Source organism: Bacillus sp. FSL P2-0099 (assembly GCF_038007445.1).
GTDB lineage: Bacteria > Bacillota > Bacilli > Bacillales > Bacillaceae_G > Bacillus_A > Bacillus_A mycoides.
Genome location: NZ_JBBOXE010000001.1, coordinates 1,232,200 through 1,462,885, shown reverse-complemented (window position 1 = coordinate 1,462,885; position 230,686 = coordinate 1,232,200). Strand labels below are relative to the sequence as shown.

Sequence of the window (230,686 nt, the reverse complement as noted above, 5' to 3'; positions counted from 1 at the left end):
CTAAATCTAATAACTCATTTACAAGTTTACCTAAACGAACAGATTCATCATAAATAATTTGAACAAACTCATTAATTTCTTCTTTCGTTTGCACAATATCATCTAAAATTGCTTCACTATATCCTTGAAGCATTACCATCGGTGTACGAAGTTCATGTGATACATTCGCAATAAAGTCTTGACGCATTTTCTCAAGACGACGCTCCTCCGTCATATCTCGCAATACTGCTACAGCTCCACGAATTTTTGTTTGATTGTAAAGCGGTGTCATAAGAACTACGTAGTTACCTTTTTGCAAATTAATTTCAACAACTTGTTGTTGCTCACTTTCTACAACGAGATGGAATAGTTCAACAAGTTCAGAAGGCAGTTTTTTAATTAACTCTACTTCTTTTTCTTCTTGCCAAACTTGTAAGAAGTGTTCTGCCGGTGGGTTGATAACAACGACTTCACCTTCTTGATTTAACGTAACAACACCATCTGCCATACTACTCAAAATGCTAGCTAACTGCTCTTTTTCTTGCTGCAGGGCATTCATATTAAACTTCAACTGTTTTCCCATTTGATTTAAAGCAGTTGCAAGCTCACCAATTTCGTCCTGCGACACCATAGGGGCTTTCGTATCAAATTTCCCGCGTGCTACCTCAAATGCAACCTCACGCATTTTACGAAGTGGTGCCGTAATTCGAGTAGATAAGAAAAATGCAAAGAAAGTCGTTAAAATAATCGCAATCCCGGCTGATAAGAAAATAAAATCAGTCGTTCTCTCCATACCTTGTATTGGAACTTGCAATGATTCATATACAAACACTGCACTTTGATTTTTTGACTGTACTGGTTTCCCGACGATCATAATATCATTTTCAGTATTTTTATTCTTCCTACTATTAGAAGCTTTTCTAATATTATTCTTAATATCCTTTTTATCTGTAAAAACAGCTGCTAATTCTTTATCATTTTTCAAATCATCTATTGTAAGAGTAACTAATCCTTCTTGTTTCGGCGAAGAAGAAATTTCCTTACCGTCTTCTACAATGATAATCCTTGAAAGTGGATCAGAAAATTTGTAAGCAATATCCTCAATCGTTTTTACATCGGCACCTTCTTCAATTAATTCCGTGACACTTGTTGCAACTTTCTGAAGCCTAGCTTCACTCATATCAACATAATACGTTCTAAAAAACTGTGAAAGTAAAATAGCAACAAATCCAAGAACAAACGAAACGAGAAGTAATATGGTCATCCATAACTTCCCTACTACACTTCTCCAAAGCATCAGTCGTTCACAACCTCAAACTTGTAACCTACGCCCCAAACGGTAACAATCATTTTCGCTGCATCTGGTGATTGTTTACTTAACTTTTCACGTAAACGCTTTACATGCGTATCAACTGTACGTAAATCTCCGAAGAACTCATATTGCCATACTTCTTTTAACAATTGCTCACGGTCAAAAACTTTATCCGGGGATTTCGCTAAGAATAATAGTAATTCATATTCTTTCGGTGTTAAGTTTACTTCATTACCATCCGCTGTAACGCGGTGCGCATCATTATCAATTGTTAAATGAGGGAAAACAGTAACATCTTTCGTCGTTGTATCTTGTGTAAAGAATGTCGTTGGTACAGCGCGGCGTAATACTGCTTTCACACGAAGTACTACTTCACGCGGGCTAAACGGCTTTACAATATAATCATCAGTTCCAACTTCAAACCCTTGTACCCTATTTACTTCTTCACCTTTTGCTGTCAGCATAATAATTGGCGTCGCTTTCTTCTCACGAATCCCTTTACACACTTCGATACCATCTTTACCAGGCATCATAATATCCAGTAGAATTAAATCATAATCATTTTGTAACGCCATTTCTAAAGCTGTATCACCATTATCCGCTTCTTCAATTGTGTATTGCTCTCTTTCTAAATACATCTTTAATAAACGACGAATACGATCCTCATCGTCTACAATTAAAATTCTTGATTCATTTTCCATTTCTACCCGCTGCGTACTTTTACCACAACGGTTTACACCTACCCTTCTACAATATAATGTTGCACCTATCCTCGTTTAATTAAGCATTTTTTAACGTTCCACTTCCCATATTATGCTTCACAAGAATAATAAAGTTTGTTCATTTTTTTTCCAAAACTATGTATTTTTTTTGAACAGTATATTTGGTCCTCGACATCATTTTACAGAATCAACCGCTACTTTGTCATGTTTTTCTCAAAAAAGAAGAAAATTTGACAAAAATAAAATAGGAAAGTGACATACACTCTCCTATTTTATTTCTCTATGCATATGAATGTAAACCCGCGATAATTAAGTTTACTACAATAAAGTTAAACATAATGATTGCAAAACCAATCACTGCAAGCCAGGCGGATTTTTCTCCATGCCATCCTTTAGATAAACGTAAATGTAATACCGCAGCATAAAAGAGCCAAGTAATAAGCGCCCAAACTTCTTTTGGATCCCAACCCCAAAAGCGCGTCCAAGCGATTTGAGCCCAGATCATTGCAAAGATTAATGCTCCTAATGTAAACACCGGGAATCCTATCGCAATAGAACGATATCCGATTTCATCTAATAAATCACTATTCGTATTCTTTACTAACGGCTGAAGTGCCGCTGACACTCGTTTACGTAAAACAAGTCTTAATACAATATAAAGTAGCGTTCCGACTAACACTGACCAAATAACAGTATTTAATTTTTTCGCATTTACAATCGCTGGAACTTCAACTGTTGGCTCTAATTTATTTTCTGTCATTAACTTCCCTTCATGCGGTCCAACTAAAGCAGGGAGATTATACTTCATTTCAACTTGTTGTTCATTTTTATCAATCCATTGAAACTTCGCTTCGTATTTCATACTAGAAAATACCGTTGTTATTCCAATAAACCCAACTGTACAAACAAGTGTGAAAACTACTGTCTCTAACCAAAATGTACGCTTACTTCTTGTTGATTGATCTACATTTTTCAGTAAATACATTACGCCTGTAATAAAACTAATTGCTAATATTGCTTGTCCCGCTGCCGCTGTCGTTACATGAATATGTAGCCAATTACTCTTTAAAGATGGGATAAGCGGCGAAATTTCTCTCGGGAACATACTTGCATAAGCGATTAATAAAAGAGCTACCGGTAAAGCAAATAAACCAATAATACTTACACGATACACAAAGTACATAATGATAAAAGCTCCCACAAGCATCATGCCAAAAAATGTACCAAATTCAAAAAAGTTACTAACCGGTGCATGTCCTGATGCGATCCATCTTGTAACAAAATATACTATTTGTGCAATAAATCCTAAAATTGTTATAGTTATACCTATATTTGCCCACTTGTTACCTTTTTCTTTAATTGCTCCTCCAAAAAATAAAGTTGCAATTAAATATAAGATAAACGCCGCGAACAGAAAATTACTACTTATTTGTACCATATCGTTTCCCCACCTTAACTAATTTTTTTCATTCATTTTATCGTGTGGTTGTGGAATCGCTGTTCCTTCTAGTACTCTTTCAATATCTTTCTTTAAGCCGAACCAATTTTTATTCGTATGGCCTGCAACCCACCATTCATCATTAACACGTTGTATCCAAATACGGCGATGGTTCCAATACATACCTTGAATCACACCAACCATAAATATAAATCCTCCAATACCGAGAATCCAAAGCGTCAAATCTTTTCTTACTGTAAGAGCTGTTGCATTTTGCATTTCCACACCTGCAAATGACATTTTATATTTGTTATTCCCATCTGGTTCTATATTTTGCTGAATACCGACGAAACTCACTTCACCATCTGGTGTTTCAGGCGTAAACATTTTAAACACAAATGCAGGGTTGTTTGGTAATTTCGTTTTCGTATTTGGTCTTCCATTCTCGTCAAAATAAAAATCTGGAAAATAGCTTAATAGTTCTAAAGAATAACCATTTCCTAAATCAAATTTTTCTGTAGGATTCGTTAAATCTACTTTAATCGGTCCCCACTTTTGATTATTTTCTTTGTTTTGCAAATGGAATGACATGCTTTTAAATTCACTTTCTTTGTAATCCACTTGATAAACAGCAAATTGATCAAATTTCAGTGGCTCATTCACTCGAATTTCAGCTTCTTTTACCTTTTCTAATTTTGGTTTTTGACCCGCTATATTTTCTCCTACCGCTTTATATAATACAGCATTTGTTTGGAAGTTTTTCGCAATCATTTTATCACCAACACGATCAATTGCTTCATCAAAAACTTCTTTATCCTTACTCTTATCATAAACTTCCTTGATAAACTTTTCGTTTTTCAAATAGTATTGACCATCTGTTCCTGGTATTTCTTTCGTTTCACCGTCACGTAACCAAAGTGCTTCATCTACATACATACTCGGTAAAAAACGTAGCATTGCACCGAATAGAAAGATAATAAGACCAATATGGTTTACATATGGACCCCAACGTGAAAAACGTCCCTTTTCCGCTAAAACGTTCCCGTCTTCCACTTTTACATTATAATTACGTTTCTTTAAATTAATTTGAACTCGTTCTAAGTCACCTTCATGCGGCGTACCAGTCCCGTGCACTCTCTGTCTTTTCAAAAAACTTGGGTGTCTTTTCACCCCTTGTTTTTTTAAAGCTTTATAAAGAGGAATGACACGGTCTAAACTACATATAACAAGTGAAATACCAATGGAAGCAATTAAAATCATGTACCACCATGATCCATATAAATTATTAAATCCTAATTGATAGTATAATTGTCCTAAAAATCCATACTCGGTCTTATAATATTCAGCTGGTTCGATTCCTGGAGTTATGTACATTTCTTGGGGAAAGATAGTTCCTATTGCCGATGAAGCTAAAGTTATTACGATTAACCATACACCTACTTTTACAGAAGAGAAAAAACTCCAAATTTTATCGACTATCGTTTTTGTATGTGTGAGAGATCTCCGAGCACTCCCCTCATATCTCATATCCAATAATTTTATATTTTCATTACTTTCAAATGGTTTCCCACATGCTTCACAAAAAATGGTTCCTATCGGATTAACATGTCCACATTCACACTTAATTTCTTTCAAAGCTCTCACCGCCCTTTTATCTATATGTACTATTGTATATTCCAGCCTAGAGTTACCGCAATACTCAGAATTTTTAAAGCGAAGGTGCTATACGTAAGCACCTCTTATGTAAAGGCTTTCTTAATTATGGAGTGATTTTCTTTAAGTACTCTTCCAATTGTTCCTTCGTTTGCTCACCTATAATTTGCTCTACTACTTTGCCTTCTTTATCAATTAAAAAGGTTGTTGGTAATGGTCCCACTCCATATGTACCTATGATCTTTTGCCCTTTATCAATTGCAACTGGGAATTTCAAATCATATTGTTTCACAAAGTTCTTCACTGCGATATCCGTTTCATCTGCATCTAAGGCAATAATTTCAACGCCTTTTTCTTTATATTTCGGATATAACTCATTCATATAAGGCATTTCTTTTTCACAAGGTTTACACCAAGTTCCCCAAAAATTTAAAAATACACCTTTTCCCTTTAAGTCTTTTAATTCAATATTCTTTCCTTCTAAATCAGTTACAACAAAGTTAGGTGCTTCTTTTCCAATTTGCATTTTCTCTTTATCAGTAAAAAATCCTTGATATAGCGTAAACCCTACCGCACCGCTTAAAATGAGCAAAATGATAACACGAAATAATAAGCGATTTTTTTTCATGTTGTCTCCCCTCTCTTCGACGAGTGATAAATATATGTATTTTTTAATAAATCACCAGCGGAGCATTCCACTGGTGAAAGTTTCACAATATAGATTAGCGAGGCTTTGTAGAAGCCAATGCACGTAATTGTTTCACCTCATGTGGTGTCAATTCTCTTGCATCGCCAGGACGCAAACTACCCACTTCTAAAAAGGCATACCGTTCACGTTTTAATTTCATTACTTTACAATCTAACGCTTCAAACATGCGGCGTACTTGACGGTTACGTCCTTCATGAATCGTTAATTGTACAATTGCCATCTCTTTACGCTTGTCCCAAGAAATAATTTTCGCTTGTGCTGGTGCTGTTTTCCCATCTTCTAATGCAACACCTCGTTCTAACATGCGAATTTTCTCACCTGTTAATGGCCCTTTAATTTTCGCAACATACGTTTTTTCAACTTTATATCTCGGATGCATTAATACATTTGCAAATTCACCATCATTTGTCATCAATAATACGCCAGACGTATCATAATCTAAGCGTCCGATCGGGAATAAACGTTGTCTAATTTCAGGGAAAAAGTCTGTTACAACATTTCTTCCTTTATCATCTGATACACTTGAAATTACACCAGTTGGTTTATATAGTAAAAAATAAACAGGTTCTTCTTTTTCAAGAGGGATGTTATTTACTTCCACTTTATCTTGAGGAGTTACTTTTGTTCCTAACTCCTTCACTATTTTCCCATTAACTTTCACTTTACCTTGCTGAATTAATTCCTCAGCCTTTCTTCTCGATGCAATACCTGCTTGCGCAATCACTTTTTGTAATCGTTCCATTTCTTTTTTTCACCTCAAATTTATCTTACCTTACATTAGAAAGACTTGGCAACCGCCTAAGCTTTATGCCATTTACTTCGCCTATCTTTAACAACATAGCCATGATGATAAACGTCTAAAGGCATATCACGTTTTCACCCTTTATTATTGTTTACACTTTTTCATGTTGTCCACGATAAAAGTTCATCATTTTGTCAAAAACACCGCATAAAAAAACCACTATTAAACTACACGTTAATAGTGGTCGTATACGTATTATAAGCTAAATAGCGCAAAAAATGAATAGCATTACCGAAACAATAGGGAAACAAACACAATTGAACAAATAATTCCGATTAAATCTGCAAAAAGTCCTACCTTTAATGCATCTCCCATTTTTCTAATACCGACAGCCCCAAAGTATACTGTTAATATATAAAAAGTCGTATCTGTGCTACCTTGCATCGTTGAAGCTAACCTACCAATAAACGAGTCTGGCCCATATGTAGCGATTAAGTCGGTCGTAATACTTAAACCAGCAGATCCCGAAATCGGACGTATAAGTGCAAGTGGAACGATTTCAGCTGGTACATGAATAAAGTCTAACATCGGCTTCATTACCGATATCATCGCATCTAAAGCACCTGATGCCCGGAAAATAGAAATAGATACAAGCATTCCAACCATAAACGGCAAAATGGAAACCGCAATTTGAATCCCTTCTTTTCCGCCCTCAACGAACGATTCGTACGTTGGAACTTTCTTTATCGTGCCATACAAAAGGATAAAACCAATTACACAAGGAATTACCCATAATGAAATTGTATTTACAATACTCATTTTTTCCGCCCCTTTCTACTCCTTCTCCGGTAAAAATAGCGGTCAATCCAAATCGCGCCAATCATCGATAACACTTGTGCTATAAATGTTACGCCAACGATTTCAGTAGGGTTTGCTGATTCATAAGTCATTCGAATCGAAATGACAGTAGTCGGAATTAATGTAATCGCTGAAGTATTTAATGCTAGAAACGTCACCATAGAACGACTTGCTGAATCCTTTCCACCATTTAACTCTTTCAGTTGTTCCATTGCTTTAATACCTAAAGGTGTTGCTGCATTACCTAACCCAAAAAAGTTCGCCATCATATTTGATAAAATGAATCCCATTGACGGGTGATCCTTCGGTATTTCTGGAAATAATCTTTTTACTATCGGCATAAAAAGTGATACTAACTTCTTTAACAATCCAGCTTCCTCAGCAATTTTCATTAAACCGAGCCAAAATACTAAAACACTAATAAGTCCAATACAAATCGTTACAGCATCTTTTGACCCTTCAAACACTGCTTTGGTCACTTCTTCCATCGTTCCATTTATCATGGCATACACAATCCCTATAACTGCCATCGCTGCCCATACGAGATTAACCATCTATCCCAACACCTATCATGTAAGAGAAGATTTCTTTTACGTTATTCCAATACATTCCTGTTGTAGCTACTAACTTTCGTTTACTGTAAAACAAATTTCGTTCTCCAACTTTCTCGTTCCCTACATAAATTTCTGTCTTCCCAATCTTTACTCCATCCGTAAGTTTTGCACTTTTATCGAGCTCAACTTTCAATAAAACGCTCTTTCTTTCCTCTTCAGTTAAAGGTACAGAAAAACTATTTTTCGTATAAACATGATTGGCATATTTCTTTTCATTTATTTCAGCGAGTGCGCCTTGTCCTAAAACTTTCGCTTGCTTATAGCGTTCAAAGCCTTTATCAAACAAATTCATATGATCATCCCAGTCACTAGAAGCACTCAAAGTTACGACAATTAAATCTAGTCCATCTTTTGAAGCTGTTGTGACAAGCGTCCGTCCTGCTTTCTTCGTAAAACCTGTCTTTCCCCCTGTTGCAAATTCATAATAAGATGTCACAAGCTTATGTTTATTTTTCCAAGGATAATCCCAAGAATCTGATTTATACGTTTTTGTTCCAAAAATTTTCTTAAAGGTCTCGTTCCCCATTGCATATTTCGTTAATAATGCCATGTCATAAGCCGACGAATAATGCGATCCATCCCCATCCAAGCCATGCGGGTTTGAGAAATGCGTATCTTTCATTCCGATTTCTTTCGCCTTTTCATTCATTAAATATACAAATCCTTCTATACTCCCTCCCACATTTTCAGCAATTACTTGTGCTGCATCATTACCAGATCTAAGCATTAATCCGTAAACTAAATCTTCTAACTTAACTTTTTGTCCAGGTTTTAAATAAATTGCCGATCCTTCTACTCGTACCGCTTCATTACTAACCGATACTAATTCTTTCATTTTTCCTGATTCAGCAGCTAACAATGCTGTCATAATTTTTGTTATACTAGCAATTTTTTGTGGCTCATGTTCTAATTTCCCATATAGCACACGACCGGATTGTTGTTCCATTAAGACTGCGTTACGAGCACTGACACCACCGTTCATTTTTGCATATGCAGGAATTGGCATAACGCTTGCGTACATTATAATTAGCGTAATTATTATACAAATTCGTCTCATATTTCCCCCCACGTCCTTTTGGCACTTTTTGTACAAGTGTATGCTTGGCCTTTTAAAATATGAACGAAATCTTCCTTCCACCTCCACTAAAAAAGACGCATGAGATATGCGTCTAATACGGTGTCCATTCAATTTGTTTCGCAGTTTCAAATCTTTTTTCTACATCAGGCCAATTTACAACATTCCACCAGTTTTTAATATATTCATCTTTTCGATTTTGGTATTGTAAATAATACGCATGTTCCCATACATCTAGTACAAGGAGCGGTATCGTATCCCATTGTGTAAACAATTGATGAAGTGTACTCTGCAAAATTTCTAACCTTCCGGACCGAGGCACCCATACAAGGATTGCCCATCCAGACCCCTCAACTTTCGAGGCCGCCTCTGTAAAATGTTTTTGGAAACGTAAGTAACTCCCAAAATCCTTCTCAATTTCTTGTGATAATGCCCCTCGTGGACCCCCGCCCCCATCTTTTTTCATATTATTCCAAAATATCGTGTGTAAGTAATGACCTGATCCATGAAAAGCCGCTTCTCTTTCCCAATGCTTAATTAAATCAAATTGATTTGTTTTTCTCGCTTCTTCCATCATCTTCTCTGCTTTATTTAATCCTTCCACGTAACTACGATGGTGTTTATCATGGTGTAACATCATAATTTCTCGTGAAATGTACGGTTCTAGCGCATTATATGGATAAGGTAATGGCGGAAGGGTATGCCCCCCAATCGGAACAGCTCGTTCGCTATCCCCTCTTTCACATAGTTCATATTCCTCTCCTTCTTGCATAAATACTTCCTGTAAATGGTGTTGAATATGTTCTACATCCTCACTTATTTCATACATAAACTCGGCATCTGTGTCGTATTCATGCTCTTTCATACGCTCTAATAACGTTTGAATTTTATAAGCAAGCATATGGACATCATACACTTCCATTGCACGGCTATCTAATACTTGAAGAACACTTTCACACCAGCTTTCTACTTCATGAAAGTAATCTGTAAATACACCTTGCTGACTCATGTCACACCTCCTTATTGCTATCCACTTAAATATATTCAATGAAAATCCCTTATATAACTGTACAAAAGGAAAAGAAGCTAAGTATCCTTAGCTTCTTTTCCTTAATTAATATTTGTGCAACATTTTTGTTTGGTAATCTGTCTCATAATATTCTAGTTCTTCACGCATCAATTGAAATTTCCCTTCTAAATCCTTCATCATTCGTTCTATAGACCCAGGGGGGGTTTGCTGAAAAACAATAGAATTTTTCCCTGTATAAGCAGAACGACTATTTTCATACCAATGATCATTCTTTGGCGAAAAAAACTCTGCAATTACTTGATGGTAAATCTTATATAAAACTGTTTCAGCTGCGGTCTTTCGAAATGGTTGGCTATTCAACAAAACAAAACATGCATCAAGTCCTTCTTCACAAAAAACAAGAAGTCTTCTTATTGATGCTAATATACCTTTATAATATTGCTCGTTTCCTGTTGGTGTCTCCTCCAATAAAGAAGGTAACGTATGATAATTTACATAATTAGTTATCAAGGAAATTACATCTTCTAAAAATATAGAAACTTGTTCTGTTTGATTTTCAACCATCAAATTAGACATGGCTTCTCTCTCCTTTGCCGTTTTACGCTATTTCTACTCTTTTATTTTTATGTAATTCAGCTAATATTTCTTGTACTTTCACCACTGTTCCCTCATCAAAGTATCGTTGAAAGTCTGTTACTTCATTGAGATACAAGCGCTTCTGCGCGCGTAGCTCTTTATCTTTCACTAAACAAGCGATCGCTACAATATCTCGTAAATATACGTCTTGTTCTTCTACTTTATAAACTGGATTTCCTTCAAAAGGGGTAATTTCTTGTAAAATTTCTTCAAAATATCTAACATATAAGACAGAAAAGGTTTTTTCTTGATTATTTAATATATATGTCACTTCAGATCTATTAAAAAAATCTTCTGATGTATTCGGTTTTGCTTTTTCTAACTCATATCCTGCATAACCTATTATAATCATCTACTTCCCCTCTCTTCCTTCTTTCACCTTATCTTAACTCAATTTTCTAATAAACGAAATATTCTTTTAAATATAACCTATATAAAAAATAGCTTCCCTATACAGGAATTTACCTTTTTATTTTTCTTGAAGTTTGTCATAATAATATTATTGTCTCAGTTTTCTTACACAAGGAGAGTTGTATTTATGTCGTTTTCATGGAAACGTTTCTTACAAATCGGGAAAATAATCTTCCCATTTGTTGTCTTAACAATTGTTTTCTTTCAAGCTAAAAAAGAATTAGCAGGCATTTCTTTTTTAGAAGCAATTGAAACAATTAAAAACATTCCAACTGGTGGGGTATTTTTAGCGATTACACTCGGTGCATTTGCCGTTTCAACAATGTTCTTTTATGACTTTGTTATGCTTCGTTACTTAAAAGCAGATATACCTGTACAAAAGATCTTCCGCATCTCATGGATTGCCAACACTTTAAATGGATTTATCGGTTTTGGTGGTCTTGTTGGTGCCGGTGTACGTACAATGCTATATCGTCCGCATATAAAAGATAATGGAAAACTTATTAAAAGTATTGCTTGGATGACAACCGCTTTTATTAACGGATTAGCCATTCTGTCATTCCTCGGCCTTATTGGAATATTAGACACTAGTTTTATTCTGCACGAAAAACCGTGGTTATGGCCTGTTCTTATCTTCTTTGCTCTTTTCGTTCCTATATATATTGGGTTTTCTAAAATTAAAAATAGAAAAACAAAACAGCTAGACGGACAAGAGGAAGAAGAAGAAGAGAAAAATCCAACTGTTTTATATTCATTAGTTTCATTAGTCGAGTGGGTATCTGCCGGTATCGTTATGTACGTCATTTTAATATTGTTTGGAATTGATATCGAATTTCAAAAGTTTTTAGGTGTTTACGTAATTGCTGCTTTAGCTGGTGTCGTAAGTCTTGTTCCTGGTGGCCTTGGTTCATTTGACCTTGTTTTCTTAACTGGACTAGGACAATACGGCGTTGATACAGGCGTATTACTACCTGCTATGTTATTATACCGACTTGTCTATTACATCTTACCATTCTGCCTAGGTCTCATTTTTGCAGCCTTTGAAATGACAGGAGCTGCCATAAAAAAAATTGAAGATAAACCATTTATTGCACCTGCGTTAGAAACAACTGGTGTAATTTGGACTTTACAACGTGATTTTTTAGGGAAATTAGGTTCATGGGCATCCGCCGCTTTAACAGTATTCGCTGGCTTAATGGTTATTCTATCAACAATTTTACCGACTAGTATAAATCGAGCTCACGCCTTACATATTTTAGCTCCAAAGCACCTTATTCAATTTTCTTTTAGCTTATCATTAACATTCGGTATTCTCCTCCTGATTCTTTCGCGAGGCATATATTATGGAACAAAGCGTTCTTACTATATGACGATTGTTTCTTTAATTGGAGCAGCAATCTTTAATACCCTAAAAGGAATTGATATTGAAGAAACCTTTATTTTATTAATCGTACTTGCTGTGCTGTATATGCTTCGTAAAAGATTTGCACGCGAAAAAATGGAAGTCTCTCTTTCTGATATCGTAAAAGTATTTATCTTCTTATTACTTACGTTATATTTATATAAAAACTTAGGTATTTTATTTGCGGGTGCAAAAGAAGCGTTCCAACCTGATTTTGTCGTTCGAAATATTACACAAGTTAAACGAAGTGCATTAGCAGCAGCCTTTTTCGTTCCTACTTTTTTACTTATCGGCTCACTAATTGCCAATCGTTACCGTAGTCAATTTCCCGGGCAACCAGCTAATGATAAAAGGTTAGAAAACTTCTTAGATGAACATGGCGGGAATGTACTTAGTCATTTAGGTTTTTTAGGAGATAAACAGTTCTTCTTCAGTAGTGACGGAAAAGCACTTCTTCTCTTTTCAATTACTGGAAAACGTCTTGTTGTACTAGGTGATCCAATTGGTGATCCATCCTCCTACCGCACTGTATTGCAAGAATTTTTGACTGAAGCTGATCGATTTGGCTATATTTGCGTATTCTATCAAATTGAAAGCAAATGGATGAGCTTATACCACGATTTTGGCTACAACTTCTTTAAACTTGGTGAAGAAGCTGTCGTTGATTTAAATACGTTTACAATAACAGGAAAGAAACGTGCTGGTATGCGAGCCACTTTCAACCGTTTTGAACGAGAAGGTTATACATTCTCTATTCATGAGCCACCATTCTCAGACGAATTATACGAGGAATTAAAGAAAGTGTCTGATGCTTGGCTCGGCGGAAAAAAAGAGAAAGGATTTTCACTTGGGTACTTCGATCGTGAGTATATTAGTCGTGCCCCTATCGCTACATTATCTGATGCAGAAGGAAAAATCATTGCATTCACAACCTTTATGCCAGTATATCAAAGTGGCATATTATCTGTTGATTTAATGCGTTATTATCCAGATGCCCCTAGCGGAATTATGGATGCAATTTTTATCCACTTATTCCACTGGGCAAAAGAAAATGAATACCATTCCTTTAATATTGGTATGGCACCACTCTCAAATGTCGGTTTATCAACGCAATCGTTTTGGTCTGAACGAGTTGCTGCTGCAATATTTAATAACGTTCGTTACACATATAGCTTCAGCGGTTTACGACATTTCAAAGAAAAATATAAACCTGCATGGAGTGGAAAATATTTAGCATTTCGAAAGAATCATTCTTTACCAATTACAATGCTCTCTGTAACAAAATTAATAGGAAAACGAAAAAACAGCTAAGTACTTAGCTGTTTTTTCGTTTTTGCACTTGTATACTAAACTCCTTTTCATACTTCTTACCATTTATATAGAAATCCCCCCATATTTTATATGTTCCTTCTTCTGGAAATGTAATACGATATTGTAATTGCTCATCCGTATCAACAGGAATGGCATATAAAAAATGTCCCCTCGTTTCATCAACGATATATAGCGCGTTGACTTCGCCTCTCCCTGAATTTAATTTCAGCTTTTCTCCCTTTTTCGCTTGAAACTGAAATGTTAATGTCGTTGCCTCATTCGGATGTAATGCACCAAATAAAAGAGACACTTGATGCTCTCCTATATTTTTTGTAAGTACAGTATCGACAGGTAGTTTCTTTTTATTCTTGTCCTTGTTTTTCTCCTTTTTTTCTTCACCAAAATCTTGCTTAGAAAATGATTCCACGGACTTGTTTTCATCTTCATACAAAAATATCGTGTACTCTTCACCTTTTGCTACATCTGAAGATAGCTTATACGATCCATTTCCAGCAAATATAGGCTTCGTTTGTTGTATGTTTTTCAAATTCCCATCCACTATCACTGCTCGAATTTGATCGTTCACACCACGAACTTCATTATTCATTTTATTTAGCAATTGAAACGAAATATCGACTTTTTCATTTCCTTCTTTATTCTTCACATCCCATTTCACTTCTTGAACATCTCCGGTCGTTTCTACAGTTTCTTGATATTTTTTTATGTAAAATCCTCCTGCCACAATAAGTACTAGTGCAATAAGCCCAATGACAAGATTTTTCAAAATATCACCTACCATTTTTATTTTCTTTATCCATGCAAAACCTCTTAAATATATATTCTAGATTATGATTTATGAAATCCTCCTCTTTTGCACATATTACAAATAAAAAAGATTTTAATTGAAAGGAGTCGTAGTGTATAATGCAAATGATATTGATTTCTATCAATACATTAATAAGGAGGATTTTTCATGAGTGTACATATTGAAGCAAAACAAGGCGAAATTGCTGAATCTATTCTATTACCTGGTGATCCATTACGTGCAAAATATATTGCTGAAACATTTTTAGAGGATGTTACTTGTTATAATAACGTGCGTGGCATGTTAGGTTTCACTGGAACTTACAAAGGAAAGCGTGTATCTGTTCAAGGTACAGGTATGGGTGTTCCTTCTATTTCTATTTATGTAAACGAATTAATTCAAAGCTACGGAGTGAAAAATTTAATTCGTGTTGGGACATGTGGTGCAATTCAAAAAGATGTTAAGGTACGTGACGTTATTATTGCGATGACGGCTTGTACAGATTCTAATATGAATCGCTTAACATTCCCGGGTTTTGATTTTGCTCCTGCTGCAAACTTTGATCTTTTAAAGAAAGCCTACGATGCTGGAACAGAAAAAGGATTACACGTTCGTGTTGGTAACGTATTAACAGCAGATGTATTTTATCGTGAGAGCATGGACATGGTTAAAAAACTTGCAGATTACGGTGTATTAGCAGTAGAGATGGAGACGACTGCTCTTTACACATTAGCAGCTAAATATGGTGTAAATGCATTATCTGTATTAACAGTAAGCGACCATATCTTCACTGGTGAAGAAACTACATCTGAAGAGCGTCAAACTACATTTAACGAAATGATTGAAATCGCTTTAGATGCAGCAATTCAGCAATAGTACACTAAAGAACTCGTCATACGTCTGGCGAGTTCTTTTTTATGCTAAAATACTTCTATAGTCACTACACCTTCTCTTTATGTGACTTTCTATAAAAAACTACTTTAGAGAGAGACAGATTTATCCCCTCTACTTTTTTGTAACCTTTGTTATAATTAAGAAATCATTTGTATTACAGTATTTTTCATACGAGGTGAAACAGTGAAGAACAGAAGCATCGTCTTTAAACTATTTTTATTAACATCAACTTTATTTACAATCATATTTCTCCTTTTTTTCCTTGGACAATCTCTATTTTTAGAGAAGTTTTATATTAATAAAAAAGTAAAAACCGTTCAAACGGCTTTTGAAAAATTCGTAGATAATTATGAAAAAAGCGACAAAAGTTTTGAGGAAATCAGAAAGCTAAAACAAGAATTTCACGATAAAACGAATGCTGAAATGCAATTTTTAGATTCTAACGGCATTATTAAAAGTGAAAACAATTACTACATTGAGGTAATTAACCCTAATAACAATAAAACCTATTCCATCCCACTTAATAATCTTTTAACACCCGAAGAATATAATAAATTCGAAAATTTAGGCTTAAAAAAAGAGGGCATGATTCACGTAGAGGGATTTTTACAAGATAATATAATAACGCCACTAGAACTGACGACTAATTATAATCGATGGCGAAATGAAAATGTCAATTCGGATTTTCAAACAATTAGTGGTAACCCCTCTAAAAATAGACTCACAAATCGATATAAAACTACGTCTCAGATCAGTTTTACCGGTGTGATATCTAAATTACATATCCCTTCCAAATCTGAGGTTCGCCTTGCAAATGATTTTGAAACATTACAAGCTGTTGAATATTTTGCAAGCACTATTAGACAAGGTACTTCTAATTCAAATCAATTAAACACGTATATTTTAGATAGTGGGGAAAATATAAAAAACAGTGTCTTTGTAAAGCCTATTATGGAAAACGGAAAAACTAAGGAGTACGCTTTTGTGATAGCATCTTTACAACCTGTGAATGAAGCAATGCTCGTTTTAAAAGATTATTATGTCTATGCCTTAATTATCGTGTTTCTCGTTATTATTTTGTTATCCTTCTACTACTCAAAAATCATTGTTAAACCATTAATTAAGATAAATCGTGTTACAAAAAAAATGGCCAACTTTGATTTTAGCGAGAAGTTACCTGTTACAGCAGACGATGAAATTGGCGGGTTATCAAGTGGTATTAATACACTCTCTGTAAATTTAAAAGATCGAATCGACCGATTAAATGTTGCTAATACAAAATTACAACAAGATATTGAACGCGAACGTCAATTGGAAAAAACGAGAAAAGAATTCATTTCTGGTGTATCTCATGAATTAAAAACACCACTTAGTGTTATTCGTAGCTTCGCTGAAGGTATTCAAGATGGCGTAAGTAAAGATACGACATATTATACAAATGTTATTTTGGAAGAGACAGATAATATGAACAGGCTCATTGTTGAAATGTTAGAATTAGCAAAACTAGAATCAGGTACGTACAAACTAGAAATGTCGACATTCTCGATCGGTGAATTAATTCAACAAGTCTATACAAAATTATTATTTAGCATGGAGGAAAAACATTTACAAGTGGACATCCATGCTGACTCTTCTCTATTTGTTAAAGCAAATCGTAGCCGTATTGAGCAAGTCGTTGTAAACTTACTTAGCAATGCAATTCGATATACTCCAGATGGTGAAAAAATACACGTCTCTATTATAGAAACGGAAGATACAGTGAAAATCAAAATTGAAAACACAGGTAATCCTATTCCAGAAGAAAGCCTTGAAAAAATTTGGGATCGCTTCTACCGTTTAGACGCTTCTCGTAGCCGTCATACTGGAGGTACTGGCCTTGGGTTATCCATTGTGAAAAACATTTTAGATCTCCATCACGCTGAATACGGCGTGTATAATACCACTAATAGCGTTGTATTTTATTTTAATTTACAAAAAGTAAAAGAAGTCAAATAATTTGTCTTAATTTCACTAGGAGTTCACATGAAATTCACACTCTCCCTTTATAGTAAGAAACAAGTTAATCCTTTCCTTTACACATATAAAAGAGGAGAGTGCGTGAAATGAAACAAGCAGGACAACCTATTCAAAATGAAAAACAATTAGAAACTATCAAAAATATACTTTTACAATCTTCGAAACGTGATGGCTTATTATTCGTATTAGCTGTAAATTCTGGCTTAAAAGTAAGTGAAATCTTACAATTAAAAGTTAGTGATGTAATCGATGAAGACGAAAATGTTCGCCATTCCATTTTATTTTACAATGAAAAAGTAAAGAAACATAAATGGTTTGCTGTAAATGAAGACTTACAGCACGCAATCGAAGACTACATGAAAGAACGTAAAACTTGGAAACGTAATGAACCATTATTAAAGTCTCAAAAAGGAACAAAGTCTATTACGAGACAACATGCATGGTACATTTTAAACAAAGCTGCAAAAGAAGTTGGATTAGAAGGGATTAGCTCACATACACTTCGAAAAACTTGGGGCTATTGTGCATACAAATCAGGTGTTGATATTGCATTTTTACAACACTTCTTTGATCACAGTACTCCATCCAAAACTTTAAAGTATATCGGTATTGCTTAATAACTCTTATACATAAAAAGGTTACCATTTGTAAATTTGGTAACCTTTTTTATGTTTCATATTCTCTTTTCTTGTCTTGTCTCTCCTATACTGTAGTGGTACTCTAATAGTAAGGGGGAGAAATTATGAACACATTAACAATTGAATTACCGAAAGAAACGGCTGAAAAACTTGATTTATTAAAGAAATCTTATGAAAAGAAAACAGGTGCTACAATTTCTGAAAGCACTCTCGTTCAAACACTTATCTCAAAGGAATTTATCCAAGCGATAACTCCTTTTGATTTACAACAAATCATCAATGGAAAAGAACAGCAGTAATTGCTGTTCTTTTTTTATTACTATTTAAAATATAAAGTGAAACTTTAATCAGTGGGGGTTTTGTTCATCCCCCACTGATTATTAGCCTTCACCAATCGGGCGTTTACGGGCAGCAGGGCTCCCACCTAACTTCTTTGCTCCAACCGAATTTTGAGGTAGGAGTTTTACTGCCGCAAATAGCGGGATAAAAAGTTTTTTACTTATTTTCCGAAAAACCATTGACAATGATAATGATAACCATTATCATTTATTATGAAGCCAACAATTGATGAATCAACCAAACGCTCAGTAACATTGTTACCCCTCTTTTTCATATAGAAAGGCACTGTACATTCCCCCTGTTTGTACAGTGCCTTTCTTGTTTATCATCATTCAAACAAATTTAATTGCTCAGGCTTCGGCTCACCATATGTAATGTTCATCATTTTCATAAGCTGTTTCGCATTATCCGCTGCATCTCCGCCCGAATTATTATTAAACAATACAAATATATCCTTCGTCTTCTTTTTCAATCGCTCTAATCGTTCTACCCATTCCGCCAATTCTTTACTATTATAACGATACAAACAGCGAACCGCTCTCCAATTTTCTCCTTTATCCAGCCAACCATGAACATTTCGGCCATGGAAACGTATTAACGCCATGTCCGAGTTTGTTGCCTCTAATATAAGCGGTACTGATCCTATTCCAGCCTGAGGCTCATCGCAAATTGTATGAATCCAGTTTTCTTTTTCTAAAAACTGTAACGTCTTATCTCTCATTTCTGGATAAAACCATGTTTGATTTCGAAATTCTATTGCACATGGTAAATCTTCCATTTTTTCTTTCGTGTATCGAAGTAAATCTACATTTTTCACTTTACAATCAAACCATGGTGGATATTGAAATAAAATCATTTTTAATTTATTTGCTTCTATTAAAGGAAGAATGGATTGTTTATACACATCAAACATCTCATCGAACGTAGAAAAAGGGATTTCCCCTTTCATATGTCCTGTCATTCCTTGATAGGCTTTTACTATAAAAGAAAAATCTTTCGGCTTTTCCATCGCCCATTTTGTATAATTCCGCGCAGGTTGTATCGCATAAAATGAACTATCTACTTCCACAATGGGAAAATGTTCACTATAAGTTCGCAATTTATTTCTATTTTCATAGGGATTTATATATAAAGAATCATGATCTCCCCACCCTGTCACTCCAATGAAAAGCAAATATATCCCTCCCTTTTTAACTTCACCTTCTATCCATTCTACTCACTTCCCGGACATTTCAGCTAATCAATTTCATTAAGTAGCCCCTTCTTTAAGAGTATCCGTATAAAAATATGATATACTAAATGGAAGAATTTTTAAATTGAGGGGTTATTTATTTATGCTTCCAAACGATGATATTGTATCTCATGAAAAACGAATAGAAGAACTAGAAAATAAAGTGCGGTTATATGAAGAGCTTGTGAATCAATTACCACATCATTTCACATACAAGAATCCACATATTGGTTTACAAATAAAGAAAACGAGAACGACTCATTCCATTCAAAACATACAAAAAGAGAATAAAAAGGCTGATTTTCAACTTACTTGCGATTCATTATTTTTATTTGAACAACTTGAAACATACTTTGTTCATATTTTTGATGCTTTTTCACATCATGTCACCTTTGTTGATAGTAAAGGAAATATAACTTTATGTAATCAAGCTGCAGCAGATGATTTTGGTGTAGTACGAAATGATATAATTGGAAAGCCAATTCAACAATTACTAAACTTGCCAGAAGAACAAATTAAAGCGATTGAAACATTAAGAACAGGAACAGAAATATATAATGAAGAAGTGTTAGACAAAAACTATGGTATTTTAAACAATCGAATTATTCGGGATTATAACGGAGAGATTTTTAGAGTTATTAGTGTCTTCCATTATTTAAACACAGAACGTGATGCAGAAAAATTTTCATTAGCAGGACGAATCGCAGCTGGGATTGCTCATGAAGTACGAAATCCCCTTACAACGGTACGTGGATACTTGCAATTTCTACAAGATAACGTTTCTCCATCCAATAAAGAATTGTTTAAAAGTCTACTCATTCCTGAACTAGATCGTGCAAATAGTATTATCACAAAATTTTTAGCCATTTCAAAAACACGTGAATTTACTAGAGAACCTTTTCCCATCAATACGTTTTTACGCGAATATATTCAACAACTACTTGCTAGTGAAGTTTTTTTACACAACATTTCTATTGACTATGAATTTTCTACGGAATTAGATGGTGTACTTGTCAATATCGATCGTCATGAACTTGTGCAAGTTTTTTTAAATTTATTTCAAAATGCTATCGATGCTCGAGGCGAAAGACCTCTTTCCATTCAAATCTCTAGTTATCGCCTAGATAACTTTGTTCGGATTACTTTCACAGATAACGGAACTGGGGTTCCTCCAGCTATTCAAGAATATATCTTTGATCCATTCTTCTCAACAAAAGATTCAGGAACAGGACTGGGCTTGTCAGTAACGAAGAAAATTATTCAAAATCATAACGGTACATTAAAAATGTCTAGTAATCAAAACGGTACAACTTTCACTATTTCTATTCCAATTTTACCTAAAGCGAACTATGAACGAATTAATCATTAGGTCCGGCTGGTGCTACTGGCGCTCAAGGGTGCTCAAGGTACTCAAGGTCCTGCTGGTACTACTGGCGCTACTGGACCGTCGGGCACACCACTCCCTGTAACTATAGCAGCAATAGGAAATTCTAATCCACAAACTATATCACCTGGAACGAATATCCAATTTAATCAAGTTTTCGAACTAAATAATCTCATTTTTAATGACACTTCAGATACTTTAACTATTTTAGAAACAGGAGTATACGATATTAGTTTCTCAGCATCTACAACCTTCCCGGGTTCTTCACCATTTGGATTCGGTATTTCATTCAACGGTCAACCACCTACTCGTAATTTTTCAACTAACGTTATCGGTAGTGCGGTTTCTTTCTCCACAATTGTTACTTTAACAGTTGGTACAACAATCTCTGTACAACCTACAGTAAATACTATTTCCATCCCTAACACTGGTGACACAACAGCTACACTATCAGTCTTCCGAATTTACTAATTTTAGTTTTCATTTTATTTTTGAACGACCAAGAATGTTTGATTTATAGTAATTTGTATTATTTTGATTGTATGTTAAATCTTTCTTTTAATAAAAAGGAGCACTTATTTTGGAGGATAAGTGCTCCTTCTTTACGTTTCTTTACTTCAAATTTACTCTAGCTTAATCCTCTTTTTGTATGATGAATAGTGAAGACAAAGACATGAAAGAGGGATGACAATGCGAATTATATCACTGACACGTTTTTGGTTTGTTCTTATGGTATGCATAATTTTATGTATAGGGTTTCTTTTAACTCTAAACTATTCAAATGTTTCAAAAGCAGAAAGAAAAACAATTCCATACGAACTTCTGTATACAAAACAAAACAACATCCCGTATTCCTCTTCCACACAAAATGAAAAAAAAGTTATAAAAGGAATGCTTATTACAGAAGCTTCTAGTTATGAAAACCTACTTCAAATCGCTGAAACGATTAAAGATCAATATAAAAATAAAGACGTTGATGAAATAACACTCTCTATCCATAATGAGAATACTGGAAATTTCGAAGAAGAATTGCCATATGAACCTATTAGTAAAGGAATAATAACCGTCACGTATGATTCTCAATCCTTCGGTAGGACCAATGTTACGCTAAATAAATAAACTGAAGCTTTAATCCGTGGCGCTTTTCCCATCCCCACGGATTATTAAGTTAAACCCATCAAATTTTTATAGGCAGCTCGATTCTCACCTAACTTCTTTTCTGTTGCCACATTTTGAACCGAGATAAAACCGCTCATTTCTCATAAAAAAGAGGCGAACTCGTTATTCGCCTCTTTTTTTACCAAAATGGAATCCACTCTTTCACTTTATCTATCCATTCATTTTGCTGTTCTTTTCTTTGTTGTTCCTCTTCTTTTCGTTTTTTCTCTTCTTCTTTCCTTCGTTTTTCTTCCTCAATCGTTTTTAATTGTTTTGTATAATCCGCCTCAGGTATTAGCGATAACTGAAATGCCTTTTGAGTTGGATTTCCATTCGCTTTCTTCATAATATCCCGGAACATTGTCGTTGTAATTTGGCTGCCTCCTGGCACATAATGCTCACTATCCGTTTTATCATACCCTACCCAAATCGCACCTACTAAATCCGGTGTGTATCCAACAAACCACGAATCCTTCGCACCAGTGCTTGGTCCATTTACAAGCTGGGTAGTCCCTGTCTTGCCTGCGGTATCGATATTATTAACTTTCGCTTTTTCACCTGTTCCCCTTTCAATAACACCTTTTAATAAGTATGTCATCTTTTGGGCAACTTTCTCGTTCGTCACACGAGTTTCTTTCTTATACCATTTTCCAATTGTTTTCCCTTCAGCATTTTGGATTTCTCTAATGGCATGAGCTTCTACTTGGACACCATCATTTGCAAGTGCGCTATACGCTTGAGCCATTACAAATGGTGAAGTCCCTACATGCATACCTCCTAAAGCAATCGGATACGTATGGTCTTCAGGCTCTAATGGAATACCAAACCGCTCTAAAGATTTCAATCCTTTATCTAATCCAATTTTCTCTAATAGCCAAACTGCTGAAACATTATATGACTTTGCCACCGCTTCATACATCGTCACATTACCATGGAACGTATGATCACTATTTTGTGGTGCATATTCTTTAATATTAAACGGTTCATCTTTTAAGACATCGTATACTTCATATCCTTGTTCTAACGCTGGTACATACACTGCAAGAGGCTTTAACGTTGAACCTGGCTGTCTTTTTAATTGTGTTGCATGATTAAACTGTAAAAATTGATAAGGACCTCTGCCTCCAACTAAAGCCGGAACACCGCCAGTTTTTGGATTCATAAGGACCACTCCAGTTTGCATAAGCTGATCTGAGCCACTATCTTTAAAATAACTATCATTATTCACAACATCTTCAACCGCTTGTTGTTTTTTCGAGTCAAGTTCCGTATAAATACGATAGCCACCTGCTAAAATTTCATTTTGTGTTAATTCATACTTGTCCATCGCTTCTCTAACAATATAATCTACGTATTGAGAATATTTCCCCTTATATTTATCGTCAACACCACGTCGTAATACAAGACCTGATTCTTTCTCCTGATTATATTGTTCTTCAGAAATATATCCTTGCTCCTTCATTAAACCTAATACGACATTACGTCTTTCAATTGATTTATTAAAGTTTTTATACGGCGAATACGCAGATGGCGCTTTAATTAATCCTGCAATCGTTGCAGCTTCTGAAATCGTTAAGTCTTTTACTTCTTTATCAAAATAAGATTTAGCTGCTCTTTTTATCCCCCAAGCACCTTCACCAAAATAAATTTGATTCATATACATTTCAACAATTTCATCTTTCGTATAAGTACGTTCTATTTTTTTCGTTAGAAAGTATTCCTTTATTTTACGCGAGAATGTACGGTCTTGCGTTAAAAATACATTTTTCGCAAGTTGTTGTGTAATTGTACTACCACCTGCCACAACTTCACCGGCTGTAATGTTCTTAAATACAGCACTTATAATTCCACTATAGTAAATACCATGATGACTAAAAAATTCCTTATCTTCTACTGCAACAATTGCTTGAACCATAATATCAGGAATATCTTTCCTTTTGACCCCTTCTGTTTTAGAAGAAGCTAATTTAGTCGCAACTTCATTATTTGCATCATAAATTAAAGTCGGTTGTGGAACAGCTTGTTTTAATTCAGATATATCTTGAATGGAAATTATTATATTTACAACAATAAATAGAGTAGCAAGTAAACTTCCCAATACAATTAATGAATTGCGTAGTTTCTTCCTCTTATTGAACCACTCAAGCGTTTTTTTAAAGTGAGTGTTCTTCAATTTCATTGGTTCACTTCCTTCATTTGTTTACACTCTTTTTTTTAAAAGGAAGAATATACCTCCTTTTAAATTTATTATAATAACGTAGTCGTTCCTATAGTGTAAAGCTTTTCTTTCACATTCATACTTTTTGCAAGAAAAGGACATTCTACAAGTAAGATATTCATTGTTGAGTATTAATATTATTAATACAACAATGAGAGTTTTGTTAAGTTTTTGTAAACTTTTCGATAAAATGTTTTAAAAAACGACAGTTTTTTGTTAGAATTGATTAGCCAATATATTTTACATATATTACTTTTGTGGGGGTAACAATAATGGTCTTTAAATCAAAAAAAGATAAATTTTCTGAAATGCTTATGAACGTTTCCGAAAATTTAAAAGAAGGCGCGCAGTTTTTCGTGGAGTATAAAATTAAAAATGCTAGCGATTTAAAAGAGTTTTCTATGCGCATGAAAGAGTATGAGTCAAAAGGTGACTCATTCATTCACGAAATCATTATGGAGCTAAACAAAGCGTTTATTACTCCTATTGAACGTGAAGACATCCTACAACTTGCAATGAGTATGGATGATGTATTAGACGGATTAGATCACAGTGCTGGTCTATTCGAAATGTATTCTATTACAGAAGCTGATGAATACATGATTAAATTCGTTGAAGCAATTAATCAATGTGCGATTGAGATTGCAAATTCTGTTGAACTACTTTCTAAAAAGAAATTAGTCGATATTCGTACAAATGCGATCAAGATTAAGGATTACGAGTCACAATGTGATGATATTCGCCGTCATGCGATTAAGCACTTATTCTCTCGTGAGAAAGATCCGATTAAGATTATTCAATTTAAAGAGATTTACGAAGAGCTTGAAGAAGTAGCTGATAGCTGTCAAAGCGTTGCAAACGTATTAGAAACAATCATTATGAAGAACGCGTAAGGAGTTTGATCATGGATACACTCTTGATACTGACCGTTTTAGTAGTCATTTGCGCTTTAGCTTTTGACTTTATCAATGGATTTCACGATACAGCAAACGCTATTGCAACGGCTGTTTCAACGAAAGCTCTAAAGCCTAGACATGCAATTGTTATGGCAGCTATTATGAACTTTTTAGGTGCGATGACATTTACAGGTGTAGCAAAAACGATTACAAAAGATATTGTTGACCCGTTTGCTTTGCAAAATGGTTCTCTTGTAATTTTAGCTGCTTTGCTTGCGGCAATAGTCTGGAATTTGATCACTTGGTACTATGGCATTCCAAGTAGTTCTTCGCATGCAATCATTGGCGCAATCGCTGGTGCAGCAATTGCTGCTGCTGGTATTAGCTCATTAAACTATAAAGGGTTTATAAAAATTCTTGAAGCTTTAATCATTTCACCGATCATCGCTTTTGTTATTGGTTACATCGTATATAGTATTTTTAAAGTGGTATTTAAAAACTTTAACTTAACGAAAACGAACAAGAACTTCCGTATATTCCAGATTTTCACCGCTGCATTGCAAGCTTATACGCACGGTACGAATGATGCACAAAAAGCAATGGGAATCATTACGATGGCTCTTATGGCCAATAACTATCATACTTCTGGCGATATCCCTTTCTGGGTACAATTATCTTGTGCAATCGCAATGGGTCTTGGTACTTCTGTCGGTGGTTGGAAAATTATTAAAACTGTCGGTGGACAAATTATGAAAATTCGTCCTGTAAATGGTGTAGCTGCCGATTTATCATCATCACTTGTTATTTTCGGCGCAACATTTATTCACTTACCGGTTAGTACGACGCACGTTATCTCTTCTTCTATTTTAGGAGTTGGTGCTTCACATCGCGTGAAAGGTGTAAAATGGGGAACTGCAAAACGCATGTTAATTACATGGGTTATTACACTTCCTATTTCAGCTTCTTTAGCTGCATTATTTTACTACTTATTACACTTAATCTTTTAATCAAAAGTCGTCTTCCTTATTTTTCTAGGAAGACGACTTTTTTGTGAACAAGCCTATTTCTTATTAAAAAGCGTGTATAATGATTGATGGATAAGTTATATAGAGGAGTTGGCAATTTTGGAATACATCATGTTACTTTTCATCGGATTAATCGCCGGGACAGTCGGGAGCCTAGTCGGACTTGGGGGCGGAATTATTATCGTTCCGTTATTAATTGGATTACACAGTTTATCACCACAACTCGCAGTAGGAACTTCTATGGTAACAGTCGTTTTTACAGGGCTGGCTTCTACCCTTACTTATATGAAACATAAACGGGTAGATTATAAAAGTGGACTTATTTTATTTATCGGGAGTGGCCCTGGTGGTATTATCGGATCATGGGCAAACAAATTTTTAAACCAAGATACATTTTCTTTATACTTTGGGATTTTTCTTATATTCGTCTCCATTCTTCTTATACTACGAGACAAATTGAAACCTTTTTCCCTATCAAATATGACTGTAATTAAGCGATCTTTTACAGATAACGAAGGAAATACTGTAGACTATCAATTCCCACCATTTCTCGCTATCTTTATTGCCTTTATAGTTGGATTTATATCCGGATTATTTGGAATCGGTGGTGGTGCCTTACTTGTGCCAGCGATGATGCTCCTTTTTGCGTTCCCAGCACACATTGCTGTAGCAACTTCAATGTTTATCGTATTTCTCTCAGCAATTGTAAGTTCTTTAACTCACATCTCTCTAGGAAATGTCAGCTGGGCTTATGCATTAATTCTTATTCCTGGTGCATGGATTGGCGGAAAAATCGGGGCTTATATTAACACAAAATTAAGCGGTAATGCAATAATTAATTTATTACGTATCACATTAATTATTCTTGGAACTAGATTAATCATTACTTCATTTTTATAACGCGTTTTTTCTTATACACATGAATATAAAAAGGCTCCTAGGAGAACAAATAAAACTAAACAAACACTTAATAGCATAAAATTTGAAATATGTAATTTCTTCAAGTTGACCACTCCTATAGCTATGACTGTTATCTTTATGATAGCGAAAAAACAGTCATCTTACAGTTACAAAGCGCTAACAATGCAAAATCATTTATTACAAATTTTATCCTTATATTTCATTTCTTTGTATAATCTATCGATTCAATAAAAAAAGATGTCATATTGACATCTTTTTAGTGAAGAAGTGACCATCCCATAAAGTCTTCATGTACTTGGCACGCCCTCTTATCGTTTCGATCATATAATTCAGCATAACTATCTGTTTCTTCATCATAAGCCATCGTATAAATAATTTGGCCGTCTATTTCAACGGATAAAACGACTCCACCTTTCATCTCTTCTACATGAATGATAGCATTCGCCGGAATTCTCATATCCGTCATCTTCATCGCATCTAACAATATACTAAACCCCCTACAGCGTATTCATTGCTAGTACTATTACACACTAAATAGTATACTACTGTAATAGCATACATTTCGTCAATGAAATTGCTGTTTAAAAAGCATATTGTCTTTATACATATACGCTAAAATATAAGAAATAGAAATGTTTTAATGGGGGGCTAACATTGATTCTACATAAGGGAGATGTATTATTCCGTCAAGGTGAGGACGGTCCATTATATTTTATAAAAACAGGTTTATTAAAAGTGATTCGGTTAGAAGAAGACGGAACACCATTTTTATTTAATATTATCGTTCCTGGTGAAACGATACCTCACCATTCTTTAATTTCACCGAAGGAATATCACGGTACAGCTATCGCTTTAATGAAAACAGAAGTCGAGCCTATAATTAGCAATGAATGGTACGACAAACTTCAGGCAAATCCTGCATCATATGAAAATATCGCTATACAATTACAATCGAAGTTAAGAATGATGCAACAGCGTATCGATCAATTGACAACTGTCTCTCCTAAAGAGCGCCTTCATCGTTTACAAGAGTGGTTCACCTTTTATTTAGGTGACATCCCTATTTATGAAATATTAACACAAACTGAAATTGGTCAGCTCATAGGTGTACGCCGCGAAACAGTAAATCGCTTACTTAGAGAACAAGCAAAAAACGAGGTAAAATAATACCTCGTTTTTCGCTTGGCAACGTTAACCTATTGTAAGCTTGCTGCGGGACCGAAAAATTCATAATGAATGTTCTCTTGTTTAACACCCAAATCAATTAATGCTGCATTTATATGTTTCATAAATGGTACTGGACCGCAGAAATAAAATTCTGCTTCAGTTGTTGGAATAATAGTTTGTAACCATTCACGTTCAATGAATCCTTCTTGATCAAAATTCTTCATTTCCACATCTTGCTCTGTCGGTGAAGAATAGCAAGTATATGCTTTAACTTGTTCATACTCTTTTTCTACTGTCTCAACATGCTCTTTCATCGCATGTGTATTACTATTTATCGCTGCATGAACAAAGCATACATTACGCTTGGATTCTTGTTCAATTAACGTATTTAACATACTCATCATCGGTGTAATACCTACTCCACCACTAATTAGTACAACAGGTAATGTTGACTCCATATTTAATACGAAATCTCCCGCTGGTGCACTTACTGGTAAGACATCCCCTTCCCCTACATGATCATGTAAGTAATTAGATACTTTACCATCTGGTGTATCTACACCTTTTTCTTTCTTTACACTAATACGATAATATTCTTTTCCTGGAGCATCAGACAAGCTATATTGACGATTATGTGTATATGTCTCACCTTTAATATTTATTTGAATCGTTACATATTGTCCTGGGATGAATGAAGAAACTTTCCCGCCATCTTCAGGTTTTAAATAAAATGATGTAATAACGTCGCTTTCCTTCACTTTTTTAACAATCACAAAGTTGCGGAAATCTTTCCACCCACCTTCTTTATGTGCAGCTTCTTCATACATACCCGCTTCAATGCTAATGAATGCATCAGCAATGACGCCATACGCTTCTCCCCATGCATTTAAAACTTCATCAGGCGCGCCTGCGACCTCTTTAATCGCTCGTAGTAAGCATGTACCTACTATTGGATAATGCTCTGCTTTAATACCTAAACTTCTATGCTTATGACCGATTTGTTTTACAACTGGAATAATAGCTTCTAAATTATCAATGTACATTGCAGCTGCATAAACAGCATTTGCTAATGCTTGTTGTTGTCTTCCTTTTTTCTGGTTCGTATGGTTGAAAATATTCAATAACTCCGGATGTTCCGAAAATAAAATTTGATAAAATCTCGTTGTAATCTCAACGCCTTTTTCTTGTAATAACGGTACTGTTGACTTTACGATTTCAATTGTTTTTGCACTTAACATTGTATCCCACTCCTCTATTTCCTTAACTGTTTTTAGTTTAACTGAATTGTATAATACATATTGTGATTTTAATCACTATTAACATGGTGTTTTTGTGAAAAATATATGAACAATGCACATATTAAATAAATTTTAAATAGTGATGTGCTCCCATCCGCTACTAATTATTAGCCCCCATTAATTGTGCTCAAAAAAAAAGCTAACTAGAATTCTAGCTAGCCTACTACTTTGTTTGTATTGCTTGTTCAATTACTCTTATATTTTGCCCATCTCCAAACTCTGTATACCCCCATATATTCGTTTCACCTTTATGTTTATTCACAAGTATATCCAAGTCATGATATACGCGATGAGCATAGATTACATACTCCATATTCTGAAGCTCCACACCTTTTTTTACAATTTCATAACTTCTATTCACATCGCGTTTTATTTTTTCATTTTTTATTTCTTTATGTATATTTTTTAAAGAGGCTTCTTGCTCTTGAAACCATCGTTTAAAATGTTTCCAATCCCCATCTGTATATCTCTCTGCCTTGCCATAATTCAAGAAATTATTATAACTTTCATGTGTCGTACGAACAAAATCGAGTGTCTTCTTCTTCTCTTGCACCTCTTCTATTTGTGCTACTGTATTTACTCCAGCAGACTTATTCGCATAATATAATAGTACTTTCATAAGACTATAGCTCGCTATTGCCATCACAGTAATAGTTACCAATACACTTAACAATTTCTTCATATACAGAACCCCTTTTCTACTATGAATATTACAATGTACTGTTACACTTGTAACATTCTCTCGTAGAAATGTAATTCCTGTTTAAATCCTCCTTTTCATTTCGACACTATTTTTCTACAAACTTCTCCTTGGTAAATGCTCTTGTAAAACAACATAACCTTCATAAGCTGTATAACCGAGTATAGCCATTAATCCGATATAACAAGCAAATACTGTCCATTTCGTTTTCGTATCGACTTTATAATAATTTTCTTGTTGTTCCTTTTCTGTTTCCCATTCATTTAATTTTCTTTCTGACATTTCAAATGCTTCTCTTATATGAATTGTATGCATTTCTTTTTCATCTTCATATGGGACATAATCAAGTGGCTCAAATTTTGGTAAAAGGTACTCTAGCACTTCAATCTTTTGAAGTTCTCCTGTTTTTAATTCTTTTTCACGTTCTCTTTGTCTTAATACGTTCATTTCATGGTGAATCATATAAATCGTTCGATGCACCGCACCAGTTTCTTTTAATTCCTCTTCAAGCCTAGCAGCATATTCTTTCATTCCATCGATTTTATATCCTAATTCCTTAATCGGCTCATCTCTCTTTATTACTCTATATAGTTCCATACAGCCGATAATAAAAATAAATCCTCCTAAAATACTTTTGAAGTAAATAGAATAGCCGAGTAGTAAAACTAGCCCTGCTCCCCAAATTTTCGTGCTTACAACTGAAATTATTCGTCCGCCATCTAATGGAGAAACTGGAATTAAGTTAAAGAAATTAATCATACTTCCAAGTAAAATAATAAGCGCCCAAAACGGCTCTTTCGTGATTATATACAGTGGGATCGCGGGTAAAAATGAAAGCAACCCGAAAAGAGGTCCCATATATGCAATGTAAGCTTCATCTTTTGCATTTTTCGGCATCTCTTTCATCCCAATAAGAGCTCCCATAAATGGTATGAAGATTGCTGGCGATGTTGGTATCCCTTTCTTTCTCGCTGCCCATAAATGCCCCATCTCATGTACAAACAATAAATATACGAGTGCTACCCCAAACTTCCAACCATATATGACTGCGTATGCACCAAGCGATAAAAACATACTAAATACTGTTGAAAATTTTGCTAACTTAAAAATTGCAAATACCCATTTTAACTTAGATAGTAAAAATAACCCTATTGCAACGATAACTCCCCATAATCCTTTTTTATTATTTTTCATATTCCTCTCCTTTATCTCGCTTTATTGAGCCATATACACTCATCAAAACTTATTCTTTTTCTCTATTATGACATATTTTTTTCTATTGTTAGAAATAATGTTTATTCCATCCATTTTTAGCCAAAAATAAAAATAAAAGGAGGTAAATACAAATGAAATTACAATCTCTTATGATAGGCGCTCTATCGTTTTTAGCTTCAACTCTTATTTTTTATACCGTCAGCTACGTATTATTATTAGATTGGTTGCCAAATCACTTATTTATAGCCCTTATTATTCTTTCTGCTCTTATGATTTCCTTTCTAATTACACGAAAATCAATGAATGAGCCATCTGCAAAAGCAAAATAATAGAGGGGATCTTTCCCCTCTATTATCATTTCCTAGGAAAGGCCATATAGACTTTATGATTCTTACTGCCCGCTATTTACGGGCAGTAAGAATCCCACCTCAAAATTCGGCTGGAGCAAAGAATTTAGGTAGGATTCGTGCTAATAATCAGCGGGGGATGCCCCCACTGATTAAAATTTCACTTTATCTTTGTAAATTCATTTTTTCACCATACTCTTTAACAATTTGAATAATGTTTTGAAATGCTCCTACTTTTTCTTTCTTACTATTTAATATTTGTAAATCGTGATTATCATAATAGGTTTCTAGTGATTTTAATTGTGATTCTGAAGCATCTTTTATCGGAACAGTAACATTCAACTCATACTGTTTATACCCTTCCTTTACTTTTTCAGCTGAAATTATTTCACTCTCTTTTGCGCCAATTAATTTTTGGACCTTTTCCGGGAAAATTAATTGCAAATAATATTCTTGTTCCTTTGCTAACTTATTATATAGTGATTGTGAAATCGTATAACGTACTGTATAATTCATTTTTTGATCACCAGCTTTAATATGAAACGCAGTAATCTGCATGTCTTTTTTTGTTACTTCCGTTAAAGTACCTACCTGCATCTCATCTTCTTTTTGTTCTGGAATCTTTGGAAAGATAGCCAAAAGCTTTTCCGTATCTTTTTCGTTAAGCATATACATATCTTTCTTATATTGAATCCATCCTCGGCGATCTTCTCCTCTTAACCATGCATAATATGTTTCTTTTTTTCCATCACTACTAATTTGTATTTCATATTCCGGTTCACCAAAACTACCCGTTACTTCTTGTTTTTCCGCTTTGTTTATAATATCCACCACCAACTCCGCATCCATTTTCTTTAATTTTTTTTCTTCTTTACCTTTTTGCATAACAGTTACTTGTAATGGTTCTCTCATTTCATTCACTGTCTCCTCTACTTGTTCCGGTTCTTTCTTTTGCTCGGATTGACCACACGACGCGAGTAAAATAACACATAAAAACATTAAATATTTCCCTTTCAAATCGATTCTCCTTTTCCAATAAGAAATTCTTATAATCCTCATGCATAAAACAAAAACGTTACATTATATAGAATGAGCTATACTATAAACTGAAGGGAGGATTTTACAATGTCCATTAATTTTCATGATGCAAATAATAAGTATACGTATGCAAATCGTAACGCACATATTTCATGGCAGGAAACAATAAACAATATTGTAGATGTGCAAAATAAACAAGTAATTGATATAGGTTGTGGTGGCGGCATTTACACGAAAGAACTTGCTCTTATGGGAGCCAAAAGTGTTGTTGGGCTTGATTTTTCAAAAGAAATATTACAAGCTGCAAAAGAAAATTGTAATGCCTTCCCAAACATTTCATTCATTCACGGTGATGCACATAATATCTCATTCCCTAATGAAACATTCGACCTTGTCATTTCTCGTGCAGTCATTCATCATTTGCATGATATTCCCACATTTATACGAGAGGCTTCTCGTATATTAAAAAAAGACGGTCTACTTATTTTACAAGACCGGACCATTGAAGATTGTATAATCCCAGGAAGTCCTGAACACCTTCGTGGATATTTTTTCTCGGTCTTTCCAAAACTCATTGAAACAGAAGCGCAAAGAAGACCAAAAACCACTACTATACAGCAATTATTACAAACATATCCTCTTCAAGCGCTCCCCATTCAAACACAATGGGAAGTACGAAAAGTACATGATTCTGTAGAGGCTTTGCTACAAGATTTATCTCCTCGAACAGGCCGATCCATTCTATATGAACTAACAGATAATGAACTTTCTCAGCTTCTATATCATATCCAAACGGCATTACAAAACGTCTCTCCTATCATCGAAAGAGATCGTTGGACAATTTGGAGCGCGAAAAAATTGTAAGGAAGGAAGCCTCACAAAATAATGTGAGGCTTCCTTCTTTCATAATCTAATTTTGCAACACTCTTGATATCCTCCACTCCTGGCCTGTGCACTTCCACACTTCGGACATACTAAATATCTAGACTGATTTGTCAACAAACTACCTTTTTGAAAGAGTAAAACTTCTGCTTGTTTAAACGAACGCGAATAATATAACCACATAAAACCAATTATAGCAATAATGCCAAATAATACTCCCATCGCAAGCATTTCAGTCACCTCTTTTGGTTTGTTCTTTCCAGCAAGTGGATTGTTGTATTATTCTCTGCAAATTCAAACAATTCCTTCCTTACTCCTATAAATATCGATTTTCTCCATAAACTTTACAATTCTCTATAATGTTTTACAGCATTTTTACAAATAGTATTAACCCTTATATTCTCAGCTATATTTCTACAGGAAAGTGTATTTCCCAAAAAATATGTTGACTTTCTAAAAAAAACATGTAAAAATGTTGTCAGAATACTTGAATAAAAATTCATTGACGAGAACGAGTATGTTATAGAGCTGTTCCCCAGAGAGTTGGTATTTTGCTGAAAGCCAACGCTCAGTTCGTAACCGAAAATCATCTCCGAGAAGTAGAACCGAATGCTAAAGTAAGTTCTTACCGGTCGTCCCCCGTTACAAGGAACACGTATCATGTTGTACGTTGTAAAGCCGTATACATATAGATATATTTCTACATGTATAAATTAGGGTGGTATCGCGGGTAAATATAACTCGTCCCTTTCTTAAGGGACGAGTTTTTTGTGTTCTTACAATGAATTTACAAAAAAGGAGAAAAAAAACAATGAACACTGTATCAAAAAAACATGTTTTTTTCACAGGTCTTATGCTGTTTTCTTTATTTTTTGGAGCAGGAAATTTAATTTTCCCTCCAATGCTTGGACAAAATGCTGGTGAAAACTTTTGGCCAGCAATGATTGGTTTTTTACTAACAGGAGTCGGCTTACCACTACTTACTGTTATCGCTATTTCTCTATCAGGAAATGGAATGCAACAACTTGCAAGTCATGTTCACCCATTATTCGGAATATTCTTTACGGTAGTTGTATACATTGCAATCGGTCCATCTATGGGCATCCCACGTGTTGCTAATGTCGCTTATGAAATGGGAATTAGTTCTTTCTTACCAGAAACTATTCGCTCTAGCAGCCTAACGCTATTTTTATACACAGTCATCTTCTTTGCTATCGTATTTTGGCTTAGTTTAAATCCTTCTAAACTCGTCGATCGTATCGGAAGCGTATTAACACCTATTTTATTACTCTCTATTTTCTTATTATTCTTTAAGAGTGTATTTTCACCACTTGGGCAATCAGGACCAGCAATGCAAGAGTATCAAACTTCTCCAGTTTTCAAAGGTTTTATGGAAGGATACTTAACGATGGATACCATTTCAGCGCTTGCATTTGGAATTATCGTTGTAAATGCAATTCGCTCAAAAGGTGTGAATGACCGCAAATTAATTGCCATCGCAACAGCAAAAGCAGGACTTATTGCCGCTACTGGTCTCGTACTTGTATATGGTGCACTTGGCTGGCTCGGTACAACTAGTGTCTCTCTCGGATACGCAACAAACGGCGGACAGCTACTTACCGTTATCGTACAACAATTACTCGGTCCATATGGTCTAATTCTATTATCTCTTATCGTTACACTCGCTTGCTTAACAACCTGTATTGGACTTGTATCTGCATGCAGTCAATACTTCTCAACATTATTAACGAAATTTTCATACACAACGTTAGCAAGTGTCATTTGCACATTAGGATTATTAGTTGCCAACTTAGGTTTAACAAAAATTATCGCAATCTCTGTTCCTATTTTACTTGTTGTATATCCAATTGCGATTGTACTCGTATTACTATCATTACTTCATAAATATTTCGGTGGATATCGTTCTGTTTATGTAGGTGCGTTAATTGGATCTGCAATTGTGAGCGTATTTGATGGATTAAAACAAGGGAATATTCCTGTTTCATCTATCACATCTTATTTCGAGTTTATTCCATTATATAATGAAGGAATTGGCTGGTTAGTACCAGCATTAGTTGGGGCTATTATCGGTTTTGCTATCGCAAAATTAAGTGGCGCCAAAGCAGTACCATTAACGGATCATTCACCTGAATCGAAAGTATCATAAAAAAACTCCCATTTCGGGAGTTTTTTACATTTGATAAGAAGTATGATTAAAGCTACTTACTTTATAAGCCTTCGTATAGTAATCAATATTCGTATCCACTGTTTCTACTTTTACAACATCATAGCAATCTTCTTGCTTCACTAGAAATAAATAATATTCTTCTGTCGCCTCAATAATTGCAATACGATCTGTTTCAATATCATATTGTTCACAAAGTGCTTGCAACGCATTCACATAGTTACCTAATTTTTTCGTTTCATCCATTCCAAATATCGTTTGAACTAACATACACTCTCTCCCCTTTGTATGTACTGTTAACACCTTAATGATAACGCTTACATAAATAATCGTCAATAAAAAGCTTTGACCATATATAGTCAAAGCTTCCTTCTTATTTCGTCAATTGGTGTCTAAACGCATAAATAACCGCCTGTGTCCGGTCACTTACATTTAGCTTATTTAATATATTACTCACATGTGTCTTTACTGTTTTAAGGGCAATAAACAACTCATCTGCAATCTCTTGATTACTTTTCCCCTCTGCAATTAATAACAAAATTTCAGACTCTCTTTCTGTTAACTCCTCATGCAAAGGTTGTTCTTTCTTCTGACGCATACGAGACATCATTTTGCCAGTAACTTTCGGCTCTAATACCGTTTCCCCATCATAAGTAGCCCTTACAGCATCTGCAATATCACTCGCTCTTGATGTTTTTAATAAATAACTTGTCGCCCCCGCCTCAATAACAGGATATAACTTTTCATCATCTAAAAAGCTCGTGACAACTACAATTTTCGCTTCTGGCCATTCTTGAATAATAGCACGTGTCGCTTCAACCCCATCCATCTCATCCATAACAAGGTCCATTAAAATAATATCCGGTCTTAATTGCAACGCTAACTCTGAACCTTTTCTTCCATTTTCAGCTTCTCCAACTACTTCAATATCTGGCTGTGTTGATAAATATGCTGATACACCCATTCGAACCATTTCATGATCATCAACTAGTAATACTTTTATCATGATTCTCCCCCTCTCTCAATCATAATAGGTACTTTCACTTCTATTTGCGTACCTTTATTCGGAAAACTAAGAACTTTTAATGTACCACCAATTTCATGAACTCGCTCTTGCATTGACCTTAAACCGTATGAACCAGCCTTATTAACACCAACTTTAAACCCAACACCGTCATCAATAATTTTCAAAATCGCATATTGATCAATTTTCCGAAGGCGTACTTCGGTTTTCTTTGCCTTCGCATGCCGTAAAGTATTAGACAGCGCCTCTTGTACAATACGGAATAAATGATCCTCTACACCTTTTTTTAATTGAATCGGTTCAATTAACCATTCAATTTTCATATGTTGCTTTCTAGACAGTTCTGTTAATAATTCTTCTATACCCTCTGTTAGTTTCTTACCTTCTAACTGCACTGGGCGTAAATGAAGGAGCAACGCTCTCATTTCTGATTGTGCATTTACAACCATATTCTCAACAAGCTGCAACTGTTTTTTCGTCGTGTCTGGAATTTCAGCTGCTTGCTCATTAATGGCTGACATCATCATCGACATTGCAAAAAGCTGCTGACTTACAGAATCGTGCAGCTCTCTCGCTAATCGATGCCTTTCTTGAGAAATCGCTTCTTGTCTCATCTCTTCATTCCAATGGGCTCGTTCATTCGTTACTTTTTGAAATAGCCCAGCTTGCTCCTCTAAGCGACGAGCAAGACCAATTACTTTTCGTTCCACTTCATGAAATTCATCGTCCGCAGTAAATGAAACATCACTCGGAAAATTCCCTCGCTCTACTTCAAATAGAAAAGTATTTAATCCTTGTATACGCTGTTCTATATAATAACCGATTGCATATCCTACAATTCCTCCGATAAGAAGACTCGTACTCATAATAAACAAGCCAATTGGAACAGAAGCAATGGATTCTTTCCAGAGTAAATCATAAACTTGTTGCTCGCTTTTCCATACATATACAATTGTACAAATAAGTGCGATACTCACAGAGGACAACATAGAATAACGAATATACATCCACGAAATATTCCTTTGTTTTTTCATTATACTTTCCTCACTTCCGTATCGCCTACGACAAGCGAAGAAATAATTTTAATACGACGAGGGGCTTCTTTATACTGTTCTGTTCTAAACGTAACATTACGGTTAAATCCAGTTTCTTCGTGTCCTGGCAGGAGCACTCGCCCAACAATAACAGAATGATTTAAAGACAATTCAATATCATATGGTACATATAAGCGAATATTACCAATGACGCCCCGAATCACAATAACTGTTTCTCCCTCTGGAATCATAGCAGTTGTTAAATCAATCTCGACGTCACAAGCACCATATTGGACGTTAATATCCTCTATTTCATAAATATGATCCATCATTCGTACATTACCTACAAACATATTTTTTATATACGGTTCTGTACGATATATTTGTTTTTCTTCATTTATATATCCTTTTTCTTTAATTTCAACTTTCATTGCTTTTTGCCGATGTCCTTGTTGAATAAGTTGATAACCAATTAAAGCTAAACAAGCAAACACAACAAGTACGAATGCCGCTGATGAAAATAAGAAGAATAAGAAGACAATACCACCGACAAATAAAAATACATTCCCTCTTACATAACGGTTCTTCTTTCGATAATGTCTTCCAAACATAATCATAATAAATGCAAATATTAGACCACCTGGTTCAAAATGTCCAAGTATCATATCAAGAAAAAGACCGAATCCAAATATGATGAGGAGCATCCCCATAAATTGTGTTTTTGAAAATTGCTTCTTCATTTCAGCTCCCCCCTCCTTGTCACATATACATAGAAGAAAAGGCATTGCTTTCCAACACCTTTTCTCCTATCACTATATCATAAGCCTGTTTTATTATATACTACAATTATTTTGTTACTTCTTTCGTTAACGATACTTCATTTTTCTCTTTCATTTCACTCTCTAGTTTTGCAATTTTCATATCAAATGTATCACGCTCATGCTCTTCATTTATACGAAGCTCTATGTCACGAATGTGATCTTCAATTTCTTCGAATCGTAAGAACGGATTATTTTCATCCATTTTATGCATAGCAGTATTCATACGGCGGTTTGCATGCGCCATATTTTCACGTGCCATTAATTCCATACGCTTTGCGTTCATTTCTTTTAATTTATTTTTCATTTCTGAAAGACGACGCTCTAACTCATCAATTTGCTCTACAACACCAGCATACATTTCTTCTAAGCGAGTTACTTGCCCTTCATAATACGCTACTTCTTCTAATGCACGTTCATGCAATTGCAATTCGCCTGCTTCTTGTGCGATGATAGCTTGCTTTGATCTTTTATTAACGAAATAACGTGCTTGCTCAAGCTCACGAGCGAAGTTAGATTTTAATGTTTTATGACGCTGAATTAACTTCTCAATTTTTGTTATTTCACGCTCACTATCGCGTAAATATTGGTTTAACATAGCAATTGGATTTTTTCTTTCTTTCTCATCTAACACATTATGAAAATCAGCTAAAATTGCATCGCGTACACGTCCGAATAAAGATTGTTTCATTATAATCTTCCTCTCTTCTACTTTATAATTTGATTTATTTTATATTAGTTTTTCATTAACTTGTTCCACTCATCTTCAAAGTTGCTATATGGTTTAGCACTTTCTGGAGCAGAATCAACAACTACATTTTTTCCTTTTTTCCACTCACGGTATCCGTAGTATAAAACTACTAATGCTGCGATACCGATTAATGCTGGGGAATGAGAAAGTGCAATGGACAAACCGATTAAACCAACAATACCCCAAGCTAACTTTCCAAAGAATGATTTAGCTCGCACAAATGATTTATAGCTCCAGTACACAACTCCTGCTCCAATGGCGAATCCTACAATACCAGCAAGACTACCAAGAGCAATTAAAGCCAAAATACCGGCTGCGATAAACGCTAGAAATTGTTTCATCTTGTGCTTGCCTCCCTTCGATTTGATACTCTTATCTTAACTATTTTTTCATTTTTTCATAACGAGCTTAAGAACTGTTTTCGACTCAGACTTAAGACTGAGTTGCATTCAGCCTTTTGCAAAACGAACATGGATGCGATGCGTATAGATACAGAAAAATTCTTATTCAATAACGGATGAAAATCTCAACTTGCGCGTCCAAAAAATTAGCAATACATACAAACGTTTATTAAATTACATTAAATATATTATTAAGAAAATTACGTTAAAATAAATCAAAAGGCTACATTTAAATTAAAGGGGATATATCATGAATTTACACATTACGAAAGAAATCAATACCGCCGCTAAAAACTATATAAACAATCAGCTTTATGAATATAATTTAAAGCACTTTCCATCTGATTTAAGAGACAGATACTTAGAGATTCATTTATTTCTTAAAGATGAAAATGGTAAAATATGCGGGGGAATATTAGGTGAAGTCTGTTGGAATTGGTTAGAGATTCACTCTTTTATCATCGATGAAGATATACGTGCATCAGGGTATGGAACTAAACTGTTATTAGAAGTAGAAAAAATCGCTTTAGAAAGAAATTGTGATTTTATAAAAGTTAACACTTTAAGCTTTCAAGCATTAGATTTCTATAAAAAATATGGTTATAAAGAGTATGGTATCCTCGATAACGTAGGAAGAGATTATAAACACTACTATTTGAAAAAGGATTTATAAATAATAAAAAACGCTCAGAGAATGTTCTCCGAGCGTTTTCAACTGCTAATAATAAATGTCTCTTTATGTTATGCAGTTTTATGATACTCTTTTTTTTCCGCCACTTTAGAAAATCTCGGGAAACCAATTAATATAGAAATGATTCCACATACTCCAACTAAAATTGGATAAAATGCATATGGTAACAATTCGACCGGAGATAACGCAGCAAATCCTGCCGCTGTTAACATTTGAGCACCATATGGGATTAACCCCTGTACACAGCAAGAGAAAAGATCCAGTACACTCGCTGATTTACGGGGATCAATTTCATACTGATCCGCAATTTTTTTCGCAAGCGGACCTGTAAAAATGATAGAGATTGTATTGTTTGCTGTACACACATTCGTCATACTCACTAAGCCAGCAATACCAAACTCCGCTCCTTTTTTCGAACGAATATTACGTGTTAAAAGATTCATTAAATATTGAATGCCACCATTATACTGGATAAGTTCAACCATACCACCGATTAAAATGGCAAGTAACACTAACTCCATCATACCGCCCATTCCAGTCGTTACACTTTTAAAGAAACTCTCTAACGTATAACTTCCATCTATAAGACCGATAACACCAGATAGTACAGTTCCACCAGTTAATACAATAAGTACATTCCAGCCAAGTAGCGCTGTAACAAGTACACCTGCATATGGTAAAATCTTCACCCAATCAAATGTATGAGCTTTAATTTCTGTATCATTACCTAAAGTAATCATTACTAATAGTACAATTGTAATGATTGCAGCTGGCAATACAATTAAAAAATTCGTTTTAAACTTATCTTTCATTTCTGTTCCTTGCGAACGAACAGCAGCAATTGTCGTATCAGAAATAAATGATAAATTATCACCAAACATCGCTCCACCCACAACAGTAGCCATCGTAAGCGCAATTGAGATATCAGTTTGCCCACTAATACCTACAGCAATCGGTGCTAATGCAGCAATTGTTCCCATTGAAGTTCCCATCGCTAATGAAATAAATGCCCCTATAACAAAAATTCCAGCAACGATAAATCCTTGGGGTAAAATAGATAACGCTAAGTTAACAGTGGAATCAACTCCGCCCATTCCTTTTGCTGTTTCAGAAAACGCCCCTGCAAGCACAAAAATCAGAACCATGATCATAATATCAGGGTTTCCTGCACCTTTAGCAAATCGTTCTACTTTCACATTAAAGCTTTCCTTACGATTCATCACTAAAGCAATTCCTACAGCAATTGAAATTGCTACAAGTATCGGCAATTTATAGAAATCACCTGTAATAATTCCAGAACCAATAAATAGCGCCAAAAATACTCCAAGTGGTAATAAAGCTAAACCATTTCCTCTCGTTTCTTTCAAAGTATCATCTCTCCCTAGTTTTCAACCTTTTCTAATTAACAACAAAAGACCTCTTCCGATGAGAAGAGGTCTTATACATCTATAAGAAACGCTCTTCTCATCTTTCAAGCACACGCTTGCTGGATTTGGCACAGCACTCTGAAATCGAGTCCGCTGCCGAGGCATCGTAGGGCCAGTCCCTCCGCCTCTCTTTATAAGAAGGTTTCATATTTATTTTTTAATAATAATTTCTTTCCTAACTTTACTCGCTTACAAAACAAAAGTCAATTATTTTTTGTATAGATTTTTTTGGTAATTATGCAAAAATATGAATAAACCAATCATTTTAACTTTTCGATTTCTTTATCCAATATTGAGATCCAATAAAATTTTCTATTTTTTATCTTCGCGATAATCCATTTTGTTGTATTCCATGCTAACTCATATTCTTCTTTTGTAACATCACCAATTTTATAGGCATCCTCTAACTCGTCTTCATCCAGTACATAGATTTCACCGTTCGGTAACAATACTACATCTAAATATAAATCATCAAAATAAGGTAAACCACGCTCGTCTATTTTATATTCTTTCGTCACGTCGATATAATATTGCAGTAATTGTTTTTGATTGTCTAACATAGCTGTAATTGCAAAGTTTTCCCCGTTTATAAAATATTGCATCCATGTATACCCATCACCTGCAATGCAAAGCTGTTTACCATTGTATTCTTTATAACTAGGTTCTCTCACTTTTTTTATGTCCAGTATTCCTAACATTCCATCCTCTACTTGCTTAACCATATAATCCTTCTCTATTAGTCGCTTCCACGAAGAACCGTCACCATATTTACGTTTCATTACGTCCGCTCCTCTTCTATATATAGAAAAGCCCCCACATATTATGTGAGAGCTTGTTCATATTATAATTAAGCCGCTTGACCCTTTTCAGATATCTCTTTTAAATAGGCTTGTCCTTTTTCAGCGTCATATTGACCTTCCCACTTAGACATAACTACAGCCGCTAAAGAGTTACCTACAACGTTAACTGCTGTACGAGCCATATCAAGAATACGGTCAATACCTGCAATAAACGCTAAACCTTCAGCTGGAATACCTACTGTACCAAGTGTTGCTAATAATACAACGAATGATACGCCCGGTACACCCGCGATACCTTTTGATGTAACCATTAATACAAGTAATAACGTAATTTGTTGTGTAATGGATAATTCAATACCGTACATTTGCGCTAAGAAAATTGCCGCAATTGCTTGATATAAAGTTGATCCATCTAAGTTAAATGAATAACCTGTTGGAATAACGAAAGATGTAATTGCTTTCGGACAACCGAATTTCTCCATTTTCTCCATAATTTTCGGTAAAACCGTTTCTGAACTTGCTGTAGAATACGCTAAGATCAGCTCGTCTTTTAAAATCTTAAAGAATTGGAAAATGTTTATTCCAAATATTTTCGCTGTAAGTCCTAATACAACTACAACGAAGAAGATCATTGCTCCGTATACTACAATGAGTAATTTCCCTAATGGAATTAATGAAGCTAATCCGAATGTAGAAACTGTAACACCAATTAATGCGAATACACCAAATGGTGCAAACTTCATAACTTGGTTCGTTACATAAAACATTGCATCTGCTACACCTTGGAAAAATTGTAGAACTGGTTTACCACGCTCACCAATTGCTGCTACACCTAAACCAAATAATACTGAGAAGAAGATAATAGCAAGCATATCACCTTCAGCTAATGATTTCATAATGTTCGTCGGAACAATATTTACAAACGTATCCGCGAACGAATGACTTTGTACTTGCTCTGTCGTATGTGTATATTTAGAAATATCTGTTTTTGTTAACTTATCCATATCAACGCCTTTTCCAGGTTGGAAAATGTTTGCTATTAATAAACCAACAACAATTGCAAGTGTTGTAATAATTTCAAAGTAAATAATTGTTTTTCCGCCTAGTCGACCTAACTTTTTAATATCGCCAACACCAGCAACCCCAACAACAATACTCGCTACAACAATCGGTACAACAATCATCTTAATTAATCGGATGAAAATATCACCAATTGGTTGTAAGTACTTCACGACTTCCTGATTGCCAAAGAAAATCGCCCCAACTGTAATACCAAGCGCAAGTCCTATTAAAATTTGCCATGCAAGTCCTATTCTTTTCATACTTGTGGTACCCCCCTCTTCGATGTGTCACTCTATCTCTCATTCTATCTCTATAAAACTTGAAATTAAGAGTATTACATATTATTCGACAATTCACTACATTTTGTCCCTGTTGAAAATCATAAATCAAAATTTAAAATCTGACAACAAAATAAGTTTGCACGAATGCAAATAATTTTCTTGACAAAAACAAACTCCATGTCAGAAAACCTCACATGAAATCGATTCCTTACTAGTGATTGATAGGTTTTTAAAATACTGTTTCATTATGGAAAACTCCATCATTTCCCATATTTTTTTTAAAAATATAGAAATTGATATCTTTTTCTATACATTCAAGAATTTTAACTTTATGACAAACACTACGAAAAGATACTAAATTCCGACAAAACTTAGCAAAATTATAAAATTTTCTTTACATTATGATTACAACGATAGACACTCTTCTTCTTATGATATATAACATTCATAGGGAAAGGAGCAAGACAACCATGAAAAAGAAATTTGCAGCATTTAGTGTTTTAGCAGCTGGAACGATTTTCGTTTCCCCGTTACTTTCACCCGTATACGCTGAAACGAATGAGAATAAATTATCTAATATTCAATCCGAATTAGAAGGCAAACAAAATGACTTACAAAATAAATCAGCTGAGAAAGAACAAATAGAAAAAGAAATCCAGGAATTACAAAAGAAAATCGACGAATTAACTACTTCTATTAATAAAAACGAAGCTGAATTAAACGATACAAAAAAAGAAATTAGCAACACACAGCAAGTTATTACTGAAAAAAAGAAACATATAGAGCAATTACAAACGAATATAGATACACGACAGGAAGTTATTAAACAACGACTACAATCTATGCAAGAAAAGCCTCGTACGAGTATCATTACAGAAGTAATAACAAGTTCTGCAAATATTGCCGATCTTGTTGATAATATGTATTCTGTAAGTTTAATTTTAAATAACGATACAGATATTGTGAAAAAGCAAACAAGTGATCAGAATGCTGTGACGACAGAAAAAGAAGCTGTTGAGAAAAAAGAGCAACAATTGAAAGAATCCGAGCAAAAATTAGAACAAAAACAGCAAGAATTACAAAGTAACCAACAACAGCAACAAACTTTTATTAACGATCTACATACGAAAGTAGCAAAAGTAGATTCAGAGATTGAAGGGTTAGAAGAATCAAAAGGCATTTTAGAAAACCAGCGTCAAGCTGTTCAAAAAGCAATTGAAGAAGAAAAACGTGCAGAAGAAGCGCGTAAAGCTGAAGAGGCACGTAAGGCTGAGGAAGCAAAAAAACAAGCCGCCGCTTCTGCTAAAGAAAGCACACAATCCGCACCAACACCGCAAGATACGAACAAAGGTGGATTTATTAAACCTGCCGCTGGATCGAAAACTTCAGGATTTGGTACACGTTCTTTAGATAACCATAAAGGAATCGATATCGCATCTTCAGGAACAGTGCCAATTATTGCCGCTGCAGATGGCGTCGTTATCCGTTCAGAATTATCCTCTAGTTACGGAAATGTTGTATACTTATCTCACCGTATAAACGGAAAAACATATACAACTGTATATGCACATATGAGTAGCCGTTCTGTATCTAATGGACAAACTGTAAAACAAGGCACTCAACTTGGCTTTATGGGGAACACTGGCCAATCATACGGACAACATTTACACTTCGAACTTCACCTTGGGGAATGGAATGTTGGTAAGACAAACGCAGTTGATCCGTCTCCTTATATCGGATTATAAAAAACTCGGTGCATACCGAGTTTTTTTTACTACTTCACACTTTTTAGGCGTTTTACATAAACTACAACTAAATGCCTATATTTTGCGGGGTGATAAATATGAATACACAATTACAAGAAGAAATAGAAGAAGCTAGAGAAACATATATTGGCCGGCTATTTACATTCGGCGGCTCAGCGTTATTTTTAATTGGATCATTTATCGCAGTTGTCACAGCTTATAAAGCATATAATCGCTTATTAAATACTTCTACAACACAATAAAAAGACGGAGAATCCACATCTCCGTCTTTTTATTATGCAAACATTTTAAATACGCCTATCGCATTTAAAAATACGATAATTACAGTTACCGGAATAACATAACGAAGTAAGAAGAACCAAATGTTAAATAATGTTTTCCCTTTCGTTTCCGTAACTTCTAATTCTTTCATTAATAACTCTTTACTCATTTTATTTGGTACGAATAGCGAAATGGCTAGCACCCCGAGTGGCAGTAATACATTACTTACCGAAAAATCGACGAAATCAAAGAATGTCTTACCAAATATTTTTACATCACTCATAATTCCAAACGATAACGCTGATGGAATACCAACTGCAAAAATAAGAATACCAATTAATAAAGAAGCTGACGGACGCTTCTTCTCATTATCTTTCGCAACAGATGCTACTACAATTTCAAGCATTGAAATCGCAGATGTTAAAGTCGCAAAGAAGAATAACACTAAAAACATAATGAAGAAAAATTGTCCAAATGGAATTTTCGCAAAGACAGCAGGAAGAACGATAAACAGTAGCCCTGGTCCTTCTGTCGGTTTAACTCCTAATGCGAAAATCGCTGGGAAAATCGCTAATCCTGCAAGTACTGTAATAAATACAGTTAAACTTACAATAGATGTTGCTGATTTAGCTAAGTGCTCTTCTTTCTTTAAATACGAACTATACGTTACCATTACCGAGGCACCTACCGTTAGCGAGAAGAAAGATTGTCCCATCGCATATAAAATCGTATCTGCTGTAAGCTTTGAAAAATCTGGTTTTAAGAAGAACTCTACCCCAGCCATAGCACCATCAAGTGTTAACGCACGAATAATGATAGCAATAAATAAAACGAATAATAACGGCATCATGTACTTACTTGCTTTTTCTATGCCTTTTTCCACACCTTTACTAACAACAAAAATGGTACAAAGCATAAAGATGAATTGCGCCCCAATCGCACTTACTGGATTTGAAATTGTTTCAGCAAACAATTGTCCATAATCGACTACTCCGTTCCAGAAACTACCTGTGACACTATAGTATAAATAAAGTAAAATCCATCCACCTACAACACTATAAAAAGATAGCACGCTAAAACAAGTAACAACCCCCATACGACCAATCCAAGGATATAACTTGCTATTCGGTACTAATACTTTATAAGCTGTAACGGCCTCTTTTTGAGTACTACGGCCAATAACAAATTCAGCTAAAAGAAGAGGCATACCAATAAATAAAGTTAATAGTAAGAATACAAGGAAGAATGCGCCTCCCCCACCATTACCTGCAACATATGGAAACTTCCATATTGCACCAAGACCTACTGCGGCTCCGGCTGCTGCGAGTACAAAGCCAATTTTCGACGTCCATTGCTGTGTTTCTTTCATCATAAATTCTCCTTTTCTGAATATTATAACTTTTAACAATTATACACTTTCATTTCATACTCGCACACCTCCTTTAGAAAATAAAAAAGTCCCCTACACGCAAATATGCATGTAGAGGACGATATATGTAATAGAATACCGTGGTACCACCTCAATTGGATCAATAAATCCCACTTGTTCAGGTACAGGAAAATTCCGATACCCTATCCTTTTAACGGCGGAACCCGGGTTGCCTACTGCAATGTTCAGCATACCTCTCGCAAGCCCATTCTGTATATTTTATCGTACCGGGCTCACACCTTACCCCAGCTCTCTGAACGCATCAAATATACGTACTCTTCTTGCTCATCGATTTCATCTTTTGAAGTTACTTGTGATTATAAATTATATTTTTATATTTGTAAAGCACAATTCACTCACTATCCTATATAAATTCCCCTCTCTAATTCTTGTAAAAAAAGCTCTCTTTTTTGTTCACTTTGAACATATATCGACTTTAATACTTCTTGTAACAATATATTTTTTTGCCTTTTCTCTACTTGTAATTCTTTCACTTTTAGTCTAACTTCATATAAAAAATCAAGATACGATTCATACTTCTCATCATATTTATTTGCGATATCATCACGAATTTTTTTTGCAAGTTTCGGACTTGCCCCTCCAGTAGAAACAGCTACATTAAGTAATCCACGATGAATTGCCGCCGGAAAATGAACATTTCCACTTTCCGGATTCGTAATAACATTTACCAATTGATTCACTGCGGCATCTTCAGCAATTTGTTCATTTAGTACCGAATCACTAGTCGCTGCAACTACTAAAAAAGCATCTTTAATATCACTTTTCTCATACTCTCTTTGATACCAACGAATTTGCTTTTCTTCTACAAGTTTCACTAAATTTGCATCTAATTCTGTACTTACTACAACAATATCCGCACCTTGTTTTAGTAAAGGAATAATTTTAAACCCCGCTACTTTCCCTCCACCAATGACAACAACACGTTTCTTATCAACTCGCACTGTAAGTGGATACATATTGATCTCCCTTCAATATTTCCTCTGTTTTCTGAATTAACATCTCTCGAAACGCTACATTCTTTCCTAAATAGGGACTTATTTTTATCTCTTCCGACTCATATTGACGCACTTCTTTCTCAACATGTTTCATGAGTAAGCCTGTAAATAATAAGTAAGGTAACACAACAATGTTCCGTTCTTTTTGTTCTACAATTTCTTTCAACCTCTCATCAAACTTCGGCTCCGCGGCTGCTAAATAACAAACTTCCACCTCTTTAATGTTCTCTTCTTTTTGAAATAAAGAAGAAATCCACTTTATGTCTTGTAAAGTTTCCGGATCACTACTCCCTCTTGCAACGAGCAAAAGTGTTACTTCTTCTTTATAGTCTTTAATACCACTTCCGTTATATACCGCTTTTACAAGCACTTCTGATACACCAAATGGATTACCATACACTATTTTGATATCCGGATATTCCTCGTTTAACTTTCGTAATTCAAACGGAATATCTTTCTTTACATGTCCTGCCGCTAATAAAAAAACAGGAATAGCGACAATCTCTGTAGCACCACGCTTCACACATGTACGAAATCCTTCTTCAATAGAAGGATTCGCTAGCTCTAAAAAACAAATTTCTTGAATATTTGCCTCTACACGGTTCATACATGACGTAATAAATGCAACCGCTTCTTCTTTTGCTGCTTTCAAACGACTTCCATGACATATATATATAACAGCCTTCATTTTACAATACTCCGCTTACTTGATATGCATTTTCCGTTTGTTTCTCAAACCAATGTATCTTTTCTCTAAAACGGACAACTTCTCCAATAACAATCATACTTGGATTTTGAATTCGTTCTTTTTTGGCAACATCTACAATTGTTCCTAACGTCGCTGTAACAGTACGCTGCATAGATGTCGTTCCCCACTCAATGATAGCGGCAGGTGTACTTTGATCTTTTCCATGTTTTATTAGTTGTTCACATATGTAAGGTAAATTACTAACCCCCATATAGACCGCTAATGTATCTACACCTTTCGCTAAACTTTCCCACTTCACTTCCTCTTCAGCCCCTTCTTTCCGGTGCCCTGTCACAACAGCAAAACTTGCACTTGCATCGCGATGCGTTACTGGAATTCCAGCATAAGCAGGAGCAGCTATACCAGCTGAAATACCAGGAATAATTTCAAATGGGATACTTTGCTTCGCTAACGCTTCAGCTTCTTCTCCACCTCTTCCAAATACAAATGGATCTCCGCCCTTAAGTCTCGTTACAACTTTTCCTTTTTTCGCATATTTAATAAGAAATGTGTTAATTGTCTCTTGCTTCATCGTGTGATAATTTGGGAGTTTCCCACAATAAATTAAATCCGCTTCAGGCTTTGCATGAGAAAGCAATTCTTTATTCACGAGACGGTCGTACAATATAACATCAGCCTTCTCGATGCATCTCAACCCTTTAACAGTAATTAAATCCGGATCACCAGGACCCGCCCCGACGATATAAACCTTCCCCATAATCTCTCCTCATTTCTACTATAAAATGAAACTTCCACTCTTAATCATGAATGGAAGTTACTATTATTTCGTATTACATGTTCTCTACTCATGAATAACAAATGCCGCCCCTTTTCGAATCTTCTTTTTTTCAAACAAAGAAATCTCTTTCACTTCTGGTAACGGTAAAAAATGTTTTTCAAGCTCAATTTCCGCAAGCTTAAATGCCTGTTCTTCACTCTGAGCAACGACAACAATTGGAACAATACTATTTACTAATACAGCTTCAAATCGATATAAGTCCATATTGCCCCTCCTAAGATGCTATTACTTCTTCTAATACACGATTTAGTACAATTTGTAATTCTTCCACTCCAACACGTCCTACGAAATCATAAAACGTTTCGGCTAGTAATTTATTCTTTTGGAAATAACTTAAAAAGGACACGAGAACATCCGGCAAATCTTCTCCATCTATTTTCCCTTTTAACTTTTCGTTATATGCTCCTCCGTCTAATAGTGTTCCGCCCACATATATTTCAAACGCCTCAACGATTCCCTTTTCCTTCGTTTTCAGTTTTATCCCTTGCAAACCAATATCAGCAATTTGACGTTGACCACATGAGTTCGGGCATCCTACCATATGAATTCGAACTGGAACATCGAGTGCAATTTGTGTATCTAAGTACTCTGCGATTTTGCGTAATCTTTCTTTCGTTTCTACTAACGCAAGATTGCAATACTCAATGCCAGTACATGAAACCGCATGACCGATAAACGATTTCGGATTTGCTGAAATTGCTTCAAACAACGGTTCACTTAATAATCCTGCAACTTTTTCCGGCGGAACATTCGGAATAATGAAGTTTTGAGAGTTACAAGTTCGAATTTGCCCGTTTCCATATTTCTTCGCAATTCTTGCAATCTCAAACATTTCCTCTGCGTGTAAACGCCCTACTGGTACATTAAAGCCGACATACTTTAATCCTGCTTGTTTTTGATCTTGAACGCCATAAAAGTATCCTGCATTCCAGCCTTTGAGAGCACTTCCCCCTTTACTTTGCAATGGTCCTGTATACTCTATTAGTTTCTCTTTAAATTTCTCCGCACCCCAGTCAGCAACAAGAAATTTCAAACGTGCTAAATGACGCTTTTCACGATATCCAAAATCACGGAATATAGTAGCAATTGCAATCGACACTGCCTTCACTTCTTCTGGTAAAACGAATACATCTAATTCTTCCGCTAAGTACGGACGAGCTGATAATCCTCCGCCTATTTTTATATGAAACCCAACCTTTTCCTCACCATTTATTTCTTTCGTAGCAGGTGTAAACGCCACACAGTTAATCTCTGCATTTGCTGAATTATAAATGTTAGAACTAATAGACATTTTGAATTTACGTGGTAGATTAGAAAACTCTTCATTATGTTGGAAGTAATCGTATATTTCTTTAACAATCGATGTTGTATCAAATAGTTCATTCGCATCAATTCCAGCAAGTGGATTTCCTGTGATATTACGCGTAATATCACCGCATGCCCCCGCTGAAGATAAACCAACTCTAGCTAACCTCTTAAAAATATCCGGAATTTGCCCAATTTCTAACCAATGAAACTGAATCGCCTGTCTTGTCGTAATATCTAACACATCACGCCCATAATCTTCAGCAATGGAAGCCAGCACCTCTGCCTGCGCATTTGTAATAATTCCAGAAGGAATGTTGACACGCATCATAAAATAGCCCGCTTCTTTTGGTCTTTGCAAATACAATCCCGCCCATTTAAAAGCGTCCCACTCTTCTTTCGGAATAGATTCAAATCCATTCTCCGCATAGTAAGGAATATCATTAAAGATTTCTAATCCATCTTTTTCTAATTTCTTTTTCTCGGACGGATTCAATTTTTCATTATTTGCCCATACTTTTTCATAAGTCATTTTTAATCCCCCTATATAAAACTACGCTCTTGTAAGTATTTCACGATTTGTTCTGCACATTCTTCAATAGAATACTTGTGCGTTTCTACAATTAATTCTGCTTGTTTTGGTTCCTCATACGGTGAATCAACACCAGTAAACTCTTTAATATCACCTTGTCTCGCTTTTTTGTATAACCCTTTTGGATCACGTTTTTCACACTCTTCAATTGGACATTTTACAAACACTTCTATAAACTCATCTGCCGCTAATAAATCCCTAACTTGTTTTCGATCTAATTGAAATGGTGAAATGAACGCTGTAAGGACAACAGTACCTTGATCTACAAATAGCTTCGCCACTTCGCCAATACGTCTTATATTTTCCATACGATCACTTTCAGAAAAACCTAAGTCTTTATTTAAACCGTGCCGAATGTTATCCCCATCTAGCACATAATTTCCTATATTCTTTTCAAATAGTTTACGAGCAACCGCATTCGCTACTGTAGATTTACCTGAAGCTGATAAACCAGTAAACCAAACTACAAAACTGTGATGCCCATTCTTCACTCTTCTCTCATCTTTTGAAACAGAAGCTGTATGCCAAGTAATATTCGTATCCATCTCATTCTCTCCCTATTCTGTTACTACTTCTTTTTTCAAACCTTTAATTAGCACTTCCACTACTTCTTTACGACTAAATGTACTTGGCGGAATCTCACCATTCCTTAACATTTCTCGTACTTTCGTACCCGATAAAATGACACGGTCTTCTTTTCCATGCGGACATGTTTTCGTTGAAGCCATTGCTTCACATTTCGTGCAGTAAAAACTATGTTCAAAAAATAACGGCGTAATCCCTAACTCTTCTACTGTAAAATTCGTAAAGATTTCCTGCGCTTCATATGTTCCGTAATAGTCCCCTACCCCAGCATGATCACGCCCTACAATAAAGTGGGTACAACCAAAGTTCTTTCTTACTAGTGCATGAAATATCGCTTCCCTTGGTCCTGCGTAACGCATTGCTGCAGGAAATACACCTAAAAAGACACGATCTTTCGGATAATAGTTTTGAAGTAATACTTCATAGCTTTCCATCCTTACATCAGCAGGAATATCATCTGACTTCGTTTCCCCAACGAGCGGATTTAAAAAGAGACCATCTACAATTTCAAGGGCAGATTTTTGAATATACTCATGGGCACGATGTACTGGGTTTCTCGTTTGAAATCCAACTACTGTTTTCCAACCGCGTTTTTTAAATTCTTCTCTCGTTTCAATTGGATCTAAATGATAAGAAGGAAACGGATTATTTCCAAAGCGTTTTGTAAGAATAATAGCTCCTCCAACGTAAACGTTTGGTCGTTCATATAATTTTTTCACCCCTGGATGTGCTTCATCCATCGTTTTATATACAAGTAACGCTTCTTTTTCTTTATCTGGTACAAAAATATCTTCTATTTGAATAACACCATATACATTTCCGGCGTTGACAAGTTTTACTTCCTCTCCAGCCTGCAGTTTCTCGGCTACTTCTTCTGTTACCGGTAGTGTAATCGGTATACTCCATACGCTACCATTTGCTAAACGAAGCGTTTCTACTACTGAATCATAATCTCTCTTCCCTAAAAATCCTGTAAGAGGGCTATATCCTCCTGTCGCCAAAAGTTCTAAATCACTAAGTGCAATTTTGTCTATCTCGATTTCCTTTACAATGTTCGATATTTCATATGTTTCATCAATGCGGTTTACTAATTCATTTGTTGTACTCATCTTCTTATATCCCTTCTTAGCTTTATTTCAAAATCTATCTCATTGAAAGTGAAGGCCACATTCCGTCTTCATTTTCCCAGCCCATCTTCCATCTCTTGAGTTGCCACCATCACCTACAGGTAATGTACATTTCTCACACCCAATACTCGGATAGCCAACATCATGCAATGGGTTATACGGCAAACTATGTTTATATACATATCGCCAAACTTCTTTCCAAGTCCAATGAATGAGTGGACAAACTTTAATAGATTGAAAACGACGATCTTGATTTATAAACTGTGTATGCTTACGCGTTTCTGATTGTTCCCTTCTTAAGCCTGATATCCACGCTTTTTCCGCTGCTAATGATTTTTCTAACGGTAAAATTTTTCTAATACTACAGCAAAGATTCGGATTACTTTCCCATAACTTCTCTCCATGAAGCTTCGCTTGTTCATCGAGTGTAAGTTCTGGCTGTTTTTCTATAATATTTAATGAAGGAAATCTCTCGCGTACCTTCTTAATTAATTCGTATGTTTCTTGAAAATGAACATTTGTATCCAAAAATACAACTTTAGCAGATGGATTTACTTGGTTTATAAGATGCAATAAAACCATTCCCTCCACCCCAAAGCTACATGCATATACAATTTCATCTTTATATTCGTTATAAGCCCAACTTAATACTGATAGCGCGCCTTTCGTTTCATCTTCTTCAGAAAATGAAACACTATTTTCTTTCCACGTTTCGTACGTCAACATGTTTTTTCCCCCTGTAAAAGCAAAAAGACGGCTTTAACCTATTAAAAATAGATTAAAACCGCCTCTAGTTTTTCTAGTCAGCGCTTTTTACTTTAAACGAACCTTTTCACTTTTTTCTAATTGAATCACTTTTCCATCTTGCACAACAATTGTAATGGAACCATATTTCATATCAGCAAGCATCGCTTGAATTTTCTCAGATACTTCATCAAAATGCTCCCGTACGCTCACGCAAACAGCCCCCCTTTTTATTCATAAAAAAAATCTTTCCCATTTCGAAAAGACTGTTCGGTAATATATTTTACCTTATCTTTCAAAATGGATTCCATTTTGCTGGATTTAGCACCTTGCTTTCTATAAGCAGGTTGCCGAGCTTCGTAGGGCCAGTTCCCTCAGCTTCTCTTGATAAGCTTTGTATTTGTATTTTATCACAATTCTGATTTTTTTCAATCCTAGTTTTCCGATATATTTAATTATTTTTATTTTTTTAAAAGGAGCTGCCTTTACTAGACAACTCCTTCTTTCTCATTCACACCAGCTCTTTAATACGTATGCGATCGTTCCCAATGATATTTTCATATGTTTCACGTTCTACGACAGTTTGTGACGTCCCGCCTTTTGCAAAGACGACAGCTGGTCTACGAATACGATTATAATTATTCGCCATCGAGTACCCATATGCCCCCGTGCAAGAAATTGCTAGTAAATCAGAAGAAGCAACTTGCGGTAAGTTAATATCCCAAATCAGCATATCTCCACTTTCACAGCATTTCCCAGCAATCGAAACGAGTTCCTCATTCTCATCATTCCCTCGATTCGCCAACATCGCCTCATAACGGGCTCCGTATAGCGCTGGTCTTAAATTATCTGTCATTCCACCATCGACTGAAACATATTTCCGAATGCCAGGAATCTCTTTCACCGCTCCGACTGTATAAAGTGTTGTTCCAGCATCACCTACAATACTACGACCTGGTTCAATCCATATTTCTGGAAGCGGATATTCACATAATGTAAATTGTTCTCTTATCGTACTTGTTACAGCGTGCACATACGTTTCAAGTGTTAACGGTGTATCTGAATCCGTATAACGTATACCGAAACCTCCGCCCACATTTAATACTTTCATCACATAATGTGTTCGCTCTCTCACTTCTTCTAAAAATTGGCGGAGTACTTCAATTGCTCGAACAAATCCAGCCGTTTCAAATATTTGTGATCCGATGTGCGAGTGAATTCCTAGCACATTATAATTTGATTTTTGCAAGGCAAGCTCAATTGCTTGCATCGCTTGACCATTTGAAACACCAAATCCAAATTTCGAATCCTCTTGACCTGTTGTTATATATTCGTGTGTATGTGCCTCTACTCCAGGCGTTACACGGATTAATATGTTCACAAATTTCCCATGTTGCATTGCTAAATCATGTAAAATTTCTAATTCTAAGAAATTATCTACTACAAAACAACCGATATTCGCCTGAAGAGCCATAATCATTTCTTCTTCTGTTTTATTATTTCCGTGAAAATGAATACGCGATGCCGGAAAACCAGCTTGGAGCGCAGTATATAATTCTCCTCCAGAAACAACATCTAAAGACATATTCTCTTCACGAGCTACTCGGCACATCTCCATGCACAAGAACGCCTTGCTTGCATATGCTACTTGATAAGAGAAACCACTTTCTTTAAAAGCACGATGAAACGCGCGGCACTTTCCTCGAATAGACTCTTCATCGTATACATAAAGTGGTGTTCCGTATTGTTTTGCTAGCTGCGTCGTATCGCACCCACCAATTTCTAAGTGTCCTTGCCCATTGATTCGGCTTGTGCCGTGTAAATACATTTGAATTCCTCCCTTATTTCCTCTAAAACTCATAACCCCAATCTTCTATTCATTGCAGCACGCTTTTAGATAGACAAAAAACGCGCGGAACAATGTTCACACGCGTTTCTTATTAGGAAAAATATATATTGAAAAAATAAACGAGTTGTTATCTCCTCAAAATAAGAAACCGCATCAACATCTCCAAATAGCTCTTCATAAAATAAATCTTATGACAGTACTACATTTATTCAATGCAGTCCCAATATATGAATAAGATGGTTATTCTTATATTTCGGCAATAGTCCCTTTCAACCCATGATCACAGATTCCATTAAATCTCCCATAGCTTACTCTTTCCTATCGCGGCCTCTACCTTTGAGAGTAGATGAGGTAAGTCTATTTAATTTTCAAACATCTAATTGTTGCTATTAACAATACCAAAGGACCATTTTATTTGTCAAACAATTTTTTATATTGTTTTTTTACAGTTTAATTTCGTATCATTTGGTAAGCGCTTTACTGAAACCTTTGTCACTTCCCATTCGCCCTCTTCGTTATTAAATGTAATCGTTACCTTCTCAAATGGTGGAACAATTTTCCCACCAACCTGTTCATACTTCGTTACTTCAATACTCGCTTGAAATAAATATGTACCACTATACACTTTTTTTAAACTAATAATTTTAGGACATTGATAAGGCTTCAAGCTCCCATATTGTTTTTCAATTACCTTATTTATTTTTGGAAATAAAACAGAATAAAGGGCATCTTCCATAAGGGGTGCATCATATTGTGCTACCGATACACTCGGTGAAGCAAAAAGTATAACACTACTGCATACTATAAAATATAATAATTTTCGCATTATAACCTCCGTTTTATTACTCGATTCTTTTTGCGCACGATAATTATCATACATAGAAACTCCGTTTTATTGTCTCCCACTGCCCTTTTTCTACTCAATTATTATAAAAAAGCCCACAACTCTCTTTTATTTTCGTATAATGATACTCATAGTATAATAAACATAATAACAAAGGACTGTTCGTATATATAAAATGAGGCGCTAATCAAACCGGCTCACTCACAAGAACCGTCATGCTTTTAGGAGAGGAGTATATTATGCTACAAAATCTGTTTCCAAAACTGCGATTTGCACTAGTTGCAGTCGTTTTATTATGGATAAAAACATATATTGTGTACAAGCTAGCATTTGATATTAGAATTGATAACTTCTTTGAAGAGTTTATGCTTTTTATTAACCCACTAGCTTCGTTACTTTTATTTTTTGGTTTCGCTTTACTTGCATCTAAGTACCGAAACCGAATTATTATTGTAATTAGTTTTATACTGTCATTTATTTTATTTGGAAATGCAATGTTTTACGGGTTCTATAACGATTTTGTTACTTTCCCTGTTTTATTCCAAACAAATAATATGGCTGACTTAGGGACGAGTATAAAAGAACTCTTTACGTATAAAACATTACTTTTATTTGCAGACGCAATTATTTTAATGTTTATTTTGCGTAAATTCCCATCATTTGGTGATAAAACACCCCTTTCTCGCTCTGAGAAGCGAACTTTCTTTAGCGGTGTAACAGTATTATTAGCACTACAAATTGTTGTTTCAGTTATATATAAACCACAAATGTTCTCACGCTCATTTGATCGTCAAACTGTCGTGAAAAATTTAGGGTTATACACATATCATCTATTTGATATTACACTTCAATCTAAGTCTTCAGCTGAGCGTGTATTTGCAAGTGGAGACGGGTTCTCTGAAATTAAAAACTATACAGACTCAAAAGATAAACAAGTTGATAAAAACTTATTTGGAGCTGCAAAGGGTAAAAATGTAATTTTAATTTCAATGGAATCTACACAAAGTTTTGTTATTAATAAAAAAATAAATGGAAAAGAGATTACTCCATTTTTAAATGAGTTTATTAAAGATAGTTTTTATTTCGATAACTTCTATCATCAAACGGGACAAGGTAAAACTTCTGATGCTGAATTTATCGTTGAAAATTCCCTTTATCCGTTAGACCGTGGTTCTGTATTCTTTACTCATGCAACAAATGAATACACTGCCACACCAGAACAATTAAAGAAATACGGATATTCTTCTGCTGTCTTCCATTCAAACGATAAAACGTTTTGGAATCGTGACGTAATGTATCCTGCGCTTGGATATGATCGTTACTTTAATTTAAATGATTACGTAGGAACGGAACAAATGTCTGTCGGTTGGGGATTAAAAGATAAAGAGTTCTTTGAGCAATCTATTCCAAAGTTAAAATCTTTACCACAACCGTTCTATACAAAATTTATTACGTTAACAAACCATTTTCCATTTCTTCTAAATCCAGAAGATCAATATGTTGATGAATTTAATTCCGAAAGTGGTGTTTTAAATCGCTACTTCCCAACCGTTCGTTACACGGATGAAGCTCTTCAATTATTTATTAAACAATTGAAAGACGAAGGACTGTATGATAATTCCGTTATTGTCATTTATGGTGATCATTACGGCATTTCTGAAAACCATAATGCAGCTATGGCTCAGTTCCTTGGGAAAGACGCTATTACACCGTTTGATTCTATGCAATTACAACGCGTCCCTCTCATTATTCATGTGCCTGGCCAAGAAGGAAAGGTCATCTCTAAAGTATCTGGTCAAATTGATATTAAACCAACGTTACTTCATTTTCTTGGTATTAAAACAAATCAATCCGTAGAATTTGGAACAGACTTATTTACGAAAGAAAAAGACCCTCTTATGGTAATGCGGGACGGCAGTTTTGTTTCGGAAGATTATGTTTATACAAAAAATATGTGCTATAAAAGAAGCACAGGTGAAGAAGCTGATTTAACACTATGTCAGCCTTATATTGAAAAAGCAAAAACAGAATTAAAATTATCCGACAAACTCATTTATGGAGATTTATTACGATTTGATCCTAACAATCGATATAAAACCGGAACGATGACAACGAAATTTGAATAGTGTAGGAAGCAACTTTACAAAAGTTGCTTCCTTTTTTTACTTATTTTTCAAATTTCTCTTCTATACAATCTTTCACAAATTGGGAATTTTTTTCGTATGAGAAAGAAATTTATGGTATGATAAAATAAGTAAACTTTCATACACTAATTAAGAATTTATAACAGAAAGCAAGGGATCAGATTTTGTATAGAGCAGCTATTCCAAACTTATTTACGCTCGGGAATTTATATAGCGGATTTTTGTCAATCGGCTATGCATCTTTAGGATATTATAAATCAGCTGCTATTTTAGTACTGATCGGGATGATGTTAGATAGTCTTGATGGTCGTGTCGCTCGTTTATTACGCGTTGATTCACAAATGGGAAAAGAGCTTGATTCACTCGCGGATGTTGTAACATTTGGCGCAGCACCTGCTGTTTTAATGTATTACACATCTTTTTCCAACTATGGAATCATTGGACTATACATAGCGGGATTATTCCCTCTGTTCGGAGCATATCGCTTAGCACGATTTAATGTAACACCATCTTCTACTTCTATGAAATATTTCACTGGAGTTCCGATTACTGCAGCAGGAGGGCTTGTTGCTTTCTTAACATTATTTTCACATACCATTCCAAAAATCGTTCTCATTACCGTATTTGTAACGTTCGCATTTTTAATGGTGAGCCGTGTTCGTATCCCAAGTTTAAAAGATGTACCAATTCCACGATATAGCATAATTATTACACTATTTTTAGTTGGAATTATTATCACAATGTACCAAACAAGTTTTGGCAACATTTCTGTTTTCTTATTCATTGCCATTCCACTATACATTTTGTATATGTTATCTCAATTTATTAGACAAAGACCTTCTAAAAAAGCGAATAAAGAAAAATAAAAAAACCTTCCGTATTTCGGAAGGTTTCTTTTTTATTTTGTAACTAATACTTTTTGATTTACAGGTGTTACAGGTTCTTCACCATTTAATACAGCTAAAATATTTCTTACTGCCATTTCAGCCATTGCATCACGTGTTTCGAATGTTGCATTTCCTACGTGAGGAGCAAGTACTACATTCTTTAATCCTTTTAGCTCTTCTGTAATTTTCGGTTCAAATTCAAATACGTCAAGAGCTGCACCTTCAATTTCATTCGTTTTTAGTGCATGAGCAAGTGCAAATTCATGCATAATTGGTCCACGTGAAGCATTTATAATATATGCTGTTTTCTTCATCATTTTAAACTGTTCTTCATCAATCATATGATGTAATTTCGGATTATAAGCACAGTTAATTGTAATAAAGTCCGCTGTTTGTAATAATTCTTCCAACGTTACGTATGTCGCTTCCAGTTCACTTTCAGCTTCAGGCTTTCGATTTGGTCCTGTATATAAAACATTCATTCCAAATGCTCTCGCACGCTTTGCAACTGCCTTCCCGATTTCTCCAAGGCCAATAATTCCGATTGTCTTACCGTGTACTTCGCGGCCCAAGAAGAATAACGGTGCCCATCCGTTAAATCCAGTTGTACGACATAACGTATCACCTTCAGGAATTCTACGTGCCGCTGCTAAAAGCAGTGCAAACGTTAATTCTGCTGTTGCCTCTGTAGATACTTTCGGCGTATTTGTAACAGCAATACCCTTTTCTCCAGCATATGTGTAATCAATATTATCGTAACCAGCACCATAATTTGCGATAATTTTCAAGTTTGGTGCTGCGTCAATAACCTCTTTCGATACCTTCGTAGAAAGTAAGCTTAAAAGTGCATCTTTATCTTTTACACGTTCTGCTAACTCTTCTACACTAATTAATTCTTCTTTATTATACATTTCTACATCATGATTTTCCAATAATTCTAATCCGATTTCTGGAATTTTCCCTGCTACTAATATTTTCGCCACTCTACTAACACCTCTTCTATACAAAATATGATATCTCTTATATTTCATTGTAAGAAATCTACATATAAAAACCAAGGAATTTGATTATAGTTTTGAAAATCGACACTTTTCCATAAAAAAAGAGGAGATGCAACTCTCCCCTCTTTTTACGCTTTTTCTTGCGATTCTTTCCCAAGCTTCGCATCGATTGTTCCTTCTGCAACTGTATCGCTAATTTGTTCCTCAATAACTGAGTTAGCAGTATTATTTGTTTCAGAAGTATAGGCTTGATCTACCGCTTGTACGTTTTGTTTATTTTGTTGTTTCGCCATTTTTTATCCTCCTTTTCATTCTTTCTTATTTTGAACAAAAAGAGTGATTTTCATCAAAAAATCGTGTTTCATTTTGAAATTATTCCTTCTTCTTCAAGCAATCTCATCGTTCTTACTCGTTTCGTAAATGTAGCTATGTGAGAAATATCATGATTGCGTAATGTCTTTATATTCTCTTCCACATACTTTCCTAAATCGTTCGGATAATGGGCATCTGAGGATAGAGTAATCGGAATTCCATGCTTAGCTAATACTTGTAAATAAAGCGGACTTGGGCACATTTCGCGCACAGGATATCGATAGTACAATCCCGCATTTATTTCTGTTGCTGTATTTGTTTCCACTAACGCACGAGCAATTTCCTTATAATAAGAAAGCTGTTCATTCTCATCTAACCGGTAATTAAATACTTTTATGTTATCGAGGTGAGCTATAATATCAAAAAGATCGGAACGAACAGCACTTTCAACTGTAGCGAAAAACGTGTGATATAAAGTATGTAACTCATGCGTACCAAAATACTCTTTCGTATCTGGATTATCAAATCCCCATCCATCTATAAAATGGACCGAACCGATTACATAATCAAAGTCTCCTAATGCTAGTAAACCTTTTAACTCTTGTTCACCCCCGATAAAATAATCCGCTTCAATTCCAAGTTTGAGCGTTATCCCTCGTTTACTCCATCGCTCTTTTGCCTCTTCAATCGCCTTTGTAAAATCATAAATAGACGTTACTCTTACTTGATCTAACCATTCTTTTTGCAGGCGACCAAGCTTAGAATCACTAATATCTACATACTTTTCATAATATCCTTTCGCTTCATGAAAACGATATAAATGATCGACAATGCCAACTTCTTTTATACCTTTTCGCTCAGCTTCTTCTAAATATAAATCAATCCATTTCGCTGTAAATGGACCTTCCTTCACACGTCTTTGCAGGCGTTCTTGTGTTTTCATAAGCCATTCCATAGAATGTTTTTCTTCTTTAAGCGGTTCAAAATATTGTAGCGCATCATTTATTTTAGCTAGCCACCCTATTGAATATGGCCCTTCTTCTAAATGAATGTGATAGTCCACTTTCATCCATATTCCCCCTTATAATGTATCTATTTCTCTTCTGTCCCCTACTCGCGAAAGCTTTCCATTTCTTTCTTTCACTTCTTGCATGACATCTTCTAATGAAATATTTTTTTCGGCTAATAGAACAAAACAGTGATAGAACACATCAACCATTTCTTTTACTATTTCTTCTTTATCATTATTTTTAGACGCAATAATTACTTCGGTGCACTCCTCACCAATTTTCTTTAAAATTTTATCTTCACCTTTTGAAAATAAATAATTCGTATATGATTCAGAGAGTGGATTTTTCTTTCGTTCTTCAATTGTTTCAAATAATAACTTAAGGATATCTTCCATATGTATCCCCCTATATAATTTTGTAGTGAAAACACGTTTTTTCTCCCGTATGGCAAGCAGGCCCTACTTGCTTTACAACAACAACGATTGCATCTTGATCACAGTCTAAATAAAGTGATTGCACATATTGGACATTTCCCGATGTACCTCCTTTATTCCATAACGATTGTCTCGAACGGGAATAAAACCATGTTCTTTTCGTTTCCAGCGTCTTGTCATACGCTTCTTCATTCATATAAGCTAACATTAAAACTTCTTTCGTATCTTCCTCGATAACAACAGCTGGTATCAATCCTTTTGCAAAATTAGGTTTCATAACCGTACCTCAACGTTTGCTTCTCTTAATTTTCTCTTTACATCTTGTACAGTCGCTTCACCATAATGAAAGATTGATGCCGCTAATGCTGCATCAACTGTTGTCTTTTGAAATACTTCTATAATGTGATCCACATGACCACATCCACCTGATGCGATTACTGGAACAGAAACGCTGTTTGAAATTGCTCCTGTTAAACGAAGATCATATCCATTTTTTGTTCCATCTGCCTCCATACTCGTCAGTAAAATTTCTCCTGCCCCGAGCTTAACAACGCGCTTTGCCCATTCGATTGCATCCATCCCTGTATCGACTCTTCCGCCGTTCACGTATACATTCCATTTATCTTCCTCTACTTTTCTAGCATCAATTGCTACGACAATACATTGTGAGCCAAAATGTTCCGCACCTTCCTGGATTAACTTCGGATTTCTCACTGCCGCTGAGTTTATTGAAACTTTATCTGCTCCAGCTCTTAGTAAATTGTACATATCTTTAACACTTGAAATCCCCCCGCCAACTGTGAGAGGTATGAATACTTTTGAAGCAGTTTTTTCTACAACATCTATAATCGTTTTTCGCCCTTCATGCGTCGCAGTAATGTCTAAAAATACGATTTCATCTGCTCCCGCATCATTATATAATGCGGCTATTTCAACAGGATCACCGACGTCTTGTAACCCTATAAAATTCACACCCTTTACTACCCGCCCTTCTTTCACATCTAGACATGGAATAATTCGTTTTGCTAACATAGTTTTGTTACCTGTAACACTTTTTCTAAATCAATCGTTTTCTCGTAAAGTGCCTTCCCAATAATGACGCCATATATGTTCATATCATTTAATCTTTTCACATCTTGAATAGATGCGACACCTCCAGATGCAATCACACGAATACCCACGCTTTTTTGCAGTAACTCTAATTGCTCAAAATTTGGTCCTGCAAGTGTCCCATCTTTTGAAATGTCCGTAAACACAATCGTTTGAACACCTACACTTTCCATTTGCTTCGCTAAATCGATGTACGAAATTTCAGACACATCTAACCAGCCCCTCGTTGCTACGAAACCATTTTTCGCATCAATTCCAACTATGATTTGCTCCTTATATAGACGAACCGCTTCTTCTAAAAATGATTTATCGTAAAGGGCAGCCGTTCCTAATATCACTTTTTCTACACCTACTGACAACAACTTCTCCACTGCCGCGAGTGACCGAACTCCTCCTCCAATTTGCACCGGAATACGTACCGCCTTGCATATTTTTTCAATGACAGGTAAATTTACTGACTCCCCAACAATTGCTCCATCTAAATCAACAACGTGTAGTATTTTCGCTCCAAGTTTTTCAAATATGATTGCTTGTGCGACTGGATCTTCATTCATCACCGTTTCTTGACTAAACTCTCCTTGATAAAGCCTGACGCATCGTCCTTCTTTTATATCGATAGCTGGGAAGATTTCCATGCTTCTACCACCCCTTTGAAATTTTTTAACATTCGCATCCCAATTTCCCCACTTTTTTCAGGATGAAACTGTGCGCCAAATATATTTCCTTTTGCTACAAAACCAGGTACTTTCACTCCATATTCACTTGCCCCATACACAATTTCATTCGGACAATCTGCATAATAAGAGTGGACATAATATACGAAAGAACCGTCCTCTACTCCATTCCAAAGCGATATTTCTCCTTCTTTTTTTAATTCATTCCACCCCATATGTGGAATTTTATAAGGAACTTTTAACTTTCGAATAACACCTGGCAATAAATTTAATCCGTTACAATTTTGTAATTCCTCACTTCTTTCAAATAAAAGCTGCATTCCTAAGCAAATACCCAGAAGCGGTTTTCCTAAACTCCCAACTTCTTTTAGCACACATACTAAATCTTTTTCTTCTAAAACGCCCATCGCTTTCGGAAATGTGCCTACTCCTGGTAAAATAACTCCATCACTTCTCAATATTTCTTTTTTATCATCCGTTATGATGTACTCTGTTCCAATATATTTTAATGCTTGTTCCACACTACGAATATTTCCCATTCCATAATCTATAATTGCAATCAATTACAACATCCCTTTCGTTGAATTTACACCATTAATATTGGCATTTTTATCGACTGCCTCTCTAAGCGCTCGACCGAACGCTTTAAATAAAGCTTCAATTTTGTGATGTGTATTGCTTCCGTATAAAATGCGAGCATGTAACGTAATATTTGCAGCATGAGCAACTGCTCTAAAAAATTCTTCCGTTAATTCTGTGTCAAAATCCCCTAGCTTCGGATTTGTTAATTCACCTTGAAATACAATATATGAGCGCCCGCTTATATCAATCGCGACAAATCCTAAAGATTCATCCATCGGTACATACGCTGAGCCGTAACGGTTAATCCCCTCTTTATTTTGCAATGATTCTTTCAAGCAAGTTCCGAGTACAATTCCAACATCTTCAACCGTATGATGAGCATCAACGAATACATCACCTTCAGCTTCAATTTGCAAACCAAATCTTCCGTGTCTAGCAAATAAAGTTAGCATATGATCAAAAAATCCAACTCCTGTTTGCACAGAAACATTCGTACTTTCATCAAGTTGCAAACTTAATTTAATTTTTGTTTCCGTCGTCTCACGTACTTGACTAGACTCGCGCATTATTCTTCCTCCTTAAACCTAATTTGGATTGCTCTTGCGTGTGCATGTAAACCTTCTTTATTTGCAAGTTCTACAATATGATGCTGTACACTTCTTAACGCTTCTTCCGTATACGAAACGAAGCTTGATTTTTTTACGAAATCATCGACGGATAACGGAGAAAAAAATCTTGCCGTTCCACTTGTCGGTAATACGTGATTCGGCCCCGCCAAATAATCTCCAAGCGGTTCAGGTGCATATGGACCAAGAAAAATTGATCCAGCATGCTTTACATAAGATAGGGCATTCATTGGCTCTTTTATGTGTAACTCTAAATGTTCTGGAGCGATTTCATTTGATAAATGAAACGCCTCTTCTAAAGAAGGGACAATAAAAATTGCTCCATTTCTTTTTATGGATTCACGAGCGATTTCACTTCTAGGCAACGTCTCTAGCTGCCTTTCTATTTCTCTTTCTACTTCTTTAGCAAGCTTTATATTTGTTGTAATACAAATAGCTGTTGCCCTCTCGTCATGTTCTGCCTGTGATAATAAATCAGCAGCAATATATTCGGCATTTCCTGTTTCATCTGCGATAACTACAATTTCTGATGGTCCAGCAATCATATCGATATTGACTATCCCATATACTTCTCGCTTCGCTAGCGCGACATATAAATTCCCTGGTCCAACTATTTTATCTACTTTAGGAATCGATTCCGTTCCATATGCTAGAGCAGCAATTACTTGAGCACCACCGGCCATATATATTTCATCTACACCTGCAAGACTTGCAGCAGCTAAAATATGCGGATCAATTCCTCCTTGCTTCGGCGGTGTTACCATTACAATTTTTTTCACTCCTGCGAGTTTTGCTGGCAATACATTCATTAATACTGATGAAGGATACGAAGCAGTCCCGCCCGGCACATATACACCTACATTTTCTAACGGACGAATAAGCTGCCCTCTAATTACCCCTTCACTCACGCAATCAAACATAGATTGTCTTTTTTGCTTTTCATGATACGAGATAATATTTTTCTTCGCCACTTTTAACGCTTCTAAAAAAGCTTGTTCTACAAACTTACTTGCTTGTTTTATTTCTTCCTCACTTACACGAAAATCTTTTGTCTCTACACCATCAAACTTTTTTGTATAGAACGATAAAGCCTCATCTTTACTCTTCCTTACGTTTTGAACAATTTCACTTACACTTCTTTGAACAGTTTCTTCTATTATATTAGCGCTTTCTCGTAGCGATTTTATTTTCGATAAAGCCTCTTGGAAATCTTCAAAAACTATCTCCATTTAAAGTCCCCCTATTTCCCTGACAAAATTTCTTGTTCCATCATATCTATAATACAGAATATTTCGTCTTTTTTAGTTTTCAATGCAGCCTTATTCACAATCATTCGAGCTGATATAGAGCACATTTCCTCAAATACAATTAACCCGTTTTCTTGTAATGTTTTTCCTGTTTCAACAATATCAACAATGGCATCTGCCAAACCTAGAAGTGGAGCAATCTCTACAGATCCTTCTATTTTAATAATTTCTACATCCTCCCCTTTATCATGAAAATATGTAGAAGTAATGTGCGGATATTTCGTAGCAATTCGTTTTTTTCGATAACTCTTCGGATTATACGTAGGAATAGAAGCGACACAAAATTTACACACGCCCACTCCTAAATCGACCATCTCATATATATCTTTCTCAAATTCCATTAATATATCTTTTCCAACGACTCCAATATCAGCTACGCCATGTTCTACATAAGTAGCAACATCTACCGCTTTCACTAAAATAAATGAAATGTTTGTGTTTTTACTTTTAAACACAAGTTTTCTTCCTTTATCTTTGAGCTCTGAACAATCAATTCCAATTTTTTCAAACAGTGGAATAACATGCTTTTCTAATCTTCCTTTCGTTAACGCAATTTGAATGTTACGCATGAAGCCTCCCCTTCTTTCTGGATGATCCATTTCTCTCTCCATACATATTCCACTAGTGACTCACTCTTCGCCTCAACGACTGTCATTATTTTATTCTTGTTTGCAAATTGAAAAGTATCGTTTAAATTAGAGAATAAAGATAACTGGGCATTCTTCCCGTCCTTTTGAAGTAAATTTCGTAACCTTTCCGCTTCTGCTAATCTATTTAACTCATAATGAATCATAATATCTATTCTCTTTCGTTTATATGGTTCTTGCTGCTCTTGAAGTGCCTTAACTATTTGATTTACTTGCACCGCGAGCCCAACCGCTGGCATCATCTCTCCAAAATTTCCAATTAACTCATCATATCTTCCGCCACTAACAATCTCTTCTCCAATTTCATATATATACCCTTTGAAAATAACACCCGTATAATAATCCAAATGTTGAACCATACCTAAATCAATTGATATGTAAGAGCCATATCCTAACTGTTCAATTGTTTCATATATTTCTTTCACTCTCGCAATGGCCATTTTCATTTCATTACTTGAGGCGAGTTTTTCTGCTTCCTCAACAACATCTAAACTCCCGAATAACCTTGGTAGTTTCTCAAGTAACCTTACTGTTTCATCACACCGATTTAATTTCTTTTCTTCTATAAAGTGTGAGAGTGCGGCATAATTTTTACTTTCAATATACGTTCTAAGTAACTTCTCTTCTTCATCATTAATGGGGAGCTTTTTTACGATACATTTATATAACTGCACTTGCCCAATCTCAATTGTGAAAGATTGCACCTTTAATTTTTGAAGTGCTTGAATTACGCTTATCACACATTCAATTTCAGCCCTTACATTTTCAATCCCAATAATTTCAATACCACTTTGCACTATTTCATTATATTTCCCAGTAAGGGACTCATTCGCCCGAAATACATTCCCGCTATAAGTTACTTTAAGAGGAATATCTCCTCTCTGTGTTCCAATTACTCTTGCTAAAGGAATTGTCATATCTGGGCGTAAAACGATAATCCGTCCTTTTTCATCGAAAAATTTATACATCTTTTCTTCATCTATCGGCCTGTTTTGAAATGCAAAAACATCATAAAATTCAATTGTAGGTGTCCTTATTTCTTCATAACCTCTCTCTAAAAAGGTCCGTCTTAATTTTTGTTCCACTTCTTCAATTAACGTACATTCTTCGAATAAGTAATCTCTCGTTCCATTCGGATTTGCCCGTTTCCACTTTGTCATCTGAATTCACACACCCTTCCCTCTTTAATTTATGCCATTCCATCCACCCAAACCGAAAATAAAAAGAGCCTTGTAGACAAAATACCTACAAGGCTCTTTAGTCGAGTGTAGGTACAACGGGAATAACCCTTGTGCCTACACGTTTTCACGTTAGGTTCAAGGGTTTCATGTATGATGATGTAGTTTTGTAAGCATTTTAATAGATTGCACGATATTCATAATACTTACTCCCTTTCTCCTCTGATTTTTTACATATTATATAACAGTTAATTCTGAATGTAAATACATTTCGAATATTCTACTTTTAGTTAATGTGAAGCTACTTTTCTTTCATACTCTTCAATTTCTTGTTCATATTGCATTGTAATGCTGATTTCATCTAGACCATTTAATAATTTTTCTTTCCACATTTTCTCGATTGTAAAATGAAACCTGTGCGTATTCGTAATAATTACTTCATTCTCTAAATCAACTTCCATTTGATCTCTTGCATTCGTTTGGGCAAGTTGTTCACGCATCTCTTTATCCATTACAATCGGTAACATACCATTCTTCATACAATTCATATAAAAAATATCTGCAAATCCTCCGGCGATAATAACGCGGAAACCATAATCCGCAAGCGCCCACGGAGCATGTTCTCTTGAAGAACCACATCCAAAATTATCACCTGTAATTAATATACTTGCTCCTTTTCGTTCTTGTGCATTAAGGGAGAAATTAGGATTTTCATGGCGCTCATTATCGTAACGCCACTCATCAAATAAATATTTTCCAAATCCCGTCCTTTCAATTCTCTTCAAATATTGCTTCGGAATAATTTGATCTGTATCAATGTTATCATTCATAAGTACTGCGGCAGTACCTTTATGAATATGAAATGGTTCCATCGTAACTCTCCTTTCTAATATCAACAAAATGACCATATAACGCAGCTGCTGCAGCCATAGCTGGACTTACTAAATGTGTTCGTGCTCCTTTCCCTTGCCTTCCTTCAAAATTACGATTTGAAGTAGAAGCACAATGTTCCCCTTCAGGTACTTGATCTGGATTCATCCCAAGACACATTGAACATCCAGGCTCTCTCCATTCAAATCCCGCTTCTTCAAATATGCGATGTAAGCCTTTTTGCATCGCCCGCTCTCTCACACTTTTTGATCCTGGTACAACGAGTGCTCGCACACCTTCTTTTACCTTTTTCCCTTTTACAACAGATGCAGCAATTTCTAAGTCAGATAAACGTGAATTTGTACAAGAACCAATGAAGACATGTTTAACAGGAATTTCAAACGTACTTTGCCCAGGTCTCAATCCCATATATGAAAATGCTCTTTCATCATTTTCGTTATGCTTCTCTGGTAATTTTTCATCAATAGGAACACCCATACTAGGATTTGTTCCCCAAGTGACATACGGTGCTAAATCCGTAACATCTACCGAAATATGTAAATCATAAATTGCATCTGAATCTGTATAAAGCTCCGACCATTTTCCCGTAAACGTTTCATAGTCTTTCGGTGCATATTCACGCCCTTTTACATAAGAAAATGTTTTCTCATCTGGTGCAATGATGCCAGCTTTCGCTCCCCCTTCAATCGCCATATTGCAAAGTGTCATTCTCTCTTCCATACCCATATCACGAATCGTCTCTCCGTAGAATTCCATTACATGCCCCGTTCCAACCGCTACACCGTACTTTGAGAGAAGATGCAAAATAATATCCTTTGCATAAACGCCTTTCGGTAACTTTCCTTTTAATTCAATCCCCATCGCTTTCGGTTTTCGTTGCCACAGCGTTTGAGTTGCTAATACATGTTCTACTTCACTCGTACCAATACCAAACGCTAAAGCACCGAAAGCACCGTGGGTTGCTGTATGGCTATCACCGCATACAATCGTTTTCCCCGGTTGTGTGAGCCCAAGTTCTGGTCCTATAACGTGAACGATTCCTTGCTCTTCATCACCAATATCGGCTAATCGCACCTTAAATTGTTTACAATTGTCACGAAGTGTATCCAATTGCTGCTTCGCAATGCGATCGGTAATATTCCAAACATCTTTCGTTGGAATATTATGATCCATCGTTGCAAACGTTAATTCCGGTCTCCGAACAGTTCGATTTGCAAGCCGCAAGCCTTCAAAGGCTTGCGGTGACGTTACTTCATGAACGAGATGAAGATCGATATATAATAAATCCAATCCATTTTCATTCGTTACAACTACATGTCTTTCCCAAAGCTTATCTAGTAACCTTTTCCCCATTATCTTCCTCTCCCTACTAGTGCCTGCTCTTCCATTTCTTGAATAACTGCCCTCGTAAATGAAGTTGTCGTCTCATTCCCCCCAATATCAGCTGTACATTTCCCAGATTGAAGAACTGCAGAAATTGCCTCTTCAATCGCATACCCTTCTCTCGTTAATCCAAATGATTGCCCAAGCATCATCGCTACTGAACGCATCATCGCAATTGGATTCGCTTTATTTTTACCTGCAATATCTGGCGCTGATCCGTGAATAGGCTCATATAAAGACGGCCCGTTTTCCGCATGGCTCGCTGATGGAAGCATTCCTAATGACCCTGCTAATACAGAAGCCTCGTCGCTCAAAATATCACCAAATAAATTTTCTGTTACGATAACGTCAAATCTCCTTGGGTTTCGAATTAACTCCATAGCAACTGCATCTACTAAAATGTGCTCTAATTCAACATTAGGATAACGAAGAGCTACTTCTTCCGTAACAGCTCTCCACAATTTACTAGATTCTAAAACATTCGCTTTATCAATAGAGGTTACTTTTTTCTCTCTCTTACTCGCTAATTGAAAAGCATACGACACGATACGTTCAATTTCATGACGATGGTACGTAAGTGTATCAGTTGCCGATTCTTCCGTTCTTTCTTTCGGATAAGAGAAATAAATACCGCCTGTTAGTTCACGAACGACAACGAAGTCAATTTCATCTGCGTTTTTTAATGGCGATAAATGTGCAGTTGCGCTTTCTACTGTTACAGGACGAACGTTCGCAAATACACCAAGTCCTTTTCTTAAAGCTAATAATCCTTTCTCTGGCCTTTCTTTCGCATCATCCCACCGCGGTCCACCAACCGCTCCAAGTAAAACCGCATCACTCGCTAAACAAGCGGCAAGTGTTCGCTGTGGTAATGGTTGCCCATTTAAATCGATAGCCGCTCCGCCAAAGTACTCATCTTGTAAATGAAAGTGATGTCCATATAGCCTCTCTACCATATGCAATACTTCCTTCGCGCTTTCCATAATTTCCGGACCAACACCATCACCCGCTAAACAAACGATACGTTTTTCCAATTAAAACACCCCTTTTTATCTGAATTTTCAGAAATATATTTTGATAAGTAAGGGACGATCCCCTCACTTATCAAACAGTTACTTGACAAGAGTAATAAAAGATTTTAATTTTCCGGCCGCATGAACATACGCTCTCGCCGATGCTTCTAATACGTCTTGCGCAACACCAAAACCTGATACTTGATGAGTTCCTTCTTTTAATTCAACATGAACATGTGCAAGTGCATCTTGACCTTGCGTTATAGATTGTATGCGATAATCCGCTAAGTCACATTCTAATCCTAAAATTCTTTGAATTGCATTATAGATCGCTTCAATACTTCCAGAACCAGTTGCTGCATCTTCGTACATATTTCCTTCCTCATCTTTTAGTACAACCGTTGCACACTGTGTACTATTTGATACGAAATGTACTTGCAATTGAGTAATGCTATATTGCTGGGCCGCAAATGCTGCTTCACCAAGCATAAGCGCACGTAAATCTTCTTCTGTAATTTCTTTTTTACGGTCAGCCAAGTTTTTAAATGCTTCAAACACCACATCTCGTTCTTCTTTTGTAAACTCATAACCAAGTTCTTTCATTTTTTCAGTAAACGCATGGCGCCCGGAATGCTTTCCTAATACAAATAAATTTTGTGACTCTCCAATCAGTGATGGTTCAATAATTTCATACGTCGTTACTTCTTTTAATACACCGTCTTGATGAATACCTGATTCGTGAGCAAAAGCATTTGCTCCAACAATCGCCTTATTTTTCGGTACAACCATACCCGTTAACCGACTTACTAACGTACTCGTCGCTTTAATTTCTTTTAATGTCATAGAGGATTCTGCTTCATAGAAATCTTTTCTAATATGGAGAGCAACCGCGACTTCTTCTAGCGCCGCATTCCCCGCTCTTTCTCCAATTCCATTAATCGTTCCTTCTACTTGTAACGCTCCGCCTTCAACCGCAGCTAACGAATTCGCTACTGCCATCCCAAGATCATCGTGACAATGACAAGAGAAAATTGCTTTTTCATACGACGGAACGGATTCTTGTAAGTATTTAAAAAGAGAATAATATTCTTCTGGATTCGTATATCCAACTGTATCAGGAATATTGATTACATTCGCTCCTGCGCGAATCGCGACTTCTACTGCTTCCGCTAAAAATGCTCTCGATGTTCTTGTTGCATCTTCTGCTGAAAATTGAACTGTTGGAAATAGTGATTTCCCAAGCGTAACCGAGCGATGTATGCTATCTAATACATCTTCTTTTGACATACAAAGCTTATATTTCATATGAATGTCACTCGTAGCTAAAAATACGTGTAAACGAGGAGAGACAGCGCCTTTCACAGCTTCATAGGCTCTTCGAATATCACTTTCTTTCGCTCTAGCTAAACTCATAACCGTAGCATTTTGAATGGTATTTGCGATACGTTTTACCGATTGAAAATCACCTTCAGAAGCTGCTGCGAATCCAGCTTCCATTACATTAATACCAAGTCTCTCTAGTTGCCTCGCAATCTGTAATTTCTCTTGTTCATTTAAATTAACTCCTGGTGATTGTTCGCCATCACGAAGCGTCGTATCCATGAACAAAATTTGCTTCATATTATTTAATCCCTACCTTTACTCGGGGCTGTACGAAAGGCATCATTTCACGTAATTTACGTCCAACTACTTCGATTTCATGTTCATTTTCTTTTTCATTTGTCGCCTGGAAATTTGGTCTTCCTGCTTTATGCTCTGCAATCCAGCCTCTTGCAAATGTACCATCTTGAATTTCTGCTAGTACTGCACCCATCGCTTTCTTCGTATCTTCAGTAACAACGCGTGGCCCTGATACGAAGTCCCCCCACTGCGCTGTATCTGAAACTGAATATCTCATATTTTCAAGTCCGCCTTCATACATAAGGTCAACAATTAGTTTCAGTTCATGTAAACATTCAAAATATGCAAGTTCAGGTTGATAACCAGCTTCAACTAACGTTTCAAACCCAGCTTTTACTAGTGCAGTTACTCCGCCGCAAAGTACAGCTTGCTCTCCAAATAAATCTGTTTCTGTTTCTTCTTTAAACGTTGTTTCTAATACACCTGCTCTCGTCGCCCCAATTCCATCTGCATATGAAAGTGCCTTTTCAGTCGCAACTCCTGTTGCATCTTGATATACTGCAAATAATGCAGGAACAGCTCCCCCTTCCGCAAACGTACGACGTACTAGATGTCCTGGACCTTTCGGTGCTACTAGAAATACATCTACATTAGCTGGCGGTTTTACTTGATCAAAGTGAACATTAAATCCATGCGCGAAAACGAGAGAATTACCGCCTTGTAAGTTTGGTGCAATTTCAGCTTCATATACTTCCGGCTGTAATTCATCAGGTAGTAGAATCATTACTACATCTGCTTTTTCTGCTGCTTCCGCTACTGTATATACAGAAAAACCGTCTTCTTTCGCCTTATCCCATGACTTCCCTTTCCTCAGTCCTACTACCACATCAAATCCGTTATCACGTAAGTTTTGCGCATGCGCATGGCCTTGCGATCCATATCCGATGATTGCTACTTTCTTTTCCTTTAATACATTTACCGTTACGTCTTTTTCATAATAAACTTTCGCCATTTTCATTTCCCCCTATTTTTTAAATAATTATTGAATTAACATAACTTGTTTATCTTGTTTTTTCATACTACGTGTAAATGCTGTTACACCTGTTCTAGCAATTTCTTTCAAACCATATGGACGAAGTAATTCAATTAACGCTTCTACTTTCTCCTGGGTACCTGTTACTTGCACCACTATGGAATCCTTCCCAACGTCTATTACAGCGGCTCGGAACGGTTCAATTAAACTATATAATTCTGCTCTTGCTACAGACGTTGCTACTTTAATAAGTGCAAGTTCTCTAGCGATCATCGCTTCTTCTGTAATATCTGATACTTTCAGTACATCGATTTGCTTATGAAGTTGTTTAATTAACTGCTCAACTTGCTGTTCATTTTCAACGTGTACAACAATCGTCATTCTCGAAATATCCGATGATTCCGTATGACCTACTGAAATACTTTCAATATTAAAATGTCTACGTGTCATAACACCTGTAATTCGATTTAACACACCGCTTTGATTTCGAACTGTCGCTGTTACAATTCTCTTCACCTTTTCTCCACTCCCTCCATTTGATGAACGCCTTTTCCTGGGGCAACCATCGGCATTACCTTTTCGGATTGAAGTACGCGGCAATCAATTACAACAGGCTCTCTTAACTCAATTGCATACTGTAATTGTTGCTTTGCAAGAAGTGGGTCTTCAATACGAACACCTTTTATGCCATAAGCATTGGCAAGCGCAACAAAATCTGGTTGGCATGAAAGTAAGGAGTGCGAATATCGCCCATTATAAAATTCCTCTTGCCATTGTCTTACCATTCCTAAAGCTTCATTATTTAAAATAAACACTTTAACTGGTAAAGAATGCTCTTTTAATACACTTAGTTCTTGCAAGGTCATTTGAAATCCCGCATCACCGACAATCGCAATAACTAATTCTTCTGGCCTTGCAATTTGTGCACCAATTGCTGCTGGAAATCCGAAGCCCATTGTTCCTAAGCCTCCAGAAGTTACCCATTTATCTGGATTTTTCAGCGGATAATATTGAGCTGCCCACATTTGATGTTGCCCAACATCTGTCGTTACAATTGCTTCCCCTTTCGTAATTTCGTATAGCATATCAATTCCATATTGAGGCTTAATACATTCCGAATGCTCTTTGTAAGAAAGAGGGTATTTTTCTTTTCTACTATTCAATAATGAGAGCCAATCATTGTGATTTACTTCCCCTTCCTTAAAGTTGAGTAGAGCTTCTAATGCTTGCTTCGCACTCGCAACAATTGGAATTTCAGTCGGCACATTTTTTCCGATTTCCGCTGGATCAATATCTATATGTGCGACAATCGCTTCTTTAGCAAAATAAGCTAAATTTCCAGTAAGACGATCGTCAAATCTTGCTCCTATATTTATAAGTAGATCACATTCATATAACGCCATATTAGCCGTGTAAGAACCGTGCATTCCTCCCATCCCAAGAAATAATTTATCATCTGGCGGAAAACCACCAAGACCAAGTAATGTATGAACAACAGGAATTTCATATTTACGAGCAAAGCTTGTTAATTCTTTCGATGCCTTTGCATGCAATACACCTGCTCCAGCTAAAATTAACGGTTTTTTTGAAGTCGCAATCGCTTGTAATAATTTGTTTATTTGTAGTAGATTCGGTTCGTAATTAGGCTGGTATCCTGGTAAATCCATTTGAACATCACTACATCGCTCACCTTTCTCTACTACCATATCTTTCGGAAGGTCAATTACGACTGGGCCTGGTCTTCCTGTTCTAGCGATATGAAATGCTTCTTTAATAATTCGGGGTAAATCCGATGCTTTTCGTACTTGATAATTATGTTTTGTCACCGGCATCGTAAGCCCCATAATATCAGCTTCTTGGAAAGCATCACTCCCGATTAACGTTGTTGCTACTTGCCCTGTAAATACAACAAGTGGCAATGAATCAATCATCGCGTCAGCTAGACCAGTAATAACATTTGTAGCACCCGGTCCACTTGTTGCAATTACCACTCCTGGATTTCCTGTAATTCTTGCATATCCTTCAGCAGCATGAATTGCACCTTGCTCATGCCTCGTTAAAATATGCGGAATTTCACAATCATAAAGCGCATCATATAGAGGTAAAACCGCACCACCTGGATAACCAAAAATCACCTCTACTCCTTCCTTTTCTAGCGCTTCTAACAATAGCTGTGCACCAGTTGCCAGTTTCTCTTCCGTTTTTGAAGACATTTTTCTTATAAGCCCCCTTTTTTAAACATTTATAAAATAAAAAAATCCTACGTCCACACTCCAGCTATGTGCTGAAGGGACGAAAGATTTCGCGGTACCACCCTTCTTTGCAAGATTACTCTTGCCTCAGTGACTCGGGATATGAGTCTAGCTAATAACGGAGCTACCGTCTAAGCCTAAACAAACGTTTCAGCTTAGCACTCAAGGGTGATGTTCGTCGACGTGAACCATCGGTTTCCAGCAACCACCGACTCTCTGTGAGGCTTCACAGTCAACTACTCCTCCCTATCAACGCTTTATCATGTCATAAGAGCTATTATCCAACTTTATTTTCTTCGTAAATTTTCTCTCCATCTTCTACAACTAATTTACGGAATTCTTCTAATAAACGATTCGTATGTGGCCCTGTTCTACCTAAACCAATCGTTCTTCCATCTACTGTCGTAACAGCAATTACTTCAGCAGCTGTTCCTGTTAAAAACACTTCATCAGCTACATATACATCATGCCTTGTAAATAATTCTTCTCTTACGTCATATCCAAGTTTTTCGCCGATTTCTAAAATCGCGTTTCGTGTAATACCTTCTAACGCTCCAGCAGAACTTGGTGGTGTAATTAATTTATTTCCCTTCACAATAAATACATTATCTCCAGAGCCTTCAGCTACATATCCTTGGTCATTTAACATAAGTGCTTCTTGTACTCCAGCTAATTTCGCCTCAATGCGAACTAAAATATTATTTAAGTAATTTAAAGATTTTACTTGAGGCGATAGAACATCCGGGCGATTGCGACGCGTTGCAACTGTTATAATCGGAATCCCTTTTTCATAATATTCTTGTGGAAATAAAGATAATTGCTCTGCAATTACTACTACATTTGGTTTCGTACAAGAATCAGGATCTAATCCCAAGTTCCCAGGTCCTCTTGATACAACGAGGCGGATATATCCATTAGATAGTTTGTTTTGTCGAATCGTTTCAACAACGATTTTCGTTGCTTCTTCTAACGTATATGGAATTTCTAACATGATGGATTTCGCTGATTCATATAACCGGACAAGGTGCTCTCTCAAACGGAAAACATTACCGCTATATACCCTAATTCCTTCGAACACTCCATCGCCATATAAATAGCCATGATCATATACTGAAACCTTTGCTTCGTCTTTTGGAACAAATTCTCCATTTAAGAAAATCCACTGCTCGTTCACTTGAAAGCGCCCCCTATGTTCTATGAGTTTTTTATTGTTTCCTAGTCTACTCTCCTTTTCAAATAAATCAAGTTAATTTTTAGAAAATTTTTAATTTTTAATCGTACGTACATCTTTGTTCATACTGATTTAATAACATTGTTAACGTTTACAAAAAGTCAAAAAAATTTTTTCGTCAAATTCTACTAAAAAAATATTTGTTTAAAAGAAGGGTTTTCGCCAATTGATACGAATCTATTGTATTCAATAAACGGACGTCCGATTTTATAAATCCGGGAATATACAACGACTTTTGGTGAAAAAGGGGGAAAATAACAAAAATAACGCTGTCTAAAAATAACATTCATATTTTTCATTTAGTAATCATAATCCTATTTTTAAAAAACAATTTGTCAAATTGAAGGAGGAAATAACAATGGCGTGTGTACAAATTAAAGGAACGAGACAAGAGGTAGTAGAAATGCTACAACTATTTGATCTAATGGATACGAAAGGATTTTGTAAATTCGATAATTACGTTGAAGTAGAACCAAATAGTAGGAAACATAACAACTACACAGCTTCAATCGATATTCAGTCTAATAACAGTTCATCACAAGATACATTAAATGATCAATTCGTTAGTCAAATGCTTACTGGTGTATATAACGACTAAACAAATATTCTCTTCCTACCATCTTTTCATAAATATATGCTATGGACTTGAGCATACTAGCAACTAGATGGTAGGAGGTGAAAATTATGGCTAGAATTGGTGTTGAGAACTCTTTAACAGATGTTCAACAAGCTCTTCAGCAACAAGGACATGAAGTCGTTTCACTTAACTCTGAAAATGATGCACATGGGTGTGATTGTTGCGTTGTAACCGGGCAAGATTCTAATATGATGGGCATTGCAGATACATCGATAAAAGGATCTGTAATTAAAGCACATGGTTTAACAACAGATGAAATTTGTCAGCAAGTTGAAAACCGCACTTAATCATTTTTATCACATTATTTGTGAGCTAACATGTAAAGGGAATGGAATGGTCCCACTGATTATAGTTTCAATTTATTTATAGAAAAAGGGCTCCTTTTCAAAAGGAGCCCTCTTTTTTATATTCACCTAACGGGAAAGTAACATATACTGGATGAAAGCCCTACCTCTCTCTCATCATTACGGTTCCACTGACCGCTCCTTGATTCACTAGTATACATATAAAGCTTACATATACAATTTATAGGGTTTGTTCACAAAAGTTGTTGGTAAGACTACCCGATCTTTCGCAAACTTTTCGTATTATATTCATAAGATTTATTTACTTTACACTAGCTTTAACCGAGACACGAATTAAAATTTTAACACCAATACAATAACTTGTCAATATTTTTTACAAATTAAAAACAGACATTAACGGTTTGTCTGTTTTAGAATGGAGCTTTTTCTTTTATTACATATACAACAAAACCGCTTACTAACATACATAAGCCAACTACTAAGTTTTTGATATTAATCATAAATTCCTCTCCCTTATTCCACACATCATATATATTTACAGTTCAATTATTCCGATCGTCCTAAAGCGCACTTTTTCTAATATATCATAATTCCTAAAAAATGCAAGTTCACTTTTGGCGACCATTCACAAATTTATCCACAGTGCTTGGCACAGTATTTAACGCTTTTTCAATTAAATGTGTACTACTATTGAGATGCAACACTTGCACACCGTTAGAACCAACTACTAAAAAAGCAACTGGGCTAATAGAAACCCCAGCCCCGCTTCCGCCTCCGAATGGATGACTTTGCTTGTTCTCTTTATGCTGCCCTTGTCCGCCGTTATGTTTTTCGGAAATAAAATCACCTTTAAAGTCACTTCCACCAGCTCCAAAACCAAAAGCCACTTGAGATACTGTTAATACTACATTTCCGTCAGCTGTTGAAACCGGACTTCCAACAATCGTATTTACATCTACCATCTCTTTTAAATTTGTCATTGCTGTTTTCATTAAATTTTCAATTGGATGTTCCATTATGTACTACACCCTTTCCTCATTATTCTTTTTTATACTTTCCAAAATAGAGGAAGTCATACTAAGTTTTCCTATTTTGAAAAAACATTTTCCACTTTCCAATTGGATATTACTCCCTGTACATGCTCGGATAAAAAGGAAAAAGAGATACATACTACTATTGAACCTTGTTATGAAAGGAGTCCTTACTTTGACTGAGAAATTTGATGAATATAAAAAAAGAGATCGAATAGATAGTGATTATAAAGAAGAATACGCAGCTGAAGTTGCACCACAGCGTATCGATTATGATGATAAAGATAACGATGATGTAAGATCGTCTGCAGCTGGATCGACTGCTGGTTTCATTGCTCTTGCCTTAGCAATATTATCATTATTCACATTCCCAACACTATTTGGTCTTGTGTCTGTTCTACTTGGTATTTACGCTTATAATCGCGGGGCTACTGTAACTGGCGGTACCGCTGCCATTGTCGGTGGTATCGCTGCACTCATTGCGATTTTATTCCGAGTGGCGCTTATTGGTTTATTGTTCTCTCTTTTTTAAAAAGAAAAAGGTATCTCGCTTTATGCGGGATACCTTATCCTGTAAATACATCTTCTGATGGATATTTAATTTTTTGTTTTGCTGGTCGTGCCAAAGAGAACACAAGTGTTAACGGTCCGATTAATCCACAAAACATAACAAACATAATAATACATTTTCCAAACGCCGATAGCTTCGCAGTAATCCCCATTGTTAACCCTACTGTACCAAACGCTGAAATTGTCTCAAATAATAACTGAATAAAACTGAAGTCTTCTGTAAGCATTAATACAAATACCGCTGTAAAAATAAGTATTTGACTAGCAACGACAATTGCTAACGCTCTCGTTACTGTCGACATTTTAATCGTACGCTGAAATAAAACAAAATCCTCTTTCTTTCTAAAGAAAGAAAGAACTGATGTAATTAAAATAACGAATGTCGTTAACTTAATTCCACCGCCTGTCGATACACTTCCCGCACCAATAAACATTAATACCATTGTAAATAGTATCGATGACTCTTCCATCCCCCCATAATCTACCGTGTTAAAACCAGCTGTACGAGGTGTAATTCCTTGGAAGAACGAAGCCCATAATTTTTCATTTAAAGATAAGTGCCCCAAAGTCTTCACATTATTATATTCCAATACAAAAATCACAAGCATCGCAATAACATTAAGTGCTATCGTTCCAACAATCATGATTTTGGAGTGCAGTGATAATTTTCGGAAACTACGGCTATACCATATATCAATTAATACCGTAAATCCTAACCCTCCTATTACAATTAAAGAACAAATCCCAATATTAATAATAGGATCTCCTACATATCTTGTTAAATTATCTGGCCAAAGCGCAAAGCCGGCATTATTATATGACGCAATAACGTGAAAAATACTATAGTATAAACCTTTTCCAAAACCAAACTCTGGAATAAAGCGAATCGATAAAAAGATAACTCCAATTAGCTCAATACAAATAGAAAAAATAAAAACACGTTTTACTAATTTCACAAGACCACCAATATTTGTTTGATTAAATGCTTCTCCAATTAATAATCGGTGGCGTAAACCAATTTTTTTCCCTAATACCCAAACAATTAAAATGGCTATCGTCATAAGACCGAGACCACCCGTTTGAATTAAAAACATAATAACAATTTCACCAAACATCGTAAACGTACTCGCAGTATCTACAACACCTAAACCGGTTACAGTCGCTGCCGACGTAGCTGTAAAGAAAGCATCTACCCAACTAATATGTACTTTCGTTGCAAACGGTAACTTTAATAACAATCCTCCGACCACAATTAAACAAAAAAAGCCTAATGCTAAAATTTGTGGTGGATTCAATCGTATAAAACGATTATACAACCCTTGTTTTTTTGCTACTTCCATATCACTAACTCCCTTTATCAAGTGAAGCTTTTATCCCCTCATAAATAAAGACTCTTTAAGAACCTACAAGTAGCGGGATAAACCTTATATTCTCATAACATAGTTGAGCATAATCCTTTTTTTCATAGATTTCAACTTTTATTTATATTCAGACTCCTATCGTTTTACAAAAGAATATTTTCTATTATATCTCCACTTATACTATAACTCTTACAACAACTATTTTATCCCTTTTCAAATTCCCATATCTTTCACTCCAAGTTCACACGAGGGTCACATCTACCTTTTATAGTATATGTATCGGAGCTGTTCCTCCCTAATTTATAAGACATTCCCCAGTGTCTTGAACAGCTTTCCATCCCTAATTAAATTGTCCCCTTCCTTGACCATCCTATATGTGATGGTCTTATTTTTTTTATTCTTTCTATCTTTTATTTGAAACTCCCTCTCTCTTTCACTCCATGTTCACACGAGGATCACATCCACCTTTTATAGTATATGTATCGAAGCTGTTCCTCCCTAATTTATAAGACATTCCCCAGTGTCTTTGAATAGCTTCCATCCCTAATTAAATTGACATAAATTGTCCCCTTCCCTTGACCATCCTATATGTGATGGTCTTATTTTTTTATTCTTTCTATCTTTTATTTGAAACTCCCTCTCTCTTTCACTCCATGTTCACACGAGGATCACATCTACCTTTTATAGTATACGTATCGGAGCTGTTCCTCCCTAATTTATAAGACATTCCCCAGTGTCTTGAACAGCTTTCCATCCCTAATTAAATTGACATAAATTGTCCCCTTCCTTTGACCATCCTATATGTGATGGTCTTATTTTTTTATTCTCTCTTTCTTCTTACTTAAAACTCCCTCTCTCTCTTTCACTCTATGTTCACATCTATCTTTTATAGCATATATATCGAAGCTGTTCCTCCCTAATTTATAAGACATTCCCCAGTGTCTTTGAATAGCTTCCATCCCTAATTAAATTGATATAAATTGTCCCCTTCCCTAGGCCATCATGTGATGGTCTATTTTTTTCCAAATACATAAATCTATTCTTTCCACATATTTCAGCAAAACTGGACTATATACATTGAAACAGACAATTTCATACTGAATATTCAGAGAATATTGTCAAAATAGGTATTTTTTCGGTATAATTAATTTAGAAAGCAATTTTACAAAAACAAATGCAATCTTAATTGCATTATTTCTCGGTCTAGTTGTCGGACTCACTTTAAATTTAGCTGCTCCATCTATTTTTGAGCCATTGAATCAATATGCGTTCAATCCACTTGGTCAATTGTTTATTCGACTTATTAAAATGCTAGTTGTTCCTGTTGTATTCATTTCTATCGTACTTTGGGCTGCTGGTCTTGGAGATCCGAAACAACTTGGAAGAATTGGTTTAAAATCAATTTCATTCTTTCTCGTAACAACAGCTGTCGCTATCTCTATTGCAGTTACATTTGCACTTATCATAAAACGAGGAGCTGGCGGTAACTTTAAAACAGACGGGCTTAAGTATGAAGGTGCAAAAACTGAAACATCTTTCGTTGATACATTGCTGAATATTGTGCCAGATAATCCAGCAAAAGCGATGGCTGATGGGAACATGCTACAAATTATTGCCTTTGCCGCATTGATCGGACTCGGTTTAGCTGTTTTAGGAAAACCAGTTCAAGGTGTCCATTCATTACTTGAACAGGGCAACGAATTAATGATGTATCTTGTTAATCTCGTCATGAAATTAGCTCCAATTGGAACATTCGAGTTGCTCGCTTCGTCCGTTGGTAAAATGGGTCTTGCAGGCGTCGTTGCGATGTTCAAGTATATGATTGTCGTTATGTTGGTACTCATTATTCACGGTGTCTTCGTATACGGCGGCTTATTAAAGGTACTAGCCAAAGAAAGTATTATTCGTTTCTTTAAACATTTCGGTCCGGTAATGGCAATTGGGTTTAGTACATCTAGCTCTAATGCGTCCCTTCCATTTGCCATGAAAACCGCCCAAGAAAAACTTGGAGTTCCAAAAGCGATAAGCTCTTTTGTACAACCACTAGGTGCAACGATTAATATGGATGGTACTGCTATTATGCAAGGGGTAGCAACTGTATTTATCGCTCAAGTATACGGCGTTGAACTTACATTACCACAATTAGCTATGGTCGTATTAACTGCTGTACTAGCTAGTATCGGTACTGCAGGTGTACCAGGTGTTGGACTAGTAATGCTTACGATGGTTTTAAATCAAGTAAATCTACCAGTAGAAGGCATTGCTTTAATTATCGGTATTGACCGCATTCTAGATATGTCTAGAACTGCTGTAAATATTTCCGGTGATGCAATTTGTGCAATGATTGTTGCAAAATCAGAAGAAAAATATAATACGGATCAATCTGCAGCATCTTAAATCAAAAAAGGAGTGAATCATTTCACTCCTTTTTTGATTTACTTCCTTTTTTCGAACGATATTCTTTTCCTTTATTATCATTTCCCGTTTCAAATTCAGTACTAAACTCCTGCTGGAATTGCCCTGATTTTGGTGAACCTTGATTTCCACTTCCTTGACTACCATTACGATTCGTCATATTTCTCCCTCCTTCCTTTATTAGTAGTATGGCGCTCTATCTTTTTTCATACACATTTTATTTTTTATCATCTATTATACACAGAAGAAGACCTTCCATATATGAGGAAGGTCTTCTTTTTAATTAGGTAAGCGTTTTCTTATTTGTAATTATTTAAATAAGTTTTTTAGAAATAGATATCATTATATCCATTTCATCTTCTGAAAGTGCGGAAAATCTTTCTTGTAAATATTTCTTTTTCTCACCTTCCATTTTCGCAACTAACTCTTTCCCTTGTTCTGTAATCTCTAAATATACAACTCGGCGATCTGATGTAGAACGTGAACGAGTTACAAAGCCTTTATTAATTAATTTTTCTGTAACAGCTGTAATATGACTATTCGACACATTTAACTCATTAGCTACACGTGAGACCATTTCTTTATTCGTACGGTTCAATATTCTAAGGACAATGAACTCATTCCACGGTATGTAACCACCAAATATTTTTCCAATATCATTACGCAACGTGCGAAACATTGCAAAAACATTTGTCGATAGTTCTTCCATTAATTGTTCTCGATTTTGAGACAACTTTGACAGCCCCTTTTATTTAATTTAGTTAAATAAAAACCTTATTAATAATTTTACACGAAATCTTACTTTTTGTCACCTTATTTCCCCATAATTCGTAGTTTTTTAATAGATATTTCATGGTACAATGAAATTGATTTTCCAGAAAAAGGAGTTGGGGCAATGAGTGAAGAAGACAAACTTTCTAATCTCAGTCTAAAAAATAAGACTATTATTATTAGTGTTGTTATTCTTATTCTCATTATATTCTTTGCATTTATATTTTTTGTATATGTAGGAATCTTTCATATTACAGGTATAGAATATTCATCAAGAACAGCTCTACTACTCTTTTTTTTACTCATTCTTTTATTAGACGGTATTACATATTTTATATTCATTTTCTTTAAAGTGCTCCTACATCCAATGATGACAAGTATGCCCAATTGGCTCTCAATTGCTCTGCTCTCTATAATTGAAATTACGTTAGATTGGTTTGTCATACATACCGCCGATGACTGGATAGAGAGTGTACAAATGCCCAACATAGCTGAATTATGTGTCGCACTATTCCTTTACACACTAAATAAATTATTTAGTGATAAGAAAGAGTAAGAATACAAGCTTTTCTATATAAAAATTGGTACAATAAAAATAAATCATACTAAAGAGGTGTTACTTATGAACTTACTACAATGGGCTGATAAAGGCATGTCCTTTGATACATATGTGAATGAAATGAAAGTAAACCAATACGAGCTACTACACATTTACAATAACTTTTTAATTCCAAATGAATTACTTCCAGTTTTAGAAGAACGTCAAAATGATGGCTGGCGCGTTATCGTATTAACAGCTGACTGGTGCGGCGACGCTCTTTTATGTGTACCTGTTATGAAACGAATTTCTGAAGTTGCAAATATTGATATGCGTTTATTAATTCGCGATGAAAACTTAGAGTTAATGGATCAATACTTAACAAACGGAACAGCACGTGCGATTCCAATCTTTATTTTCATTGATAAAGACGGAAATGAACAAGCCGTCTTTGGACCACGCGCTCCAAAAGTACAAGAATTAGTAACTTCAATGCGCGCTACATTACCTGAAAAAGAAGATCCAACATTCGAAGAGAAACAAAAAGAAATGTATGCTAATTTCCGTGCTACATTAGCTGATGATACTTCTCTTTGGGAACATGTAATGGAAAGCATGATTGAGAAAGTAGTAAAATAAAAAACCTGCCGATTTCGGCAGGTTTTTTATTTTACTAAATTATAATCCTTTTTTCTGAGAATATACAGCATCTACGCACGCTGCTAAACGTTCCATTTCACCCATGTATATTCCACGTGTCATCCACCCAGTCAACTTGTACATAATCTTATATAAAAAATTCTTCGGTTCAAATTCTACGATTAAAGTAAGCGATGTACCTTCTTCATCCTCTTCTAACATATAAGTTGCAGCTGTATAACCTTGCTTCATCTCACATCCAACTGAAACGATATACGGTTCATCATACTCTAAAATTTCCGCCTCAAATTCATATATTTTCTTCCCCATCTTTTGCACAGATATATATTTGTCACCTTCACGAGGGTTTTCAACATCTATATTTGAAGGATACCTATTTTCTACCATAAAGGTACTCCATTCTAGTATTTTCTCGTCATTGTGTACATAATCAAATACAACATCAATTGGTGCTGGAATTACTATTTCTATTGCAAAACTCACTAAATTGCTCCTCTCAAATACCCTATCGATTTCCTTAAAATTATTATAACGAAATCATTATGGCATATTTCACATGGTGAAATACAAGTAATTGAAGGTAAAAGTTTCATTTTTCTCTCTCTATAAAAAAATACCCTACAGTGTAGACTTTTTTTCAAGTGTCTATTCTATAGGGTATTGCTGATATTTTATACTTACATAATGAAGAAATAGAATACCGCAGCTAAAATGAAACGATAGTAAGCGAACGGTGTTAGTTTTACACGAGCTAATAATTTTAAGAATGAAACGATTGCAAGCAACGCAACAACGAATGCTGTAATAAATCCAGTTGCAAATAACGTTATATCAGCCGAGCTTAATATATCCCAGCTTTTAATTAAATCTAAGCCACTTGCAGCTACCATCATTGGTACCGCTAAAATGAACGTATATTCAGCTGCCGCTGTATGCGAAACGCGAGCTAATAAACCACCACTTATTGTTGATCCAGAACGAGAAAATCCTGGCCAAAGTGCTAAACATTGGAACATTCCAATTGTAAATGCTTGCTTATATGTAATTTCATCTAACGTTCTTGCTGTACTTGGTTTTGAAAACTTCTCAGCAACAATCATTAAAATACCACCAACTACTAAGCTAATAACAACCGGTCCTGGACCGAATAAAACTTCTTTAATTGTACTATGGAATAATACACCAAGAATTCCGGCAGGGATCATCCCGATAATAATATGTAATAAATTTAACGATGGCCCATCTGTTACTTTCCCTATTCCAACCAATGACCATAAACGCTTCCAAAATATAACAACAACTGCTAAAATCGATCCCAACTGAATAACAACTTCGAAAACTTTCGCTCTATCGTCTTCAAATCCAATTAAGTGTCCTGTTAAAATCATATGTCCTGTTGATGATACTGGTAGAAACTCTGTTAAACCTTCAACAGCACCCATGATTAATCCAATTAACCAATCAGCCACAATTAGTGCCTCCTTAATAACGCATATGTAATTTTTTCACACCTTATCATAATACCTTATCCCTTTTCAAAGTGCATCCTTTTTTTATTGATTTCATTTGTTGTATACGCTTATTTCTTTTCTATTTTTTGATTAAATTGTATGATAATAAGAGTTTGTTTTTTACGTTGAAAGGGGATTTTATGAAAGAAACTAATTCATTCTCACAAAAGTTAAAGCAATTTTCATTACTCTTTTTCCCGATTTTTGTAACGCAAATGTCATTATTTGCGATGAGCTTTTTTGATACGACAATGTCAGGACATGCGAGTCCTATTGATTTAGCGGGTGTTGCTATCGGAACAAGTATATGGCTTCCCGTTAGTACCGGCTTAACAGGAATTTTAATGGCTACTACTCCTATTGTTGCACAGCTCGTTGGATCAAAGAAAAAGGAGGACGTTCCCCACATTGTCATACAAGCAGTATATTTAGCAATTTGTGCTAGTTTCGTTGTTATCCTTATCGGATTCTTCGCTGTTTCACCTATTTTAAATGGCATGCAATTAGAAGAACCCGTGGAACGTATTGCAGCACAATTTTTAATTATTATCGCGATTGGAATTATCCCTTTATTTACTTACACCGTTTTACGCGGATTTATTGATGCATTAGGAAAAACTCGAACAACGATGATTATTACATTACTATCATTACCAATTAATGTAGTATTAAATTACTTATTAATTTTTGGTCACTTTGGCTTTCCAAAACTCGGTGGTGTTGGTGCTGCAATCGCTTCTGCAGCAACCTATTGGTGTATTTTAATTATTACGGTTATTATTATTCGTACGAAAGAGCCTTTCGCTTCTTTCAATATCTTTAAACAGTTATACCGCCCTTCCTTTACAATCTGGAAGGAATTCCTGAAACTTGGCGTCCCTATCGGATTTGCTATCTTTTTTGAGACGAGTATTTTCGCTGCGGTAACACTTATGATGAGTAATTTTAGTACGACAACAATAGCAGCACATCAAGCAGCTATGAACTTTGCTTCCTTGTTATATATGACTCCTTTAAGTTTAGCAATGGCAATGACGATAGCCGTTGGATTTGAAGTTGGAGCAAAACGATACAATAATGCGAAACAATATGGATTTATCGGAATTGGGTTAGCCCTTGCTTTCGCTCTTTTATATTCAATCCTTCTTTATTTCTTTGATGATGAAATTGCTTCTATTTATACGACAAATGCAAATGTCCATCATTTAGCTAAAGAATTTCTTATATTCGCGATTTTATTTCAAATTTCAGATGCGATTGCAACTCCAGTACAAGGAGCACTTCGTGGTTATAAAGACGTAAATGTTGCCTTAATTATGACATTAATAGCTTATTGGGTAATAGGTCTACCTCTTGGCTACATGTTAGCAACTTATACTGACTGGGCAGCAAAAGGTTATTGGATTGGTCTTATTATCGGTCTAGCATTTGGAGCAATCTTCCTGCTTATCCGTCTCTTTCAAGTACAAAGAAAATATACAACGCAAAGCAGCCGCTAATGATATAGCGGCTGTTTTCTTCATGCATATTTTTTCTTGTAACGTGTAACATAATGAAAAAGAAAGGTGGATACATATGGACGAAAAACAAAAGAAACAATCATTCGATGAAGAATTCGCCCCTGAAATTTCACCTGGATATCGGCAAGATGTACATAAGCCACCTAAATATAAAAATACTTCTTTTTTAATGGGCATTACCATTTTCGCAGCTGTATTACTCGTGCTCATCATTTTCGTCTATTTTTAAGGAAGGGTGGTCTATTATATGAAGAAACAAGATTCAAATCGTTCAAAAAGAACTGTTAAAACAGAAAAAGGATATGCAGGAGATTCTGTTCATACACTGAAACAAGTTGAGCAAGGAAATTTATACATTGCTCAAAAAGAACTTGGTCAACAAAATGAAAATCTTTAAAGTCCCTCTGCTTCTAGAGGGTTTTTTATTGTACATATTGTTTTTGTTCTAACACCATGAATAAATTATTAACCTTTACAATTTTCATGTCATAATTTAATTTCATTTCACTTCTCTTGCCATTTTCAATACCAGTAACGTACGCTACAGCATGATAGCGAAAACTCTCATCTGTCTCTTCACGTATCTCTTCGTTTGTAAATTTATACTCTAAATCCCGAAAACGGTTTGGGTAATAATTTTCTATTAACTGTTCATACCCTCTATTTACAAATATTTCTTCACCTTTTCGTTTCACATCTTCTTTATTATTAAACTCAAACACTGATAGTTGCGCTGTCACAAAGTGTTCTCCTATCATTTTCATTTCTTTATCAGTTAAAGTTTCTATACTTTTGTTCTTTAATTCCTTATTTAACTCGTAGCGATCTATCTGTTTAAAGGTGGCAAAAACCTCCTCTTTATATGGCCAAAACAATCCAAAAGCGATACATAGAAAAATGATTAATATTCTTTTCTTCGTAATGCACCCCACCCTCCTCCATTAATGATAGTGATATTTCAACATTTAGAAAGAAAATTCTGATATTATAAAGTAGAATAACCTACCTTTAACTTAGAAACGAGGAACAATTATGGACTCTTACAAACAATATATAAAAGAAGCTCTACCAGATCTTTCTATACATTCATATATACAAAATGAAGAAGGGTGGGATAATATAACGGTTATTATAAATGACGAACTACTATTTCGTTTCCCGCGAAAACTTGAATATGCAAACCGAATTCCGTTAGAAAAAGAACTGTGCACAATTCTTTCTCATTTATTACAAGAAATCGAGATTCCTAAGTATCATTTATTGTATAAGAATAATTGTAATACCGTTCCATTTTGTAGCTATTATCCTCTCATTCATGGTGAACCGTTAACAACTGAACTAGTTGCAAAGCTAGAGAAAAAAGAATTGAAAGCAATCATTACACAATTAGCCACTTTCCTTGCGGCTTTACATAGTATTCCTTTAAAACGTACTGAAACGCTAGGGTTCCCTATCGAAAAAACACTTACCTACTGGAAAGAACTACAAACAAAATTAAATCAATATCTTACTAACAGTCTTACTTCATTACAGAAATCAGCCTTAAATCGTTTATTCGAAAATTTCTTTGCCAATATAGCTAAATCTACCTTTCAAAATACAATCATTCATGCTGACTTTACACATCATCACATTTTATTTAATACGCAGAACAAAAACATTTCAGGTGTTATCGATTTTGGAGATGCTCAAATTGGCGATCCCGCTTTTGATTTTGCTGGGCTATATTATGATTTCGGTCGTGAGTTTACTACATCTGTATATGAACAATACAGTGCACTTATTTCTCACCGCGATCCATTACTCATTCACCGCATCACTCCCTTTTATCAATACAGCCCTTTACTACATAACCTTATTTATAACATTGAAACAAACAACGAAATAACATTAAAGAAGAATGAAGAACAGCTTAAAGCAATACTACAGGGACGAGATTAAATTCTCTCCCTATACTCTCTCTCCTCATACATCATTAACTTTTTATCCATTTCAACAATAACTTTATACAATTGAAATGCCTGTAAAATTTGCAGTTGAATTCCAAAAGGAGCATTCTGTTCTTTTAACCATTGAAATACTGCCGTTTCATCTTTCATTGATTATTCCTCCCTTTATTAATCTGCTACAAATATACGGTAAATGATGAAAAGCTTTTCATGTCAATAACAAAAAAGAATGCAAATTTGCATCCTTTAATGTACTATATTTTTCTTCTGCTTCGCTTCTTTCTTTACTTCTTCCCTTTGGCATTCACTACGAAACGCACAACTCATACACTCAGAACGAAAATGACGCTCTGTATAGTGCTCAGGTTGTTGCAACATTTCTTTCATTCTAAATAAATCATCCATTCCAGTTATAATATCTTCCTGCTTTGGAATGTACTCATACTTAGTTCCTTCTATTAAATTAATAACTTCAATTTTCCCTGGAAGAATACCGAAAGCTTTATAACTGAATACTGTCATTAGCTTCTGACAAAGAGCAAGCATTTCCTCATCCGCATCGATAACATACTTTTTAATTACAAACGATTCAGCACTCCACTCACCAACTTCAAATGTCAATGACATGTGGACACCTAACTCTTCCATATATGTTTGAAACTTCTCATATAAAAATAACGGCGGTGCCTGACTATCATCCCTTTCAACAAACTGTAATAAGTGATCAGTTAGCTTTGCTAAAACAATATAGTACTCCGCCTTTGAAGCAAACATATTAATCCTTACTTTTTTCCAATACTTTTCTATTAATATTAAAAGTACAATTTTCGTTTGTTGGCCCGCAGGTAGCGTGTAATATTCATTAATAATTTGATTCACAATCATTTGTGCTATTTGTTGCCATTCAAATGAAGAAGGTTCTCTTCTTTTTATATGACGGAAATAAAATTTATGCGGACAACGCATAAAATCATACAAATGGTAATCTGTCATCGTTTTGATTGAGATTTTCTCATGCAATTGCTCTTCATCTCCCTTCTGCCATTAAGAAAGGTGTTTTACGAATTCAGCTCCAAACTGTAAACATTTTTCTACATCTTCATCTTCTGGCGTTAATTCTACTTTCAATCCTTCTAACACAACTGCTGCCCCGCGCTCCTGCAGCTTTTCTATTAAAATATCAACCGCTACCCCGTATTTCGGATAAGCCGAATCACAAGAACCGAATGCAGCTGCTTTTTTACCAGTTAAGTTAATAGAATCCATTGCATCATAAAAATCTAAAAAATCATCAGGAAGATCACCATCTCCCCAAGTATAAGCACCTAAAATAATCCCGTCATATTGCTCTAATATAGAAGCTTCTGGTGTATCCATAATATCAATTACTTCAATCTCATTTTCTGTTTCACGAATCGCACCCGCAATATGGTCAGCCATTTCCTCTGTATTTCCACTCATACTTGCAAAAATCATTACTAACTTACTCAACTGAACCTCTCCTTTTACCTTGTATCTCTTTTTCTGTTTGAAGTGTACTCTTCTCATCTACATATTCAGAACGAATTACATTTCGTTGCCATTCAATATGCTTATCAACATCTTTATTTTTTAATCCCCTTCGTAAAAGGTGAAATGTTTTTCTCATTAAGGTTCCTCATCTATTTCATTGATAATAATTATCAATTTCAATTATACCATTAGATTAATTGAAATTGATTATCAAAGTCAATAACTATTTTTTAAAAAATAGTTAAAATGTACAAGCTTGTCCGCTAGCTATTCATATACTATAAATGAGCATAGTTCTTTCTCAGCCCTCTCTGACGGAAGAAATAAAAGCAACTGCAATAGAGTGCAGTTGCCTTTTTTTATGTTTTATCAGTTTCTAGTAGTCTTATAGTTGTCTCTAAAAATAGTTCCACTCCATTAATTAAAGCCGATTCATCCACATCAAATTTCGGATGATGATGTGGATAACAAGTATCAATATTTTTATTCCCTGTTCCTAATTTAATGAAACAACCAGGTGCTTTTCTTAAATACGCTGAAAAATCTTCTCCTCCCATAGAAGGTTCAAGATGCACAATACGCTGATTTCCGAACAATTTTATCGCACTTTTTTCTACTATTTTCGTAATGTACTCATTATTAACAACTGGATCATATCCGTAACGATACGTATATGTATAATCTCCCCCATGTGCTTCTGTAATTCCTTTTACAATTTGCTCAATTTTCTCTTTTGCTTCCTCTCTTAATGTTTGATTAAAAGATCGAACAGTTCCCATTAAAGCTGCTGCACTAGGAATGATATTATCGGCCATCCCCCCATGAAATTGTGTAACTGACACTACTCTATGCATAAAAGCACTTGTATTTCTTGATACGATATGTTGTAAATTTGTAATAATTTGTGCTCCGATAGCAATAGGATCTATCGTTTCTTCTGGTCGTGCCGCGTGACCACCCTTTCCTAAAATTTCAATTGTAAATACGTCTGGTGCTGCCATCATAGGGCCATATACAATTCCTATCTTTCCACTTTCTAATCCAGACATAACGTGCAAACCTACTACATAATCGACGCCGTCCATAACACCGGCCTCCACCATTTCTTGTCCACCACCGGGATACACTTCCTCTGCGTGCTGAAAGAACAGACGGATTTCGCCTGCAAAATCTTCCTTCATATTTGCTATCGTCTCTGCTGCACTTAATAAAATAGCTGCGTGAGCATCATGCCCGCATGCATGCATTATTCCTTTATGCACAGACGTATAAGGTTTCCTTGTCTCCTCTTGGATTGGTAAAGCATCTATATCAGCTCGAATCGCAACTACTTTCCCTTGTTGCCTTCCTCTTTTAATTGCTAGCACACTGTACTGCGTTGGTCTCGTTATTTCAAAAGAAGAAAATGAGCATAATGTTTCATATATAAATTGCGAAGTTTCTTTTTCATGAAACGATAATTCCGGATACTTATGGAAATGCCGTCTCCATTTAATGATATTTTCCTCTGAAATAAAACTCCTCCACTCTCTTTTCATAATAATTACCTCCTTTTAAAAGGCTCTATACCTTGAAAATGTACTAAGTACCCAGTGATTATTAACCCACTCCAATTCAGGAATAACAAAACAAATATTATATTTTCCCGCCTTCTCACAATCCACTTTTATACATTCACACAATCCACTTCCTATTTACATGTCAAACCCATTACAAATTCATGCTGAATGTAATATAATTGCTAAGTTAGGGATTTTCTTTTTTAGTATTTAGTGCTAATATCAGAAAAGAGCCTTTTGACTTATTTTTACCTAAAATGTGGGATTTTGTTTTTTTCACAATAATGTAGGACATGATACCTACAAAGAGCTATTATTTCATTAAGCGAGGGAAAGACATGGAAAGATTAAAAGAGATATGGTCTCAACCACTCACACAATGGGTTGCAAAGACGGTTTATTACCTTGCAATTTTATTTGCATTGCTTTGGTTGTATGGATTCCATGATACAAACACAAGTACATTTATTTACAACGAATTTTAGGGTGGGAACGTTATGAAGTTATTAGAACAAATTGAAAAGTGGGCTGTAGAAACGCCTGATCAAACCGCTTTTGTTTGGCGAGATGCGAAAATTACGTACAAACAATTAAAGGAAGATTCTGATGCGTTAGCACATTGGATTTCTTCTGAGTATCCAGATGATCGTTCACCAATTATGGTTTATGGCCATATGCAACCTGAAATGATTATTAACTTTTTAGGTTGTGTAAAAGCTGGACATGCTTACATTCCTGTAGATTTATCTATCCCAGCTGATCGCGTACAACGTATCGCTGAAAATTCTGGTGCGAAATTACTTTTATCAGGAACTGAAGTAACTGTAACTGATTTACCAGTTCGTATCGTAAGTGAAGACAACTTAAAAGATATTTTCTTTACTCATAAAGGGAACATTCCAAATCCTAAACATGCGGTAAAAGGTGATGAGAACTTCTACATTATTTACACATCAGGAAGTACAGGTAATCCGAAAGGGGTTCAGATTACTTATAACTGTCTTGTTAGCTTTACAAAATGGGCTGTAGAAGATTTCAACTTACAAACAGGGCAAGTATTCTTAAACCAAGCACCTTTCTCATTCGATTTATCTGTAATGGATATTTACCCATCGTTAGTAACAGGTGGTACACTTTGGGCAATCGATAAAGATATGATTGCACGTCCAAAAGACTTGTTTGCTTCTTTAGAGCAATCGGATATACAAGTATGGACTTCGACACCATCTTTCGCAGAAATGTGTTTAATGGAAGCCTCTTTCTCTGAAAGTATGCTACCAAACATGAAAACATTCTTATTCTGCGGTGAAGTGTTACCAAATGAAGTAGCTAGAAAATTAATTGAGCGTTTCCCGAAAGCAGCAATTATGAATACGTACGGTCCAACAGAAGCTACTGTTGCTGTAACAGGCATTCACGTTACAGAAGAAGTGCTTGATCAATACAAATCACTTCCAGTTGGCTACTGTAAATCAGACTGTCGCCTTCTTATTATGAAAGAAGATGGTACAATTGCACCTGACGGTGAAAAAGGTGAAATCGTAATTGTCGGTCCAAGCGTAAGCGTTGGCTATTTAGGAAGCCCTGAATTAACAGAAAAAGTATTTACCATGATTGATGGTGAGCGTGCCTATAAAACAGGTGATGCTGGCTATGTAGAAAATGGTCTTCTATTCTATAATGGTCGTCTTGATTTCCAAATTAAGCTTCATGGTTATCGAATGGAATTAGAAGAAATCGAACATCATCTTCGCGCGTGTTCTTACGTAGAAGGTGCAGTTGTTGTTCCAATTAAAAAAGGTGAAAAATATGATTACTTATTAGCGGTTGTTGTTCCTGGAGAGCATTCGTTTGAAAAAGAATTCAAATTAACATCTGCAATCAAAAAAGAACTCAATGAGCGATTACCAAATTACATGATTCCACGTAAATTCATGTATCAATCTTCTATTCCAATGACACCAAATGGAAAGGTAGATCGCAAAAAATTATTGAGTGAGGTTACAGCATGACCGCATATGGATCATTTTATTTTTTCGCTATAGTAGGCATTTTATTAATACCTACTATCATAGCTGGATTAAAAGGTAAAATGTTGCGTAAATATAATGCCGTTTTAACATTAGTAATGCTCGTTATTATCTTCTCTGATAAACCGAAGCAAGCAATCATGTTAGCCGCATTTATTATTTGGCAATATGCCCTTATTAAAGGCTATTTAATGTTAAGAAAACAAAATAATAGTACATTTAGGTTTTATATGGCTGTTATTTTGTCGATTTTACCGCTTGTTTTAGCAAAAATTGCACCGTTTGTACCTGAGCTAAAGTTTGTTGTATTTTTAGGAATGTCCTATGTAACATTTAGAGCAGTACAAATGGTATTTGAAGTTCGTGATAACTTAATTAAAGAACTTTCCTTCTTTAATTTCTGGGAATTCGTTTTATTCTTCCCAGCTATCTCAACGGGACCTATCGATCGTTACCGCAGATTCCAAAAAGATATTCAAAAGCCACCTAGTGTAGAAGAATATCAAAATTTACTATATACAGGGCTAAACCGTATTTTCCAAGGTTTCTTGTATAAATTTATTATTGCTTACTTAATAAAGCAATATTTTATGGATCCGGCATTCGCTCAGCAAGATACAATCCTATCAAATATGATTTACATGTATAGCTATAGCTTATATTTATTCTTTGACTTTGCTGGTTATAGCTCATTTGTAATTGGTGTAAGTTATATGATGGGAATTAAAACTCCAGAAAACTTTAATAAACCATTCATTAGTCGTAACATTAAAGACTTCTGGAACCGCTGGCATATGAGTTTATCATTCTGGTTCCGTGACTTTATTTACATGCGTTTCGTCTTTTTCGCAACGAAGAAAAAGTTAATTAAAAACCGTTACACAATTTCGTATATCGGTGCATTTTTAAACTTTTTCATCATGGGAATATGGCATATTACTGGTGAGCATGTGTATCAATACATTATTTATGGTCTTTATCACGCTGCCTTGTTTATCTTATTCGATATTTTCGAACGAAAAAACAAGAAGCATAAGTTTTGGCCAAACAATAAATTTACACACGTCCTTGCGATTGTAATTACGTTCCACGTTGTATGTTTCGGTTTCCTGATCTTCTCTGGACACCTTAACAGATACTTTTAATGCACCCTTCTTATACTATTAAGAAGTTGCACATATATAATATATTTCGGATATAAAGGAGATTTTAAAAATGGCAGAATTCAAAGAGCAAGTATTAGATATTTTAGAAGAAGTATGTGAAAACGATATTGTGAAAGAAAACTTAGATGTTCAATTATTTGAAGAAGGTATTCTTGATTCTTTCGCTGTAGTATCTTTATTAGTAGAATTCCAAGAGCGTTTAGAGATTGAAGTTTCTATTTCTGATTTTGACCGCGATGAGTGGGCTACACCAAATATGGTTATTAAAAAGTTAGAAGAAATCCGATGAACAAAGTGAAATTTGGTCCGATGCTTTTAGCATTGGCCCTTTTTGCTGTATTCTTACTTATTCCTACGCGCTTCCTACTCCCACTTTTAAGTGATGAGAAAGTAGAACAAGCTGCGACTTCTTTAAAAGAAGAAAAGATTCAAAGTATGATTTTACAGCAAAAGATGTTAGCAGACCCGAAATATCTTCCGATGTACGGTTCATCGGAATTCGCACGTATGGATGCTTTCCATCCATCGAATTATTTCAAAGTAAAGCCTGAAGGATTCACACCATTCCTACTTGGGCGCGGTGGAACACAAGACCTTGTACATGTATTAAACTTCACATCTACAATGGATCAATTGAAAGATAAGAAAATGATATTCGTTCTTTCTCCGCAATGGTTTGTACCACAAGGTATTGATGAGACACACTTTGCACCTAACTTTTCAAAACAACAAGGTTACCACTTCATTTTCAACGATGATTTAAAACCTGAAATGAAAAAACAAATTGCAAAACGCTTATTAAACTTTGAGATTGTTAAAAAAGAAACTTTATTAAAAATTTCGCTTGAAGGTATCGCCTACGATGATACAAAGTATAAAGTAAAAGCACTTGCTGCTAAACCTTTCGCTTATATTTATCGTAACATTCTAGATCGTAAAGATTTATTTACAGTTATGTTTAATATTAAGCCGCATAAAGAACAGCTTGATCCATCATTGAAACAAATGAACTGGGAAGAAGCTCGTAAGCATGCTGATCAAACAGGTGCAGTAGAATCAAGCTCTAACGAATATGGCATCGAAGATGATTACTTCAATAGCAAAATTAAGAAGAAATTAAAACAACGTGAAGGTTACTTAAAAAATGATGCTTATGACCAATCACCAGAATATGAAGATTTACAAATTGTACTTGATTTATTAAAACAATCTGGCGCAAAACCGCTCTTCATTTCTGTTCCTGTAAAAGGTCCTTGGTATGATTACGCTGGCTTCCCGAAAGAAAAACGCGAATTATACTACAATAAAGTTCATGAGCAAATTAAGCAAGCTGGCTATCCAATTGCTGATTTCTCAAATCATGAATATGATAAGTACTTCTTAAAAGATCATATGCACTTAGGTTGGAAAGGCTGGGTTTACATCGACGAAGCTATCCAACAATTTTATAAAGCAAACTAACGAAAAGACCGCTTGAATTATTCAAGTGGTCTTTTTTTATATACATCTTGTAATTGTTCAATTACGTTCTCTGCTTCTTTCATGACACGTTTCACTACGTGCTGAGCTGATTCCGTTCGTGCTAATGATGATGCTTGTCCCACCCAAAGCGACATATACTCTTCCTTATTTTGCTTCGCTGCTTCTTGACGTATTTTTGAAGTTAATACGTTTTGCACTGGATACATCGGTAAATTCTCTTCTCTTCCTTCATGTTTCTCTATAAATTCATTACGAATACCCCGTGCATATTTCCCGGAAAACGCACGGGTTACCGTTGTACTCGTATCTGTACTATGTAAAATCGCCTCTTTATACACGTCATGCGTAATACTTTCTTCACTCGTTAAAAAGGCTGATCCCATTTGAACAGCTTCTGCCCCTAACGCAAATGCCGCAACAAGCCCTTGCCCATTCATTACACCACCTGCTGCAACAATCGGGATATGAGGTACTTCCGCTACTAATTGCGGGATTAATGCAAATGTACCAATCATCGCATCTTGTTCTTTCCCAATAAACGTTCCTCTATGCCCTCCTGCCTCGCTACCTTGCCCGACAATAATATCTACCCCTAACTTAGCAAGTGCTTTCGCTTCCGCTACATGGGTAGCTGTTCCGATAACTTTTATCCCTTCCTTTTTCAAATCATCTATTTCTTCTTTTTCTAACGTTTGAAATGCAAAACTAACGACTGGTACCTTTTCCTCTAATAATACTTGTAATTGTTCTTTATAGCTTTTTGGAAGTTTTAAAGTCTTTTCTTCCTCTATACCTAATTCTCTATTCACTCCACTAAGTAATGCTTTCGCCTCGTTTACCTTCTCTTCTTCTATCTGTATCTCTTTCGTTAAAAGTAAATTAACACCGAAAGGCTTATTTGTTAGTTCCCTTATTTTATAAATCGCTTCACGGATTTGTTCTGGGCTCATATACCCTGCTCCAAGCGTACCTAATCCTCCGCTATTACTCACAGCTGCAACAAGTTCTGACGTTGTAATCGCTCCTGCCATACCTGCTTGAATGATCGGATACTTAATTTGTAATATATCTATTACTCGACTTGTAAACATCATTTTCCCTCCTACTTTCCCTATACCTTCTTTATATGACATGCTTTCTCCTTCTTTTACAAGGATTGAACTTTCGCTCAAGCGAATATATTGAAAGAGAAGGAGGCTGAGAACAATGATTTATCCAAATGCTTTGCAAAAAGGTGATACAGTAATGATTATTGCACCGTCTGGCCCACCAACACTTGAGAATATATTAAAAGGTGTGAACGTATTACAAGAGATGGGATTATCCGTAATAATTGGAAAGAGTGTTTATGAAAAATATGGATATTTAGCTGGAAGTGATCAAGTTCGTCTTGATGATATACATGAAGCATTTACAAATACTGAGGTCAAAGCAGTCTTTTGTGCACGAGGTGGTTACGGCAGCGCTCGTCTCCTCCCTTACATTCAATATGAAATCATTCAACGGAATCCAAAGATTTTTTGGGGATATAGTGATATTACGGCTTTACATACTGCCTTTTCACGTTATGCGGAGCTGGTTACTTTTCATGGTCCAATGATTGAAGAATTAGGAAAAGGTATAGATTCTCTCTCTTTATCTTCTTTCAATCAACTATTCCATCCGTATTCATCTATCTTATATGCATCAGAATGTATCGTACCTACCTCTCCATGTACAGTTACAGGCACATTAGTTGGAGGGAATTTAACTGTGTTAACAAGTATAATTGGCTCGCCCTATGAGATAAATACGTCAAATAAACTTTTATTGCTTGAAGATATTGGTGAAGAACCGTACCGCATTGACCGGATGTTAAATCAACTACTTTTATCTGGACAGTTTAATGAATGCAGCGGCGTTATTTTTACAAGTTGTCACGACTGCAACCCTTCTAAGCCATCTCAATCATTGCAAACAATATTATATGAATATTTCAAGCCATATAATATACCTGTGTTATTCGGTTTACCGATTGGACATATAAGTCCAAATATCGGTATTCCCCTCGGAGCTACAGCAACAATAAATACAACTAACAAAACTGTTTCTATTTCTTCTGGTATAGCCACTCCATGTTCAAATTAAAAAGGAAAAGCTGCTAAGCTTTTCCTTTTACTTATAATAATTAAAGATTCGTCCTGATGCTATCTCTGCAATTTCTTCTGGAATAAATGTTTTACTCATATCTGTTCCAACATTTAATACAGCTGTCGCATCTTTCTCGATGCTACCCAATAATTCTTTTCCACGTATCGTAATAAGGGGTGTACCTTCTGGCAACACATCTTTTACAAATTTCAATTGTGTAAAGAACGGAACGATCCATCTACCCTCTCCTTGGAAATGACGCAAACGAAGTGTTCCTTCCGTTGCCCCGTCTTCTGCTTCAAGTGAACCAGCAACATAAAACTCCGTTGATAAGAGCAATTCATAAAATTCCTTTTGCTTTTGTTTATCATCTCCTGCTAAAACGAGTACTTCTTCTATTTTCTTTACTGGAATTTGCTCCATATGATGCCACCCCTATTTTCAAAATGATTATACTTAGATTATACGAAATATTCTTATTTTTTTCTACATAATTCCACAATTATTTTCTTAAAATAATTTTAAAACACCTTCAGTCGTAACGATTTTGGCAAATTCATCATGTAAGTTTACAAGTGTCATATTGTGAATGTCCTCTGCACTATACTCTGTCCCGTCCAGACCTTTACGATTGAATGTAGCCGTCGCATCGCTCACTAAATACGTTGTAAGCCCTAAATTACCTGCCATCCGTGTTGTAGTCTCCACACAATGATTTGTTGTTAATCCTACAATCACTACCGTATTACAATTTTGTTCTCTTAATTGTTCTTCCAAATTTGTCCCAATGAACGCGCTATTAACGGATTTCTGGATAATTATTTCATCTGGCATTGGTTGCACTTCTTCTTTAAAGTTTACCGTTTCCGCATGTTGATAAAACATCGATTGAACATTTTCTTTATTTACATGTTGAATATGAAAAACTGGTAGTTTTCTTTTTCTCCATTCTTCTAACAAACTTTTCATATTTTCTTCCGCCAAAAGGTTATTCCTCACGCCCCAGTATGGTAAGTTGAATGCTTCCTGTACATCAATGATTATAAGTGCTGCTTGATTAAGCATAATATCCTCCTAATTAATTGGGCTGTAATTGAAACAGAAAACCAAGTTGCTGTGAAGCAGTAATAAAACAAATATAGGCACAAAGCTCTACAATTTCTTTTTCAGTCCAATATTGTTTTAATATATGAAACATATTATCATCTATCGCCTTTTGGTCATGAACAAATGCATGTGCAAAAGTAACGGCTACGCTAATTTCTTCTATTTTTTGTATATCATCCGGCTTTCCCTTTGCCATACAGTACGGACATTCATTCCCAAACGCTAATGTTCTTCTTACTTGCTCCTTTAACTCTACGGAAAGGGCCCCTGTACTATACAGTGTATTCTCTAACGTACTCCACGAATTTAATATATCTGGATTATGACCTAATAATTTTTGAAACTTTGTATCTCCTACATTTGATAATGTAATTCTCTCCATCATTTCCCCTCCTATTTCCTTCTTTTTTATTGTAAAATAAATAAAGTTCACTTTACATTTCATATGAATCTTAATTTTAAATTTTTCTTTACAAAAATTATCATTTTACTGGAGGTATATTTACAAATGCAATTAGACCGTGTTGATCGAAAAATTTTAAATGAATTATATAATGATAGCCGCCTTTCGATGCGTGAATTAGCAAAACGGGTAAACTTATCGGCTCCGTCTACTACAGAACGTGTACGTAAACTTGAAAGTGAGGGGATTATTCAAAAATACACAATCGATATCAATTATAAAAAAGCAGGACTTGTTTTAGATTGTATTTTAGAAATCACTTTAAAAAATGGTGATACAACACGTATGCAACAGTTTATTCAGTCTTATCCATCTGCAAGTTTTTGTTACCGAGTAACAGGAAGCTTATGCTACATTGTAAAAATCTCTGTTCCTTCACTCGTTGAACTTGAAGAATTTATCAATGATGTTTCTTCATATGCAACGACAGTTTCTCATATCGTATTATCAGAAGTAGCTCTTACTCCGGACATTGAACATATATTCCCAGAAGTTTAATTCATCTTTATTCACAAAAAGAGTAAAAACCCCTTACATTAAGAATAAAAATGATATATCATGTATTAAAATACATAAAGTTCGAGAAAGGGGCTTTACATTGAAAATCTGGTTTTATGAAAAAACGGCACAATTAGATGACTTGCTTGGTATTTGGGACAATGTTCCGACCATCCCTCGAATTGGTGAAAAAGTTGAACTTCTAAAAACCGTTCGGATCGTTACAGATATTAAATATGTAAAGAACGGTAATAATTTTCGTGTAGAGATTATTACAAATTAAAAAGTAGCTCTTTAGGAGCTACTTTTTAATTATCTATTATGCGCTTTCTTTATAACAATTTTATCTTCTTCTACAGAAACTGTTACATAATCATTTTCCTCTAACCGAAGCTTATTTACAGCTTCATCAGGTAGTTCTACAGCCATCAATCTATCTGTTACTATCACTTGGCTATATATTTCATTTTCTTCTGATGTATTCACTACTTTTTCTTCATTTATGAAACGAATCGGTGGCACACCAACTTCTTTTACTGTACGCCATTGGTTCCAAGTAAAAGGAATGAACCATAATAAACCGATAATCACAAGACCAATGCCGATCCATAAATTACTTTGTGCTTGTAATTCAGTAATCGAGATTGCGTCACTTCCATCTCCACCTACAAATTGCATACTCGTTGCAATCAAATTATTTAGAGCATGCACAGCAATATTCGTCCATATATTTTTTGTCTTTATGTATAGAAGGCACATAATAACACCGAACATGAAAGCACCGATAACATCAAAATGTCCTAGTCCAAAAATAAGAGAGGATATAATAACCGCTCGTTTAATCCCCCATTTGTACGCCATTCGCTGCAAGAAAAAACCTCTAAAAATAACCTCTTCCATTATTGGGGCTAATACACATGCTGAAATGAAAGTAAATATCGTCATGTATATACTCGTATTAATTACATTTCCATCTTCTAACATGGTAACTAAGAAATTAGGTACAGTATGTGCTAAAATATAAAATTGAATTTGGGATATACCGACTGCAAAAATCATTCCCATTATCGTTGCTAATACAATTAACCCCCAATGTAAACGTCCAGGCTTATCAAAAAAGCTTTTAAAAACAACATTATTTTTACTTGTTTTTAAATATAGCCACAATAGTGGAAATGCAAAAAATATTGATATTTGTGACAGTAACTCTATCGTATTGTCAGAAGCACCTGATAACCTTAATGGAATCATCGTCAGGAACATCCCTATAATCATCCATCCAAAAAAACTACGTAGCCTTATACGTGAAAATGCATGTTGCATATGGAACACCTCCAGAGATGATATAAAGTGAAACTTTATTCAGTATTTTATGGGTAGACCTTCTCCACAAATGGCCGGATAACTAAATTATAATATGAATATAGTTGAAAATCTTCCTATTTTTCTCACTTTATTCCGAATAATATACGTATTAAATTATATAATAACGATCCTATTTGATATACCATATCAATTTTCTTCAACTTAGTTACAATTATGTTCCTAAGTAAATATGTATCTGCCACACTTAAAAGCTACATAAATCAAAAAAGCTGGTTAATAAAAATCCCCGTTAACACGGGGATTTTTTCGATTATAATACGTCACGTTTTTGGAATAATACACTTGATGCTACAAGTAATACAGCAAAGTATGCAACTACAAGTAATAATGAAGTTGTAAACGTAAATTCTGCAAATGGTGGTTCCATTCCACCGCTTACCAATTTATTACTGTCGTAAGCTCTTAAATCTAAATGGAAGAATACTACAAACTTCGCTACACCTTTTGCAAACATCATAAGTGCCATCATCATTGCCGATTTTAAGAAATATAAAAACAGCGTAATAATTAATGGTAAAACGGATTTTCTAAATATATTTGCTAAGAAAAAGGCAAGTGTTGCAAAGAAAAATGGTGATACAAGCTGATATAACATCGTTTTTAAAACAATTCCTAACGTTAAATCTGTTTTACTACCATCCATAAAAATACTACCAATAATCATTCCAATTAACATACCCACAAATACGATAAATAACATTGCTAATAACACAGTAATATATTTAGAAAATAAAACTGTGAGTCGTTTTCTTGGACGAATTAACAATTGTTTAATTGTACCTTTTTGGAACTCATCAGTAAGAGTACGAGTTGCAAGTGTAATCCCAAAAATCGTTGCAAATAACAAAATTACGAAACTCTCTGAGTTTGCATAATCTAAATACGATCCCTTAAACTCATCACCTTTTCCCCACTTCAACATTGCTAAATTCCCTAAAATTTCGAGTGTCGCAATTATACCAATCAAAATATACATACCTTTCTTCGCATGTAACTTTAAAAATTCATTTTGAATTAATTTAAACATTACGCCTTCACTCCCCCTGTAATCGCTAAGAACTCATCCTCTAACGTTTTATTTTGAACAGTAACGCCATATACAAGCACATCATCATGCACAAGTTTTCTTACAAGCTGTGGAATTTCTTCTTTTGTTACGGATGCCATGATTACATTACCTTGTGCTTTACCTTTAATAATTTCATTCGCTTTCTGAACTTCATCTACTTCAAACACTACAACTACCTTCTCATCATGTTTCGCTTGTTCATGCAAGTTGTACTCTTGTACAAACTCACCTTGTTTAATAATAACGACGCGATCACACATTAATTCAATCTCACTTAATAAATGACTTGATACAATGACCGCAATATTTTCTTCTTTCGCTAATCGCTGCAAATAATCACGAATTTGTCGAATACCAGCTGGATCTAATCCATTTGTCGGTTCATCTAAAATTAAAATTTTCGGTTGATGAAGTAATGCCTGTGCGATTCCTAAACGTTGTTTCATACCAAGTGAATATGTTTTCACCTTTTTATGGATTGCATGCTCCATTTCAACAAGCTTCACAATTTCAGCGATGCGCTCTTTACTAATTGGGTTAATCGCCATGTTCGCAAAATGCTTTAAATTTTGCATTCCAGTCATATAATCATATAGCTCGGGATTTTCTACAATCGCTCCAATTTGCTCTAGCGCCTTTTCACGCTCTGTGCGAATACTATGACCACAAATTGTAATATCGCCTTCTGTCATAGAAATAAGACCTGTCATCATACGAATTGTCGTCGTCTTACCGCTACCGTTCGGTCCAAGGAATCCGTATACCTCTCCTTCACGAACCTCAAATGATAAGCCCCGAATAATTTCTGTTCTACCGATTTTTTTTCGGACATTTTCTAATTTCACTACTACATTTCCCAATGATGATTCCTCCTTTAAACTTCTAGTTTTTTGTCGATAATATAAGCGATTAAATAAACGATTAAAATACTAACAATTAGCATAAAACTTATATTAAGAGCATTAAACCCATTATTATTAAACATATCTATAAGCAGATTTCCGCTTTCACTCTTATATTCATCTCTCCGCAACCATTGGAAAGTTGGGATTAATTTCCCTAACAATACGGAGACTAAAGTAAAGGCTATATTTATTACTAAAGAAATAATTACTATTAGTATATTTTGTGCCTTTTTCTTTTTAGTCAGCAATTTAACTAAAGTAACTACTAATAAAATTTGTAACACCGCAAATAAAAACTCAAATAAATCACTCATTGTATATATTAAATTATTAATAATGCCTGCTTGCAAAATCTCTTTTGCATCTATATATACATACGTCGTAGGAAATGCTAATACATAACCTACGTAGAAAAGAATCCCAACTATTCCATACCACATAGCCATCACAATATAAAAGAAGATAAGCATAGAAAACACATATTGTTTCCCAGATAGTGCTGTAAGACGTAACATTGGATTAGTCAGTAAGCGTGAATATGATTTCATTGTTTGTATAAACATATAAATGGCATAAAAAATAAATATAATCATAATGATTCCAAATATGCCCTCTTGTCTATCGATAGCCGCATCACTCTTCCTTACAATCATTTGTGAAAACAAAACAGCTTCAATTAGCACAAAAAGTAAAAAAGCGACAATGTATCTTTTCTTATTTACATTCCACAAATAGGACAATATTGACTTCACTTACTAAACACCTCCTTAAACAATTCATGAACTGCTTTTCCTCTCTGAAAACGAAGTTCTTCTACATTTTCATACAATACAATTTCCCCATCTTTTAAAAAGATTACTTCATCAAAAATATTTTCAACTTCATTTATTAAGTGAGTCGAGATTAGTATCGTACAATCTCCTCTATAAAATTGTAGAATGAGATCCAATACGTGTTCTCTAGAAACAAGATCAATCCCGCCAAGTGGTTCATCTAGTACATATAACTTCGCTTTTCGAGAAAACGTTAAAATAATTTGAAGCTTTTCAATCATCCCTTTTGATAATGCTGTAATTTTTTCTTCTAATGGTATTTTAAATTCTGCAATCGTATCTACTGCTTTTTGAATATCGAAGTCTTTATAAAAATCTCGATAGAAAAATAGGGCATCTTTTACAGTCATCCAATCATCAAAGACTGGCTTATCAGACATAAATGAAACGATTTCTTTCGTCTCTAGCCCTACTTTTTTACCGTTAATTACTATGCTGCCTTCAGAAGGATGTTGTAGGCCTGCAATCATTTTTAATAACGTCGTTTTCCCGCTTCCGTTATCTCCAACAAGCCCAACGATTTTTCCTTCTGTAATCTCTATATTTAACTCACGGATCACTGCTTTTAATCCGTACCGCTTCCATAGATTTTCTATTTTTAATAACTCTGTCATTCGCTCTCCTCCCTTTTCTCATGTAATGAAGAACGAAGGATTGTAAGAATTTCTTCTTCTGAAAAACCTAAATTGTCCATTCCATCTATAAAAGAATGAAGTAATTCTTTCGCCATATCTTTTCGCAGCTCCATAATTTTCTCCCCTTCATTCGTTACATATCGCCCCATTCCTCTACGTGTTACAACAACTCCATCCCGCTCTAACTCTTGAAATGTACGTTGAATCGTATTTGGATTTACTTGTAATTCACTCGCTAATTCACGTACGGAGGGAATTTTATCGCCAGGCAATAAATGACCCGTTACAATTTCTTTCTTTATGTATTCCATTACCTGAATGTAAATTGGTGTATTTGGAGAAAACTCGATTTTCATTTCTCCACTCCTGTCTTAGTGTGTTAGTTAAATAGTACACTAAGACAAATTATATGTAAATACTCAACAACAAAAAATGTAATAAAAAGGCAGTGTAACTTTTCGTTACACTGCCTTCCTGTAATAAAATACAGGTAAATCTATTCTAATTATAGTTTCAATCGTTTGAATTCACATATAACCTTATGCGAAATTTATTTTACTTTTACTTGAGCTAGCACAGATTTAAACGTATTAATAACTGTATCTACTTCTTCATAACTAATTGTAAGGGATGGTTCAATACGAATTGTTTTTGAGTTAATTAATGTTCCCGCAACAAGAATACCTTGATCAAACATCGCCTTTGACACTTCATAACCAATCTCGTCTTTATGGAATTCAATCCCAATCATTAAACCTTGACCACGAATTTCAAAGATTTTATCTTCGTGCCCTTCTGCAGCTTGTTTCAATCCATTTAAGAAATACTCCCCAACTTCCATAGCTCGTTCCGGTAATTTCTCTTCCAATAATACATGGATTGTTGCAATTGCAGCAGCACATGCAAGTGGATTTCCTCCAAATGTTGTTGTATGCATAAATGGATTTTCAAACCAACTTTTGAATACTGTTTCTTTCGCAACAATAGCTCCCGCTGGCATTACACCTCCACCAAACGCCTTCGCAAGACAAATAATATCCGGCACGACATCATATAATTCCGCAGCAAACATTTTTCCTGTACGTCCCATTCCAGTTTGTACTTCATCAAAAATAAGGAGTGATCCAAACTCATCACAAAGCTCTCGTACTTGTTTCAAATAATTTTCTGGAGGTAAAATAATACCGCCCTCTCCTTGAATTGGTTCTAAAATAACTGCTGCAACATCTTCTCCCACTAATGCACATGTCTCAAATGTTTTTCTCATCATATCAATATCGCCAAACGGAACATGACGGAAACCCGGAATTAATGGTAAAAATGGCTTACGGAACATTCCTTTTGCCGTCCCAGATAAAGCACCAAGGCTCTTACCATGGAAAGCACGCGTTGTAGCAATGAAAGTTGTTCGTTCACTATACATTTTTGCTAGTTTTAATGCTGCCTCTACGCTTTCTGTTCCACTATTTGTGAAGAAGGCATATTTCAAATCACCAGGTGTAATATCCGCTAAAATCTTTGCAAGCATTGCTCGAAGTGGATCTAGTAAATCCTGACTGTGCAATGCTTGACGCTTTAATTGATCCGTTACAGCTTTTACCACTTTCGGATTACGGTGACCAACATTATAAATTCCAAATCCACCTAAACAGTCAATATACTTTTTACCATTAATATCCATGAAGCAAGATCCTTCATCTGACCATTCTACTGCTGCAAATTGTCCATCTTTTGTTACTGTTTTTCTATAAGCAAGAAAACCAGGGTTTACATGCTCTCTAAATCCATCTACTGTTTCTTTTTGAATCCAGTTTGCCTCTTCTTCAGTAACCTTTTCTTTTTCAATTAACTGTAGTACTTTCGTAATATACTCATTTACATTTGATTCTTTCTCATTCAATTTATTTTTCACGTTCGTTTCCATCTAATTCACCTCTACATTTTTTTTATTTGCAAACCAACCAATAGGTTCTACTTCTAGATTTATATTAATCTGCTTAATCTCTTGAAATTCTTCTAAACCAAACGTTCCTAGACTACGACCTATACCACTTTGCTTATATCCGCCCCAAGGCGCCTCATTGTATGTTGGATGATAACTATTAATCCACGTAATTCCTGCGCGAAGTTTGCGAATCACACGCATTGCTTTTGCACCATCGACTGTAAATACTCCTCCAGCCAAACCATAGTCTGTACCGTTTGCCAACTCAATTGCTTCCTGTTCGTCTTTAAACTTTTGAATTACTACAACAGGACCGAAGATTTCTTCCTGGACGATGCGCATATCAGGTTTTACATTGACAAAGACTGTTGGTTCAATAAAGAAACCATCACCTTTTCCATCCTCCATTATTCGTCTACCTCCGCAAGCAACGTTTGCACCTTCGTCTTTCCCAATTTCAATATAGCGTAATACTTTTTCCATATGTTCTTGACTTACAAGTGGCCCCATTTCTGATTCTGGATTATCACCAGGTCCAACGTTAATTTGCTGTGCTCGCTCTACAAAACTATTAACAAATTTATCATAAATATTTTCTTCGACAAGGATTCTTGATCCAGCTGAACATACTTGTCCGCTACCTGCATAAATACCGAATAGAGCATAATCAATAGCGGTCTCAAAATCTGCATCTGCAAAAATAATATTTGGAGATTTCCCTCCAAGTTCTAACGAAATCTTTTTCATATTATCTGCCGCTGTTCTCATAATGTGCTTACCTGTTTTTGTTCCACCTGTAAAGGAAATCATATCCACTTTATTACTCGCTGCAATTTCATTTCCTACTATTGGACCGGCCCCCATTACCATATTGGCAACACCTTTTGGTAGCCCTACTTTTTCAAGGATTTCGAATAGCTTTGTTGCAGTGATTGGTGTCACTTCAGAAGGTTTAAACACAATTGTATTTCCAGCTGCTAAAGCAGGTGCAATTTTCCATACACTCATCAATAGCGGATAATTCCATGGAACAATTAATCCACAAACACCAACTGGCTCTCTTACAACCATCGCTTGCATCGGATCGGCTACATGATATGTTTGACCATCTGGCTTTGTAATCAATCCGGCATAATAGCGAAAACAAGCCGCTGCATCTCCAATATCTCCTTCTGCCTCACGGTACGTTTTTCCATTATCCATTGTTTCAAGGTATACTAATTCTTCCATATTTTTATCAATTTCATCTGCTATTTTAAATAAATATGATGCCCTTTCAGCGGTGGGTGTTGCTGACCAAATTCCGCTATCGAAAGCCGTTCTTGCCACTTCTATCGCGTATTTTGCATCCTCAATCGTTCCCTCAGGTGCATATGCTATACCCTTGCCATTCGCAGGGTTAATAATCGTTCTTTTTTCTTGATCACTAGAGTCTCTCCATTCACCGTTTACATACATTTTTAAATCTAGCACTATATTGAATCCCCCTTCATCGATCATTTATATATTTATAAGCAATTTTCATGCCAATCTTTAAAATCCAAAGGAATCATACATAAACTGACTATTTTCTTAAAAACAATAAACAATTTATGCACTCTCGCATACACTATTCCATTTTGCATAAAACGGAATGTTAATCATTTCCGCTACCGCCTTCACCACTCGGGACTTGACTCCTAGAGAATATATACATGCTGAGCGCACACAAAAAGGAGAAGTCTATGTGACCTTCTCCTTTTTTAGGAATAAGAGATGATATCAGCCGCTATCCCTTTTTCACTAACAATTTTTTGATATTTACGACTCACTGAAGATTGGCTGATTCCAAGAGCTTTTGCAGCCTTAGTCGTTGTTTTGTACTGCTTCATTGCAAGTAAAATCAATTGTTCTTCTACAGAATGTAGTGCTTCTTGTAATGGTAATACTCTTGTAATAGCTGGTTTTGATTTTTTAAAGTCATAACCAGTTGTTAAAAACTTACTAACAAACTCCGCTTCAATTACTGGATCGTCTGCTGATACTACTAAACGTTCAATCATATTTTGTAATTCACGTACATTTCCTGGCCATGAGTAAAACTCTAGTAAGCTAAGCGCATCTGGAGTTAAATGATAATTTTTATTATATTTTTCATTTAACTGTTGTAAGAAATGAAAGGCAAGTACCGGAACATCTTCCATTCGCTCTCGTAAAGAAGGAACTCGCAGTGGAATTACATTTAGCCGATAAAACAAATCTTCACGGAATGTTCCAGATTCGACCATCTTTTCAAGGCTCTTATTTGTAGCAGCAATAATTTGTACATTTATTTTCGTAGGGATTGTACTTCCAATAGGAATTACTTCTTGTTCCTGTAGGACTCTAAGCAATTTCACTTGCAAATGTAAAGGCATTTCTCCAATTTCATCTAAAAATAAAATACCTTGATCCGCCCGCTTAAAATATCCTTCTTTTCCATTTTTATCGGCTCCTGTAAAAGCACCTTTCGTATAACCAAATAGTTCACTTTCTAACAAAGTTTCTGGAATTGCACCACAATTTAATTTTAAAAATGGCTTTGAAGATCGGTTTCCAAGTTGATGAATTGCCTGAGCAATTACTTCTTTTCCGACGCCAGATTCTCCAGAAATAAGAACATTGGAAGAAAAATCTGCTATTTTTTTAGCTTGGTTAATAATTTGCTCCATTTTCGGACTACAGTAAATAAGCTTCTTAAGAAAACGATCTTTATTTTTAAAGTCATCTAACTCCTTCTTATATTGCTCTGATATCTTCTTTATTTCATGTAATTCCGTCTTCAATCTCGTTGCTTCGGTAATATCCCTTGAGGCAATAATAATACGATGAAGCTCTCCGTTTTCATTAAATACAGGGTTTCCAACTGCTAATATTTTTCTTCCGCTTTTTGTTTCTTGTACAACTGATACCTTTTTTTGTTTTTCCAACACTAATCGCGTAACAGAAGGACTGAATAATCCTTTATTTTCTAATTCTAAAAGATTTTTTCCTAAAAGGTCTTTCAAACTACTCCCCCAAAAATCATTGATAACAGTTTCACTATAACGAATTAATTCCCCTTTATGATTAACAACTAATATTTCATCATAAATACTAGACAAGATTGCATGTAAATCTTCATTTAAATCCTTTATATATTCAATTTCCATCGCCATGTCCTCGACCATCGGCAAATCTTGCACAATAATAACCATTCCTTCAATACTTTGATCAAAGTTTGGAATTGGACTATAGTCAACTAATACACCCATCTCATTTGTGATTTGTAATTGATTCAAGATCGTTTTTCCCGTTGTAAATACGTTATTAATGTGCTCTTCGTTAAAAATCAGTTTTGCTGGTACATTCATAACTTTTTCAGGAGTCGATTTAATCATCTTCAAACCAGACTCATTGCAATTTACAATTTTCTTTTCACGATCTACTACAAAAATCCCCATTGGAATAGACGTTAAAATAATTTTTAATATATCAACACTCTGATTTTCTTGTTTAAATAGTTCTGCAAAAACATCCTCTCTTCTTATATATCCTGTTAGCTCATCCATTTCATTTTTTACTATTGCAATCGGCGCTCCAATAATTTGAAAAAGAGCTGTTAAAGAAATATCTTTACTAAGATGACATATTGTATCTAGTGAAACAGCATTTGAAAGCAATACCTTAGCAGTTAATCCCTTACTATTTGATAGCAGATCCTTCACATGAACGTATGCAAATAATTTCTCTTCTCTTTTTAAAAATAGAAAAGATTCTTTTATATTTTCAACATCTATATTCCATTCCTTTTCAGATTGATCGATAGGTAGAGAAACAATAGGTCTAATTTTTTTATGAGCAATGGAAAACATGCTGCTATTCCTCCTTTGAACTATATAATTTGTATTGTATCATTAAATACAGATTTTTTTAATTAATCTGAAAATAAAAAAGGAAGATGAACGCCTCCATCTTCCTCATTGTTCTATCATTAATCACTACCACTAACGAAAAGGTCTTCTTGAATATAAGCTAATACCATACCTGGAATTACTTTATCTCCCGCTTCTACTTCTAAAGATTGAACTTCTCCACTACATCCCATCTTAATTACTTCCAGTTTACCATTCATATCTTTAATAGCGAATAATGGCTCCCATTCATAAATTCGAGAATCCTTATCGATAGACACTTTTTCAATTATTCCATAACACGGACTCGTAATAATATCATAATACATAATCAATCATCCCTTTCTTTTATTCTATTAATATTGTTCTTCTAACCTTTGTGACTGAAAACACCCCGCTTTTATATTTTTACTAATTGTACAAAGCAATAATTGTGCCAAATGAAAATACTATATTGATCATCATTTATCAGCCATACTCCCTAGACTTGCCTCTCTTCCTTATGAACCGTTGAATGAATTATGCAATACTGCATGGTTGCCCAATCTTCAAAGAAAAAAACATCGGATTCATTCCCGATGTCTTTTTCTTTTTTATCCCGCTATTTGTGGGCAGTAAAACTCCCACCTCAAAATTCGGCTGGAGCAAAGAAGTTAGGTGGGAGCCCCGCTGCCCGTAAACGCCCGATTGGTGAGGGCTAATAATCGGAGGGGGATGAACACCCCCCACACTTTATATTTCCTGTGCTTCTTCAAAATGCATTTGCGGAGGAGCTGAACGGAACATATTTGTAACATATAGAAGGTACCCAATTCCAATAGCAGCCCAGCAAAGTCCCAAAATAAGTGAATGGATATTGAGATTAAACCATAGTACGGCTACAGTAGCAGCACCCAAAATAGGCATAACTAAGTAATTTAAGAAATCTTTTATCGTCTTATATCTTTTTTGCTTGATTATATAGTAAGAAATTACAGACAAATTAACAAATGTAAATGCAATAAGCGCTCCGAAGTTAATAAGAGATGCTGCTGTTTCTAAATCAATGAATATAGCGAAGAGCGAAATAATTCCTACAAAAATAATATTATATACTGGGGTTCTCCAGCGAGGATGAATGTATCCGAATATTTTCTTCGGAATTACATTATCTCGCCCCATTACGTATAATAACCTGGATACACTTGTATGAGAAGCTAAACCAGACGCAAGTGTCCCCATAAGGGTTCCTACTAAAAAGAAAGCTTGAAATAATTTCCCGCCAACATATAGCGCAATTTCTGGGGATGCTGATTCTTGATTTTTAAATACAGATGTATCTGGAAAAATAGATTGTGTAAAATACGTTGTAGTAATGAATAAAACTCCGCCGATTAAAGCAGTAAGAAAAATAGCTCGAGGAATTGTTTTTTTGGCGTTTGGTGTCTCTTCTGAAAATGTAGTTACTGCATCAAAACCTAAAAATGAGAAACAAAGAATTGTTGCACCTGCAACTAACGGTGATATTTGTATATCTGATTGAAAAAACGGCTGAATGGAAAAAACTTCTCCTGTTCCCTCTCCCGCTAATAAGCCTTTTATAACTAGAAAAACAAATACGGCCATTACTAACACTTGAAATATTACTAAGAACGTATTGAAATTAGCAGTAACATTTACGCTAATCATATTTATTAATGTAACCAGGAGAACAAAGCCAATGACCCATACCCAACTAGGAACACTTGGGAAAAATGCTGACATATAAATTCTCGTTAATAGTGCGTTCACCATTGGTAGAAACAAATAATCCAATAACGCGGACCATCCAACAAGAAACCCAAGCCTTGCACTAATTGTCTTCTGTGTATACGTATAAGCAGATCCTGCGGTAGGAAAAGCCTTTACCATTTTTCCGTAGCTTGCAGCGGTAAACAACATCCCCGCTAATGCAATAAGATAAGCTCCTGGAACATGACCACCCGTTTTTTCAGAAACGATTCCAAATGTGTCAAATCCAACCATCGGTGTCATATACCCGACCCCTAGCATAACAATTGACCAAAGCCCTAATGAACGTTTTAAACCAACTACTTTCCCCACCTATCATTCCTCCTATTTTCTCTATCTAATTTCCATTTAAAAATCGACAATCAAAAGGAAGCGTTTTCAAATGACCGTATATCACACCGAGTATTACCTCCCTTTTTGTTTCTTTTTAAATATTCATGCAATTTTCAAGCCAAAATTTCTAGAGTTTAAAAATTCAATATTAAAAAGAACGTATAGGTGGAATTAGACCTCATTTCTTCTCATTTTTTATTCATTTTGACATAAGTTATTCAATCTCTCATACGACTAAATATGAAAAATAAAACTTTAATCCTTGTTTTTTCATTCCCACTTCCTCAAAAATTGGGCTTTTACAAGATTAAAATATTTCCATGGAATAATAACATTATGTAAACTATTCATAGCAAAAAAGCTGTCTTTTCTATAAAGACAGCTTTTTCTATAACACTATATTAAAAATTGAATACGAAGTCATCGTCTGCTAACTTTTCAACATTCGTTGCTTTTACGTAACCATTTCCTTTTACAGAGAAGAAGTCATGGTTTTTCGTATCTGTACGTAAACCATTTAAAACGATTGGGTTAATTTCTTCTTCCTCAAACTTCGGCTCAAGTCCTAAGTTCATAAGTCCTTTATTCGCATTGTAACGAACGAAACGATTTACATCCTCTACAAGACCGATAGAAGTGTAAATTTCTTCTGTATATGCCAATTCAATTTCATACAGTTCCATTAATAACTCTTGCGTTTCCGTTTGTACTTCTTGTTGCTCTTCTGCAGAAAGTTCTGTGAAGATTTGTTGTGCTAAAATACCAACGAATACGCCGTGAATTGACTCGTCACGAATTATTAGGTTAATAATCTCACCACTTGCCGTCAATTTACCTTGACCCGCTAAGTAAAGTGGATAGAAGAATCCACTATAGAATAAGTAACTTTCTAAGAACACACTTGCTACCATTGCCATGTATAACTCTTTTTTCGTTACTTCAGGCTTTAATAAGCGACGATAGTAACTAGTAACAATACCAGCTTTTTTCTCAAGTAATGGATGGTTATCTACCCATTCAAAAATATCATCAATTTCTTCTTCAGTAGCTAATGTTGTGAAAATATGACTGTAACTCTTCGCATGTACTTCTTCCATAGCGCCCATGAAAGCTAATACACTTTTCGCTTGTAAATTTTCAAGATGAACAAGTACAAGAGGCATCCCTTCGCCACCTTGTTTCGTATCTAAAAGTGTTAAACCACCTAATACACGCTTATAAGCAATTTGCTCTTCTTTTGATAATTGTGCCCAAGTATTTTTGTCAGAAGACACTGCGATTTCTTCTTCTGTCCAAAACTGAGCGATGTTTTGCTTCCAAAACATTAAACTAAAATCATCTTCTTTTTTGTTCCAGTTTACCGCACGCATTAAATCGCCCCTTCTCTAAATAAACATAAAAAATTGATAACTAAGCATGAGCAGGGTTCAGAAAAACCCTGCTCATAATGTCTCACTTTTTATATTAAACGGTACAAGCCACGCACTCTTCCACGCTTAATTTACGTGTTCTCGTATAATAAAGACTCTTCAAGCCTTTTTTATGTGCATAAATGTAGTAACGTGCTAACTCACGTGTTGAAATATCACTATTAACATAAAGAATTGTACTAATTCCTTGGTCAATATGTTCTTGAACTTCTGCGATTAAATCAATTAATTTAAACTGATTCATATCATAAGAAGATTTATAGTACCAAAACGTATCTTTTGATAAATACGGCATTGGATAATATGTTGTCGCATTCGCATACGTTCTTGATTCAATTTGACTTACGATTGGCATTACGCTTGAAGTTGCATTTTGAACGTAACTGATCGATTGTGTCGGAGCGATTGCAAGACGATATGAGTTGTATAAACCATTCTTCTGTACTTGCTCTTTTAAACTTGTCCAATCTTCTTTTGTTGGAATATGAATTCCTTCAAATAATTGCTGAATTTTTTCAGTTACTGGGCTGTAATCTGTCGTTTCATACTTTTCAAAGTATGTGCCGTTTGCATAATCAGACTTATCGAAGTCTTTAAATGTTTCGCCTTTTTCTTTAGCGATCTCCATACTTTTCTCAATCGAGTAGTAATTTAACATCATAAAGAATGTACGAGCGAATTCTTTCGCTTCAGCACTTTCATAAGCGATTTTATTTTTTGCTAAATATCCATGTAAGTTCATTGCTCCAAGTCCAACTGAATGAAGCTCATCATTTGCTTTTTTCACAGTTGGGGCATTCGGAATGATCGTCATATCAGAAACAGCTGTTAAAGCTTCCATTCCCGCATGAACTGCTTCACGAATTTCTTTATTTTCCATTACGTTTACGATATTTAACGATCCTAAGTTACAGTTAATATCACGGCGGATAATGTCTTCTGTACCGTAATCATTTATTTCAGAAGTTTCTTGTAGCTGGAAGATTTCTGTACATAAGTTCGACATCTTCACAGTTCCAATATCCTTCAGTGGATGCTGGTTATTTGCATTTGATTTAAACATTAAGTATGGGTAACCAGACTCAAGCTGAATCATAGCAATTTTAATAAGCATATCACGCGCACTAATATCTAGTGGCTTCTTCTTCACTTTCGGATTGCTCATTAATTCATCGTACATTTCGTCGATATCTATATCATCTAAATGTTTTCCGTACTCTTTAAATACTGTATAAGGCGCGAAAACATGGAAAGGTTCGTTTTTCTCAGCAAGCTCAAAGAACTTACTTGGAACGATAATTCCGATTGATAGAGACTGAATACGGCTCTTCTCATCGGCATTTATTTTTTTGGTATCAAGGAATTCAATAATATCCCAATGGAAAATGTTTAAGTATACTGCACCTGCACCTTTTCGTTGCATATTGTTACTCCATATCGTCAAAACGTATGGGGGATAGTCATTTCTGCTATCCTCTCTATATCGCTATAGAGTTCAGACCATATCTTCTTCTCGCCAAATTCTTCATTTAACCATTTATCATATGTTTGATGCACATGAATATGGCATAAACTATAATAAATGTATACACCCTTTGAATTTGGTTGTTTTGAGAAGCCAGGTTCGAGCTACTTAGTCACCTACATAGCCACTTGGTCGTTGAACCTTCTCCTTATCTAATAAATTTAGGAGCTCGGCTGCTGATTTCCTGCAATCTTGGATTTTCAGGGTTCGCTACGTAATTTCTTCGTAGTATCCTACCTTGATATACTCAGGCGTTCCAGCAATTGACCTGGTTTTATAGTTGAGCCATAAAGTTAACCCAACTGATTCGCATACGAAAACGAATCTTCAAGTAATTTCATAACAGGTACTACACCACTTGCGGCGTTATCAATACCTTTAATTTGCTCACCACGTGCACGTAGCTTAGATAAGTTTAAAGCTACTCCACCACCGATTTTCGATAATTGCATTGCAGTATTAATGTTAAAGCCGATTGAATTTAAGCTATCATCCATCTCTAACAAGAAACAAGACACCATTTCTCCTCTTCTGCTTCGTCCCGCATTTAAAAAGGTTGGTGTCGCTGGTTGGTAGTTTTGTTTTACAATCATGCTTGCGAAGTGTTTTGCCTTCGCAACATCACCGCGTCCTAAGTATAATGAAACAATTGCTACACGATCTTCATAGCTTTCTAAGTATTGTTTTTGATCATTCGTTTTTAACGCATAATCTTTATAGAACTTAGATGCTGCCATATAAGATTGGAACTCGAAGTTTTCACCATAAGCGATGTTATAAACTCCTTCTACTTCCTCCAAGCTATACTCGTCCAGAACGTTGTAATAGTAATCATGTTCTTTCATATACTCCATTCGCTCTGCTACGCTATTAAAATGAACGGTATTCTCTCTAGCTTCTTCCATAAAGACTTCTAATGCCTCTTTATCTTTATGAAGCTGATAAAAACCGTCCTGCATTTGCGTGATTTCATTATTCAGTTCAATGTGTCGCAATCTCCCGCACCCTTTCTTTAAAATATTCTACATCATTATTTGTTCCAGATAACTCAAATTTTGATACAATAGGCACTTCATATTTAGTAGAGATTTTGTCAGCACTTGCACCAAACATGTCTCCCCAATTACGATTGCCACTTGCAGATACGCCTTTTAATTTTTCATTATTGCGTTCTAAAAAGTCTAAAACACGTTCCGGTACATTTCCAAAACCTGTTGTATACGTAATAAGAATAAAGTCTTCATCTAATACTAGAGCTTCATCAATTTGAACGGCCGGCATATTTAATTTGTGAATGAAACGCTTCACGTTTCCTGTCATAGAATCATATGCAACTAACATTTCCGACCCTCCCTCTCCAATCTATATTCTCTGTATGTCGTTTCTTGATTTCTCTATATATTGTATTACGTTTCAAAATAAGACACAAGATATATGTATAAATTCTTTCTTTTTTTAACTTTTACTTTTCGACATGACCGTCGATTTTTTTCAATACAAAGACTATGAAACAACATTCTAAAACTCATGTCAATAAAGTGCTTTTCAAAAAAGTTGTCAACGAATTTAACCTTATTTTTAAAAAAGTTACCAATATTTTTTGTCATAAAACAGTAAATGCTGGAGTAATATATTTCTCCAGCATCACGCAAAAAAGAACAGATATTAAACGATAATCTGTTCTAACAAACGATTACATTTATCAATTTTACTTTATTAAATATTATACATATTCTTTCGTTCCTCGTTACATACTAAAAGATAACTATTATAGAAAAAGATTATTATTATGGAACTTCAATTTATTTATGAAAAAAATTATTCAGGGTGCTCAATACGCAAAATATCTCTTACAAATATATGATGTGGATTCTCATCTTTATCGAGCATTGTACATACAGGAGCTTCTTCATCAAAGTATACGATCATTCCTTCTACGTACTGATATGTATGTTGAACTTGTACCGTTACTTTAATTTCTACTGCTTGTTCATACGCCCTTTTTATTTTCTGAAGCATTTTTGCTGAACATTTTCGTTTCTCTGGATACATAACCATTCCCATAAACCTATTCCCAGCTCTATCTTTCCACATATAATCCCAATGTGGCAATATGCCTTGTTTAAAATCCCCCATAATTCTCCTCTCCTTTACCTTCTATTTATGAACGTGGTGTTTCTGAATATGTATAAATTACCTGTCCACCGCGCTGTGCGTTCCCGATAATATGTTTAAAATCTTCTCGATTTACAACAACTTCTCTGAACGTATAAAATACATCTTTCGTCGCAACATACTCCTTTATTTCATCATTTTTCAGCTGATCCAAAATTGTATTTGCTAATTGTTTATCCATGTATTTCACCTCTCTGCAATATTTTATTCTATCGCATCTTCTATAGGTCGACAACGGTAAAATTATCCCGTTACTATTATGTAATTCACTTTCATTATTTTTATATCTATATCACTTTATTATATTCGCACTAAATATCATATACTAACATAGCTACTTCTCTATATCAAACTTTTTGATACCCTGTATAACAAAGTTCCAAATCACTGTTTGATATTTTATTTTATGCTACAATATATATTTAGAACTAGGAGGGATACTATGATTCGGAAAGCAAAAAAGACAGATGCGGTAGAAGTAGCACCTTTATTGTATAACGCTCTGCACGAAATTGCTGAAAAAATCACAGGTAGCACAGTTGAAGCAAAAGTAATACTAGGACTTGAAACATGGTTCGTAAAAGAAAATAATCGATTGAGCTATGAAAACTGTTTAGTGGCTGAACAAGGTGGAAAGGTAGTTGGGGTTATTGTCGTTTATCACGGTAGTGACGCTGAACAACTTGATGCACCAATCATACACTACTTAAGAGAACTACATGAAGATGAATCCATTACGTTAGAAAAAGAAGCTGAACTTGATGAGTATTATATTGACACGTTGTCAGTTTCAAGTATGTACAGTGGACGTGGTATTGGCTCTAAATTAATCGATGCAGCTGAACTTCATGCAACTGAAAAAGGGCATGAAAAAATCGCCTTACTTGTTAATTTAGAAAACAAACGCGCTTTTTCACTATATGAAAAACTTGGTTACAAAGAAGATAAAACCGTTATGCTCGTCGGTGAACCGTATGCCCATCTAATAAAACCATTACGGTCATTGGTTTCTATATCTTAAAAGGACAATTCTTTTTTACTTGTTATGTAGAGAAAGAGGCTGCCAAAGGGACAGCCTCTTTTAAATTAATTTTGTATTTAATACATTTCCATCCATCGCCTCATGAAATGTATACGTTGTACATCCCCATGGCTTCCTATGAAAAATAGGCGAACCAGACCACCCCATTGCCCTCAGTTCAGTCCCAAGCATCGCATTAAAATAACTATGACCTACAAGGGCAATATGTCCATGTACGAGCGCATAGCGGTGCAACATATTAGCGGCTTGCCTTGCTCTTTCTCGTACTTCCTTATAAGACTCAACCTCTTTACTATAACCAACTATCCATCGTGTACGTCCAATAAACATCCATACATTCGGTTTACATTTCAACCATTTTGGAGCATAAAAACTCGTTGGAACTTCAGCTTCCCTAAAAAGAGGATTTTGCACAAAAGATAGGGAATCCAATAACTCAGCCGCTGACTGTACAGCGCGCCTTTGATCACTCGTTACAACCAGTTTCGCTGATTCAATCGCCTCAATTGTTTCAATTGGTATAGGAGTTTCTTTTACTGTAGTCCCTAAATCATATTGCTTCATCCATTCACGAAATGAAATAATTGTCATTGGCTCTATAGTACTGTCCAAACGACCATGACGAATAAAAGAAATTCGCATTCTTTCCACTCCCCATTCATCACTTACGAACTATATTACGTACTATTTCTTCTTGCCATCATACCATGCATAAAAAGAAAGTTATATATCCCCACCACTATCATGTGTTATCGAAGTGTGCACACCATCCAGTCCATCAAAATATGTAGTTGTTTCATGATGACGCACTTTCTTCAACTGTATATATGAAAATAAAAATAATAAAATCGCTATAAAGCTCCCCACAATTTCAAACATCATTTTCCAGCCCCTAATTTCTCCCACTTTAGTAGGTCATTGTATCTTTTATTATACTCCCGTATAAAGATGTATGCATTTTCATCATTCTTCTCCTAAACAATATTTTTTACATATTTTCTTACAAAAAGTGAATATTTTTCGAATTTTTACTTTGGAAACATTTACAAAGTAGTAAATATAGTTCAAAATAAGAAGAAATAAAAAAGCCCAAATTATTCTTTTTTTGGGAAAACTGGAACAAGGAGAGTTGCTTATGCAGATCGCAGAAACTGGAGATATCATTGAATTTAAAGGTGGAATGCAAGGCCGTGTTCAAAAGGTAAATCAAAACTCCGTTATTGTTGATATAACAATTATGGAGAATTTTAGAGAACTAGATATGGAACCTCTTACAGTTGTAAGCCATAAAAACTATACTGTCATTAATCAACATGCATAATATAATAGAAAGAAAGGATCTGTATATCATACAGATCCTTTCTTTCTATATTAACGATTATCGATCTTTTCTGGATATAAATCGTGATTCATCATGCGGTAGTCTGCCATTTTCTCATACTTAGTTCCTGGGCGGCCGTAGTTACAGTAAGGATCGATTGAAATACCACCACGTGGTGTAAATTTCCCCCATACCTCAATATAGCGTGGATCCATTAATTTAATTAAATCATTCATAATAACGTTCATGCAATCTTCGTGGAAGTCACCATGATTTCGGAAGCTAAATAAATATAGCTTTAAAGATTTACTCTCTACCATTCTTTGTTCTGGAATGTAGCTAATATAAATTGTTGCAAAATCTGGTTGTCCTGTTTTCGGACATAAACTTGTAAATTCAGGACAATTGAATTTTACAAAGTAATCACGGTTTGGATGGTTATTATCAAATACCTCTAAAATTTCCGGGCTATATTCAAATAAATATTTTGTATTTTGATTTCCTAATAATGTTACATCTTTTAAATCTTCATCTAATCTTCCTGCCATTTTAAACATCCCTTCTCATTATACCCCTCGTTTATTTCCCCATACTAACGCATGAAGCTGAGGCAGTACTTTCGCATCATTCATTTCTTTACAATTCACAGCTTTTTCAATAAGCCACTCATATTTTTCTAATAGTTTTTTTATAAGCACCGCATCATCCACTGTTTTCGTATCATCATTCCCTACTTGTAAGAAAAATGGTACATTCGGATAACGCTCGTGCATCTTAACTGCATATTCAAAATCTTGATCATCGAATACTACTACTTTTAAACTAAAATCTTTCCCTGCTAGTTTATGAATAACAGAATCTAACATCTGAAAATCTGTTTTCATAGTTGAGCTTGGTGGTTTTGGAGAAATCGTTACCTCATCTATTTGAAGCAACCAATCTTGCCATTTACTCCCTTGTGTTTCTACCGCTGTTCGCATTCCATTCTCCTTTAATATAGAAAGAAGAAATTGCATATTTTTCAGCAAAACAGGATTTCCACCCGAAATCGTAACATGAGAAAAATTTTCTCCACCAATTTCTACAAGCTCATTCCAAATGTCTTCCGGTGTCATTTGTTTAATTTGCTCTTTGGCCGATCCATCCCATGTAAAAGCAGAATCACACCAAGCACAGCTATAATCACAGCCCGCTGTACGGATAAACATTGTCTTTTGTCCTACAACCATCCCTTCTCCTTGAATGGTTGGACCAAATATTTCTAAGACGGGGATTTTACTCATCGAGCATCCACTCCCGTCTTACTTCCGCATAACTAGTCGGCGTCTCAAAAAGACGAACAAATTCAACACGAGCTCCCTTATATTCGTTCGCACGATTATCTTTCGTTAATGCTTCTGCCATCTTTTCATAAATCCAAACGACCATATTTTCAGCAGTCGTATTCATTTCTGGCAATGTTTCGTTTAAATAACGATGATCTAAATAAATTTCTATTTCATTTTTCCAAATCTCTTTTATATCTCCAAAGTCAATTGCAAGGCCTATTTCATTTACATATCCGCTAATTCCAAATACAACTTTATATGTGTGTCCATGTAAATTTTTACATTTCCCTTCATAGCAGTGTAAATGGTGCGCTGCGTCAAATGTAAATTCCTTGCTGACCATTACTCTTTTATTATGATATTTGAGTTGTTCACGCTGAATATCCTTGTCCATTTTTTGCAAATTTTCTACGATGCGAAATCCAAAAAAGTTATCCATTAATTGCTCGCTCCTTCGCGTTCTTGTAGATACGTATCTAATCCCGCTTTACGAAGTTGACATGCTGGACATTCACCGCAACCATCACCAATGATTCCGTTATAACATGTTAATGTTTTTTCTCTAACAAACTCAAATGCTCCAAGTTCATCCGATAATTTCCATGTCTCTGCTTTATCAATCCACATAAGTGGTGTATGAATAACAAACGGATAATCCATAGATAAATTTAATGTAACGTTTAATGATTTCACAAACACGTCACGACAATCTGGATAACCACTGAAATCAGTTTCACATACACCCGTTACAATATGACGTGCTCCAACTTGTTTTGCTAATACAGCCGCAAATGATAAAAATAGTAAATTTCGTCCATCTACAAATGTTGATGGCAATTCACCTTCTTCATGTGTAATCTCCATATCCGTTCTCGTTAACGCATTTGGAGCAAGTTGATTTAATAGGCTCATATCTAGTATCGTATGTTTAATTCCTAGCTCTTTCGCAATTTCCACTGCACAATCAATTTCTAATTTATGACGTTGATTGTAGTTAAATGTTACAGCTTCCACTTCTTCAAACTGCTGTATCGCCCAAAATAAACATGTTGTACTATCTTGTCCACCACTAAAAACAACAACTGCTTTTTCTTTTTTCATTTCACTCATTCTCCTTCTCTACTACGAATAAGAAGAAAGAACGTTCTTGAACTGTCACAATAAAAAAACAAAACAATACCTAATGATATTGTTGTTTCCATAGTTTTTTATAGAGGGAGTTCGCGAACCTCTCCCATGCAGTGCACGGAATTTCTTCTTTCATTGACAAAGATTATTGTAACATATTGTATACTACCAGAAAAAATTTCTGATTTTTTCCGCTATTTCGCATTTCATTTATTTCATTTTATAGTATGATTAATTTAATGTTAGAAGAGAGGAGGCATCCCACTGGAACTCTTTATTATTTACCTCTTTTTAAATATATTATCTATTCTCGTTACAATGCTCGTATATCATTTATTTTGGAATCAGAAAGGGAAACGATCTCCTAAATTAAATTCAGCCATATTTATTGTATTGTGTTGCCTCGCTACCATACTATGTATCACTTTCGCAGCAAAAACAAATAATGGTTTTCAGTTCGACATGCGACATATCGTATTAATTGTCGGCACGTTAACGGGAGGGCCTATTGCTGGTGGCTCTATTTTAGCTGTATTAAACATTTATCGCTTTTTATTGGGAGGAATAGGTGCGTTTCCATCCTTTATCGCTTCTATTCTCCTATTTATTGTTCTACTATTAACATACAAATTTTTTAATCGAAGTTCTAATCATATAAAAATAACACTTGCTATTTTTTACAGTCTTACTTATGGATTTGGTTGGATACCATTTTTCCTTGCAAGTGTTACAAATGAGGCAGATTATATACCACATATCATTGTGTACGAACTATGTACGATGATTGGTACGATCCTTATTTTATATTTACTACACATATTACAAATGCAAGTTCGTCTCCAAAATGAACTTATGAACGCTGAGAAATTTCATTTAATCGGCGAAATGGCAGCTTCTATCTCTCATGAAATTCGTAATCCTTTAACTGCAACGAAAGGTTTTTTACAACTTTTACAGTCAGATGCATGTTCTGAGAAAGAACGAAAATTATATATCGACATAGCCATTAATGGTATCGAACAAGCAAATCACGTTCTTACAGACTACTTAACTTTTGCAAAACCGAGTATTGAAAAAGAACAACAATTACAAGTAGAGGAAGAATTACTTCATGCGTTGTCTTTGATCACACCTCTCGCCAATTTAGCAAATGTTCGTATAAATTATATAAAACAAAGTACATCTTTCTTTATCGCTGGCGAAAAGCAAAAACTGAACCAATGTTTATTAAATATTTTTAAAAATTGTATTGAGGCTATGCCTACAGGTGGCGACCTTATTCTTACATTAGTTCCAGCCCATAAACATATACAATTATATATAAAAGATACAGGAGTTGGTATGGATCAAGAACAAATAAAACGCCTTGGATCACCTTTCTACTCAACGAAAGAAAAAGGGACCGGACTCGGAATGATGGTCGTCTTCAGCGTCATTCAAGCAATGGATGGAAAGATTGATATTATAAGCGAAAAAGGGACAGGTACAACCTTCTTATTAACTTTCCCACTCATACAAAAAACGTGATGAACTTCATCACGTTTTTTCTGTTCCTTCAACTAATTCTGCAAAAGCTTTCACTTTCCCATGTGGCTTTTGATTTTCTTTCCGAGCTTTCCAGGCGCGCTCTTCTTCTCTCTTTTTCTTTGACATGCTTTTCAACTCCTTCTTTTCTTTTCTCCATGTAGTATTCCAAAATGAGAAAGAAAACTATGCATGAGTAAAAAAGAAAAGAAGCGGTTCCCCACTTCTTTCATTTTAACGCTGTAAAATTGCATGTTTCGCTTCTTTTAGCTGAGTAAGATGTCTTTGTTCGTGTAAATCTAGAAATTGAACCCATTGATATAAATTCAAATCATTAAAAATAGGATGTTTTAATCCATTTTCAAATAATTCTTTTTCATCTATTACACTATGAAGGGCATGTAATAATTCTTGTCGTGAATGTTCTAGTAATTGAATTCCTTGCAGTTTTTTCATTAATGTTTCTGTTGGTTTCATTTGTTGAGGAGCTTCCCTTTTATGTGTGCGATCAAGCGTAAGTTGGAGGTCTTTAAATGGAGCAAGTTTTCTTTCTTTTTTTTGCAAAGCATATACAAGGGCAGATGTGACAGACTGTTCAACTAAATGCAAATGATGCAAAATTTGAATAATACTCCATTTATCACGGCGTGGCTTTACATTCACCTCCGTATCATTTAACATTTCAATTTCTGATAACAGCGTGCTTCGTGTAGACTGTAATGAGTGGACTAAAGTTTCTAAACTAACATCCATATTAGATTGAAGCATAGTGCTTTCCCCCCTTTTGTTGGTGAAAAGGGGCGCTCCCCATTAGAAACACCCCTAAAATAATTCTGAATTTTCTTTTATTATCTCATCATTTTTCTATTATGTCGATGTTAAACATAGGAAAAAAGTGCATGTTTTTTTACAATTTTGTGTCGTCAACAGCACGTAACCACGCTTCAATTTCTGTAATTACACTTTTTACACACCCTTCAGCGAATGGTGATGTTAAATTTGCAACTTCTACTAATTCTAAGAATGATTTACTTCCACCTTGTTGACAAAGATTCACATAATCTTCCCAAGCCTCTTGTCTATTATCTCTTGCACGTTTCCAAAATTGCAGTGCACAAATTTGAGCTAACGTGTAGTCAATATAATAGAAAGGTGAGCTATAAATATGACCTTGACGTTGCCAGAAACCACCACGCTCTAAATAATCATTATCTTCATAATCACGATGTGGTAAATACTTCTTCTCTATGTTACGCCATGCTGACTTACGTTCTGCTGGCGATGCTTCTGGATTTTCATATACATAATGTTGATATTCATCTACAGATACACCGTACGGTAAAAATAGAAGTGCTGAACTTAAGTGTGAGAAATAATATTTATCCGCATCTTCTTCAAAGAATAACTTCATCCATGGCCATGTAAAGAATTCCATACTCATTGAATGGATTTCACATGCTTCATATGTTGGCCAATTATATTCTGGAATTTCATACTTACGACTTTCATATACTTGGAAAGCATGACCAGCTTCATGTGTTAATACATCAATGTCCCCAGACGTTCCATTAAAGTTTGAGAAGATGAATGGCGCTTTATAATTCTCGATATATGTACAATATCCACCACCAGCTTTTCCTTTTTTCGCAACTAAATCTAATAAATCATTATCGAGCATGAAATTAAAAAACTCATCTGTTTCAGCTGATAATTCTTTATACATCGTTTTCCCGTGATTAATAATCCAATCGGCATCGCCTTTTGGAGTTGGATTACCTGTAGCAAACTCAAAGTTTTCATCATAATAAGCGAGCTTTTCTACACCAATGCGTGCTTTTTGTCTATTTCTTAACTCGGTTGCAACTGGAACGATATAATCTAATACTTGCTGACGATAGTTCGCTACCATTTCAGCATTATAATCTGTACGATACATTCTTGCATATCCTAATTCAACAAAGTTTTTAAAACCAAGTGTTTTTGCGATTTTCGTTCTCACTTTAACAAGCTCATCATAAATACGATCTAACTCTTCCTCGTTCTCAGCTAAAAATCCGTAGTATGCTTCACTTGCTGCTTTACGTTCACTTCTTTCTTTTCCTTGCATAAACGGAATAAGTTGCGATAACGTTCTTTCTTCTCCTGCAAAGTCAATTTTTGCAGATGCTAATAACTGCGTATATTGTGAAGACAATTTATTCTCTAATTGTAAATCTTTCACTACTTCATCTGAATATGTTTTTAAATCACATTCAGCTAGAGCAAATAATTGCTTTCCATAATACGCTTCTAATTCTTCGCGGAATGGAGAATGAATTAACGCATTATAATACTTTGTACCATACCCTTGTACAACTGGAGAGAATTCATCAAAGAAATCCTGCTCATCTTTATAAAAGGAATCTGTCGTATCAACAGAATGACGAATGTAACAAAGGTTACCCATTGTACCAAAGTCATTACGAATTTCGTTAATTGAATTGATAACTTGTTTTTGTTCTTCCACAGTTTTTGCGTTATCAAACTTCTCTAAAGCAACAGTAAATTTCCCTTTTAATTCTTCAATATTTGGCCGTTTATATTCATAGTCTTTAAATGACATGAACGAGCCCCCTCTCCATTATATGCATCATTATTATAATTCAATTCTTACTTACAAATCTCCTCTTATTCTTCAGCAAAATGCGGTAGATGATATCATAAATACATGCATACAAAAAAGCCTTGGATTTCTTTATCCAAAGCTCCTTTGGAACATATCATCATTTTTCATACTTTCCAATTTTTTTCAATAGCTCGAGTAATTCATCCTTCTCATCCTTCGTTAACATTTCAAAAGACTGATATATAACTTGCTCATGACCTGGAAAAATAGAAGCAATAAAGCTCTCTCCAGACTCCGTTAATTGTGCATAAATAACACGCCTGTCATTTGGACATGGAATTCGTTTTACAAGCCCTTTTTTCTCTAGCTTATCTACAACGTATGTAATGCTGCCACTAGCTATTAAAATACGCTCACCGATTTGCTGAAGTGGTTGGCCTCCTTTATGATATAGTAATTCTAATACAGCAAACTCAGTTGGATTTAATCCGTTACTTTGTATGGATTTATTTGTAGTATCCATAACAGAACGATGTACACGGGATAATGCAATAAATACTTTTAAAGATTGAGAAATGTCTTCTCGCTCATTATTTGATGTCATACCATTTCAACCCTTCACTTAAATTCTCCGCAACAAAAAGAAAAGCAACGTAGCACCTCATTACAACTTCCGAATGAATATTCACTCATTCCTTTTCCTTTCCCTAATGTAATACAAATGATTCTTGAATAAAAACATGACAATTTTAACATAGTTTATATATAATGATAATAAAAAAAGAAGGAGTACCAAATTTGAAAGTCAAATTACAAAGCATAGTTTTTTACATACTGCTTGTTATACTGCCAACGATAGGGATTGGTGCCACATTTTTTTCATATCACACTTATCAAATGAAACAGGCAAACAAACTATCTGCTCACACTGTTCTCTTTTTATATAGAGACTATTTAGACCATCACCTTGGTGAAGCTATATCTGCCTTAGAAATGCTCGCAAAAGTCGTAGGGACCGAAACTGGAAACATCAATGGGATTAAACAGATTGTACATGATACCGATGGAAATGATGAACGTTTTTCCGGTCTATATTACGCTACGACAGATGGGATGATTACACTCGCATCCCAAGGCGATTCGCCGCCTATTGATGTTTCTGACCGCCAATACATCCAAGATGCATTGCAATCTAAGAAAACAACTGTATCATCAGTTATTACAGATCGCGTTCTTGGACATCAAGCTATTATGATTGCGTCTCCAATATTTAATAGACAAAAGGAACTCTCAGGCTTATTATTAGCAAGTTTACGCTTTGACTACATTTCAGCCTCTTTAAATGCTATTAAACCACAATATCATTTCGAAGTGACTGATAAACATGATGTAGTTTTTCTAACCGATGATAATAACGAAACAAGCGATGGGCATTCTAACATGCTTACTACCCCACTCCAAAGATTAAATTGGAAAGTCTCTGTTTCTCCGTTACCTATTCATCAACAAACTTTATACCAGTTAGTTTCAATAGAGTGTATAGCTACTTTATTTTTAATGTCTATTTTATTTTTACTTGCTCAATATATGTTATTAAAACGTCAAACAAAACTAGAAAGACAACAAAATGAACTACAAAAAATTGAATTGGTTGGAACTTTTGCAGCTAGTACAGCTCATGAAATCCGTAACCCTCTTACTGGAATTAAAGGACTCGTTGCTCTGTTAAAAGAGAAATATAAAGATGAACAGGATCAGTTCTACTTTTCCGTAATCGAACAAGAAATAGAGCGAATTAATGAAATTGTAAGCGAATTTCTTATTCTTGGAAAACCAACTGCCATCATTGAACAAACATATGATGTAAGAACGATTCTTAATGAGGTAGCATTAATTATCCAATCTGAAGCGAATCTACATAACATTGTATTTCATTTACATTTGCCAGACCACCCTGTTCATATACGTTGCTCAAAAGACCATATGAAACAAGTGGTTTTAAACATTACAAAAAATGCAATTGAAGCTATGGCTTCTGGTGATACATTAACCATTGTAGTAACAAACAACGAAAAACACGCACACTTGCAAATTATTGATACTGGAAAAGGGATTCCTAAACATATTCAAAAACACCTCTTTCATCCGTTCTTTACTAATAAAGATACTGGAACAGGTCTTGGGCTTGTTATATGTAAACGAATTGTAGAGATGTACAATGGGCATATATTTATTGATAGTAAAGAAAACAAAGGAACGACAGTTCATATAGAGATTCCATTACACATAGTATAATTATCCTTATCCTAAAAGGGTAATTATACTTATTTCATAAAACCAGCTACAAACATTCTCCAAAAATTGTTTGATTTCCCTTCATACCCAATTTGAAAAATAGGAACCTTTATAATTGAAAACCATTTCGGTGTTTGTTTTTCTTTGTAACGCTGATACTGTACGATAAGCTTGTCCAATTCTTGACTAACTTGAATTGTCTCCATACTATTTAACCCACTTGTTAATCCTAAATGAATCATTTCTTCACGTTTCATATGAATATCATGCGAAAGCTTTTCTAATGTGTACTTCCTTTTTACAGTAAACATCCATATCCCCCTTATTTTTCTTCCATACTCTCAACGCCTCTTCTACTTTAGCCCTTTAAACACTTAATTCTATTTAAAATTGAAGAATCAGAAAATTTAACATTTTTCTCCTGTAATTTACAAATCTTTACCCTCACTTTGAGAATTATTACAAATTATTCTATCTTTGTAAATACATTCGCAATAATAGACATTTTTTTCATCTTCTTTTTTGTAAATACTCCGTAAACAGTGGATTCTCTATTTTCAATGTACTTTTCTTCGACATTTTTTGTTTAATTTATGTAAAAACGCAAAACATAATGATGATTGATAAAGTGAACTTTAATCAGTGGGGGTTTTGTCCATCCCCACTAATTATTAGCCTTCACCAATCGGGCGTTTACGGGCAGTGGATTTTCCACCTAACTTCTTTACTCCAGCCAAATTTTGAGGTGGGAGTCTTACTGTCCGCAAATAGCGGGATAAAATAGAAAGGAAATATTTATATGCGCAAATATACTATTACAGTTCTCATCTTCACCCTGTTCATACCATTCTTCCTCTTTCCTATTCAAGCAAACGCTCATACGAATAAAGTTGCTATTGTCATCGATGATTTCGGCAATAATATGAAAGGCACAGATAAGATGTTATCACTTCCTATTCCACTCACTGTTGCTGTTATGCCATTTCTTCCTTCTACTAAACAAGATGCAATAGCTGCCCATAAAAAAGGGCATGAAGTTATTATACATATGCCAATGGAACCAATTAGAGGAAAAAAAGAGTGGCTTGGACCAAAAGCGATTACAACAGATTTAAGCGATGAAGAAATAAACAACCGACTCGAACAAGCAATTCAAGAAATACCTCATGCAATAGGAATGAACAATCATATGGGATCAAAAGTAACCGCTGATGAAAGAATTGTACGTCTTATACTTTCTGCCTGTAAAAAGCACGGTTTATTTTATTTAGATAGTAAAACAAACCCTAATAGTGTTGTCCCAAAAATCGGTAAAGAATTAGGCGTTCCTATTATTGAAAACCAATTATTTTTTGATGATGTATATACGGTAAGTCACATTTCAAAACAAGCACAATTACTCATAAAAAAAATCCAAGACAAACCCATTATGGTAGCTATCGGACACGTTGGGGCTCCAGGTGAAATTACATCACGTATTATCGAAACTTCTATTCCTAAAATTCGTGAGCATGCAGACTTTATTTTTTTATCTGATTTAGCATTGTCTCCACCTTCTGTTTCAAAATAAAATTCATTTCTTGCACTAAAAAAGATACCTATCTACACATAGCAGATAGGTACCTTTCCTTTTCAACTTAAATATAATCTACATGACTCACCCTGAATCCCTTTTTCTCTATCTTTTCAATTAATTGCTTTAATTTTTTTTCATTTAACTCATCCGATATATTTACGATAACACGGCGAATATATTGATCACCGTTATCAAGAGTAAACAGTCCACCGATATTATATGCTTTTAATAATGTCCCAAGCTCTTTAATTGTTCCCTTACAATCTTGTGTTGCAATTGTTAATATATAACCACCCGTCCGCATACCGAACGAATCCTCAATGACATCAAATACATTAGAATGTGTTAAAATGCCGACAAATTCATTATACTCATTTAAAACCGCTAAAAACGGGAGACGACGAATAACGTAAAAAGCTCTAAAAAAAGAATCCTTTTCAAAAATAAACGAATTTGGACTTTCCAGTACATCTTCTGTACTTACATCCTCTAATCTGCTATTACACTTCTTTTCTAAAAGATCTACTTTATAAATAATCCCCGTGAATTCCTTCTCATTTTCTGCTAATACAGGAATTGCGCGAAATCCCGTTTCATTCATAATTTGTAACGCCTTTTCACCAGAATCATTCGTTTTGCAAAATGTCACCTGCTGTTTTGGCAGAAAATGATATTTAACTCGCAAAATATGTTCCTCCTTACATGTCAACATGTAATCTATATATAATAAGGAGACCTATATTTTATGAGTAAAATCTCTTTTTAAAACGCTTTCATTTTTTTAAGGGATGGTAATCTCTGTGAATACATCTTTATATAACAGAACTTTTTGCCCCTTTTATCATTAAAAGCTTTACGTGATAGTTCATTAAATACTCTATACCTTCCAACCATTTTTTCGCTTCTTCTGGAGTTTTCCCCCACACGATCATTCCGTAATTATGAACAAGGACTACTCCTCCACCTTCAATAAAATTCGGAACATTATTTTCTAATAAATTAGCGAATTTCTTTTCATCTTCTACAATTGGAATTGTCATTTCTGTAATACCGTCTTTTCCAAAAACACGTTCCACACTACGTTTTTCGAATGTTACTTCTCCTTCTTTCCCATATAGCTCTGACATTAAATGACTATCTACAGTCTGTACTTGTAAAATGCATTCTGCACTACTTTTTTTATAAATATCCGCATGCATAAATGACTCTATAGCTGGTTTTTCTTCGTTTTCAAATACTGGCTCACACATGCAATTTACGACAATAAAATCTTCTTCAGAAAATACCCCTTTATCTCTTCCCTCTACATTCACTAAAAATGTTAATGGCTCTTTTGACGTACACATAGATAAACTAATTTTCGTACCATAAAACCAATCGCGAAGTGCCAATTCTGCTTTCACATCTTTTAATTCGTTCCATTTTTTCAGAAAAAATAACATTTCGTCACCCCCGGCGTAATATTAATATAATATTCAAATCCTTTCTATATAAAAGGAATGTTTTTTGATTATTCTAAAAATTTAATTGAATTATCACACGAGAATGCCTTTTTGTCAATATGGTTTCAGCACCTATCGGAAAAATAGGCCTATCACATGTAAACACTCCTGTCTATTTAGCATTTGATTTTGTACATATAAAAAATACGTTATTCTTCTTATTAAAGAATAACGTATTTTTCTCATTTGTTATTTAATTATTGCGTTATATAAAAATTGTGCGTATTGTTCACGTGTTACGAAATCATCACCTGAAAAATTACCTTTGCCGTCACCTTTTGATACTTTATTATCCACTAAAGCTTTCACATATCCTTCCGCCCAATGACCAGATGGCACATCTTTAAAGCTCTCTACACTATTTTCATTTTCCTTTAACTGGAATACTCTTTGTAATACCACTGCCATTTCATAACGAGTTAATACTCCATCTGGACGGAACTTATCATTACCGTATCCTGTCATAATTCCAGCTTGTACCACTGCATCAATAGCCTTTTCATACATATTTCCTTTCGTATCTGTAAACATCGTTTTTTGTTCTAAATCAGTGTCTAATTTTAAATACCTTTGTATTAGAAGTGCTACTTGCCCGCGAGTAATGTTGTCACCAAATCCAAATTGCCCATTTCCATAGCCTATAAATAACTTTTCTTTCGCTAAATAGTTAATTGCTTCTTCTGACCAATGACCCTTTGGCACATCTTTAAATTCAATTACTTCTTCCACTACTTTTTCATTTACAACATTTTGAATAATAGACCCTGTGAAGAAGATTCCTGTATCCGCAAATGGATCTTTCACACCAAATTCATATACTTTCTCACCTGGTGTACTCCATTTCACTACACCATTACTATACGTACCACCATCACTCTTCAGACGAATTTTTGTAGATACCTCGCCGTCTTTTTCGTATATAGGTACTTTTACTTCTTTATTTACTTCTGTATCCTCTAAAAAGACTTTTTGGTTTTGGACATTAATATAAGCTTTCTTACTTAGTTCTATTACTGGTCTAACATCGCGGATTTCATTTGCAACAAAACTTAAATATACTAACTTATTCAACTTACTAACTGGCGATAAGTCTGAAATATAATTTGCTTCTAAATCAAGTTTTTGTAAGTTTACTAGATTTGATAATGGAGTAATATCCTTTAACTCATTATTAGGTAAATCTAATTCTGTAAGCTGAGTCATTTTAGCAAGTGGTGTCACATCTTCAATTTGATTTTTACCGATAAATAATTTATTTAATTGATTCATTTGGTCAATACCCGATAAATCTTTAACCTTATTACGCGTTAATACTAAGTCCTTTAAAGGTAATGAATATAACGGTTTAATATCTTCAATTTGATTACCTGCTAAAGTTAAGTATGTTACATTTTTCAATGCGCTTAATGGAGCAACATCCGTAATTTTATTATTTGCTAAATTCAAGTAATCTAGTTGTTCCATTTTCGCTAATGCTGTTACATCTTCTATTTGGTTGCCTGATAGATATAAACTTTTTACATTTTTCATTTCAATTAGTGGTGCAACGTTTGTAATTTTATTATTACTCAAATCAAGAGATTCTAAATTTTCCATCTTAACAAGTGGTGTTACATCTGAAAATTCATTACCACGCAAAGCTAAATGATTTAATTGCTTTAAATTCGCAAAGAACGACGGATCTGTTATCTTCGCATTCGCAACTGTTAAAGATTTTAAATTTGGCATATATTTTAATGCACTATAATCCAGAATCTCATTCGTGTTTAAAAACAAGTCCTTTACTTGTAATAACTCTTCTTTCGTAATTGGTGTATTTAAATCTTTTCTATTAAATACTTTTTTATTAACAAGTTCTCTTAATTTGTTATCTGTTATCATATTTTGATTATCAACTGGATTATCTGTTTCCGTATTGCCTGAATTAGAGTTATCATCTGGTTTCTCTGTTTCTTTTTCACCTACAGTTGGATCTTTAATTTCAAATTGAACTTGATATTTGTGATCATATCCAATAGCCGGAATAAATATATGCATTTGCATATTGTGCTTCTGCTCAAATTCGCCAATTTCAAATTGGACTACTTTCGTTCCATTTTTTCTTTTATCTTCTGACAGAACTTTCACATCATGAAATACACCAGGTTGATTTCTATCTTCTATTCTAAGATATTGAAAATAATCGCTATCTTGTATTGTTACAGTAACGATTTTTTTCCCATCTTCAATTGCTACTTTAGGATTTTTTATGTACTGAGAAACCATAGATGGCTCATCTTTTTGATCCTTATATATTTTAACCTCAGTATCATACGTGCGATCACTGGCTGCTGCTACCGACTGGTTTGCTTCAATTTTTATTGCTGCTAACGCTGGAGTAGAATACGCAGCAAATGGAATAGCTAATGTTGTTGCTACTACTAGAGCTTTAATATAACTTTTTTTCAAAATAATATCCCCTTATCTTATATATATTTCAATTGATAATCACTATCAATTGCTAACATAATAAATGATAATGAATCTCATTATCATTGTCAACAAGAATATTACATTAAGTTTATATTTCCATAGATAAAAAATAAAAAACCCTTTACTCAAAGGGCTTTTTTGCCTATCGTATGAAGGATTTCACTTTTTTCTTTTTCATTAATAACACCAATTTTTTGCAAAATATTTGCATACAATACAAGTTTATTATATATCCGTTCCGACATAATTTCCCTTCTTTCCTTCGACCAACTTTTTTTGTATTGGTAAATTATATGAACGAGATGAGAAAATGTGTCCACTTTTTGCATAAATACAAAGCTTTTATTTTTTTACTTGCTGATAGTAAAACTCCCACCTAAAAATTAGGTGGGAGTTTTAACGTATTCAATTCATTTAGCAAACTGTCCATTGAATATTATGCTTTTTGACTTCTTCTTCAAAACTATAGGGCATTTTCTTATCACAAATAATATGTTGAATACGAGAAAATCCTGCTATTCGGTAGTTCCCTTTTACGCCTACCTTTGTATGATCGCATAAAATATACGTTTTCTCAGCTAATTTCATCATCGCTTCTGACAGTTTCGCCTTTTCTAATTCAAAGCTAGAAACCCCAAAACCTTGCAACAACCCATCAATCGAAACGAATGCTTTATGAAAATGAAATTGATGAATTACTTGCTGTGAAATAGATCCCGACACACGTGAATGTTTTGGAGATACTTTCCCGCCTATAAATAAAACTTCACCGTGAAACATCTTTTTATTAATAGAAGAAATTAATTGTGTTGCTACTGGAAATGAACTTGTTACAATCGTTAAATTTTTACGATGAACAAGATATGGCACCATTTGAAGTGGTGTACTTCCATCATCAATCGCAATAACATCTCCATCTTCCACAAACGTTGCTGCTTTATACCCAATTCTTTTCTTCTCTTCTATATGCAGCATCTCTCGTTCTAACATCGGTGCCTCTATCCCAGCTCCCGGAAGTTGAACGGCTCCACCGTACACTTTCTTCAATTTTTTTTCACGATCTAATTCTTCTAAATACCGACGAATCGTCTCTGTTGATACTGCGAACTCTCTCGCTAATTCTGAAACTTTTACTTTTCCTTTAAACTCTACCTTCTCAAGAATTGTCCTCTTTCTCTCTTCACCTACTACAGACATAGCCTCACCCCATTTATATCTACCTCATAAACTGTCTTACTTATACAAAGTTATAATTTTCTTTTTCAGTGAAAATCTCTTCATGAATATAAATACCGCGCTTTTCTAGTTCGTCAAAAATAATTTGTGGATTTTCGAAAGCTTCTTCAGGAGTAATAACACCGGCCTTATTAACTACTCCTTTTGCAATTAACTCTGTAGCGATTCCAAATGGGATACCAACATTTCTTGTATAGGCCCTTAATTTCTCCCAACCTACTACAGAACCGTCAGATAGCGGATGCGTATGGTATAACACATGCCTTTGTTCTTGATTATTTTTCATACCTACTACTTCTACATGAAGTGCATAACCATAAAGCTCTGTTGCTTGTCCTTCTTTCGATTTTAATAGATACTTCGAAATACAATCCATAATACCAATTTCTTTACCGTTTATTTCAATTTGATCATTACGCAATATACCATAATCATATAAAGCACGAACGAGCTGCATATTTTGCTCTGGCCAAGTTCCTCTTGTTTCAATAAGCTGTACACCTTTATCTTCCAGTGCCTTCGCTAACGTAATCGTTTCTGAATGCGGGATTATATACTGCATTGTTTTTCCGTAAGGTGCTGGTAATTCAATTTCTCTCGGGCGCGCAAACGGAGGTACTTGCTTAAATTCACCTTCCTCATACACTGTACGCGTCGGCAAATGTGGATCATATTCATATGTCGTTGTCTCTGTAATTGATGCAGAAAAAGCAATTGGACGATACGAGCCATGACTTACTCGAACTGACTCTACAGTATCTAGCTGATTTGCTGCATGCATGGCCATCATTTGCGTTACACCTGGTGTCATACCAAACCCAGGTAAACATGTTGTTCCATGTTGAACAAATTTAGAGTGGGATTCATTTTCTTCACCGAATCCATTTAAGTTCACACCGTGGCAGCCGGCATCTGCGATACAGCGAGTAGACAATCCATTTAACTTTATCGTCGTACCATCCATTACAATGTCATAGCCTTTCATTTTTGCGACCGTATCCTCATGATTTGTCACATCGACTTTCACAAAATCAACACGAGGATCATTTAACCACTCTACTACTTTACGGCCCTCTTCTTCGTTAAAATCGGCTACCGTAATCGTCTCAAAAGATGAAAATTGAACTAAATCTAAAATTGCTTCACGACAAATTTTACCTGCTCCACCTAAACAAAATACTTTCATCCTATAACAACTCCTTTAGCAATACTATCAACTAAACGTTTTATATCTTCTTCATGTACATCACCGATATTCCCAATGCGGAACGTATCTACTTTCGAAATTTTGCCTGGATAAATAACAAATCCATATCGCTTTAATTCATTATATAGCTGCAAAAATTCAAATCCTGCTTCTGGATAAATGAAAGATGTAATAATAGGAGATTGATATTTTTCATCTACTAATGGCTTAAAGCCCATTTCTTTCATTTTGTGCACTAGTAGTTTTTGATTGCTATAATATCGATTGTAACGGGCTCTTACCCCGCCTTCTTCTTCTAATTCAAGTAATGCCTGATAAAAAGCATGTACAACATGTGTAGGTGAAGTAAAGCGCCATTTCCCATTTTGCTCTTCCATCGTTTCCCACTGATCATATAAATCTAATGATAAAGAACGAGCTTGCCCTTTACATTTCAATAGTTCATCACGATTTGCGATGACAAAACCGAATCCGGGAACACCTTGAATACATTTATTCGCACTACTAATTAGAAAGTCAATTTGCAACTCAGCGATATCTATTTCAATACCACCGAAACTACTCATTGCGTCAACCAGTGTAACTTTTCCGTATTGTTTTCCCAATTTACATACGTCTACAATTGGATTAATAATACCTGTAGTTGTTTCACAATGAACAACTACAATATGCGTAATCTCTTTATCTTGTTGTAATAACTGTTCTACTTCTGCAATATTAGTAGGCTCCCACTCTTCTGTTTGACTGACCACCACATCTATATGTAACATCTCTGCCATTTGTACAATCCGCTTACCATACGCACCATTTGTACAAACTAGCAGCTTTCCGTTTCTAGGAATAACAGAACCAATTACTGCTTCAACCGCAAACGTACCGCTTCCCTGCATTAAAACTGTTGTGTACTTTTCTTCTTCCTTTGTCGCTAACGATACAAGCCTATTTCTTACATCTTGCACCATCGTGTTATATTCAACATCCCACGTACACCAATCGTATAACATAACTTCTTTTACAGTTTTTGTTGTCGTTAATGGTCCTGGTGTTAATAATAAATAGTGATTTTCATTCATGATCGTGTGCCCCCCTTTATGAAATAATAAGTTCTTGTTTCTCGATATGTTCAATTATGTTTTCGAGCTCCTGCATCGTTTCAATTGTAAAATGAGCCCCATTTTCAACGAAACGATTACGAACTACTTCTATTTTTTCACGAAGATCTAACGGATCCATATTCTCAACTTCCTCTTCCGTTAAACCAAGCTCACTACTACCGAGGATTACACCAACTGTCCACATTCCAGCATTTCTACCCTCTTTCATATCTGACACGGTGTCTCCAATTTTTATCATATGATTCATTGGGTATACACAGAGTTCCATCGCATTTTTATAACACATCCACGGATATGGACGACCTGCTGGAACATCATTTGGCGTCACAAGAAAATCAGGTTTATACCCTTGTATTTCTGCTTCTTTTGCAACAATGTCCATCATTTCTCTCGTATAACCAGTTGTTGATCCAATTTTAATACCTCTTTCACGTAGTGAAGAAACCACTTCTTTTACCCCATCAATTGGCGTGGCATAGTACGGTAAAATAGCAAAGAGAATTTCTTCAAACTCTTCATACATCTCATGAATATCTTCTTCTGTTGGTAATTGTCCGAAGACATGCTTCCACTCATTCGAAATACGAGGCATTTCCGTTAATACCCTAACATGATCAATCTTCAATAACCCCATTGGTTTACGAGCTTCTTCTGCTGTAATTTCAACACCGCGTTTATGAAAAATCTTCATGAATACTTCTAATGGTGCAAAACATCCGTAATCAACTGTCGTACCTGCCCAATCAAAAATAACTGCTTCAATTTTCATTCTATCCATCACCCTTCTTACTTATCTTTTTTGCCATTGTGACGTTCGGTTACGAAGTGCTTTCGTTCCCCATTCATATACAACCCTCACTACAATATTTGTAACAACAATAAGTACACTCATTGCAGCTGCTGGTGCTACATTTCCTGCATCATCCATATTTACAATTGATACAGCAGCTAGTTTAAAATCAGCCGCATATAAGAACACTACTGCCGATACAGTCACCATTGAATTTACGAAATAGTACATAACCATTTCTAACATAGCTGGTAAACACATTGGTACTGTTACTCGAAAGAAAGTTTTATAAAACGGTACGCTCATCGACTGTGAAACAAGTTCAAACTCTCGGTCCAGTTTCTTTAAAGCAGTCGTTGCGGTAACAAACGTTACAGAGTAAAAATGAATGATATTTACTAATACTAAAACAGCAATTGTGCCATATAAGGAATGAAACGGATTTGTTACTGAAAGTCCTAGAATTTGAATTGTTGGTTGACTAAAGAAAAAGACATATCCTAATCCAAGTACTAATCCAGGAATCGCTAACGGTACAATAGAGAAAAAGTAGCCTACTTTTCTGAAAAACTGTAGCTGTTCTATTTTTTCAATCGCATAAGCGAACACAAATGTTAAAATCGCCCCGATAACTGCCGTAATAGCTGAGACAATTACACTATTTTTAAATGCTTCAATTCCGTCTCCTGTCAAACTTGAAAAATTAAAATGCTCAAGTGTAAAACTCATATTATATGGCCATACTTTCACACTTGCAGCAATACCAACTGCCACAAATAAAAGAATGATCATAAACGTGACTACGCTACAATATACGAATGAAATAACATCTCTTTTCTTATTATTTATTATTCTGTAAGGTACTGCTTTTGAAGATAAGAGATTCGCCTGTTTTCTTTGCGTAATACGATCAACTGCAAATGCGAAAATAGCTGGGATCAATAAAATCATTCCGACAGTTGCGCCCATGGACATATTTTGCTGTCCAATTACTTGCTTATATACGTCAGTAGCAAGTACGTTATATTGTCCTCCAACAATTTTAGGTGCCCCAAAATCAGTGAAACTAAGTGTAAATACAACGAACATCGCACTAATTAATCCGTATTTCACACTAGGTAAAGTAACCGTAAAAAACTGTTTCACTTTACTTGCACCCAACATATTAGAAGCTTCATATAAACGATAATCAGAACCTTGGAGAGCAATTAATAAAATAAGGAATGCTTGCGGAAATGTATACATAACTTCAGCCATTACAATTCCTACTGGTCCGTATAACGGTATTTGTATTCCTTCAAATAAACCAAACATTCCTTTTGTTATTAACCCTTGATTACCAAATAAATATGTAAGCGCAATACCGTGCATCATCGTTGGTGCGAATAATGGTAATAATGCTATGTATTGAAATACGCGCTTTCCAAAAACATTTGTACGAGCAATCGCATATGCGTAAGCGAAAGCGAGTGTAACTGAAATAATTGTTGTAGCGCCCGAAATCCATATCGTATTTTGTAGTGATTGAACTAGCGTTGGTGTTGTGAAATATTTACTGAAATTCGCAACACCAACAAAAGCTCCATCTTTATCATAAAAGGCTTGTGTAAACAGTTGTAATAAAGGCAATACAAGCATGATAAAAAATGAAAGAAGCATACCAATAATTAATAGTCTTTGTATCCACTCTTCTTTACCGATACGTCTCTTAATCTTTTTTTTTGTACTTTCTGCCTTAAAGTTTTCTAACATCTCCATCTATACAATGACCTTCTTTCCATATGACAACATATGATTTTCTGAGAAAGAGATTTGAATTGGCTTTCCTTTTCTAATAGCAGTTTCCTCTACTTCTGATGCCAATATATCCACTACAATTTTCTCATTATAAAGGTGTGTTTTCTCTTCTATGACCCGCACTTCCGTCCGGTATACAGAACCGCGAAATTCCATGCTTTCTACAACTGTTTTAATACCATTATTTTGTACAACTGTTACATGTTCAGGACGAATCGCATGTTCTTCGTTATTTTTCGAAAAGAAATTAATAGAACCAATAAAATCTGCCACAAATGGATTGGCTGGTCTTTGATAAATCTCCTCTGGTGTTCCAATCTGCATAATTTCCGCATGATTCATTACAACAATTTTATCAGCCATCGTTAATGCCTCTTCTTGATCATGCGTTACCATAATAGTTGTTACTCCCACTTTTTCTTGCAAATCACGCATTTCTCTGCGCAACTTTTCACGCACTTTTGCATCTAAAGCAGATAACGGCTCATCAAGTAACAAAATATCGGGAGACAGAGCGAGCGCACGTGCAAGTGCTACTCGCTGCTGTTGTCCACCAGACATTTGAGCAGGATATTTATCTTTTACATTCAGCAAATCCACAAGTTCTAACGCCGATAGCGCTTTTTCTTTTATTTCTGCTTTTCCATATTTTTTTGTTTTTAAGCCGTATTCAATGTTTTCAAGTGCAGTTAAATTCGGAAATAATGCATACGATTGAAAAACCATTCCGAAGTTCCTCTTTCCAGGTGGTAATGCTGTAATATCTTTTCCATTCACAGCAATACTACCTGTTGTTGCCTCTTCTAGCCCCGCTAAAATTCGGAGCAATGTCGTTTTCCCACAACCACTTGGGCCTAATAAACAAACAAACTCATTTTTTTTCACAGTAAAAGAAATATCCTTTAACGCTGTAAATGCATCAAACTGTTTTTGGATGTGTTGAATTGATAAATATTCGCTCATTTTTCTCTCTCCCACTCACTTACTTTTTCGGTTCTGCTTTTTGGCCAAACTCTTTTTCCCATTTTTCTAAAATTTTGTCACGATTTTCTGCTGCCCATTTAAAGTCATTCTTTTTATATAACTTTTCTGTCACATCTTTAGGGAATCCATCTGGAAGTTTATAATCATTTTTAATTGTCGCAAATCCATTTTTCTCGAAGTATAACTTCATTACATCATCTGTAATTGCCCAATCTAAAAATGCTTGCGCTAATTTATCATTTTTAGCATTATCTTTTTTAATAAGTGCGTTCGCTTCTACTTCCCAGCCTAATCCTTCTTTCGGCAGTACAACTTCAACTGGTGCACCTTTTTGTTTCTCTTTCAAAGCACTATAAACCATTGATACACCAACTGGATATTCACCTGCGCCTGCTAATTTCGCTGGTTTTGAACCTGAATGAGTATAAGTTGCCATATTATCATGAAGTTTCTTCATGTAATCCCAGCCCTTATCTTCTCCCATAATTTGTAGCCATGCAGAAACTGTTAAAAATCCTGTTCCAGAAGAAGCCGGATGCGGCATAACTAGCGTTCCTTTATATTCTGGTTTCGTTAAATCTTCATATGATTCTGGCATCGGTAAATTTTTCTTCTTCAATTCTTCTTTATTTACAGCAATCCCCGTCATAAATGCAGTATTTCCTACCCATTTTTCTGGTTTCTTATCGTCTTTAAATTGCGAAAGGACACGATCTGCTCCTTTTGGAGAGTATCCTTTTAACATATCTTTTTTCTCTAAAGCTAATAGACTAGACGCTGCAGTTCCCCATACAACATCAGCTTGTGTATTTTTTCCTTCAGCTAGCAATTTCGCTGTAATAACTCCTGTTGAATCACGAACAATGTTCAACTTCACGTCTGGGTACTTCTGTTTAAAAGAATCAAGATAAATCGGTACAAGCTCTTCTTCAATCGCTGTGTAAACAGTTAATGATCCAGATAATTTATCATCTTTTACTTTTGCTCCAGCACTTTCTTCTTTCTTTGCACCACACCCCATTAATAACGAAAATACCATTCCAGTTGCTACAGCTTTAAAGATTGTTTTTTTCACTGTCTCTCTCTCCTTTTACAAATCTTATGTACAACTCTAATATAAACAACTAGTGTAAAAGCAGTATTAAACCAACATTAATCTTTTGTTTGTTGTTTGTTTTTGTGTAATACGTTGCTACTTATATGTTTTTTCGCATTTTTCTGCTAATATCAAACGTGAAATTTACAAATAATTAAAAAAACCTTTATAATCCCACAAAAAAATGAGGCGTTTGTAAAAAACGCCTCATTTTTGTTTACCTTTTTTTGAATTACGATTTGCATACTTCGCACTATTTTCTCCTTCATACTCTAATGCAAATTCTGCATCTGGTAAGCTTTCTTTCGGAGTTTTATTATTATTAATTGCTGCATTTTGTTTTACTTTTCTTTTTACCAACATATTCACCTGCTCTCACGAAATAACTTTCTATTCTAGTTTGAAACAACTTACAGTAATTATTACTGGGAAGTGTTAACAAGTACATAAGAGCTTATAGATGGAAATACTACATACGAACAAGCCATTACAAAGAGGAGCGATTACTTTGAAAGAAAAAGAAACGATACAATCGCCAATTTTAGACGAGACGCTCCCTCATCAAATGAACTTTCCTTCTTTTAAAGGCACAGGCAAAAAGATGCAACAACCTTTTATAAATCAATATGATGTTGTAATTGGAGACAGTAAATACGATTCCACTAACAGTCCTCTTAATAATTGGAGTGATGAGGTAGATCCTGCTATTATGGCTGGGGAAGAATGGATCCATCCTACAAATGATATCGGATGGATTGCAGAAGAAAATCAAGAATTACTTAAAAACGAAGTTGATAATAAAAATGATGCTTTTATGCATCCCCAATTCGGAATTAACGACTAAAAAACCATTCTACCTAACATAGGTAGAATGGTTTCATACTATCCAATAATAATTCTCTCTTTCGGATATTTATAGCGAGGCGGTTGCTCTCTTCCGCCACTAGCTAATATAAATGTTAAAATACCGACGCGTCCGATAAACATAAGTACAATAAGTACAAGTTTACCAACAGTTGTTAAATCAGGAGTAACACCTGTTGATAGTCCCGTCGTCCCGAAAGCAGAACAAACTTCAACGATTAAGCTCATAAGCGGTACATTTTCCGTAATAGATAAAATGAATAGCGCTGAGGCACATAATAAAATCCCCATCGTCATAACGACAGATGCTTTCAACACGTCCTCTTCATGTAGCTGACGTTTGAAAACTCGGACTGTTCTCCCGCCTCTTGCAAATGTATATAACGATAATATACTAACTGCAAATGTTGTTGTACGTATTCCGCCCCCAACTGAACTTGGAGATGCCCCAATGAACATTAATATACTCATAAATAAAAGCGTTGGTTGTGATAATTCACGTATGTCCATTGTAGCCAGTCCTCCACTTCGCGTCGTCACAGATTGGAATAATGTATAAAATACAGTTTCATGCCATGACTTTCCTACTAAAAAATGATTTCGTTCCAATAGAAAAATCATAATTGTTCCAACAATAACGAGTACAAAAAATGTCGTTGTCGTCAATTTTGTAAATAACGAAAAGCGAAATAGTTGTTGTCGCCTTTTACTAAGGAATTGTTTTACTTCCATTAACACTGGGAAACCGATAGCTCCTAAAATAATAAGCAACATATGAATCATTTGAACAATATAATCTTTTTTGTACGGAATAAGTGATTGTCCTGTTAAATCAAATCCTCCGTTCGTTGTTGCGCTCACAGCGGCAAAGAAACCGTGAAAATAAGCTTCTTGCCAAGTCGGGAAATATAGTAAGAACCTTGTACCTAACAGTATTGCTCCAATGAGTTCTATCGAAATAATTACAATTAAAATAGAACGCATCAATTCTACAAGGCCCGATAAATTCCCTTGGTTATGGTCTGCCATAATTAATCTTCTTCTTTGCAAACCAATCTTTTTCCCCGTTATAATCCAGACGAATGTACCAAGCGCCATAATTCCTAATCCGCCTAATTGTAAAATAAGGGCTAAAACAATAATTCCTGCCGTTGTAAACGTATCTGAAATCGTAACAACAGACAGTCCCGTAACACTTACCGCACTAACAGATGTAAATAGTGCATCGATAAATGTCCATTTCACTTCAGGCTTCGTAACAAATGGTAAACTAAGCAAAATTACCGATACGACTACGGCTAGTAAATAAAATACAACGATAAGTTGTACGGGACGTAACTTTTGTAAAAACTTTTTTATATCTCTCATTCCATCACTTCGCTACCTTTTTTCTATCGATTAAATAAAGAAAAATCATCACTTTCTTCATTTGTAAATAACTGCTGAAATAGTTTCGCAAATACCATTCCGTATACAGTTCCATTTCCCCCATACGGCAGTGCGTAATATAAATTATGTATTTTTTTATCTTCTTTTAAAATAGGAAGACCGTCATGACTGCCACCAAATGCTGCTGCCCAATAGTACTCTGCCCGTATATTTTTATACTGCGGGAACATTTCTTTTACAATGTTAATAAGAAGATCACGCTTATGCAATAATTTCGTATCGCCGATTTTTTGAATTTTCAGCGCCTCATCTAATCCGCCTATAACAATGCGATTTTGATACGTTCGACTATACAAATACGGACGTGCTGTTTCCCAAATTAACGATTGCTCATGCCAGCCTTCAAAATAATCTATCTTATTTGTCACAACGGCATAAGACGTTTCTACTGTTGTATTTTTTTCTTTCTTTCCAAAAATTGCTTCATAACCTGTCGCCATAATAATATTCTTTGCTACAATTTTATTTCCTGTTTTCGTGTAACAAATTAAATCATTTTGGATTTGTTTAATATGTAATGCCTCTGTATGTTCGTATATAGTAGCGCCCATTTGTTTCGCTTTATGCAAAAGACTATGTGCTAATAAATACGGATTCACTTCTGCATCACCGCTTGTATATAACGCTGCTTGTTTTGCAAATGAATAACGTTTCTTAATATCAGACTCTGTAAAATATTCAACCGGAAATCCATAATGGCGTAACGTATTATATTCTTCTTGTAAAAATGAAACATCCTCATCTCTACTTGCATAATACAAACTATTTCGCGGAATAAAATGGGGATCAATATCGAGAGTTGGCACAACCTTCTCCATTGTTTGCAGCGCTTCATAACAAAGTCTATATGCTCGTACCCCTTTCTCTTCACCAAATGTATGAATAAGAGAGGTTAACGATTTATCATGAACAAATTGTAATAATCCTGTATTTGCAGCTGTGCTACCACATGCAATTGCTCTTTTTTCAATGAGCATAACACGCATTCCAATTTTAGCTAACGAATACGCTATATGAGCACCTGCTTCTCCACTTCCAATTACTAGTACATCACATATCATATCATTTTCTAACGTTGGATAACAAGGTACAGAAACTCCAGCATTCCAAAACAACTTACCAGTCATAAGCTTCATAATTATACTCCTACAATGTAATTTTCTCCTTTCTATGTTTCGTCATTTTCCATAAAAAAATCCAACTAACATACGCTAGTTGGATTTCTTCTCTTTAATTAGAACGCTCTTCCAGCCAATTTCCAACCGTCGGATATGTTTGCTTTACAGCCGTTCCACCATACACGATAGACATATGTCCTGTCGGTAAACATACATACTGTTTATCTGTGCTAGAAATATGATCAAGTAAAGCTTCTACTTGACATGGCAGAGCAATGTGATCACGTTTCGCAGAAATATTTAAGACATTCGCCTTAATATTTGCAAGGTCTACCTTTTGTCCGCGAATAACGAGTTCACCCTTCACTAATTTATTATTTTGATAAAAATCACGAATCCATTGTCTATACGATTCACCTGGGAACGGAATACCATCGCCTACCCACTTTTGAACTAATTTCCAACTTTCGACGAAGCGCTCATTTTCTGAACGATCGACTAAAGCAACATATGGACCGACAAAGTTTGTAATTGGTTTTAACATCTTATTTCCGAAATCAATCATTTCTGGCGGAATATTTCCGAATGTATCAACCGCTTTATCTAAATTGAAATATTTCTCATCTAATAAAGGACCGTATAATCCTGTTTCAGAGAAATCAAAAGGACTTGTCATAAAAATCAAGTTACGAATTGGCATGTCCGGATGAAGCGCTGCATAAATAGATGTTAACGTTCCACCCATGCAATAACCAAGTAAAGAAATCTCGTCCGATTTTGCAGTTCTCATTACTTTTTTCACTGCTTTTGCAATATAATCGAACACGAAATCATCAAACTTCAAATGACTATCTTCTAAACCGAATGTGCCCCAATCAAGCATATACACATCAAAACCACGATCTACTAAATATTCCACTAAACTATTTCCTGGAGTTAAATCCATAATATACGGTTTATTAATAAGAGCGTATATTAATAAGATTGGAACTCTCTGTGTTTTTTCTTGTTTTGGAATGTAACGATACAGCTTCGTTTTATTCTTCGTCCAAATAACCTCTTTCGGTGTTAAACCAACTTGTGGTTCTGGTTCGCGTAATAAAACTTCGCTCGCTCTTTTCACACGGCGATATGCTTTACGATATTCTTCTGGGTACAACTCCAATTGCTTTTCCCATTCCGTTACGAATGTAGTCATTTTTCCTATCTCCTTTTTGGTCAATTTCTTTCTAAAAAAAGAAGTGCATTCCTGCTATGGATATGCACTTTTTTCTTACTTCATTACATGTATAATCCGCCGTTAATGTTTAATTGCTGACCTGTGATATACGCACCGTCACGGCATAGATATACTACACCTTTTGCAATTTCATCAGCTTGACCAAAACGTTTTTTCGGGATTTTCGCAACGATTTTTTGACGCACTTCTTCTGGTACTTCTGCTACCATTTCAGTATCAATAAATCCTGGGCAAATTGCGTTTACAGTTACATTTGTTCTTGCAAGTTCTAACGCTAATGATTTTGTAAATCCTAGCATACCTGCTTTTGCTGCTGAGTAGTTTGTTTGTCCAAATCCACCAGCTTGGCCGATAATAGAAGAAATACTAATGATTCTTCCTTCTTCTGCTTCCGATATGTATGGAAGTACCGCGCTTGTCGTATTAAATACACTGCTTAAGTTCACGTCAATTACGCGCTCCCAATCTTCACGATTTAACTTCTTGAATGTACGATCTCTTGTAATACCAGCATTATTAACAAGAATATCAACTTGACCAAAATGATTCACAGCTTCTTCTACAAGTCTGTTTGCATCTTCTACTTTAGAAACATCCGCTTGAACTGCATAAACGTCATGTCCTTCTTTTCCTAATTCATTTACTAAGTTTTCAGCTGCTTCTTTACTGCTGTTATAGTTAATAACTACTTTTGCTCCCTCTTGTGCTAATGCTACTGTGATTGCTTTTCCAATTCCTTTTGCCCCACCTGTTACGATTGCTACTTTGCCATTTAATTGAACCATTTCTTTTCCCCCTTAAATGAATTTGTGAACGATTGTTATGAATCATTTTGGTACTCATACTAATTGAGTCCATATATTAATTATGTTTCGTTGTTTATACATGAAAAGAGATTCTCCCTCCCTCTTTTACACGTTATAAACAAACGCCATTATCATTTTTTATTTTCTGGCTTATTTACAGGCTTTACTTCTTCTTTTACAGGTACTTGTAGTTTAGCTAGTACTGCATTTTGCTTTTCTAGCAATTCTAAAATTTGATCAACTTTCGTTTCTAACGTGCGCATATCTTGTTTTACTTTCGTAACATCACGCTTTAATGTAGGAGCTTGTCCTAATGAATCCACTTTCTCTTCTAGAATTTCCTCGATGTTATCAACTTTATTTTCTAAGTTAATAACAAGCGTAGCTACTCTAGCGATATCCTCTCTCGTCGGCACATTCACCTGTTCTAAATAATTTTTTGTCGTATCATTTAATGCTTTTTGATAAAACAAATTCAAATCTAGAACGCTGCCCATCCAAGCAGAATATTCTTCTGTTTTAATTGTTTCATTGAGCGCTTTTCCCCAAAATGTTTCGGTTTGTTCATAAGCATTTTTCCATGCTTGCAATGGATCGAATTTTTGATCAATCACTTCGACTACACTCCCTTTTTCGTTTTTGAAACAATTCAACCTATTCACTATTTTCTAATATTCCGAATAAAACTTCAAGTATATATTTTATTTTTCTTTATTTTCTAACAAATGTATTGACATTAAAAACAGATAGGTGTAAATTGCACTTATAAGCAAAAAATTCCATCTAACTGATTCATGAGGTGATGCACAATCATGCTACATAATGAACCAGAACACCCAGAAAGTTTGGAAAAAAACCAAGCGAAACAACCAAACTCCATGCCAAAAAACTTCTTAGTTCCTTTCTTACTTCTCTGTCTAAAAGACTGGAGTCTTCATGGTTACAAACTTATTCAAATGCTAATGGACATCGGCTTTTCTTCTGTTGACCAAGGTAATGTGTATAGGACACTACGCAAATTAGAAAAAGAAAATCTTATTTCTTCTACTTGGGATACAAGCGAAGGCGGGCCAGCGAAACGAATTTATTCTTTAACAGAATATGGAGAGCAATATTTAACAACATGTGCGACTTCTTTTGAACATTATCAAAATATGTTGCGGACGTTTTTCACGTTATACACCAATGCATTCTTTCCATTTTCTACTTCTCCAGAAAAGGATGAAAAGGATTCTTCATCTTCACCTGGTGGTACAGCAGAGTAATCTGCGTTCACAATATGCAAAAAAACATTTGGAGGTCAAACAATGGAAACTAAGCCATACGAATTAGTCGATGCATTTTGGAAAAACTGGTCTCAATCTCTTTCCCTCTTCTCTTCAGCTGGGAAACAATTAGAGCAACTTACTTTAGAAACGTTAAAACAACAACAAGACGCTTTGCATAAATTAACATCAGGAGTAGATGAACTAGAAAAAGAACTACACCAATTCACTGCTCAGTTCAATAACCAATATACAGACTATGTGAAGCAATTAACTGGAAACTCCTTAAATGATCAAATTAACGAGTGGCAAGAAAAGTGGAATGAGCTTTCTAATCAAATGCACCAACTTACTGTTTCGCCTACAAAAACATCTTTGTCTATTCTTACTCAAACTAGCGGCCAATTTGAAGAAACAACAAAACACTTTATCGAACAACAACAGTCGCAACGTGAAGAGGTTCAAAAACAGTTAGAAGTTTTTTTGGGAGAGTTCAAGTCCAAACAACTAGAACTCGCAAAGCAGTTCGAGGAAAACTCAAAAAATCTATTTACTTCCATCAAGTAAGAAAAATGTGGCAACTAACTGCAGCACAAACAAAACTCTTTCTTCCTCCTACTACATCAAGATGGCTTACATTTTTCGATATGGAAAAGAAGGAGGACAAAATGAATCCATTTCAAGAAGCACAAACTGTTCCGGAGCTTCGTTACGATGAGATTCAAGTCGGTGATCAAGCATCACTTACAAAAAAAATTACGGATGAGGACGTTATCAATTTTGCAAAATTGACTGGAGATGTAAATCCTATTCACATTCTAGACTCTTTTGCAAAAACGACAATGTTCAAAGAACGTATTGCCCATGGCATGCTCGTTTCAAGTTTTATTTCTACCATTCTTGGAACGAAACTTCCTGGCAAAAATACGATTTATTTATCACAAAACGTTTCATTCCGTGCTCCTGTCAAAATCGGTGATACACTTCGCGTTGTGGCAGAAGTTATTAAAAAACGGGACGATAAAAAAATTATCACATTGCAAACAAACATATATAATCAATCTGATGATATTGTCGTAGAAGGTACAGCGACAATACTGAAAAAAGAGTAGCAAATTTGCTACTCTTTTTTCTATCCAAGAACTTCTAATCACACCGTTTACTTCCGTGTATGAGTACGTCGTTTACACATAAAATAACATTACCAGATAGCACTTAGCTAAACTGGATTACTCTTTAAGGATGTGTATCAACATGGTGAAAACAAACAAATTACTAGTTCCGGGTGCAGAGCAAGCACTTGAACAATTCAAATATGAAATCGCACAAGAATTCGGTGTAAGCTTAGGATCTAATACAGCATCTCGTTCTAACGGATCAGTTGGCGGTGAAGTAACGAAACGTCTTGTTGCTTTAGCTCAACAACAATTACGCGGATAACTATATAACCTATGGCTTAGAGGCAGATATTCTCTGCCTCTTTCTTTTTTAACATACATAATAGTGCTTCTTCACATACTAGTAAGAGCAAATCGAAAGGAACGATATGTGAAATGAAACGGATTAACATTAGCATGAGTCCTCCCCGTGTTCTTACTGTATCTTTTATTATGCTATCAATTATCGGTACATGCCTATTGAAATTGCCAATTGCTACAACAACGTCTATTTCATGGCTCGATGCTTTATTTACAACGGTTTCTGCTTGTACGGTTACAGGGCTTGGTGTTGTGGACACTGGTAAAGTATTTACCTTATTTGGCCAATGTGTCATTTTAACACTTATACAAGTTGGCGGGCTTGGCATTATGAGCTTTGCTGTTTTAATCGCAATTATGCTCGGTAGAAAAATCGGCCTTCAAAACCGGATTTTATTACAACAAGCATTAAATCAAACAAATGTCGGCGGAATCATTCGTCTTGCAAAAGCATTATTTTTATTTTCTTTTACTGTAGAATGTATCGCTACTTTACTTCTCTCTTTTGAATGGGTACCAAAATACGGGGTTGCCAAAGGTATATATTATAGCTTTTTTCATTCTATCTCAGCCTTTAACAATGCTGGGTTTTCTGTGTGGAGCGATAATTTAATGTCGCACTCCCATAGCATTCTCGTCAATCTCGTTATTTCTTCCCTCATTATTTTAGGTGGGATTGGTTTTACGGTTATCGTAGATATAAAAAGAAAGAAAAACTTTAAAAACCTTACTTTGCACTCAAAGCTTATGCTCTCTTCTACTCTAATCGTCAATATTATTGCTACAGCTTTTATCTTTATATTTGAGTTCCATAATTCAATTTCCATGAGAGGTTTTACACCATTTGAAGAAGGTATGGCTGCTTATTTTCAAGCGGTTTCAACACGTACTGCCGGGTTTAATACTGTTGATATCTCTGTATTATCAAAACCTTCACTTTTATTAATGATGCTTCTTATGTTTATTGGTGCTGGCAGTGCTTCAACTGGTGGTGGGATTAAGTTAACGACTTTTTTGATTATGTTTTTCGGCGTATTTAAATTTTTGCAAGAACAAGATGATATTGTCGTGTTTAAAAAATCCATTAAAGATACGCTCATTGTCAAATCATTAACGATTACTATTATTTCAATTTCGTTTATTTTTCTTTCCATTTTAATTTTAAGCATCACTGAGAAGGTTCCTTTATTAATGAGTGCTTTTGAAGTATTTTCAGCATTTGGAACTGTCGGCCTTAGCATGAATTTGACGCCACACTTAACAATCATCGGCAAAACAATTATTATCTTTATGATGTTTTTTGGAAAGATGGGCCCTTTAACATTAGCCTTTTCATTTGCACGTAAAAAACAAAGAAAAATAAAATATCCCAACGAAGATATTTTAACAGGTTGACAACCGTATAAATTATCCATATAATGAGAGTACAATAGCATATCTCCAAAGGGGAGTAGCGTCCAAGAACTATTTCTTGGAAACAAAGTCGTCATTACGTAGAACTTAGTTCTTCCGGCTTTGTTGGCATTTTCATTACATATGTCTAGCAAGACCTTTGCCTATCAACGGCAGAGGTCTTTTTTGTTTTCAAATTCCTTCCACCGTTGATACGCAGGAGTATGGGGAAACTAAACAGTGGGGAACTTCTTCACTTGTTTAGTCTTTATAGAAATGAGAGGAGAATGTACATGGATGTATCATTATTATTGGAGTATGGTTGGGTATTACTCATCCTAATTGCACTAGAGGGGATTTTAGCGGCTGATAACGCTCTCGTTCTCGCAATTATGGTAAAACATTTACCAGAAGAAAAACGAAAGAAAGCACTATTTTATGGATTAGCAGGAGCGTTCGTTTTCCGCTTCGGATCACTATTTATGATTTCGTTCCTAGTAGATGTATGGCAAGTGCAAGCAATTGGTGCGATTTATCTTATGTTTATCGCGGGGAATCACTTATTTAAAACGTATGTTAAAAAGAATACACATGAAGAAACAGAAGAAAAAGAAGCAAAGAAAAAACAAGAGAACTTTTGGTGGACTGTATTTAAAGTCGAAGTTGCTGATATCGCCTTCGCAGTTGATTCAATTTTAGCTGCTGTTGCATTAGCAGTGACTTTACCGAAAACAGGATTAGGTACGATTGGTAGTCTTGATACAGGTCAATTTATCGTTATCTTTACAGGTGGACTTATCGGATTAGTTATAATGCGATTTGCAGCAACTGCTTTCGTACAAATATTAAAACGTAAACCAGGACTTGAAACTGCAGCATTTTTAATTGTAGGTTGGGTTGGTGTGAAATTAACAGTTTATACGTTAGCACACCCTGCTTTAAATGTCCTTCCGCATTCATTCCCAGAATCCACTCCGTGGAAGCTTACATTCTGGATTGTATTAGTTGGAATCGCAGTTTGCGGTTGGTTCTTCTCGAAAGAAGTAGAAGTAAAAGTAGAAAAGAATTTAGACGAAAAAGCGCTGTAATTACAGCGCTTTTTCTTTTTTCTCGTTTCAATTCCCCTCTCTATTTTTAGAAAAAATTCCATTATACTACCTTTTGTAAACGCTTCCTTTATAGATGTATGTCCTTTTTGTGAAATATTGCACAAACTTATTGAAACTATGAACAAATCCATGTACCTTATTCATATAAGGAGTATTTATAGACGATGTATTAAAGGAGCGTATTACTCATGCTAGAACAAGGATTAGATTACGTTGTAAAACTGGCTAAGAGCAAAAAACAAATGCTAGATATAAATCCAATGCAATATTTCATTCGTGCTGCACTTGCGGGCATTTATATCGGTTTTATTATTGTACTATGTTTTAAATTAGGTAACTTTTTTCATATTGCAGATTCACCAGCAACATATTTAGCTTCCTCCATGTTTTTCGGAATTGCTCTCGTACTTATTATATATGGCGGCGCTGAATTATTTACTGGCAATACGATGTACTTCACAGTGGCAACTTTAAGAAAAGAAACAACGATTTCTGATACACTTCGTAACTGGGTTGCTTGTTATGCAGGTAACTTAGCTGGCGCTTTATTCTTTGCCTTACTATTTTACGCAACTGGAATTTTCGAAGCAATTGATCACAGTCATTTAATGAATAAAGTTGTTGAAGGAAAGATGAATACACCTACAATGCAATTATTCTTTAAAGCGATTTTATGTAACTGGCTCGTATGTCTTGCCTGCTTCTTACCTTCTCAAGTGAAAGGTGACACAGCAAAAATATTAATGATGATGATGCTCGTTTTCACTTTCTTTTTATCTGGTTATGAGCATAGCATTGCAAACTTATCACTGTTTGCTTTATCTTTAGTATCACCACATCCTGAGACAATTTCTTTTGCGGGCGCTATTCATAACTTAATTCCAGTTACAATCGGTAACATTATTGGCGGATCCGTATTTGTCGGTATGGTATATCATTACTTAACAAAGAAAGCACCTGTTGTTGAACAAGAGAAAACTCAATTAGTTGGAGCTCAAACGGAGGAAATTATTCCTTTACAAGCACATATGAAACATTAAAAACTCCAAAGTTTTACTTAAACAGACTATAATTATAAGAGGATACTATGTTCAGTATGAGAGCATAGATCCTCTTTTTTTATACATATTGTTATGTATAACTAGATATTATAGATATAGTTTAATATGTATATAATGTTCAAGAAACCTATGTTTGTTTTTGAGAGTAGAAGACGTAGCTCATAGTGGAAGGCATAGCAAGGTCGCGAGACAGATCGTAAATGGAAAAAGGTTTAGGAGTGAAAAACTATACGTGTACAAGAGATTATACTAGAAGAGGGCAAAAGATACATTTTAATAGATGAAAAAGGAATTCCTGTAATCCCAGTGGTGAAGTACCTCAAATATTTAGATTTCACAGGAAAAAGCAGCAATACACAGAAAACGTACTGTTATGCATTAAAACAGTATTTCTCTTATTTACAAGAGACAGAGAAGGATTATAGAGAAATACGATTAGAAGACTTGGCAGATTTTGTGGGATGGTTGCAAAATCCTTATGGGAGTAAGAGGATAACATCACTTGTTCCCGTGAAAACAAAGAAAACAGAGAGAACAGTGAACCTGACGGTCACCGCTGTCACAAACTTCTATGACTATTTGTATCGTAATGAAGAGTTATCACAAGATATGGGTGAAAAGTTAATGCGTCAGTTTTTTACAGGTGGGCGAACACGTTACAAGAGCTTTCTTCACCATGTCAATAAAGACAAATCATCTATAAGGAATGTGTTAAAGGTCAAAGAACCACGCAAGAGGATACAAATACTTACAAAGGAACAGGTACAGCAAACCTTAGTAGCTACCACAAATATAAGGGATACATTCCTAATTCAGCTTTTATTTGAAACGGGGTTGCGGATTGGAGAAGCACTTTCCCTATTTCTAGAGGACTTCCAATTTGATTATGGAAAAGGGCATCGTATTCGCTTGACGGACCGTGGAGAATTGGAAAACGGAGCGAAACTAAAAACAGGCGAACGAGAGATTTTTGTATCACAAGCCCTCATGGATTTATACGATGACTATCTGTATGAGGTCATTGATGAACTGAATATCGATACAAACTTTGTATTTGTAAAGTTACGTGGTGAGAACAAAGGCAAACCCATGACGTACAGCGATGTGGAAGCCATGTTTAAACGATTACGACAGAAAACAAGAATTAATGTTCACCCTCATCTGTTCCGCCACACACACGCAACGATGTACTATCAGGAAACAAAAGACATCAAACAAGTACAGGAACGCCTGGGGCATTCACAAATCCAAACAACGATGAACCTGTACCTTCATCCCTCGGACGAAGAAATCCGTAAGGATTGGGAAAAGGCACAGGGTGCATTTCAAATACAACAACAGAATGGCGGGACAGAATGAAACAAAAACAGCAGATCAACATAGAACAATTAGGATTTCATGAAAAATTGCAGCATGAGTTATCAAGATACCCTATGAAGACGGTACAAGATAATGGTTCCGTTACAGTTCGGTATATCAAGGACCCCTACTTCTTGGTCAATGACACTTGGAATGCCAACTTTTTTGAAGTCATTCCACAGTTTAAGATAACAGTGCCTTTTAATAATAGCGGGAGTCAGAATGTGGGTTTTAAAATCAACAGCCCGACTGTCAACCTGGAAGTAAAATATGTATGGTATCAGAAGCTGTTCAACGATGCATGGGTGTTAAGCAGTGCTTTTGGCGTAGAAGCAAGAATGATGCGCAAGCTAACAAGATTTCTCAACGAGAAATACTCTTCCCTTCACTCCCTATTAGATTTGAACATTGAAAAGACGGAACGGGAATGGTGGTTTTGGTTACAGGAGCAAGGAGCTTCAATACAGCGAATATCACGTAGATCATCATATCGTGAATACACTACTAAATCACCCCTAGCAACCTTTTTGCGAAAGATTTATTTATCTTTCTTTGTACTGACAGATACCCGTGAAGAGTGGGAGAAAGAACGATGGGATGTACGAGTATTACATGATAAATATGGAGTTGCTTATAACAAAAGTAAGCCTGATTATTACATTGATTTCACCAAAGTTGAACAAGGTAAAATGCGTGAGCAAATAAAAAAATACTTCAAACAACGTATTCTGAGCAAAAATAAATTTTCTTGGGGCACAGCTCAAAATTATCTACTATACTTTTCGAGGTTCGTATCGTTTATATTTTCGTTAGAACCTTCATGGACAGATTTAAAGAGATTGAATCGTTCACATATAGAGCAATACATTCTATGGATACATGAATACGCTAAGAACAATTTAAAGCAAAAAAATGCGCATCCTGAAAAATATATAAACTATGGCTTGGTAGTTATAGGAAAGATTCTTACAGATATCCAGCGATATGAATATGATATCGCCCCAGAAACAGATGTGCGATTGCTACTCTTTTCAGAAGATAAACCGAAGCTAAAAAAGAAGTCAGTTGACCAGATTGATTACATTCCTGACTTTGTGTTGGAACAACTTTTCACATACATCAACGATTTACATAAAGAAGTCATTCCTGTCGTATGGGTGGCTTTTAAAACAGGATTACGAATTTCGGATGTATTAGAGCTTACCTCTGATTGTTTAAAACAGTTAAATGGCAAATATTCCATTGTTACGGATATTGAGAAAACTTATGTAAACGGGCATCGAATTCCAATTGACGACGAATTGGCAAATATCTTAGCGGTTCTTATTCAACACTCCAAAGAGAACAGCAATCAAGACAATAATCCTGACGGATTTATTTTCGTTCGCTATCGTGGTTCCCGTAAGGGAATGCCATTTATTCAGTCCTGGATTCGAAATAAACTAAATATCTTGGCAAAACAAAAAAACATTGTGGATGAGCAAGGAAATCTCTTTTATTTTACGAATCACCAATTCCGTCATACCTACGCAGTAAAAATGCTGAACGGTGGTGCGGATATTTTGACGGTACAGGAATTGTTAGCCCACGCCTCTCCTGAAATGACTTTACGGTATGCTAAACTATTGGACAACACGAAGCGAAAAGCATTTGAATCTGTCATCAGTCAAGGAGTATTTAGCTTTGACTTGAATGGCGAGATGCAGGAGATAAAAGCAGGCGAAGATATCCCAGCAGACATCCTGCAAGCTCTCTGGCAGGATCATAAGTTGAATGCGATGGATAATCCCTACGGGACATGCCATGCGCGTTTGAAAGGAAATTGCCCACATATGGAAGCCCCTCCTTGCCTCACTTGCAACGGAGGCAGCCCATGCAAGGACTTGGCAATTGGATTTTCAGAATACGATGTTCAAAAATATGAACTTCATGTAAAAACCACAAACAAATCCATTGAAGTGGCAAAACAATATGGTCGGGATGATGTGGTAAAAAAACAAAAGGAAAATTTACAACGTTACCATGGTATTTTAAACAATATCCGTGAGGGTAATATTATCTTTGGCAGACAGGACCGCATGAAGAGAAAGGCAGGTGTGAGAAATGGCCAATTATAACCGAAAAGAACAGTTAAAAGCACTACATGCATCAAGAAAGGCCATTACCGCTAAGAAAGTCGATGAAGCTATTCAAAGACTCATACGAGCCTCTGATCCTATCAATTTTAATAGTGTAGCAAGCGAAGCTGGCATAGCAAAAGCAACGTTATACAACAATCAGGAGCTACGCGGAAGAATTGAATCCTTACGGAAACAACAAGCACAAGCGCCTACTTTGAAGCAAATCAAACGTGAGTTGAATGAAAACAGCAAAGATGCCATCATAGATTCTTTAAAACGTCGCATCAAGAAATTGGAAGGAGCAAATAAGGAATTGCGTGAGCAATTAAAAGTTGCGTACGCCGATGTATACAAACAGATATAAGGGGTACCGCCACACATCCATCAACTTAAAGTATATTTTTTTACAAAATGCGATCTTTCCATTTAGTTTTTTTATTATCTTTTATAGATGTTATAAAAGTAGGCATATCAAATAAACCCTGACGGATTTCATTTTTTTTACTATGCTACTTTATGAGTAGAAGTGGCATACTCATAAACAACACCCAAAATATCAAAAACTGTCTTTTTCTCGTATCGATGAGATTTTCGTCCGTTGTACTGTAGGAGGTTAAACAGACGAAGAAGAACTTTTGATAGCTCTTGGGTGTTTTTGTGTAATGCTTGGTGAAAAAGTAAAAAATAATCTTTAATTATGTACATCGCTTTATATTCACTTAACTCTTTCTGTTTCTTACGTAGCAGGAGTTCTCTCATTTTAAACATAGTAGAAGAGCATAATAGGATACTAATGAGTTGTCCATAAAGGTGACATTCTAAGCGCTCTTGTTTAATAGATTTACAACGATGAATTTGAAACCAAGATTTCCATATTTTAAACAACAGCTCAATTTGCCAGCGTAGTGAATATAAATCATAGATTTTCTCTTTTGGTACCCATTCCGTAGGAATGTTTGTCATATATACATTGATACCACTGAGTCGTTTACTACGAGGAGAATACTTCATTCCTTTCTTTTTTTCTCTTACAGCTTGATCTTGTAATCGTTTTTGTTGCTGTTGTTTTGTTAATCGATGGACAATTACACGAGCTGACACTTTATCAATCATTCCTACATAAGCATTAGCTATTTCCCATGTTTGTCCTGGCTGAAGGGAGTTCATTACCGTCTCCATATCTAACTGTATATACTCTGTACCTTTCTTAATTCTTCCATCTTGAAAATAATCAGGGTTAGGATTTTTTTGATAAATACGTGTATTCGACTTGATACGAGAAATATAGTAGGCCTCTTGATCTTGTATATATTGAAGGTCTTTTAAATGAAAATAACCTAAATCTCGGATACATAAATCATTCGCTGCCACAGTTGGGGCACACAGAGAGCCGTAAGTGCGATCATGTTGTTTACCTGGACCTGTATGAATATGTAGGAACTGTCCGCTTAACAAATCATACTCAAGCTGAATTTTTATCCCAGCTGTATGGCTGCATCCTCCTGCACCTGGATAAACCGATGAAAATACATCCGGGAGTTGAAATGCAGTTGAATCTAAGATACGAATACGCTTGAAAATAGAAGTATATGGAGAAGAAATTAGCTTAGCTGAAGATAACTTTTGGTTTAGAAGTTTGGCTAAAACTTGTTGTAGAAACTGGACGGCTGCGGCGTTAAATCTTTGATTTAGTCCTTCAGGACTGATGAGTACTTCTGTTGATACTTCTAAACAACTACATAACTGGGTTAAGGAAGTTTTTGCTACACTTTGGCTTAGCCATACGCATAAAGCTACTAACTCTTGTGCTTGATACTTACTTGTTCGCTGTACAAATCCAACATCTCTAGCTAGATTCTGTAAGGTATTTGGGGATAAAAGACTCTTTATCTCCTGTGCAAATAATTGTAAGTCGTCAGATACAGAATTAGACATACAAAAAACGCCATCCTTTCCTATAATTCTACAGTAAGAATAACGTCTTTTTTGCTTAATGAATAGTGTGAAACCTTAGCTTTATGGTAATGTGACCGTACCTCATGTAGTCACAGTTTTTATTTGTATTAAGACATTCGAAATGATTTGCCACGTAAAGCTGCTATGTAGCAAATAATAACTACTAAGCATAGGCTAACCATCACCAAATACAATTGTGGTGCAAAATGGATAATCAACCAGCCACCAAGCACTGGGCCTAAGAAGCCACCTAAGTTTTGAAATTGCATAAAACCAAGATATGTTGCTTTTTGATGCGCGGGTGCAATCATTTCGACTATAGCACTCGTCATTGGGAAAACAAAAATTTCACCAAGTGAGAACACAACCATACCGACAATAAAAAGTGTCCAATTATCAGCGAAGTGGAAGATTAACATACCAAGTGCTAATAGTCCGCCCCCGAAAATAAGACTTGTTTTGATTGCTACTTTTTCGCTTAAAATGCCGAGTGGCAATTGAAGAATTACGATTGTTGCAGCATTAATCACAATTAGAACTGAATATAATGCTACTCCGTCTGCCATAGTTAAATTAAGCAATTGTGGCATTGTTGCCTCTGTTTGCATATATACGAAATTGCAAATAACACTCGCAATAATGAGCAACATAAGTGTGCTATCTTGTAAAAGAACACGCATCAAGTCGCCAATATCTTGCGTAACATTGACCGTATTCTGCTCCTCTATACGTCGTAAAGTGATGACTAAGAAAATCGCATACAATAAGTACATCGTTGCAGTAATAAGGAATGGAAAACTTATTGATGATGCTTTTGAAATGACAATACCGAGCAAAAGGCCGATCACAGCTGATAAATTGATGGCAGTATATCGAATTGAAAATAGGCGACGACGCCTATCTTCGTCAGTATAGTCAATCATCAAAGCTTGTGAAGCTGGTTCAAAAAATGCACGACAGATACCGTTGAGAGCATTGCATAGAACGAATATCCAAACAGAGTTTGCGAATGCAAAGCCATAAAAGACTATACTCCAACAGAACATCGATATGATGATAATTTTTTTTCGGCCAAACCGGTCAGTAAAGAAACCACCGAAGAAGCCACCAAATGTCGCAGTCAATTGTGAAATACCGACTGCTAAACCAATCATAATTGGTGAGGCATGTAAATCATTTTGTAAATAAAGTGCTAAAAATGGTATCGTCATAAAGCTAGCTGTGCGGGCGAAGGTCGTACCACCGAGCAGCTGCCAGACGAGGGGGTGAAAATAATCCATAATAAAAACCTCCTGTATTAACATGCGTTTGCTTATGCTAGTATGAAGTGTGGAGTTAGTCTATAGTCAAGAGGAGTTTTTAACTTGGAGAGAAAAAACCTTAAAACCTTAAGTACAGGAGAATTTGCTAGTTATTTTGGGGTGAAAAAAGACACCTTGTTTTATTATGATAGAATCAATCTTTTTAAACCTGCCGGTAAACTTCCCAATGGTTATCGATATTATACCTACGATCAAATTAATACATTCTCAACACTCCAATCTCTTCGGAAAGTGGGAGTTTCGATTGAGGAACTAAAAGAATATCTTAATTCTCCCAACACTTACAAACTTGTTGAAATGGCAAAACAGCAGACAGTTCTGGTGGAAGAAGAAATTGAGAAATTAATTCAAATTCGTCGTTTCTTTAAGGGTATTATTTCAATGGAAGAAGAAAGAAAAAACGTTGAAGTTGGGAAGGTTTATATCCAAAAGACACAGAAAAAATCTATTTTCTTAAGCGATGTAAATTCGAAAAATAGCATGACCGATTTCGATTGGGTAAAACATTTTAGCAAGCAAATAGGCTTGTTTGTTCCTGCTCCTATTGGATCTGTGATAACAAGAGAGAGCCTGATTCAAGAAAGATATGAGGAGGTAGATCACTTATTTTGTTATAGTGATTTAGAAACAGGTCAATCAAAACCAGGAGGAATTTATGTCATATATTATCACCAAGGATCTTATAAAGATATTGAATCCGCATACCACAATATCACGGAATTTATCAAATCAGAGGGCTATGTTATTGAAGGAAATGCCTATGAAGATTACTTCTACAATCCATTAAGAACTAATAATAAGGAGGAATATCTTACTAAAATTAGTATACAGGTAACAAAGTGTTTAAAGAGTTAAAGCTATAATGTTATCTTTGTTTAGTAAAAATTAAAAATAGGAAAAACAATTGCAGCGAGTACTTTTAAAAAAAGTGATAAAAAGAGAATCGAACTTTATGTTTAGTAGGGCATCCCCCATCATCAAGTTGAAATTTTAAAATACCCCCAAAACGAGAAAATTGTACGTTTTAATCTGGAGACGTCAATTTTCTCATTTTCGGGTATTTGCTTTTCTTAGCTTGATGGTGATGTGGCGGTACCCCGAATAGAGTAAACATCAAGTAACTCTAAAATATACAATAAAAATAGTAGGTGGGGAATATTTGACGCTTACACGAAAAGCATTTTCCCTATCGCCATCAAGTTAAAAAACTAATTATCCCACAAAACAAAAAATCGAGTTGAATTCACATAAATAACTGTAGAGAGATAAAAATTTGGTTCTGGGGGTACTATAAAATTTTAGCTTGATGGGCATGTGGCGGGCCCCCTATATGTGAAATTTCTAGTTTAATGCAACAATTAAATCAATTTTTTTGATTAATTAAATTTAACCACCCCCTAACATATTATATATGTCTAATATGTTAGGGGATTGATTTAATAATATTTTTTGAAATTAGGTCTTGATAATAATAATTTGGAGTTTTTAGCTCCCTACATATTTCAAGGAAATATAAGGATTAATTTCCCTGTTTTCCTTCCCTCTCTCTATGCTCTTTTTCATCTGATGCATACCGACGACATCATTTGTATGAAGGTGAATTTCATTAACATATAAACCTTCGTTGCAGAAAGCTTCTACGAAATCTAACCCACTTTTTTCTCCCCATCCCATATTAAAATCAAGGGAAAGAATATTTACATCATAATCCCGAACCATTTGCAAAGCACATTCTACTGTAGTGGCGAGTACATACCCGTATGGACAACTTCTTTGATCATCCATATATACATTCATGTTCTATCCCCTCTCTATTTTGTATACGTGACCAGCATGTAACATATTGCTCCAAGACTAATAAAAGGACCAAACGGAATTTGGCTCCTCATTTTCATACGTTTTAATACTATACCAGCTCCAAAGAAACAAAGACTAAAGCAAGATGCTAAAAATAAAATCATAAAAACCCCTTTCAGTCCCACTATAAATCCAAGCAGCGAAAGTAATTTTATATCCCCTCCACCAAGCCCTTCTGGATATATCTTTTGCATGCAATATAACAAAATGAATATAACGCCACTACCAACTATACTATCTGTCCAAGTGACTAACGGTACAAAAATACATTCTAAAATAAGCAAAAGCGCAAACCAAATTAAAATACGATTAGGTATTAGCATATATACTAAATCTGTAACTGAAATAATTAGAAGTAACGAAAAAAGCGATAAAATGATGATGAGCTCTCTTTCCATTCCAATTACATATACAGTAAGAAAAAATAAACTGCCTGTAACAAATTCAAATACTATGTACAAACTTGAGATTTTGCTCTTACAATTCGTACAACGCCCTTTTTGTATACAAAATGAAATGATTGGAATAAGTTCTTTCGGCTGTAACGTATACTTGCAGTAATGACAGTACGAACGCGGTGTAATAATAGATTCCCCTACTGGAACTCTCATCGCAATCACCATAAAAAAAGAACCAAACACCATACCTATTAACAATGCATATAAATAAGTGAACATCCCTTCCTCTCCTTTCCAAAAGAACATAACAAAAAAAGGAGAGAACTTCTACTTCATATTATCTTTATTCTATTAAAAAAGCAGGCCGTTTTCCGGCCTGCTTTCCCCTATTTTATACGATGAAATATACTGCTTTTAACGGCCCATGTACTCCGACAACAAGATTCATTTCAATATCCGCAGAGTTACTTGGTCCTGTAATAAAGTTAATACAAGATGCGACTGCTTCACCTTTTTCCACACGTGAGTTCATATGTTGAACTGCCTGTGTAATACGCGGTACAAGTGTTTCACGTGGAATAATAGCAAAGTATACAGTCGGTAAAAAGTGTAAAGAACGCCCTTGTCCTTTATGACTTTGTACAACAATCGTACCAGATTCAGCTAAAGTATAATCACTAAATGCAATACCGATATTCGCTTTTTCCGCTATACGCATATTCTCTTCTTTTTTCTCAGGATCCCATACATTTACCTCAACATTTTGCTTTGGAAGCTCTTCTTTAAATAAAGAAGTCAATCCATAGGAATCAAAACGTTCATCTGCTGATAATATAATAGGTCCTCCGCCGTTTTCAACGATTACTTTTTGAATATCTTCACGTAAGCGGTCGTTTGTCGTTTCCACAACAGTTGTATGAATGTTTGTACATTGCTTTTTAAATACTTCTAACAATTCTTCTTGTGAATAATCTTTTAACGTTTCTACATTCACATTACTTTTCCATGCTGGACGTTCTACGCCTTCTGTTTTACGCGCGCGCCCAAGTTCTTTTGCGATATTATCTAGAAAGGACTCACGGTTTTGAATTAATCCTGTCATTATTTGTCCCCGCCTTTCTTATGATCTTTATACCAATCACGGAATCGTTCTTTACTTGGAGCTGGGAATTCACGAATATCCGTCCAGTTTTTAAGTGGTCCAACACCTTTTGATACACGGTTACCAGATGTAAATGGACTCATTGCTGCCGGTGCCATTTTCGATCCCATTTTATATAAAGCTGCTGAAGAAGCACCCATACTAAACATTTTCATTGCTAATTTTTCTGCAAGTGGGGCACGACCTTCTTGCTCAACGATGACTTGACGATGTTTTAATAATAAATCATGTAATGGAATTTTTACTGGACAAGCTTCTGTACATGCTCCGCATAAACTAGATGCATAAGGAAGCTCTTTGTAATCGTCATACCCACCTAAAAGTGGTGTTAATACCGCACCGATTGGTCCTGAATAAATAGATCCATACGAATGTCCACCAACGTGACGATATACGGGACATACGTTAACACAAGCGGCACAACGAATACATTGCAATATTGAACGGAATTCCGATCCAAGAATTTGAGAGCGGCCATTATCAACAACGACTAAATGAAACTCTTCTGGTCCATCTACCTCTTCCTCTTGAATTGGTCCTGCTACTGTTACATAACTTGTTAATTTTTGACCTACCGCACTACGACATAGTAAACCAACTAAAACATCTAATTCTTCCATTGTCGGAACCATACGTTCCATACCCATTACTGCAATTTGTGTTTTCGGAATCGACATGACAAGATCGGCATTACCTTCGTTCGTCACTAAACAAAGAGAGCCAGTATTTGCAACAGCGAAGTTACAACCTGTCACACCAATTTCTGCATCCATAAATTTCTCACGAAGTTGTTTACGAACAAACTTTGTCATTTCGTATGGATCATCAGAATTTTCATATCCAAGTTTTTCTTTAAATACATCACGAATTTGCGTTCTGTTTTTATGAAGTGCAGGCGCAATAATATGTGATGGTGGATCGTTATCTACTTGCAAGATATACTCTCCCAAGTCACTCTCTAACACTTCACAACCAATCTCTTCAAGGGCATGATTCATACTAATTTCTTCAGTTACCATTGATTTTGATTTTACAACTTTCTTCGCTTGTTTCTTTTTTGCAACGTCTTGAATATACTTTGCTGCATCCTCTTTCGTTTTCGCAAAGTAAACGTGACCGCCTCTTTTTGATACATTTTCACTTAACTGCATTAAATAATAATCAAGATTTTCTAACGTATGTTGACGAATTTGTTCACCTAGTTCACGCCACTCTTCCCAGTTTCCCAACTCGTCAGCTGCTTTTAATCGATTTGTATATAAACGCGTTTGTGCAGAAGATACCGCTCCGCGCATAAACGAATCTTGAATTCCATCGCCAACGCGATCATTAAATTTTTTCTCACTGATTTTCATAGACATAGCTTATGTTCCCCCTTCATGAGCGACTATTCAAGACCTCAGCAATATGCATTACTTTTACTTCTTTTCCTAAACGCTCAATACGTCCGCCAATGTTTAACAAACACCCACAATCTGCACCGATTAAATAATCAGCACCTGTTTCCATTACACTATCTACTTTTTCATCTACCATTTGCTCAGAAATTGGAGTCATCTTAACTGAAAACGTTCCCCCAAACCCACAACAATTTTGCACGTTCGGCAGTTCTCTCACAATTAATCCTTTTACGCTTGATAATAAAATTCCTGGTGCCTCTTTTACTCCAAGCAGGCGTGTCATATGACAAGATTTATGAATAGTAGCTATCCCTGGTAAACTTGCACCAACATCTGTAACTTTTAAAACATCTACAATAAATTGTGTAAATTCATATGTTTTATCAGCAACCTTTTGTGCACGTTTAGCCCACTTCGGATCATCTTTAAAAACATGCGGATACTCATGAAACATTGTCGCACAAGATCCAGATGGCGTAACGATATATTCTGCATCTTCGAAAGTTTCAATCATATGTTTCATCGCTTCTTTTGCTGCTTCTACATGGCCGCTATTATAAGCAGGCTGACCACAACAAACTTGTGCTTCTGGAAATTCAATTTCACAACCTAAACGCTCCAATACTTCAACTGTTGCTTTACCGACGTTTGTTTCAAACATATCGACTAAACAAGTAACAAATAAAGTAACTTTCATAACTATAATTCCCCCTCATTACAACTCCGCTAAAAATCATATGGTCATCAGATGACTAAGATTAGAAGAAGTAGGCTCAACCATGGCCTATCCTCTCCCTCTTCTAAAGAAAACGCTTACTTAATCTCTCTCTATTTTATCAGAAAATTAGATTTTTAAAAGATTAAATTACGAATTTATATCGCTTTTACCTGTGACAATATGTTCTACATTTGTTAAATGATCTAGCATCGCTTGCTGCGCTAATTCCACATCTTGCTTTAACACCGCATCATATATAGATTGATGCTCTTCTAAAAGTCGTTCTGATGTTGTTTGTTCACCATATAAAATAATGCGTCTTGATTCACCAATCGTTTCAGCAATCATCTCTGAAACATGATTCATGAGCTCAAGCAAGATGTTATTATGCGAAGATTCTGCAATTCCCATGTGAAAATGAAAGTCTGCTTTTTCGCCAGCCTTCTCATCTCCAATGCTCTTTGCCATTTCATCTAACCACTGCTTCATATTTTGCAAATTAGCTTCCGTACGTTTTGCCGCTGCCGCTCGAACTGCCCCCACTTCGAGCACCTTCCGTACTTCTAATAAATTCAAAATATCCTCTTTCTTCATTAATAACTTGTTATTTAGTGATTTTGTTAATGAAGAAGGATCGAAATTCCTTACATATGTACCTTCTCCTTGTTTCATTTCAATTAAGCCCATTGCTCTTAGCGCACTTAGCGCTTCACGAACAGCAGATCTGCCAACTTGAAACTGCTCAGCTAATTGATGAACAGGAAGTAGTTTGTCACCAGGTTTTAACGTACCATTTTTAATCATTGTTAAAATAGCTTCAGATACTTCTTCGTAAATTTTTTTCGGTTTAATAGATTTGTACTCCAGTTAAATCACCTCAGTATCTTCCAAACAACAATTGTAACGTTTTATAAGAACTTAGCATCCATAACTATTTTAGAACGAATTAGTAAGAAGTACAAATGTTTTGTTCATAAAATAGTCAAATTTTTGATATTTGTTTGATATTAATTAATACATTTACGCGTAACTATTTACCTTCAATATGAAGAGCATATTCCAAAAGTTAGAATATGCTCTCCTCATCTTGTGCTTTTAATTTAATACTAACTGTCGTGCCCTTACCTTTTTCACTTTCTATTCTCCACTCACCGTCATGTATATGAACAATTTGCCTTACAATTGCAAGACCTAAACCTGTTCCACCGTGTTGACGACTTCTCGCTTTATCTACTCGGTAAAAACGTTCCCCCAGATTTTCTAAATGCTCTCTATCAATACCTATTCCTGTATCTTTTATGTGCAATTCACAATAATCATCGATTTGCTTTAATGTTATTATGATATCCCCGTTTTGATTTGTATAACGTATCGCATTATCTAATACATTATGAAGTACTTGTTGCATACGATCCTCATCAATCATCACGATAATTTCAGGATTTAAATTCGTTGAAATACGAAGTTTTTTTTCTACAAACTGCAACTCGTACGTATTTAGTACATCTTCAATAAGCTGTGAAAAAACGATAGGTTGTTTCTTTAAGGGAAAGTGTTCACCTTCTAGCTGCGCTAGGTCTAATAAATCATGAACGAGGCGCTGCATGCGACCTGCTTCTTTATGAATAAGTTGCGTTACTTTTTCCTGCTGCGGTCCCTTCGCTACACCGTCTAAAATAGCTTCACTATATCCTTTAATATAACTAAGCGGTGTTCTAAGTTCATGCGAAACATTAGCTAAAAATTCCTTACGCTTTACATCTTCTGTTTCTAAGGAATTTGCCATTTTATTAAAGGCTTTTCCCAATCGTCCAATTTCATCTTCTGAAGAAATTGTAATCCGCTCTGAGAAATCTCCAGTAGCCAAATGATTTGCAACTCGTTCCATTTGCGAAAGCGGTCTCGTAATGGCGATAATAATTTTTCTACCAATCCATATTGTAATTAAAATCATTGCAAGTGCTAACGGCGCTAAAATAAGACCCATATCAAATATTAAGTCTTTTATACTTTTTAAAGGAATATAAGAGTATACAATACCAACTAATTTTTTATTATCTAAAACAGGGATGACAACACCCATAATATTACGATCAAAATGTTCTTCATACCCTATCTTTGTCACTGTTTTCCCATCTAATAGCGCCTGTCTATCCCCTTCACTTATAAGAGAATGATGGTGAACATCAAAAGGCAAACATGCGCTTAAATCACGCGGATTGTATACGAAAAGGACATCTGAACTAGATATTTGATCATATGCCCTTACTTTCTCTTCAAAAGTGGATACTCCTTCACGTTTATCATATTGCGTGGCAAGACGTTTCCCTTCCATTACTAATGAATCTTTTAAATTATCAACGTATAACTTTTCATATGAGTATAAAGATACAAAATAAAGAAAGGAAACTGTTACACATACTGCACATACTACTGTAAGCCAAAGCTTTTGTACCATCGTAAACATACGTTACACCTCAAATTTATAACCTACACCCCAAACGGTTTGAATGTAGTTTCCACTTTCTCCTAGCTTTAGACGCATCGTTTTCACATGCGTATCTACCGTTCTTGTACTTCCTGCATAATCATATCCCCACACCTTTTCAAGCAATTGTTCCCGGCTAAATACTTGTCCATTATGTTGACAAAGAAAATATAGTAAATCGAACTCTTTTACCGTAAGAGGAATCGTCTCACCATTCGTCTCGACCCTCCTACTTTTTTCATTAATAAGAATCGGTCCAAATTGAATCTCTTCTTGCTGTTCTTGCTTTGTATATCGTCTTAAAACAGCTTCCATACGAGCAATTAGTTCCCCAGGACTAAATGGCTTTACAATATAATCATCTGCTCCCATACGTAAGCCGTTCACCCTATTCCACTCTTCACCTTTTGCTGTTAAAAATATAATAGGTACATCCGACGTTTTTCGAATCTCTTTACAAACTGAAAGCCCATCCATCTCAGGCATCATAATATCTAGTACAACGAAATCGTAATGTTCCGTCTCTAATTTTCGAAGTGCCTCTTTTCCATTTTCAGCTTCTCCCCACTCGTATCCGAAGTTATCTAAGTACATTCCGACAAGTTGCCTCATATCACTTTCGTCATCTACGACTAGCACGTTATATTTACTCATTGTCCTTCCCCTTCTCTCTCTATGAGTTGAAACGGTCCTTTTCCGACTTTAATTGTTTGTTTTATTTTCATATTCTTCATATCCATTACGCATACTTCATCGCTATCATAACTAGCTACATATCCTTCTGCACCGCTTTTCAAAAATGCAAATGGATTAGACCCTACTTCTGCAAATCCTACCTCTTGATACGTACTTGCATCAAACTTTCTAAGCGTATTTGAACCGTGACTTAGCGCATATACATACTTATCATCCTTTGTTATATTCACAGGCATAAACGGAGCATGTAAAGAACGCATCATCTCTCCGCTCTGTAAAGAATACACTAATACTTTCTCATTCACTTGACTTCCATCACCATGTCCACCAATCCATATTTCTTTCCCATCAGCACTAACCGTTGCTCCTGTTGATGCTGGTGGAATCATAAAGGACTGTATCACTTCTTTTTTCTTTGTATCAATGGTCGTTAGTTTCGTATCATAAAAGTTGAGTACAGATAACTGGTTATGATGCTCTACCATCGTTATCGGCCCTTTTCCTGTTGAAACACTCCCTGTCTCTTTTCCTTTTATCGTAAAGAACCTTACCTTTTGTTCATTTTGATCGGCAGCAAATAATTGTGTTCCATCATCTGATGCGATAACATTAGCAATTCCTTTTCCAATCTTATACTTGTCCACTTGTCTTCCTTCTGCTAATGAATATACATACATATATTCTAATTGCTTACCATAAACAAGTATTTCCTCGCCATTTGGAAGTAGCGTAACCCCCGCAATCGGCTCATTTAATTCCCATGTTGTTAATAGATTCTTTGTTTTTTTATCAATAAAACTAATACTACCTTCCTTTATATTCGTTGTTATAATAACACTTTTATCTTTAGCAATCGGTGTATACGAACTTCCTTGACACCCTACTAATAGAAATAAAAAACAGAGAAGAAAAACATATTTTCTCAAAAGATTCCCTCCATCTTCGGATGATTTCGTTATAATTGTAAAATAACAAATAAATGTGTGGAAAATGTGAAATCTTCCTTTATTAATAAAGTGAAACTTTAATCAGTGGGGGTTTTCTTCATCCCCCACTGATTATTAGTTGAACCAATCGGGCTTTTATGGGCAGTTGATCCCCCATCTAACTTCTTTGCTTTCGCTGAATTTTGAGGTGGGGGTCTTACTGCCCATTAATGCGGGATAAACTTACATATATAATGTACAACAAATAGAATTTGAGGTGTGTAAATTATGCTTTTTCCTGATTTAGCGAATAAAATTGTACGTGAAGTACGCAGATTAATTACTGAAAACATTATTATTATTAATATACAAGGCGTTATTATCGCAAGTACAGATGCGGAAAGAATCGGTCAATTTCATGAAGGTGCACTCCGCTGTGCGAAACAAAAGAAAACTGTCATTATTACAAAAGATGATGAACGACGACTGCAAGGTGTAAAAGCTGGGATGAACCTTCCTTTACTATTCCATGACGAAGTAATCGGTGTGATTGGAATTACAGGAGAACCTGAAAATATTTCACAATACGGAGAAATATTACGTAAGATGACCGAATTATTAATTCATGAAAACTACTTTTTAGAACAACTAGAACTTGAGCACCGTTCTTATGAAGCATTTGTCTTTGATTGGCTTCAAAGTACAGACTGGTCTCCAAGTTTTCTCGATCGTGCAAAAACGCTTGGCATTGATTTATATAAGAAGAAACAACTTATTTTATTATCAATCGCCCAAGATAATACGATGCTCCAGCGTAAAATTTGGCAACATATGCGCAACATTTTAGCAAAAGAAAATTTATTTGTTCGCTGGGGAAATGATCGGTTTATTTTGTTTACAACAATCCAATCCAAAGAGCAAACCTTTCAATTTTTAAAACGGTTAAAACAAGACTGTGAAACTTTATTTTCTATTACTTTATATATCGGGATTGGACAAACAGTTACGCCAAGCAATATGAACTTATCGTACGAACAAGCATTACGCGCCCTTTCAGTATCACTTGAAACGAAAAAAATTGTATTTAATGAAGATTTACGTTTAGAAATGTGCTTACAAGATATTTCTACTGAAACTCGAGAACAGTTTCTAGAGCGTACCATTGAAAACTTAGTATCATCTCCTGAGCTTATGCACACTTTACGTTTATTTATCGATTATAACCAATCTTATAAACAGACAGCTGAGCAATTACATATACACATTAACACATTGCATTACAGGCTAAAAAAGATTGAAGAACATACAGGACTTGACCCGAAACAATTCAAAGATTTAAATATTTTATACTTCGCACTCCTCTTATTAGATAATCATACAAAAAATAACGATAAAACAGATTAATCTTTAGGTGATTGCACATAGAAAGAATCCTCCAACTTTTTTATCATTATAATGAAAGCACTGTTACAACGTTTTTTATTATGACGAAATACGTTAACAGTTTGAGGGGGATTTCCAATGTTAGAAAAGCAAATTATTGATTCATTCGTATCTATTGTTGGCGAAGATAATGTAGATACATCCAATATGGGGCGTTTAACTTATAGTTATGATGCCACTCCAAACTTCCAAGCGATGCCTGATGCAGTCATTGCTCCTCGTAATACAAATGAAATAGCAGACGTGTTAAAAGTGTGTAACACTCATAAAATCCCCGTATACGTTCGCGGGTCTGGAACAAATCTTTGCGCTGGAACGTGTCCACTTGAAGGTGGTATCGTCCTTATTTTCCGCCATATGAACAATATTTTAGAAATTGACGAAGAGAATTTAACAATTACTGTACAAGCTGGTGTTATTACACTTGATATTATTAAAGCAGTAGAAGAAAAAGGTTTATTTTATCCACCAGATCCAAGCTCTATGAAAATTTCTACAATCGGCGGTAACATTAATGAAAACTCCGGCGGATTACGTGGTTTAAAATATGGCGTAACACGTGATTATGTAATGGGGCTTGAACTTGTCTTACCGAACGGCGATATCATTCGCACTGGTGGTAAATTAGCAAAAGATGTAGCTGGTTATGATTTAACTCGTTTATTTATTGGTTCTGAAGGAACACTTGGTGTTGTTACGGAAGCTATATTAAAACTTGTCCCTATGCCTGAAACGAAGAAAACGATGCTTGCGCTATATGAAGATATTAACGAAGCTGCTCGAGCTGTTTCTGCTATTATTGCAAATAAAATTATTCCGGCGACACTTGAGTTTTTAGATCAACCAACAATTGAAGTTGTAGAAGAGTTTGCACAAATCGGTTTACCAACTGACGTTAAAGCAATTTTATTAATTGAACAAGATGGCCCGCCCGAGGTTGTCAATCGAGATATCGAAAAAATGGCTAACGTTTGCCGTGCTATGAATGCGGTCGATGTTCGCGTTGCAAAAGATGAAGCCGAAGCAGATGCGCTTCGTACAGCACGCCGGAGTGCACTATCAGCACTTGCAAGACTAAAACCGACAACAATATTAGAAGATGCAACTGTACCACGTTCACAAATCGCTCCAATGGTTGAAGCAATTAATGCAATTGCAAAGAAATATAATATTCCTATTTGTACTTTTGGTCATGCTGGTGATGGTAATTTGCATCCGACTTGTATGACAGATGCCCGTAATGAAGAAGAAATGCATCGTGCCGAACAAGCTTTTGCTGAAATATTTGCGAAAGCGATTGAGCTTGGTGGTACGATTACTGGCGAACATGGTGTTGGCGCAATGAAAGCTCCGTATTTAGAAATGAAATTAGGTAAAGAAGGTATTGCTGCTATGCAAGGGATTAAACAAGCCTTCGATCCAAACAACATTATGAATCCTGGAAAGATGTTCGCGAAAGACTCTCGTAAAAGAGTGGTGGTTGAGCGATGACCACATTAAATAAAGAAAACATTCAAAAGGAATTTAAAGAGCGATTAAGTGAAGATGAACTACTAAACTGTATGCGATGCGGCTTTTGCTTACCAACTTGCCCTACTTACATTCAATCTGGGTATAAAGAATCACATTCCCCACGCGGACGTATCGCCTTAATGAAAGCCGTCGTTGATGGTTTAATTGAGCCGGATGAAGATGTTGAAGATACATTAAATGTTTGCCTTGGCTGCCGCGCTTGTGAACCTGTTTGTCCATCTGGTGTGAATTATGGACATTTATTAGAAGAAGCTCGTGATATTATTAATCAAAATAAAAAGTTCTCCATGCCCGTGAGAGCTGTTCGTAAAGTTGTTTTTGAAGGACTATTCCCGCATCAAAACCGAATGCGAACATTAACAGGACTAATCGGATTTTACCAGCGTTCTGGTTTACAAACGCTAACACATAAAACAGGTATTATGAAGTTATTCCCTGAAACACTTGCAACGATGGACCTCGTTTTGCCAAAAGTCCCTAAAATGAAAGCAATGAAAGATCGTCCTGAATTTTTACCTGCTGAGGTGGCAAAGAAGAAACAAGTTGCATTCTTCACAGGCTGTTTAATGGATACGATGTTTTTAGAAACAAATAACGCAACGATGAAACTTCTTCAGTTAGCTGGTTGTGATATCGTTATTCCGAAAACACAAAGTTGCTGCGGGGCATTACATGGGCATGCTGGTGAAAAGAGTGGAGCAAAAGAATTAGCAAAACGAAATATAGAAGCATTCGAAGATTTAAACATCGACTATATTATTACGAATGCAGGTGGTTGCGGAGCTTACCTCGTAGACTATGATTATCTGCTAAAAGATGATCCCAAATGGTCTGAACGCGCAAAGCAATTTGTTTCTAAAATTAAAGATATTACTGCTATACTAGTAGAACTAGATTTCCATAAACGTAATGACTTACGACTCACGCCGCAAATCATTACGTATCAAGACTCTTGTCATTTACGCAATGTTATGCGAACATCTTCGGAACCTCGTATGTTACTAGAGGCCATTCAAGACGCAACATACCGCGAAATGAAAGATGCGGACCGTTGCTGTGGTTCTGCTGGTATTTATAATATTGTCCATTCGGAGTTATCAATGGAATTTCTAGATTACAAAATGGACCGTGTACATGAAACAGATGCAGCGACAATTGTTACTGCAAATCCTGGGTGTCTATTACAAATGAAACTAGGTATTGAACGTGAAGGTCTTTCTCATAAAATGAGAGGAATTCACATTGTTGATCTATTATTAGAAGCAATTGAAACCAACTCGTAATAACTCGTAACATACGTAATAATAGGAAAACGGCTATCTCCTTCGTCTATGTAAAGAGATAGCCGCTTTTTTGTCCGCTACAACATTAAAAATATGTTACTTTATTATAAAAAAGAACAACAGAAACATTACAGTTTTGTAAAAATACATCCAGTATATTCCTCAAAAAAATGCTAAAATCATTGATACAATAGGATTCTTCATTTTTAATATAGGTACATTTATCCAAAAACACCCTCTTAAAACCAAGTATAAAAATGCTAAAAATTCCTTTTATACTCTATGTTTCTCTTATTTCATCCCTTTCCTCCTCTTAGGATAAATTAGGAAATTTTTAAGTCTATGAATTTTTTTCCATCTTTTTTCTCGCAAATTGTATGCTACGATGAATTGGTCAGTCAGACAGGCTGTCAAAAACAAATCGTGTGAAAACAAATTAAAACTTTATATAGGGGGACACACATCATGAAAAAGCGTGTTTTATTATCTGTAGCTGCTGCAACAGCTCTTACTTTAGGAGTATCTTCTTTAGATGCACAAGCTGCAACAGTACAACCATCTAACATAAAGGTTCAAAATATTCAGCATTCAAAAATGATGATGAAGCAAATGAGCCAACAAGAATTACAAGCATTCTTACAATCTATGGGAGTTGAATCATTAGCACAATGGAACCAAGGACAATTCCAACAAGATTGCTTCATTCCTGGTCAACAGCCTACTGAAAATGTTGTTACTGAACAACCAACAGCTAAGCCAGAAGCTCAAAAGCCTGCTGAGGAAACTCAAAAACCAGCTGAACAAAAGCCTGCTGAAGAAGTTGCTAAACCAGAAGCTCAAAAACCAGCTGAAAACAACAATACTCAAAACGAAACACAAAAACCAGCTGAGCAAAAGCCTGCTGAAGAAGCAAAATCTTTAAGCGAATTCGAACAACGCGTTGTTGAATTAACAAACGCAGAGCGTACAAAACAAGGCTTATCAGCATTACAAATCGATACTGAATTAAGCAAAGTAGCACGCATTAAGTCTGAAGATATGCAAAAAAACAACTACTTTGATCATAACAGCCCTACATACGGGTCTCCGTTTGACATGATGAAAAAATTTGGTATTTCTTATAAATCTGCAGGTGAAAACATCGCCCAAGGACAACGTACTCCAGAAGAAGTTGTACAAGCTTGGATGAACAGTGCCGGACACCGTGCAAACATCTTAAATAGTGGCTTCACTCATATCGGTGTTGGCTATGTAGAAAGCGGCAACTACTGGACACAACAATTTATTACGAAGTAAATAAAAAGAGAGTCTTCTAGGAGAAGACTCTTTTTTTATGTTTCATAGCTTTCTAATATGTATGCGTATAAAATGTAGAACATAAACAAAATAGCCCCGCAAATTATTACACTAATTAACAAGTAAAATCCCCACTTCAGGCTCAAAAGCAACGAAAATAATATGCTGCATGCCATCACTTGAAAGATTCGCCTACTAACTAAACGGATTTTTTGTAATTTGATCGGTTCTTTCTCTCTATCCTTCACCTTTTTAAACACTTTACTAAACATAAAAAGAAACATACTAATTCCAATCGTTAGTCCTGTCTGAAAGGATATAATACTTCCCAAATTAATAAAGAGAATTAGTATATGGACAAACATCATAAATAAAGTAATACTCTTTATAAATCCATTTATAATGAAATACTCTCCTTCATTAAACTTATATATATTATGTAAAATAACATATACTAATCCATGTAAAATAATAATAAGGACAGGGATAAATAATACGACAACTTGTTTACTCATAAACTCGTTCGCTCCACCATTCTCGTTCCAATGCACTGCCATACGAGTTGGTAAATATGGATAAATACATAAAGTAAGTAAAAGACAAGCGAAAAATATCCCTAGCATATATTTATATTTGATCAAGTAATTCTCACCTCTCTTTTCTCTTAACGGCTTCGCCTCTTTCAGAGAAATCCCTGCAAAAATCTACCTTTTTCAACTTTAAACTTACACTTTACCTATTTTCTCTTTCAAATTTTTTCATTGTATCGTTTAAATTTGTAGGGAAAGGTACGTCAACAACGATCTCTTCTTTCGTAATCGGATGCAAAAAATTAATCTTCATCGCATGTAACGCTTGCCCGGACATATATGTTGTTTGCCCACCATATAATACATCCCCAACTAATGGATTTCCATTATAGCTCATATGAACGCGAATTTGATGCGTTCTACCAGTTTCTAACTGTAACGTTACGAGCGTCGCATTTTGTTTTTTAAAATATTTCTCTACTTTATAATACGTTATAGCTTGGTCTCCCTTTGGAGAAACACGACGCCTTGTAGCATGATGTCGATCTCTTCCGATAGCTGCATCAATTGTCCCCTGCTTCTTTTTTATTTTTCCTTCAACAAGTGCCATATACGTTCTTTTGATTTTCCGTTCCATTAATAAACGATCCATAATTGCACCCGCAATTCTATGTTTTGCGAATACAACACCACCTGTCGTATCTTTATCTAATCTATGGATATGCCGAACCTTCGTCTCTAAACCTTGCATTTGAAAATGAAAAGCAACAAGATTGGCAAGTGTTCCCGTCCCATTTTTTTCAGAAGGATGTGTATCCATTTGCCCCTGCTTATTTACAATGAGTACGTGATCGTCTTCAAACACTACATTTAATTCACCATATTCCGGCTCTACGCCGTACTCCTCCTCCATAAACATATGAACTTGTAACTTATCTCCTTCTTTTAAAAGTTCATTCCATCTCCTTTGTTCTCCGTTAACCGTAACACCTTTTTCCATACGAAGCTGATGTAATAACTTTTTTGGTACTTCCCATTCTACTTTTAACAACGACTCAATACTTATACCATTCCACGTCGCTGGAACCGTAATTTCGCACCATTCGCCCTTTTTCTTTGTTTCCATACTATAATCACCTTATTTCTATTGATTCTCTCATTGTAACGGAAAACATACTTTGATGCACCGTCAAAAATAGAGGACAGTCTTATAATCGACTGTCCCCTCACGCTCTAAGCCTTTTCATCTCCTGCAACACTTCTTCAGCTTTTTGTTCATACAACAAATCTTTAAAGAAATCCGCCAATCGTTTATAGTCGTTGTACGTATCTAATAAGTCGTCTATTTTCTCTCCTTTCATAACTTGCTGCTTTTGCTTCATTTTTACTGGATAACGATACCCCGATACTTCTTGTATTTTGTAATACTCATCCTCTACTTGAATAACTTTTACAATTTCCTCTTCTTCCGCGTCCATCGTATACCCGTCAAATTCTCTAAGTAGTTCATAAATAATATGAGTCCATTCATCTTTTGGGTAAAACCCTTTTTCTAACCGATAACCGACAATGCGATACATATGCCCATCGTTTTCAGCAAACTGTACTGTATCATTTAGCTTAAACTTAAAATAACGAAACATTGCCTTCACCTACTTGTATGTAATCTTCTTATCACATACTATGCGCAAAATATAGGCCCTGCTATTCATAAAAAAAACTCATCTTATAGATGAGTTTTTTTATGATGATTTTTCTCTTTTCTTTCGAAATGGTAGCCACCAGTTCCAATCCCCAAACAATTTCATTAAACTTGGTACGAGCATGAGACGGATAATTGTTGCATCAAGAAATATTGCTAATGCAACCCCAAGCCCCATCTGCTTTACTGGTAAAATATCAGTAAAGGCGAACGCACCGGTAACAACAATCATAATTAAAGCGGCGGACGTAATAATCCTACTTGTCGAAACAAGCCCTTCTAACGTTGCTTGATCGTTATCTCCTGTTTCTTCATAAAGCTCATGAATACGTGAAATAAGAAATACTTCATAATCCATGCTAAGCCCAAATACGAGGCCGAAAATAAAGATTGGTAATACAAATAAAACTGAACTCTCTTCTAATCCGAAATGACCACCTTCAAATAACCAAATTACAATTCCAATTGTTGCACTTAAACTAAGTACGTTCATAATAATAGCTTTAATTGGAATGAGTATAGAGCGGAATGCGAATAATAAAATGACAAAGGTTGATCCAAATATAACAGACATACCAATTACAACTTTATCTTTAATTTCATCTTCTAACTCTTGCTGGAACGTCGTCATACCGCCCAAATAATAAGTAACATCATTTTCTTTATAATTCTTTTTGAAATCACGAACCCATTGTTTTGCGGTTTCTGTACTTGGCTTCGTATCCAAAAAGACTTCCATTGTTGTTTTATTCCCTTTCGTATACGCTTCAAATACAGGAGCTATTTTCGCAGCCTCTGGCGACTGTAACATTCCAGCAACTTGATCTGCTTTCATTCCATTTAGCCCGTCATATACACTTTTCACCTTATATACTTGCTTATCGTCTTTTAACTTTTGAACAACAGCTTCTATCTTTTGTAAACTTTCTTTTTCTGTTATATCTTTCTTCGTCTCTACTACTAATGTCACATCAGCGTGTGTTTGGACAGTTTTATTAAAGGCTTCTTCATACTTCTCAAATGCAACTCTCGTATCACTCTTTTCAGGTAACGCTTCAACACCAGGAAACTGCAAGTTAGCTGTACGTAGCGGTAATAAACAAATAACAATAAATGTTGTAACAACAATAATCATGACGATTGGATGTTTCATTACAAACTGTGCAAATTTACGCCATACATTTGATGGCGTAGGCGCCGCCTGATTCTTTTTTAATATCCTTTTACCAATTAAAGATAATAGCGCCGGAAGAAGTGTGAGCGAAAACAAAATGCTCATAATAACGACAATCATCCCGCTAATAGCAACAGACTGAATATAATCTATCTTAAAGAAAAATAAGCCTGATAAACCGACGAATACACATAACCCTGAAAATACGATAGCACGCCCTGCCGTTTGATACGTAATCGCTATCGCTTCTTTCACTGTTCTCTTCGCAACTTCCTCTCGAAAACGATTTACAAATAACAGTGCGAAATCAATTGATAATGCGAGCCCAATCATCGGTGCAACATTTAACACGAAAATAGATAGCTCTTTATCACTACCTATAAAATATAAAATCCCCATCGTACTAATGACACTAAGCGCGCCATTTACAATCGGTAAAATAGACGCAATCAGACTACCAAATGAGAATAATAGTACGAGAAAAGCAATAGGTAATCCAATCATCTCTGCTACTTTTAAATCATTTTGCGTTCTTTCATTAATCTCTTGATTAATTTTCGGATATCCTGTCGGTGTTACTTTTAATACGCTATTACTTTCCTTCTCGATTTTCCCGGCAAATTGTAATGTCTTTTCCATTCGTTCTTTATTTGTTTTCCCGGAAAATAAAATCGTCGCATAACCGATATCATCTTGTAACATCTCTTTATTTTGCATTGGATGATGGAAAGATTCGTATTTTTCTTTCTCTTCAATTTGATTTATTATCCCCTCTATACGCTTTTGGAACTCCTCATGCGAAGTATCCTTTTCCTTCTCAAAAACGAGTAAAAGTGTATCTTGAGACTGCTTAAAATCCTTATCTAAAATTTCTTTCGTCTTTTGATAATCCCCTTCTGTTTGGAAACCATCACCGCCCAATACTCCTGGAAGTTTTGGAGCAAAAATACCGAGCACTATCGCAAGTAGTAGTAATGCTACAATTACTGTATAACGAAATTGATACAAAAAAGTTCCTAACTTCCCCCACTTATCAATTTTATGTACATTTGTCTTCACACATTTTCACCTACTTTATATAATTCACTTGTCATTTATACTTTATCACATCTCCCCATAAACAAAAAACGTCTAGAAAAACTATAATACTAGTTTTTCTAGACGTTTTTTTATCTCTCGTTATTAAGTCCCAATCTCTCGGTAAGTAAACGATGACAATAAATTGCGATGATTAACAAAATGCCACCTGCACAGTAACCAGCTAAAATATCAGTCGGGTAATGAACATTTAAAATAACTCTACTTAATCCAATCAATATAATTAATATGCCCATCGAAATCGTAATACCACATTTTCCAGCTACACTCTTCAAATTGGCAGCAATGATATAGGCAAGAAAACCGAATGTTATAATAGATAGCATTGCATGTCCGCTTGGGAAGCTATACCCAAGTGCGTCAAGTGCCTCATTTAATGATGGGCGGTCTCTTTTTACAATTTCTTTTATTCCCTTATTAACAAGGTGTGTCGTTAATATAGCCATTGGATACACAATCATAGCAGCATAATAACGCTTTTTCCAAAAAACGAGCAAGCTTATAATTAGTGTCGTTATAACTCCAATTGCAGATCCTAGCTTTGTAAAGTATGAGAAGAATGTAAGTGAGCTTTCCGTTTGCAATCCTTTTACCATATCACGTACGTATGTATCCATCATTGTAACACCACCTACATATACCCTCCAAGCGATGATGCTAAATAGAACAAACAATAAAATGATACACATTAACTCATACTGATGTAACTTTTTCTTCAATCGACTTCCTCCTACTATGAAAAAATGCGATTTCTACTTTAGAAACCGCATTTTCTTACTTATTTACCTTTTGTTTTCAGCTCTGTCCAGTAGCGATCGTAGTCTTTTAACTTATCGTCTACATCAACAAGCCACTCTGTACGATCTAATTCTTCTTTTGTTAAGAAGATCATGTGATTATCACGATATTCTTTACTATGAAGAGGATGAGCTTTTTCATTTGGATTACTGTAACCAATTGACTCGTAGTTTTTCACACTTACTTTTTCATCTAATAAGTAGTTCATAAACTTCTCTGCAAGCTCTTTGTTTTTTGCACCTTTTGGAATTGCTAACGTGTCAGCCCAAATTGTGCCGCCTTCTTTTGGTACAACGTATCCTACATCTTTATTGTCTTTCGCGATGAATGCTGCGTCTCCAGACCATACAGTCCCGATCCAAGCATCTTCTGTAATGAATTTTTGTTTAATGTTATCTGTATCGAATGCTAATAAGTTTGGAAGTAGCTTCTGCAAATCAGCAGACGCTGTCTTTAACTGTGCATCCTCTTTCGTGCTATTAGAGAAACCATTTTTCTTAAGTCCCATTCCTAATACTTCACGAGAATCGTTTAATAAAGTAACATGTCCTTTATATTTCTCGTTCCATAAATCATTCCAGCTTGTAGGTGTTTCTTTCACATACTTTTTATTGTATGCAATTCCTGTTACACCCCAAGTATATACTAGAGAATACTTATTCTCTGGATCAAACGCAGGTGTTTTAAAGTTAGAAACAAGGTTCTCGATGTTCGGGATATTCTTCTTATCTAAAGGCGCTAATAAGTCCATCTTCGCCATCGTTTTCACCATGTAATCAGATGGCTGAATTAAATCATATGTCGCGCCACCAGCTTGTAATTTCGCAAGCATTTCTTCATTACTTGCATATTTATCGTAGTTAATTTTCACGTTATATTTCTTTTCAAAATCTTTTAAAACTTGCTCATCAAAATTGTCAGCCCAGCTATAAATGTTTAATTCTTCTTTTTTCTCACCACAACCAGAAAGTACACCTGCAGCAAGACTGAAGCTAATTGCTATACCAGCTAATCTCTTCACTAATTTCATCGGTTTATTACCTCCTCGTTCTTTCTATATCATTCGTATTATAAAGGAAGGTGTCCTCCAGAGTTCTCTTCACCGTCTGCACCTTTATTACGGAAAATTTCCGATAGCACCATTAATCCTACAATTACAACAATTAATATTGTAGAAAGAGCATTAATTTCAGGCGATACTCCACGCTTAACCATACTATAAATGTATAATGGCAATGTTGTTGATCCTGGTCCTGATACGAAGAAACTAATTACAAAATCATCAATCGATAATGTGAATGTTAATAATGCGGCTGAAATAACTCCTGGTGCAATTGCTGGAAACGTTACATAACGAAACGTTTGCCACGGCGTTGCTCCTAAATCGTTTGCAGCCTCTTCTAAATCACGTCCCATACCAGAAAGACGTGCCGCTAAAATAACAACAACAAATGAAATACTGAATGTAATGTGTGCAATAATAATTGTTGTTTTTCCAAGTTCCATACCTAATTGACTAAATAGGATAAGTAAAGATAATCCCATTAAAATATCAGGAATTAAAATTGGTAAATATACAAGACCGTTAATAGCCCCTTCAAAACGATATTTGTAACGGTGTAATGCAATAGCAAAAATCACACCAAGAACTGTCGTCACAATTGTCGTTATAACAGCAATCGTCATACTATTTACAAACGCATCAATAACATCTTGTTTTTGAAATAAATCTGTATACCAATGGAGTGTAAAGCCCTCCCATTCCGCATTAATGCGAGAATCGTTGAAGGAATATACCATTAAAACCATCATTGGAAAATACAAAAACAATAAGATTAACCAAGAATAAGAAACTAAAAACTTCTTCATTTTTGCCTATTCCCCTCCGTTTCCATCATATTTATATACTTTCGTTGCACGATAATATAAGTAAATTAACAGAACAGAGAATAGAACAACAATCATAGATAACGCGGAACCAAACGGCCAGTCACGTGAACCTAAGAATTGGTTTTGAATTACGTTTCCGATTAATGCTACTTTCGATCCACCCATAACGTCTGATACAACAAACATTCCGATAGAAGAAACGAATACTAAAATAGAACCAGTTGTAATCCCTGACATCGTCATCGGTACTGTTACATTCCAAAATGCCTTTACTGGTGTTGCTCCTAAATCATAAGCCGCCTCTAGCTTACGCTTATCAAGCTGCTCAATTGCTGCATACACTGGTAAAATCATAAATGGTAATAAAGAATATACCATTCCGAGTATTACAGAAGGCGTATTATATAGCAGATTTAAAGGTTCACTAATAATACCTAGTTTCAATAGCAATGTGTTTACAAGACCTTGTGAACGTAAAATAACAATCCATGCGTATGAACGAACAAGAAAGTTAATCCAGAACGGAATCGTTGCCAATAATAGAAGGATAGAACGATATTTACGATCAACAATTGTAATTGTATAGGCGAATGGATAACCGATTAATAAACATAGTACTGTCGTAATAACAGCTATCTTCACTGTTTCCCATAACGTCCCCATATATAATGGATCAAACACACGTGCTATGTTATCTAATGTAAATTTCATTTCCACTGTCCCGTATGCTCCGCGCTGCATGAAGGCAAATGCTAATACGAACAGAAGTGGAATTAGGAAGAAGAGTAACAGCCATACGACTGTAGGTAATGCGAGTAATTTCCCTTTCTTCAATTTAAGGTCACCTCGTCCTCTTGCTCCCAGCCTACATATACATTATCTCCAATGCTCCACTGCGTTGCTTCTTCAGCAGTTTGGTATGCCATTAGTAATTCCGCTGTTTTCTCCTCACGTACATATAGCTTTTCCATATTTCCAACAAATTCAATATCTTCAATATGTCCAAGATGGTATTCTTTTAAAATTGGCTCTTCAACCGAGCGAACTTTTACATTTTCAGGGCGAACTGCTACGTAGTTTCCCCCATTTTTCACGATATTATTTTCACCGATGAACGTCGCAACAAACAATGTTTTCGGCTTATTGTAAATTTCCTTAGGCGTGCCGACTTGTTCGATATGCCCTTTATTCATAACGACAATACGATCACTCATACTCATCGCTTCTTCTTGATCGTGCGTTACATATATGAACGTAATTCCTAAATTACGTTGTAAGTTTTTCAATTCACGTTGCAAATCTTTTCTTAACTTAAAGTCAAGCGCTCCAAGTGGCTCATCTAATAGTAATACACGTGGGTTGTTTACAATTGCTCTTGCAATTGCTACACGCTGCTGCTGTCCACCAGAAAGCTTCGAAGGTTTACGATTACGGAACTCAAGTAACTGCGTTAAACGCATTGCCTCTTCCGCACGTTCTTTCTGTTCTGCTGCTGATACTTTTTGCATTTTCATACCGAAACAAATATTTTTTTCAACATTCATATGTGGGAATAGTGCGTAATGTTGGAACACTAAATTCATATGACGCTTGTATGGCGGCAAATCGTTAATCTTTTCATCATCTAATAAAAGATTCCCTTTAGTTGGGGTTTCAAATCCTGCGATCATACGAAGTAAAGTCGTTTTCCCGCAACCACTCGGTCCTAAAATTGTTAAAAATTCTCCTTCTTTAATATCTAAAGAAAGAGGGGGGATAATCACTTGATTTCCAAAATGTTTTTCTACTGCTTCAACTTTAATAATCTTTTTCATTTTCCCGTCCTATCTACCTTAAATTTTAATTTTTATATTCATGAATAAATATTTATGTTCTATAGACTATTTTTTTGTTTCGATCCAAACAAAAATGGTTGTTTAGCAGCGTTCTCTTCTATTCTTTATGTAGTATGTTTGATTCATTTTCGCATGATACATATGTCGAACAGAAAAACCCCTTCAGTTGCGAAGGGGTTTTTATCATACGGCTACGCCTACTGATAAACACCATCATCATTTTAACAACTTTCGTATGAATTTTAAAGCACTTTTTGTAGAAGAGTAACGAATTTTCATGTCGAATGCTGTAGATTGGGACAAAATGCTTTTATAATGGGAAAAAGTCCGAAAACTTTGTTCACCATGATAGCTGCCTAATCCACTACTTCCAACGCCCCCAAAAGGTAAATATGGCGTTGCAAGATGATATACGACATCATTTATACATCCTCCGCCATATGAAATATTACTCGTCACTTTCTCTTGCACTTTTCTATCTTCAGAAAATACATATAGTGCTAACGGCTTTGGATGGTGCTGAATCGTTTCAATTACCTCTTCTATTTTGTCATATTCTATAATTGGTAAAATAGGTCCAAAAATTTCATCTTCCATAACAGCACTTTGCCATGTAACATTCGTTAATACTGTCGGCTCGATGTGTAATGTTTCTTTCGTATAATTCCCGCCAATCACAGGTTTACCGTCTTGCAAAAATGTACATAAGCGTTCAAAATGACGCTCACTTACAATTCGTACATAATTGTCATTTTGCAAAGCATCTTTTCCATATTGCTCTGCGATTTCATGTCGTAATGCCTCGATTAACTGCTCTTTCACTGAAGAATGAACGTACATATAATCAGGCGCTACACACGTCTGCCCAGCATTCAAAAACTTGCCCCAAACGATACGTCTTGCGGTTACATCTAGCTTTGCATCTTTATGTACAATACATGGGCTTTTCCCGCCAAGCTCTAACGTAAGAGGCGTTAATTTTTTCGCCGCTGCTTCCATCACAACTTTTCCGACACCAACACTACCTGTAAAGAAAATATAGTCAAACGGTTCCTTTAAAAGTGCAGTGCTTTCCTGAGCGCCGCCTTCTACTACCGATACAAGCTCTTCTGGGAATAATTCACCTAACATTCTCGTAAGCACTTTTGAAACGTTTGGTGTTAACTCTGACGGCTTTAAAACGACTGTATTGCCAGCTGCCAATGCTCCTACGAGTGGTGCAATCGCTAATTGAAACGGATAGTTCCACGGTGCGATAATAAGCGTCACACCATACGGTTCTGGCACCACTTTCCCCTTCGATCCAAAATGAGTAAGAGCTGTGCGAACACGCTTCGGTTTACTCCAAGATGAAATATGCTTCATTTGAAAAGAAATCTCTTTTAGTACATATCCAATTTCTGTTGTAAATGATTCGTGAACTGATTTATTCAAATCTAATTTCAACGCTTGAAAAATCTCACCTTCAAAACGCTGAATTCCATCATAAAGCTTTTTTAAATTATTTTTTCTTGTTTCTATACTTCTCGTATATCCATTATAAAAATATTGCTTTTGTTTATTTACAATAGAAGAAATGCTCATCTATTCACCTTCTCCCACTATTTTTATCCAATTCTTTCATTATTTATATAGAACTTTTTCACTCGTAAAATTACATTATATATAATTTTTTCTTTTATATAAAATTCATTGCTCACAAAAAACTACCGAAAGAAATTCTCTCGGTAGTTTTACTGTATTAACGGTATAAACGAACAGCACCTGCAGAATTATCATCAGCTTGTCCTACTACTTCAAACTTCAGACCAAGCTTCGGTAAAATACGTCCTGCATCTGGAATTTGCTCATTAATATACTTTTTAGAGTCATCGAACTTCGGTACCCCTGGTAATCCATCGTATACGAATGTTCCACGCGTTGGAGATACAACTTTCCAAGCTGGCGTTTTGTCGAATGAGAACGCCGCATCAGCAATTTGGAATCGCGTACTGCTTGTAAATGTTGGTTTGCCATTTAAAGTTCCTGCAATTGCTTCTGGATGAGAGTCAACTACACCAAGGAAACCGTGTCCTGGATGTATGCCAACCCAGTTATCTGTGTAAGCTGAATCCGCATACCATACAACCATACCAGTGTTATATACTGGACCGCGAGCAAATTTCAATGCGTTATCTGAACCCGCATAGTTTCTCCACTCTACATAGTAGTTATGCTTTTTCTTATCCATTCCGTTAGATGCAACGAAACCGTCCAATTTGAATTGTGGTGTACCTTCTGCATCATCAGAGAATGCAACTTTACCATCTACTGTTAATGACGCATTATCAAGAGCAAATCCGTTTAACGCTAAACCACCATCCGTAATGTACTCAAATGTTAATTTCACTTTCTTACCTTTGAACTGACTTAAATCATATGATTTATCAATCCATTTTCCATTTGTCGTAGCTGCATTTCCACTATTTGCTTTCTCACCAATTCTTTCAATCAACGTTTTTTGTCCATCTTCTGTTACAGCGTGTACTTCAAGGAAATCGTACTCTGCTTCGATTTCATACAATGACTTATAATCGAATTTTGCAGTCGTTGCTTTCGTTAAATCGAATAGTGGCGTTTCCATCGTTGTATGAAGGTCATCACCTTTTGTGCTGTAGTAATACTGTTTACCAAATGCAGGCTGAATTCCTTTTACATCTTTATCTGGTAAGTTAACACGAATCAGACCTGGACGATCTGACTTCGTAACACTTTGGTCTAAGTATGTTGCAAGACCGATACCTTTATTTAATTTCTCGTAATCTACTTCTACGATATTCGCCCAGTTACCACCGATTGTTTTTTGGAAAAACTCTTTATTTTGTGGTGATAAACTCGTTGGCGTTGTTCCTGCGATTTTACCAGCCCAGCTTCCGCCACTCATAATAGACCAAGCTTCAACCGGTTCACCATCACCGCTATACTGTGTATCATACTCATCTGGAAGACCTAAATCATGGCCATATTCATGTGCGAATACACCAACCGCGCCATCTTCTGGTTCAATTGTGTAGTCGAATGCTGCCATATTTCCGCCCCAATATGGAACTTTCGCTTGTGTACCTTCAATTGCGAATGGTTTTGGTCCAACTGTCCAGCGATGTGACCAAATTGCATCATCACCTAATTTACCACCGCCAGCTTCTTGTCCAACACCCGCATGAATAATCATTAAGTGATCGATTAAACCGTCCGGTTGATTTTGATTCCCATCACCATTTACATCATATTGATCGAACTGATCAAACTGCGATAAATCAAGTCCGCTATCTACAGCAGCTTTTAATGCATCTTTTACTAGATCACGTGGTCCTTTTGGTCCTTTATTATCATGACCTGTACCAGCATCTGCACCGTAATCAGCAGCTTTACCTGGAACTGTTAACCATTTTGTGACTGTTCCGTCCACTGTGTAACTACCACCTGATTGCTCTTCGTAATATTGTTTAAACGTTTCGATTTTGCTTCCATCCTCTAACGCGAATGGCTCATTACCGAATAACATTTTTTCATAATGTTCTTTGTTAAAATCGTTAGAATACATGTAGCCAGGCTCTTTATCAATATTGTTATGCTTGAAATCAGCGTACTCTACAAGTAAAACAAGTACTTTATCTTTACGAACTTCACCGTTATACTCTTTTTGCTTAGCAGGTGAAGTTGGTACTTTCCCATTTAAGCCTCCTCTAACTGGACCTGTTCCTGCTGTAGTCCCGTTTGCTGGCTGCTCTGATTTTTCTTTCGTATCTGCCTTTGCATCTTTCACTTTCTTTAAAAAGTCAGATGCATCTTTCGTAAGTTGGTCCCCACTTGCCGCTTCTTTCCCAGGATTTTCACCCTTCTTTTTCTCTACATACTTTTCGACAGCTTTCTTTGTTTCTGTCCCTGAAGCAGATGAATCAATTACCCCACGTTTTTTTAGCGCATTTGCTAATCTCTCTTCTGGGATTAAGTGATCATCAACTGGGCTTGTAGCTGTCTTGTTCTCCGGCGTTTCAGCATATACAGACTGGCTTCCAGCACCAAACGACAAGCCTAGAACAGCTGTCAAAGCAATTGATGATAACACTTTAAATGGTTTCTTTTTCATCCCTTATTGCCTCCCCTAATATAAAATATGTATTACATACTCTATATTATTAAAAATTCAATATATTTTCAATATTTAGTTATATTATGTAATTTTTTTAATATATTTGTAAAAATTTCATAGTTAGTATACGAATATATCACAATTCAACAATGTTTTCAGAAAATATTGAAAATATTTGCCAGAAACTTTATAATCGCCATAGAGGGAATTTAATGGGGATTTTATCTTTGTTTCATCTACAAAATATATGATAATTCACTATATAAAATACAAAATCCGATTGCATTATCATATATTCTGTAGCAGCAATTATGACCACTAATTAGGGAGGAATTACATTTGTACAAAGATAAGGCTGACTCACTAGATCAAGAATGGATTGATTTAATACTTGAAGCTCTAGATGCTGGCATTGCCCTGCAAGATATTGAACACTTTTTTCAACGTATGAAGCATACGAGCCAGGCCCAATAGCCTCGTTCTTTTTAACGAAGTTTATGTTATAATGATCACATCATAAGACGACTACATATTGATAGAAAGGTGCGCAAATATGATAGGAGAACGTATAAAACGCCTTCGTTTACAAAAAGGCATTTCATTAACAGAACTCGCCGAAAAAGCTGGTGTCGCTAAATCTTACATTAGTTCTATAGAACGGAATTTACAAAAAAACCCTTCTATTCAGTTTCTTGAAAAAATTGCAGCTGTTCTACAAATTCCAGTTGATACTTTACTTCACGATGAAACAACAACGGAAAGTCATCTAGACTCCGAATGGACACAGCTCGTTAAAGATGCGATGAGCTCTGGTGTCTCAAAAGAACAGTTTCGTGAATTTCTCGAATTTACACAATGGAAGAAAAATCAACAATAATACATATAAAAGAGTGCTTAAAACGGGCACTTCTTTTTTTCTTTATAAAAAAAAGCGGGGAATCCCCCGCTTTTTTTATTTATTATTTTTCTTCTCCATCTGTTTGGTTAGCATTGAATGTCCATTCTAAGTTCAATGAATCGCCTTGGAATTTGTTTTGATCTTGACCATTCTCTTCGAATACAAATTGTACCCATAGATAGTCCTCTGTACCAGCTTCTAAGCCACCTTTTTCTCCCCACTCAGGAGCAAAGATGTCTTTAGCTAAAAGATCTGGATCCACATTTTGTAAATCTGCTAAAGTTGTTTCATATACAGGCTCACTTTGTTTATCCCAGTTCCAAAGGAATTTCACTTTAATGTGCTTACCAAAATCTTCACCAGCATTATCGCCCTTTGCATCTTTCACAGTATACTTTGTCGCTAATTTAACATCTTTAATTGCTAAAGTACCGTCGTTCTTTAATAAGAACTCTTTCTTAACAGAATCCCCTGGTTTTAAATCTTTAATATCTACAAGCGTTTTAGGGTTTAATGTAAGATCTAACGTCCCAGCTGCAAATGTATTGTTTGATACTTCTTTATCGCTAAAGTAAGCGAATGTTCCTCCACCAATTAAAGATAACCCCAATGCTGCTGATGCAACTCCCATACCTAATTTCTTTTTCAGACTCACAATCAATTCCCCCTAGCTGTTTTTTGTATTTTTATCTCTTATTTCAAAATAAGAGGTGTAACTAAAACTATATTAGCTTAGCTAATATTTGTTCTTTTTTGAAAACCTTAAGTTCATTATAACGAACAAGACTATATAAATACAATATATATTTCATTTTTTTTTATTTATCAATATCTTTTTGATTTTTCTGATTTTTTATAAATATAATTTGATAACTTAACCATTATTCATATTTAATCCTATAAGAAAAGAAAAGAAAAGAAAAGAAAAGAAAAGAAAATAAGACAAAGAGGTGAGGACTGACGTTTCCTCACACTCATATAAGCATTATCTTTTTATAAGCTATTTACAGCTAATGCATTCGTATTCACCTTGCACCACTTTGTTATTCTCCAGCTGTTTCACTGGATCAGTTGAAGTGCCTTTTCATGCTCCACTTGATCAGGCTGTTTATCTATTTCTATTTTTTCTGCTCTTCTAGCTTTTTCTGTTCTTCTACTTTCTTCTGCTCTTCTAGCTTTTTCTGTTCTTCTGCTTTCTTCTGCTCTTCTAATTTTTTCTGTTCTTCTAACTTCTTCTGTTCTTCTAACTTTTTCTGTTCTCCTGCTTTCTTCTGTTCTTCTAACTTTTTCTGTTCTCCTGCTTTCTTCTGTTCTTCTAACTTTTTCTGTTCTTCTGCTTTCTTCTGTTCTTCTAACTTTTTCTGTTCTTCTATTTTCTTCTGTTCTTCTAACTTTTTCTGTTCTTCTGCTTTCTTTTGCGCTTCTGTTTCATTCTGTTTCTTTACTGTTTCATCTTTTAATAGTTGTTGTAGAGCCTGAATTTGTTCATCAATGGCTTGCAAACTAGCTTCTTTATCAACATAATCACGCTTCTCTTTAATACTATGAAAACCTTCGTTCACATACAAGGATACTTGATGAATTGATTCACTTTTGTTCACTTTTAATTCTTCTTGTATTTGATTATAAGGCGTTTCTATTAAAGTATATACTTTTTGTAAAGCCTCATTCTCAGAAGCAATTTTCTCACGCCCTTGCTGCCATACAACAATTGCTTGTTCTATTTCTTCAATAGAAGTAACTTTCAATTTCGCTTTCATTTCTCCATACTCATGTCCAATAAGCTGTTTATGTTGCTCAGCTTGCTCTTTTAACGTATCAACTGTTTTCGGAAATATAATCGCTGTAGAAAGAGTGGCTTCTACTTTCGTTTCGTGAATAAATGAAGCTTCTGTATACGTCATCACTTGAGAGCCTAAATAAAACGTAATAGAGCACATACACGGCAATATAAGCATCCTTTTTAATTTGCGAGGTGTTTTCAGCATCTTAATCTCTCCCATCGAACAATGTGTTCTTTATACAGAACGTTACTTTTATTATAATAAAGACCTGTACAAAATGATAGCCATATCCTAGAAAAATACATTCCAATCCACGCTATTTAACTGTAAAAGGGGCTATCAAATTGATAGCCCCTTTTATAATATATTTATCTTTCTGTACCATCTGTTTGTTGTGCATCAAACGTCCAAGTTAAATTTAGTTTATCGCCTTGGAATTCATTTTGGTCTTTTTTATTATCAACAAACTCGAATTTCACTGTAAATTTATCTGACTTACCTGCAGAAATACCTTTTTCATCCCAGAACCAAGCAGATAAATCATTGTCTACCGCTGTAAGTGTGTCACCCTTCAATTTATCTAGCGTTGTTTCTTTTACAATTGTTTCATGCTTATCTACATTTTTTAAGAATGTTACTTTAATATGTTTACCAAAATCATCTTTATTGTCGCCCTTCGCATCGCTTACTTTGTAATCTGTTTTTAGTAAAACTTTTTTAATATCTAAAGAGCCTTTATTTTCTAGTTTAAAATCTCTTTTAATTGTATCGCCAGGCTTTAAATTCGATACATCAACAACTGTTGATGGGTTTGCCGCTAAATCAAGTGTACCAGCCGCAAATGTATTGTTTGACACTTCTTTATCGCTAAAGTATGCAAATGTTCCTCCACCAACTAATGCTGCTCCTAATACTGCTGATGCGATACCCATTCCTAATTTTTTCTTTAAAGTCATGTCCATATCCCCTTAATATATATATATATTTGTTAACTTCCTAAACGGAAAGTATAACCAAACGAACTAGACGGATTGTTCTACTTTTTTATCTTTCTTTTCTCCGTCAATGCTACGAATAGCGCCAAAAATAGAAATTGCGGAATAGCCAAGTAAAAAGACTCCAGGAATAATGAGAAGTAATGCTGCTCCCGCTTTTGAACTCGCATAATTCAGTCCATAACCAACGTATGGAACTGTAATATCTGCATACTTTCCAATTACATTCTCTGCAAGTACTGGTGCTAAATCTGGTCCGTTGTTGTTATCTCCTTTTGTTTCATACATTACTTTTCCATTTGTATCTTTCACACCGATAATACGGTGAGTGATAATTTTGTCATCTTTCTCTTTAAACGTAATAACATCACCTTTTTTATATTTAGAACCATCTTTCGTTGGCTCTATCGCAATGATTGATCCTGTTAAAAATGTTGGTTCCATCGATCCTGAAAGAACGCTCTTAAATTGATATCCCATCACTGTTGGATCACCACCACTCGCTTTTGAAGAAATAACTACAAAAGCTAAACAAACCATTACCGCAAATAAAACAAATGAGATAACGTTGCTAATCACCTTCCAAATTAATTTCATCGTCTCTCTCCCTCTCTGTTGTTTTATATCATTTTGAAATTAATAACGCTCTAATTGTTCTTTAACAAGAACATACACAAATAATATAACGAACAAATAAGAAATGCAAGGTGAAAATTTACAATTATTAGTTAAATCATTTTTGAAATGCATACAAAAAAGACCGTGACAAAATCTCATCACGGTCTACTAGCAATTTATTTTTCTTCTGATTTCATCCCTTGGTTATTTCGGCGCAGCACTACATATAAAATCGCTCCAAATAATAAAATCGCACCTATTCCAACACTTATCACTTTCACATTCGATTCCTTTACTTCAGGTGCAACTGTATCTTTTTTAGGCATCGCAAAAGTAACATCTTCTTTTGAAAGAACATTTATAGTCGCAATCGTTTGATTATTCTTTATAATATCTACCGCACCAACTACTTCACCGCGATGAATTCCTTTTTGATACAAAGATTCTTTATCCACTGAATTAACCCGAAAAGCCGTTTTTATATTTTTCCCTTCATCTTTCTTTAGCATAAGCTCAGCACTTTTTTCCAGCTCAGAATCAACATCTTTATTTAAATACGTTGTCTTTTGGTGCCAACTATGTTTATCTAGTACAGTTTGCTTCGTAAATTGCCCAAAAGAATATTCCGCCATCTGCTTCAAATCTTCATAAATTTCAGGTCTTTGAGAAGCCATTACTACATTTATAATACGATTACCATCCTTCTCATTTAATAAAACGAGCGTATTGCGCGCTTCATTCGTAAATCCTGTCTTACCACCAATGCTATATGGATTTTCAAAATAAGTAGACTTATTAAAAATAGAAACTGTTTGCGTAGATGTCGTAACCGTCGTTCTTTTCGTATTCATCGCTTGTAAAATTTCAGGATACTTTTGCACACCTCTCGTAATCATGGCCATATCATATGGCGTCGTATAATGATTTGGATCATGCAATCCATTTGGCGTTACAAAATGGCTATCTTTAGCCCCTAATTGCTTCGCCCTTTCATTCATCATATTGGCGAAGTTTTCAACACTTCCTCCAATATGCTCCGCAATCGCATAGGATACATCATTCGCACTCAGCACCATTAAAATCATAAGTGCAGTATTTCTATTAATAGTCTCACCAGGTTGAAACTCAATTTGATAATTACTCTTCTCTTGATCTAATGCTAATTGTGAAAACGTAAATTGATCCTCTGGCTTCGTATGCTCCATCAGTAAAATCGCCGTTAACACTTTCGTCATACTAGCAGGGAACGCACGATGATGTGCATTTTTGTCGTACAACATATCCCCTGTTTTCGCATCAATCGTAGTCGCAAACTGACTAAAAACATTCGGCCCTTCCGCAGGTGGAGGTGCCACTTGCTCCGGATTTACTCCAATATTCGTCTCAGCATATAACGTCATAGGTGTCAAAAAAAATAAACAAATAACCATAACAAAAACCGAAATTTTCTTAAAATTTACCATATGACTCTCCCTTTACTTTCACATTCTATAAAATACCTCTACCAACCTATATGTAATTTGTATTAATTTGGAAGAATATTCACTTTTTTTACTATATCACACTTTTACGATTAGGAACATAAATATACAACAAAAAATAAGAAGGAATTACTCTTTCTTATCCTTCTCATCAATCAATGAGTCTATTAAATTTTGACTAGCTTCCTCAGGTGTAATCTCATCTGTCATCCCCATAAACGACCAACCTTTAGAATCGACCCACTCAACAAACTCTTGTAAAAACTCATCATGTGTAACATCCACATCAAGAATTGAGCCATTAATCGAAATCGTCCTATTTCTAGATACGCGCATCTTGAACGTTTTTCTTACCATTACAATAATTCTCCCTCTACTTCTGAATATTTATAAATATCTTGTACTTCTTTTATACATGATTTCTTGAAAATTGTAAAAAGGATATATTGGCCAATTTGCATATTAAAAATGAAAATCTCTTATTATATAACCCTCACACTACATTCATTTAGTCATAAATTACGGAATACATCCATATAAAAAAACAAACCAACTTATATTCTATCACACTAAATACACTTGACTTTAGTACGATCAAATAGAATATATTAGAAAACACCTTAAAATGAGGAGGAACTCCATGGCGCGTTGTACATATTGTAAAACGAAGTGGAAAGTAAAAGATGTATGGTCGATACTCGTGACATTTGAAAAAGATTGTCCGTATTGTTTCGGAAGACAATATCTATCAAAGAAAACATTGAACGCTATGCCAGAACTTATAAGCTTACCTTTACATTTCTTATTCCCTTTTCTTGTTGATTTAAGTGATGAAGGTCCTTTGGATTGGTATCGGAAATCATAATATACCCGGTTTATTCAAAATCCACTTTCAATTAAATGCTCTTCTTATATATTCCTTAATACGCTACTAGCGTGATTCCAAATACTTTACCTTTAAAAAATTACCACGAAAATATTGTAAAATTTCAGTTAATTATATATAATTGCTTTAGCATAATGATTAAAGATGCTGTTACATAAGCATTTATTGAAGATCCCGTAGCTCAGCAGGGAGAGCGCCACCTTGACAGGGTGGAGGTCGTGAGTTCGAGCCTCTCCGGGGTCATAAAACTCAATAGTATCAAGGCTTGAGAGGATATTCTCAAAAGCTAAAACTGTGGAGGTCTCCATCAGACACCACATGTTAAAAGAGGACTACTTCTAGTCAGCAAATCAGCTGGCTCAGGGGTAGTCCTCTTTTTTGTTTCTATAAACCCGAGAAAGGACTGAGAAGAAAATGCTACTTAAGTTTGCTATGAAGGATTTCAAAGAGGAAAAAGAGTTCGCTAATCTGTCTCCTCGTACAATTCAATCTTATATGGCTACCATGCATGAGTTCCAGAACTTCTGCTCTGAGAGAGAACTGATAGATACACGAGATATTAGAGAAGCAACTGTTAAGAGTTACCTCATGTATTGCCAAAAGACAAGAGGTAACAACGTAGTAACTAGAAATACCAAGCTTCACCATCTCAAGATTTTCTTTAACTATTTACAACATGAGGAGATTATCGCTGAGAAAGAAAACCCTATTCGTAAAATGAAGCTGGCTAAAGAGGAAATAAAAATTGAGGTCTTTCAAGATGAACATATCAAACAAATGCTTCGCTACTATAGGAGACTTAAAGCAAGAAATAAAAGCTTCTACGCTTATCGAGATCACACTATTATTGTTTTCCTTTTAGGAACTGGCTCAAGGTTAGGAGAGCTTATCAATATACGCTGGAGTGAATTGGATTTGGCAAACCAAACAGTAACCTTATTCGGTAAAGCTCGTAAGCAGCAGACTGTCCCTCTCACGGGCAAGCTTGTAAAAGAGCTTTGTGAGTACAAGGTGTTTACAGAACGTGAGCTAGGTAAAACCCCTGAGTATGTCTTTACTACTCGGGAAGGTACTCAGCTTACACCTAATGGTATCAAACTCATATTTAAACGACTCAAAGCGGTAATGAACTTTACTGATGTCCGCTTATCAGCTCATACTTTCCGTCACACTTTTGCTCATCGTTGCTTAATGGCTGGTATGGATGTTTTCACTCTCCAAAGAATGCTGAGGCATAGCAATTTAAGAATGACTGAGAGGTACCTTGCTCTTTGGGGAACTGCCTTGAAAGAACAAAACGATAAGTTTAACCCACTTAACTCACTTGAGATTTAAGACAAATAAAAAGAGAACCCTGCTCTAGTTTGGCGACCTGACAGGGTTCTCTCTTGAAGGAAAACTCGAAGGAGCTTTCTTGTTTGCTATTGTATCATGCTTATTGGTACTAGCTCAAGAGGTCTTCCTTCTTGATTATATAGGAGGAATGACTATGAAGGAATTACGCAAGTATCAATCATTTAATTCAATTACTGAGATGGACAAGACTATTGACCGTACTCTAAAAGAATATAACTTAAAGGACAGCGAGCGAGTAATACTTCTAAGGCTATCAAACTATTCGTGTAAATTTTTAGGAGTTTCATATTTAAAGAATAATACATTAGCTGATCTAACAGGATACTCTAAGCGTACTGTTCAGCGTGCCCTCAAGCATTTCAGCGAGCTAGGCATCATTACTCGTATTGAACAGTTTAAACCTGTTAAAGGTGGCTATTCAGCGTTCATTTGTGTTATTAATCCCTATGAGAGTCACCTTGATAAGTCACCTTGCGAGGAAGCTGTAGATCCTACTCCTGATTGTGCTGAGGAGCCTCCATCTCATACAGATACAATTAATTACAAAACTAAAAGCTCTAAAGATAATACATACGTATTAGACGAGTTAGGAATAAACCACTTAGTGGATGCTGGTGTTCCTACTGATTTCGCTAGCACGGCTATCTCCTACTTTGATGCAACTAAGGTGTACAAGCTATGGAGTCGTGTTCAACTGGCTGCTCGAAAATATGCACCCGATCTAGTTGATACTGTAGAGGTGGCTGTCTCAGGGTTACGAGCTAGCGTGCTTGCTAGCAAGGTTAAACGTGTACGTGATTTCACAGGCTACTTCTATGGGGTTCTGGCTCAAAAGTTATCCACTGCTCAGCGATCTCTTAAGTGTAAACTTTTCAACTTCCTTCAGTAGCATTACTGTAGGTAATAATCCCTACTATCTGGTTGCTGTCCTACAGTGCTTTAATACAAGAGATGACTCTATTTAGCTATGCCCGATTGATTACTAGGGTGGCATTTCATCTGGTTCCTGTACGACTATCTAATTTAGGATAGTCCTCGGTGGGCTGTATCTGTAGAGCTGGCAACTGATTAGGTATATGCTCGATTGAATACCATATGATGTAAAAACAATATCTACATTTTCGAGACGCTCCATATAACGAAGTTCCAGATTTCCCTGCATGAGATTTTATCAGTCATCTTAGATTTGTACCTAAACAGGCTATCTCTCGTTCACCAAACTTGTACGCATTCTAGAGAAGTTTGTACTTATTTAGGCTGTCTCAGCTAATCAAAGGAGGAATACAAATGATTAAACGCATTGGTTCCCTGCTCATTATTGTTGGCCTTCTTAGCGCTTGTTCCCCTACTTTAATCAGCGAGGAGGAATATAACGCCATCGAAGTAGGAATGACTCAAGAGGAAGTATCTGACATAGTTGGTGGTAAAGGTAAAGTCGATGATGGAGCTATCGAGGATACAACTATTGTTAATTATGATGGAGAAGGCGATATTCAGTTTGCTGTATTGTTATTTGATAAAGGTAAACTGTGGGGTAAAGAAAGGGATTAAAAAAAGTTTCAAAAAAGTATTGACGGTTCTAGAACTTTTAATTAATATGTAATTAAGCCACTTAGGAAACGAGGTGAGCAAGACTTTTGGAAAGTAAGCAACAAAAGTTTTACGGTAAAGTCAAAGACTTCTATGAGCTGGAGTCCATCGAGGATGCTAAGAGGTTTTATACAGCTTTTAATCAACTCAACAAGATTAACACAGTAGATAAAGCTAATAAGATCGATAAAATGTTAACTCGTATGTATGCTGGCAAGAAGTTAACTGACTAACCTAAAACTACACAAAACAAAATAGCCCTACTCGGTAGTTATACTTTGGCGAGTATACCGAACAAGGCTACGCAATTCAGTCGAACCTATAAGGCTCTTTCCTCCCTATGGTATCACGAGCAGGAATAGCTGTAAAGGTTCGACTCCACAGGAGGCGAATAAGTTGAAACTTAAAGATTGGGTTAAATCAACCTTGGTAGCTGGCGGCAGATTTCCTTTCTTTACACAGTCGGTTACATCGTTTCACTCATGATTGTACACCTGTAAGTATTACCTATCTCGTGTAAATAAACAAAAACTAAAGGGAGCAATTATTTATGACAACAAACATTATTCAACCAACTAATTTTGATATCGTTATGGAGGAGATCGATACTCTAGTATCTAACTTCCAAGACTCACTATCTCGTATTACTAATAAAATTTGCAAAGTAGATACATTCCAACTAGGCATTATGTATGTAGTTATCTTACGAGCTGGAAAAATCTCTGAAACTCTTAGTTTTAATCTAGATGAATTAACCGAGGAGGATTGTTAACTCCACAGGTTCAAGCTATACAGGTTAACGTTCATAATGATAATAAGTAATAACAAACGAGCTGACTCTAATAGGCCAGCTCTTTTGTTTTCCTCCTCAGGGTTACCCATTACGGTAATTGAAATTACAGTTTGTGCACTCGTTGAAACCAATTAGATAGCTCACAAACTTGCTATTTATCCAGCACAAATCCTCTAACCATCCCCTTCGATTCAATATCAACCCCGAGATAGCCAACTTTCAAGGAAGAAAACCTCATTAGATCCCCTCATCTTTCTTCAAAATAAATAAAGCAAGGATTTCTCCCTGCTCCTACCAACTCTGTATTAATCTCTTCTTTTATATTTTTACTAATTTCTCACGTAGAACTAATTCACTCTCAGTCATATACCCTCTATGCATTTCTTCCACAATCTTATCGTGATTAAAGCATAATACTTTTTCCTCACCTAAATAGCCAACTGGGTAAGGTACGCCTATATAATCAAAATCACGTTTATCTGCTGATACAACCATTCTTCCAATAATCATAATAATTGGTTCTACCTCTTCTAGTTTAACTACTGTTCCAATTGGAAATAGTTTCATAGGTATTTATTCTCCTCTATTTGTAAATTTTTTAGCTAAACGGTCAAATAATATTGAACTTCCATATGCCAACATCCCAATGCCAATCATAGCAATACTGAAAAATAATTTCTGCCATAAATTAAATGGGAAAAACCACCCTGCAATAACAAGTACCATAGTACCAATAATAATCATAAACCGTCCTTGTCTGAACATACTTTTACTCCTTTTTGTCTTTATCAAGTTTAAAAAAGAATCCTCCTCCATGACCATTAGGTGCTGTCGCATACCCCCCAGTCTCTTGTCCTAAATGGACTTTGTAACCATATCCAAACCCATATTCACCTTTTAGTGTAATATCATAGTCACCTAAGAAAGGGATATAATCCGGAATCTCAATTTTATTAAGAACTACTTCATACTTATGTGCTGTTAATTCATAATCATTTTTAAAAGTATATTGATCTATTCCGAATACATAAGATCCATTTAAGAACTTTTGTGTAACTGTTAAATCCTCTGCAAAGGGAAGTTTTTTAGAGGAAGAGTGGTCTAAAGCATTCGCCTCAAACTTCGCTCCTATAAGGTTTCCTTGAACTATATCTTCAGAAATGGTTTTAAATGTATATGGTATATTTCCTTCAAAAAGTCCATTTCCTGCTTTAATGCCGTAATTAGTTCCTTCAGCAAGTTCAAATTCCCCTTTAAATATACTTCCTTCTCCCTTAATCATTAACTTACCATCTGTAGAAAAATCTGTTTTTCCTACGAAAGTTTCATAATCCCCTTTAAAAGGTTTCCCTGTTAAAATGGTGGAAGCCATCACAATAGCAACATCCATATTATCTACCTGTTCGAATTTATTAGCAGAATCAAGAAGAAACTTCTCAAGAGGTTCTAATATAGTTATAAATTGCGCCATCTTAAAAGATGAATCCCGGAAATCCATATTAAATTTCATATAAGTTGAGCCTAACCAATTACTAGAAATCATATCAATATCTCTTTTTAGTCGCTCCTGTGTTACAGTTGCATTCGTGATAGTTGATCTAATAGTCCCTGCCACTTTTCTCAACTGTTCAGGAGTAACTTTTATATCCCCCATAGCCATTCCCCTTTAAATATTTATATAGAATATTTTACCACAGAAAATTAATTTTACAGAATAATATTTTTTATACTCTTAATAATCCAAAAACTATCTACTCCAAGACTTATCTTTCTAGGTAAAACTAAAGAGGTAACTTAGGATTACTACCTCACGAATAACTATCATATACTAACAGCCACATGAATAAGGTTGAATTAATCGTTCTACTCACGAGACACGACCATCTAGTGTTATCTGCTGGAGAAATCTCAATTCAGCATCCTCCTCAGCTCTACCTGCTCGGTATTCCAGCTCACTTACCTCAGTAACGTTAACCCCCTCGAGGTAGACTAACTTATCAAACAGGTTACTAAACATGTGGAACGTATCAATCTTAACTGTGCGGAAATGTTCCTCAGGTGTTACCTCTCTATAGTGTGCCTGTTTGTACATTTCCCCCTCAGGTTTAAACTTATAAGCAACAGCTACTTTAATATATTTGTTCATATTAGTTTCCTCTCTTTCTGTTCATCTCTTTTATTTTGTTGTGCGGCTTAAAGGCTTCTCTTTTATATTCCAGCTCACTAATACTCTTAACAGTTACATCTAGCACTTTGCCCCCTGAGGTGTGCTTATCAACTGTTTTCTGCATAGTATCTCTATAGAACGATACTAAAATGGTTCTAGCCGCCTCCTGGGACTCCTATGATTGCTGCCATCTTCTTAGCTTCTGACGAGGTGTGTCTACACGTGGCTGAGGCTCGATCATCGGCGTCAATTGTAATCACCACCCTTGTATGTGACCTATGAGAACGACAAATAAACCTAGCTCGTTAGTAACTAGGTGGTTATCGTTCTCATAAGTTTTTTATTTAATTACCGTCCATTCCATCGAATAATACTGTTAGATCTACCCCACTAGGGTTATCCGAATTGTCACGACTCTTACGGTACTTACGGTTAAGCCCTAGAGTCTCAGCCTGACGGATTGCTTTTCCTTCAAAATCTACTAGGCTAACCTTTAAGTTGGTTGCGTAGTTCATACCTACAGAGTCAACTCGCATAGCCTTAATTGAATTTATGAGGAAGCGATCTAGTGCTACCTCATCTAGCGGCTCCAAGTCATAGTTTTCCTTGTAGTAACTCCAAGTATTATCGTAGAAGGCTTGCTCCTCTAAAGTCCACTCCTCAAGGAAATTGCGGGAGTAAATCCCATGGATCGTCTTTTCGTGTCCCTTCTTTAAGTTTGCATCTCTCACTTTCTTTCCCTCCTCGGTTTTAGCTCCTGTGCTTTTACCACCATGCCAATTACAACGAAGATTCTTCTCATTAGTCGGCTTCTTGGTGCATACTTTTCCACTCTTCATGATAGCTCCACAGATACTTTCTTCTTTCTGTAGCTTCTCCTTTATGGTTACCGTCTCATCAGATTCCCTTTTGAGGTCGCCACTCTGGAGCCTGTCAGCTACGTTGTTAATATATTCTCTTAGTCCATCTGGTAGGGGGTTAGGTCTAGTCACCGTATTGTCTACCTCCTTATTTAAAACTGTCTAGGTAAGCCTTATATTGTGCTTCTTCCTCGGCAGTAAAGTTGTGTGTGTATTCTCCTCTAAGTTTAGCCATGTAAGTTTGATACTCAGCTTCCTCTCGAGCTTCTCTAAAGGCTTGTGCCTGAGCTTTCTCTTGAACCAGCTCCTGCTTTGCTTGTTCTAACTTGAGTTTGTTCTTTTCTACTTGAGCTTGTAACTCTCTAAATCTCATTTGGAGCTGGAACTCTTTTGCTTTCTCGTATAGTTCTTGCTGGCGTTCATTTAGTTGGGGTTGCTCACTAAACATTTGAGCTGTTCTCACCTGAGGGAATGCTACTAGGCTCACCTCTCGAATTTTTGTAGGCTTACCTTGATTGTCTGTGTAGAATGAAATACTAATTTTTTAGCGGTCTTATTAGCCACCTTCTTCTTGATAGCCTCGTCAACTACCCTGATTTTACCCATCAGTTTGTTACCTACTACAGATACGCTTTGGAGAAAACCAGCGGTATCGCGAACACTGGTACTGTGGTCTAGCTGCAAAGGAACATTCTCCTCAGCGTTAAATGAGTTAGCTAAAGCATGTAGGTCACTTACTGTGTAGGGTTTACCTCGGTGTACACCTACTGAGAACAACTCAGCATCCTTGATTAGGTCGCCATCTGAGTTGCTTACCGAGAAGTTGTCTATCAATTGTCCTGACTCTTTAAATTGCTTAAACATATTATCTACCTCCTTAGATTAATTTATATGAGAAAGAAGACCTTAGCATAGCTAAAGCCTCCTAGTCACACTCTTTGTTCCTTTAGTGGAGTCAATCTACCGAGTAACTACTCTCCGCCTCGTAGGACTTCAGCAAGTAGTTACCCAGCATCCAACTCTATATAATTATCTTGCCTCACTTAGATACGAGATAGGTTAACTAACGTTTGCTCCTGTAACTCTACGTTGTGTTTCTCAAATACACCTTTGATAGCTTCTTCTAAATCTCTAGCGATTACATCTGCTTGGCGATCACCTTCAGCAGTATCTTCATTGCTTAACTGTACGATGAACTTCCAATCTTCACTATTAGAGTCAAGGCTATCAATAGCACCTAATCCATATTCAACTCCTAAGTCGATACTTTGGTCATGTTGAGTGTTTAACTGGAAGACATCCTCTATACCGAATGCTCGGTTGAATCTGCTAGCGATAACCATATCCCGTCGAACCTTTTGATTGTGCTTACGAGCTACCTCTCCACGAGAGCGATATAACTCTTGTACAGCAGCTTGTTTCTTCTCAGCTACCTCTGATAGCTTTACCTGTGTAGTCTCAATCTGTTTAGCTAATGCTTCTAGCTTAACCTCAGCTTTCTTCTTAGTAGTTAAAGCTTGTTTGTCGTTCTCATCAATTATTAGGCTAGCGGAGATAATGTCTAATGCAGCTGATACCTTTGAGTGTTCTGTAGTTGCCTGATCCAGCTGGCTCTGTAGGTCATTCTCTTGAGTTTGTAACTTGTCGATCTCCTTTGTAGCTTGCTCCTCTGTTTTCACCTTTGTGTTCATAGCGAATAAGTTTTTAATTGAGTTCATCATTGTCATCATTCTCCTTTGGTTTGGGTTTAGTTTATATTGAGTCGGCTAAGGGGTAGCCTGTGTGGAACTTGGGTAGGGGATTAAATCAGGTTTAGCAATCTAGCGAACTCTTCAATACCTTTCTGGCTCACTAGCATTTGAACTTTTCCACCTTGGAGTGGCTTGTAGTTAATGTATCCTTTGTTGAGGTAGGTATAATTTGCAGTGTTTAACCAGCAGCCTTTCTTACTCATGTAGATTACTTTCTTGTCCTTGAGTAGTTGATTCAATTGGATAGCTGATCTAAGTCCAAGCTGTTTAGCTGTCTGCTCGATAGTAACAAATCCTTCAATGTCTAACACTCTGTCATGGTAGGCTATCTTAGGCGCTTGCTCGATTAACTGTGCTTGCATCTGCTCGTTAGCTTCCACCTGCTCGACTAACTGAAGTAGCGCTTCTTTGTAGGTAGTCGGTAGAGCTGGTTGCTGAATAGCCTTTTCCATCTCGTGGAACTTGTCAATATAGGCTACTGTGAAGAGGATTCCTTTCTCGCCGGTCATCTTGTTAGCCACTAATTCGCAACCCTTACGAGTAAGAAAATACTTCCTTCTTGGTTCACCTTTGAGATCTAAGTAAGTTGCTTTCTGGAAATAATCTAACGCCCCCAAATTTGGGTTGGTTAAAAATATATCCATGTAGTTGTCGATATCTCTTAGTAGGTGATCGTGTCGTTTACCTGTCATGTTTGCGACCTCTAAGCTATCAATGAAGTTTACCTTTTAGTTGTTTACTAGCTTACCTTTTTCGTAGTATAACAATATCGATAAAGACATCCTACCTCTCTCATAAACTGAGAAGTTCTCTCCAGCATCCCCTCAATGTTATACATCGTTACGTGGATCTCACCAATGCCATCCTTGATAGTAACCTCTCCAGTGATATCCTCAATACCGTTAGCCCACTCAAAAGTATCTACAAAGTGAATGCTTTTCTTTTTGTTAGTGTCTCTCATATCCACTCCGTAGTAATACGTGTTAGCATGAATACCTCGTGTGATATGCAAGTATCCTTTCTCTTGTAGCTCCTCTACGTGGCGCTTTACCGTTCTCAAGGATAACCCAGTTAGCTGCGCTAAATCGTCATACGTAATAGTTGTTCCTACAGTGACTAGTGAGCGGATAGCCTCAAAAGTTTGAGCCACTTTGTCTTTTACCATCGAGTCAGCAAACTGTCTTTCTAACTCTTGAGCTTCTTCCTTTGTAAGCTTGTCTGCCTCAACTTGTTTACCTACTTGAATTAAAAACTCGTTGTACTCATCCTCAGTAGAAATACCCGTGTAGCCCTGATTCGTTCTCCATTGCAAGTAAGTTCCCCAAGTGTTATCCATTAGTTTGCCTCCTCATATTGTATTTTTAACCTATTGTATTTCCCCTCAGTGATCTCTTCACAGAGAATGCTAACGAGTTGCGTCGTCCTCGTGTTGTATAAATCAGCATAGGTCTTGTCTATTAGGTTTGAATGCTTATCCTGTTTTCCCTCGGTCACCTGAGCTAGGTGATACCTTTTAAGAACTGTACGAGTACCTATAAACTTCATCTTTACAGTGTATAAGTAGTATCGCTTCATTTAGCTACCTCCCTAAATTCATTCTTTAAGTGAATGTCTACTCGTAGATCTCTGAGTTTGGACTCATAAGCTAGTTCGGTTAAGCGATACCCTTGTTTGAGTTTCATCATTTTTAGTTTGTACTTCATTAGTCATCCTCTCCTTGGCTTCGTCCGTCTAGCTCCCTTTGTTACTATCGAACTTTTACTATCTCGTTAATCTCCTTAATGTTAAGCGCTTGAGCAATTCGACTGATACTACCTAGAGTAGCTGTTTGGTTTCTCTTGATACGAGTTAGGTTAGGACGTTCAATCCCTGTTCGCCTCGATAGATCAGCTAATGTAATTCGGTGCTTCTGTAGTAAACCTTCTAAGTCAACATAGTGTTCCATTTCTTTTCCTCCTCATAGGTTATTTTATATGTGGTGATTCTTTGTAGCTGTCTTGGTTATAATATTCCTCCAGATACCCTTTGCGTAAAAAGGGAGCCAGCCCGGTGACAAGCCGAACTAGCTATATACAACTGGAGAGTTGTTAATGAATAATCATGAAAAAATAAGCTTTTCGGAGCTTATTTTTTATATATAAAATTGAATATTAATATTCAGAAATAGATAGGTAGGGAACGAAACAGTCCCTACCTATTTTATAAATTCCACGTATTTACCTAATGGTGCATATGTGTTTATGATCCTACTTCTTCTTTTTCTATCGTTTGCAACATAAGGTTTTTTAAATTATCAACGCTTTCTAAATTGACAACACATTCTTTTATATTTATTTATATGCATTTTACAACAACAAAGAACTACATAGATTAACCATGTAGTTCTTTGTTGTTGTAAAATGAATGGGCTAATCTTATTTCTTCCCTAACTTGATTGCCTTTTTTATATTACTGAATGCACCTTTACCATATAATAATACACCACCGCGGTAAACACGGCTCGTTAAACCAATCATCATACATATTGTTACTAATAGAATCGCTAATGTGAGCGCAATCTCCCATACTGGGATATTGAGGAATCCAATTCGTACGAGCATAACAATAGGAGTAAAGAAAGGTATATAGCTAGTAATGGTAACAACCGTGCTGCTTGGATTTGACATTCCATAAAGTGCGATATACAAAGCAGCAATTAACATAAACATCAGTGGCATAACAGCTTGAGAAGATTCCTCTATACGACTAATAACAGAGCCGAGTAGACAAGATAATGAGCCATATAATAAGAATCCTAATGTGAAGAATAGAATCCCATACACTACTAGAGTAGGAGCAACAGAATTTAAATCAATACTATTTAAAATATCATTTTTCGATTCATTAATTGCTGTTTTATACCCTACAGTTGCGACCAAGCCCCAAATTATTATTTGTGTAATACCTGCCAATAATGTTGAGAAGAGCTTCGCATATAAATGTTTTGTAGGCGAAATACTTGAAACAACTAACTCCATTACACGAGAAGATTTTTCTGTTGCAACATCTGTAGCTAATTGTGCAGCATACATTAATATCATTACATAATTTAGCATGATAAAGGTATTAATTAAAATTCCTACACCCTCTGTATGTTCTCCATCTTTAACCTTATCTGAAACAGTTTTGGTTTGTATTTCTACTGGCATTGTTAACACCTTTAATTCATCTTGCGATAGATTCAATTGCTGAGCGAAATTAGAAGATTGTATTTGAGATAAAATAGTTTGAACCTTGCTAACATCTTGCTGATTTACATCTGTCTCAGTTATATACGTAGCCTTTAGTTGTTTATTATCCAATTCCTCTACAACGATTGCATATGTATAATCACCATTTTTAACACCTGATTCTGCTTTTGGTTTATCCGTACTACGCTTAACATGTATCTTACTATCGACATTTTTAAACACTTGATTAATAGTTGTATATAATTCTTCTTTTTCTGTAACAACAACAACTTGATCGTCCTCGTTACCTGCAAAATAGTTATAAATCTTGTCAAAATTCATCAATCCTATAATTAACATAGAAATTATTATTGTAATAGCAAAATATGATTTTGATTTCACCTTAGATCTATAGTTTTGTAAAAAAATTGTCCAGAAACTACTCATGTTGCGCACCTACTTTCGCGATAAAGATATCATTTAATGTAGGCTCTTCTACTGCAAACTTTTTAACATACCCTAATTTCGTTATCTCTTTAAATAAAACATGCGAAACTTCTTCATATGAGATTTTAAGAGTAACTGCATTCTTACGTTTCTTCATACTTTCTACACCTTTTATTTCTTTCAAATGGTCAAAGTCATGATCGCCAACGATTACAACATTCTTTTTACCAAAGTCACTTTTAATTTTGGCAATGTCTCCTTGAACAACAGGTACTCCTTTGTGCATGATACAAATGTGTTGGCATAATTCTTCCACATGTTCCATTCGATGTGAACTAAAAAGAATCGACGCCCCTTGTTTTTGCATATCAAGAACAGCTTCTTTTAACATTTCAACATTTACTGGATCTAAACCACTAAATGGTTCATCTAAAATTAAGAGTTCAGGCTTATGTATAATCGCTGTTATCAGCTGAATTTTTTGCTGATTCCCTTTTGAAAGTTCTCCTACCTTTTTGTTCAGATACTCAGTTATATTAAAACGCTCCAGCCAATAGTGAAGTTCTTTTTCTGCATCTTTACTTTTCATGTTCTTTAGTTTTGCAAAAAAGTTAACTTGTTCTTTGACAGTCATTTTCGCATAAAGCCCACGTTCTTCTGGTAAATACCCAATCTTATCCGTAACATCATAATTTATAGGTTTACCATTCCATGAAATAGTTCCGCTTGATTTCGATAAAAGTCCAAGTATCATTCGAAATGTAGTCGTTTTACCTGCTCCATTCCCGCCCAAGAATCCAAATATTTCACCTTTTGGTATCTCGATATTCAAATTATTAACTGCAACATGTTCGTCAAATTTCTTTATTAAATCTTTAATTAGTAAACTCATTATCCACACCCTTAATTCTCAAGATGATTTATTTATACAATTGTATATCCAGTCAACCACAATATTTTGACCTCTTATGACATCTCTTTTATCAGACATTAAAAATAAAATGACATTTGTAAAATCTGAATTTTCAACATTTTTCCTATATGGTATCTTTTTTAATAACTTATTTCCTTCAAAAATCATTCATTACCAACAAATGTTATATTTTTCATTATAAGGTTAGCATAAGATTTAGAATAACCAATATGCAATTTTGCATATTTTAATATTTTCATAAAGTATTTCTTTGAAAAAATTTTCGTTATGTACTTTAAAATAACTTATAGGCACATTTAAGCTGCTCAATAGATAAATCATTCGCTTCTATCTTTTCAAAAGTTCCTGCTTTCCATCCCATACCGCTCACTACTCTCTATTAAAAATTTGTTTCTTCATTTATATTATAATACTTGTTTTAACATCGTTCTTACGATTCTATATTCGTCACCAAAAGGTTCCTTTATGATTAAAGGTGATTGATCATCTTTTTTCTTCAATCATTGTGAATACTTTTGTTTTTTCTTGTAATGTATTTAGCTATTTTTAGTAGGTGCTTTACTTGCTTCAATTTTCTTTGTCACTTCGCCAAGCTTTTGCCCAACTTCTTCTGCTTTGGCAGGTTCATTCGTAACGTAGTATTCTTGATCCTCCCATACTAACATAGGTGGCACTTGTTCTCGTTTGTTACATATTATATAAGTAATACTAGCTATCAGTAGTAGACATATTGCTATAAAGAAGATAGCCTTTTTTTCATATACTATTCTCCTTACCTATCATTTCATTGGATTATATAATATACAGTATAGATAGTAAATGGATTTTATGGAAATTTTTAGTTTTATTTTCAAAAAGAAAAACCTTACAAAAGTAAGGTTCCGTTTTTAAATTCTATAATGTTTTATTAATTAGAACGATCATTACGATAATCGCTATAAACATAACAACTAAACAGCCGATCATTTTATAAAATCCTCGTTTCGTTAACGTTCCGCCCTGAACGTCTTTACGAATAAATAAGAATACGGCTAAAAATAATACAAGCCCCATGCCAAAAGCATACATCATTTGCATATGTTAATCTTCCTTTCTCTTTTACATCTTAATATCTTTTCGATAAAACAACAAACGATATAAAAACTGTACTCATCGTAAGTGCCATTAATATATTCAATAGTTCAACCGCAGATAGCGTAATTACTTTTAAGTTTAAGCCAATAGAGAAAAGAAGATAGTATGCCGTTAGTGCAAAAAAACTGAAGAACATTCCTTTATAACGAATGAGTTTCATTCGCTCATCTTTTTCTTTAAATTGCGGGTGCAAGTAGCTTAGGCAAAAACACATGATCATCATTGCAAGTACTGTATAGGTTGGAATTGGCGGCGCGGAATGTGTCATTATACCTGCTAATATCATAGTTCCACTCATAATTAAAAAGATAATTCCCATAATTACAAAGTACTTTTGTGAATAATTCATCTCTATTCCTCCCCTTCTTTTCCTTCATAAATAAATACATGTTCTATCGTTGTCTGAAATGTTTTTGCTATTTCAAATGCTAACGGAAGTGATGGATCATATTTTCCCTTTTCAATTGAAATGATGGTTTGTCTGGAAACTCCAAGTTTCTCAGCAAATTTTTCTTGAGATAGTCCAAATTTTTTTCGGTATTCAACCATTTTATTTTCCAAGGAAATTTCTCCCTCCTTCCTTATACCGAGTATATATGTAAAGGAAACTTTACGTCAAGTTTCCTTTACATTCATTTCGTCTATTTTTCATTCTATTTATATAGAAGAAACTTTTTCAAATTCAGCACGTCTATTTTGAAATGAAACATGGAACAATGTATATAGCCGTTACTATATCTCCTCTCCGTTTTTATGAAAATTTAATATCTCCATATTTGTTTTATCCTTTTAAAATGTTTCATTCTGCTCTTTATCGGGTGAAATACGCTATTGTTTTTACGTTGTTTTTCGCCATATTTATAGAAACTAACGGTTTATGAAGCATTTTTTATGTATAGCCACTTTTTTTGTAGAAATCCTTCATTTTCCTTTCGATATTTAACACTATCGAGATAAAGTTTATGGTAAATTCATAATTTTTTATTTTTTATACTATATTCCGTTATATTGTTGTATAATATCAATGAAAGCGCTTATTATTCCAATATACATAATTCGAACTAAATTTTATCGAAACATTCTGATAGTTATACTTATATTTAAATGCAACAATTATAGGTATTAATGTAGGTATACCAAATATATCCACCCCGTTTTCCCGTGAAATTACTTTATAACATGAAAGATTAACTTGGGTGATAAGTTATTGTGAATGTTTTTTTACAAAACAGATAAGTAATAGTGTTTGGTATTATGTAAATTATTGTAATAACATAAGAGTAAAGAAAAACATTTACATTGATTATTGGTTCATCAATTATTGAAAAGAGCAAAATGCACCTTTTTGTATGGAAAAAGGATTATATGCATTGGGAGGTTTAAACAAATGACGAGGAAGAATACAACGACAAACCCTTGGGCCAAGTTCCATGGTCCGAACCTTGGTTATGTTATTGAGCAGTATGATCTTTACGTAACTGGAGCAGGTTCTGTTGATCCGGAATTACAAGAGCTTTTTGAAATTTTTGGAGCTCCTTCGTTTCAAGATGATGTCGTAACAGGGGACAACACAGCAACACATTTTTCTCCTCAAAACACAGGGAACATTGAAAAGATTCTTAAAGTCGTTCAACTTGTTGAACAGATTCGTTCTTTCGGGCATACATTGGCCCACATTAATCCGATGGAAGATGCTGCAAACGGACAATCTCTTATCGAGAAAACAATGAACGAACTGAGCGATGCTGACTTGAAAGCGATTCCAGCAAAAACAGTATGGCAAGATGCACCAGAGGGTATTCACACTGCACTTGATGTAATTCATAGATTAAAAGACGTTTATACAAAATCTTTAGCTTATGAATTCTCACATATACAAGATAGTGAAGAACGCGCGTGGTTGCATCAAATGGTGGAATCAAATTCATTGCGTCAACCATTATCAAATAAAAAACGAACTGCTCTTTTAAAACGTTTAACTGCTGTTGAAGGTTTCGAGCAATTCTTGCATAAAACATTCGTTGGTCAAAAACGTTTCTCAATAGAGGGCGTTGATATGCTTGTACCTGTACTAGATGAAATTGTTTCAGAAGGTGCTAAAGGCGGCGTTGAAGATGTCATGATTGGTATGGCTCACCGTGGTCGTCTAAGCGTACTCGCTCACGTATTAGAAAAGCCATATAATCACATGTTTGCAGAATTCAAACATGCAAAAATAGAAGGTGCAGTGGCAAATGCTGGCTGGACTGGCGACGTGAAATACCATTTAGGTAGAGAACAAGTCGTTGGTAATGAAGAGGTTAGCACTCGTGTTACATTAGCAAATAATCCGAGTCATCTTGAGTTCGTTAACCCTGTTGTTGAAGGTTTCGCACGTGCAGCTCAAGAGAATCGTAAAAAATCTGGTCTTCCAGAACAAGATACTACAAAATCATTCGTAATTTTAGTTCATGGTGATGCTGCATTCCCTGGTCAAGGTGTTGTGTCTGAGACACTCAACTTAAGTAGATTGAATGCATACCAAACTGGCGGAACTATTCATGTTATCGCAAATAATGCAGTCGGCTTTACGACTGATAGCTATGATTCTCGTTCTACTAAATATTCAAGCGACCTTGCAAAAGGTTTCGATATTCCGATTGTTCACGTGAATGCTGATGATCCGGAAGCTTGTCTTGCTGCTGCAAACCTTGCGATCCAATATCGTACGCTGTTCAAAAAGGACTTCTTAATCGATTTAATCGGTTACCGCCGATATGGTCATAACGAAATGGATGATCCAGCAGTTACGCAACCACAAGTGTACAAAAAAATTAAAAATCACCCAACTGTAAGAGCAATTTATGCAGATCAATTACAATCTGCTGGCGTTCTGAATGCAGATGAGGTTGAAACAATTACTCAGTTTATACAAGAGGAATTAAAGGCTGAATACGCACAAGTGCCACCAGCTGATACGAGTGCTGCAACAATTCACGTTAAAGTTCCAGAGGTTGTTGCAAAAGGAATTCAACCGATTGACACTGGTGTTTCAATTGAATCACTTCGTGCAATTAATGAAGGACTATTATCTTGGCCTGAAGGCTTTAACGTATATCCAAAAGTGAAGAAAATTCTTGAGCGCCGTAAAGATGCTCTTGAAGAGAACGGTAAAATTGAATGGGCACTTGCTGAATCGTTAGCATTCGCTTCAATTTTACAAGAAGGTACGCCAATTCGTTTAACTGGTCAAGATTCACAGCGTGGTACATTCGCGCACCGTCATATCGTATTACACGATACTGATACAAACGAAACATATTCACCATTACACCGTTTACCGAACATTAACGCATCATTCTCTGTTCATAACAGTCCGTTATCAGAAGCTGCTGTTGTTGGTTACGAATATGGTTACAACGTATTTGCTCCAGAAACTCTTGTGATGTGGGAAGCTCAATACGGTGACTTCTCAAATACTGCGCAAGCATTATTTGATCAATATGTTTCAGCAGGAAGAGCAAAATGGGGTCAAAAATCTGGTTTAGTTCTTCTATTACCACACGGTTATGAAGGTCAAGGGCCAGAACACTCTAGTGCACGTCCAGAACGTTTCTTACAATTAGCTGCGGAGAACAACTGGACAGTTGCAAACTTAACGAGCGCGGCACAATACTTCCATATCTTGCGCCGTCAAGCATCTATCTTAGGAACAGAAGCTGTTCGACCATTAGTAATTATGACGCCGAAAAGCTTATTACGTCACCCACTTACACTTTCTACAGGTAGTGAGTTAAGTGAAGGACGTTTCCAATCTGCTTTAGAACAAGGAAACCTTGGTGCGAAACCAAATAAAGTAAAACGTCTTGTTTTAAGTACAGGTAAAATGGCAATTGACTTAGCAGCAGAAATCGAAAGTGGTAAGCATGAGTACAGCCTAGATGAAGTTCATATGGTTCGTATCGAGCAGTTGTACCCATTCCCTGCTGAAAAAGTTCAATCTATTATTAAACGCTTTAAAAACTTAGAAGAAATCATTTGGGTTCAAGAAGAACCTCGTAATATGGGCGCATGGCATTACATGGCTCCAATTCTGTTCGAACTAGCTGGGGATAAAGTGAAAACAGGTTACATTGGACGCCCGGATCGTTCTAGCCCATCTGGTGGCGATCCATTCGCTCACAAAGCTGAGCAAGAATTAATCGTTGCACACGCTTTAGATGTGAAGTACAACTTCCGTCAAGATAAACAAGAAATTGAAGTTTTCAGCAACTGAAAGTAACAATGAGTTTTTCAGGCTTGGCTGTGGCAGATAGTCTGCCACAGCCAGGCTAACAAATGGAGATTACCGAAGATTAAAGAAGATAAAACACACCGTTAGGCAAATAAGGGGAGGACATTTAAAATGATCGAAATTAAAGTACCTGAGCTTGCAGAATCTATTTCAGAAGGAACTATTTCACAATGGCTTATCAACGTAGGCGACAAAGTTGAGAAAGGTGGCAGCGTTGTTGAGCTTGAGACTGACAAAGTCAATGTAGAAATCATTGCAGAGGATTCAGGTATTGTATCGAAGTTACTAGGCGAACCTGGAGATACAGTTGAAGTTGGTGCTACTATCGCAATTTTAGATGCAAACGGCGCAGCGGTTGAAGTAAGCACACCTGCTCCGGCTAATGAGCAACCAAAACAAGAAACTACTGAAGCACCGAAAGCAGCAGCTCCAAGTGCTGAACAAAATAAAGCGTTGCAAGGTTTACCAAATACAAATCGTCCTATCGCATCACCAGCTGCTCGCAAAATGGCTCGTGAATTAGGAATCGATTTAAACGAAGTACGTAGCACAGATCCACTTGGACGTGTGAGACCACATGATGTACAAGCTCACGCTGCAGCGCCAAAAGAAGCACCAGCTGCTCCAAAACAAAGTCCGGCTCCAGTTGCAAAAACTGAATTTGAAAAACCAGTTGAGCGTGTGAAAATGTCCCGCCGCCGTCAAACAATTGCAAAACGTCTTGTAGAAGTTCAACAAACATCTGCAATGTTAACTACATTTAACGAAGTTGATATGAGTGCAATCATGGAATTACGTAAAGAACGCAAAGATGCTTTCGAGAAAAAACATGATGTACGTCTTGGCTTTATGTCATTCTTCACAAAAGCAGTTGTTGCAGCATTAAAACAGTTCCCATTATTAAATGCTGAAATTCAAGGCGATGAGCTTATCATTAAAAAATTCTATGATATCGGTATTGCAGTAGCAGCTCCAGATGGATTAGTTGTTCCAGTTGTACGCGATGCTAACCAATTGAACTTCGCTGAAATTGAAAGCGAGATTCGTAATTTAGGTCTGAAAGCACGCGATAATAAACTTTCATTAAAAGAGCTACAAGGTGGTACATTTACAATTACAAATGGTGGTGTGTTCGGTTCTCTAATGTCGACACCAATCCTAAATAGTCCACAAGTAGGTATTCTAGGGATGCATAAAATCCAAGTACGTCCAGTTGCAATTGATGCAGAGCGTATGGAAAACCGTCCAATGATGTACCTTGCACTATCTTACGATCACCGTATTGTTGATGGTAAAGAAGCAGTTAGCTTCCTTGTTGCTGTTAAAGATATGCTTGAAGATCCAAAATCATTATTATTAGAAGGTTGATAGATTATTAATCTATTAAAGGCTGTAGAATGAATCATTCTACAGCCTTTTTTCATTATGTTCATACGGGACAAATCACACTACATAGACTAACAATGTATGCCTAAAACGTAAGGGGGATAAACATGAATAACCTTCCAGTTCATGCAAAACTTAAAGCAAATAAGGATACTTTCTTCCTCCCCGATTCAAACGGGGGTGTTTACTTTCGAAATAACTCCAGTTCATTCCGTATGGATGGTGATGGAATTTATGACTGGATTGAGAAATTAATGCCTATGTTTAACGGTAATCATTCTTTGACAGAAATAACCGATGGTCTCCCTCTCCCCTATCAAAATCGTGTATTTGAAATTGGAGAGATTTTATATGAAAATGGTTTCATTCGTGATGTAAGCCAAGATGCTCCCCACGAATTAAACAGTGCATTACTCGACAGATACGCTTCGCAAATTGAGTTTTTAGAAGCTGATTCCCATTCAGGCGCTTTAAAATTCGAAACGTACCGCGCAGCAAATGTGCTTATAATTGGTTCTGGCGATATGCTTACTTCCCTAGTTTCTTCTTTATTAGAATCTGGTTTACCTACATTCCATTATCTTGTTACAGATCGTGCTGAAACAAACTACGATCGAATTCACGAACTAAGCGAACGTGCATATGCAAATGATGACAATGTACTTATTCAAGAAATAGATATTACAATTGATCGCCCTTTACATGAAGTATTCGAGCCTTTCGACTGGATTTTATACGTTTCCCAAAATGGAGATATTGAAAGTTTAAGAGCAATCCATACTATTTGTAGAGAGTTTAAGAAAAATTTCATACCAGCTATTTGCTTATCAAGAATTGGTTTAGCTGGACCCGTCGTAACCGCAGACCGTGAAGAATGCTGGGAATCAGCTTGGCATCGTCTACACGAAACTACTTTACAAAGTGAAAATCCACCTGAACTTTTCTCACCAATTGCATCTGCAATGTTAGCAAATGTTATCGTTTTTGAGTTATTTAAACATGTCGCTGAAGGTTCACATAGGCAGCATAATCCTCAATTCTTTTTATTAAACTTGGAAACACTTGAAGGAAAGTGGCACCCTTTCATAAAACATCTTCTCGCAACCGATGAAATCTTTACAATTGATACGGTGCAAAATCTTCAAGAAAACCTTGCCCAACGTTCCGGACAATATACTTCAACTGAACTTTTTCGTTTTTTTGATACGTTAACTTCTAAAGAAGCTGGTATATTCCACATGTGGGATGAACAAGATTTACACCAATTGCCTTTATCACAGTGCAATATTCAAGTTGCAAATCCATTATCAGACGGACCTACCTCTCCCCTTCCTACTATAACTTGCGGTGGATTAACTCATAATGAAGCACGCCGCGAAGCTGGTTTAACAGGAGTTGAAACATATGTAGCTGAAATGATTCATCGTCTTATCCCCGAACATACTGATATCGGTATTGGTGCTGGGGAAACGATGACAGAAGGTGTATACCGAGCACTCCAAAAACATTTAAATAATAAGTTATATGAACGCCAATCACATATGCTAGAAGAGATTACAGAGCTTTATTTAACCGAAATTCATGATAAACATTGTAGGTTTTACTACGATGCTCTCTCTACAATTCATGAAATACCTAAAGTAGGAATGAGTGAGGAGTTACTTGGTTTTCCTGTCGTTTGGATCGGTATTAATGATAGATGGTATGGTGCGGCAAATATTAATATAACACTCGCATTAAGAAATGCTCTGCAACAAGCACTCCTTCATATTCAAAATGAAGAGATTCCTTATAAAGCTAATATGTTACCGGAATCATCCATTGTTTTATATAGTACGGATCCTGTTAGAGTAGCAATACAAGAAGAGGAAGAAATTCCAGGCGTACAGTCTTTACAAGTTGCTTTGCAAAATTTAACGGAAAACAACTTGTATCCATTCGTTTTTGATTTAGCTATTGAGTCATTTTTAAGAGACAACTTAGACGGTGTATATGGGGTATTAATTGCAAAGGAGGATGACCAATGACTCAAAACATACTACTTATAGGAGATGGCCTACTCACAGACTATGTACATGAGCAATTGTGTAAGCAATATTCACTCATCCGCCAGCATACAATTACAGAAGCTCTCCCTGAAAACATTCATCTTGCTCTCGTTTTACATGACGGGTCTCCTTCTTCCGTACATCGTGATGCTGAGCTTATCTTTCGCTCAAATAATATTCCGTGGCTTCGCGCGTTTACTTCGTTTGGTGAAGGTATTATCGGTCCTTACGTGAAGCCTCTTACAACTGGATGTTCCCACTGCGCTGATGGACGCCGGTTTATAGCTGGCTTTGATCAAAAAGAAATGTGGGAACTACAACGAAAATATGCATTAAAAGCAGAGAACGTGACGAGGCGTGATGTACGCGCCACCCAAAATGGAATGTTACAAATGTGCCAGCTCATTCATGTTGAAACAGAGAAAATATTAGCTCATGGATATTCTTCTTTAGAAAACGAACTCATTTTACTGGACTTACAAACGTTACAATGTACCCGGAATTCGTTTCTTCCAGACCCTCTCTGTCCGATATGCAGAAATTTGCCTGACGATACAGCAGATGCAGCGCAAATTTCTTTACAACCAAGTTTGAAAACGAGTACTGAAACGTATCGCTGTCGTTCCATTCATGAGCTAAACACATTTTTAACGAGAGACTATTTAGATTACCGGACTGGTATTTTGAACGGTAAAATGCAACATTCTCTATTACCGTTTGCTGATGTCATTATAAACATGCCGTTACTGTTTGGAAATGAAGGTGTCGCGGGCCGGACTCATTCATTTTCACTTAGTAAAGCAACCGCTATTTTAGAAGGTTTAGAACGCTATTGCGGTATGTCGCCTCGTGGAAAAAAAACAAATGTACATGGCAGTTTTCGTGAGCTAGAAGATATTGCACTGAATCCCCTCACACTTGGTGTGCATACAAATGAACATTACAATCGTGATAGTTTTCCATTTAAGCCGTTTGATCCTGATTATGAGCAAAACTGGGTATGGGGATATTCTTTATTACAAAACCGACCACTTCTAGTTCCAGAATCAATCGCTTATTATAGCCTTGGTCATAGAGATGCTTTCGTGTATGAAACATCAAATGGATGTGCCATTGGTGGTAGTTTAGAAGAAGCAATTTTTCACGGCATTTTAGAAATTGTAGAGCGTGACGCCTTTTTGCTCACTTGGTATGCCGAATTACCTCTTCCCCGTCTCGATCTTAGTTCAGCCAATGATACTGAATTGCAACTAATGTTGGAACGCTTACGCACAATTACTGGATATGAATTATACGTTTTCAACGCGACGATGGAACATGGTATTCCGAGCATATGGGTCATTGCGAAAAATACAAGGCAAGATGGTATGAATCTCGTCTGTGCTGGCGGCGCACATATGGAACCAATTCGAGCTGTAAAAAATGCAATTCATGAAATAGCGGGCATGTTACTTATAACAGATGAAGAGCTTGAACAAAAAAGAGAGAAATATGAAAACTGTTTACAAGATCCATATCTTGTTTCGCAAATGGAAGACCATAGTATGTTGTACGGATTGAAAGAAGCGGAAGAACGTCTTCACTTCCTTTTACGTGAGGATGCTCCAGTGCAAACGTTCCAAGAAATGAATGCATTACAATCATTTGATATGGATTTAACATCTGATCTTCATCAACTTTTAAACAGGTTACATCAATCTGGACTTGAAGTAATTGTTGTAGATCAAACGGTCCCCCTTATAAAAAAGAACGGCTTACATTGTGTAAAAGTAATTATTCCAGGCATGTTACCGATGACGTTCGGTCACCATCTCACTCGGGTTACAGGACTGGATAGAGTGTATACCGTACCGATGACACTTGGATATTGGGCTGAGCCTTTAACGAATGAAAGTTTAAATCCACATCCGCATCCGTTTCCATAATTCATAGTGAGGGGGAAATTTGATGCAACCTGATACTTTTTTACATCATCTCCATTTTTCTATTAATGAAATTATGTCGTCCGATAAAGAGATTGACTGGGAAGACGCACCACTTCCTTATAAATTATATCGAAATTTACCAGTCATCCCTCTCTCTTTAGAAATCCCATTAACTTTGCGGAATTCTTCTACTAAACCTAACTTAGAGGAAATCGGTCATTATCTTTGGTACTCATTTGGTTTAACACAATTATGTCAGCCTGCTACTAACCTAGAAAATAATAAAACAACGACTCTATTTCGAAGATTCATCCCTTCTGGGGGTGCTTTATATCCAAATGAATTATATATGTATTTAAAAATTGATCATTATCCAGACGGCATTTACCATTACGACGCCGCGCATCACCGTCTTATCTTACTTCGCGAAGGAAATTTCGATTCTTATCTTACAGAAGCACTCGGCAATCGTTGTAACGTACATTCTTGTTTTGGTGCTGCATTTGTATCCACTATGTTTTGGAAAAACTTCTTTAAATACAATAACTTTTCGTATCGTCTTCAAGGATTAGATAGCGGTGTTCTCATCGGTCAATTACTTGAATGCGCAAAACAATTTGGTTATACAAATGGTGTATATTTTCAGTTTCTAGATCGGGCAATGAATCATTTACTTGGACTGTCAGAAGGTGAAGAAAGTGTGTATGCTGTTATTCCTTTAAGTACAGAACCGAATACAGATTGGTTTCATGATGATCATCGTAAAAATAAAACCGTTACTTCTCATGACTTGTTGCAGCAAATCCCGCCGTTAACACATGAGCATTTCGTTCGCTCAAAATATGTAGATGAATATCCTATGATAAAAAAAATAAATGCGGCTTCTATGATTGAATCAACAGAACACTTCCAAACATTTACCTGTGAAGAACGACAACAATATAGTGCACACGCTATGCAGCTACCTAAAGTGGAACGTTTATCATACGATTTTTTACAACTTTGTAAAAAACGATATTCACCTGATTCTGACTTCATTTTAACGAAATGGGATGCAGCCGAGCTCGCTACTCTACTACAAGAAGCGAGCCTCTCCTTCCCTTATTACAACGACCTTGATGGCAAATATTTAAATGAAAACGCACGAGTCTCACTATATGGATGTTTTTATAACGTAAAAGACATAGAAAACGGCGCTTACGCTTATAACAGTAGGACACATTCCATACAGCCAATACGGCATGGAGACCTTCGTTATTCTCTGCAATCCAGTATGACGATGGATAACGTAAATCTTTTTCAAGTACCACTTTGTCTACATGTAATCGGAAATAAAGATTACTATAAAAATAAATTAGGTTATAGAGGATATCGAATTCATCAAATGGAAGCTGGCATGCTCGTTCATAAACTCGTTTTAGCTGCGACAGCTATGGGGATGGGCGGGCACCCTTTACTTAGTTTTGATACAAATTCATGTGATCAATTGTACGGGATTGATACCGGAAATGAAACTTCACTCATTCAAATTCCGGTTGGGGCTTACAGGGCGCGAAATTGGCTAAAAGGGTCCTTGCATAATTAGAAGCACGCCGATTAATGGCGTGCTTTTTTTAAAGGAGTTAAATTATTAAAAGCGAAATAAATACATATTCTTATATAAAAGGAGAGTTTGAATTGAGTATTTTACAAAGGTTAATCGAGCAAGCGAAAAATCCTCACGGGACAATTGGTTCCTCTATGCTTTGCATTATGAATGCTGCGCATACGAGACTAACAAATTGGGCTTTACAAAAAATACATATACGTGAAAATGCAGTTATTTTAGATATTGGTTGTGGGGGTGGTAAAACCATACAGACTCTTTCAAACCGAACTCCGCTTGGGAAAATATACGGGATCGACTACTCCAATCAAGCTGTTGAAAACTCAAAGAAAGCAAATATGAAGGATGTCAAAGCAGCGAAAGTAATTATTCATCAAGCAAGCGTCTCCTCTATTCCATATCATCCGGACTTCTTTGATCTCATTACCGCTTTTCAAACCCACTACTTTTGGCCTGATGTTGAGAATGATATGAAAGAAGTATTTCGCGTCTTAAAACCGAATGGATCCTTTTTACTAGTTGCTGAAACTTTCAAAATCCAATATCATATGGATAAATTTAAGACGACCGAAGAATTAGTAAACCTTTTTTATAAGACGGGATTTACAAACGTGAAATGTTACGAAGAAAGAGGATGCCTTTGTTTAATAGGAAATAAGTAAAAAAGCAGACCTTTCAAGGTCTGCCTTTTTTACTAGATTACTTTAAAAATACTCTTAATTTGTCTTGCAAATAACCAGTTTTTCGTACCGTAGTTATCATTTAGACTATCTAAATTAATAGCTTTCCCGTTAGAAAACTTTAGTTCTAACGTTGTATTTTTGTCATTTGTTTTTAAGTTGCTATTTGTAATGTCATCATACTTTAATTTTTCAATCTCAATATACTCTTCCTTCTCTTCTCCGATAACGACGTGATCTTGGAAGAAGAAGAATACTTCTACTTTCTTACCGAAACAAAATACGTTTTTCGTATAAATTAATGTCGCGTTATCAAGTCCGACACATACTTCTTTCATCTCTTCAACAACGTTTCCTAAGTCTTCTTCGTTTCTTGCATTTGATTCAGCAATCCATTCTTCGATTGTATTCATGTTAATTGCCATACTGTGCCCCCTGGTTCGTTCATTGCTTTATTAAAAAATAAATACTATATGACAATATAAGCGATACATACTATGTTTTCAAGGGTGAACGGTATATTCGAAATAAAGTGAAACTTTAATTAGTGGAGGTTTTCTTCATCCCCCACTGATTATCAGCCCTCACTAATCGGGCTCTTACTGCCCGCAAATAGCGGGATAAAGTTAAATTTCAAAGTAATCTACTAGGGGCACCGATTTTATTATATTTTAAACGTTTGAACGAGACATTCTTCATCATCGATTAACTGTGTTTTCTCATCAAATTCGATGTTTAGCTCCCTATATACTTTCTTCCAAAAAGAAACTGCTGGTATATTTTTCACAAGTTCGATAACGAAATATTGCCCTCTTTTCTCTTTTAATACATTCTCAATAACTTGTTTACCGATTCCTTTTCCTTTGTACTGATTCAATATGAAAATGTCATTTATACCAAAGTCGTTTTCCTTCTTCAAAAACGGGCGTTCCAATAGTAATAAAAATCCTACGATATCAGTATCACTTTTAATAAAATACGGAGTGATTCCATCATTTACCCAAAACATATGCAAATCTTCGTATTCAAAAAATCCATTTGCCCCAATCTTTATATTAGGAGTGAATGTAGAGAGGTCATGAAGATATAGTGCGTACAAATTACGTAATATTTCTTTTTCTGATTCTTGAACTGTTTGAAGTGTTACAAACATTTTTAATAATCCCCTTCCCTATATGTAACTGTTTCTCCCTCTTTATTATTCGCTAAAAAAGTTTACCTACCTTTGCAAAAAAAATAGCACTTAAAAAGTGCTATTCCGCTCTCCTTGCTGCTTGTTGAATTGGATCCCAAACGCTGTTATATGGTGGTGCGTAACTTAAGTCGACATCTTCTAAATCGTGAATACTCATTTTATTGAAAAGTGCCATCGCGATAACATCAATACGTTTATCTACGCCCTCTTCTCCAATTACTTGACCGCCTAATAATTGTTTCGTATCGGCGTGATATAGTAATTTCAAGTGAAGTGGCGAAGCACTCGGGTAATAGCCTGCCATATTTGTTGAATCTACTTTGACCGTCTTATACGGGATGTTTAGCCCTTTCGCTTCTTTTTCATTTAAGCCTGTTCTTGCGAGCGTCAGATTCATAAATTTAATAATGCCCGTACCTAACGTACCTTTAAATGCTCTTCGTTTATCAACCATATTGAGTCCGGCAAGTCGCCCTTGTTTATTCGCAGTCGTTCCGAGCGGGATATGGTCATGAGTTTCCTTTATAACATGGTAATGCGTTGCACAATCACCAGCAGCGTATACGTCTTGTACATTCGTTTGCATATAAGCATTTACTTCAATTGCACCTTTATGGTTTTTACGTATATTTGTCCCCTCAAGAAAATCAGTATTTGACTGTACACCGACAGATACTAAAACGAGATCTGTTTTATACGTACCTTTATCTGTTTCAATTTGTTCCACTCTTTCTTTTCCTTTAAATGCTTTCACATTTTCATTCGTTAAAATTTCAATATTGTGTTTATCTGCTTCTTTATGTATATATTCAGCCATATCTGCATCATAAATCGTACCGATATGATCGTTTCGCTCAATCATTCTTACTTTCTTACCAAGTTCGACGAATGTTTCTGCCATCTCTAGTCCAATTGCACCGCCGCCAATAATAGTTACAGCCTCAACTTTATTCGTTTCTAGCGTTTTTAATATGCGCTCAGCATCCGGAATTGTTTTTAAAAGATGAACGCCTTGCAAATCTCGCCCTTCCCATTCTGGCATAACTGGACGCACTCCAGTCGCAATTAATAAACGGTCATACGGAAATTCAAAAACATCTTTCGTCTCCGTATGCTCTGCGTACACCATTTTCTGTTCCGTATCTACTTTCGTTACTTCATGACGTACTTTCGCATCAATTCCATATTTATCACGAAACGTCTTTACATCGCGGGCAATTAACTTTTCAGTAGAAGCAATAACACCACTAATCACATACGGTAATCCGCACTGAGCATATGAATAGATTTCACCTTTTTCTAACGTTACAACATTTGCAGTTTCATCGTTTCTAACAATTTGCATTGCTGCACTCATACCTGCTGCATCTCCGCCAATAATGACATAGTTCACTTTACCACTCCTTCTTTTTTACATACTCTTTACGATTTCCATATTTTATAGAAATAACACCTACTTCCATTGTAAAGAAAGAGAATTCTATCTACAAATTTGGTGCACAAACCTATGCATGAATAGGTATCCGTCGTGTCTTATAAACAAGATGTTTAATATGCTATAACAGCAACTATGGAAAGTAGGTGAAATATACATGTGCGCCGGCCTTCTCGCTCAAACTCCAGAGGAACCGCAAGAACCGAAAGCCGCCATGCCACTTGATCAAGAATTTTCTATTAACGTAACATTATACAGCGCTCGTGCTTGGTTATCTAATGATGAGACTTTCGCACAAACGATTTGGAAAGGCTCTCGCTTCTCTTCAGCATCACACGCTGGCAAGTCCATCTTACCAATTGGTACTGTTAAAATTGTAAACTTATCTGATGATACAATAACAGTTACTGCATCATCAGAAAAAGATGATACTCTCAAAATAGTCGTACCCCCTCGTTCTGAAGGTGTTTTAACATCTAGTGCATTATCTGATGTGCAAGCAAGTACATCAGGAGGAGCAAGCAAAGTCACATTCCTCTTTCATATCTTTTTCTCAAGGGATCCTGGTCCAGCTAAATAACCATAGAAAAGGTACAGCTATGCACTGTACCTTTTTCACGTGTTTATTCTCTTGATTTGATCAATTCAACATTATAAGTTTCAATATCTGTTAGCTTTTCTGTAAAATACGGATTTTCTCTATACCAAGACTGTTTTGAAAAATACGCTTGCATATCTTTCGTTTGAAACATATGTCCATGTCTTGCGTATATTTCATTTCTTGCTATTTTCAATTGTTCTTTCGATAAATATGTCAAGTCCGTACTCGTTAATTTTCGAATATCACTATCAGGGAAGATGAAACCATTATATACATAATGAGTCGTAGGCGGTGGAGTAACATTGTAAACAACTGTTTTTTCTACACTTTTCTTTTGAAATGGAAGATTATAAGCCGAAAGTGCCGTTACCGTTTCTACCTTTGTCGTTTCCCTTCCGTTTTCTCCATTTCGTTCTAAATAAATCGCCGCACTTCCATCGGTCGCTATCGGTCCCCACTTGAGACTCCCACGACTAAAGTCGCAAGCCCGAATCCTTACGGAGTTACGGGTGGGATTCTTGAATGACTAAACGTTCGCAGTCCATTTCTGTTTTGAACAATCTTCAAGATGAGGGCATCTCATTGCCCCTCCTAAACCAGACCATATAGGTGCTTAGGCTGATTGACTGTTACCATCAATCACAGTTG

Annotated in this window: 243 protein-coding genes, 1 tRNA gene, 5 pseudogenes, 5 riboswitches and 3 other annotated features (2 of these 257 running past the window's edge); of the genes and pseudogenes, 75 read left to right on the top strand and 174 right to left on the bottom strand. The window is 35.6% G+C overall.

The window, feature by feature from the left end:
* The 12 genes from resE to MKY90_RS07470 form a co-directional block, all read right to left on the bottom strand.
* Window positions 1-1,276, bottom strand: the 5' portion of a protein-coding gene (gene resE / locus MKY90_RS07525) for a sensor histidine kinase ResE (protein WP_002011760.1). It extends 500 nt beyond the left edge of the window; 1,276 of the gene's 1,776 nt are visible here — the first part of the coding sequence; it begins with the start codon at window positions 1,274-1,276; its stop codon lies beyond the left edge, outside the window.
* Window positions 1,276-1,992, bottom strand: a complete 717-nt coding sequence (gene resD / locus MKY90_RS07520; protein ID WP_002011758.1) for a DNA-binding response regulator ResD — start codon at window positions 1,990-1,992, stop codon at window positions 1,276-1,278. The genes resE and resD overlap by 1 nt, the downstream gene beginning before the upstream one ends.
* A gap of 301 nt (window positions 1,993-2,293) precedes the next feature.
* Window positions 2,294-3,451 carry a cytochrome c biogenesis protein ResC gene (resC, locus tag MKY90_RS07515; RefSeq protein WP_002030737.1) on the bottom strand — a complete coding sequence of 386 codons (1,158 nt, stop codon included), beginning with the start codon at window positions 3,449-3,451 and terminating at the stop codon, window positions 2,294-2,296.
* A gap of 18 nt (window positions 3,452-3,469) precedes the next feature.
* Window positions 3,470-5,086 (bottom strand): cytochrome c biogenesis protein ResB, encoded by a 1,617-nt coding sequence (resB, locus tag MKY90_RS07510; protein WP_078184184.1) that lies wholly within the window; start codon window positions 5,084-5,086, stop codon window positions 3,470-3,472.
* Window positions 5,087-5,210: 124 nt separating this feature from the next.
* Complete coding sequence (gene resA, locus MKY90_RS07505) at window positions 5,211-5,732, bottom strand: thiol-disulfide oxidoreductase ResA (RefSeq protein WP_002064495.1); 522 nt, start codon at window positions 5,730-5,732, stop codon at window positions 5,211-5,213.
* A gap of 94 nt (window positions 5,733-5,826) precedes the next feature.
* Window positions 5,827-6,555: a 23S rRNA pseudouridine(2605) synthase RluB gene (rluB, locus tag MKY90_RS07500; RefSeq protein WP_002030733.1), complete on the bottom strand. Its 729-nt coding sequence runs from the start codon at window positions 6,553-6,555 to the stop codon at window positions 5,827-5,829.
* A gap of 288 nt (window positions 6,556-6,843) precedes the next feature.
* Window positions 6,844-7,374 carry a spore maturation protein SpmB gene (gene spmB / locus MKY90_RS07495; protein WP_002086660.1) on the bottom strand — a complete coding sequence of 177 codons (531 nt, stop codon included), beginning with the start codon at window positions 7,372-7,374 and terminating at the stop codon, window positions 6,844-6,846.
* Window positions 7,371-7,967: a spore maturation protein SpmA gene (spmA, locus tag MKY90_RS07490; protein ID WP_002086662.1), complete on the bottom strand. Its 597-nt coding sequence runs from the start codon at window positions 7,965-7,967 to the stop codon at window positions 7,371-7,373. The genes spmB and spmA overlap by 4 nt, the downstream gene beginning before the upstream one ends.
* Window positions 7,960-9,084, bottom strand: coding sequence for a D-alanyl-D-alanine carboxypeptidase family protein (locus MKY90_RS07485; RefSeq protein WP_002086664.1), 1,125 nt, complete (start codon window positions 9,082-9,084; stop codon window positions 7,960-7,962). Before MKY90_RS07485 ends, spmA begins: the two co-directional genes overlap by 8 nt.
* Window positions 9,085-9,196: 112 nt before the next feature.
* Window positions 9,197-10,111, bottom strand: a complete 915-nt coding sequence (locus tag MKY90_RS07480; RefSeq protein WP_002126378.1) for a superoxide dismutase — start codon at window positions 10,109-10,111, stop codon at window positions 9,197-9,199.
* A gap of 105 nt (window positions 10,112-10,216) precedes the next feature.
* A complete protein-coding gene (locus MKY90_RS07475) occupies window positions 10,217-10,708 on the bottom strand; it encodes a YpuI family protein (protein ID WP_002126375.1) in 492 nt (163 codons plus the stop codon).
* A gap of 22 nt (window positions 10,709-10,730) precedes the next feature.
* Complete coding sequence (locus MKY90_RS07470) at window positions 10,731-11,120, bottom strand: hypothetical protein (protein ID WP_002086670.1); 390 nt, start codon at window positions 11,118-11,120, stop codon at window positions 10,731-10,733.
* A gap of 186 nt (window positions 11,121-11,306) precedes the next feature.
* Here MKY90_RS07470 and mprF point away from each other — a divergent pair, with 186 nt between their 5' ends.
* Window positions 11,307-13,892 carry a bifunctional lysylphosphatidylglycerol flippase/synthetase MprF gene (gene mprF / locus MKY90_RS07465; protein ID WP_016119902.1) on the top strand — a complete coding sequence of 862 codons (2,586 nt, stop codon included), beginning with the start codon at window positions 11,307-11,309 and terminating at the stop codon, window positions 13,890-13,892.
* 4 nt (window positions 13,893-13,896) lie between these two features.
* Here mprF and MKY90_RS07460 read toward each other — a convergent pair whose 3' ends face one another.
* Window positions 13,897-14,691 carry a hypothetical protein gene (locus tag MKY90_RS07460; protein ID WP_002126371.1) on the bottom strand — a complete coding sequence of 265 codons (795 nt, stop codon included), beginning with the start codon at window positions 14,689-14,691 and terminating at the stop codon, window positions 13,897-13,899.
* Between the two features lie 174 nt (window positions 14,692-14,865).
* On the opposite strand from MKY90_RS07460, the gene deoD reads away from it, so the two are divergent.
* The 4 genes from deoD (at window position 14,866) to MKY90_RS07440 (ending at window position 18,544) form a co-directional block, all read left to right on the top strand.
* Window positions 14,866-15,573, top strand: a complete 708-nt coding sequence (gene deoD / locus MKY90_RS07455) for a purine-nucleoside phosphorylase (protein ID WP_000110704.1) — start codon at window positions 14,866-14,868, stop codon at window positions 15,571-15,573.
* Window positions 15,574-15,774: 201 nt separating this feature from the next.
* Window positions 15,775-17,586: a sensor histidine kinase gene (locus tag MKY90_RS07450; protein ID WP_002141011.1), complete on the top strand. Its 1,812-nt coding sequence runs from the start codon at window positions 15,775-15,777 to the stop codon at window positions 17,584-17,586.
* A 107-nt stretch (window positions 17,587-17,693) separates the two neighbouring features.
* Window positions 17,694-18,224 carry a tyrosine-type recombinase/integrase gene (locus MKY90_RS07445; protein WP_000806230.1) on the top strand — a complete coding sequence of 177 codons (531 nt, stop codon included), beginning with the start codon at window positions 17,694-17,696 and terminating at the stop codon, window positions 18,222-18,224.
* A gap of 125 nt (window positions 18,225-18,349) precedes the next feature.
* Complete coding sequence (locus MKY90_RS07440) at window positions 18,350-18,544, top strand: DUF3924 family protein (protein ID WP_002011737.1); 195 nt, start codon at window positions 18,350-18,352, stop codon at window positions 18,542-18,544.
* 368 nt (window positions 18,545-18,912) lie between these two features.
* Here MKY90_RS07440 and MKY90_RS07435 read toward each other — a convergent pair whose 3' ends face one another.
* The gene (locus MKY90_RS07435) at window positions 18,913-19,758 is read right to left on the bottom strand and encodes a DUF72 domain-containing protein (protein ID WP_341090936.1); all 846 of its coding nucleotides are present in this window, start codon (window positions 19,756-19,758) and stop codon (window positions 18,913-18,915) included.
* Window positions 19,759-19,918: 160 nt separating this feature from the next.
* Here MKY90_RS07435 and MKY90_RS07430 point away from each other — a divergent pair, with 160 nt between their 5' ends.
* The 3 genes and pseudogenes from MKY90_RS07430 (at window position 19,919) to MKY90_RS07420 (ending at window position 22,318) form a co-directional block, all read left to right on the top strand.
* Entirely contained in the window at window positions 19,919-21,184 is a 1,266-nt protein-coding gene (locus tag MKY90_RS07430) for an ATP-binding protein (protein ID WP_002126365.1), read from the top strand.
* A 27-nt stretch (window positions 21,185-21,211) separates the two neighbouring features.
* A pseudogene (locus MKY90_RS07425) lies at window positions 21,212-21,670 on the top strand (Gly-Xaa-Xaa repeat protein); the annotation flags it as partial.
* A gap of 219 nt (window positions 21,671-21,889) precedes the next feature.
* Window positions 21,890-22,318 carry a hypothetical protein gene (locus MKY90_RS07420; protein ID WP_002168802.1) on the top strand — a complete coding sequence of 143 codons (429 nt, stop codon included), beginning with the start codon at window positions 21,890-21,892 and terminating at the stop codon, window positions 22,316-22,318.
* A gap of 178 nt (window positions 22,319-22,496) precedes the next feature.
* On the opposite strand, the gene MKY90_RS07415 is transcribed toward MKY90_RS07420, so the two are convergent.
* On the bottom strand, window positions 22,497-24,536 hold the full coding sequence (locus MKY90_RS07415) for a transglycosylase domain-containing protein (protein ID WP_002126359.1): 2,040 nt from the start codon (window positions 24,534-24,536) through the stop codon (window positions 22,497-22,499).
* A gap of 311 nt (window positions 24,537-24,847) precedes the next feature.
* Here MKY90_RS07415 and MKY90_RS07410 point away from each other — a divergent pair, with 311 nt between their 5' ends.
* The 3 genes from MKY90_RS07410 (at window position 24,848) to MKY90_RS07400 (ending at window position 27,396) form a co-directional block, all read left to right on the top strand.
* The gene (locus MKY90_RS07410; protein ID WP_000231445.1) at window positions 24,848-25,468 is read left to right on the top strand and encodes a DUF47 domain-containing protein; all 621 of its coding nucleotides are present in this window, start codon (window positions 24,848-24,850) and stop codon (window positions 25,466-25,468) included.
* An 11-nt stretch (window positions 25,469-25,479) separates the two neighbouring features.
* Entirely contained in the window at window positions 25,480-26,478 is a 999-nt protein-coding gene (locus MKY90_RS07405) for an inorganic phosphate transporter (protein WP_002126356.1), read from the top strand.
* 117 nt (window positions 26,479-26,595) lie between these two features.
* Entirely contained in the window at window positions 26,596-27,396 is an 801-nt protein-coding gene (locus MKY90_RS07400) for a sulfite exporter TauE/SafE family protein (protein ID WP_341090931.1), read from the top strand.
* A gap of 277 nt (window positions 27,397-27,673) precedes the next feature.
* On the opposite strand, the gene MKY90_RS07395 is transcribed toward MKY90_RS07400, so the two are convergent.
* Complete coding sequence (locus MKY90_RS07395) at window positions 27,674-27,901, bottom strand: hypothetical protein (RefSeq protein ID WP_000883004.1); 228 nt, start codon at window positions 27,899-27,901, stop codon at window positions 27,674-27,676.
* Between the two features lie 170 nt (window positions 27,902-28,071).
* Between MKY90_RS07395 and MKY90_RS07390 the strand changes: the two genes are divergently transcribed.
* Window positions 28,072-28,584, top strand: coding sequence for a Crp/Fnr family transcriptional regulator (locus MKY90_RS07390; protein WP_002086692.1), 513 nt, complete (start codon window positions 28,072-28,074; stop codon window positions 28,582-28,584).
* 29 nt (window positions 28,585-28,613) lie between these two features.
* Here the strand turns inward: MKY90_RS07390 and hmpA are convergent, their stop codons facing one another.
* The 3 genes from hmpA to MKY90_RS07375 form a co-directional block, all read right to left on the bottom strand.
* Entirely contained in the window at window positions 28,614-29,822 is a 1,209-nt protein-coding gene (hmpA, locus tag MKY90_RS07385; RefSeq protein WP_002126349.1) for an NO-inducible flavohemoprotein, read from the bottom strand.
* 223 nt (window positions 29,823-30,045) lie between these two features.
* Entirely contained in the window at window positions 30,046-30,564 is a 519-nt protein-coding gene (locus MKY90_RS07380; protein ID WP_215552680.1) for a hypothetical protein, read from the bottom strand.
* A gap of 114 nt (window positions 30,565-30,678) precedes the next feature.
* Window positions 30,679-31,776: a site-2 protease family protein gene (locus MKY90_RS07375; protein WP_002126346.1), complete on the bottom strand. Its 1,098-nt coding sequence runs from the start codon at window positions 31,774-31,776 to the stop codon at window positions 30,679-30,681.
* 152 nt (window positions 31,777-31,928) lie between these two features.
* Between MKY90_RS07375 and MKY90_RS07370 the strand changes: the two genes are divergently transcribed.
* Window positions 31,929-32,126 carry a hypothetical protein gene (locus MKY90_RS07370; protein ID WP_000776287.1) on the top strand — a complete coding sequence of 66 codons (198 nt, stop codon included), beginning with the start codon at window positions 31,929-31,931 and terminating at the stop codon, window positions 32,124-32,126.
* Between the two features lie 183 nt (window positions 32,127-32,309).
* On the opposite strand, the gene MKY90_RS07365 is transcribed toward MKY90_RS07370, so the two are convergent.
* Window positions 32,310-33,161, bottom strand: a complete 852-nt coding sequence (locus tag MKY90_RS07365) for a hypothetical protein (protein WP_078177938.1) — start codon at window positions 33,159-33,161, stop codon at window positions 32,310-32,312.
* Between the two features lie 108 nt (window positions 33,162-33,269).
* Between MKY90_RS07365 and MKY90_RS07360 the strand changes: the two genes are divergently transcribed.
* Window positions 33,270-34,046, top strand: coding sequence for a class I SAM-dependent methyltransferase (locus tag MKY90_RS07360; RefSeq protein ID WP_215598917.1), 777 nt, complete (start codon window positions 33,270-33,272; stop codon window positions 34,044-34,046).
* Between the two features lie 39 nt (window positions 34,047-34,085).
* Here MKY90_RS07360 and MKY90_RS07355 read toward each other — a convergent pair whose 3' ends face one another.
* Window positions 34,086-34,295 carry a hypothetical protein gene (locus tag MKY90_RS07355; protein ID WP_000880630.1) on the bottom strand — a complete coding sequence of 70 codons (210 nt, stop codon included), beginning with the start codon at window positions 34,293-34,295 and terminating at the stop codon, window positions 34,086-34,088.
* A gap of 262 nt (window positions 34,296-34,557) precedes the next feature.
* Window positions 34,558-34,816 (top strand) — a binding site (T-box leader).
* 59 nt (window positions 34,817-34,875) lie between these two features.
* On the opposite strand from MKY90_RS07355, the gene brnQ3 reads away from it, so the two are divergent.
* Window positions 34,876-36,231: a branched-chain amino acid transport system II carrier protein BrnQ3 gene (brnQ3, locus tag MKY90_RS07350; RefSeq protein ID WP_098167337.1), complete on the top strand. Its 1,356-nt coding sequence runs from the start codon at window positions 34,876-34,878 to the stop codon at window positions 36,229-36,231.
* 24 nt (window positions 36,232-36,255) lie between these two features.
* Here the strand turns inward: brnQ3 and MKY90_RS07345 are convergent, their stop codons facing one another.
* The 6 genes from MKY90_RS07345 to MKY90_RS07320 form a co-directional block, all read right to left on the bottom strand.
* Window positions 36,256-36,612 (bottom strand): DUF3992 domain-containing protein, encoded by a 357-nt coding sequence (locus tag MKY90_RS07345; RefSeq protein ID WP_141506891.1) that lies wholly within the window; start codon window positions 36,610-36,612, stop codon window positions 36,256-36,258.
* Window positions 36,613-36,622: 10 nt separating this feature from the next.
* The gene (locus tag MKY90_RS07340) at window positions 36,623-37,255 is read right to left on the bottom strand and encodes a response regulator (RefSeq protein ID WP_000598709.1); all 633 of its coding nucleotides are present in this window, start codon (window positions 37,253-37,255) and stop codon (window positions 36,623-36,625) included.
* Entirely contained in the window at window positions 37,252-38,307 is a 1,056-nt protein-coding gene (locus MKY90_RS07335) for a sensor histidine kinase (protein WP_002011673.1), read from the bottom strand. Before MKY90_RS07335 ends, MKY90_RS07340 begins: the two co-directional genes overlap by 4 nt.
* Window positions 38,307-39,047: a cell wall-active antibiotics response protein LiaF gene (gene liaF, locus MKY90_RS07330; protein WP_002126337.1), complete on the bottom strand. Its 741-nt coding sequence runs from the start codon at window positions 39,045-39,047 to the stop codon at window positions 38,307-38,309. The genes MKY90_RS07335 and liaF overlap by 1 nt, the downstream gene beginning before the upstream one ends.
* A 106-nt stretch (window positions 39,048-39,153) precedes the next feature.
* Complete coding sequence (locus MKY90_RS07325) at window positions 39,154-39,816, bottom strand: PspA/IM30 family protein (RefSeq protein ID WP_002011675.1); 663 nt, start codon at window positions 39,814-39,816, stop codon at window positions 39,154-39,156.
* A 44-nt stretch (window positions 39,817-39,860) separates the two neighbouring features.
* Window positions 39,861-40,217 carry a lmo0954 family membrane protein gene (locus MKY90_RS07320; protein WP_002011676.1) on the bottom strand — a complete coding sequence of 119 codons (357 nt, stop codon included), beginning with the start codon at window positions 40,215-40,217 and terminating at the stop codon, window positions 39,861-39,863.
* A 310-nt stretch (window positions 40,218-40,527) separates the two neighbouring features.
* Between MKY90_RS07320 and MKY90_RS07315 the strand changes: the two genes are divergently transcribed.
* Entirely contained in the window at window positions 40,528-40,950 is a 423-nt protein-coding gene (locus MKY90_RS07315) for a GNAT family N-acetyltransferase (RefSeq protein ID WP_341090925.1), read from the top strand.
* Between the two features lie 68 nt (window positions 40,951-41,018).
* Here the strand turns inward: MKY90_RS07315 and MKY90_RS07310 are convergent, their stop codons facing one another.
* The 3 genes from MKY90_RS07310 to gltP form a co-directional block, all read right to left on the bottom strand.
* Window positions 41,019-42,335, bottom strand: a complete 1,317-nt coding sequence (locus MKY90_RS07310) for a Na+/H+ antiporter NhaC family protein (protein WP_341090923.1) — start codon at window positions 42,333-42,335, stop codon at window positions 41,019-41,021.
* 94 nt (window positions 42,336-42,429) lie between these two features.
* A riboswitch (SAM riboswitch) is annotated at window positions 42,430-42,535 on the bottom strand.
* 120 nt (window positions 42,536-42,655) lie between these two features.
* A complete protein-coding gene (locus tag MKY90_RS07305; protein WP_002168807.1) occupies window positions 42,656-43,174 on the bottom strand; it encodes a DUF402 domain-containing protein in 519 nt (172 codons plus the stop codon).
* 68 nt (window positions 43,175-43,242) lie between these two features.
* Window positions 43,243-44,517: a glutamate/aspartate:proton symporter GltP gene (gene gltP / locus MKY90_RS07300; RefSeq protein WP_002011680.1), complete on the bottom strand. Its 1,275-nt coding sequence runs from the start codon at window positions 44,515-44,517 to the stop codon at window positions 43,243-43,245.
* Between the two features lie 491 nt (window positions 44,518-45,008).
* On the opposite strand from gltP, the gene MKY90_RS07295 reads away from it, so the two are divergent.
* The gene (locus MKY90_RS07295; RefSeq protein ID WP_215598921.1) at window positions 45,009-46,283 is read left to right on the top strand and encodes a murein hydrolase activator EnvC family protein; all 1,275 of its coding nucleotides are present in this window, start codon (window positions 45,009-45,011) and stop codon (window positions 46,281-46,283) included.
* A gap of 98 nt (window positions 46,284-46,381) precedes the next feature.
* Window positions 46,382-46,546, top strand: coding sequence for a hypothetical protein (locus MKY90_RS07290; protein WP_003188170.1), 165 nt, complete (start codon window positions 46,382-46,384; stop codon window positions 46,544-46,546).
* A gap of 32 nt (window positions 46,547-46,578) precedes the next feature.
* Here MKY90_RS07290 and MKY90_RS07285 read toward each other — a convergent pair whose 3' ends face one another.
* The 12 genes from MKY90_RS07285 to MKY90_RS07230 form a co-directional block, all read right to left on the bottom strand.
* A complete protein-coding gene (locus tag MKY90_RS07285; RefSeq protein WP_002193229.1) occupies window positions 46,579-47,934 on the bottom strand; it encodes a sodium-dependent transporter in 1,356 nt (451 codons plus the stop codon).
* A gap of 111 nt (window positions 47,935-48,045) precedes the next feature.
* Window positions 48,046-48,292 (bottom strand) — a binding site (T-box leader).
* A gap of 61 nt (window positions 48,293-48,353) precedes the next feature.
* Window positions 48,354-48,971, bottom strand: coding sequence for an NAD(P)-binding protein (locus MKY90_RS07280; RefSeq protein ID WP_002166092.1), 618 nt, complete (start codon window positions 48,969-48,971; stop codon window positions 48,354-48,356).
* Entirely contained in the window at window positions 48,946-49,698 is a 753-nt protein-coding gene (locus MKY90_RS07275) for a sirohydrochlorin chelatase (RefSeq protein ID WP_002030685.1), read from the bottom strand. Before MKY90_RS07275 ends, MKY90_RS07280 begins: the two co-directional genes overlap by 26 nt.
* 1 nt (window position 49,699) lies before the next feature.
* Complete coding sequence (gene cobA / locus MKY90_RS07270) at window positions 49,700-50,476, bottom strand: uroporphyrinogen-III C-methyltransferase (RefSeq protein ID WP_002030683.1); 777 nt, start codon at window positions 50,474-50,476, stop codon at window positions 49,700-49,702.
* A gap of 84 nt (window positions 50,477-50,560) precedes the next feature.
* Entirely contained in the window at window positions 50,561-50,761 is a 201-nt protein-coding gene (locus MKY90_RS07265; protein ID WP_000366913.1) for a DUF3906 family protein, read from the bottom strand.
* A gap of 10 nt (window positions 50,762-50,771) precedes the next feature.
* Window positions 50,772-52,394, bottom strand: coding sequence for a nitrite/sulfite reductase (locus MKY90_RS07260; protein ID WP_215598922.1), 1,623 nt, complete (start codon window positions 52,392-52,394; stop codon window positions 50,772-50,774).
* A gap of 11 nt (window positions 52,395-52,405) precedes the next feature.
* Entirely contained in the window at window positions 52,406-52,999 is a 594-nt protein-coding gene (gene cysC, locus MKY90_RS07255) for an adenylyl-sulfate kinase (RefSeq protein ID WP_063219058.1), read from the bottom strand.
* Between the two features lie 12 nt (window positions 53,000-53,011).
* Complete coding sequence (gene sat, locus MKY90_RS07250) at window positions 53,012-54,148, bottom strand: sulfate adenylyltransferase (RefSeq protein WP_341090918.1); 1,137 nt, start codon at window positions 54,146-54,148, stop codon at window positions 53,012-53,014.
* 39 nt (window positions 54,149-54,187) lie between these two features.
* A complete protein-coding gene (locus MKY90_RS07245; RefSeq protein ID WP_002011694.1) occupies window positions 54,188-54,892 on the bottom strand; it encodes a phosphoadenylyl-sulfate reductase in 705 nt (234 codons plus the stop codon).
* A gap of 87 nt (window positions 54,893-54,979) precedes the next feature.
* The gene (locus tag MKY90_RS07240) at window positions 54,980-55,123 is read right to left on the bottom strand and encodes a YezD family protein (protein WP_000116159.1); all 144 of its coding nucleotides are present in this window, start codon (window positions 55,121-55,123) and stop codon (window positions 54,980-54,982) included.
* Between the two features lie 72 nt (window positions 55,124-55,195).
* Window positions 55,196-55,304: riboswitch (SAM riboswitch) on the bottom strand.
* Between the two features lie 117 nt (window positions 55,305-55,421).
* Window positions 55,422-56,738, bottom strand: a complete 1,317-nt coding sequence (gene lysA, locus MKY90_RS07235; protein WP_341090916.1) for a diaminopimelate decarboxylase — start codon at window positions 56,736-56,738, stop codon at window positions 55,422-55,424.
* A 180-nt stretch (window positions 56,739-56,918) separates the two neighbouring features.
* Window positions 56,919-57,100: riboswitch (Lysine riboswitch) on the bottom strand.
* Between the two features lie 89 nt (window positions 57,101-57,189).
* Window positions 57,190-57,585, bottom strand: coding sequence for a DUF3888 domain-containing protein (locus MKY90_RS07230; protein ID WP_172796649.1), 396 nt, complete (start codon window positions 57,583-57,585; stop codon window positions 57,190-57,192).
* Between the two features lie 257 nt (window positions 57,586-57,842).
* Between MKY90_RS07230 and MKY90_RS07225 the strand changes: the two genes are divergently transcribed.
* Together MKY90_RS07225 and pssA are read left to right on the top strand one after the other, a co-directional pair.
* Window positions 57,843-59,729, top strand: coding sequence for an LTA synthase family protein (locus MKY90_RS07225; RefSeq protein ID WP_341090914.1), 1,887 nt, complete (start codon window positions 57,843-57,845; stop codon window positions 59,727-59,729).
* A 182-nt stretch (window positions 59,730-59,911) separates the two neighbouring features.
* The gene (gene pssA / locus MKY90_RS07220) at window positions 59,912-60,613 is read left to right on the top strand and encodes a CDP-diacylglycerol--serine O-phosphatidyltransferase (RefSeq protein ID WP_002011698.1); all 702 of its coding nucleotides are present in this window, start codon (window positions 59,912-59,914) and stop codon (window positions 60,611-60,613) included.
* A 32-nt stretch (window positions 60,614-60,645) separates the two neighbouring features.
* Here pssA and MKY90_RS07215 read toward each other — a convergent pair whose 3' ends face one another.
* The 20 genes from MKY90_RS07215 to ilvE form a co-directional block, all read right to left on the bottom strand.
* Window positions 60,646-61,665, bottom strand: coding sequence for a 2-hydroxyacid dehydrogenase family protein (locus tag MKY90_RS07215; RefSeq protein WP_215598924.1), 1,020 nt, complete (start codon window positions 61,663-61,665; stop codon window positions 60,646-60,648).
* A gap of 98 nt (window positions 61,666-61,763) precedes the next feature.
* A complete protein-coding gene (locus tag MKY90_RS07210; RefSeq protein ID WP_193652749.1) occupies window positions 61,764-61,928 on the bottom strand; it encodes a YozQ family protein in 165 nt (54 codons plus the stop codon).
* A 68-nt stretch (window positions 61,929-61,996) separates the two neighbouring features.
* The gene (locus MKY90_RS07205; RefSeq protein WP_215598925.1) at window positions 61,997-63,016 is read right to left on the bottom strand and encodes a histidinol phosphate phosphatase domain-containing protein; all 1,020 of its coding nucleotides are present in this window, start codon (window positions 63,014-63,016) and stop codon (window positions 61,997-61,999) included.
* 12 nt (window positions 63,017-63,028) lie between these two features.
* The gene (hisE, locus tag MKY90_RS07200; protein WP_341090911.1) at window positions 63,029-63,352 is read right to left on the bottom strand and encodes a phosphoribosyl-ATP diphosphatase; all 324 of its coding nucleotides are present in this window, start codon (window positions 63,350-63,352) and stop codon (window positions 63,029-63,031) included.
* Between the two features lie 10 nt (window positions 63,353-63,362).
* The gene (gene hisI, locus MKY90_RS07195; RefSeq protein WP_002086731.1) at window positions 63,363-63,668 is read right to left on the bottom strand and encodes a phosphoribosyl-AMP cyclohydrolase; all 306 of its coding nucleotides are present in this window, start codon (window positions 63,666-63,668) and stop codon (window positions 63,363-63,365) included.
* A complete protein-coding gene (hisF, locus tag MKY90_RS07190; RefSeq protein ID WP_098167330.1) occupies window positions 63,665-64,423 on the bottom strand; it encodes an imidazoleglycerol phosphate synthase cyclase subunit in 759 nt (252 codons plus the stop codon). Before hisF ends, hisI begins: the two co-directional genes overlap by 4 nt.
* Window positions 64,417-65,136 carry a 1-(5-phosphoribosyl)-5-[(5-phosphoribosylamino)methylideneamino]imidazole-4-carboxamide isomerase gene (hisA, locus tag MKY90_RS07185; RefSeq protein WP_215598926.1) on the bottom strand — a complete coding sequence of 240 codons (720 nt, stop codon included), beginning with the start codon at window positions 65,134-65,136 and terminating at the stop codon, window positions 64,417-64,419. The genes hisF and hisA overlap by 7 nt, the downstream gene beginning before the upstream one ends.
* Window positions 65,109-65,738: an imidazole glycerol phosphate synthase subunit HisH gene (gene hisH / locus MKY90_RS07180; protein ID WP_002149511.1), complete on the bottom strand. Its 630-nt coding sequence runs from the start codon at window positions 65,736-65,738 to the stop codon at window positions 65,109-65,111. The genes hisA and hisH overlap by 28 nt, the downstream gene beginning before the upstream one ends.
* Window positions 65,739-66,323, bottom strand: a complete 585-nt coding sequence (gene hisB, locus MKY90_RS07175; RefSeq protein ID WP_002030662.1) for an imidazoleglycerol-phosphate dehydratase HisB — start codon at window positions 66,321-66,323, stop codon at window positions 65,739-65,741.
* The gene (gene hisD / locus MKY90_RS07170; RefSeq protein ID WP_341090907.1) at window positions 66,323-67,612 is read right to left on the bottom strand and encodes a histidinol dehydrogenase; all 1,290 of its coding nucleotides are present in this window, start codon (window positions 67,610-67,612) and stop codon (window positions 66,323-66,325) included. Before hisD ends, hisB begins: the two co-directional genes overlap by 1 nt.
* An 11-nt stretch (window positions 67,613-67,623) precedes the next feature.
* Window positions 67,624-68,259, bottom strand: coding sequence for an ATP phosphoribosyltransferase (gene hisG / locus MKY90_RS07165; protein ID WP_326997675.1), 636 nt, complete (start codon window positions 68,257-68,259; stop codon window positions 67,624-67,626).
* Complete coding sequence (locus MKY90_RS07160; protein ID WP_002140970.1) at window positions 68,235-69,497, bottom strand: ATP phosphoribosyltransferase regulatory subunit; 1,263 nt, start codon at window positions 69,495-69,497, stop codon at window positions 68,235-68,237. Before MKY90_RS07160 ends, hisG begins: the two co-directional genes overlap by 25 nt.
* Before the next feature lie 308 nt (window positions 69,498-69,805).
* Window positions 69,806-70,387: a 3-isopropylmalate dehydratase small subunit gene (gene leuD / locus MKY90_RS07155; protein ID WP_012260613.1), complete on the bottom strand. Its 582-nt coding sequence runs from the start codon at window positions 70,385-70,387 to the stop codon at window positions 69,806-69,808.
* Complete coding sequence (gene leuC / locus MKY90_RS07150; protein ID WP_063219066.1) at window positions 70,365-71,759, bottom strand: 3-isopropylmalate dehydratase large subunit; 1,395 nt, start codon at window positions 71,757-71,759, stop codon at window positions 70,365-70,367. Before leuC ends, leuD begins: the two co-directional genes overlap by 23 nt.
* A complete protein-coding gene (leuB, locus tag MKY90_RS07145; RefSeq protein WP_341090903.1) occupies window positions 71,759-72,823 on the bottom strand; it encodes a 3-isopropylmalate dehydrogenase in 1,065 nt (354 codons plus the stop codon). The genes leuC and leuB overlap by 1 nt, the downstream gene beginning before the upstream one ends.
* A gap of 78 nt (window positions 72,824-72,901) precedes the next feature.
* Window positions 72,902-74,422, bottom strand: coding sequence for a 2-isopropylmalate synthase (gene leuA / locus MKY90_RS07140; protein ID WP_002064438.1), 1,521 nt, complete (start codon window positions 74,420-74,422; stop codon window positions 72,902-72,904).
* Between the two features lies 1 nt (window position 74,423).
* A complete protein-coding gene (ilvC, locus tag MKY90_RS07135; protein ID WP_002126277.1) occupies window positions 74,424-75,434 on the bottom strand; it encodes a ketol-acid reductoisomerase in 1,011 nt (336 codons plus the stop codon).
* A gap of 27 nt (window positions 75,435-75,461) precedes the next feature.
* Window positions 75,462-75,971 (bottom strand): acetolactate synthase small subunit, encoded by a 510-nt coding sequence (gene ilvN, locus MKY90_RS07130; RefSeq protein ID WP_000822948.1) that lies wholly within the window; start codon window positions 75,969-75,971, stop codon window positions 75,462-75,464.
* Window positions 75,968-77,668: an acetolactate synthase large subunit gene (ilvB, locus tag MKY90_RS07125; RefSeq protein ID WP_341090901.1), complete on the bottom strand. Its 1,701-nt coding sequence runs from the start codon at window positions 77,666-77,668 to the stop codon at window positions 75,968-75,970. Before ilvB ends, ilvN begins: the two co-directional genes overlap by 4 nt.
* A 72-nt stretch (window positions 77,669-77,740) precedes the next feature.
* Window positions 77,741-77,969 (bottom strand) — a binding site (T-box leader).
* 15 nt (window positions 77,970-77,984) lie between these two features.
* Entirely contained in the window at window positions 77,985-78,881 is an 897-nt protein-coding gene (gene ilvE, locus MKY90_RS07120; protein WP_002011723.1) for a branched-chain-amino-acid transaminase, read from the bottom strand.
* 415 nt (window positions 78,882-79,296) lie between these two features.
* Here ilvE and MKY90_RS07115 point away from each other — a divergent pair, with 415 nt between their 5' ends.
* Together MKY90_RS07115 and MKY90_RS07110 are read left to right on the top strand one after the other, a co-directional pair.
* Window positions 79,297-79,536 (top strand): DUF3911 family protein, encoded by a 240-nt coding sequence (locus MKY90_RS07115; protein ID WP_002126272.1) that lies wholly within the window; start codon window positions 79,297-79,299, stop codon window positions 79,534-79,536.
* Window positions 79,537-79,622: 86 nt separating this feature from the next.
* The gene (locus tag MKY90_RS07110) at window positions 79,623-79,862 is read left to right on the top strand and encodes a YkuS family protein (RefSeq protein ID WP_002011725.1); all 240 of its coding nucleotides are present in this window, start codon (window positions 79,623-79,625) and stop codon (window positions 79,860-79,862) included.
* Between the two features lie 428 nt (window positions 79,863-80,290).
* Here MKY90_RS07110 and MKY90_RS07105 read toward each other — a convergent pair whose 3' ends face one another.
* Window positions 80,291-80,380, bottom strand: coding sequence for a hypothetical protein (locus tag MKY90_RS07105; protein WP_000608225.1), 90 nt, complete (start codon window positions 80,378-80,380; stop codon window positions 80,291-80,293).
* Window positions 80,381-80,488: 108 nt separating this feature from the next.
* Complete coding sequence (ytfJ, locus tag MKY90_RS07100) at window positions 80,489-80,896, bottom strand: GerW family sporulation protein (protein WP_002030645.1); 408 nt, start codon at window positions 80,894-80,896, stop codon at window positions 80,489-80,491.
* Between the two features lie 172 nt (window positions 80,897-81,068).
* Here ytfJ and MKY90_RS07095 point away from each other — a divergent pair, with 172 nt between their 5' ends.
* Window positions 81,069-81,443 (top strand): hypothetical protein, encoded by a 375-nt coding sequence (locus tag MKY90_RS07095; RefSeq protein ID WP_002011728.1) that lies wholly within the window; start codon window positions 81,069-81,071, stop codon window positions 81,441-81,443.
* Between the two features lie 34 nt (window positions 81,444-81,477).
* Here MKY90_RS07095 and MKY90_RS07090 read toward each other — a convergent pair whose 3' ends face one another.
* The gene (locus MKY90_RS07090) at window positions 81,478-82,821 is read right to left on the bottom strand and encodes a TrkH family potassium uptake protein (protein WP_002168825.1); all 1,344 of its coding nucleotides are present in this window, start codon (window positions 82,819-82,821) and stop codon (window positions 81,478-81,480) included.
* 1,164 nt (window positions 82,822-83,985) lie between these two features.
* On the opposite strand from MKY90_RS07090, the gene MKY90_RS07085 reads away from it, so the two are divergent.
* Window positions 83,986-85,239: a dicarboxylate/amino acid:cation symporter gene (locus MKY90_RS07085; protein ID WP_341093217.1), complete on the top strand. Its 1,254-nt coding sequence runs from the start codon at window positions 83,986-83,988 to the stop codon at window positions 85,237-85,239.
* A 22-nt stretch (window positions 85,240-85,261) separates the two neighbouring features.
* Here MKY90_RS07085 and MKY90_RS07080 read toward each other — a convergent pair whose 3' ends face one another.
* Together MKY90_RS07080 and MKY90_RS07075 are read right to left on the bottom strand one after the other, a co-directional pair.
* Complete coding sequence (locus MKY90_RS07080) at window positions 85,262-85,417, bottom strand: hypothetical protein (protein WP_002011733.1); 156 nt, start codon at window positions 85,415-85,417, stop codon at window positions 85,262-85,264.
* Window positions 85,418-85,570: 153 nt separating this feature from the next.
* Window positions 85,571-85,990: a MarR family winged helix-turn-helix transcriptional regulator gene (locus MKY90_RS07075; protein ID WP_002064429.1), complete on the bottom strand. Its 420-nt coding sequence runs from the start codon at window positions 85,988-85,990 to the stop codon at window positions 85,571-85,573.
* Between the two features lie 162 nt (window positions 85,991-86,152).
* Between MKY90_RS07075 and MKY90_RS07070 the strand changes: the two genes are divergently transcribed.
* On the top strand, window positions 86,153-86,584 hold the full coding sequence (locus tag MKY90_RS07070; protein WP_215598929.1) for a regulatory YrvL family protein: 432 nt from the start codon (window positions 86,153-86,155) through the stop codon (window positions 86,582-86,584).
* A gap of 33 nt (window positions 86,585-86,617) precedes the next feature.
* Complete coding sequence (locus MKY90_RS07065; RefSeq protein WP_078175613.1) at window positions 86,618-87,205, top strand: thioredoxin family protein; 588 nt, start codon at window positions 86,618-86,620, stop codon at window positions 87,203-87,205.
* A 39-nt stretch (window positions 87,206-87,244) separates the two neighbouring features.
* Here MKY90_RS07065 and MKY90_RS07060 read toward each other — a convergent pair whose 3' ends face one another.
* Complete coding sequence (locus MKY90_RS07060) at window positions 87,245-87,709, bottom strand: SRPBCC family protein (protein WP_002126258.1); 465 nt, start codon at window positions 87,707-87,709, stop codon at window positions 87,245-87,247.
* A gap of 194 nt (window positions 87,710-87,903) precedes the next feature.
* A complete protein-coding gene (gene uppP, locus MKY90_RS07055) occupies window positions 87,904-88,695 on the bottom strand; it encodes a bacitracin resistance undecaprenyl-diphosphatase (RefSeq protein WP_002011643.1) in 792 nt (263 codons plus the stop codon).
* 182 nt (window positions 88,696-88,877) lie between these two features.
* On the opposite strand from uppP, the gene MKY90_RS07050 reads away from it, so the two are divergent.
* The 3 genes from MKY90_RS07050 to MKY90_RS07040 all read left to right on the top strand — a co-directional run bounded on the left by MKY90_RS07050 (window position 88,878) and on the right by MKY90_RS07040 (window position 90,654).
* A complete protein-coding gene (locus MKY90_RS07050; RefSeq protein WP_219376120.1) occupies window positions 88,878-90,236 on the top strand; it encodes an MATE family efflux transporter in 1,359 nt (452 codons plus the stop codon).
* 76 nt (window positions 90,237-90,312) lie between these two features.
* Entirely contained in the window at window positions 90,313-90,486 is a 174-nt protein-coding gene (locus MKY90_RS07045) for a hypothetical protein (RefSeq protein WP_000343684.1), read from the top strand.
* A gap of 18 nt (window positions 90,487-90,504) precedes the next feature.
* Window positions 90,505-90,654: a hypothetical protein gene (locus tag MKY90_RS07040; protein ID WP_000743737.1), complete on the top strand. Its 150-nt coding sequence runs from the start codon at window positions 90,505-90,507 to the stop codon at window positions 90,652-90,654.
* 25 nt (window positions 90,655-90,679) lie between these two features.
* Here MKY90_RS07040 and MKY90_RS07035 read toward each other — a convergent pair whose 3' ends face one another.
* On the bottom strand, window positions 90,680-91,189 hold the full coding sequence (locus MKY90_RS07035; protein WP_341090894.1) for a biotin transporter BioY: 510 nt from the start codon (window positions 91,187-91,189) through the stop codon (window positions 90,680-90,682).
* A gap of 100 nt (window positions 91,190-91,289) precedes the next feature.
* Here MKY90_RS07035 and MKY90_RS07030 point away from each other — a divergent pair, with 100 nt between their 5' ends.
* Window positions 91,290-92,198: an aminoglycoside phosphotransferase family protein gene (locus tag MKY90_RS07030; RefSeq protein ID WP_341090892.1), complete on the top strand. Its 909-nt coding sequence runs from the start codon at window positions 91,290-91,292 to the stop codon at window positions 92,196-92,198.
* On the opposite strand, the gene MKY90_RS07025 is transcribed toward MKY90_RS07030, so the two are convergent.
* The 5 genes from MKY90_RS07025 to MKY90_RS07005 all read right to left on the bottom strand — a co-directional run bounded on the left by MKY90_RS07025 (window position 92,195) and on the right by MKY90_RS07005 (window position 95,256).
* On the bottom strand, window positions 92,195-92,356 hold the full coding sequence (locus MKY90_RS07025) for a hypothetical protein (RefSeq protein ID WP_002126244.1): 162 nt from the start codon (window positions 92,354-92,356) through the stop codon (window positions 92,195-92,197). The two genes, MKY90_RS07030 and MKY90_RS07025, sit on opposite strands and share 4 nt — an antisense overlap.
* 96 nt (window positions 92,357-92,452) lie before the next feature.
* The gene (locus tag MKY90_RS07020) at window positions 92,453-93,226 is read right to left on the bottom strand and encodes a hypothetical protein (RefSeq protein WP_012260605.1); all 774 of its coding nucleotides are present in this window, start codon (window positions 93,224-93,226) and stop codon (window positions 92,453-92,455) included.
* Between the two features lie 24 nt (window positions 93,227-93,250).
* A complete protein-coding gene (locus MKY90_RS07015) occupies window positions 93,251-93,697 on the bottom strand; it encodes a flavodoxin (protein WP_002086759.1) in 447 nt (148 codons plus the stop codon).
* A complete protein-coding gene (locus MKY90_RS07010) occupies window positions 93,690-93,854 on the bottom strand; it encodes a hypothetical protein (protein WP_002011628.1) in 165 nt (54 codons plus the stop codon). Before MKY90_RS07010 ends, MKY90_RS07015 begins: the two co-directional genes overlap by 8 nt.
* Before the next feature lie 223 nt (window positions 93,855-94,077).
* Window positions 94,078-95,256 carry an amidohydrolase gene (locus MKY90_RS07005; protein ID WP_078184162.1) on the bottom strand — a complete coding sequence of 393 codons (1,179 nt, stop codon included), beginning with the start codon at window positions 95,254-95,256 and terminating at the stop codon, window positions 94,078-94,080.
* 359 nt (window positions 95,257-95,615) lie between these two features.
* Here MKY90_RS07005 and MKY90_RS07000 point away from each other — a divergent pair, with 359 nt between their 5' ends.
* From MKY90_RS07000 to dltD, 5 genes are all read left to right on the top strand, one after another.
* Window positions 95,616-95,762: a teichoic acid D-Ala incorporation-associated protein DltX gene (locus MKY90_RS07000; RefSeq protein WP_002011626.1), complete on the top strand. Its 147-nt coding sequence runs from the start codon at window positions 95,616-95,618 to the stop codon at window positions 95,760-95,762.
* Between the two features lie 12 nt (window positions 95,763-95,774).
* Window positions 95,775-97,289, top strand: coding sequence for a D-alanine--poly(phosphoribitol) ligase subunit DltA (gene dltA, locus MKY90_RS06995; protein WP_341090890.1), 1,515 nt, complete (start codon window positions 95,775-95,777; stop codon window positions 97,287-97,289).
* Window positions 97,286-98,452, top strand: coding sequence for a D-alanyl-lipoteichoic acid biosynthesis protein DltB (gene dltB / locus MKY90_RS06990; protein WP_002193254.1), 1,167 nt, complete (start codon window positions 97,286-97,288; stop codon window positions 98,450-98,452). The genes dltA and dltB overlap by 4 nt, the downstream gene beginning before the upstream one ends.
* 70 nt (window positions 98,453-98,522) lie before the next feature.
* Window positions 98,523-98,762, top strand: a complete 240-nt coding sequence (gene dltC, locus MKY90_RS06985; RefSeq protein WP_002011622.1) for a D-alanine--poly(phosphoribitol) ligase subunit DltC — start codon at window positions 98,523-98,525, stop codon at window positions 98,760-98,762.
* A complete protein-coding gene (gene dltD / locus MKY90_RS06980) occupies window positions 98,759-99,934 on the top strand; it encodes a D-alanyl-lipoteichoic acid biosynthesis protein DltD (RefSeq protein ID WP_002126231.1) in 1,176 nt (391 codons plus the stop codon). Before dltC ends, dltD begins: the two co-directional genes overlap by 4 nt.
* 17 nt (window positions 99,935-99,951) lie before the next feature.
* On the opposite strand, the gene MKY90_RS06975 is transcribed toward dltD, so the two are convergent.
* Entirely contained in the window at window positions 99,952-101,088 is a 1,137-nt protein-coding gene (locus tag MKY90_RS06975) for an NAD(P)H-dependent flavin oxidoreductase (RefSeq protein ID WP_341090888.1), read from the bottom strand.
* A gap of 73 nt (window positions 101,089-101,161) precedes the next feature.
* On the opposite strand from MKY90_RS06975, the gene MKY90_RS06970 reads away from it, so the two are divergent.
* Window positions 101,162-102,082 carry a S66 peptidase family protein gene (locus MKY90_RS06970; protein ID WP_002126227.1) on the top strand — a complete coding sequence of 307 codons (921 nt, stop codon included), beginning with the start codon at window positions 101,162-101,164 and terminating at the stop codon, window positions 102,080-102,082.
* A 27-nt stretch (window positions 102,083-102,109) separates the two neighbouring features.
* On the opposite strand, the gene MKY90_RS06965 is transcribed toward MKY90_RS06970, so the two are convergent.
* From MKY90_RS06965 to MKY90_RS06955, 3 genes are all read right to left on the bottom strand, one after another.
* A complete protein-coding gene (locus tag MKY90_RS06965; protein WP_002126226.1) occupies window positions 102,110-102,508 on the bottom strand; it encodes an SseB family protein in 399 nt (132 codons plus the stop codon).
* 87 nt (window positions 102,509-102,595) lie between these two features.
* The gene (locus MKY90_RS06960) at window positions 102,596-103,150 is read right to left on the bottom strand and encodes a cysteine hydrolase family protein (RefSeq protein ID WP_002126225.1); all 555 of its coding nucleotides are present in this window, start codon (window positions 103,148-103,150) and stop codon (window positions 102,596-102,598) included.
* A 13-nt stretch (window positions 103,151-103,163) separates the two neighbouring features.
* The gene (locus MKY90_RS06955; protein ID WP_170935223.1) at window positions 103,164-103,577 is read right to left on the bottom strand and encodes a carboxymuconolactone decarboxylase family protein; all 414 of its coding nucleotides are present in this window, start codon (window positions 103,575-103,577) and stop codon (window positions 103,164-103,166) included.
* A gap of 123 nt (window positions 103,578-103,700) precedes the next feature.
* Here MKY90_RS06955 and MKY90_RS06950 point away from each other — a divergent pair, with 123 nt between their 5' ends.
* Window positions 103,701-104,153: an Lrp/AsnC family transcriptional regulator gene (locus MKY90_RS06950; protein ID WP_002030598.1), complete on the top strand. Its 453-nt coding sequence runs from the start codon at window positions 103,701-103,703 to the stop codon at window positions 104,151-104,153.
* A gap of 100 nt (window positions 104,154-104,253) precedes the next feature.
* Window positions 104,254-104,436, top strand: coding sequence for a DUF3913 family protein (locus MKY90_RS06945; protein WP_000707108.1), 183 nt, complete (start codon window positions 104,254-104,256; stop codon window positions 104,434-104,436).
* A 29-nt stretch (window positions 104,437-104,465) separates the two neighbouring features.
* On the opposite strand, the gene MKY90_RS06940 is transcribed toward MKY90_RS06945, so the two are convergent.
* From MKY90_RS06940 to MKY90_RS06860, 17 genes and pseudogenes are all read right to left on the bottom strand, one after another.
* Window positions 104,466-105,476: a CPBP family intramembrane glutamic endopeptidase gene (locus tag MKY90_RS06940; protein ID WP_341090886.1), complete on the bottom strand. Its 1,011-nt coding sequence runs from the start codon at window positions 105,474-105,476 to the stop codon at window positions 104,466-104,468.
* Between the two features lie 313 nt (window positions 105,477-105,789).
* Entirely contained in the window at window positions 105,790-106,566 is a 777-nt protein-coding gene (locus MKY90_RS06935; RefSeq protein ID WP_078184158.1) for an ABC transporter permease, read from the bottom strand.
* Complete coding sequence (locus MKY90_RS06930) at window positions 106,566-107,468, bottom strand: ABC transporter ATP-binding protein (RefSeq protein ID WP_078184157.1); 903 nt, start codon at window positions 107,466-107,468, stop codon at window positions 106,566-106,568. The genes MKY90_RS06935 and MKY90_RS06930 overlap by 1 nt, the downstream gene beginning before the upstream one ends.
* Window positions 107,469-107,482: 14 nt before the next feature.
* The gene (locus tag MKY90_RS06925) at window positions 107,483-108,265 is read right to left on the bottom strand and encodes an ABC transporter permease (protein ID WP_078184156.1); all 783 of its coding nucleotides are present in this window, start codon (window positions 108,263-108,265) and stop codon (window positions 107,483-107,485) included.
* Complete coding sequence (locus MKY90_RS06920) at window positions 108,262-108,960, bottom strand: ABC transporter ATP-binding protein (RefSeq protein WP_078184155.1); 699 nt, start codon at window positions 108,958-108,960, stop codon at window positions 108,262-108,264. The genes MKY90_RS06925 and MKY90_RS06920 overlap by 4 nt, the downstream gene beginning before the upstream one ends.
* A complete protein-coding gene (locus tag MKY90_RS06915) occupies window positions 108,957-109,337 on the bottom strand; it encodes a GntR family transcriptional regulator (protein WP_002030586.1) in 381 nt (126 codons plus the stop codon). The genes MKY90_RS06920 and MKY90_RS06915 overlap by 4 nt, the downstream gene beginning before the upstream one ends.
* Before the next feature lie 194 nt (window positions 109,338-109,531).
* On the bottom strand, window positions 109,532-110,905 hold the full coding sequence (locus MKY90_RS06910; RefSeq protein WP_002140944.1) for a putrescine aminotransferase: 1,374 nt from the start codon (window positions 110,903-110,905) through the stop codon (window positions 109,532-109,534).
* Window positions 110,906-112,399, bottom strand: coding sequence for an aldehyde dehydrogenase family protein (locus MKY90_RS06905; protein ID WP_063219080.1), 1,494 nt, complete (start codon window positions 112,397-112,399; stop codon window positions 110,906-110,908).
* Window positions 112,400-112,668: 269 nt separating this feature from the next.
* Window positions 112,669-114,798, bottom strand: coding sequence for a sigma 54-interacting transcriptional regulator (locus tag MKY90_RS06900; RefSeq protein ID WP_063219081.1), 2,130 nt, complete (start codon window positions 114,796-114,798; stop codon window positions 112,669-112,671).
* Between the two features lie 119 nt (window positions 114,799-114,917).
* Window positions 114,918-115,166, bottom strand: a complete 249-nt coding sequence (locus MKY90_RS06895) for a hypothetical protein (protein ID WP_002011502.1) — start codon at window positions 115,164-115,166, stop codon at window positions 114,918-114,920.
* Between the two features lie 403 nt (window positions 115,167-115,569).
* Window positions 115,570-116,919, bottom strand: a complete 1,350-nt coding sequence (locus MKY90_RS06890) for an APC family permease (protein ID WP_063219082.1) — start codon at window positions 116,917-116,919, stop codon at window positions 115,570-115,572.
* Window positions 116,920-117,341: 422 nt separating this feature from the next.
* Window positions 117,342-118,310, bottom strand: coding sequence for a class 1b ribonucleoside-diphosphate reductase subunit beta (gene nrdF / locus MKY90_RS06885; RefSeq protein WP_002011508.1), 969 nt, complete (start codon window positions 118,308-118,310; stop codon window positions 117,342-117,344).
* 94 nt (window positions 118,311-118,404) lie between these two features.
* A pseudogene (locus tag MKY90_RS06880) lies at window positions 118,405-119,790 on the bottom strand (ribonucleoside-diphosphate reductase subunit alpha); the annotation flags it as partial.
* 401 nt (window positions 119,791-120,191) lie between these two features.
* Window positions 120,192-120,890, bottom strand: a pseudogene (locus MKY90_RS06875) (ribonucleotide reductase N-terminal alpha domain-containing protein); the annotation flags it as partial.
* On the bottom strand, window positions 120,877-121,236 hold the full coding sequence (nrdI, locus tag MKY90_RS06870; protein WP_000959445.1) for a class Ib ribonucleoside-diphosphate reductase assembly flavoprotein NrdI: 360 nt from the start codon (window positions 121,234-121,236) through the stop codon (window positions 120,877-120,879). The pseudogene MKY90_RS06875 and the gene nrdI, both read right to left, overlap by 14 nt.
* Before the next feature lie 477 nt (window positions 121,237-121,713).
* Window positions 121,714-122,031, bottom strand: coding sequence for a hypothetical protein (locus tag MKY90_RS06865; RefSeq protein WP_002011512.1), 318 nt, complete (start codon window positions 122,029-122,031; stop codon window positions 121,714-121,716).
* 25 nt (window positions 122,032-122,056) lie between these two features.
* Window positions 122,057-122,251: a hypothetical protein gene (locus MKY90_RS06860; RefSeq protein WP_002011514.1), complete on the bottom strand. Its 195-nt coding sequence runs from the start codon at window positions 122,249-122,251 to the stop codon at window positions 122,057-122,059.
* A 261-nt stretch (window positions 122,252-122,512) separates the two neighbouring features.
* Here MKY90_RS06860 and MKY90_RS06855 point away from each other — a divergent pair, with 261 nt between their 5' ends.
* Window positions 122,513-123,091, top strand: coding sequence for a GNAT family N-acetyltransferase (locus MKY90_RS06855; RefSeq protein WP_002011516.1), 579 nt, complete (start codon window positions 122,513-122,515; stop codon window positions 123,089-123,091).
* A gap of 60 nt (window positions 123,092-123,151) precedes the next feature.
* Here the strand turns inward: MKY90_RS06855 and MKY90_RS06850 are convergent, their stop codons facing one another.
* Together MKY90_RS06850 and MKY90_RS06845 are read right to left on the bottom strand one after the other, a co-directional pair.
* Window positions 123,152-123,754: a histidine phosphatase family protein gene (locus MKY90_RS06850; RefSeq protein ID WP_063217421.1), complete on the bottom strand. Its 603-nt coding sequence runs from the start codon at window positions 123,752-123,754 to the stop codon at window positions 123,152-123,154.
* 81 nt (window positions 123,755-123,835) lie between these two features.
* Window positions 123,836-123,994, bottom strand: coding sequence for a hypothetical protein (locus MKY90_RS06845; RefSeq protein WP_002086806.1), 159 nt, complete (start codon window positions 123,992-123,994; stop codon window positions 123,836-123,838).
* Between the two features lie 253 nt (window positions 123,995-124,247).
* On the opposite strand from MKY90_RS06845, the gene MKY90_RS06840 reads away from it, so the two are divergent.
* Window positions 124,248-124,433 (top strand): YkvS family protein, encoded by a 186-nt coding sequence (locus MKY90_RS06840; RefSeq protein WP_002064385.1) that lies wholly within the window; start codon window positions 124,248-124,250, stop codon window positions 124,431-124,433.
* Between the two features lie 50 nt (window positions 124,434-124,483).
* On the opposite strand, the gene queF is transcribed toward MKY90_RS06840, so the two are convergent.
* Genes queF through queC form a run of 4 tightly spaced genes read right to left on the bottom strand, consistent with a single transcriptional unit; the run spans window position 124,484 to window position 126,862 of the window.
* Window positions 124,484-124,981 (bottom strand): preQ(1) synthase, encoded by a 498-nt coding sequence (gene queF / locus MKY90_RS06835; protein ID WP_002086808.1) that lies wholly within the window; start codon window positions 124,979-124,981, stop codon window positions 124,484-124,486.
* An 18-nt stretch (window positions 124,982-124,999) separates the two neighbouring features.
* Window positions 125,000-125,716 carry a 7-carboxy-7-deazaguanine synthase QueE gene (queE, locus tag MKY90_RS06830; protein WP_063217420.1) on the bottom strand — a complete coding sequence of 239 codons (717 nt, stop codon included), beginning with the start codon at window positions 125,714-125,716 and terminating at the stop codon, window positions 125,000-125,002.
* Entirely contained in the window at window positions 125,709-126,200 is a 492-nt protein-coding gene (gene queD, locus MKY90_RS06825) for a 6-carboxytetrahydropterin synthase QueD (protein WP_002011526.1), read from the bottom strand. Before queD ends, queE begins: the two co-directional genes overlap by 8 nt.
* Window positions 126,200-126,862 (bottom strand): 7-cyano-7-deazaguanine synthase QueC, encoded by a 663-nt coding sequence (gene queC, locus MKY90_RS06820; RefSeq protein ID WP_002168840.1) that lies wholly within the window; start codon window positions 126,860-126,862, stop codon window positions 126,200-126,202. Before queC ends, queD begins: the two co-directional genes overlap by 1 nt.
* 93 nt (window positions 126,863-126,955) lie before the next feature.
* Window positions 126,956-126,999: riboswitch (PreQ1 riboswitch) on the bottom strand.
* A 208-nt stretch (window positions 127,000-127,207) separates the two neighbouring features.
* Between queC and MKY90_RS06815 the strand changes: the two genes are divergently transcribed.
* Window positions 127,208-128,416 carry an ATP-binding protein gene (locus tag MKY90_RS06815; protein WP_063217419.1) on the top strand — a complete coding sequence of 403 codons (1,209 nt, stop codon included), beginning with the start codon at window positions 127,208-127,210 and terminating at the stop codon, window positions 128,414-128,416.
* 9 nt (window positions 128,417-128,425) lie between these two features.
* On the opposite strand, the gene MKY90_RS06810 is transcribed toward MKY90_RS06815, so the two are convergent.
* The 4 genes from MKY90_RS06810 to MKY90_RS06795 form a co-directional block, all read right to left on the bottom strand.
* On the bottom strand, window positions 128,426-128,542 hold the full coding sequence (locus tag MKY90_RS06810; protein ID WP_000038354.1) for a DUF6254 family protein: 117 nt from the start codon (window positions 128,540-128,542) through the stop codon (window positions 128,426-128,428).
* Window positions 128,543-128,647: 105 nt separating this feature from the next.
* Complete coding sequence (locus MKY90_RS06805) at window positions 128,648-129,181, bottom strand: DinB family protein (RefSeq protein WP_002030551.1); 534 nt, start codon at window positions 129,179-129,181, stop codon at window positions 128,648-128,650.
* A gap of 139 nt (window positions 129,182-129,320) precedes the next feature.
* The gene (locus tag MKY90_RS06800) at window positions 129,321-131,015 is read right to left on the bottom strand and encodes a M3 family oligoendopeptidase (protein WP_098167314.1); all 1,695 of its coding nucleotides are present in this window, start codon (window positions 131,013-131,015) and stop codon (window positions 129,321-129,323) included.
* Window positions 131,016-131,175: 160 nt separating this feature from the next.
* The gene (locus tag MKY90_RS06795; protein ID WP_002011538.1) at window positions 131,176-131,622 is read right to left on the bottom strand and encodes a MarR family winged helix-turn-helix transcriptional regulator; all 447 of its coding nucleotides are present in this window, start codon (window positions 131,620-131,622) and stop codon (window positions 131,176-131,178) included.
* 194 nt (window positions 131,623-131,816) lie between these two features.
* On the opposite strand from MKY90_RS06795, the gene MKY90_RS06790 reads away from it, so the two are divergent.
* Complete coding sequence (locus MKY90_RS06790; RefSeq protein WP_061675919.1) at window positions 131,817-133,313, top strand: DUF3149 domain-containing protein; 1,497 nt, start codon at window positions 131,817-131,819, stop codon at window positions 133,311-133,313.
* A 29-nt stretch (window positions 133,314-133,342) separates the two neighbouring features.
* On the opposite strand, the gene MKY90_RS06785 is transcribed toward MKY90_RS06790, so the two are convergent.
* Window positions 133,343-133,624: an aspartyl-phosphate phosphatase Spo0E family protein gene (locus tag MKY90_RS06785; protein ID WP_002011543.1), complete on the bottom strand. Its 282-nt coding sequence runs from the start codon at window positions 133,622-133,624 to the stop codon at window positions 133,343-133,345.
* 488 nt (window positions 133,625-134,112) lie between these two features.
* Between MKY90_RS06785 and MKY90_RS06780 the strand changes: the two genes are divergently transcribed.
* Window positions 134,113-134,883, top strand: a complete 771-nt coding sequence (locus MKY90_RS06780; protein ID WP_002011545.1) for a divergent polysaccharide deacetylase family protein — start codon at window positions 134,113-134,115, stop codon at window positions 134,881-134,883.
* Between the two features lie 67 nt (window positions 134,884-134,950).
* On the opposite strand, the gene cbpA is transcribed toward MKY90_RS06780, so the two are convergent.
* From cbpA to MKY90_RS06725, 11 genes are all read right to left on the bottom strand, one after another.
* Window positions 134,951-135,574: a cyclic di-AMP binding protein CbpA gene (gene cbpA / locus MKY90_RS06775; RefSeq protein WP_002086818.1), complete on the bottom strand. Its 624-nt coding sequence runs from the start codon at window positions 135,572-135,574 to the stop codon at window positions 134,951-134,953.
* A 127-nt stretch (window positions 135,575-135,701) separates the two neighbouring features.
* A complete protein-coding gene (locus MKY90_RS06770) occupies window positions 135,702-136,331 on the bottom strand; it encodes a class II aldolase/adducin family protein (RefSeq protein ID WP_002011549.1) in 630 nt (209 codons plus the stop codon).
* Between the two features lie 249 nt (window positions 136,332-136,580).
* Window positions 136,581-138,839 carry an NEAT domain-containing leucine-rich repeat protein gene (locus MKY90_RS06765; protein ID WP_341090878.1) on the bottom strand — a complete coding sequence of 753 codons (2,259 nt, stop codon included), beginning with the start codon at window positions 138,837-138,839 and terminating at the stop codon, window positions 136,581-136,583.
* Between the two features lie 438 nt (window positions 138,840-139,277).
* Window positions 139,278-140,060, bottom strand: a complete 783-nt coding sequence (locus MKY90_RS06760) for a DeoR/GlpR family DNA-binding transcription regulator (RefSeq protein ID WP_002030497.1) — start codon at window positions 140,058-140,060, stop codon at window positions 139,278-139,280.
* 40 nt (window positions 140,061-140,100) lie between these two features.
* A complete protein-coding gene (locus MKY90_RS06755) occupies window positions 140,101-141,285 on the bottom strand; it encodes a saccharopine dehydrogenase family protein (RefSeq protein ID WP_341090876.1) in 1,185 nt (394 codons plus the stop codon).
* A complete protein-coding gene (phnW, locus tag MKY90_RS06750; protein WP_098167311.1) occupies window positions 141,282-142,379 on the bottom strand; it encodes a 2-aminoethylphosphonate--pyruvate transaminase in 1,098 nt (365 codons plus the stop codon). Before phnW ends, MKY90_RS06755 begins: the two co-directional genes overlap by 4 nt.
* A gap of 16 nt (window positions 142,380-142,395) precedes the next feature.
* Complete coding sequence (gene phnX / locus MKY90_RS06745; RefSeq protein WP_078184147.1) at window positions 142,396-143,190, bottom strand: phosphonoacetaldehyde hydrolase; 795 nt, start codon at window positions 143,188-143,190, stop codon at window positions 142,396-142,398.
* Between the two features lie 21 nt (window positions 143,191-143,211).
* Window positions 143,212-144,969 (bottom strand): putative 2-aminoethylphosphonate ABC transporter permease subunit, encoded by a 1,758-nt coding sequence (locus MKY90_RS06740; RefSeq protein WP_063217413.1) that lies wholly within the window; start codon window positions 144,967-144,969, stop codon window positions 143,212-143,214.
* The gene (locus MKY90_RS06735) at window positions 144,970-145,971 is read right to left on the bottom strand and encodes a putative 2-aminoethylphosphonate ABC transporter ATP-binding protein (RefSeq protein WP_098167310.1); all 1,002 of its coding nucleotides are present in this window, start codon (window positions 145,969-145,971) and stop codon (window positions 144,970-144,972) included.
* Between the two features lie 19 nt (window positions 145,972-145,990).
* A complete protein-coding gene (locus MKY90_RS06730) occupies window positions 145,991-147,067 on the bottom strand; it encodes a putative 2-aminoethylphosphonate ABC transporter substrate-binding protein (RefSeq protein ID WP_002030507.1) in 1,077 nt (358 codons plus the stop codon).
* Between the two features lie 228 nt (window positions 147,068-147,295).
* The gene (locus MKY90_RS06725) at window positions 147,296-147,451 is read right to left on the bottom strand and encodes a hypothetical protein (RefSeq protein ID WP_002011566.1); all 156 of its coding nucleotides are present in this window, start codon (window positions 147,449-147,451) and stop codon (window positions 147,296-147,298) included.
* A 97-nt stretch (window positions 147,452-147,548) separates the two neighbouring features.
* Here MKY90_RS06725 and MKY90_RS06720 point away from each other — a divergent pair, with 97 nt between their 5' ends.
* Window positions 147,549-147,932, top strand: a complete 384-nt coding sequence (locus MKY90_RS06720; RefSeq protein WP_341090872.1) for a DUF3905 domain-containing protein — start codon at window positions 147,549-147,551, stop codon at window positions 147,930-147,932.
* A gap of 38 nt (window positions 147,933-147,970) precedes the next feature.
* On the opposite strand, the gene MKY90_RS06715 is transcribed toward MKY90_RS06720, so the two are convergent.
* From MKY90_RS06715 to phaR, 5 genes are all read right to left on the bottom strand, one after another.
* Window positions 147,971-149,320, bottom strand: coding sequence for a TrkH family potassium uptake protein (locus tag MKY90_RS06715; RefSeq protein WP_002126155.1), 1,350 nt, complete (start codon window positions 149,318-149,320; stop codon window positions 147,971-147,973).
* Window positions 149,321-149,343: 23 nt separating this feature from the next.
* Window positions 149,344-150,537, bottom strand: coding sequence for an NAD(P)/FAD-dependent oxidoreductase (locus MKY90_RS06710; protein ID WP_078184146.1), 1,194 nt, complete (start codon window positions 150,535-150,537; stop codon window positions 149,344-149,346).
* A 94-nt stretch (window positions 150,538-150,631) separates the two neighbouring features.
* Complete coding sequence (phaC, locus tag MKY90_RS06705; RefSeq protein WP_000206840.1) at window positions 150,632-151,717, bottom strand: class III poly(R)-hydroxyalkanoic acid synthase subunit PhaC; 1,086 nt, start codon at window positions 151,715-151,717, stop codon at window positions 150,632-150,634.
* 83 nt (window positions 151,718-151,800) lie between these two features.
* Window positions 151,801-152,544 carry an acetoacetyl-CoA reductase gene (locus tag MKY90_RS06700; RefSeq protein ID WP_002030515.1) on the bottom strand — a complete coding sequence of 248 codons (744 nt, stop codon included), beginning with the start codon at window positions 152,542-152,544 and terminating at the stop codon, window positions 151,801-151,803.
* A gap of 152 nt (window positions 152,545-152,696) precedes the next feature.
* A complete protein-coding gene (gene phaR / locus MKY90_RS06695) occupies window positions 152,697-153,179 on the bottom strand; it encodes a polyhydroxyalkanoic acid synthase subunit PhaR (RefSeq protein WP_000566956.1) in 483 nt (160 codons plus the stop codon).
* Between the two features lie 198 nt (window positions 153,180-153,377).
* Between phaR and phaQ the strand changes: the two genes are divergently transcribed.
* From phaQ to MKY90_RS06645, 10 genes are all read left to right on the top strand, one after another.
* Window positions 153,378-153,830, top strand: a complete 453-nt coding sequence (phaQ, locus tag MKY90_RS06690; RefSeq protein WP_000903018.1) for a poly-beta-hydroxybutyrate-responsive repressor — start codon at window positions 153,378-153,380, stop codon at window positions 153,828-153,830.
* Window positions 153,831-153,872: 42 nt separating this feature from the next.
* Window positions 153,873-154,397 carry a polyhydroxyalkanoic acid inclusion protein PhaP gene (gene phaP, locus MKY90_RS06685; protein WP_002011575.1) on the top strand — a complete coding sequence of 175 codons (525 nt, stop codon included), beginning with the start codon at window positions 153,873-153,875 and terminating at the stop codon, window positions 154,395-154,397.
* A gap of 101 nt (window positions 154,398-154,498) precedes the next feature.
* Window positions 154,499-154,942 carry a MaoC family dehydratase gene (locus MKY90_RS06680; RefSeq protein WP_001067911.1) on the top strand — a complete coding sequence of 148 codons (444 nt, stop codon included), beginning with the start codon at window positions 154,499-154,501 and terminating at the stop codon, window positions 154,940-154,942.
* 142 nt (window positions 154,943-155,084) lie between these two features.
* Window positions 155,085-155,270, top strand: a complete 186-nt coding sequence (locus MKY90_RS06675) for an alpha/beta-type small acid-soluble spore protein (protein WP_000241212.1) — start codon at window positions 155,085-155,087, stop codon at window positions 155,268-155,270.
* Window positions 155,271-155,383: 113 nt separating this feature from the next.
* Window positions 155,384-156,703 carry a TrkH family potassium uptake protein gene (locus MKY90_RS06670; RefSeq protein WP_098167309.1) on the top strand — a complete coding sequence of 440 codons (1,320 nt, stop codon included), beginning with the start codon at window positions 155,384-155,386 and terminating at the stop codon, window positions 156,701-156,703.
* Between the two features lie 38 nt (window positions 156,704-156,741).
* Window positions 156,742-156,914: riboswitch (yybP-ykoY riboswitch) on the top strand.
* Window positions 156,915-156,993: 79 nt separating this feature from the next.
* Window positions 156,994-157,788: a TerC family protein gene (locus tag MKY90_RS06665; protein WP_002011580.1), complete on the top strand. Its 795-nt coding sequence runs from the start codon at window positions 156,994-156,996 to the stop codon at window positions 157,786-157,788.
* Between the two features lie 209 nt (window positions 157,789-157,997).
* The gene (locus tag MKY90_RS06660; RefSeq protein WP_002011581.1) at window positions 157,998-158,849 is read left to right on the top strand and encodes a formate/nitrite transporter family protein; all 852 of its coding nucleotides are present in this window, start codon (window positions 157,998-158,000) and stop codon (window positions 158,847-158,849) included.
* Between the two features lie 249 nt (window positions 158,850-159,098).
* Window positions 159,099-160,229, top strand: a complete 1,131-nt coding sequence (locus MKY90_RS06655; RefSeq protein ID WP_033733851.1) for a tyrosine-type recombinase/integrase — start codon at window positions 159,099-159,101, stop codon at window positions 160,227-160,229.
* On the top strand, window positions 160,226-162,346 hold the full coding sequence (locus MKY90_RS06650; RefSeq protein WP_341090869.1) for a tyrosine-type recombinase/integrase: 2,121 nt from the start codon (window positions 160,226-160,228) through the stop codon (window positions 162,344-162,346). The genes MKY90_RS06655 and MKY90_RS06650 overlap by 4 nt, the downstream gene beginning before the upstream one ends.
* Complete coding sequence (locus MKY90_RS06645) at window positions 162,333-162,713, top strand: DUF6262 family protein (RefSeq protein WP_033733853.1); 381 nt, start codon at window positions 162,333-162,335, stop codon at window positions 162,711-162,713. The genes MKY90_RS06650 and MKY90_RS06645 overlap by 14 nt, the downstream gene beginning before the upstream one ends.
* 140 nt (window positions 162,714-162,853) lie before the next feature.
* Here the strand turns inward: MKY90_RS06645 and MKY90_RS06640 are convergent, their stop codons facing one another.
* On the bottom strand, window positions 162,854-164,284 hold the full coding sequence (locus MKY90_RS06640; RefSeq protein WP_041868016.1) for an IS4 family transposase: 1,431 nt from the start codon (window positions 164,282-164,284) through the stop codon (window positions 162,854-162,856).
* 128 nt (window positions 164,285-164,412) lie between these two features.
* Window positions 164,413-165,585 (bottom strand): MDR family MFS transporter, encoded by a 1,173-nt coding sequence (locus tag MKY90_RS06635; RefSeq protein ID WP_000384374.1) that lies wholly within the window; start codon window positions 165,583-165,585, stop codon window positions 164,413-164,415.
* Window positions 165,586-165,669: 84 nt separating this feature from the next.
* Here MKY90_RS06635 and MKY90_RS06630 point away from each other — a divergent pair, with 84 nt between their 5' ends.
* Window positions 165,670-166,482, top strand: coding sequence for a MerR family transcriptional regulator (locus MKY90_RS06630; protein ID WP_000440177.1), 813 nt, complete (start codon window positions 165,670-165,672; stop codon window positions 166,480-166,482).
* A 630-nt stretch (window positions 166,483-167,112) separates the two neighbouring features.
* On the opposite strand, the gene MKY90_RS06625 is transcribed toward MKY90_RS06630, so the two are convergent.
* The 9 genes from MKY90_RS06625 to MKY90_RS06585 form a co-directional block, all read right to left on the bottom strand.
* Window positions 167,113-167,424, bottom strand: coding sequence for a cyclic-phosphate processing receiver domain-containing protein (locus MKY90_RS06625; RefSeq protein WP_341090864.1), 312 nt, complete (start codon window positions 167,422-167,424; stop codon window positions 167,113-167,115).
* A 14-nt stretch (window positions 167,425-167,438) separates the two neighbouring features.
* Entirely contained in the window at window positions 167,439-168,161 is a 723-nt protein-coding gene (locus MKY90_RS06620) for a prepilin peptidase (protein WP_341090862.1), read from the bottom strand.
* A gap of 112 nt (window positions 168,162-168,273) precedes the next feature.
* Window positions 168,274-168,984, bottom strand: coding sequence for a LutC/YkgG family protein (locus MKY90_RS06615; protein ID WP_002126142.1), 711 nt, complete (start codon window positions 168,982-168,984; stop codon window positions 168,274-168,276).
* Complete coding sequence (locus MKY90_RS06610; protein ID WP_002011586.1) at window positions 168,984-170,405, bottom strand: LutB/LldF family L-lactate oxidation iron-sulfur protein; 1,422 nt, start codon at window positions 170,403-170,405, stop codon at window positions 168,984-168,986. The genes MKY90_RS06615 and MKY90_RS06610 overlap by 1 nt, the downstream gene beginning before the upstream one ends.
* 16 nt (window positions 170,406-170,421) lie before the next feature.
* Entirely contained in the window at window positions 170,422-171,141 is a 720-nt protein-coding gene (locus tag MKY90_RS06605; protein WP_002011587.1) for a (Fe-S)-binding protein, read from the bottom strand.
* A 168-nt stretch (window positions 171,142-171,309) separates the two neighbouring features.
* Window positions 171,310-171,999, bottom strand: a complete 690-nt coding sequence (locus MKY90_RS06600) for a FadR/GntR family transcriptional regulator (RefSeq protein WP_201053587.1) — start codon at window positions 171,997-171,999, stop codon at window positions 171,310-171,312.
* A gap of 229 nt (window positions 172,000-172,228) precedes the next feature.
* Complete coding sequence (locus MKY90_RS06595; RefSeq protein ID WP_061675908.1) at window positions 172,229-173,629, bottom strand: sensor histidine kinase; 1,401 nt, start codon at window positions 173,627-173,629, stop codon at window positions 172,229-172,231.
* 3 nt (window positions 173,630-173,632) lie between these two features.
* A complete protein-coding gene (locus MKY90_RS06590) occupies window positions 173,633-174,304 on the bottom strand; it encodes a response regulator transcription factor (protein WP_061688809.1) in 672 nt (223 codons plus the stop codon).
* Window positions 174,301-175,272, bottom strand: coding sequence for a YncE family protein (locus tag MKY90_RS06585; protein WP_341090860.1), 972 nt, complete (start codon window positions 175,270-175,272; stop codon window positions 174,301-174,303). Before MKY90_RS06585 ends, MKY90_RS06590 begins: the two co-directional genes overlap by 4 nt.
* 288 nt (window positions 175,273-175,560) lie before the next feature.
* Between MKY90_RS06585 and MKY90_RS06580 the strand changes: the two genes are divergently transcribed.
* From MKY90_RS06580 to MKY90_RS06565, 4 genes are all read left to right on the top strand, one after another.
* Window positions 175,561-176,676: a CdaR family transcriptional regulator gene (locus tag MKY90_RS06580; protein ID WP_063217412.1), complete on the top strand. Its 1,116-nt coding sequence runs from the start codon at window positions 175,561-175,563 to the stop codon at window positions 176,674-176,676.
* Window positions 176,677-176,793: 117 nt separating this feature from the next.
* Window positions 176,794-178,206: a glycolate oxidase subunit GlcD gene (glcD, locus tag MKY90_RS06575; protein WP_002030532.1), complete on the top strand. Its 1,413-nt coding sequence runs from the start codon at window positions 176,794-176,796 to the stop codon at window positions 178,204-178,206.
* Window positions 178,203-179,531: a (Fe-S)-binding protein gene (locus tag MKY90_RS06570; RefSeq protein WP_215598940.1), complete on the top strand. Its 1,329-nt coding sequence runs from the start codon at window positions 178,203-178,205 to the stop codon at window positions 179,529-179,531. Before glcD ends, MKY90_RS06570 begins: the two co-directional genes overlap by 4 nt.
* A 465-nt stretch (window positions 179,532-179,996) precedes the next feature.
* On the top strand, window positions 179,997-180,827 hold the full coding sequence (locus MKY90_RS06565) for a CAP domain-containing protein (RefSeq protein ID WP_002030537.1): 831 nt from the start codon (window positions 179,997-179,999) through the stop codon (window positions 180,825-180,827).
* Window positions 180,828-180,862: 35 nt separating this feature from the next.
* Here the strand turns inward: MKY90_RS06565 and MKY90_RS06560 are convergent, their stop codons facing one another.
* The 11 genes from MKY90_RS06560 to inhA1 all read right to left on the bottom strand — a co-directional run bounded on the left by MKY90_RS06560 (window position 180,863) and on the right by inhA1 (window position 193,983).
* Window positions 180,863-181,468, bottom strand: a complete 606-nt coding sequence (locus MKY90_RS06560) for a DUF1648 domain-containing protein (RefSeq protein ID WP_098167305.1) — start codon at window positions 181,466-181,468, stop codon at window positions 180,863-180,865.
* A 91-nt stretch (window positions 181,469-181,559) separates the two neighbouring features.
* Entirely contained in the window at window positions 181,560-182,483 is a 924-nt protein-coding gene (locus MKY90_RS06555) for an RluA family pseudouridine synthase (protein ID WP_033730630.1), read from the bottom strand.
* A 100-nt stretch (window positions 182,484-182,583) separates the two neighbouring features.
* A complete protein-coding gene (locus tag MKY90_RS06550; RefSeq protein WP_002011605.1) occupies window positions 182,584-183,000 on the bottom strand; it encodes a hypothetical protein in 417 nt (138 codons plus the stop codon).
* A gap of 99 nt (window positions 183,001-183,099) precedes the next feature.
* Window positions 183,100-185,292, bottom strand: a complete 2,193-nt coding sequence (locus MKY90_RS06545; protein ID WP_341090852.1) for an MMPL family transporter — start codon at window positions 185,290-185,292, stop codon at window positions 183,100-183,102.
* A 110-nt stretch (window positions 185,293-185,402) separates the two neighbouring features.
* Window positions 185,403-186,050, bottom strand: coding sequence for a phosphatase PAP2 family protein (locus MKY90_RS06540; RefSeq protein ID WP_341090851.1), 648 nt, complete (start codon window positions 186,048-186,050; stop codon window positions 185,403-185,405).
* A gap of 59 nt (window positions 186,051-186,109) precedes the next feature.
* A complete protein-coding gene (gene potD / locus MKY90_RS06535) occupies window positions 186,110-187,159 on the bottom strand; it encodes a spermidine/putrescine ABC transporter substrate-binding protein PotD (protein ID WP_063217405.1) in 1,050 nt (349 codons plus the stop codon).
* 38 nt (window positions 187,160-187,197) lie between these two features.
* Window positions 187,198-187,998, bottom strand: a complete 801-nt coding sequence (gene potC, locus MKY90_RS06530) for a spermidine/putrescine ABC transporter permease PotC (protein WP_002011483.1) — start codon at window positions 187,996-187,998, stop codon at window positions 187,198-187,200.
* Window positions 187,999-188,004: 6 nt separating this feature from the next.
* Entirely contained in the window at window positions 188,005-188,853 is an 849-nt protein-coding gene (potB, locus tag MKY90_RS06525; RefSeq protein ID WP_002126118.1) for a spermidine/putrescine ABC transporter permease PotB, read from the bottom strand.
* Window positions 188,850-189,833 carry a spermidine/putrescine ABC transporter ATP-binding protein PotA gene (potA, locus tag MKY90_RS06520; RefSeq protein WP_002126115.1) on the bottom strand — a complete coding sequence of 328 codons (984 nt, stop codon included), beginning with the start codon at window positions 189,831-189,833 and terminating at the stop codon, window positions 188,850-188,852. Before potA ends, potB begins: the two co-directional genes overlap by 4 nt.
* Window positions 189,834-190,070: 237 nt before the next feature.
* Window positions 190,071-191,438, bottom strand: coding sequence for an aldehyde dehydrogenase (locus MKY90_RS06515; RefSeq protein WP_131246145.1), 1,368 nt, complete (start codon window positions 191,436-191,438; stop codon window positions 190,071-190,073).
* Window positions 191,439-191,595: 157 nt separating this feature from the next.
* A complete protein-coding gene (gene inhA1 / locus MKY90_RS06510; protein WP_098167303.1) occupies window positions 191,596-193,983 on the bottom strand; it encodes a M6 family metalloprotease immune inhibitor InhA1 in 2,388 nt (795 codons plus the stop codon).
* A gap of 342 nt (window positions 193,984-194,325) precedes the next feature.
* On the opposite strand from inhA1, the gene MKY90_RS06505 reads away from it, so the two are divergent.
* Both MKY90_RS06505 and MKY90_RS06500 read left to right on the top strand, forming a co-directional pair.
* Window positions 194,326-194,460, top strand: a complete 135-nt coding sequence (locus MKY90_RS06505) for an anti-repressor SinI family protein (RefSeq protein WP_002011474.1) — start codon at window positions 194,326-194,328, stop codon at window positions 194,458-194,460.
* A gap of 79 nt (window positions 194,461-194,539) precedes the next feature.
* Window positions 194,540-194,863, top strand: coding sequence for a helix-turn-helix domain-containing protein (locus tag MKY90_RS06500; RefSeq protein ID WP_002011473.1), 324 nt, complete (start codon window positions 194,540-194,542; stop codon window positions 194,861-194,863).
* Between the two features lie 82 nt (window positions 194,864-194,945).
* Here MKY90_RS06500 and calY read toward each other — a convergent pair whose 3' ends face one another.
* From calY to MKY90_RS06470, 6 genes are all read right to left on the bottom strand, one after another.
* Complete coding sequence (gene calY / locus MKY90_RS06495; RefSeq protein WP_098167302.1) at window positions 194,946-195,539, bottom strand: biofilm matrix protein CalY; 594 nt, start codon at window positions 195,537-195,539, stop codon at window positions 194,946-194,948.
* 463 nt (window positions 195,540-196,002) lie between these two features.
* Window positions 196,003-196,872 (bottom strand): DUF4047 domain-containing protein, encoded by an 870-nt coding sequence (locus MKY90_RS06490; RefSeq protein WP_078184140.1) that lies wholly within the window; start codon window positions 196,870-196,872, stop codon window positions 196,003-196,005.
* Window positions 196,873-197,036: 164 nt separating this feature from the next.
* Window positions 197,037-197,624: a CalY family protein gene (locus MKY90_RS06485; RefSeq protein ID WP_063217402.1), complete on the bottom strand. Its 588-nt coding sequence runs from the start codon at window positions 197,622-197,624 to the stop codon at window positions 197,037-197,039.
* Window positions 197,625-197,690: 66 nt separating this feature from the next.
* Window positions 197,691-198,260, bottom strand: coding sequence for a signal peptidase I SipW (sipW, locus tag MKY90_RS06480; RefSeq protein ID WP_002064334.1), 570 nt, complete (start codon window positions 198,258-198,260; stop codon window positions 197,691-197,693).
* Window positions 198,261-198,457: 197 nt separating this feature from the next.
* Window positions 198,458-199,744: a D-alanyl-D-alanine carboxypeptidase family protein gene (locus MKY90_RS06475; RefSeq protein WP_215598943.1), complete on the bottom strand. Its 1,287-nt coding sequence runs from the start codon at window positions 199,742-199,744 to the stop codon at window positions 198,458-198,460.
* Window positions 199,745-199,891: 147 nt separating this feature from the next.
* Complete coding sequence (locus MKY90_RS06470) at window positions 199,892-200,119, bottom strand: hypothetical protein (protein ID WP_000251865.1); 228 nt, start codon at window positions 200,117-200,119, stop codon at window positions 199,892-199,894.
* A gap of 283 nt (window positions 200,120-200,402) precedes the next feature.
* Between MKY90_RS06470 and MKY90_RS06465 the strand changes: the two genes are divergently transcribed.
* The 7 genes from MKY90_RS06465 to MKY90_RS06435 all read left to right on the top strand — a co-directional run bounded on the left by MKY90_RS06465 (window position 200,403) and on the right by MKY90_RS06435 (window position 204,366).
* Window positions 200,403-200,627, top strand: coding sequence for a hypothetical protein (locus tag MKY90_RS06465; protein WP_002188839.1), 225 nt, complete (start codon window positions 200,403-200,405; stop codon window positions 200,625-200,627).
* Window positions 200,628-200,818: 191 nt separating this feature from the next.
* Window positions 200,819-200,891, top strand: a tRNA-Val gene (locus MKY90_RS06460).
* Window positions 200,892-201,062: 171 nt separating this feature from the next.
* Window positions 201,063-201,983: a tyrosine-type recombinase/integrase gene (locus MKY90_RS06455; RefSeq protein WP_098167300.1), complete on the top strand. Its 921-nt coding sequence runs from the start codon at window positions 201,063-201,065 to the stop codon at window positions 201,981-201,983.
* A gap of 154 nt (window positions 201,984-202,137) precedes the next feature.
* Entirely contained in the window at window positions 202,138-202,893 is a 756-nt protein-coding gene (locus tag MKY90_RS06450) for a helix-turn-helix domain-containing protein (RefSeq protein WP_341090844.1), read from the top strand.
* Window positions 202,894-203,291: 398 nt separating this feature from the next.
* Window positions 203,292-203,555, top strand: a complete 264-nt coding sequence (locus MKY90_RS06445; RefSeq protein ID WP_098167298.1) for a hypothetical protein — start codon at window positions 203,292-203,294, stop codon at window positions 203,553-203,555.
* An 86-nt stretch (window positions 203,556-203,641) separates the two neighbouring features.
* Entirely contained in the window at window positions 203,642-203,827 is a 186-nt protein-coding gene (locus MKY90_RS06440; protein WP_000444252.1) for a hypothetical protein, read from the top strand.
* Window positions 203,828-204,144: 317 nt separating this feature from the next.
* The gene (locus MKY90_RS06435) at window positions 204,145-204,366 is read left to right on the top strand and encodes a hypothetical protein (protein WP_098167297.1); all 222 of its coding nucleotides are present in this window, start codon (window positions 204,145-204,147) and stop codon (window positions 204,364-204,366) included.
* A 339-nt stretch (window positions 204,367-204,705) separates the two neighbouring features.
* Here MKY90_RS06435 and MKY90_RS06430 read toward each other — a convergent pair whose 3' ends face one another.
* From MKY90_RS06430 to MKY90_RS06345, 18 genes and pseudogenes are all read right to left on the bottom strand, one after another.
* Entirely contained in the window at window positions 204,706-204,954 is a 249-nt protein-coding gene (locus MKY90_RS06430; protein ID WP_098167296.1) for a DUF4176 domain-containing protein, read from the bottom strand.
* Between the two features lie 6 nt (window positions 204,955-204,960).
* Window positions 204,961-205,152 carry a hypothetical protein gene (locus MKY90_RS06425; RefSeq protein ID WP_098167295.1) on the bottom strand — a complete coding sequence of 64 codons (192 nt, stop codon included), beginning with the start codon at window positions 205,150-205,152 and terminating at the stop codon, window positions 204,961-204,963.
* Window positions 205,153-205,156: 4 nt separating this feature from the next.
* The gene (locus MKY90_RS06420; protein WP_341090840.1) at window positions 205,157-206,041 is read right to left on the bottom strand and encodes a WXG100 family type VII secretion target; all 885 of its coding nucleotides are present in this window, start codon (window positions 206,039-206,041) and stop codon (window positions 205,157-205,159) included.
* Window positions 206,042-206,254: 213 nt separating this feature from the next.
* Window positions 206,255-206,533, bottom strand: coding sequence for a hypothetical protein (locus MKY90_RS06415; protein WP_098167293.1), 279 nt, complete (start codon window positions 206,531-206,533; stop codon window positions 206,255-206,257).
* Window positions 206,534-206,898: 365 nt separating this feature from the next.
* Window positions 206,899-207,546 carry an HGGxSTG domain-containing protein gene (locus tag MKY90_RS06410; protein WP_341090838.1) on the bottom strand — a complete coding sequence of 216 codons (648 nt, stop codon included), beginning with the start codon at window positions 207,544-207,546 and terminating at the stop codon, window positions 206,899-206,901.
* A 16-nt stretch (window positions 207,547-207,562) separates the two neighbouring features.
* Entirely contained in the window at window positions 207,563-207,862 is a 300-nt protein-coding gene (locus MKY90_RS06405) for a hypothetical protein (protein WP_341090836.1), read from the bottom strand.
* Between the two features lie 35 nt (window positions 207,863-207,897).
* Complete coding sequence (locus MKY90_RS06400; protein WP_341090834.1) at window positions 207,898-208,278, bottom strand: hypothetical protein; 381 nt, start codon at window positions 208,276-208,278, stop codon at window positions 207,898-207,900.
* Between the two features lie 179 nt (window positions 208,279-208,457).
* Window positions 208,458-209,135 carry a hypothetical protein gene (locus tag MKY90_RS06395; protein ID WP_098167290.1) on the bottom strand — a complete coding sequence of 226 codons (678 nt, stop codon included), beginning with the start codon at window positions 209,133-209,135 and terminating at the stop codon, window positions 208,458-208,460.
* Window positions 209,136-209,215: 80 nt separating this feature from the next.
* Window positions 209,216-209,881, bottom strand: a complete 666-nt coding sequence (locus tag MKY90_RS06390; protein WP_255256096.1) for a Rha family transcriptional regulator — start codon at window positions 209,879-209,881, stop codon at window positions 209,216-209,218.
* A 23-nt stretch (window positions 209,882-209,904) separates the two neighbouring features.
* Window positions 209,905-210,501, bottom strand: a complete 597-nt coding sequence (locus MKY90_RS06385) for a winged helix-turn-helix domain-containing protein (RefSeq protein WP_098167289.1) — start codon at window positions 210,499-210,501, stop codon at window positions 209,905-209,907.
* 411 nt (window positions 210,502-210,912) lie between these two features.
* On the bottom strand, window positions 210,913-211,110 hold the full coding sequence (locus tag MKY90_RS06380) for a helix-turn-helix domain-containing protein (protein WP_341090831.1): 198 nt from the start codon (window positions 211,108-211,110) through the stop codon (window positions 210,913-210,915).
* A gap of 469 nt (window positions 211,111-211,579) precedes the next feature.
* A complete protein-coding gene (locus MKY90_RS06375; RefSeq protein ID WP_098167287.1) occupies window positions 211,580-212,821 on the bottom strand; it encodes an ABC transporter permease in 1,242 nt (413 codons plus the stop codon).
* On the bottom strand, window positions 212,814-213,713 hold the full coding sequence (locus tag MKY90_RS06370; RefSeq protein ID WP_050000093.1) for an ABC transporter ATP-binding protein: 900 nt from the start codon (window positions 213,711-213,713) through the stop codon (window positions 212,814-212,816). Before MKY90_RS06370 ends, MKY90_RS06375 begins: the two co-directional genes overlap by 8 nt.
* 18 nt (window positions 213,714-213,731) lie before the next feature.
* Window positions 213,732-213,902, bottom strand: coding sequence for an SDR family oxidoreductase (locus MKY90_RS06365; protein WP_078184123.1), 171 nt, complete (start codon window positions 213,900-213,902; stop codon window positions 213,732-213,734).
* A 257-nt stretch (window positions 213,903-214,159) separates the two neighbouring features.
* Window positions 214,160-214,522 (bottom strand): annotated as a pseudogene (locus tag MKY90_RS06360) (hypothetical protein).
* Between the two features lie 127 nt (window positions 214,523-214,649).
* Window positions 214,650-214,832, bottom strand: coding sequence for a DUF3976 domain-containing protein (locus MKY90_RS06355; protein ID WP_002011459.1), 183 nt, complete (start codon window positions 214,830-214,832; stop codon window positions 214,650-214,652).
* A gap of 28 nt (window positions 214,833-214,860) precedes the next feature.
* Window positions 214,861-215,238, bottom strand: coding sequence for a hypothetical protein (locus tag MKY90_RS06350; protein WP_002117153.1), 378 nt, complete (start codon window positions 215,236-215,238; stop codon window positions 214,861-214,863).
* Between the two features lie 2 nt (window positions 215,239-215,240).
* On the bottom strand, window positions 215,241-215,450 hold the full coding sequence (locus MKY90_RS06345; protein WP_050000091.1) for a helix-turn-helix transcriptional regulator: 210 nt from the start codon (window positions 215,448-215,450) through the stop codon (window positions 215,241-215,243).
* Window positions 215,451-216,276: 826 nt separating this feature from the next.
* Between MKY90_RS06345 and odhA the strand changes: the two genes are divergently transcribed.
* From odhA to MKY90_RS06315, 6 genes are all read left to right on the top strand, one after another.
* Window positions 216,277-219,144 carry a 2-oxoglutarate dehydrogenase E1 component gene (gene odhA / locus MKY90_RS06340; RefSeq protein WP_341090826.1) on the top strand — a complete coding sequence of 956 codons (2,868 nt, stop codon included), beginning with the start codon at window positions 216,277-216,279 and terminating at the stop codon, window positions 219,142-219,144.
* 129 nt (window positions 219,145-219,273) lie between these two features.
* Window positions 219,274-220,530 (top strand): 2-oxoglutarate dehydrogenase complex dihydrolipoyllysine-residue succinyltransferase, encoded by a 1,257-nt coding sequence (gene odhB, locus MKY90_RS06335; RefSeq protein ID WP_002168867.1) that lies wholly within the window; start codon window positions 219,274-219,276, stop codon window positions 220,528-220,530.
* 125 nt (window positions 220,531-220,655) lie between these two features.
* Entirely contained in the window at window positions 220,656-222,575 is a 1,920-nt protein-coding gene (locus tag MKY90_RS06330; protein ID WP_002168868.1) for a putative thiazole-containing bacteriocin maturation protein, read from the top strand.
* The gene (locus MKY90_RS06325; protein WP_341090824.1) at window positions 222,572-224,521 is read left to right on the top strand and encodes a TOMM precursor leader peptide-binding protein; all 1,950 of its coding nucleotides are present in this window, start codon (window positions 222,572-222,574) and stop codon (window positions 224,519-224,521) included. Before MKY90_RS06330 ends, MKY90_RS06325 begins: the two co-directional genes overlap by 4 nt.
* 22 nt (window positions 224,522-224,543) lie before the next feature.
* Window positions 224,544-226,106 (top strand): SagB family peptide dehydrogenase, encoded by a 1,563-nt coding sequence (locus MKY90_RS06320; protein ID WP_341090822.1) that lies wholly within the window; start codon window positions 224,544-224,546, stop codon window positions 226,104-226,106.
* 92 nt (window positions 226,107-226,198) lie between these two features.
* The gene (locus MKY90_RS06315) at window positions 226,199-226,789 is read left to right on the top strand and encodes a class I SAM-dependent methyltransferase (protein ID WP_215584697.1); all 591 of its coding nucleotides are present in this window, start codon (window positions 226,199-226,201) and stop codon (window positions 226,787-226,789) included.
* A 32-nt stretch (window positions 226,790-226,821) separates the two neighbouring features.
* On the opposite strand, the gene MKY90_RS06310 is transcribed toward MKY90_RS06315, so the two are convergent.
* From MKY90_RS06310 to MKY90_RS06300, 3 genes are all read right to left on the bottom strand, one after another.
* Window positions 226,822-227,232, bottom strand: a complete 411-nt coding sequence (locus tag MKY90_RS06310) for a DUF3908 family protein (protein ID WP_002030461.1) — start codon at window positions 227,230-227,232, stop codon at window positions 226,822-226,824.
* A 239-nt stretch (window positions 227,233-227,471) separates the two neighbouring features.
* Window positions 227,472-227,960, bottom strand: a complete 489-nt coding sequence (locus MKY90_RS06305; RefSeq protein ID WP_002140882.1) for a GNAT family N-acetyltransferase — start codon at window positions 227,958-227,960, stop codon at window positions 227,472-227,474.
* 100 nt (window positions 227,961-228,060) lie between these two features.
* Complete coding sequence (locus tag MKY90_RS06300) at window positions 228,061-229,395, bottom strand: FAD-dependent oxidoreductase (protein WP_215552745.1); 1,335 nt, start codon at window positions 229,393-229,395, stop codon at window positions 228,061-228,063.
* A 199-nt stretch (window positions 229,396-229,594) separates the two neighbouring features.
* Here MKY90_RS06300 and MKY90_RS06295 point away from each other — a divergent pair, with 199 nt between their 5' ends.
* Window positions 229,595-230,017: a hypothetical protein gene (locus MKY90_RS06295; protein ID WP_002188801.1), complete on the top strand. Its 423-nt coding sequence runs from the start codon at window positions 229,595-229,597 to the stop codon at window positions 230,015-230,017.
* A 43-nt stretch (window positions 230,018-230,060) separates the two neighbouring features.
* Here MKY90_RS06295 and MKY90_RS06290 read toward each other — a convergent pair.
* Window positions 230,061-230,501, bottom strand: a pseudogene (locus MKY90_RS06290) (YARHG domain-containing protein); the annotation flags it as partial.
* A 150-nt stretch (window positions 230,502-230,651) separates the two neighbouring features.
* Window positions 230,652-230,686 carry the final stretch of an RNA-guided endonuclease TnpB family protein gene (locus tag MKY90_RS06285; RefSeq protein ID WP_215584695.1) on the bottom strand. 1,045 nt of this gene lie beyond the right edge of the window, so 35 of the gene's 1,080 nt are visible here — the last part of the coding sequence; its start codon lies off the right edge, out of view — the gene reads right to left on this strand; its stop codon occupies window positions 230,652-230,654.

Excerpts from the sequence above, each read along its gene's own strand:
- resD (WP_002011758.1), bottom strand. The coding sequence starts at position 1,992 with ATGGAAAATGAATCAAGAATTTTAATTGTAGACGATGAGGATCGTATT.
- resC (WP_002030737.1), bottom strand. The coding sequence starts at position 3,451 with ATGGTACAAATAAGTAGTAATTTTCTGTTCGCGGCGTTTATCTTATAT.
- resA (WP_002064495.1), bottom strand. The coding sequence starts at position 5,732 with ATGAAAAAAAATCGCTTATTATTTCGTGTTATCATTTTGCTCATTTTA.
- rluB (WP_002030733.1), bottom strand. The coding sequence starts at position 6,555 with ATGGAACGATTACAAAAAGTGATTGCGCAAGCAGGTATTGCATCGAGA.
- spmB (WP_002086660.1), bottom strand. The coding sequence starts at position 7,374 with ATGAGTATTGTAAATACAATTTCATTATGGGTAATTCCTTGTGTAATT.
- spmA (WP_002086662.1), bottom strand. The coding sequence starts at position 7,967 with ATGGTTAATCTCGTATGGGCAGCGATGGCAGTTATAGGGATTGTGTAT.
- MKY90_RS07485 (WP_002086664.1), bottom strand. The coding sequence starts at position 9,084 with ATGAGACGAATTTGTATAATAATTACGCTAATTATAATGTACGCAAGC.
- MKY90_RS07480 (WP_002126378.1), bottom strand. The coding sequence starts at position 10,111 with ATGAGTCAGCAAGGTGTATTTACAGATTACTTTCATGAAGTAGAAAGC.
- MKY90_RS07475 (WP_002126375.1), bottom strand. The coding sequence starts at position 10,708 with ATGTCTAATTTGATGGTTGAAAATCAAACAGAACAAGTTTCTATATTT.
- MKY90_RS07470 (WP_002086670.1), bottom strand. The coding sequence starts at position 11,120 with ATGATTATAATAGGTTATGCAGGATATGAGTTAGAAAAAGCAAAACCG.
- mprF (WP_016119902.1), top strand. The coding sequence starts at position 11,307 with ATGTCGTTTTCATGGAAACGTTTCTTACAAATCGGGAAAATAATCTTC.
- MKY90_RS07460 (WP_002126371.1), bottom strand. The coding sequence starts at position 14,691 with ATGGTAGGTGATATTTTGAAAAATCTTGTCATTGGGCTTATTGCACTA.
- deoD (WP_000110704.1), top strand. The coding sequence starts at position 14,866 with ATGAGTGTACATATTGAAGCAAAACAAGGCGAAATTGCTGAATCTATT.
- MKY90_RS07445 (WP_000806230.1), top strand. The coding sequence starts at position 17,694 with ATGAAACAAGCAGGACAACCTATTCAAAATGAAAAACAATTAGAAACT.
- MKY90_RS07440 (WP_002011737.1), top strand. The coding sequence starts at position 18,350 with ATGAACACATTAACAATTGAATTACCGAAAGAAACGGCTGAAAAACTT.
- MKY90_RS07430 (WP_002126365.1), top strand. The coding sequence starts at position 19,919 with ATGCTTCCAAACGATGATATTGTATCTCATGAAAAACGAATAGAAGAA.
- MKY90_RS07420 (WP_002168802.1), top strand. The coding sequence starts at position 21,890 with ATGCGAATTATATCACTGACACGTTTTTGGTTTGTTCTTATGGTATGC.
- MKY90_RS07415 (WP_002126359.1), bottom strand. The coding sequence starts at position 24,536 with ATGAAATTGAAGAACACTCACTTTAAAAAAACGCTTGAGTGGTTCAAT.
- MKY90_RS07410 (WP_000231445.1), top strand. The coding sequence starts at position 24,848 with ATGGTCTTTAAATCAAAAAAAGATAAATTTTCTGAAATGCTTATGAAC.
- MKY90_RS07405 (WP_002126356.1), top strand. The coding sequence starts at position 25,480 with ATGGATACACTCTTGATACTGACCGTTTTAGTAGTCATTTGCGCTTTA.
- hmpA (WP_002126349.1), bottom strand. The coding sequence starts at position 29,822 with ATGTTAAGTGCAAAAACAATTGAAATCGTAAAGTCAACAGTACCGTTA.
- MKY90_RS07380 (WP_215552680.1), bottom strand. The coding sequence starts at position 30,564 with ATGAAGAAATTGTTAAGTGTATTGGTAACTATTACTGTGATGGCAATA.
- MKY90_RS07375 (WP_002126346.1), bottom strand. The coding sequence starts at position 31,776 with ATGAAAAATAATAAAAAAGGATTATGGGGAGTTATCGTTGCAATAGGG.
- MKY90_RS07370 (WP_000776287.1), top strand. The coding sequence starts at position 31,929 with ATGAAATTACAATCTCTTATGATAGGCGCTCTATCGTTTTTAGCTTCA.
- MKY90_RS07360 (WP_215598917.1), top strand. The coding sequence starts at position 33,270 with ATGTCCATTAATTTTCATGATGCAAATAATAAGTATACGTATGCAAAT.
- MKY90_RS07355 (WP_000880630.1), bottom strand. The coding sequence starts at position 34,295 with ATGCTTGCGATGGGAGTATTATTTGGCATTATTGCTATAATTGGTTTT.
- brnQ3 (WP_098167337.1), top strand. The coding sequence starts at position 34,876 with ATGAACACTGTATCAAAAAAACATGTTTTTTTCACAGGTCTTATGCTG.
- MKY90_RS07340 (WP_000598709.1), bottom strand. The coding sequence starts at position 37,255 with ATGATAAAAGTATTACTAGTTGATGATCATGAAATGGTTCGAATGGGT.
- MKY90_RS07335 (WP_002011673.1), bottom strand. The coding sequence starts at position 38,307 with ATGAAAAAACAAAGGAATATTTCGTGGATGTATATTCGTTATTCTATG.
- liaF (WP_002126337.1), bottom strand. The coding sequence starts at position 39,047 with ATGAAGAAGCAATTTTCAAAAACACAATTTATGGGGATGCTCCTCATC.
- MKY90_RS07325 (WP_002011675.1), bottom strand. The coding sequence starts at position 39,816 with ATGAAACAATCTTTATTCGGACGTGTACGCGATGCAATTTTAGCTGAT.
- MKY90_RS07320 (WP_002011676.1), bottom strand. The coding sequence starts at position 40,217 with ATGAAACAATTTCTAGCGTTTATCGCAGCCGGTATTTTGGCTTTAATT.
- MKY90_RS07315 (WP_341090925.1), top strand. The coding sequence starts at position 40,528 with ATGAATTTACACATTACGAAAGAAATCAATACCGCCGCTAAAAACTAT.
- MKY90_RS07305 (WP_002168807.1), bottom strand. The coding sequence starts at position 43,174 with ATGAAACGTAAATATGGTGACGGTTCTTCGTGGAAGCGACTAATAGAG.
- gltP (WP_002011680.1), bottom strand. The coding sequence starts at position 44,517 with ATGAAAAGAATAGGACTTGCATGGCAAATTTTAATAGGACTTGCGCTT.
- MKY90_RS07295 (WP_215598921.1), top strand. The coding sequence starts at position 45,009 with ATGAAAAAGAAATTTGCAGCATTTAGTGTTTTAGCAGCTGGAACGATT.
- MKY90_RS07290 (WP_003188170.1), top strand. The coding sequence starts at position 46,382 with ATGAATACACAATTACAAGAAGAAATAGAAGAAGCTAGAGAAACATAT.
- MKY90_RS07285 (WP_002193229.1), bottom strand. The coding sequence starts at position 47,934 with ATGAAAGAAACACAGCAATGGACGTCGAAAATTGGCTTTGTACTCGCA.
- MKY90_RS07280 (WP_002166092.1), bottom strand. The coding sequence starts at position 48,971 with ATGTATCCACTTACAGTGCGAGTTGATAAGAAACGTGTTGTTGTCATT.
- MKY90_RS07275 (WP_002030685.1), bottom strand. The coding sequence starts at position 49,698 with ATGAAGGCTGTTATATATATATGTCATGGAAGTCGTTTGAAAGCAGCA.
- cobA (WP_002030683.1), bottom strand. The coding sequence starts at position 50,476 with ATGGGGAAGGTTTATATCGTCGGGGCGGGTCCTGGTGATCCGGATTTA.
- MKY90_RS07265 (WP_000366913.1), bottom strand. The coding sequence starts at position 50,761 with ATGGACTTATATCGATTTGAAGCTGTATTAGTAAATAGTATTGTTCCA.
- MKY90_RS07260 (WP_215598922.1), bottom strand. The coding sequence starts at position 52,394 with ATGACTTATGAAAAAGTATGGGCAAATAATGAAAAATTGAATCCGTCC.
- cysC (WP_063219058.1), bottom strand. The coding sequence starts at position 52,999 with ATGGATACGAATATTACTTGGCATACAGCTTCTGTTTCAAAAGATGAG.
- sat (WP_341090918.1), bottom strand. The coding sequence starts at position 54,148 with ATGAGTACAACAAATGAATTAGTAAACCGCATTGATGAAACATATGAA.
- MKY90_RS07245 (WP_002011694.1), bottom strand. The coding sequence starts at position 54,892 with ATGTTGACGTACGAAACGTGGAAAGAAAATAGTGTTTCATTTTCTGAA.
- lysA (WP_341090916.1), bottom strand. The coding sequence starts at position 56,738 with ATGTATTTACACGGCACAAGCCGAATCAATGGGCAAGGACACTTAGAA.
- MKY90_RS07230 (WP_172796649.1), bottom strand. The coding sequence starts at position 57,585 with ATGCGAAAATTATTATATTTTATAGTATGCAGTAGTGTTATACTTTTT.
- MKY90_RS07225 (WP_341090914.1), top strand. The coding sequence starts at position 57,843 with ATGCTACAAAATCTGTTTCCAAAACTGCGATTTGCACTAGTTGCAGTC.
- MKY90_RS07215 (WP_215598924.1), bottom strand. The coding sequence starts at position 61,665 with ATGAAATATAAGAGATATCATATTTTGTATAGAAGAGGTGTTAGTAGA.
- MKY90_RS07210 (WP_193652749.1), bottom strand. The coding sequence starts at position 61,928 with ATGGCGAAACAACAAAATAAACAAAACGTACAAGCGGTAGATCAAGCC.
- MKY90_RS07205 (WP_215598925.1), bottom strand. The coding sequence starts at position 63,016 with ATGAAAGTGGACTATCACATTCATTTAGAAGAAGGGCCATATTCAATA.
- hisE (WP_341090911.1), bottom strand. The coding sequence starts at position 63,352 with ATGGAAGATATCCTTAAGTTATTATTTGAAACAATTGAAGAACGAAAG.
- hisI (WP_002086731.1), bottom strand. The coding sequence starts at position 63,668 with ATGAAACCTAATTTTGCAAAAGGATTGATACCAGCTGTTGTTATCGAG.
- hisF (WP_098167330.1), bottom strand. The coding sequence starts at position 64,423 with ATGTTAGCAAAACGAATTATTCCATGTCTAGATGTGAAAGAAGGGCGG.
- hisA (WP_215598926.1), bottom strand. The coding sequence starts at position 65,136 with ATGGAAATCTTCCCAGCTATCGATATAAAAGAAGGACGATGCGTCAGG.
- hisB (WP_002030662.1), bottom strand. The coding sequence starts at position 66,323 with ATGCGCGAGTCTAGTCAAGTACGTGAGACGACGGAAACAAAAATTAAA.
- hisD (WP_341090907.1), bottom strand. The coding sequence starts at position 67,612 with ATGGAGATAGTTTTTGAAGATTTCCAAGAGGCTTTATCGAAAATAAAA.
- hisG (WP_326997675.1), bottom strand. The coding sequence starts at position 68,259 with ATGCGTAACATTCAAATTGCGTTAACGAAAGGAAGATTAGAAAAGCAT.
- MKY90_RS07160 (WP_002140970.1), bottom strand. The coding sequence starts at position 69,497 with ATGACAAAGTGGAAACGGGCAAATCCGAATGGAACGAGAGATTACTTA.
- leuD (WP_012260613.1), bottom strand. The coding sequence starts at position 70,387 with ATGGAACCATTTCATATTCATAAAGGTACTGCCGCAGTACTTATGAAT.
- leuC (WP_063219066.1), bottom strand. The coding sequence starts at position 71,759 with ATGGGGAAAAGGTTACTAGATAAGCTTTGGGAAAGACATGTAGTTGTA.
- leuA (WP_002064438.1), bottom strand. The coding sequence starts at position 74,422 with ATGAAGCAAATTTTGTTCATGGATACGACGCTTCGTGATGGCGAACAA.
- ilvC (WP_002126277.1), bottom strand. The coding sequence starts at position 75,434 with ATGGCGAAAGTTTATTATGAAAAAGACGTAACGGTAAATGTATTAAAG.
- ilvB (WP_341090901.1), bottom strand. The coding sequence starts at position 77,668 with ATGTCTTCAAAAACGGAAGAGAAACTGGCAACTGGTGCACAGCTATTG.
- MKY90_RS07115 (WP_002126272.1), top strand. The coding sequence starts at position 79,297 with ATGGCGTGTGTACAAATTAAAGGAACGAGACAAGAGGTAGTAGAAATG.
- MKY90_RS07110 (WP_002011725.1), top strand. The coding sequence starts at position 79,623 with ATGGCTAGAATTGGTGTTGAGAACTCTTTAACAGATGTTCAACAAGCT.
- MKY90_RS07105 (WP_000608225.1), bottom strand. The coding sequence starts at position 80,380 with ATGATTAATATCAAAAACTTAGTAGTTGGCTTATGTATGTTAGTAAGC.
- ytfJ (WP_002030645.1), bottom strand. The coding sequence starts at position 80,896 with ATGGAACATCCAATTGAAAATTTAATGAAAACAGCAATGACAAATTTA.
- MKY90_RS07095 (WP_002011728.1), top strand. The coding sequence starts at position 81,069 with ATGAAAGGAGTCCTTACTTTGACTGAGAAATTTGATGAATATAAAAAA.
- MKY90_RS07090 (WP_002168825.1), bottom strand. The coding sequence starts at position 82,821 with ATGGAAGTAGCAAAAAAACAAGGGTTGTATAATCGTTTTATACGATTG.
- MKY90_RS07080 (WP_002011733.1), bottom strand. The coding sequence starts at position 85,417 with ATGACGAATCGTAATGGTAGTCAAGGAAGTGGAAATCAAGGTTCACCA.
- MKY90_RS07070 (WP_215598929.1), top strand. The coding sequence starts at position 86,153 with ATGAGTGAAGAAGACAAACTTTCTAATCTCAGTCTAAAAAATAAGACT.
- MKY90_RS07050 (WP_219376120.1), top strand. The coding sequence starts at position 88,878 with ATGAAAGAAACTAATTCATTCTCACAAAAGTTAAAGCAATTTTCATTA.
- MKY90_RS07045 (WP_000343684.1), top strand. The coding sequence starts at position 90,313 with ATGGACGAAAAACAAAAGAAACAATCATTCGATGAAGAATTCGCCCCT.
- MKY90_RS07040 (WP_000743737.1), top strand. The coding sequence starts at position 90,505 with ATGAAGAAACAAGATTCAAATCGTTCAAAAAGAACTGTTAAAACAGAA.
- MKY90_RS07030 (WP_341090892.1), top strand. The coding sequence starts at position 91,290 with ATGGACTCTTACAAACAATATATAAAAGAAGCTCTACCAGATCTTTCT.
- MKY90_RS07025 (WP_002126244.1), bottom strand. The coding sequence starts at position 92,356 with ATGAAAGATGAAACGGCAGTATTTCAATGGTTAAAAGAACAGAATGCT.
- MKY90_RS07010 (WP_002011628.1), bottom strand. The coding sequence starts at position 93,854 with ATGAGAAAAACATTTCACCTTTTACGAAGGGGATTAAAAAATAAAGAT.
- MKY90_RS07005 (WP_078184162.1), bottom strand. The coding sequence starts at position 95,256 with ATGAAAAGAGAGTGGAGGAGTTTTATTTCAGAGGAAAATATCATTAAA.
- MKY90_RS07000 (WP_002011626.1), top strand. The coding sequence starts at position 95,616 with ATGGAAAGATTAAAAGAGATATGGTCTCAACCACTCACACAATGGGTT.
- dltA (WP_341090890.1), top strand. The coding sequence starts at position 95,775 with ATGAAGTTATTAGAACAAATTGAAAAGTGGGCTGTAGAAACGCCTGAT.
- dltB (WP_002193254.1), top strand. The coding sequence starts at position 97,286 with ATGACCGCATATGGATCATTTTATTTTTTCGCTATAGTAGGCATTTTA.
- dltC (WP_002011622.1), top strand. The coding sequence starts at position 98,523 with ATGGCAGAATTCAAAGAGCAAGTATTAGATATTTTAGAAGAAGTATGT.
- dltD (WP_002126231.1), top strand. The coding sequence starts at position 98,759 with ATGAACAAAGTGAAATTTGGTCCGATGCTTTTAGCATTGGCCCTTTTT.
- MKY90_RS06975 (WP_341090888.1), bottom strand. The coding sequence starts at position 101,088 with ATGTCATATAAAGAAGGTATAGGGAAAGTAGGAGGGAAAATGATGTTT.
- MKY90_RS06970 (WP_002126227.1), top strand. The coding sequence starts at position 101,162 with ATGATTTATCCAAATGCTTTGCAAAAAGGTGATACAGTAATGATTATT.
- MKY90_RS06965 (WP_002126226.1), bottom strand. The coding sequence starts at position 102,508 with ATGGAGCAAATTCCAGTAAAGAAAATAGAAGAAGTACTCGTTTTAGCA.
- MKY90_RS06960 (WP_002126225.1), bottom strand. The coding sequence starts at position 103,150 with ATGCTTAATCAAGCAGCACTTATAATCATTGATGTACAGGAAGCATTC.
- MKY90_RS06955 (WP_170935223.1), bottom strand. The coding sequence starts at position 103,577 with ATGATGGAGAGAATTACATTATCAAATGTAGGAGATACAAAGTTTCAA.
- MKY90_RS06950 (WP_002030598.1), top strand. The coding sequence starts at position 103,701 with ATGCAATTAGACCGTGTTGATCGAAAAATTTTAAATGAATTATATAAT.
- MKY90_RS06940 (WP_341090886.1), bottom strand. The coding sequence starts at position 105,476 with ATGCAACATGCATTTTCACGTATAAGGCTACGTAGTTTTTTTGGATGG.
- MKY90_RS06935 (WP_078184158.1), bottom strand. The coding sequence starts at position 106,566 with ATGTTTAAATTAATTCAAAATGAATTTTTAAAGTTACATGCGAAGAAA.
- MKY90_RS06920 (WP_078184155.1), bottom strand. The coding sequence starts at position 108,960 with ATGACAGAGTTATTAAAAATAGAAAATCTATGGAAGCGGTACGGATTA.
- MKY90_RS06915 (WP_002030586.1), bottom strand. The coding sequence starts at position 109,337 with ATGAAAATCGAGTTTTCTCCAAATACACCAATTTACATTCAGGTAATG.
- MKY90_RS06910 (WP_002140944.1), bottom strand. The coding sequence starts at position 110,905 with ATGGAAACGAACGTGAAAAATAAATTGAATGAGAAAGAATCAAATGTA.
- MKY90_RS06900 (WP_063219081.1), bottom strand. The coding sequence starts at position 114,798 with ATGTTTTCCATTGCTCATAAAAAAATTAGACCTATTGTTTCTCTACCT.
- MKY90_RS06895 (WP_002011502.1), bottom strand. The coding sequence starts at position 115,166 with ATGTATTATGATATTATTACGAGTCCGTGTTATGGAATAATTGAAAAA.
- nrdF (WP_002011508.1), bottom strand. The coding sequence starts at position 118,310 with ATGCGTGCGGTAAACTGGAACAAAAAAGAAGATGATTTTAGTTTAATG.
- nrdI (WP_000959445.1), bottom strand. The coding sequence starts at position 121,236 with ATGTTAGTTGCATATGATTCTATGACAGGAAACGTGAAGCGTTTCATT.
- MKY90_RS06865 (WP_002011512.1), bottom strand. The coding sequence starts at position 122,031 with ATGGGGGATTTTAAACAAGGCATATTGCCACATTGGGATTATATGTGG.
- MKY90_RS06860 (WP_002011514.1), bottom strand. The coding sequence starts at position 122,251 with ATGGATAAACAATTAGCAAATACAATTTTGGATCAGCTGAAAAATGAT.
- MKY90_RS06855 (WP_002011516.1), top strand. The coding sequence starts at position 122,513 with ATGATTCGGAAAGCAAAAAAGACAGATGCGGTAGAAGTAGCACCTTTA.
- MKY90_RS06850 (WP_063217421.1), bottom strand. The coding sequence starts at position 123,754 with ATGCGAATTTCTTTTATTCGTCATGGTCGTTTGGACAGTACTATAGAG.
- MKY90_RS06845 (WP_002086806.1), bottom strand. The coding sequence starts at position 123,994 with ATGATGTTTGAAATTGTGGGGAGCTTTATAGCGATTTTATTATTTTTA.
- MKY90_RS06840 (WP_002064385.1), top strand. The coding sequence starts at position 124,248 with ATGCAGATCGCAGAAACTGGAGATATCATTGAATTTAAAGGTGGAATG.
- queF (WP_002086808.1), bottom strand. The coding sequence starts at position 124,981 with ATGGCAGGAAGATTAGATGAAGATTTAAAAGATGTAACATTATTAGGA.
- queE (WP_063217420.1), bottom strand. The coding sequence starts at position 125,716 with ATGAGTAAAATCCCCGTCTTAGAAATATTTGGTCCAACCATTCAAGGA.
- queD (WP_002011526.1), bottom strand. The coding sequence starts at position 126,200 with ATGGATAACTTTTTTGGATTTCGCATCGTAGAAAATTTGCAAAAAATG.
- queC (WP_002168840.1), bottom strand. The coding sequence starts at position 126,862 with ATGAAAAAAGAAAAAGCAGTTGTTGTTTTTAGTGGTGGACAAGATAGT.
- MKY90_RS06815 (WP_063217419.1), top strand. The coding sequence starts at position 127,208 with ATGCTCGTATATCATTTATTTTGGAATCAGAAAGGGAAACGATCTCCT.
- MKY90_RS06810 (WP_000038354.1), bottom strand. The coding sequence starts at position 128,542 with ATGTCAAAGAAAAAGAGAGAAGAAGAGCGCGCCTGGAAAGCTCGGAAA.
- MKY90_RS06805 (WP_002030551.1), bottom strand. The coding sequence starts at position 129,181 with ATGCTTCAATCTAATATGGATGTTAGTTTAGAAACTTTAGTCCACTCA.
- MKY90_RS06800 (WP_098167314.1), bottom strand. The coding sequence starts at position 131,015 with ATGTCATTTAAAGACTATGAATATAAACGGCCAAATATTGAAGAATTA.
- MKY90_RS06795 (WP_002011538.1), bottom strand. The coding sequence starts at position 131,622 with ATGACATCAAATAATGAGCGAGAAGACATTTCTCAATCTTTAAAAGTA.
- MKY90_RS06785 (WP_002011543.1), bottom strand. The coding sequence starts at position 133,624 with ATGTTTACTGTAAAAAGGAAGTACACATTAGAAAAGCTTTCGCATGAT.
- MKY90_RS06780 (WP_002011545.1), top strand. The coding sequence starts at position 134,113 with ATGCGCAAATATACTATTACAGTTCTCATCTTCACCCTGTTCATACCA.
- MKY90_RS06770 (WP_002011549.1), bottom strand. The coding sequence starts at position 136,331 with ATGTTATTTTTTCTGAAAAAATGGAACGAATTAAAAGATGTGAAAGCA.
- MKY90_RS06760 (WP_002030497.1), bottom strand. The coding sequence starts at position 140,060 with ATGTCTGTAGTAGGTGAAGAGAGAAAGAGGACAATTCTTGAGAAGGTA.
- MKY90_RS06755 (WP_341090876.1), bottom strand. The coding sequence starts at position 141,285 with ATGAAAGTATTTTGTTTAGGTGGAGCAGGTAAAATTTGTCGTGAAGCA.
- phnW (WP_098167311.1), bottom strand. The coding sequence starts at position 142,379 with ATGAATGAAAATCACTATTTATTATTAACACCAGGACCATTAACGACA.
- phnX (WP_078184147.1), bottom strand. The coding sequence starts at position 143,190 with ATGAAAATTGAAGCAGTTATTTTTGATTGGGCAGGTACGACAGTTGAT.
- MKY90_RS06740 (WP_063217413.1), bottom strand. The coding sequence starts at position 144,969 with ATGGAGATGTTAGAAAACTTTAAGGCAGAAAGTACAAAAAAAAAGATT.
- MKY90_RS06735 (WP_098167310.1), bottom strand. The coding sequence starts at position 145,971 with ATGAGCGAATATTTATCAATTCAACACATCCAAAAACAGTTTGATGCA.
- MKY90_RS06725 (WP_002011566.1), bottom strand. The coding sequence starts at position 147,451 with ATGTTGGTAAAAAGAAAAGTAAAACAAAATGCAGCAATTAATAATAAT.
- MKY90_RS06720 (WP_341090872.1), top strand. The coding sequence starts at position 147,549 with ATGGAAATACTACATACGAACAAGCCATTACAAAGAGGAGCGATTACT.
- MKY90_RS06715 (WP_002126155.1), bottom strand. The coding sequence starts at position 149,320 with ATGAGAGATATAAAAAAGTTTTTACAAAAGTTACGTCCCGTACAACTT.
- MKY90_RS06710 (WP_078184146.1), bottom strand. The coding sequence starts at position 150,537 with ATGAAGCTTATGACTGGTAAGTTGTTTTGGAATGCTGGAGTTTCTGTA.
- phaC (WP_000206840.1), bottom strand. The coding sequence starts at position 151,717 with ATGACTACATTCGTAACGGAATGGGAAAAGCAATTGGAGTTGTACCCA.
- MKY90_RS06700 (WP_002030515.1), bottom strand. The coding sequence starts at position 152,544 with ATGGTTCAATTAAATGGCAAAGTAGCAATCGTAACAGGTGGGGCAAAA.
- phaQ (WP_000903018.1), top strand. The coding sequence starts at position 153,378 with ATGCTACATAATGAACCAGAACACCCAGAAAGTTTGGAAAAAAACCAA.
- phaP (WP_002011575.1), top strand. The coding sequence starts at position 153,873 with ATGGAAACTAAGCCATACGAATTAGTCGATGCATTTTGGAAAAACTGG.
- MKY90_RS06680 (WP_001067911.1), top strand. The coding sequence starts at position 154,499 with ATGAATCCATTTCAAGAAGCACAAACTGTTCCGGAGCTTCGTTACGAT.
- MKY90_RS06675 (WP_000241212.1), top strand. The coding sequence starts at position 155,085 with ATGGTGAAAACAAACAAATTACTAGTTCCGGGTGCAGAGCAAGCACTT.
- MKY90_RS06670 (WP_098167309.1), top strand. The coding sequence starts at position 155,384 with ATGAAACGGATTAACATTAGCATGAGTCCTCCCCGTGTTCTTACTGTA.
- MKY90_RS06665 (WP_002011580.1), top strand. The coding sequence starts at position 156,994 with ATGGATGTATCATTATTATTGGAGTATGGTTGGGTATTACTCATCCTA.
- MKY90_RS06660 (WP_002011581.1), top strand. The coding sequence starts at position 157,998 with ATGCTAGAACAAGGATTAGATTACGTTGTAAAACTGGCTAAGAGCAAA.
- MKY90_RS06650 (WP_341090869.1), top strand. The coding sequence starts at position 160,226 with ATGAAACAAAAACAGCAGATCAACATAGAACAATTAGGATTTCATGAA.
- MKY90_RS06645 (WP_033733853.1), top strand. The coding sequence starts at position 162,333 with ATGGCCAATTATAACCGAAAAGAACAGTTAAAAGCACTACATGCATCA.
- MKY90_RS06640 (WP_041868016.1), bottom strand. The coding sequence starts at position 164,284 with ATGTCTAATTCTGTATCTGACGACTTACAATTATTTGCACAGGAGATA.
- MKY90_RS06635 (WP_000384374.1), bottom strand. The coding sequence starts at position 165,585 with ATGGATTATTTTCACCCCCTCGTCTGGCAGCTGCTCGGTGGTACGACC.
- MKY90_RS06625 (WP_341090864.1), bottom strand. The coding sequence starts at position 167,424 with ATGAATGTATATATGGATGATCAAAGAAGTTGTCCATACGGGTATGTA.
- MKY90_RS06620 (WP_341090862.1), bottom strand. The coding sequence starts at position 168,161 with ATGTTCACTTATTTATATGCATTGTTAATAGGTATGGTGTTTGGTTCT.
- MKY90_RS06615 (WP_002126142.1), bottom strand. The coding sequence starts at position 168,984 with ATGACAGGATTAATTCAAAACCGTGAGTCCTTTCTAGATAATATCGCA.
- MKY90_RS06610 (WP_002011586.1), bottom strand. The coding sequence starts at position 170,405 with ATGTCTATGAAAATCAGTGAGAAAAAATTTAATGATCGCGTTGGCGAT.
- MKY90_RS06605 (WP_002011587.1), bottom strand. The coding sequence starts at position 171,141 with ATGAAAGTTACTTTATTTGTTACTTGTTTAGTCGATATGTTTGAAACA.
- MKY90_RS06595 (WP_061675908.1), bottom strand. The coding sequence starts at position 173,629 with ATGTTTACGATGGTACAAAAGCTTTGGCTTACAGTAGTATGTGCAGTA.
- MKY90_RS06590 (WP_061688809.1), bottom strand. The coding sequence starts at position 174,304 with ATGAGTAAATATAACGTGCTAGTCGTAGATGACGAAAGTGATATGAGG.
- MKY90_RS06580 (WP_063217412.1), top strand. The coding sequence starts at position 175,561 with ATGCTTTTTCCTGATTTAGCGAATAAAATTGTACGTGAAGTACGCAGA.
- glcD (WP_002030532.1), top strand. The coding sequence starts at position 176,794 with ATGTTAGAAAAGCAAATTATTGATTCATTCGTATCTATTGTTGGCGAA.
- MKY90_RS06570 (WP_215598940.1), top strand. The coding sequence starts at position 178,203 with ATGACCACATTAAATAAAGAAAACATTCAAAAGGAATTTAAAGAGCGA.
- MKY90_RS06565 (WP_002030537.1), top strand. The coding sequence starts at position 179,997 with ATGAAAAAGCGTGTTTTATTATCTGTAGCTGCTGCAACAGCTCTTACT.
- MKY90_RS06555 (WP_033730630.1), bottom strand. The coding sequence starts at position 182,483 with ATGGAAACAAAGAAAAAGGGCGAATGGTGCGAAATTACGGTTCCAGCG.
- MKY90_RS06550 (WP_002011605.1), bottom strand. The coding sequence starts at position 183,000 with ATGTTTCGTTATTTTAAGTTTAAGCTAAATGATACAGTACAGTTTGCT.
- potD (WP_063217405.1), bottom strand. The coding sequence starts at position 187,159 with ATGAAATTAGTGAAGAGATTAGCTGGTATAGCAATTAGCTTCAGTCTT.
- potC (WP_002011483.1), bottom strand. The coding sequence starts at position 187,998 with ATGAAGAAGTTTTTAGTTTCTTATTCTTGGTTAATCTTATTGTTTTTG.
- potA (WP_002126115.1), bottom strand. The coding sequence starts at position 189,833 with ATGAAAAAGATTATTAAAGTTGAAGCAGTAGAAAAACATTTTGGAAAT.
- MKY90_RS06515 (WP_131246145.1), bottom strand. The coding sequence starts at position 191,438 with ATGAGCATTTCTTCTATTGTAAATAAACAAAAGCAATATTTTTATAAT.
- inhA1 (WP_098167303.1), bottom strand. The coding sequence starts at position 193,983 with ATGAAAAAGAAACCATTTAAAGTGTTATCATCAATTGCTTTGACAGCT.
- MKY90_RS06500 (WP_002011473.1), top strand. The coding sequence starts at position 194,540 with ATGATAGGAGAACGTATAAAACGCCTTCGTTTACAAAAAGGCATTTCA.
- MKY90_RS06490 (WP_078184140.1), bottom strand. The coding sequence starts at position 196,872 with ATGCTGAAAACACCTCGCAAATTAAAAAGGATGCTTATATTGCCGTGT.
- MKY90_RS06485 (WP_063217402.1), bottom strand. The coding sequence starts at position 197,624 with ATGACTTTAAAGAAAAAATTAGGAATGGGTATCGCATCAGCAGTATTA.
- sipW (WP_002064334.1), bottom strand. The coding sequence starts at position 198,260 with ATGAAATTAATTTGGAAGGTGATTAGCAACGTTATCTCATTTGTTTTA.
- MKY90_RS06475 (WP_215598943.1), bottom strand. The coding sequence starts at position 199,744 with ATGGTAAATTTTAAGAAAATTTCGGTTTTTGTTATGGTTATTTGTTTA.
- MKY90_RS06470 (WP_000251865.1), bottom strand. The coding sequence starts at position 200,119 with ATGGTAAGAAAAACGTTCAAGATGCGCGTATCTAGAAATAGGACGATT.
- MKY90_RS06465 (WP_002188839.1), top strand. The coding sequence starts at position 200,403 with ATGGCGCGTTGTACATATTGTAAAACGAAGTGGAAAGTAAAAGATGTA.
- MKY90_RS06455 (WP_098167300.1), top strand. The coding sequence starts at position 201,063 with ATGCTACTTAAGTTTGCTATGAAGGATTTCAAAGAGGAAAAAGAGTTC.
- MKY90_RS06450 (WP_341090844.1), top strand. The coding sequence starts at position 202,138 with ATGAAGGAATTACGCAAGTATCAATCATTTAATTCAATTACTGAGATG.
- MKY90_RS06445 (WP_098167298.1), top strand. The coding sequence starts at position 203,292 with ATGATTAAACGCATTGGTTCCCTGCTCATTATTGTTGGCCTTCTTAGC.
- MKY90_RS06435 (WP_098167297.1), top strand. The coding sequence starts at position 204,145 with ATGACAACAAACATTATTCAACCAACTAATTTTGATATCGTTATGGAG.
- MKY90_RS06430 (WP_098167296.1), bottom strand. The coding sequence starts at position 204,954 with ATGAAACTATTTCCAATTGGAACAGTAGTTAAACTAGAAGAGGTAGAA.
- MKY90_RS06425 (WP_098167295.1), bottom strand. The coding sequence starts at position 205,152 with ATGTTCAGACAAGGACGGTTTATGATTATTATTGGTACTATGGTACTT.
- MKY90_RS06420 (WP_341090840.1), bottom strand. The coding sequence starts at position 206,041 with ATGGGGGATATAAAAGTTACTCCTGAACAGTTGAGAAAAGTGGCAGGG.
- MKY90_RS06415 (WP_098167293.1), bottom strand. The coding sequence starts at position 206,533 with ATGAACAAATATATTAAAGTAGCTGTTGCTTATAAGTTTAAACCTGAG.
- MKY90_RS06405 (WP_341090836.1), bottom strand. The coding sequence starts at position 207,862 with ATGTTTAGTGAGCAACCCCAACTAAATGAACGCCAGCAAGAACTATAC.
- MKY90_RS06400 (WP_341090834.1), bottom strand. The coding sequence starts at position 208,278 with ATGTTTAAGCAATTTAAAGAGTCAGGACAATTGATAGACAACTTCTCG.
- MKY90_RS06395 (WP_098167290.1), bottom strand. The coding sequence starts at position 209,135 with ATGATGAACTCAATTAAAAACTTATTCGCTATGAACACAAAGGTGAAA.
- MKY90_RS06385 (WP_098167289.1), bottom strand. The coding sequence starts at position 210,501 with ATGGATAACACTTGGGGAACTTACTTGCAATGGAGAACGAATCAGGGC.
- MKY90_RS06380 (WP_341090831.1), bottom strand. The coding sequence starts at position 211,110 with ATGGAACACTATGTTGACTTAGAAGGTTTACTACAGAAGCACCGAATT.
- MKY90_RS06375 (WP_098167287.1), bottom strand. The coding sequence starts at position 212,821 with ATGAGTAGTTTCTGGACAATTTTTTTACAAAACTATAGATCTAAGGTG.
- MKY90_RS06370 (WP_050000093.1), bottom strand. The coding sequence starts at position 213,713 with ATGAGTTTACTAATTAAAGATTTAATAAAGAAATTTGACGAACATGTT.
- MKY90_RS06365 (WP_078184123.1), bottom strand. The coding sequence starts at position 213,902 with ATGATTTTTGAAGGAAATAAGTTATTAAAAAAGATACCATATAGGAAA.
- MKY90_RS06355 (WP_002011459.1), bottom strand. The coding sequence starts at position 214,832 with ATGCAAATGATGTATGCTTTTGGCATGGGGCTTGTATTATTTTTAGCC.
- MKY90_RS06350 (WP_002117153.1), bottom strand. The coding sequence starts at position 215,238 with ATGAATTATTCACAAAAGTACTTTGTAATTATGGGAATTATCTTTTTA.
- odhA (WP_341090826.1), top strand. The coding sequence starts at position 216,277 with ATGACGAGGAAGAATACAACGACAAACCCTTGGGCCAAGTTCCATGGT.
- odhB (WP_002168867.1), top strand. The coding sequence starts at position 219,274 with ATGATCGAAATTAAAGTACCTGAGCTTGCAGAATCTATTTCAGAAGGA.
- MKY90_RS06330 (WP_002168868.1), top strand. The coding sequence starts at position 220,656 with ATGAATAACCTTCCAGTTCATGCAAAACTTAAAGCAAATAAGGATACT.
- MKY90_RS06325 (WP_341090824.1), top strand. The coding sequence starts at position 222,572 with ATGACTCAAAACATACTACTTATAGGAGATGGCCTACTCACAGACTAT.
- MKY90_RS06320 (WP_341090822.1), top strand. The coding sequence starts at position 224,544 with ATGCAACCTGATACTTTTTTACATCATCTCCATTTTTCTATTAATGAA.
- MKY90_RS06310 (WP_002030461.1), bottom strand. The coding sequence starts at position 227,232 with ATGGCAATTAACATGAATACAATCGAAGAATGGATTGCTGAATCAAAT.
- MKY90_RS06305 (WP_002140882.1), bottom strand. The coding sequence starts at position 227,960 with ATGTTTGTAACACTTCAAACAGTTCAAGAATCAGAAAAAGAAATATTA.
- MKY90_RS06295 (WP_002188801.1), top strand. The coding sequence starts at position 229,595 with ATGTGCGCCGGCCTTCTCGCTCAAACTCCAGAGGAACCGCAAGAACCG.